This window comes from Nocardia sp. NPDC004654, assembly GCF_040609595.1.
Lineage (GTDB): Bacteria > Actinomycetota > Actinomycetes > Mycobacteriales > Mycobacteriaceae > Nocardia.
The window spans coordinates 1-230686 of sequence record NZ_JBEXKI010000008.1; the positions used below are offsets into that span (position 1 = coordinate 1).

The 230686-nt window shown below is 68.7% G+C and carries 180 protein-coding genes, 3 pseudogenes and 1 riboswitch (1 of these 184 cut by a window edge); of the genes and pseudogenes, 105 read left to right on the forward strand and 78 right to left on the reverse strand.

Features of this window, described 5'->3' with window-relative positions:
• Both ABZV58_RS25480 and ABZV58_RS25485 read left to right on the forward strand, forming a co-directional pair.
• Positions 1-198: pseudogene (locus tag ABZV58_RS25480) on the forward strand (pyridoxamine 5'-phosphate oxidase family protein); the annotation flags it as partial.
• Between the two features lie 200 nt (positions 199-398).
• Positions 399-1268 (forward strand): universal stress protein, encoded by an 870-nt coding sequence (locus ABZV58_RS25485; protein ID WP_355002678.1) that lies wholly within the window; start codon positions 399-401, stop codon positions 1266-1268.
• Between the two features lie 197 nt (positions 1269-1465).
• Here the strand turns inward: ABZV58_RS25485 and sulP are convergent, their stop codons facing one another.
• The 4 genes from sulP to ABZV58_RS25505 all read right to left on the reverse strand — a co-directional run bounded on the left by sulP (position 1466) and on the right by ABZV58_RS25505 (position 5530).
• A complete protein-coding gene (gene sulP, locus ABZV58_RS25490) occupies positions 1466-3316 on the reverse strand; it encodes a sulfate permease (protein ID WP_355003083.1) in 1851 nt (616 codons plus the stop codon).
• A gap of 309 nt (positions 3317-3625) precedes the next feature.
• Positions 3626-4111, reverse strand: a complete 486-nt coding sequence (locus ABZV58_RS25495) for a DUF1877 family protein (RefSeq protein WP_355002679.1) — start codon at positions 4109-4111, stop codon at positions 3626-3628.
• Between the two features lie 297 nt (positions 4112-4408).
• Complete coding sequence (locus ABZV58_RS25500) at positions 4409-4894, reverse strand: hypothetical protein (RefSeq protein ID WP_355002680.1); 486 nt, start codon at positions 4892-4894, stop codon at positions 4409-4411.
• A gap of 162 nt (positions 4895-5056) precedes the next feature.
• On the reverse strand, positions 5057-5530 hold the full coding sequence (locus ABZV58_RS25505; RefSeq protein ID WP_355002681.1) for a hypothetical protein: 474 nt from the start codon (positions 5528-5530) through the stop codon (positions 5057-5059).
• A gap of 179 nt (positions 5531-5709) precedes the next feature.
• Here ABZV58_RS25505 and ABZV58_RS25510 point away from each other — a divergent pair, with 179 nt between their 5' ends.
• Positions 5710-7644, forward strand: coding sequence for a hypothetical protein (locus tag ABZV58_RS25510; protein ID WP_355002682.1), 1935 nt, complete (start codon positions 5710-5712; stop codon positions 7642-7644).
• Positions 7645-7794: 150 nt separating this feature from the next.
• Here ABZV58_RS25510 and ABZV58_RS25515 read toward each other — a convergent pair whose 3' ends face one another.
• A complete protein-coding gene (locus ABZV58_RS25515; protein WP_355002683.1) occupies positions 7795-8619 on the reverse strand; it encodes a tachylectin-related carbohydrate-binding protein in 825 nt (274 codons plus the stop codon).
• Between the two features lie 268 nt (positions 8620-8887).
• On the opposite strand from ABZV58_RS25515, the gene ABZV58_RS25520 reads away from it, so the two are divergent.
• Complete coding sequence (locus ABZV58_RS25520; protein WP_355002684.1) at positions 8888-9880, forward strand: NAD(P)H-quinone oxidoreductase; 993 nt, start codon at positions 8888-8890, stop codon at positions 9878-9880.
• 39 nt (positions 9881-9919) lie between these two features.
• Here the strand turns inward: ABZV58_RS25520 and ABZV58_RS25525 are convergent, their stop codons facing one another.
• On the reverse strand, positions 9920-10501 hold the full coding sequence (locus tag ABZV58_RS25525) for a TetR/AcrR family transcriptional regulator (RefSeq protein ID WP_355002685.1): 582 nt from the start codon (positions 10499-10501) through the stop codon (positions 9920-9922).
• Between the two features lie 106 nt (positions 10502-10607).
• On the opposite strand from ABZV58_RS25525, the gene ABZV58_RS25530 reads away from it, so the two are divergent.
• The 4 genes and pseudogenes from ABZV58_RS25530 to ABZV58_RS25545 all read left to right on the forward strand — a co-directional run bounded on the left by ABZV58_RS25530 (position 10608) and on the right by ABZV58_RS25545 (position 14700).
• Positions 10608-11894, forward strand: a complete 1287-nt coding sequence (locus tag ABZV58_RS25530) for an NADH:flavin oxidoreductase/NADH oxidase family protein (protein ID WP_355002686.1) — start codon at positions 10608-10610, stop codon at positions 11892-11894.
• Between the two features lie 31 nt (positions 11895-11925).
• Positions 11926-12084: pseudogene (locus ABZV58_RS25535) on the forward strand (type 1 glutamine amidotransferase domain-containing protein); the annotation flags it as partial.
• Positions 12085-12178: 94 nt separating this feature from the next.
• On the forward strand, positions 12179-13096 hold the full coding sequence (locus ABZV58_RS25540) for an acetoacetate decarboxylase family protein (protein ID WP_355002687.1): 918 nt from the start codon (positions 12179-12181) through the stop codon (positions 13094-13096).
• An 11-nt stretch (positions 13097-13107) separates the two neighbouring features.
• Positions 13108-14700 (forward strand): succinic semialdehyde dehydrogenase, encoded by a 1593-nt coding sequence (locus tag ABZV58_RS25545; RefSeq protein WP_355002688.1) that lies wholly within the window; start codon positions 13108-13110, stop codon positions 14698-14700.
• Positions 14701-14821: 121 nt separating this feature from the next.
• Here the strand turns inward: ABZV58_RS25545 and ABZV58_RS25550 are convergent, their stop codons facing one another.
• Positions 14822-17002 carry a malate synthase G gene (locus ABZV58_RS25550; RefSeq protein WP_355002689.1) on the reverse strand — a complete coding sequence of 727 codons (2181 nt, stop codon included), beginning with the start codon at positions 17000-17002 and terminating at the stop codon, positions 14822-14824.
• Between the two features lie 404 nt (positions 17003-17406).
• Here ABZV58_RS25550 and ABZV58_RS25555 point away from each other — a divergent pair, with 404 nt between their 5' ends.
• From ABZV58_RS25555 to ABZV58_RS25570, 4 genes are all read left to right on the forward strand, one after another.
• Positions 17407-18456 (forward strand): alcohol dehydrogenase catalytic domain-containing protein, encoded by a 1050-nt coding sequence (locus ABZV58_RS25555; RefSeq protein ID WP_355002690.1) that lies wholly within the window; start codon positions 17407-17409, stop codon positions 18454-18456.
• Positions 18453-19091: a TetR/AcrR family transcriptional regulator gene (locus tag ABZV58_RS25560; protein ID WP_355002691.1), complete on the forward strand. Its 639-nt coding sequence runs from the start codon at positions 18453-18455 to the stop codon at positions 19089-19091. The genes ABZV58_RS25555 and ABZV58_RS25560 overlap by 4 nt, the downstream gene beginning before the upstream one ends.
• A 2-nt stretch (positions 19092-19093) precedes the next feature.
• Positions 19094-20383 (forward strand): acyl-CoA dehydrogenase family protein, encoded by a 1290-nt coding sequence (locus ABZV58_RS25565; protein ID WP_355002692.1) that lies wholly within the window; start codon positions 19094-19096, stop codon positions 20381-20383.
• Between the two features lie 470 nt (positions 20384-20853).
• On the forward strand, positions 20854-21735 hold the full coding sequence (locus tag ABZV58_RS25570; protein WP_355002693.1) for a hypothetical protein: 882 nt from the start codon (positions 20854-20856) through the stop codon (positions 21733-21735).
• A gap of 41 nt (positions 21736-21776) precedes the next feature.
• Here ABZV58_RS25570 and ABZV58_RS25575 read toward each other — a convergent pair whose 3' ends face one another.
• A complete protein-coding gene (locus ABZV58_RS25575) occupies positions 21777-22469 on the reverse strand; it encodes a winged helix-turn-helix transcriptional regulator (protein WP_355002694.1) in 693 nt (230 codons plus the stop codon).
• A gap of 93 nt (positions 22470-22562) precedes the next feature.
• Between ABZV58_RS25575 and ABZV58_RS25580 the strand changes: the two genes are divergently transcribed.
• The 6 genes from ABZV58_RS25580 to ABZV58_RS25605 all read left to right on the forward strand — a co-directional run bounded on the left by ABZV58_RS25580 (position 22563) and on the right by ABZV58_RS25605 (position 27335).
• Positions 22563-23699, forward strand: a complete 1137-nt coding sequence (locus ABZV58_RS25580) for an acyl-CoA dehydrogenase family protein (RefSeq protein ID WP_355002695.1) — start codon at positions 22563-22565, stop codon at positions 23697-23699.
• Positions 23700-23771: 72 nt separating this feature from the next.
• Positions 23772-24314, forward strand: coding sequence for a DM13 domain-containing protein (locus ABZV58_RS25585; RefSeq protein WP_355002696.1), 543 nt, complete (start codon positions 23772-23774; stop codon positions 24312-24314).
• A 125-nt stretch (positions 24315-24439) separates the two neighbouring features.
• Positions 24440-24565 (forward strand): hypothetical protein, encoded by a 126-nt coding sequence (locus ABZV58_RS25590; RefSeq protein ID WP_355002697.1) that lies wholly within the window; start codon positions 24440-24442, stop codon positions 24563-24565.
• Positions 24566-24686: 121 nt separating this feature from the next.
• Positions 24687-25232 carry an HNH endonuclease gene (locus ABZV58_RS25595; RefSeq protein WP_355002698.1) on the forward strand — a complete coding sequence of 182 codons (546 nt, stop codon included), beginning with the start codon at positions 24687-24689 and terminating at the stop codon, positions 25230-25232.
• Between the two features lie 24 nt (positions 25233-25256).
• Positions 25257-25529: a WhiB family transcriptional regulator gene (locus tag ABZV58_RS25600; protein ID WP_355002699.1), complete on the forward strand. Its 273-nt coding sequence runs from the start codon at positions 25257-25259 to the stop codon at positions 25527-25529.
• Positions 25530-25721: 192 nt separating this feature from the next.
• Positions 25722-27335, forward strand: a complete 1614-nt coding sequence (locus tag ABZV58_RS25605; RefSeq protein WP_355002700.1) for a substrate-binding domain-containing protein — start codon at positions 25722-25724, stop codon at positions 27333-27335.
• A 112-nt stretch (positions 27336-27447) separates the two neighbouring features.
• Here the strand turns inward: ABZV58_RS25605 and ABZV58_RS25610 are convergent, their stop codons facing one another.
• Both ABZV58_RS25610 and ABZV58_RS25615 read right to left on the reverse strand, forming a co-directional pair.
• Complete coding sequence (locus ABZV58_RS25610; protein WP_355002701.1) at positions 27448-28377, reverse strand: virginiamycin B lyase; 930 nt, start codon at positions 28375-28377, stop codon at positions 27448-27450.
• A complete protein-coding gene (locus ABZV58_RS25615; protein WP_355002702.1) occupies positions 28370-29857 on the reverse strand; it encodes an ABC-F family ATP-binding cassette domain-containing protein in 1488 nt (495 codons plus the stop codon). Before ABZV58_RS25615 ends, ABZV58_RS25610 begins: the two co-directional genes overlap by 8 nt.
• A 60-nt stretch (positions 29858-29917) precedes the next feature.
• Here ABZV58_RS25615 and ABZV58_RS25620 point away from each other — a divergent pair, with 60 nt between their 5' ends.
• Positions 29918-30502, forward strand: a complete 585-nt coding sequence (locus tag ABZV58_RS25620) for a TetR/AcrR family transcriptional regulator (RefSeq protein WP_355002703.1) — start codon at positions 29918-29920, stop codon at positions 30500-30502.
• Between the two features lie 64 nt (positions 30503-30566).
• On the opposite strand, the gene gcvP is transcribed toward ABZV58_RS25620, so the two are convergent.
• The 7 genes from gcvP to ABZV58_RS25655 form a co-directional block, all read right to left on the reverse strand.
• Positions 30567-33386: an aminomethyl-transferring glycine dehydrogenase gene (gene gcvP, locus ABZV58_RS25625; protein ID WP_355002704.1), complete on the reverse strand. Its 2820-nt coding sequence runs from the start codon at positions 33384-33386 to the stop codon at positions 30567-30569.
• A gap of 182 nt (positions 33387-33568) precedes the next feature.
• Positions 33569-33667: riboswitch (glycine riboswitch) on the reverse strand.
• Positions 33668-33799: 132 nt separating this feature from the next.
• Positions 33800-34393, reverse strand: a complete 594-nt coding sequence (locus tag ABZV58_RS25630; RefSeq protein ID WP_067778562.1) for a MerR family transcriptional regulator — start codon at positions 34391-34393, stop codon at positions 33800-33802.
• 203 nt (positions 34394-34596) lie between these two features.
• Positions 34597-35070 (reverse strand): bifunctional nuclease family protein, encoded by a 474-nt coding sequence (locus ABZV58_RS25635; protein ID WP_067778565.1) that lies wholly within the window; start codon positions 35068-35070, stop codon positions 34597-34599.
• 301 nt (positions 35071-35371) lie between these two features.
• Positions 35372-36175, reverse strand: a complete 804-nt coding sequence (locus ABZV58_RS25640; protein WP_355002705.1) for a MerR family transcriptional regulator — start codon at positions 36173-36175, stop codon at positions 35372-35374.
• Between the two features lie 145 nt (positions 36176-36320).
• On the reverse strand, positions 36321-36806 hold the full coding sequence (locus ABZV58_RS25645; protein WP_067839009.1) for an FHA domain-containing protein: 486 nt from the start codon (positions 36804-36806) through the stop codon (positions 36321-36323).
• A gap of 164 nt (positions 36807-36970) precedes the next feature.
• The gene (gene gcvH, locus ABZV58_RS25650) at positions 36971-37369 is read right to left on the reverse strand and encodes a glycine cleavage system protein GcvH (RefSeq protein ID WP_355002706.1); all 399 of its coding nucleotides are present in this window, start codon (positions 37367-37369) and stop codon (positions 36971-36973) included.
• Between the two features lie 42 nt (positions 37370-37411).
• The gene (locus ABZV58_RS25655; protein WP_355003084.1) at positions 37412-37996 is read right to left on the reverse strand and encodes a CDP-alcohol phosphatidyltransferase family protein; all 585 of its coding nucleotides are present in this window, start codon (positions 37994-37996) and stop codon (positions 37412-37414) included.
• A gap of 185 nt (positions 37997-38181) precedes the next feature.
• Between ABZV58_RS25655 and ABZV58_RS25660 the strand changes: the two genes are divergently transcribed.
• From ABZV58_RS25660 to ABZV58_RS25675, 4 genes are all read left to right on the forward strand, one after another.
• Complete coding sequence (locus tag ABZV58_RS25660) at positions 38182-39876, forward strand: GMC family oxidoreductase (protein ID WP_355002707.1); 1695 nt, start codon at positions 38182-38184, stop codon at positions 39874-39876.
• Between the two features lie 45 nt (positions 39877-39921).
• Entirely contained in the window at positions 39922-41313 is a 1392-nt protein-coding gene (locus ABZV58_RS25665) for a DUF2252 domain-containing protein (RefSeq protein ID WP_355002708.1), read from the forward strand.
• Between the two features lie 108 nt (positions 41314-41421).
• A complete protein-coding gene (locus ABZV58_RS25670) occupies positions 41422-42312 on the forward strand; it encodes a nuclease-related domain-containing protein (protein WP_355002709.1) in 891 nt (296 codons plus the stop codon).
• A 221-nt stretch (positions 42313-42533) separates the two neighbouring features.
• The gene (locus ABZV58_RS25675) at positions 42534-43187 is read left to right on the forward strand and encodes a hypothetical protein (RefSeq protein ID WP_355003085.1); all 654 of its coding nucleotides are present in this window, start codon (positions 42534-42536) and stop codon (positions 43185-43187) included.
• Here ABZV58_RS25675 and ABZV58_RS25680 read toward each other — a convergent pair.
• Positions 43172-45106, reverse strand: coding sequence for an acyl-CoA dehydrogenase (locus ABZV58_RS25680; protein WP_355002710.1), 1935 nt, complete (start codon positions 45104-45106; stop codon positions 43172-43174). The two genes, ABZV58_RS25675 and ABZV58_RS25680, sit on opposite strands and share 16 nt — an antisense overlap.
• An 86-nt stretch (positions 45107-45192) precedes the next feature.
• On the opposite strand from ABZV58_RS25680, the gene ABZV58_RS25685 reads away from it, so the two are divergent.
• The 3 genes from ABZV58_RS25685 to ABZV58_RS25695 are packed head-to-tail and all read left to right on the forward strand — an operon-like array spanning position 45193 to position 48406.
• Positions 45193-45849, forward strand: a complete 657-nt coding sequence (locus tag ABZV58_RS25685; RefSeq protein ID WP_355002711.1) for a TetR family transcriptional regulator — start codon at positions 45193-45195, stop codon at positions 45847-45849.
• On the forward strand, positions 45846-46778 hold the full coding sequence (locus ABZV58_RS25690) for an ABC transporter ATP-binding protein (RefSeq protein WP_355002712.1): 933 nt from the start codon (positions 45846-45848) through the stop codon (positions 46776-46778). Before ABZV58_RS25685 ends, ABZV58_RS25690 begins: the two co-directional genes overlap by 4 nt.
• Entirely contained in the window at positions 46775-48406 is a 1632-nt protein-coding gene (locus tag ABZV58_RS25695) for an ABC transporter permease (protein WP_355002713.1), read from the forward strand. Before ABZV58_RS25690 ends, ABZV58_RS25695 begins: the two co-directional genes overlap by 4 nt.
• 186 nt (positions 48407-48592) lie before the next feature.
• Here the strand turns inward: ABZV58_RS25695 and ABZV58_RS25700 are convergent, their stop codons facing one another.
• Positions 48593-49450: an LLM class F420-dependent oxidoreductase gene (locus tag ABZV58_RS25700; RefSeq protein ID WP_355003086.1), complete on the reverse strand. Its 858-nt coding sequence runs from the start codon at positions 49448-49450 to the stop codon at positions 48593-48595.
• Between the two features lie 232 nt (positions 49451-49682).
• Between ABZV58_RS25700 and ABZV58_RS25705 the strand changes: the two genes are divergently transcribed.
• Complete coding sequence (locus tag ABZV58_RS25705) at positions 49683-51107, forward strand: threonine/serine exporter family protein (protein ID WP_355003087.1); 1425 nt, start codon at positions 49683-49685, stop codon at positions 51105-51107.
• 107 nt (positions 51108-51214) lie between these two features.
• Positions 51215-51877 carry a biliverdin-producing heme oxygenase gene (locus ABZV58_RS25710; RefSeq protein WP_355002714.1) on the forward strand — a complete coding sequence of 221 codons (663 nt, stop codon included), beginning with the start codon at positions 51215-51217 and terminating at the stop codon, positions 51875-51877.
• Between the two features lie 11 nt (positions 51878-51888).
• Here the strand turns inward: ABZV58_RS25710 and ABZV58_RS25715 are convergent, their stop codons facing one another.
• Positions 51889-53403, reverse strand: a complete 1515-nt coding sequence (locus ABZV58_RS25715) for a sugar transferase (RefSeq protein WP_355002715.1) — start codon at positions 53401-53403, stop codon at positions 51889-51891.
• A 326-nt stretch (positions 53404-53729) separates the two neighbouring features.
• Between ABZV58_RS25715 and ABZV58_RS25720 the strand changes: the two genes are divergently transcribed.
• From ABZV58_RS25720 to ABZV58_RS25740, 5 genes are read left to right on the forward strand one after another with little or no spacing between them, the layout of a single operon-like run.
• Complete coding sequence (locus ABZV58_RS25720; RefSeq protein WP_355002716.1) at positions 53730-53912, forward strand: hypothetical protein; 183 nt, start codon at positions 53730-53732, stop codon at positions 53910-53912.
• Entirely contained in the window at positions 53893-55215 is a 1323-nt protein-coding gene (locus tag ABZV58_RS25725; protein ID WP_355002717.1) for a class I SAM-dependent methyltransferase, read from the forward strand. Before ABZV58_RS25720 ends, ABZV58_RS25725 begins: the two co-directional genes overlap by 20 nt.
• Positions 55212-55988: a glucose-1-phosphate cytidylyltransferase gene (locus ABZV58_RS25730; RefSeq protein WP_355002718.1), complete on the forward strand. Its 777-nt coding sequence runs from the start codon at positions 55212-55214 to the stop codon at positions 55986-55988. The genes ABZV58_RS25725 and ABZV58_RS25730 overlap by 4 nt, the downstream gene beginning before the upstream one ends.
• Positions 55985-56635, forward strand: a complete 651-nt coding sequence (locus ABZV58_RS25735; RefSeq protein WP_355002719.1) for a PIG-L family deacetylase — start codon at positions 55985-55987, stop codon at positions 56633-56635. The genes ABZV58_RS25730 and ABZV58_RS25735 overlap by 4 nt, the downstream gene beginning before the upstream one ends.
• 2 nt (positions 56636-56637) lie before the next feature.
• Positions 56638-57678 (forward strand): SDR family oxidoreductase, encoded by a 1041-nt coding sequence (locus ABZV58_RS25740; protein WP_355002720.1) that lies wholly within the window; start codon positions 56638-56640, stop codon positions 57676-57678.
• Positions 57679-57694: 16 nt separating this feature from the next.
• Here the strand turns inward: ABZV58_RS25740 and rfbC are convergent, their stop codons facing one another.
• Entirely contained in the window at positions 57695-58267 is a 573-nt protein-coding gene (rfbC, locus tag ABZV58_RS25745) for a dTDP-4-dehydrorhamnose 3,5-epimerase (RefSeq protein ID WP_355002721.1), read from the reverse strand.
• A gap of 34 nt (positions 58268-58301) precedes the next feature.
• Here rfbC and ABZV58_RS25750 point away from each other — a divergent pair, with 34 nt between their 5' ends.
• Both ABZV58_RS25750 and ABZV58_RS25755 read left to right on the forward strand, forming a co-directional pair.
• A complete protein-coding gene (locus tag ABZV58_RS25750) occupies positions 58302-59441 on the forward strand; it encodes a methyltransferase domain-containing protein (protein WP_355002722.1) in 1140 nt (379 codons plus the stop codon).
• A 59-nt stretch (positions 59442-59500) separates the two neighbouring features.
• The gene (locus ABZV58_RS25755) at positions 59501-60139 is read left to right on the forward strand and encodes an MspA family porin (RefSeq protein ID WP_355002723.1); all 639 of its coding nucleotides are present in this window, start codon (positions 59501-59503) and stop codon (positions 60137-60139) included.
• A 21-nt stretch (positions 60140-60160) separates the two neighbouring features.
• Here the strand turns inward: ABZV58_RS25755 and ABZV58_RS25760 are convergent, their stop codons facing one another.
• Together ABZV58_RS25760 and ABZV58_RS25765 are read right to left on the reverse strand one after the other, a co-directional pair.
• Positions 60161-60997, reverse strand: a complete 837-nt coding sequence (locus tag ABZV58_RS25760) for a glycosyltransferase family 2 protein (RefSeq protein ID WP_355002724.1) — start codon at positions 60995-60997, stop codon at positions 60161-60163.
• A 9-nt stretch (positions 60998-61006) separates the two neighbouring features.
• Positions 61007-62353, reverse strand: a complete 1347-nt coding sequence (locus tag ABZV58_RS25765) for a polysaccharide pyruvyl transferase family protein (RefSeq protein ID WP_355002725.1) — start codon at positions 62351-62353, stop codon at positions 61007-61009.
• A gap of 233 nt (positions 62354-62586) precedes the next feature.
• Between ABZV58_RS25765 and ABZV58_RS25770 the strand changes: the two genes are divergently transcribed.
• From ABZV58_RS25770 to ABZV58_RS25820, 11 genes are all read left to right on the forward strand, one after another.
• Entirely contained in the window at positions 62587-63663 is a 1077-nt protein-coding gene (locus ABZV58_RS25770; RefSeq protein ID WP_355002726.1) for a glycosyltransferase family 4 protein, read from the forward strand.
• The gene (locus tag ABZV58_RS25775) at positions 63660-64814 is read left to right on the forward strand and encodes a glycosyltransferase family 4 protein (RefSeq protein WP_355002727.1); all 1155 of its coding nucleotides are present in this window, start codon (positions 63660-63662) and stop codon (positions 64812-64814) included. The genes ABZV58_RS25770 and ABZV58_RS25775 overlap by 4 nt, the downstream gene beginning before the upstream one ends.
• Positions 64807-66198, forward strand: coding sequence for a lipopolysaccharide biosynthesis protein (locus ABZV58_RS25780; RefSeq protein ID WP_355002728.1), 1392 nt, complete (start codon positions 64807-64809; stop codon positions 66196-66198). Before ABZV58_RS25775 ends, ABZV58_RS25780 begins: the two co-directional genes overlap by 8 nt.
• Positions 66195-67208 carry a glycosyltransferase gene (locus tag ABZV58_RS25785; protein WP_355002729.1) on the forward strand — a complete coding sequence of 338 codons (1014 nt, stop codon included), beginning with the start codon at positions 66195-66197 and terminating at the stop codon, positions 67206-67208. The genes ABZV58_RS25780 and ABZV58_RS25785 overlap by 4 nt, the downstream gene beginning before the upstream one ends.
• A complete protein-coding gene (locus ABZV58_RS25790; RefSeq protein WP_355002730.1) occupies positions 67205-68578 on the forward strand; it encodes a hypothetical protein in 1374 nt (457 codons plus the stop codon). Before ABZV58_RS25785 ends, ABZV58_RS25790 begins: the two co-directional genes overlap by 4 nt.
• Positions 68569-69849, forward strand: coding sequence for a protein tyrosine kinase (locus tag ABZV58_RS25795; protein ID WP_355002731.1), 1281 nt, complete (start codon positions 68569-68571; stop codon positions 69847-69849). The genes ABZV58_RS25790 and ABZV58_RS25795 overlap by 10 nt, the downstream gene beginning before the upstream one ends.
• Positions 69846-71204, forward strand: a complete 1359-nt coding sequence (locus ABZV58_RS25800) for a glycosyl hydrolase family 28-related protein (protein WP_355002732.1) — start codon at positions 69846-69848, stop codon at positions 71202-71204. Before ABZV58_RS25795 ends, ABZV58_RS25800 begins: the two co-directional genes overlap by 4 nt.
• A gap of 3 nt (positions 71205-71207) precedes the next feature.
• Positions 71208-72542, forward strand: coding sequence for a GNAT family protein (locus ABZV58_RS25805; RefSeq protein ID WP_355002733.1), 1335 nt, complete (start codon positions 71208-71210; stop codon positions 72540-72542).
• Between the two features lie 126 nt (positions 72543-72668).
• Positions 72669-74036, forward strand: coding sequence for a glutamate-1-semialdehyde 2,1-aminomutase (locus ABZV58_RS25810; RefSeq protein ID WP_355002734.1), 1368 nt, complete (start codon positions 72669-72671; stop codon positions 74034-74036).
• A 14-nt stretch (positions 74037-74050) separates the two neighbouring features.
• Positions 74051-75163, forward strand: coding sequence for a glycosyltransferase (locus ABZV58_RS25815; RefSeq protein WP_355003088.1), 1113 nt, complete (start codon positions 74051-74053; stop codon positions 75161-75163).
• A gap of 300 nt (positions 75164-75463) precedes the next feature.
• Positions 75464-77485 (forward strand): SDR family oxidoreductase, encoded by a 2022-nt coding sequence (locus ABZV58_RS25820; RefSeq protein ID WP_355002735.1) that lies wholly within the window; start codon positions 75464-75466, stop codon positions 77483-77485.
• A gap of 6 nt (positions 77486-77491) precedes the next feature.
• Here the strand turns inward: ABZV58_RS25820 and sigJ are convergent, their stop codons facing one another.
• On the reverse strand, positions 77492-78409 hold the full coding sequence (gene sigJ / locus ABZV58_RS25825; RefSeq protein WP_355002736.1) for an RNA polymerase sigma factor SigJ: 918 nt from the start codon (positions 78407-78409) through the stop codon (positions 77492-77494).
• 174 nt (positions 78410-78583) lie between these two features.
• Here sigJ and ABZV58_RS25830 point away from each other — a divergent pair, with 174 nt between their 5' ends.
• The 3 genes from ABZV58_RS25830 to ABZV58_RS25840 are packed head-to-tail and all read left to right on the forward strand — an operon-like array spanning position 78584 to position 81635.
• Positions 78584-79693: an amidohydrolase family protein gene (locus ABZV58_RS25830; RefSeq protein WP_355002737.1), complete on the forward strand. Its 1110-nt coding sequence runs from the start codon at positions 78584-78586 to the stop codon at positions 79691-79693.
• A 2-nt stretch (positions 79694-79695) separates the two neighbouring features.
• Positions 79696-80082, forward strand: coding sequence for a hypothetical protein (locus ABZV58_RS25835; RefSeq protein ID WP_355002738.1), 387 nt, complete (start codon positions 79696-79698; stop codon positions 80080-80082).
• Positions 80064-81635: a multicopper oxidase domain-containing protein gene (locus ABZV58_RS25840; RefSeq protein WP_355002739.1), complete on the forward strand. Its 1572-nt coding sequence runs from the start codon at positions 80064-80066 to the stop codon at positions 81633-81635. Before ABZV58_RS25835 ends, ABZV58_RS25840 begins: the two co-directional genes overlap by 19 nt.
• A 198-nt stretch (positions 81636-81833) precedes the next feature.
• On the opposite strand, the gene ABZV58_RS25845 is transcribed toward ABZV58_RS25840, so the two are convergent.
• The 4 genes from ABZV58_RS25845 to ABZV58_RS25860 form a co-directional block, all read right to left on the reverse strand.
• On the reverse strand, positions 81834-82496 hold the full coding sequence (locus ABZV58_RS25845; protein ID WP_355002740.1) for a cutinase family protein: 663 nt from the start codon (positions 82494-82496) through the stop codon (positions 81834-81836).
• Positions 82497-82969: 473 nt separating this feature from the next.
• Positions 82970-83860, reverse strand: coding sequence for an expansin EXLX1 family cellulose-binding protein (locus tag ABZV58_RS25850; protein WP_355002741.1), 891 nt, complete (start codon positions 83858-83860; stop codon positions 82970-82972).
• 237 nt (positions 83861-84097) lie between these two features.
• Complete coding sequence (locus ABZV58_RS25855) at positions 84098-85351, reverse strand: bifunctional 3,4-dihydroxy-2-butanone-4-phosphate synthase/GTP cyclohydrolase II (RefSeq protein WP_355002742.1); 1254 nt, start codon at positions 85349-85351, stop codon at positions 84098-84100.
• A 72-nt stretch (positions 85352-85423) separates the two neighbouring features.
• Entirely contained in the window at positions 85424-86059 is a 636-nt protein-coding gene (locus ABZV58_RS25860) for a PadR family transcriptional regulator (RefSeq protein ID WP_355002743.1), read from the reverse strand.
• 128 nt (positions 86060-86187) lie between these two features.
• On the opposite strand from ABZV58_RS25860, the gene ABZV58_RS25865 reads away from it, so the two are divergent.
• The 3 genes from ABZV58_RS25865 to ABZV58_RS25875 all read left to right on the forward strand — a co-directional run bounded on the left by ABZV58_RS25865 (position 86188) and on the right by ABZV58_RS25875 (position 89718).
• Complete coding sequence (locus ABZV58_RS25865; RefSeq protein WP_355002744.1) at positions 86188-87822, forward strand: MFS transporter; 1635 nt, start codon at positions 86188-86190, stop codon at positions 87820-87822.
• A 143-nt stretch (positions 87823-87965) separates the two neighbouring features.
• Positions 87966-88895 carry a hydroxymethylbilane synthase gene (hemC, locus tag ABZV58_RS25870; RefSeq protein ID WP_355002745.1) on the forward strand — a complete coding sequence of 310 codons (930 nt, stop codon included), beginning with the start codon at positions 87966-87968 and terminating at the stop codon, positions 88893-88895.
• A gap of 217 nt (positions 88896-89112) precedes the next feature.
• A complete protein-coding gene (locus tag ABZV58_RS25875) occupies positions 89113-89718 on the forward strand; it encodes a polymer-forming cytoskeletal protein (RefSeq protein ID WP_355002746.1) in 606 nt (201 codons plus the stop codon).
• A 56-nt stretch (positions 89719-89774) separates the two neighbouring features.
• Here the strand turns inward: ABZV58_RS25875 and ABZV58_RS25880 are convergent, their stop codons facing one another.
• Positions 89775-90614, reverse strand: coding sequence for an IclR family transcriptional regulator (locus tag ABZV58_RS25880; protein ID WP_355002747.1), 840 nt, complete (start codon positions 90612-90614; stop codon positions 89775-89777).
• Between the two features lie 241 nt (positions 90615-90855).
• On the opposite strand from ABZV58_RS25880, the gene ABZV58_RS25885 reads away from it, so the two are divergent.
• From ABZV58_RS25885 to ABZV58_RS25915, 7 genes are all read left to right on the forward strand, one after another.
• Positions 90856-91332, forward strand: coding sequence for a flavin reductase family protein (locus tag ABZV58_RS25885; protein WP_355002748.1), 477 nt, complete (start codon positions 90856-90858; stop codon positions 91330-91332).
• A gap of 114 nt (positions 91333-91446) precedes the next feature.
• Positions 91447-92598 carry a Rieske 2Fe-2S domain-containing protein gene (locus ABZV58_RS25890; protein ID WP_355002749.1) on the forward strand — a complete coding sequence of 384 codons (1152 nt, stop codon included), beginning with the start codon at positions 91447-91449 and terminating at the stop codon, positions 92596-92598.
• Positions 92595-92837, forward strand: coding sequence for a hypothetical protein (locus ABZV58_RS25895; protein ID WP_355002750.1), 243 nt, complete (start codon positions 92595-92597; stop codon positions 92835-92837). Before ABZV58_RS25890 ends, ABZV58_RS25895 begins: the two co-directional genes overlap by 4 nt.
• Positions 92838-92901: 64 nt before the next feature.
• The gene (locus tag ABZV58_RS25900) at positions 92902-93909 is read left to right on the forward strand and encodes a ferredoxin--NADP reductase (protein WP_355002751.1); all 1008 of its coding nucleotides are present in this window, start codon (positions 92902-92904) and stop codon (positions 93907-93909) included.
• A gap of 13 nt (positions 93910-93922) precedes the next feature.
• The gene (locus ABZV58_RS25905; protein WP_355002752.1) at positions 93923-94807 is read left to right on the forward strand and encodes a VOC family protein; all 885 of its coding nucleotides are present in this window, start codon (positions 93923-93925) and stop codon (positions 94805-94807) included.
• Between the two features lie 31 nt (positions 94808-94838).
• Positions 94839-96050, forward strand: a complete 1212-nt coding sequence (locus tag ABZV58_RS25910) for an LLM class flavin-dependent oxidoreductase (RefSeq protein WP_355002753.1) — start codon at positions 94839-94841, stop codon at positions 96048-96050.
• A complete protein-coding gene (locus ABZV58_RS25915) occupies positions 96050-96781 on the forward strand; it encodes an alcohol dehydrogenase catalytic domain-containing protein (RefSeq protein WP_355002754.1) in 732 nt (243 codons plus the stop codon). The genes ABZV58_RS25910 and ABZV58_RS25915 overlap by 1 nt, the downstream gene beginning before the upstream one ends.
• Positions 96782-96938: 157 nt before the next feature.
• Here ABZV58_RS25915 and ABZV58_RS25920 read toward each other — a convergent pair whose 3' ends face one another.
• Entirely contained in the window at positions 96939-97259 is a 321-nt protein-coding gene (locus tag ABZV58_RS25920) for a cupin domain-containing protein (RefSeq protein WP_355002755.1), read from the reverse strand.
• Positions 97260-97322: 63 nt separating this feature from the next.
• Between ABZV58_RS25920 and ABZV58_RS25925 the strand changes: the two genes are divergently transcribed.
• The 3 genes from ABZV58_RS25925 to ABZV58_RS25935 all read left to right on the forward strand — a co-directional run bounded on the left by ABZV58_RS25925 (position 97323) and on the right by ABZV58_RS25935 (position 99932).
• Complete coding sequence (locus ABZV58_RS25925) at positions 97323-98732, forward strand: PLP-dependent aminotransferase family protein (RefSeq protein WP_355002756.1); 1410 nt, start codon at positions 97323-97325, stop codon at positions 98730-98732.
• Positions 98733-98752: 20 nt separating this feature from the next.
• Positions 98753-98920: a hypothetical protein gene (locus tag ABZV58_RS25930; protein WP_355002757.1), complete on the forward strand. Its 168-nt coding sequence runs from the start codon at positions 98753-98755 to the stop codon at positions 98918-98920.
• A 196-nt stretch (positions 98921-99116) separates the two neighbouring features.
• Positions 99117-99932, forward strand: a complete 816-nt coding sequence (locus ABZV58_RS25935) for an acyl-CoA thioesterase domain-containing protein (RefSeq protein WP_355002758.1) — start codon at positions 99117-99119, stop codon at positions 99930-99932.
• 207 nt (positions 99933-100139) lie between these two features.
• On the opposite strand, the gene ABZV58_RS25940 is transcribed toward ABZV58_RS25935, so the two are convergent.
• Together ABZV58_RS25940 and ABZV58_RS25945 are read right to left on the reverse strand one after the other, a co-directional pair.
• Positions 100140-100772 (reverse strand): glyoxalase, encoded by a 633-nt coding sequence (locus ABZV58_RS25940; RefSeq protein WP_355002759.1) that lies wholly within the window; start codon positions 100770-100772, stop codon positions 100140-100142.
• Positions 100773-101045: 273 nt separating this feature from the next.
• The gene (locus ABZV58_RS25945; RefSeq protein ID WP_355002760.1) at positions 101046-102302 is read right to left on the reverse strand and encodes a hypothetical protein; all 1257 of its coding nucleotides are present in this window, start codon (positions 102300-102302) and stop codon (positions 101046-101048) included.
• 554 nt (positions 102303-102856) lie between these two features.
• Between ABZV58_RS25945 and ABZV58_RS25950 the strand changes: the two genes are divergently transcribed.
• Both ABZV58_RS25950 and ABZV58_RS25955 read left to right on the forward strand, forming a co-directional pair.
• Positions 102857-104689, forward strand: coding sequence for a long-chain fatty acid--CoA ligase (locus ABZV58_RS25950; protein ID WP_355002761.1), 1833 nt, complete (start codon positions 102857-102859; stop codon positions 104687-104689).
• A gap of 90 nt (positions 104690-104779) precedes the next feature.
• Positions 104780-105637: an NAD(P)-dependent oxidoreductase gene (locus ABZV58_RS25955; RefSeq protein ID WP_355002762.1), complete on the forward strand. Its 858-nt coding sequence runs from the start codon at positions 104780-104782 to the stop codon at positions 105635-105637.
• Here ABZV58_RS25955 and ABZV58_RS25960 read toward each other — a convergent pair whose 3' ends face one another.
• Positions 105638-106048, reverse strand: a complete 411-nt coding sequence (locus ABZV58_RS25960) for a GtrA family protein (protein WP_355002763.1) — start codon at positions 106046-106048, stop codon at positions 105638-105640.
• Between the two features lie 204 nt (positions 106049-106252).
• Between ABZV58_RS25960 and ABZV58_RS25965 the strand changes: the two genes are divergently transcribed.
• Positions 106253-108619 carry a beta-ketoacyl synthase N-terminal-like domain-containing protein gene (locus ABZV58_RS25965; RefSeq protein WP_355002764.1) on the forward strand — a complete coding sequence of 789 codons (2367 nt, stop codon included), beginning with the start codon at positions 106253-106255 and terminating at the stop codon, positions 108617-108619.
• A gap of 12 nt (positions 108620-108631) precedes the next feature.
• Here the strand turns inward: ABZV58_RS25965 and ABZV58_RS25970 are convergent, their stop codons facing one another.
• From ABZV58_RS25970 to gmd, 8 genes are all read right to left on the reverse strand, one after another.
• A complete protein-coding gene (locus ABZV58_RS25970; protein ID WP_355002765.1) occupies positions 108632-109981 on the reverse strand; it encodes a cytochrome P450 in 1350 nt (449 codons plus the stop codon).
• Positions 109982-109992: 11 nt separating this feature from the next.
• A complete protein-coding gene (locus ABZV58_RS25975) occupies positions 109993-111282 on the reverse strand; it encodes an NAD(P)-binding domain-containing protein (RefSeq protein WP_355002766.1) in 1290 nt (429 codons plus the stop codon).
• Positions 111279-112844, reverse strand: coding sequence for a glycosyltransferase family 87 protein (locus ABZV58_RS25980; RefSeq protein WP_355002767.1), 1566 nt, complete (start codon positions 112842-112844; stop codon positions 111279-111281). Before ABZV58_RS25980 ends, ABZV58_RS25975 begins: the two co-directional genes overlap by 4 nt.
• 57 nt (positions 112845-112901) lie before the next feature.
• A complete protein-coding gene (locus tag ABZV58_RS25985) occupies positions 112902-114080 on the reverse strand; it encodes a nucleotide disphospho-sugar-binding domain-containing protein (RefSeq protein WP_355002768.1) in 1179 nt (392 codons plus the stop codon).
• A 5-nt stretch (positions 114081-114085) separates the two neighbouring features.
• Positions 114086-115270 carry a class I SAM-dependent methyltransferase gene (locus tag ABZV58_RS25990; RefSeq protein ID WP_355002769.1) on the reverse strand — a complete coding sequence of 395 codons (1185 nt, stop codon included), beginning with the start codon at positions 115268-115270 and terminating at the stop codon, positions 114086-114088.
• 1 nt (position 115271) lies between these two features.
• Positions 115272-116219 carry a GDP-mannose 4,6-dehydratase gene (locus tag ABZV58_RS25995; protein ID WP_355002770.1) on the reverse strand — a complete coding sequence of 316 codons (948 nt, stop codon included), beginning with the start codon at positions 116217-116219 and terminating at the stop codon, positions 115272-115274.
• A 1-nt stretch (position 116220) separates the two neighbouring features.
• Complete coding sequence (locus ABZV58_RS26000) at positions 116221-117441, reverse strand: class I SAM-dependent methyltransferase (RefSeq protein WP_355002771.1); 1221 nt, start codon at positions 117439-117441, stop codon at positions 116221-116223.
• Positions 117442-117537: 96 nt separating this feature from the next.
• Positions 117538-118560, reverse strand: coding sequence for a GDP-mannose 4,6-dehydratase (gene gmd, locus ABZV58_RS26005; RefSeq protein WP_141811310.1), 1023 nt, complete (start codon positions 118558-118560; stop codon positions 117538-117540).
• A gap of 85 nt (positions 118561-118645) precedes the next feature.
• Between gmd and ABZV58_RS26010 the strand changes: the two genes are divergently transcribed.
• Positions 118646-119404: a glycosyltransferase gene (locus ABZV58_RS26010; protein ID WP_355002772.1), complete on the forward strand. Its 759-nt coding sequence runs from the start codon at positions 118646-118648 to the stop codon at positions 119402-119404.
• On the opposite strand, the gene ABZV58_RS26015 is transcribed toward ABZV58_RS26010, so the two are convergent.
• From ABZV58_RS26015 to ABZV58_RS26040, 6 genes are all read right to left on the reverse strand, one after another.
• Positions 119382-120107: a hypothetical protein gene (locus ABZV58_RS26015; RefSeq protein ID WP_355002773.1), complete on the reverse strand. Its 726-nt coding sequence runs from the start codon at positions 120105-120107 to the stop codon at positions 119382-119384. The genes ABZV58_RS26010 and ABZV58_RS26015 overlap by 23 nt on opposite strands.
• Complete coding sequence (locus tag ABZV58_RS26020; protein WP_355002774.1) at positions 120107-120520, reverse strand: hypothetical protein; 414 nt, start codon at positions 120518-120520, stop codon at positions 120107-120109. Before ABZV58_RS26020 ends, ABZV58_RS26015 begins: the two co-directional genes overlap by 1 nt.
• Positions 120521-120535: 15 nt before the next feature.
• On the reverse strand, positions 120536-122362 hold the full coding sequence (locus ABZV58_RS26025) for a thioesterase domain-containing protein (protein ID WP_355002775.1): 1827 nt from the start codon (positions 122360-122362) through the stop codon (positions 120536-120538).
• Between the two features lie 51 nt (positions 122363-122413).
• Positions 122414-134242 (reverse strand): SDR family NAD(P)-dependent oxidoreductase, encoded by an 11829-nt coding sequence (locus tag ABZV58_RS26030; protein WP_355002776.1) that lies wholly within the window; start codon positions 134240-134242, stop codon positions 122414-122416.
• On the reverse strand, positions 134239-155787 hold the full coding sequence (locus ABZV58_RS26035; protein WP_355002777.1) for an SDR family NAD(P)-dependent oxidoreductase: 21549 nt from the start codon (positions 155785-155787) through the stop codon (positions 134239-134241). Before ABZV58_RS26035 ends, ABZV58_RS26030 begins: the two co-directional genes overlap by 4 nt.
• Positions 155788-156890: 1103 nt before the next feature.
• Positions 156891-157835: a MerR family transcriptional regulator gene (locus ABZV58_RS26040; RefSeq protein WP_355002778.1), complete on the reverse strand. Its 945-nt coding sequence runs from the start codon at positions 157833-157835 to the stop codon at positions 156891-156893.
• 80 nt (positions 157836-157915) lie between these two features.
• Here ABZV58_RS26040 and ABZV58_RS26045 point away from each other — a divergent pair, with 80 nt between their 5' ends.
• The gene (locus ABZV58_RS26045; RefSeq protein ID WP_355002779.1) at positions 157916-158551 is read left to right on the forward strand and encodes a maleylpyruvate isomerase family mycothiol-dependent enzyme; all 636 of its coding nucleotides are present in this window, start codon (positions 157916-157918) and stop codon (positions 158549-158551) included.
• Between the two features lies 1 nt (position 158552).
• On the opposite strand, the gene ABZV58_RS26050 is transcribed toward ABZV58_RS26045, so the two are convergent.
• On the reverse strand, positions 158553-158810 hold the full coding sequence (locus ABZV58_RS26050; RefSeq protein WP_355002780.1) for a three-helix bundle dimerization domain-containing protein: 258 nt from the start codon (positions 158808-158810) through the stop codon (positions 158553-158555).
• 152 nt (positions 158811-158962) lie between these two features.
• Between ABZV58_RS26050 and ABZV58_RS26055 the strand changes: the two genes are divergently transcribed.
• The 5 genes from ABZV58_RS26055 (at position 158963) to ABZV58_RS26075 (ending at position 163045) form a co-directional block, all read left to right on the forward strand.
• Entirely contained in the window at positions 158963-159439 is a 477-nt protein-coding gene (locus tag ABZV58_RS26055) for a nuclear transport factor 2 family protein (protein WP_355002781.1), read from the forward strand.
• Between the two features lie 127 nt (positions 159440-159566).
• Positions 159567-160658: a YncE family protein gene (locus ABZV58_RS26060; protein WP_355002782.1), complete on the forward strand. Its 1092-nt coding sequence runs from the start codon at positions 159567-159569 to the stop codon at positions 160656-160658.
• A complete protein-coding gene (locus ABZV58_RS26065) occupies positions 160603-161085 on the forward strand; it encodes a hypothetical protein (RefSeq protein WP_355002783.1) in 483 nt (160 codons plus the stop codon). Before ABZV58_RS26060 ends, ABZV58_RS26065 begins: the two co-directional genes overlap by 56 nt.
• 78 nt (positions 161086-161163) lie before the next feature.
• Positions 161164-162210: an aminotransferase class V-fold PLP-dependent enzyme gene (locus tag ABZV58_RS26070; RefSeq protein ID WP_355002784.1), complete on the forward strand. Its 1047-nt coding sequence runs from the start codon at positions 161164-161166 to the stop codon at positions 162208-162210.
• Positions 162173-163045 carry an SGNH/GDSL hydrolase family protein gene (locus ABZV58_RS26075; RefSeq protein ID WP_355002785.1) on the forward strand — a complete coding sequence of 291 codons (873 nt, stop codon included), beginning with the start codon at positions 162173-162175 and terminating at the stop codon, positions 163043-163045. Before ABZV58_RS26070 ends, ABZV58_RS26075 begins: the two co-directional genes overlap by 38 nt.
• On the opposite strand, the gene ABZV58_RS26080 is transcribed toward ABZV58_RS26075, so the two are convergent.
• From ABZV58_RS26080 to ABZV58_RS26095, 4 genes are all read right to left on the reverse strand, one after another.
• Entirely contained in the window at positions 163033-163419 is a 387-nt protein-coding gene (locus tag ABZV58_RS26080; RefSeq protein ID WP_355002786.1) for a hypothetical protein, read from the reverse strand. The two genes, ABZV58_RS26075 and ABZV58_RS26080, sit on opposite strands and share 13 nt — an antisense overlap.
• A 62-nt stretch (positions 163420-163481) precedes the next feature.
• A complete protein-coding gene (locus ABZV58_RS26085) occupies positions 163482-164228 on the reverse strand; it encodes a hypothetical protein (RefSeq protein WP_355002787.1) in 747 nt (248 codons plus the stop codon).
• A 173-nt stretch (positions 164229-164401) separates the two neighbouring features.
• Positions 164402-165472, reverse strand: a complete 1071-nt coding sequence (locus tag ABZV58_RS26090; RefSeq protein WP_355002788.1) for a diacylglycerol kinase — start codon at positions 165470-165472, stop codon at positions 164402-164404.
• A gap of 1 nt (position 165473) precedes the next feature.
• Positions 165474-166265, reverse strand: a complete 792-nt coding sequence (locus ABZV58_RS26095) for an SDR family oxidoreductase (RefSeq protein WP_355002789.1) — start codon at positions 166263-166265, stop codon at positions 165474-165476.
• Positions 166266-166357: 92 nt separating this feature from the next.
• Here ABZV58_RS26095 and ABZV58_RS26100 point away from each other — a divergent pair, with 92 nt between their 5' ends.
• The gene (locus ABZV58_RS26100; RefSeq protein WP_355002790.1) at positions 166358-167248 is read left to right on the forward strand and encodes a helix-turn-helix domain-containing protein; all 891 of its coding nucleotides are present in this window, start codon (positions 166358-166360) and stop codon (positions 167246-167248) included.
• A gap of 45 nt (positions 167249-167293) precedes the next feature.
• Here the strand turns inward: ABZV58_RS26100 and ABZV58_RS26105 are convergent, their stop codons facing one another.
• The gene (locus ABZV58_RS26105; RefSeq protein ID WP_355002791.1) at positions 167294-167905 is read right to left on the reverse strand and encodes a TetR/AcrR family transcriptional regulator; all 612 of its coding nucleotides are present in this window, start codon (positions 167903-167905) and stop codon (positions 167294-167296) included.
• A gap of 140 nt (positions 167906-168045) precedes the next feature.
• On the opposite strand from ABZV58_RS26105, the gene ABZV58_RS26110 reads away from it, so the two are divergent.
• On the forward strand, positions 168046-168933 hold the full coding sequence (locus ABZV58_RS26110; protein ID WP_355002792.1) for a DUF1295 domain-containing protein: 888 nt from the start codon (positions 168046-168048) through the stop codon (positions 168931-168933).
• A gap of 33 nt (positions 168934-168966) precedes the next feature.
• Here ABZV58_RS26110 and ABZV58_RS26115 read toward each other — a convergent pair whose 3' ends face one another.
• The 7 genes from ABZV58_RS26115 to ABZV58_RS26145 form a co-directional block, all read right to left on the reverse strand.
• Positions 168967-169722 carry a type 1 glutamine amidotransferase domain-containing protein gene (locus ABZV58_RS26115; RefSeq protein ID WP_355002793.1) on the reverse strand — a complete coding sequence of 252 codons (756 nt, stop codon included), beginning with the start codon at positions 169720-169722 and terminating at the stop codon, positions 168967-168969.
• Between the two features lie 141 nt (positions 169723-169863).
• Positions 169864-170859 carry a TAXI family TRAP transporter solute-binding subunit gene (locus tag ABZV58_RS26120; protein ID WP_355002794.1) on the reverse strand — a complete coding sequence of 332 codons (996 nt, stop codon included), beginning with the start codon at positions 170857-170859 and terminating at the stop codon, positions 169864-169866.
• Positions 170856-172892, reverse strand: coding sequence for a TRAP transporter fused permease subunit (locus ABZV58_RS26125; protein WP_355002795.1), 2037 nt, complete (start codon positions 172890-172892; stop codon positions 170856-170858). Before ABZV58_RS26125 ends, ABZV58_RS26120 begins: the two co-directional genes overlap by 4 nt.
• A gap of 69 nt (positions 172893-172961) precedes the next feature.
• On the reverse strand, positions 172962-173324 hold the full coding sequence (locus ABZV58_RS26130; protein ID WP_355002796.1) for a hypothetical protein: 363 nt from the start codon (positions 173322-173324) through the stop codon (positions 172962-172964).
• Positions 173321-174271, reverse strand: a complete 951-nt coding sequence (locus tag ABZV58_RS26135; RefSeq protein WP_355002797.1) for an alpha/beta hydrolase — start codon at positions 174269-174271, stop codon at positions 173321-173323. The genes ABZV58_RS26130 and ABZV58_RS26135 overlap by 4 nt, the downstream gene beginning before the upstream one ends.
• 10 nt (positions 174272-174281) lie before the next feature.
• On the reverse strand, positions 174282-175058 hold the full coding sequence (locus ABZV58_RS26140; protein ID WP_355002798.1) for a glucose 1-dehydrogenase: 777 nt from the start codon (positions 175056-175058) through the stop codon (positions 174282-174284).
• Positions 175059-175060: 2 nt separating this feature from the next.
• Positions 175061-176194: an LLM class flavin-dependent oxidoreductase gene (locus ABZV58_RS26145; protein WP_097243435.1), complete on the reverse strand. Its 1134-nt coding sequence runs from the start codon at positions 176192-176194 to the stop codon at positions 175061-175063.
• Between the two features lie 151 nt (positions 176195-176345).
• Between ABZV58_RS26145 and ABZV58_RS26150 the strand changes: the two genes are divergently transcribed.
• Genes ABZV58_RS26150 through ABZV58_RS26175 form a run of 6 tightly spaced genes read left to right on the forward strand, consistent with a single transcriptional unit; the run spans position 176346 to position 181864 of the window.
• Complete coding sequence (locus ABZV58_RS26150) at positions 176346-177095, forward strand: glucose 1-dehydrogenase (RefSeq protein ID WP_355002799.1); 750 nt, start codon at positions 176346-176348, stop codon at positions 177093-177095.
• 16 nt (positions 177096-177111) lie between these two features.
• Positions 177112-178794: a 3-oxosteroid 1-dehydrogenase gene (gene kstD, locus ABZV58_RS26155; RefSeq protein WP_355002800.1), complete on the forward strand. Its 1683-nt coding sequence runs from the start codon at positions 177112-177114 to the stop codon at positions 178792-178794.
• Positions 178795-178805: 11 nt separating this feature from the next.
• Positions 178806-179537, forward strand: a complete 732-nt coding sequence (locus ABZV58_RS26160; RefSeq protein WP_355002801.1) for a glucose 1-dehydrogenase — start codon at positions 178806-178808, stop codon at positions 179535-179537.
• A 16-nt stretch (positions 179538-179553) separates the two neighbouring features.
• Complete coding sequence (locus tag ABZV58_RS26165) at positions 179554-180372, forward strand: SDR family NAD(P)-dependent oxidoreductase (RefSeq protein ID WP_355002802.1); 819 nt, start codon at positions 179554-179556, stop codon at positions 180370-180372.
• 46 nt (positions 180373-180418) lie between these two features.
• Positions 180419-180835: a hypothetical protein gene (locus ABZV58_RS26170; protein ID WP_355002803.1), complete on the forward strand. Its 417-nt coding sequence runs from the start codon at positions 180419-180421 to the stop codon at positions 180833-180835.
• A gap of 48 nt (positions 180836-180883) precedes the next feature.
• On the forward strand, positions 180884-181864 hold the full coding sequence (locus ABZV58_RS26175) for a DUF2332 domain-containing protein (RefSeq protein ID WP_355002804.1): 981 nt from the start codon (positions 180884-180886) through the stop codon (positions 181862-181864).
• A gap of 229 nt (positions 181865-182093) precedes the next feature.
• Here ABZV58_RS26175 and ABZV58_RS26180 read toward each other — a convergent pair whose 3' ends face one another.
• Positions 182094-182255 carry a hypothetical protein gene (locus ABZV58_RS26180; protein ID WP_355003098.1) on the reverse strand — a complete coding sequence of 54 codons (162 nt, stop codon included), beginning with the start codon at positions 182253-182255 and terminating at the stop codon, positions 182094-182096.
• Positions 182256-182403: 148 nt separating this feature from the next.
• Here ABZV58_RS26180 and ABZV58_RS26185 point away from each other — a divergent pair, with 148 nt between their 5' ends.
• The gene (locus ABZV58_RS26185; protein ID WP_355003099.1) at positions 182404-183219 is read left to right on the forward strand and encodes a hypothetical protein; all 816 of its coding nucleotides are present in this window, start codon (positions 182404-182406) and stop codon (positions 183217-183219) included.
• On the opposite strand, the gene ABZV58_RS26190 is transcribed toward ABZV58_RS26185, so the two are convergent.
• Together ABZV58_RS26190 and ABZV58_RS26195 are read right to left on the reverse strand one after the other, a co-directional pair.
• Entirely contained in the window at positions 183216-183875 is a 660-nt protein-coding gene (locus tag ABZV58_RS26190; protein WP_355002805.1) for a TetR/AcrR family transcriptional regulator, read from the reverse strand. The two genes, ABZV58_RS26185 and ABZV58_RS26190, sit on opposite strands and share 4 nt — an antisense overlap.
• 99 nt (positions 183876-183974) lie before the next feature.
• Positions 183975-184943, reverse strand: coding sequence for a YafY family protein (locus tag ABZV58_RS26195; RefSeq protein WP_355002806.1), 969 nt, complete (start codon positions 184941-184943; stop codon positions 183975-183977).
• A gap of 63 nt (positions 184944-185006) precedes the next feature.
• On the opposite strand from ABZV58_RS26195, the gene ABZV58_RS26200 reads away from it, so the two are divergent.
• The 3 genes from ABZV58_RS26200 to ABZV58_RS26210 all read left to right on the forward strand — a co-directional run bounded on the left by ABZV58_RS26200 (position 185007) and on the right by ABZV58_RS26210 (position 190569).
• Positions 185007-187286: an excinuclease ABC subunit UvrA gene (locus ABZV58_RS26200; protein WP_355002807.1), complete on the forward strand. Its 2280-nt coding sequence runs from the start codon at positions 185007-185009 to the stop codon at positions 187284-187286.
• Between the two features lie 263 nt (positions 187287-187549).
• Entirely contained in the window at positions 187550-189799 is a 2250-nt protein-coding gene (locus ABZV58_RS26205) for a pyruvate, phosphate dikinase (RefSeq protein ID WP_355002808.1), read from the forward strand.
• Positions 189800-189804: 5 nt separating this feature from the next.
• On the forward strand, positions 189805-190569 hold the full coding sequence (locus ABZV58_RS26210; protein ID WP_355002809.1) for a tyrosine-protein phosphatase: 765 nt from the start codon (positions 189805-189807) through the stop codon (positions 190567-190569).
• A gap of 99 nt (positions 190570-190668) precedes the next feature.
• Here ABZV58_RS26210 and ABZV58_RS26215 read toward each other — a convergent pair whose 3' ends face one another.
• The 3 genes from ABZV58_RS26215 to ABZV58_RS26225 form a co-directional block, all read right to left on the reverse strand.
• Complete coding sequence (locus tag ABZV58_RS26215) at positions 190669-190974, reverse strand: DUF4254 domain-containing protein (protein WP_355002810.1); 306 nt, start codon at positions 190972-190974, stop codon at positions 190669-190671.
• A 386-nt stretch (positions 190975-191360) separates the two neighbouring features.
• A complete protein-coding gene (locus ABZV58_RS26220) occupies positions 191361-191852 on the reverse strand; it encodes a DUF4254 domain-containing protein (protein WP_355002811.1) in 492 nt (163 codons plus the stop codon).
• Between the two features lie 3 nt (positions 191853-191855).
• Entirely contained in the window at positions 191856-192374 is a 519-nt protein-coding gene (locus ABZV58_RS26225) for a hypothetical protein (protein ID WP_355002812.1), read from the reverse strand.
• 502 nt (positions 192375-192876) lie between these two features.
• On the opposite strand from ABZV58_RS26225, the gene ABZV58_RS26230 reads away from it, so the two are divergent.
• From ABZV58_RS26230 to ABZV58_RS26265, 8 genes are all read left to right on the forward strand, one after another.
• Positions 192877-194250 (forward strand): helix-turn-helix transcriptional regulator, encoded by a 1374-nt coding sequence (locus tag ABZV58_RS26230; RefSeq protein WP_355002813.1) that lies wholly within the window; start codon positions 192877-192879, stop codon positions 194248-194250.
• On the forward strand, positions 194247-195161 hold the full coding sequence (locus tag ABZV58_RS26235) for an aminoglycoside phosphotransferase family protein (RefSeq protein WP_355002814.1): 915 nt from the start codon (positions 194247-194249) through the stop codon (positions 195159-195161). The genes ABZV58_RS26230 and ABZV58_RS26235 overlap by 4 nt, the downstream gene beginning before the upstream one ends.
• Positions 195162-195227: 66 nt before the next feature.
• Complete coding sequence (locus ABZV58_RS26240) at positions 195228-195674, forward strand: NUDIX domain-containing protein (RefSeq protein WP_355002815.1); 447 nt, start codon at positions 195228-195230, stop codon at positions 195672-195674.
• A 113-nt stretch (positions 195675-195787) separates the two neighbouring features.
• Positions 195788-196669, forward strand: a complete 882-nt coding sequence (locus tag ABZV58_RS26245) for a glycosyl hydrolase family 32 (protein WP_355002816.1) — start codon at positions 195788-195790, stop codon at positions 196667-196669.
• Positions 196670-196791: 122 nt separating this feature from the next.
• The gene (locus ABZV58_RS26250) at positions 196792-198210 is read left to right on the forward strand and encodes an L-fucose/L-arabinose isomerase family protein (protein WP_355002817.1); all 1419 of its coding nucleotides are present in this window, start codon (positions 196792-196794) and stop codon (positions 198208-198210) included.
• A gap of 25 nt (positions 198211-198235) precedes the next feature.
• On the forward strand, positions 198236-199720 hold the full coding sequence (locus ABZV58_RS26255; protein WP_355002818.1) for an FGGY-family carbohydrate kinase: 1485 nt from the start codon (positions 198236-198238) through the stop codon (positions 199718-199720).
• Between the two features lie 63 nt (positions 199721-199783).
• Entirely contained in the window at positions 199784-200236 is a 453-nt protein-coding gene (locus ABZV58_RS26260; protein WP_355002819.1) for a thioredoxin domain-containing protein, read from the forward strand.
• On the forward strand, positions 200233-201249 hold the full coding sequence (locus ABZV58_RS26265; protein WP_355002820.1) for a glycoside hydrolase family 172 protein: 1017 nt from the start codon (positions 200233-200235) through the stop codon (positions 201247-201249). Before ABZV58_RS26260 ends, ABZV58_RS26265 begins: the two co-directional genes overlap by 4 nt.
• On the opposite strand, the gene ABZV58_RS26270 is transcribed toward ABZV58_RS26265, so the two are convergent.
• Positions 201240-201692 carry a hypothetical protein gene (locus ABZV58_RS26270; protein ID WP_355002821.1) on the reverse strand — a complete coding sequence of 151 codons (453 nt, stop codon included), beginning with the start codon at positions 201690-201692 and terminating at the stop codon, positions 201240-201242. The genes ABZV58_RS26265 and ABZV58_RS26270 overlap by 10 nt on opposite strands.
• A gap of 77 nt (positions 201693-201769) precedes the next feature.
• On the opposite strand from ABZV58_RS26270, the gene ABZV58_RS26275 reads away from it, so the two are divergent.
• Together ABZV58_RS26275 and xylB are read left to right on the forward strand one after the other, a co-directional pair.
• Complete coding sequence (locus ABZV58_RS26275; RefSeq protein ID WP_355002822.1) at positions 201770-202774, forward strand: zinc-dependent alcohol dehydrogenase family protein; 1005 nt, start codon at positions 201770-201772, stop codon at positions 202772-202774.
• Positions 202771-204168, forward strand: a complete 1398-nt coding sequence (xylB, locus tag ABZV58_RS26280; protein ID WP_355002823.1) for a xylulokinase — start codon at positions 202771-202773, stop codon at positions 204166-204168. Before ABZV58_RS26275 ends, xylB begins: the two co-directional genes overlap by 4 nt.
• An 86-nt stretch (positions 204169-204254) precedes the next feature.
• Here xylB and ABZV58_RS26285 read toward each other — a convergent pair whose 3' ends face one another.
• Positions 204255-206219 (reverse strand): tetratricopeptide repeat protein, encoded by a 1965-nt coding sequence (locus tag ABZV58_RS26285; RefSeq protein WP_355003089.1) that lies wholly within the window; start codon positions 206217-206219, stop codon positions 204255-204257.
• Between the two features lie 114 nt (positions 206220-206333).
• Positions 206334-206618, reverse strand: a pseudogene (locus ABZV58_RS26290) (helix-turn-helix transcriptional regulator); the annotation flags it as partial.
• 314 nt (positions 206619-206932) lie between these two features.
• Here ABZV58_RS26290 and ABZV58_RS26295 point away from each other — a divergent pair.
• On the forward strand, positions 206933-208798 hold the full coding sequence (locus ABZV58_RS26295; protein ID WP_355002824.1) for a GMC family oxidoreductase: 1866 nt from the start codon (positions 206933-206935) through the stop codon (positions 208796-208798).
• A 104-nt stretch (positions 208799-208902) separates the two neighbouring features.
• On the opposite strand, the gene ABZV58_RS26300 is transcribed toward ABZV58_RS26295, so the two are convergent.
• Positions 208903-209649 (reverse strand): hypothetical protein, encoded by a 747-nt coding sequence (locus ABZV58_RS26300; protein WP_355002825.1) that lies wholly within the window; start codon positions 209647-209649, stop codon positions 208903-208905.
• A gap of 90 nt (positions 209650-209739) precedes the next feature.
• Here ABZV58_RS26300 and ABZV58_RS26305 point away from each other — a divergent pair, with 90 nt between their 5' ends.
• Positions 209740-210330: a hypothetical protein gene (locus tag ABZV58_RS26305; protein WP_355002826.1), complete on the forward strand. Its 591-nt coding sequence runs from the start codon at positions 209740-209742 to the stop codon at positions 210328-210330.
• A gap of 84 nt (positions 210331-210414) precedes the next feature.
• Here ABZV58_RS26305 and ABZV58_RS26310 read toward each other — a convergent pair whose 3' ends face one another.
• Positions 210415-211419, reverse strand: coding sequence for a PHB depolymerase family esterase (locus tag ABZV58_RS26310; protein ID WP_355002827.1), 1005 nt, complete (start codon positions 211417-211419; stop codon positions 210415-210417).
• A 200-nt stretch (positions 211420-211619) separates the two neighbouring features.
• Between ABZV58_RS26310 and ABZV58_RS26315 the strand changes: the two genes are divergently transcribed.
• The 3 genes from ABZV58_RS26315 to ABZV58_RS26325 all read left to right on the forward strand — a co-directional run bounded on the left by ABZV58_RS26315 (position 211620) and on the right by ABZV58_RS26325 (position 214293).
• On the forward strand, positions 211620-212294 hold the full coding sequence (locus tag ABZV58_RS26315; protein WP_355002828.1) for a hypothetical protein: 675 nt from the start codon (positions 211620-211622) through the stop codon (positions 212292-212294).
• Positions 212295-212349: 55 nt separating this feature from the next.
• Positions 212350-212481 (forward strand): hypothetical protein, encoded by a 132-nt coding sequence (locus tag ABZV58_RS26320; RefSeq protein WP_355002829.1) that lies wholly within the window; start codon positions 212350-212352, stop codon positions 212479-212481.
• 1167 nt (positions 212482-213648) lie between these two features.
• Entirely contained in the window at positions 213649-214293 is a 645-nt protein-coding gene (locus tag ABZV58_RS26325; RefSeq protein ID WP_355002830.1) for a hypothetical protein, read from the forward strand.
• A 52-nt stretch (positions 214294-214345) separates the two neighbouring features.
• Here ABZV58_RS26325 and ABZV58_RS26330 read toward each other — a convergent pair whose 3' ends face one another.
• Positions 214346-215137 (reverse strand): hypothetical protein, encoded by a 792-nt coding sequence (locus ABZV58_RS26330; RefSeq protein WP_355002831.1) that lies wholly within the window; start codon positions 215135-215137, stop codon positions 214346-214348.
• Between the two features lie 198 nt (positions 215138-215335).
• On the opposite strand from ABZV58_RS26330, the gene ABZV58_RS26335 reads away from it, so the two are divergent.
• Positions 215336-215878, forward strand: a complete 543-nt coding sequence (locus ABZV58_RS26335; RefSeq protein ID WP_355002832.1) for a TetR/AcrR family transcriptional regulator — start codon at positions 215336-215338, stop codon at positions 215876-215878.
• Between the two features lie 10 nt (positions 215879-215888).
• Here ABZV58_RS26335 and ABZV58_RS26340 read toward each other — a convergent pair whose 3' ends face one another.
• Complete coding sequence (locus ABZV58_RS26340; RefSeq protein WP_355002833.1) at positions 215889-217313, reverse strand: DUF1254 domain-containing protein; 1425 nt, start codon at positions 217311-217313, stop codon at positions 215889-215891.
• Positions 217314-217497: 184 nt separating this feature from the next.
• On the opposite strand from ABZV58_RS26340, the gene ABZV58_RS26345 reads away from it, so the two are divergent.
• Complete coding sequence (locus ABZV58_RS26345; RefSeq protein ID WP_355002834.1) at positions 217498-217836, forward strand: MmcQ/YjbR family DNA-binding protein; 339 nt, start codon at positions 217498-217500, stop codon at positions 217834-217836.
• Positions 217837-217846: 10 nt separating this feature from the next.
• On the opposite strand, the gene ABZV58_RS26350 is transcribed toward ABZV58_RS26345, so the two are convergent.
• From ABZV58_RS26350 to ABZV58_RS26360, 3 genes are all read right to left on the reverse strand, one after another.
• On the reverse strand, positions 217847-218893 hold the full coding sequence (locus tag ABZV58_RS26350) for a hypothetical protein (protein WP_355002835.1): 1047 nt from the start codon (positions 218891-218893) through the stop codon (positions 217847-217849).
• A 486-nt stretch (positions 218894-219379) separates the two neighbouring features.
• Complete coding sequence (locus tag ABZV58_RS26355) at positions 219380-220303, reverse strand: tyrosine-protein phosphatase (RefSeq protein WP_355002836.1); 924 nt, start codon at positions 220301-220303, stop codon at positions 219380-219382.
• 140 nt (positions 220304-220443) lie between these two features.
• A complete protein-coding gene (locus ABZV58_RS26360) occupies positions 220444-222867 on the reverse strand; it encodes a PEP-utilizing enzyme (protein ID WP_355002837.1) in 2424 nt (807 codons plus the stop codon).
• A 164-nt stretch (positions 222868-223031) separates the two neighbouring features.
• Between ABZV58_RS26360 and ABZV58_RS26365 the strand changes: the two genes are divergently transcribed.
• The 4 genes from ABZV58_RS26365 to ABZV58_RS26380 all read left to right on the forward strand — a co-directional run bounded on the left by ABZV58_RS26365 (position 223032) and on the right by ABZV58_RS26380 (position 227293).
• On the forward strand, positions 223032-224522 hold the full coding sequence (locus tag ABZV58_RS26365) for an FAD-dependent oxidoreductase (protein WP_355002838.1): 1491 nt from the start codon (positions 223032-223034) through the stop codon (positions 224520-224522).
• 140 nt (positions 224523-224662) lie between these two features.
• On the forward strand, positions 224663-225829 hold the full coding sequence (hsaA, locus tag ABZV58_RS26370; protein WP_355002839.1) for a 3-hydroxy-9,10-secoandrosta-1,3,5(10)-triene-9,17-dione monooxygenase oxygenase subunit: 1167 nt from the start codon (positions 224663-224665) through the stop codon (positions 225827-225829).
• A gap of 2 nt (positions 225830-225831) precedes the next feature.
• Positions 225832-226686 (forward strand): alpha/beta fold hydrolase, encoded by an 855-nt coding sequence (locus ABZV58_RS26375; RefSeq protein ID WP_355002840.1) that lies wholly within the window; start codon positions 225832-225834, stop codon positions 226684-226686.
• A gap of 85 nt (positions 226687-226771) precedes the next feature.
• Positions 226772-227293, forward strand: a complete 522-nt coding sequence (locus ABZV58_RS26380; RefSeq protein ID WP_355002841.1) for a DinB family protein — start codon at positions 226772-226774, stop codon at positions 227291-227293.
• Between the two features lie 93 nt (positions 227294-227386).
• On the opposite strand, the gene ABZV58_RS26385 is transcribed toward ABZV58_RS26380, so the two are convergent.
• Together ABZV58_RS26385 and ABZV58_RS26390 are read right to left on the reverse strand one after the other, a co-directional pair.
• The gene (locus ABZV58_RS26385; protein WP_355002842.1) at positions 227387-229672 is read right to left on the reverse strand and encodes a LuxR C-terminal-related transcriptional regulator; all 2286 of its coding nucleotides are present in this window, start codon (positions 229670-229672) and stop codon (positions 227387-227389) included.
• A gap of 58 nt (positions 229673-229730) precedes the next feature.
• Positions 229731-230686, reverse strand: the 3' portion of a protein-coding gene (locus ABZV58_RS26390; RefSeq protein ID WP_355002843.1) for a 2-isopropylmalate synthase. It continues 814 nt past the right edge of the window; only the last 956 of its 1770 coding nucleotides appear in the window; its start codon lies off the right edge, out of view — the gene reads right to left on this strand; the stop codon is at positions 229731-229733.

Consider the following 230686-nt stretch of genomic DNA (forward strand, 5'->3'; position numbering starts at 1 on the left):
ACCGGCTGGTCGGTGGTCGTCACCGGAATCGCCCGACCGATCACCGACCCCGCCCGCACCACCCACTACCAACAAACCCTCCACCCCTGGATCGGCTCACCCATGGACGGAGTGATCGAGATCGAACCCACACTCGTCTCCGGCATCAGACTCGTCGACAACGACACCACCGATGGCACGGGGACCGTCAGCCGGTAGCCGGGCACTGGGTGGAGGGGCTCACCGGATGTGACCGCGGCAAAGCGAGTGCGCTGGAAACGGTGTGGTCAGGACGGCGCGATGCGGTCGTTGGTCCCGACAGTCGATGACCAACGACCAGCGCGCACCGGGGCACCCGCTGCCTAGCCTTGAAACAGTTGGCCACGCCCAATCTTCAGGGGACAGAAAGGCACACGCACATGTCGACCTCCAATCCGCCCGTCGTCGTCGGAGTCGACGGCTCCGCCCAGTCGCTCACCGCCGTGCGCTGGGCGGCCGAATACGCCGCCCGCCACCGATCTCCCCTGCAGCTGATTCACGCCCTGGGCGTGCCGATCGATTTCGGTCCGGGGATGGCCGGTCCGGTCTTCGACATCGAGTCCTTGCGCCGCGCCGGACATGATCTGCTCACCACGGCGACCGAGACCGCCCGGACCGCGGCCGCGCCGATCGCCGCGGTCGAAATCTCCCCGGTCCTGGCCGACGCCGCGCCGGTGCCGGTGCTGCGCGACCGCGCCGCCGAGGCGCGCCTGCTCGTCGTCGGCACGCATGGCCACGGCGCGTTCGGCCGGGTCCTGCTCGGCTCGGTGAGCACCGCGTTGGTCCGGCACGCCCCAGGACCGGTCGCGATCATCCCCGAAACGAAATCCGAACGCTCGCAAAAGCCGGTCGTCGTCGGAGTCGACGGCTCGCCGTGCAGCGCGCACGCTGTCGCGATGGCCTTCGAGGAAGCCAGTCAGCGCGGCGCGGAAGTGATCGCCGTGCACGCCTGGTCGGAGTTCTTCCGCTACGAATCCCGCGCGGAGATGCAGACCGAAGCCGAAGCGCTGCTCGCCGAAAACCTCGCCGGATACAGCGACAAATACCCCGAGGTTCCGGTCATCCGCATCGTCACCGAAGACCGCCCCGCCCGCCGGCTGCTGCAAGCCGCCGCCGACGCGCAGCTGATCGTGCTCGGCAGCCACGGCCGCGGCGGATTCCCCGGCATGTCGCTCGGGTCGGTCCCCAACGCCGTCCTGCACCGCGCCGAATGCCCCGTCATCGTCGTCCGCCCGCGCGCTCACCATTGACCCGCGCCGAACGCGGTGGAACACCGTGCCACTCGCCGACGACCACGCCGGTCGACACCGCGAAGGTTCAACGCGATCACGCCAAGGTGAGGCCACCGGCGATGTCGGCCGTCAACAGCGAGATCGCCAGTACCAGAACGATGGCCCGTGAAACTCTGTGCCACAACCATTGTCATCACATACCGGTTGCTTGCTCGCTACGTCTGCGGCGCCGGGCCACGATCGGGTGCGGGATCCGTTCGTGGGCCGCCGCCCGGAGCGCCGCCAGGCTCGTGGGCGCTGCGGTGAGTTGCCGATTCCGAGACCGATTCGGCCGAACTGCGTACAGCGGGCAACGACGACGCGGGGACGCGCTTTCGGGTTGTCGGCAGCGTGGCCTCGTAGGCGGCGATCGCGGTCGGCAGGGTCGGATACAGGTGCTCGACGCCGATGCGGTCGGTGAGCCCCGCGGCGTCGAGATCGTCACGTAGGTCTTGTTTGACCCGCGCCATCGCGAAAGTGATTCCCCGGCGGGTCAATTCGTCGCGGAGTTGCTCGACCGCGTCCAACGCGGTGAGGTCGACCTCGACGTTGGCTTCGGCATTGAGCACGAACCAATCCACCGCCACGCCGTCGCGGTCGGCCTGCTGGTCGACCGCGGCCAACGCGCGGCGGCGGAAGTCTTCGGCGTTGGCGAAGCACAAGGGTGCGTCGTAGCGGTAGATCACCAGTCCGGCAACCGGTTCGGCTTGCGGGTAGTCGTCGATGTCGTGCATGCCCGCTATGCCGGGCACGAATCCGAGGATCGCGTCGTGGGCGCGTGCGACCCGGCGCAGCAGATCGAAGATCGACAACGCGACCGCGATCAGCACCCCGTAGAGCACACCGAAGGCCAATACCGCGACCAGAGTGGCCAATGCCAGCAGCAGCTCGCTGCGCCGGAAGCGGCCGATACGCGCGAACTCCGGCCAGTCGATCAACCGCAGCGCAGCGTAGATCACCAGTGCACCGAGTGCCGCGGTCGGAAAGCCCGCGAGCACTCCCCTTGCCCCGAACAACACCGCCAGCACCACGATCAGCGCGGTCAGCGAGTACAGCTGGGTACGCGCGTGCATGGCGTCGGCGATGGTGGTGCGGCTGCCGCTGCAGCTGACCGGGAATCCGTGCAAGACCCCGGCGGCGAGGTTGGTCGCGCCGAGCGCCGCCAGCTCGGTGTTCGCCTCGACATGGCGACCGTGGCGGGCCGCGAAAGCCCGTGCGGTCAAGGCGTTGTCGGAGAAGCCGACCACCGCGATCCCGATCGCCGGCGCGATCAGCTGCCCGACATCGGCCCACGCCACCGTCGCCAGACCCGGGATCGGAATGCCCGCTGGTACCGCACCGACGGTGGCGATGCCGTGTTGTCGCAGCGACAGCGCCGCGACCACCGCGGTCGCGGCCAGCACAGCCAACAGCGGTGCGGGCAGTCGCGGCATCCGCCACGCCGCCAGACCCAGCCCGGCCAGCACACCGGCGGCCAGCGCGGCGGTCGGCCACTGCCACTGTTCGAGGTTGTCGGCGAAGGAACGCACTTGGTCGGGGATCGTGCTCCCTTCGACCGGCACACCGCTGACCCGGCCGAGCTGACCGACGATCATGATGCCGGCGGTCCCGGCCAGATACCCGACCAGAACGGGTTTGGACAACAGATCCGCGAGCACACCCAACCGGATCAGCGCACCCGCCAGGCACACGCACCCGACCAGCACCGCGAGGATCGCGGCCAGCGCCGCGTACCGGCTCGGATCCCCGCCTGCCAGCGGGGCAAGGGCGACCGCGGTCATCAGCGCGGTCGTCGATTCCGGCCCGACCGACAGCTGGCGAGAAGTACCGGCCACCGCGTACACCGCCAACGGACCCAGCACCGCCCACAGCCCGGCCACCGGCGGCAGTCCTGCCACCGTCGCATACGCCATGACCTGCGGCACCAGATACGCCGCCACGGTCACCCCGGCCAGCACGTCAGCGCGCAGCCAGCCACGCCGATAGTCATGGAACTGCTCCACGCCCGGAAGCACACGCGACCACATCATCTTCAGCATTGTGCGGCCCCGCGACTGTCGATGCCCGCTAGGTCCGACTTGTGAGCGCCCGCGACCGGTCGCCCCGAGGCGCACATCATCCGCGAGTCTCCTGATGGCCGCTTCCGCGCTCGCAACCGGCGCCGCCGTAGACGCGCCAATCCTGCGCTATCGGCGACACCGCGCCCAACGCTCCACCAGATCCAGAGGAACCCGGATCGGGCTCGATGCCGCCGTGAGAGGCTGTGCAGCCAGGGCAATCGAGACGCCGCGCGCCTCAGCTTGGTCGAGGCGTCGGCGAGCGGCCATCCCACGTAGTCAGGTCGTGTACATCACGACCCCGAGCTTGGACTCCGCGGTCTTGGCATAGAAAGCAGTGAGTCCCTCGAGTTCGGCGACGATGATTCCCGGACCTTCCTCGGGTGTGATCAGCTCCAGTTCGTAGATTTCGTGCTCGTCGACCAACTCGTCGAAATCGGCTCGCCTGACAGCGGTTTCGACGGCCAGCACGTCAACCGTGGCAAGACGTGCGGCGAGCTCGGTCGCCTGATCCGGCGACACCACGGAGAAAGCCCCGTTCTCCAGCGTCGAGCAGGCGATGCTGTCGGCGCCGCCGACCACGGACCACAGCTCGTGGTCCTCGGGGCCGGGCCAAGCCTCCCCGGTGAGGAAGTAATTGAGCGCGGCGGCGTAGTGGGTGCGGTAGTGGCCGGGCTTGTCGAGTCTGTTGATGCTGGTCGGATCCTGCCGGAGTGCGTGGATCTCATCGCTGCTCACCGCTTGCAGCCAGGTCGCCTGTGCCACGGGCTCTCTTCCTCTTGTTCGACAGGTGCACAAGGGTCTTCGGCGCAACGCAACCGTGCCCGGACGGGCGCAGAAGACACTTCTCGCGCATCGTACGGCTGGCCGATGCTTCGGCGTGCGGTCAGGCGCGCCAGATCGAGCTTCTCGACCTGCGGCCAGCAGTCGGGCCCTTCGAGCTCGACAGCCTCCGGGTCCCACTGGAAAAGCGGCTGGGAACTGCGCCACGGCGGTCGATCGCGCAGAGCGATCGACCGCCGAGTGTGCCGTTCCAGCGATCACCGAACACGGCACGCGTGCTCAGCTCAGGGTGAACGTCGCCGTACCCGAGATCTGCTCCATCTCCCTGTCGTTCGAGTCCAGCGCGACGATCCGCGCCTCCACCCGGCCGACGCCCGGCGCCGTGCCGAATCCGACGATCACGCCGTCCACCGTGTGTTGGACGACACCGTTCACGACGCGGTGCTGCTGCCCGTCCGCGTACCCGGTATCCAGGTTCTTGAAGCGCACGGCGACCTTCCAGTCCGCGCAGGCCTCCCCGGTCTGGGTGACCTTCACCCGCACGCCGAACGTGCCGGACTGCTCCTGCGGCACGGTGACCGCGTCGATGATCGCGGAGCAGCTGGTCGGAACCAGGCGCGTCAGGGTCGGCGTGAACGGAGCGCCTGGTTCGTGCGGAATGGCGGAAGACGGCGCCGCGAGCCCGACCGCCCCGGCGGCGGTCACCGCTGCTATCACACCGACACGGGCCGAAAACTGTTGCAGCTGCTTGCGATTGAGAGTCATGACCGATTTGTCGGGTCACCGGCAACCGTTGTTACCACAGCAGTTGCGTTAGTGAAATCACTGTAACATTCGGAAGAGACGCTGTTGACGATCTCTCGAAGCAGATCGAAAGCCGTTACAGCTCTGCGGCTCTCAGCTTCAACGCTGATCCGGCGGCATCGGCTACGTCGCGGCGTCCGCGAGCTGCCGATAGAGCCGCGCCAGCTGCACGGCGTCCTTGCGATCGAATCCGATCATCTCGTCGATCTCGCGGGACAAGAGCTCGAGGAGGTCCGCGATCGCCGCGTGCTGCGCGGGGCGGAGGCCGCGCAGGGTCGTCTCGTCGTCGCGTCGCGCACCGCGGAGAAAGCCGCTGAGGTGGATCCAGAGCTCGAAGTCGTACGGTTCGATCAGCATCAGCTTCAGCACCGCCGGGAGGTAGTATTCGACGGCCTGCGCGGTCATGTACGCGAAGTCTTCCATGTGCAGGCCGGGCATAAAGCTCTCGCGGTCGATGTCCGCCCGCGTGCGGCCGTAGAAATGCGCGATGACGTACGGCGCGTCGATGCTCGGCGGTGCGAGTTCGTCCTCGGTGAGCGGCCGCGAGCCCGCGAACACCTGATCGATTCGGTGCGTGACCTCATCGCGACTCCTCATGGCCGCCAACCTATCCCACCTCACGACAGTCACGTCAGCCGCAGGTCGGCTGGGGTTCAGGCGTTCTCGCTCGTCCGGCAGAACCCCGGTCGCATGCGGCGAATCCGACGCCCGGCGCGCCGCACGCACCCACAGCCGATGTGGCTGCGAAGCTGGGCTGCAGGTGGGACGATCACGTCGTGACAACCGGTGCGGAGGGCGCTGTCGTGCGGCTCGGCGTGAGCGCGGCTCGCCCCGCGTGGAGGTGGATCAGACCGAGTGTTTCCCACTCGTCGCTGGCCGGGTACGCCGACGAACTGGCCGACGACGTCCGGCGGCGGGAGACCGCACTGCGGGATCAATTGCGGGCGGGCCCAACGGATCCCAACTTGGCCGTCGAGATCACCGTGCGAACGAAGACCGACACCACGCCGGTGGCGGTGGCGCGGATCACCGAATGTGTACAGGGACTGCGGGTTCGGCGGGTGTTGCTGCTCGGCGAGGCGGGCAGCGGTAAGACCGTCGCGGCGACCCACCTGGTTCTCGGGCTACTCGATCGCCGCCGGGAACTCGGTGACGCGGCCCGAGCGGCGGAGCCGGTTCCGGTGCGCGTCAACGCCGCCGGGTGGAACGGCGAGCAATTGTTCTCGCGGTGGCTGGCCGAACGGCTCGGCTCGGACTATCGGCTGCACCGGCGCGTGGCGAAAGCTCTGGTCGATGCCGGTCTCATCCTGCCCCTGGTCGACGGACTCGACGAGATGGAATCCGTCGAGGCCGCGCACGCGGCGCTGGCCCGGATCAATGAGGTGCCGTGGCGGCATCGGCCGCTGGTGGTGCTGTGTCGCACAGAGGATTTCGAGGAACTGCGCCAGCAGCCCGGCGGCGCTCGCCTCGTCGGCGCGGCCACGATCACGATGGGATCGTTCAGCCACGAACAGATCATCGGTTACCTGAAGCAGCGGCAGACGGATGACGACGTGGCCGACGACGCGTGGAGCGAAGTGATCGGCCAGGTCGAACGGGAGTCCACCGGGCCGTTGGCGACCGCGTTGCGAACCCCTTGGATGCTCGCTCTTGCCGACACCGCCCAGCGGCACGACCCGGAGATCGCCTCCCGGCTCGCGCGGAGCACCGAAGCCGACGACGTTCGCGCCAGACTGCTCGCCGAGCAGATACCCGCGGCCGTGGACGGCAGAGATCGCGACGGACCGTATGAGCACTACGACGTCGACAAGGTCACTCGATGGCTGGCGACTCTCGCGCGGCGTCTAGATGAGCGCGGCGCCACCGGAGGCGACGGAACCACGATACGGCTCGACGAGGTGTGGGAGCTGGCTGGACCGGTCCGCTGTCGCGCCCTCTACGGACTCGTCTGTGGACTGGTAGCGCTTCTCGGCTTGCTTCCGTCGTTTCTGGTCGCGGTCGATGAGGAGCCGTCTTGGCTGGACGAGGGGTGGTGGTCCTGGCTGGGGCTCGCATTCCCTCTGGTGATTGCGATTCCCGTCGGTTGGCTGCCGGATGTCGAGGGACGTCGGCTGGCATGGCGGATACCGGGACGATCGTGGTGGCGGCATGCACTGTCCCGGCTATGGGAGCCGACCTGGCTCGCGATCATCGTGATGGTGGTGTGTGGTGTGTTCGCGGTGTTCGCCGACATCACCGCTGTCGAAGCGGTGGTGCTGGTGGCGCTCGCTCTTCCAGGGTGTCTGGCCTACGCGCTGGTGCGGGTGTTGTCGGTGGACAGTGCGGACAAGGGCAAGTTGATCATGCACGAGACTCGCCTCGTCCGCGATGACACGACGGCCGCGGCGGTCATCGGCGCACTCGTCGCGGTGGCGATATGGGCCGGCTTCGCGTCGGCGGACCGACTCGGCGGCGAGCCCGATGGCAGCCTCCTCGCGCCGCTGTACACGGCCGGGTATTTCGGGCTGGTCGTCGTCATGGTGTACGGGGTCGCCACTGGGCGCTATCTCACCGCCGCGGTGCTGTTCTCGATCGATGAATCCTTTCCCGACCGTCCCGCTCGTTTTCTCGAGTGGGCGCGGCGCGGCGGCCTGCTGAGCGTGTCCGGTGACGCCTATCAATTCCGCCACGAGACGCTTCGTGAATGGGTGAAGGCCAACACGCCGTCATAGACCGGCACCGAATCCGATGACGTCGGACTGGCCACCTGCTCCGGGAGCGAGCGCTCCCTGGCGGCAAGCGATTTCGCTGAGCCGGTGCGGGTACTGGACAAGGCATCCGAATGACTGGTCGCCTCGGACAGGCCAGTGATCGACGGAGTCTCAGGAGAGCGCGATCATGGGTCCGGGGAAGACGACGTCACGGAATCCGCCGCCGACTTTCTTGCCGCCGTCGCCTGCGGTCCAGCTCGGCTCCCCGGCTTGCCAACCGTCGTGTCGATGCCACTCCAGGTCGTCGTGTCCCTCGATGCCGTAGATCTGGCCGCTGCCGTCGTAGGAGCCGAACACCCGGCTGTACGCATTCCAGCCGCTACCTACCCGTCGACCACCCTCACCCGCGGTCCAGACAGGCGATCCGTCGGTCCAGCCGTCATGGCGGTGCCAATCCATCTCACCATCGGCGGTGATCCCGTAGATGATGCCGCCACCGACCGAGAACACCCTCGGATACACGTCCCATCCCCCGCCGACGTGCCGACCGCCGTCGCCCCCGGTCCACGCCGGTGACCTATCCGTCCACCCGTCGTGGCGATGCCAATGCAAATCACCCTCGGGCGTGATCCCGTAGATGACGAAACCATTGGGCTGCCCCGCCACCGCCCGCCTGCCGCCCGCGAAAACCTGGACATACGCGTTCCAACCGCTACCGACCAAAAGACCGCCATCCCCGGCCGTCCAGGCCGCGGCACCGTCTTTGAACCCATCGTGGCTGTACCAGTGCATCTCCCCCGCGGGCGTGATCGCGTAGAGGATTCCCTGCGCCCCACCGCAGAAAACGGAACTGTAGGCATCCCAGCCGGAGCCGATGTTCAATCCTCCGCCGAGCCCCGTCCAGCCGTTCGTACCATCCGATGTTCCGTCGTGACGGGCCCACTGCATGCGTCCGTCAGGCTTGATCCAGTAGAAGACTTGACCGAGATCACTCATCGATCCTCCATTCGGTTGCCGATTGGGGAACGCGGAGCTGCCAGCCAGCAGAAGTATTCCACGTCGGCCGAGATGCCACGGAAATTCGAGGTGAGCGGCGTTCGGTCGTTTATTCGCCCGGTCGCAGGGCATCCGTCGACGACCCGTGATTACCCGACGCCGAAGCCGCCGCCAGGGCAGTGACATCGATAGCCTTCATGTTGACACCGCTTACACTAAGGCAATGTAAGCGATGCACACATGATTGTCGACGGAAGGGAAATTCGAGATGTATGCGGTGACGCTGGACAGCTTCGGTGGACCGGAGGTCATGAAGTGGACCCCGGTGGGCGAGCTGCCCGCGCCCGGTCCGGGCGAGGTGGCCATCGACGTGGTGGCCGCGGGGGTGAATCGCGCCGACGTCATGCAACGCTACGGCCTCTACCCGCCGCCGCCCGGCGCGAGCGACATCCTCGGCCTGGAGATTTCCGGTTTCGTCGCCGAAGTCGGTGCGGGCGTGACGGATTGGCAGTCCGGCGATGCGGTGTGCGCACTGTTGGCAGGCGGCGGCTACGCCGAACGGGTGAACGTGCCCGCCACCCAACTGCTTCCAGTGCCCGAGGGCGTGAGCATGACCGCCGCGGCGGCGCTGCCCGAGACCGCCGCAACGGTCTGGTCGAATCTGGTGATGACGGCAGGCCTGCGCAGCGGACACACCCTGCTGATTCACGGCGGCGGCAGCGGAATCGGCACGCACGCGATTCAAGTCGGCCGAGCGCTCGGCGCTCACGTAGCGGTGACGGCGGGATCGCAATTCAAGTTGGAGCGCAGCCGGGAACTGGGAGCGAGCACACTGATCAATTACCGCGAACAGGATTTCGTGGATGTCATGACCACCGAATATCGAGGCGCGGACGTAATTCTCGACATCATGGGCGGAAGTTACCTGGACAAGAATGTGCGGGCACTGGCCGAGGACGGCCACCTGACGATCATCGGACTACAGGGCGGCGCGACCGCGGAACTGAATCTCGGCGTGCTGCTGAGCAAACGAGGCTCCGTTCACGCGACGAACCTGCGTCGCCGTCCGGAGCGCGGGCCGGGCTCGAAGGCCGAGATCATCGCCGAACTGCGCAAGCAATTGTGGCCGTTGATCTCCGAAGGAACGGTCGTGCCGGTCGTTTCCGCCGAAGTCCCCATCACCGATGTCGCCGAGGCGCACCCGTTGCTGGACTCCGCCGAGACCGTCGGCAAGGTGGTGCTCACGGTTCGCGAGCCCTGACCCGGCACGCCGTCCGAGCCGCCGCACCCCGGGTGGCCATCAACCGACCCGGGGCCCGAGTACCGCGTAGACCGCCGTGCGGACCCGATCGGCAACCGCCTCGGCGGGCGCGGCCTCGAACTTGCCGTCCATGTGCAGGAAGGCGAGACCGTGCACAAGGGCCCACACCGCCGTTGCCATCCCGTCGATATCGGCAGTGGGAAAGGCTTGCCGCACAATGGCTTTGAGGTACTCGTTGATCGCCTCCACCGCGGCAACCCGCTCGGAGCTGGTCGGATCACAACCCTCGGCGAACATCACCCGGAACAGCCCCGGCCGTGTCAGCGCGAACTGGACGTAGGCGATCGCGGTGGCGGCGAGCCCTTCTTTCGTGGCCGGTTCGGGATGCGCCGCGGCCAGATACGCGGCCAGTTCCCGGTAGCCCACCGCCGCGACGGCGGACAACAGGGCATTGCGGTCGGCGAAGTGCCGATACGGCGCCGCGGTGGACACACCGGCGCGCCGGGCTGCCGCGCGGAGCGACAACTCGGTCGCGCCGCCTTCCTCGAGGAGCTCCACGGCGGCGCGCACCAGCGCGTTGGGTAGATCGCCGTGGTGATACGACGTGGTCGACGTTGCCATGGCTACAACCTAACAAGAGTTGACAGCGCTTACATGCACCTCTTAATGTTAGCGCCACGCCCACGATGTGAACGATGTAAACATTACTGACCGAAGGGAGACCCCCATGGCGAGGGGTTCCGCGGGAGACGAGTTGTTCTCACCGCTCCAGCTGCGATCCGGCCAGGTATTGCCGAACCGGATCGCGAAAGCGGCCATGGAAGAGGGCATGGCAGGACGGGCGCAACTGCCGGACGCGCGCCTGATCTCGCTGTATCGACGGTGGGGCGCCGGTGGCGCGGGCTTGTTGATCACGGGCAACGTGATGGTGCACGCCGAAGCGCTGACCGGTCCGGGCGGCATCGTCCTCGACGCCGAGACGCCGCTGGAGCCGTTCGCGGCATGGGCGCGGGCGGGCAAGGCCGCCGGTGCGGCCATGTGGATGCAGATCAGCCACCCCGGTCGCCAGGTCCAGGCGAACATGCCAGGAGTCGTGTGGGGACCGTCGGACATCGCGGTCGACCTAGGCCGCCACTCCAAGCGATTCGGGCGACCCATCGCGATGACCCCCGAACAGATCGCCGCCACCATCACGCGCTTCGCCACCACCGCGCGACGGGCCGAGCAGGCCGGGTTCGACGGTGTGGAAGCGCATGCCGCGCACGGCTATCTGCTGTCGCAGTTCCTTTCTCCGCTGGTCAACAATCGCACCGACGAATGGGGCGGCTCGCTCGAGAACCGCGCGCGGCTGCTGCTCGATATCGTGCGCGCCATCCGCGCCGCGGTGTCGTCGAGTTTCGCCGTCGCGGTGAAACTGAACTCCGCGGACTTCCAGCGGGGCGGCTTCGACGCCGACGACGCGCACAAGGTGATCGGCATGGTCGCGACGCTCGGCGTCGATCTGGTCGAAGTGTCCGGCGGCAGCTACGAAAGCCCCGCCATGAACGGTCGCCCCGCCGACGGACGCACCGCGGCCCGGGAGGCGTATTTCCTGGAACTGGCCACCGAATTGGCCCGAACCAGCGCGCTGCCCCTGATGCTGACCGGCGGGATCTCCCGCCGCGAAACCGCCGAACGCGTACTGGCGAACAATGTCGCGGTGATCGGCATGGGAACGGCGCTCGCGGCTACCCCGGATCTACCGAACCGTTGGCGTGAGGGTTCGGCGGCGACCGGGAGCCTGAAGCCGGTGACCTGGTCGGACAAGTCGCTCGCCTCGCTCGCCGAAATGGCGCGCGTCCGCTATCAGATGCGCCGAATGGCCGCCGGGAGCAATCCCGCACTCGGTGTCCACCCGGCGTTCGCGCTGCTCGCGGACCAGCTGGTGCAGGGTCGCGCGCTGCGGCGCTACGCACGATGGCTCGCGTCGAAGGAGCGACAGGAGATCGAAAACCCGAGCGCGGCGGTGCTCTGAACACAAGACCTCCGGCGCACTGCCGGCCCACCGGTTGAAGCAAGCGGGCGTCGAATACTCCAAAGCGCTGATTCCGCTGCGGCCCCACATCGTGGTCGACCGAAATCTGTACACCGGCCAGAATCCACAGTCCTCGGAGCAACTGGCCGAACGGCTGGGCGCCGACGTCGGCGCCCAGTCCGCGAAGTGAGCCACACTGCAGCCCGCGACCAGTGTTGACAGTGTTCACATTCGTGATTAGCCTGATGTTAGCACTGTACACATATGAGCGAGGAGCTTCATCAATGCCATCGACCTACCAGGAAACAGTCGTGGTCGACTTGGGCGGCCACGTGGTCACCGTTCCGAAAGGCGGCCTGTACGACCGGTACCGGATGAACACCGACCTCGACGAAGTCGCCCGCGATCCCCGGGTCAGTAGCGTGGACTTCTTCCGACGGCTGCCCAAGACGAAGGTCGACTCGCGCATCGGCGCCACACTGACCCCGAACTTCTACTACCGCATCTCCACCGCGCGGCTGACGATGCTGGCCCGCTCGCGGGCGATCCGGTCGCGCCTGCCCGAGGAGCTGGCGCCGCTCGAGGTCGCGCCCGGGTTCGGGCTGGTCTCGGTGATGTTCTTCCGCTACGAGGTGTGCGACATCGACTTCTACACCGAAGCTGCCGTCGGCATCGCCGTGCGACCGGCACGGCACGGACGCCTGGGATTCTTCGACCTGGCCACCGGCCTGGCCAACGACCACCTGCACTCCTATGTGCTGTCGCTGACGGTCAGCACCGACATCGCCCAGGTGCGCGGCCACGACGGCTACGGCTTCCCCAAGTGGGTCACCGACATCGATGTCGACATCGACACCGACCGCACCACCGCCCGGGTGACCAACGACGCCGGCGGAACCGACCTGTCGCTGTCGGTGGCCACCCCCGCCCAGACCGCCCACCCGACCGGCGAACACGTCTCCTCACTCACCTCCTACACCACGATCGACGGCGCCTGGCACTCCACCCTGAGCCAGATCAACGTGCTCTCGGCCGGAACCACCCGCTTCCCACGCAAGATCGACCTCGAGATCGGACAGGGTCGCATGGCCGAGGACCTGCGATCGCTCCAACCGATCAAGACCGTTCGCCTCGACGTCACCACCGAAGGCCAACTCGCCCTGCACATGCCGGTCCCGACCTCGATCCGGAGCCGGAATTGAGGAGCCCTGCTATGCCCACCGATCACACACCCACTCTGGCCCGAGGCTCGGGCCTGCCCGCATCACTGACCTCGGCCCTGATCGAACGTCTGGCCGCACGAGTCACCGCCACCGCGGACGCCGAACGGGTCACCACCAACGCCCCCTACACCGGCGCCCCACTGGCCGACCTGCCCGTCTCGACGCCCGCGGACGTCGAAACCGCGTTCCAGCGGGCCCGCCACGCCCAGGCGGCCTGGGCCGCCACGTCCATGCGTGAGCGGCAGCAGATCATGCTGCGTTTCCACGACCTCCTGCTCGACCGGCAGAACGAGGTCCTGGACCTGATGCAGGCCGAAAGCGGCAAGACTCGCCGCGACGCGTTCCTCGAAGTGACCGACATCGCGATCACCGCCCGGTACTACGCGCGCAGCGCGGCGAAACTCCTTGCGCCCAAACGCCGTCGCGGCGCGATCCCGCTGCTGACCCACACCACCGAACTGCGCCACCCCAAGGGCGTCGTCGCGGTCATCTCACCGTGGAACTACCCCCTGAGCATGGCCGCGGGCGACGCCATCCCGGCGCTCATGGCGGGCAACGCCGTCGTGCAGAAGCCCGACACCCAGACCGCCCTCACCGCGCTGTGGGCACTCGACCTGATGCACGAGGCGGGCTTGCCGCCCGGTGTGTGGCAGATGGTGGTCGGGCGAGGCAGCTCCATCGGCGGGTCGCTGATGGGCAACGCCGACTACATGATGTTCACCGGCTCCACCGCCAGCGGACGACAGATCGCTCGCGACGCCGGGCAACGTCTCATCGGCGCCTCCCTGGAACTCGGCGGCAAGAACGCCATGCTCGTCCTCGACGACGCCGACATCGATCGCGCCGCCGACGGCGCGATCGCCGCGTGCTTTCCCTCGACCGGCCAGCTGTGCGTTTCCATCGAGCGCATGTACGTGGCCGACACCATTCGCGACGACTTCGTCGCCGTGTTCGTCGCCCGCACCCGGAAGCTGCAGATCGGCGCCGCCTACGACTTCAGCCGCGATGTCGGAAGCCTGACCAACGCGGCCCAATTGGAGACGGTCACCGCGCACGTCGAGGACGCCGTCGCCAAGGGCGCGACCGTCCTCGCGGGCGGCAAGGCGCGACCGGATCTCGGTCCCCTGTTCTACGAACCGACGATCCTCACCGACATCACCCCCGACATGACGCTCTACGACCACGAGACCTTCGGCCCGGTCGTCTCGATCTACCCGTACCGAGACCTCGACGACGCGATCGCCCGGGCCAACGCCACGCCATACGGTCTCAATGCCAGCGTCTGGACCCGCGACGGCGCCAAAGGCAGGGCTGTCGCCGCCCGTTTGCACGCGGGCACGGTCAACGTCAACGACGCCTTCGCCGCCGCGTGGGGCAGCGTCGACGCACCGATGGGCGGCATGGGCGACTCGGGACTCGGTCGCCGCCACGGCGCCGACGGCATCCTCAAATACACCGAGCCGCAAACGGTTGCCCACCAACGCATTCAAGGCTTCACCCCGCCGACGGGCGTCTCCCATCGAGCCTGGGCCGCTCTCCTGACGGTCTCGCTGAAGCTCCTGAAGGGAATCGGCGCTCGCTGAGGCCACTGCCGGGCGAACGCCGCATTCCGTCACGCGAAGGCCCGCGAGCGCCACCCGCCCCGCAACGACGAATCCCCCGGTCGACTCGGTCGACCGGGGGATTCGTTCGTCGTTCAGCGCATTACACGCAAGCCAGCGCCTTGGCCTCGCGGCGGCGGCGGTGCAGGATCGGTTCGGTGTAGCCGTTGGGCTGCTTGGTGCCCTCGAGGATCAGCTCCTTGGCGGCCTGGAAGGCGATGCTGCCCGCGAAGTCGGTGGCCATCGGGCGGTAGTTCGGGTCGCCCGCGTTCTGCCGGTCGACGACCGGAGCCATCCGCTCCAGGCTGGCCACCACCTCGTCGGCGGTGACAATGCCGTGGCGCAGCCAGTTCGCCATCAGCTGGCTCGAGATACGCAGGGTCGCACGGTCTTCCATCAGCGCGACATCCTTGATGTCGGGCACCTTGGAGCAGCCGACGCCCTGGTCGATCCAGCGCACCACGTAGCCGAGGATGGACTGCGAGTTGTTGTCCAGCTCCTGCTGCTTCTCCTCCGCGGACCAGTTCGGCTCCGCGGCGAGCGGGATCTCCAGGATCTGGTCGACGGTGGCGCGCGGACCGCCCTTGGCGATCTCGGCCTGCCGCTTGAACACGTCCACCAGGTGGTAGTGGGTGGCGTGCAGGGTGGCGGCGGTCGGCGAGGGCACCCACGCGGTGTTGGCGCCCGCCTTCGGGTGGCCGACCTTCTGGACCAGCATGTCGGCCATCAGGTCCGGCATGGCCCACATGCCCTTGCCGATCTGCGCCTTGCCGGGCAGACCCGCGACCAGACCGGTGTCGACGTTCCAGTCCTCGTACGACAAGATCCACTGCTGGGCCTTCATATCGGCCTTGCGGACCATCGGCCCGGCCTCCATGGAGGTGTGGATCTCGTCGCCGGTGCGGTCGAGGAAGCCGGTGTTGATGAACACCACCCGCTCCTTGGCGGCCTGGATGCAGGCCTTCAGGTTCACCGTGGTGCGGCGCTCCTCGTCCATGATGCCGACCTTGAGCGTGTTGCGGTCCAGGCCGATGACGTCCTCGACGCGGCCGAACAGCTCGTTGGTGAAGGCGACCTCGTCCGGGCCGTGCATCTTCGGCTTCACGATGTAGACCGAGCCGGTGCGGCTGTTCTTCAGCTCGGTGTCGCCGTTGAGCGAGTGCTTGGCGATCAGCGAGGTGATCAGGCCGTCCATGATGCCCTCGGGCACCTCGTTGCCGTCCTTGTCGAGGATGGCGTCGGAGGTCATCAGGTGGCCGACGTTGCGCACGAACAGCAGCGAACGACCGTGCAGCACCAGCTCCGAACCGTCCAGCGCGGTGTAGACGCGGTCCGGGTTCATGGTGCGGGTGAAGGTCTTGCCGCCCTTGGCGACCTCTTCGGACAGCTTGCCCGTCATCAGGCCGAGCCAGTTGTGGTAGCAGAGCACCTTGTCCTCGGCGTCGACCGCCGCGACCGAGTCCTCGAAGTCCATGATCGTGGTGACCGCGGACTCCAGCACGACGTCCTTGACGCCCGCCGTGTCGGTGCTGCCGATCGGCGAGCTCGGGTCGATCTGGATCTCGATGTGCAGGCCGTTGTGCTTCAGCAGCACCGAGGTGGGCGAGGCCGGGTCACCGAGGTAGCCGACCAGCTGCGAGGGGTCGGCCAGACCGATCTCGGTGCCGTCCTCCAGGCCGACCTCCAGCTCGCCGTCGACGATCTTGTAGGAGGTCGAGCCGATGTGCGAGCCGGTGATCAGGGTGACGGAGTCGTCGAGGAAGTTGCGCGCCCACTCGATGACCTTGTCGCCGCGCACCTTGTTGTAGCCGGTGCCCTTCTCCGCGCCGTTGGCCTCGGAGATGGCGTCGGTGCCGTAGAGCGCGTCGTAGAGCGAACCCCAGCGCGCGTTGGCGGCGTTGATCGCGAAGCGCGCGTTCATCACCGGAACCACCAGCTGCGGACCGGCCGTCGACGCGATCTCGGCGTCCACGTTCTGGGTCTCGATCTGGAAGTCGGCGGGCTCGGGGCGCAGGTAGCCGATCTCGGCCAGGAAGTTCTTGTAGGCGGTCTTGTCGTAGTTCGCGCCCGGGTTCTCGGCGTGCCAGGCGTCGAGCTTGCCCTGGATCTCGTCGCGCTCGGCCAGCAGGGCGCGGTTACGCGGAGCGAGATCGTTGATCACCTGCTCGGCGCCGGCCCAGAACGCGGCGGAATCTACGCCGGTACCGGGAAGCGCCTCGTTCTCGACGAACTCGTGGAGAACGCTGGCCACCTGGAGCCCGCCGACCTGAATCCGCTCTGTCATCTACTGCCTCACTTCTGAGAAAGCCGGGTGGAAAAGACGGTCTCATGTTACCCGTCGGTAGGCCCAATCCCTGCGGAGGGCCAGCGCCGACCGAGCGCGTCGGATGAACGCCTCGGCAGCCCAAAGTATTTCGCCACGCCGTAGATCGGGGTGGATCGATCGGCGCGTCTCACGATGTCGGCGGTCGGCCGAACAACCTCTTGATCCTAGCGCCCGGCGCATTTAATGTACTGATCGGAACATTTCTTCGACCAGAAGGCGACCGAAGGTCCGGGTGAACGCGATCGGCGGCGCCGCACTGCACTTCGCCACCGACGCGTCGTCGTTGCGCACCGGAGCCACGCTCGCACTGGACCGCGGTTGGCGAGGTCCGGCGGCACGACCGCCATCAGCAGGAGGTTTTCATGAAGGCGCTCACCTACGCCGGTCCGCAAGCGATCTCGTTCGTCGAGCTGGACGACCCGGTGCTGCCGGGGCCGGACGGGGCGATCGTGCGGGTCACCGCGGCGGGCGTCTGCGGCAGCGATCTGCACATCTACGCGGGCCACGGATTCACGCCCGGCACCGGCTACGGGGTCGGGCACGAAGCGGTCGGCGAGATCGTCGAGCTCGGCCCGCAGGCGCGCGGTCTCTCGGTCGGCGACCGGGTGCTCGTGGCCGCGTCGGCGGGGTGCGACCGCTGCGGCAACTGCAGGGCGGGAGTCGTGGCGGCGTGCGAGCGGCAGCCGCTGCCGGTCGACGCGTGTTACGGGCTGGGCGGTTCGCTGCCGGGGGCGCAGGCGCAGCTGCTCGCGGTGCCGCACGCGGGCGGCAATCTGGTGCGGCTGCCCGACGCGATCGCCGACGAGGCCGCCATCGTGCTGACCGACAACGCGCCGACCGCCTGGTACGCCGCCCGGCGGGCGCGCATCGCGCCGGGCGACACGGTGGTGGTGATCGGGTTGGGCCCGGTCGGGCTGATGGCGGTGCAGGCCGCGTTCGCCATGGGCGCGGCCCGGGTACTCGGCGTCGACCTGGTCGCGGACCGGCGCGCCAGGGCGGCCGAGCTCGGCGCGGAGCCCGTCGAGTCCGACGACCCGAAGACGGCCGTACGCGAGATGCTCGGCGGTGGAGCCGATGTGGCGCTCGAGGCGGTCGGCGCCGATGCCACGATCAAGCTGGCGATCAGCGTGGTCGGCCATCGGGGCCGGGTCAGCGTGGTCGGCGTCAGCCAGAATCGGGCCTACCCGTTCCACATGCCGCTCGCACAGGTCAAGGAGCTGGAATTCCACATCGGGCTGTGCTCCATCCAGTACGAGCTGCCCGCGCTGCTGAAGCTGACCGCGGCGGGCAGACTGCGTCCGGAAGCGGTTGTCTCACATCGTTTGCCGATGTCGCAAGGGCCCGACGCCTACCGCATGTTCGCCGATCGCGACGACAAGGTCTGCAAGATCGTCCTGGATCCGTGGCAATGAACGACATCGCCCCCGCGCGTCGCCGAGGCCGTCCGCCCGCCTCGGAATCGTCGGCGGGCGACACCCGCGAGCGCATCGTCCGCGCCGCCGTGGAACTGTTCGCGGAGAAGGGTTTTCACGGCACCGGGGTCGCCGAGATCGGTGATCGCGCGGACGTGCAGCGTGGTGCGCTGTACTACCACATCGGGTCCAAGGAAGAACTGCTCTGGCAGATCCTGCGCGACTACACCGAACTCATGCTCGCCGACGCCGAACACGTCACCAGCGGTGACGACGACCCGGTCACCAAGCTGCGCAAGCTGATTCACAGCCACGTCGGCCGGATCGTCGAGCACCGCCGCGAGGTCACCATCCAGCTGCGCGACGTGGGTTCGCTCACCGGTGACCGCGCCGCGCAACTACAAGAACTACGGGACCGGATCCAGCTGCACTGGCAGCTGACACTCGACGCTGGACACGCCGCGGGCTTGTTGCGCACCGCCGACCACGTGGTCACCAACGGTGTGCTCGGCATGCTGAACACCGTGACCCTCTGGTACCGCCCGCACGGCGGCCACTCCCCCGATGCGATCGCCGACATCCTCGCCGCCACCGTCCTCGACGGCATCGTGACCGACAACCACACGAAAGGCTGATCATGGCTTGGGATTTCGAAACCGATCCGGAGTTCCAGAAGAAGCTGGACTGGGCGGCGGAATTCGTCCGCACCGAGGTGGAGCCGCTCGATCTGCTCTACCCGAATCCCTACGACCGCGGCAACACCGAGGTTATGGCACTGATGCGGCCGCTGAAGAAGAAGGTCGAGGAACAAGGCTTGTGGGCCTGTCACCTCGGCCCCGAACTCGGCGGCCAGGGATACGGGCAGATGAAGCTGGCGCTGCTCAACGAGGTGCTCGGCACCTCGGTCTGGGCGCCGTCGGTATTCGGTTGCCAAGCACCGGATTCCGGCAACGCGGAGATCCTCGCGCACTACGGCACCCCGGAGCAGAAGGCGCAGTACCTGGAGCCGCTGCTGGCCGGTGAGATCGGCTCCTGTTACGTGATGACCGAGCCCACCGGCGGCTCGGACCCGACGCTGTTCCGTACCCGTGCGGTGCGCGACGGCGACCACTGGGTGATCAACGGCGAGAAGTGGTTCAATTCCAACGCGCAGTTCGCCAGCTTCCACATCGTCATGGTCGTCACCAACCCGGATGTCAGCCCCTACCAGGGCATGTCGATGTTCATCGTGCCCGCCGACGCTCCCGGCCTGGAGATCGTCAAGAACTTCCACGTGCACGGCTTCAGCGAGCACGAGGGCCACCTACGCTTCACCGACGTGCGAGTCCCCGCCGACCACCTGCTCGGCGCCGAAGGCCAGGGCTTCGTCGTCGCCCAGACTCGGCTCGGCGGCGGCCGGGTGCGCCACGCCATGCGCACGGTCGCCTTGGTGCGCAAGGCCTTCGACATGATGTGCGAACGCGCGGTCTCGCGGCAGATGCGCAAGGGTCCCCTCGGTGGCTTGCAGATGACCCAGGAACGCATCGCCGACAGCTGGATCGAGATGGAGCAGTTCCGGCTGCTCGTGCTGCGCACCGCGTGGCGCATCGACAAGGAGCAGGACTATCTGAAGGTGCGCAAGGACATCGCCGCCATCAAGGTGGCCATGCCCAAGGTCATGCACGACATCGCCCAGCGCGCACTGCACCTGCACGGCGCCCTCGGCGTCAGCGAGGACCTGCCGTTCGTGGACATGATGAACTACGCCGAGGTCATGGCGATCGCCGATGGGCCGACCGAGGTGCACAAGATCACCCTCGCGAAGGAGGTGCTGAAGAACTACGCGCCCGGTGATCCGGTGTACCCGAGTGGGTACCGGCCCGCGCTGCGGGAGCAGGCGCGGGAGTTGGTCGCGCGGCGGTTGGAACATGTCGTGGGGAACTTGTAGACGGATGCCTGCGCCGGGACCGTCGTGGCGTGGTCCCTGCGGGGCGCCAGTCTCGGCGATCGGTTCCGCCCGGCGAAGACCCGTGCCACAATTTCGGTGCAGGTTATGGGTCGGACGGCGAGGGGATTTCCGATCGTGCGTAACGGTTTTTGCATCGCTGCGTCGCTGGCACTGGCCCTCCTCGCGACGGGGTGTGGCGGCAGTGAGTCCGACGCGCCGAGACCGACCGTGACAACCGGCGCGTCTTCGACAGCGCCGCCCACGACCGGCACCCCGCCCACACCCGTGCCGACGCACACGGGGTTGCTGCCGAAGACCGCCACCCCCGTCACTCGACCGACAACGGCCATCTCGACGGTCGGACCGCCTACGACGACGCCGAGCCTCATCGCGCCGCCGCCGGAAACCGGCGAGACGGCTGCTCCCGATGAGTCGACCACACCAGTCGAGCCCACGAACCCGCCCACCCAGTGACGAACGCGAATGATGAGCGCGCGTTCGCGCTGCTTCCACTGCTCGGCGCCCTTGCCTCGCAGGTCGCGTTCCTCACCGGTGTTCTCTACTACTTCGGCTGGGCGTACAGCCGCGCCTTCTTCGGATACTTCGGCGTGCCTGCTGGAACGCTCGGGTTTTCGACACAGGACTATGTGCTGTTCAGTGTCGGAACGATGTTCGTGCCCCTGCTCGCCACGCTGCTCGCAATACTCGTATTGCTCGCCGCGCGGCGGCTCCCGGCCTGGCACGCGCTCGCCAGCGGGCGGCCACGCGACACCCTGAGATGGTGGGTCCGCGCCTTCGCCCTGGCCGGCACGCTGCTGATCGTGGCGGTCGCCGTCTTGGTCTACGTCCCGACGCCGTTCGCCGCGCCGCTCTCAGTCGAGGCGCCGTTCCTGCTGATCGCGGGCGCGGCGATGATCGGCTACGCGAGCTGGTTGCGGTGGCGATACCCGACCGTGCTGGGTGTGCGACGGCCGCCTCGCACCGTCATGCAGGTCAGAACCATCGCCCTCGTCGCCGTCGCCATGATCGGCTATGTCTGGGCCGTCGCCGCCTTCGCCGAACGCAAGGGACACGACGACGCCGTGCACCAGGAGGCGGTGCGGTTCGTCGATCGCCCCGCCATCGTCGTCTTCAGTGTCGACCGCCTCGGTATCGAGGGCTCGGGCGCCCAGGTCGGCGAGCTGACCGAACCCAACGGCAGATACCGATACGTGTACAGCGGACTGTGGCTGCTCGCACGCACTTCGGACCGGTACTACCTGCTCCCGCAGCAGTGGCAAGCCAAGCGCGACCGGGTGTTCGTCCTCGAGGACAGCGACTCCATCCGGATCGATATCGCGCGGAATCCTTAGTGCACCTCAATCCGGTAGCCGTCGCTACGGACGCGGTCCGTTCAGGCCGACATCGAGGTCAGCTCGGGTCGCGAATCCGAATACGGCGCGACGGGACTCAGTTGCAGCACGGTCGGCATCCGGCGCGTGAGGGCGGAGGGGCCGATGAATTCGAGGCGGCCGGTGCGCAGGGCGTGCAGAACCGGGATCCGGCCCAGCCACACCTGGTAGAGCGAGCCGACGTCGGAGCGAATGGTGACGTCCACCGGATAACCGGGGTCGGTGACGCACACCGAGGGCGCGCCGCGTTCGACGACGATCCAGTAGCGGCGCGGGTCGTCGGTGAACCGCACCGCGAGCACCTGCCGCGGCCCGGGAAACGAGGAGGTGTCGACGCGGGTGTGCATCCACCAGACGAGCAGATCGGCGTCGAGCTCGTCCGGGTCGGGTTCGCCGAAGGTCCAGCGCGCGCCCCAAGCGCCGAGGCCGAACAGGATCGGCTCGAGTTCCCGTCCCGCCTCGGTGAGCAGATATCGGCCGCCCAGCTTCTCGACCAACCCGGCCCGCTCGAACTGGCGCAGCCGTTTGGTGAGCAGGGTGCGCGACAGGCCCGGCAGGCCGCGAGCCAGGTCGTTGAAGCGGGTGGTTCCGAGGAGCAGGTCGCGCAGGATGAGCAGCGACCAGCGCTCACCCAACAGGTCGAGTGCCCGGGAGACCGGGCAGTACTGGCCGTAGCTCGCCGTCGCTGTCGTCACACCACACCTCGCGTTCTCGTGGTCCATTTCGTGGACTGGAGGAGTCCACTTTCTGCACTATTCGGTTATCGCGTGGCTTCGTAGCTTCGAAACATGACCACTACCGCTATCCCCGCAATGACCACCACCGACTGGATCGAGCGCGCCCGCTCGGTCGGCGAGACACTGCGCGCCGAGGTCGCCGACCGCGACCGCAGCGGCGAGATCTCCGCACCCGCCTTCGACCTGTTGCGTGACACCGGCCTGTCGGCCGCCCTGGTACCCGCCGAGTACGGCGGGGGCGGCGCGACGCACCGCGACATGGGCGAGGTGCTGCGCGAACTCGGCCGCCACGACCCGTCCACCGCGGTGGCCTTCGCCATGCACGCGCACTTGGTCGCCACCCAAGTCTGGCGGCACAAGCACGGCGCCGACGCCACGCCGCTGTTCCAGAAGGTGGTCGGCGGTGCGCTGCTGGTCAGCACCGGGGCGTCGGACTGGGTCGGCTCCAACGGCCGCGCCGAGCGGGTCGACGGCGGCTATCTGGTGCACGCGCGCAAAGCGCCCGCCAGCGGCTGCGAGATCGGCACCGTGCTGGTCACCAGCGTCCGTTACGACGAAGGCCCGGACGGCCCGCAGGTGCTGCACTGCGCGGTGCCGCTGAGCGCGCCCGGCATCCGCATCGAAAAGACTTGGGACACTTTGGGTTTGCGCGCGACCGGTTCGCACACGGTGGTACTGGACGGCGTGTTCGTCCCCGACGCCGCCATCTCGCTGATCCGGCCCGCCGACGTCTGGCCGCCCCTGCTGAACGTGGTGATCGGCGCGGCGATGCCGCTCGTCCTCGCCGCCTACCTCGGCATCGCCGACGGCGCCGTCGACACCGCGCTGGCCGTGGTGTCCGGTCGCGGCGATCCGCACATCGTGCAGCTCGTCGGCGAGCTGGCCAACGCCCACACCACCGCGGCCGATCTGGTCGAGGCCATGTTCAGCGGCTCGGCGAACCTGGAGTTCGGCAACACCGACGCCTACGCGGCCCGCACCCTCAGCCGCAAGACGGTCGCCGCGGACGCTCTGATCGAGACCGTGCGGCTCGCCATCGAGACGGTCGGCGGCGTCGGCTACTCGCGCTCCAGCGAACTCGAGATGCGTTATCGCGACGTGCACGGCTGCTTGTTCCACCCGCTGCCGCGCGCCAAGCAGATTCTCTTCAGCGGCCATGTTCTGCTCGGACACACCCCGCTCGACTGAACCGCGTGAACGATTCCCTCGTGTTCGGTGATGATGGAACAGCGACGTGCTTCGCCCGCGGGAAGGAAAACCATGGTGTCCGTGCGCAAGATCGCTCGATCCCCGATCGCCTGGGTGCTCACAGCGCTCGTCATAGTCGGTCTCGGCGCGGCGCTCGCGCTGTTCCAGCCTTGGCGGCTCGTCACCGACACCACCGTGAACGAGGCGGTCCCGACCGCGGCGCAGCCCGGCGGGATGCCGGGGATCGATACCGGGGGGCAGCCGCGCACGCTCGCCACGGGGACATTCATTTCCCATGAACACGGCACGTCGGGCACGGTGAGCGTCCTGCGACTGGCCGACGGCAGCCGGGTGCTGCGGGTCGAAGACCTGGACACCTCCGACGGACCGGATCTGCACGTCTGGCTCACCGACGCCCCTGTGCTGGAAGGCAGGGCGGGCTGGGGCGTCTTCGACGACGGCCGCCACGTCGATCTGGGGCAGCTGAAGGGCAACAAGGGCAGCCAGAACTACGCCATTCCGGCCGATGTCGACCTCACCTCTCTCACCAGCGTCTCGATCTGGTGCGACCGGTTCAACGTGTCCTTCGGCGCGGCCGCCCTGCACGCCGCCTGAGGCGTCCCGCACCCGCGAAAAAATGACCCGACAAACGCGGGTTCCCTGTGCCACCATGTGATTCCACGATGATCGCCCCAACCGACGGGGCGATCAGGCGAGTACCTGGAAGGAGGAGGTGGCCCGTGCATCCGAAGATCGCGTATTCGGCGGAAAGCAAAGCCGTACAGCGGTTCTCGATTATCGAGAGCGGACAGCCCATGCGCGGCGGCGACGACGTCGCGGCGAGCCACCTCTCGGCCGACCGCTGACGCTCCGGTTCCGCGAGGAACCGCCCGATCGCTGCGCGAACTCGACAACAGAGCGCCGCGAACCAGACGGCGCCGCGCTTCGCTGAATCTTCCACTTTCTCCACGAAACATGGTGAGCCCCATGATGTTCCGACGTGCCGTCGGCCCGGCGGCGTTGACCGCCGACAACTGGATACACAGCGGCGTCCTCGTATTGAACGCCTCCTACGAGGCGCTCGACGAGGTCGCCGCCGAGCGCGCGGTCGTGCTGTTGATCAGCGGCGCCGCCGAATCCGTCGCCGACCGGGAGCCGCACTTCCCGATCCGGTCACGGAACATGGAGATCGCCCTCCCGGAGACCATTCGACTGCTGCGCTACGTCTACATCGAGCACACCGCCCGGGTGCACGACGAGAGCCGCGCCACCCTGGCGGCCGTGCTGCGGCGCGACGGGCACCGATGTGGCTACTGCGCGGGCTGCGCGCGCACCGTCGACCACATCCGTCCGCGCAGCCGCGGTGGCCCCAACACCTGGAGCAACCTGATCGCGGCGTGCGCGCCGTGCAACACGCTCAAGGCCGACCGGACGCCGGAGGAAGCGGGCATGCGGCTGCTGTGGCAGCCGAAGGCGCCCGATCCGCTGGCCAAGCGGCAACGCCAGATCTGGAAGCAGCTGGCGAGCACCTGAGAACCGAGAAAGGAGTAAGGATCCATGACCGTCCGAACATCACCGACCGGTGCCGAGCTCACGCTCGCCGACCTGCTCCCGCTCTCGGACGCCCGAGGGTGGCATCGGGCCGCGTGCCGCGGTGATCCCAATCACGAGGCCTGGTTCCCGTACCCGTCACAGGACTTCGACTACGCGCGCGGCATCTGCGCGAGCTGCCCGATCCGGTCGGCCTGTGCCGAGTTCGCCGCCGACACCGGACAGTCCGGTGTGTGGGGTGGGCACGAGTTCGACCGCGGGCGGATGATCCGCGAATAACCGGCCGCCGAGCCGCCGACGCACCACGACGTCGGCGGCTCGCGTACGTCGAGGCGCCCGGCGCCGCGCGCGCCGATCCGGTGGACTCGCCGGGCGGGCGAACCGGCGGTGACCATACACTGTACCGCCGTGGGCACTCATCGCAGCGGGACCAGATCTCGAGGTATCAGCAAAGGTCCGGTTATCGCAGTGGTGGCCATTCTGCTACTCGGCGCCGCGGTTTTCGCCTGGGTCCAGTTCCGCGACCGGGCTGCCGATCGCGACAGCGCGGCGGCCGCGGAGTGCGTGGAGGGACCCTCGACGCTGTTCGTCACCGTCGATCCCGACCTCGAGGCGCCGGTGCGCGCCATCGCCGACAAATACAACGCCACCGAGCCGCAGGTGCGCGATCACTGCGCGCGCGTCTCGGTGACGGCGCGACCCTCGGCCGAGGTGGCCGAGGCGTTCCGTGCGGGCGGCGCGTGGAACCCGGCGCTGGGACCGCAACCCGCACTGTGGATTCCGAGCTCCTCGCGTGCCGTCGAGATCATGCGGGTGCCGGGACTCGTTGCGGGAGAACCGAGTCCGATCGCCGGCAGCCCCATCGCGCTCGGCGTGCCCGAGCAGGTACGCGCCGCGCTGGAGGACGCGCGGATCGCGTGGGGCGATCTGCCTCGCCTGCAACAGGGTTCGCTCGGCGAGCTCGGCCTGTCCGGTTGGGGCGGGTTGCGCATGGCGCTGCCGGACGGCGACGCCACCCTGGCCGCCGCGGTCGCGGTCGGTGCGGCCGTGGCGGGCGAGGAGCCGCTGACCGACGCGGGCGCGCAGTCCGGCCAGGTGGTCGCCGCGGTCTCCGGCTTGGCGTCCGGCGCGCCGGAGGCCGCGGACACCGCCGCCGCCCTCGCCGCGATCGCCGATCCGACCCATGCCGCGAACTCCGCCATCCACGCGGTAGCCGCTACTGAACAGCACATAGCCGGGCAGCCCGGTGTCGCCGTCTTCCGACCCGCGGGCAACCCGCCGGTGGCCGATCATCCCGCCGCGCTCATGTCGGGCCCGTGGGTCGACCAGACGCAGAACCTGATCGCCGGACTGTTCGTCGATTACCTGCGCAACCCCGAACAGGCACCGTTCTTCACCAGCGCGGGCTTCACCGCGGTGCCCCCGCCCACCGGTCCCGGCGCGTCGCGCGCCGCGCTGGACAAGCTGCGGTCCACCCTCGCGCATCCGGTGCTCGGCGTGCATTCCACGGTGTTGCTCGACGTGTCGGCATCCATGTCGACCGCCGAGGGCGCGAGCACTCGACTGGCGAACACGCTCGGCGCGCTGCGATCGACCATGAACGTCATGCCGCCGGACTTCGGCCTCGGCGTCTGGACCTTCGGTAAGAGTCTCGACGGCGTCAACCCGTACCGCGTGCAGGCCCGCACCGCCGCCCTCGCCGACGGCCAGCGCACCGCGCTCGACACCGCGCTGAGCGCCGTGCGCGCCACCGAGACCCGGACCGACCAGGCCTATCCGGCTCTGCTCGCCGCGTACCGCAGCGCCGTCAACGGCTACGCCGAGGGACGGACGAACTCGGTGCTGCTCATCACCGACGGACCCGACGACGACTCCTCGGTGACCGGCGCGCAGCTGCTCGCCGATCTCGCGGCGGCCGCCGACCCGGATCGCCCGGTGCGCGTCGACGTCATCGTGATCGGCGGCAACGGCACCGACACGCTCCAGACCGCGGCCCAGCGCACCGGCGGCACCTACACCCGGCTGGCCACCTCGAACGACCTCAGCTTCGGCAGCGCGGTCGTCCAGGCCCTCACCACGCCGTAGGAGCGGCGGCACCTGCACCCGGCTCGCCACCTCGAACGACCTGAGTTTCGGCAGCGCGGTCGTCCAGGCGCCCACCACTTCGTAACGCGGGGCACCGCGGTCGATGAGGCGCTCAGCGCTCTGTAGGTGTGCCGGAGCGCGGTTCCGTCGTCGACTCGCCCCCTCGTGCGCGAAGCCGGGCGGCCTGTTCGCGGCCGTCCGGTTCGACACCCACGAGCGCGCCCGACTCCATGGCCACCCAGATCAGGCCGTCCGTGCCGACCGCCAAACCGTGTGGTTCCCCACCGGGAAGGTCGAGCTCGCCGATCTCCCCAGCGGTGGTGACCCAGCCGAGCCGGGCGCTCCCCCACTGCGTAAACCACAGCGCCCCACCGGGTCCCGCGATGATCGCGTGCGGACGCGCGGCGCGATCGGGCAGCGGGAACTCCTCGATCGCCCCGTCGACGGTGATTCGGCCGATCTGTCCCGCGCCGATCTCGACGAACCACAGCGCGCCGTCGGGGGCCGCTGTGATCCCCACCGGGTTCGCTTGCTCGGTCGGCAGCGGATACGTGGTGATCGCGCCGTCCGTGGTAGCGCGGCCGATGGCGTCGACCTGGTTCAGGGTGAACCAGAGCGCGCCGTCGGGGCCCGGCGTGATCATCGAGGGCATCCCCTCGACCGGGTAGCGGGTGATCGTCCCGTCGTCGGACAGTCGCCCGATGTGCCCGGTCTGGAGTTCGGTGCACCAGAGCGCGCCGTCCGGTCCGAGGCACAGACCATACGGTGCGTCCGCGGCGACGAAGGACAGCACGCCGTCCGCGCCGATCCGGCCGATCCGGTTGCCGCGAAACTCCGTGAACCAGACCGCGTCGTCGGGCCCCGAGACGATCACCGTCGGCTGCCCGTCGGCCGGGTCGAGGGCGAAGGTCTCGATGCTCTCCCCCGCCCACCGGCCGACCGCACCCTGGGCGGCCATCGTGAACCAGAGCGCGCCCGCCTTGTCGACGGTGACGCCGTACGGCGCACCCGGCGCCTCGATTGTCGTGCGGACCTCAGGCAAACTCGTGCACTTCCTTTCGTTCTCCACGGAACCGGCGGCGCAGCGCCCGGTCGTGGCTGACCACGACCACCGCGCCCGGATACGCACCGAGCGCCTGCTCCAGGTCCTCCACCAGCGCGAGGGACAGGTGGTTGGTCGGCTCGTCGAGCAGCAGCAGATCGTGCTCGCCTGCCAGCACCCTGGCCAGCGCCAGCCTGCGGCGCTGCCCTTCGGACAACGCTCCGACAGGCACGTCGAGCGCGCTCCGATGGAACAGCCCGGTCGACACCAGCGCGTCCCTGCCGTGGCCGTAGGCCTGGGCGACGGTCTGCGCCGAATCGAATGCGACCTCCTGGCGCAGGTAGCCGACCCGGCCCGGGGTGCGGGCGTAGATCGCGTCCAGCAGAGTCGACTTGCCGGAGCCGTTGGGGCCGTCGATCAGCAGCCGGTCGCGCGGGCCAAGGGTGAGTTCGCCGATCTCGAACGACTTCGCCTGTGCCGCACCGAATCTGCCGCGAAATCGCAGCGGCTTCGGTGGCGGCGGCACGGGGTCGTCGGTCAACCTGCGCAACCGCTCGGCCGTCTGCCGCACGCGCGAGGAGATGGAACTCTGCACTCGGCCCGCGTTGCGGTCGTAGGCCATCTTGTTGTTGTCCTTCATCACCCGGCCCGCCGCGACCCGGTGCGCGGTGGTCGCCGAGAACTCCTCGAGCCGCCGGATCTCCTCCCGCCACTGCGCGTAGGCCTGCTCCCAGCGCTGCCGCGCCGCGGCCTTCTCGGCGAGGAAGCCGGTGTAGCCGCCGCCGAATCGGGTGACGCCGCCCTGGTCGACCTCGATGATCGCGGTCACCACGCGGTCCAGGAAGACCCGGTCGTGCGAGACCACCACGACGGTGCCTCGATGGCCGCGCAGACGGTCCTCCAACCAGGTCAGTGCCGCTTCGTCGAGGTGGTTGGTCGGCTCGTCGAGCAGCAGGATCTCGGGGGACGCCGCCAGCAGGCAGGCCAGACCGAGCCGCGCCTGCTCGCCGCCGGACAGACTCGCCACCGCGCGGTCGCGCCCGATGCCCGCGAGCCCGAGGCCGTGCATCGCCTTGTCGACCCTGGCGTCGGCGTCGTAACCGTCCCTGGCCTCGAAGGCGGTGAGCAGCTCGCCGTAGGCGTCCATGTCCTGCGCGGCGGCGGCTTCCAGCATTCGCCGTTCGAGGTCGCGCAGTTCGGCCAAGGCCAGATCGATGGCGTCGGCGACGGTCTCACCGACCAGAGTTTGGCCGAGATAGCCGATGCCGCCCGGCGCTTCGACGGTCACGGCGCCGTCGTCGGCGCGCTCGGCTCCGATCATGAGGCGCAGCAATGTCGACTTGCCCGAACCGTTCTCCCCGACGATGCCGACTCGTTCGCCGGGCCGGATCGTGAGCGTGACGCCGTCGAGCACGCGGCGGTCGCCGTAGGACTTCGCGACACCCCGGAGGGTCAGCTGGGTGGTCAGATGGAACTCCAATCGCTACTTGTGTAGCTTTAAGCTAACAAACAGACCGATTTAACGCAACAGGAGTTGTCTTTGGAGACGCAGAAACGTCCCGGCGGCCGCAGCGCGCGGGTCCGCGACGCGGTGCGCGCGGCCACCCTCGCGGAGCTCGCCGAGCACGGCTACCAGGGGCTTTCGGTGGACGCGGTGGCCCAGCGTTCCGGGGTGCACAAGACCACGGTCTATCGCCGCTGGCGCAGCCCGGAAGGACTGATCGCCGACGCGCTCGACCTGGCCGCCGCCGAACCGTGGCCGATTCCGGACACCGGCACGCTCGCCGAGGACCTGCGCGCGCTGACCGAACTGGTGCGAACCGGCTTCGCCGACCCGGAAGCGGGCCCGGTCGCGAGCGCGTTCATCGCCGCGGCCATGCAGAATTCCGCCGCCGCGACCGCGCTGCACGACTTCTACCAGGCGCGCCACCGGCAGTCGGCCGAACTCGTGCGGCGCGCAGTCGACCGCGGCGACCTCCCGTCCACCGTCGACGCGGAGCAGATCGTCCGCTTCGCTGTCGCGCCGATCTTCTACCGGCTGTTCATCTCCCGCGAACCGGTGACCGCCGAGGACGCGCGCGTGGCGGCCGACGCGGCCCTCGCCGCGGCACGTGCTCTGAGCTGAGTCCGAACACACGAAAGCCGCCGCGCCGAGGTGCTGTCCTCGGCGCGGCGGCTCGCGTCGCGTGTCAGTCGGTGTAGGCGTCCAGCGGCGGGCAGGAGCACACCAGGTTACGGTCGCCGTACGCGCCGTCGATGCGCCGCACCGGCGGCCACACCTTGGCCCTCGCGTGTGCGAGACCCCTTGGGTAAACGGCGATTTCGCGGCTGTAGGGGTGTTCCCAGTCGCCGACCAGGCTGGCCGCCGTGTGCGGCGCGCCGCGCAGCGGGTTGTCCTTCACCGGCCAGACGCCCGCGCCGACCTGATCGATCTCGGCGCGGATGGCGATCATCGCCTCGATGAAATCGTCGAGCTCGGCGAGGTTTTCGCTCTCGGTCGGCTCCACCATCAGCGTTCCCGCGACCGGGAAGCTCATGGTCGGCGCGTGGAAACCGTAGTCCGCCAGGCGCTTCGCCACATCGTCGACGGTGACGCCGGTGCGTTTGGTGATCTCGCGCAGGTCGAGGATGCACTCGTGCGCGACCATGCCGTTCTCGCCGGTGTAGAGGACGGGGAAGTGCTCGTTCAGCCTGCGCGCCACGTAGTTGGCCGAGGCGATGGCCGAAAGGGTGGCGCGACGCAGGCCCTCGGCGCCCATCATCCGGATGTAGGCCCAGGTGATCGGCAGGATCGAGGCGGAACCGTACATGGCCGCCGACACCGCGTGCGAACCGCGCTCGAGCGGGTCGCCGGGCAGGTACTTCGCCAGGTGCTCGCGCACCGCCACCGGCCCGACGCCCGGACCGCCGCCGCCGTGCGGGATGCAGAAGGTCTTGTGCAGGTTCAGGTGGCTGACGTCGCCGCCGAACTTGCCGGGACGGGCGAGGCCGACGAGCGCGTTGAGGTTCGCGCCGTCCACGTACACCTGGCCGCCTGCGTCGTGGACCAGCGCGCACAGCTCGGCCACCTCGTGCTCGTACACACCGTGCGTGGACGGGTAGGTGATCATGATGCATGCCAGCCGGTCGGCGTGGTCGGCGATCTTCGCGCGCAGGTCGTCCAGGTCGACGTCACCGTTGTCGCGGCACTTGACCACCTCGACGCGCATGCCGACCATGGCCGCGGACGCGGCGTTGGTGCCGTGCGCGCTGGACGGGATCAGGCAGGTGTCGCGGTGCGTGTCGCCGCGGTCCAGGTGGTAGCGGCGGATGGCGAGCAGCCCGGCGTACTCACCCTGGCTGCCCGCGTTCGGCTGCAGGCTCACCGAGTCGTAGCCGGTGATCTCGCAGAGCCAGTTCTCCAGATCGGCGACGACCTTCAGCAGACCGGGCGCGTCCTCGACCGGCGCGTACGGGTGCACCCTGGCGAAACCGGGCCAGGTGATGGGCTCCATCTCGGCGGTCGCGTTGAGCTTCATGGTGCACGAGCCGAGCGGAATCATGCTGCGGTCCAACGCGATGTCCTTGTCGGACAGCCGCCGCAGGTAGCGCAGCATCGCGGTCTCGGTGTGGTAGCTGGTGAACGCCGGATGGGTCAGGAACTCGGTGGTGCGCGTCTCGATGGAGGCGGCGGGCGCGGCCGCGGCGTCGTCCAGCGACCGTGCGGTGCCGAAGGATTCGAGCACGGCGGCGACGTGCGCCGAGGTGGTCGCCTCGTCGCAGGCGATGGCGACGTGGTCGGCGTCGACGAGGCGCAGGTTGATACCACGCGACTTCGCCTTGGCCACAACGGCTTCCGCGCCACCGGGGACGTGCGCGAGCACGGTGTCGAAGAAGGTGGCGTGCACGACGGCGCCGTCCAGGCCCGCCGCGATGGCCGCCGCGTGGCCGTGCACTCGCCGCGCGATCGCCCGCAGTCCGTCCGCGCCGTGGTAGCTCGCGTACATCGCGGCCACGATGGCCAGCAGCACCTGGGCGGTGCAGATGTTCGAGGTCGCCTTCTCGCGACGGATGTGCTGCTCGCGGGTCTGCAGAGCCAGCCGGTAGGCGAGATCGCCGTCCGCGTCCACCGAGACGCCGACCAGCCTGCCCGGCAACTGCCGCGCGAACTGCCCGCGCACCGCCAGATACCCGGCGTGCGGACCGCCGAAGCCGAGCGGAACGCCGAAGCGCTGGGTGGTGCCGAAACAGGCGTCGGCGCCCTGCTCGCCCGGCGGGGTGATCAGCGTCATCGCGAGCAGGTCCGCGCCCACCGCGACCAACGCGCCGCGCTCGTGCGCCGCCGCGATCACGGCCGTCCAGTCGACTATCCGGCCGGAGGCGCCCGGCGCCTGCAACAGCACGCCGAAGAAGTCGCCCTCGGGCAGCTCGCCGGTCGACAGATCCGCCTCGACGATCTCGATGCCCAGCGGCTCGGCCCTGGTCTCCAGCACGGTGCGGGTCTGCGGGAACAGGTCCGCGTCGACGAGCAGCCGCGCCGACTTCGACCGGCCCGCCCTGCGCAGCAGCGTCATGGCCTCGGCCGCCGCGGTCGCCTCGTCCAACATGGACGCGTTGGCGACTTCCATGCCGGTCAGATCCGAGACCATGGTCTGGAAGTTGAGCAGCGCTTCGAGGCGGCCCTGGCTGATCTCCGGCTGGTAGGGCGTGTACGCGGTGTACCAGGCCGGATTCTCCAGCAGGTTGCGCACCAGCACCGGCGGGGTGAGGGTGTCGTAGTAGCCGAGGCCGATCATCGAGGCGGCCACAGTGTTGGCGTGCGCGAGCGCGGCCAGCTCGGTGAGCACCTCGTGCTCGGTGGCGGCGGGCGGCAGCGCGGCGAGCGCCCCGGCCGCGGAGTCGTCGAGGATGCTGGCGGGCAGCGCGGCGGTCGCCAGGTCGTCCAGCGATCCGACGCCGACGACGGGCAGGATCCGGGCTAGTTCGTCCCGGTCGGGTCCGATATGACGGTCGGCGAATGATCGAGTCACGGCAGCAGCTCCATGGTCGGGCGGGTCGATGCCGTGTCGAGGGACGCGGTGTCGACGGGTACCAGCCCTCCCCCTCTGTCGTGGTGCCTGAGAGATTCGGGCGACCCGGCCGGAGCCGGTCCCCTTTCCCCATGGGCGGGCGGCCCTGCGCACAGCGCAGACCACCGCTTTCCAGAGGCGCCGAAGCCCGTACGGTCCCTGTTGCCTGAGAGATTGACGGGGAGGTGCTGCTCCTTCGGCGCCCGGTCTGCTCGAGACCGGGACTCTCCCGCACGGCGGCGACGCACCGTCAGTTTATGTCGCCGCCCCGCGAAACAACGTCTCCGCCCCGGTGTCGCCCTCGTCACTCCGCGCGAGCACGCCGAAAAAGGCCACCGTCCCTCGTGGGAGACGGTGGCCTCGATTCGCCGATATCAGCCGGTCGCTCTGTTCATCCGCGCCTTGCGCCGGAACGCCAGCTCGTCCTCCGGACGCTCGGTCGCGCTGCTGGCGCGCTCGGCGGGGAAGTTGGCGATGGCGCCGGTCAGCTCGCGCATGGCGCCGCTGACCGCGATACCGAAGACGCCCTGCCCACCCTGCAGTAAATCGACTACCTCCTCGGGCGAGGTGCACTCGTACACCGAGGTGCCGTCGGAGAACAGCGTGATGCCCGCCAGATCCTGGACGCCCCTGCTGCGCAGATGATCCACGGCGATGCGGATGTTCTGCAGCGAGATCCCCGCGTCCAGCAGCCGCTTCACGATCTTGAGGACCAGGATGTCCTTGAACGAGTACAGCCGCTGACTTCCCGAACCCGCCGCGCTGCGAATGGAGGGGACCACGAGCCCGGTCCGCGCCCAGTAGTCGAGCTGCCGGTAGGTGATTCCAGCGACCTGGCACGCGCTCGGCACACGGTAACCGACTAGTTCATCGGGTACGGAGTCATCCGGGAACAGGCCGGGCTGAACCTCTGAGCCCTCGGTCGGACGAACGTCCGGCCGCCGCACATCCTGCGATTGCTCTGCCACTGACCACTCCCTTGCTCCGCAGACGCCTAGCCTCATCGATGGCCCGGCTCCGGTGATGACCAACAACCCGTCATTCCGGACGTGGCCCAACTATCGAGATTACTCCCGTTGATTCTCTCGGGAGCGACATCGTCGGACCAAACGCGACGCGCGGTAAAAGTCTTCAGCTGTAGTTGAGGTCTAGAAGATTTTCGCGAAACCCTTCAGCTGTCGGTGGCTTTGAAGTCGTCCGGCGACACCGACTCGAGGAACTCCTTGAACTTCTCCACCTCGTCCTCGCGCTCGTCGGGCATCACCAACCCGGCCTCCTCGAGCACCGACTCCTCGGCGTGGATCGGGCAACCGACCCGCAAGGCGATGGCGACCGAGTCCGACGGACGGGCCGAGATGCGTAGCTCGTTGTCGAAGACGAGATCCGCGTAGAAGGTGCCCTCCTGCAGATCCACGATCCTGACTTCCTTGAGGGTGTGCCCGAGCTCGGTGATCAAGATCTTGATCAGATCGTGGGTCAGCGGGCGGATGGGAGTCACCCCCTCCTGCTCCAGCACGATGGCGGTCGCCTCGGCCTGGCCGATCCAGATCGGCAGGTACCGATCCCCCGACACCTCGCGCAGCAGCAACACGGGCTGGTTCTGCGGCTGCTCGACGCGGATGCCGATCACGCGCATTTCACTCATGCCTGCGCCTCGCTAACGCTCGGCTCCGGCATGCGCGAAGCACGCTGACACATGATTCGCTCGCTTCGCTCTCTCATGCCTGCGCCTCGCTAACGCTCGGCTCCGGCATGCGCGAAGCACGCTGACACATGATTCGCTCGCTGCGCTCGCTCATAGCACTGCCTCCCATATTCGCCGGCCGCCCGACCTGACCGCTGCAGAGCTCGCCGTACCACGAGTCTAGGCGAACCGACAGCGGTGCTGCGATCGGTGTGCACAGCCGAAATCGGCGTGTTGCCGGGGTGGAACACAGGCGCGGAGGTCAGCTTCCGAGAGAGTTGCGTACCGAGGCTTTCACCAGGCAGGTGTGCAGCGTCAGCGACAGTGCCGCGAGTTCGCGCACGGTTTCCTCGGCCCTTGCTCGCGCGCCCGCGTCGCGGCTCTTCGCGATCGGCGCGGCGATCTGGGCGAGCAGCGCCGCCTCCCGGTCCGCGGCCAGTTTGAAGGCGCGCAGATGCCGTGCTTCCAGACCGAATTCCGCCATGGCGCGGGCGGTTCTGGCCAACGTCACCGCCTCGCCGTCGAAGAATCCCGCGGCGCCCGGTGCGATCAGGTTGGCCCGGATCAGATCGTTGAGGAATCTCTCATCGATCTCGGCCTGCTCCAGCAGATCGGCTCGGGTGAGCCGGATTTCGTGATCGAAGCGCAACTCGTCGGGCGAGACCTCGCCGGGCACCACGCCCAATCGGCGCGGCGCGGCCACCCGCGCGGCACGGCCGCCCTGCGCACCGACGGGGCCGGAGTCGGCGGCCGCGACCGGCCCCGACTCCGCACCACCCGGACGACCGGAGTGCGCTCGGGCGCGGGCTTCCCGCACACCGAGCGTGGCCGCCCCGCTGTCGATCGCTTCGAGTTGCTCCTTGATCACCTTCAGCGGCAGGTACTGATCGCGCTGGGCGGTCAGCACGAACCTGAGCCGTTCGCAGTCCGCGACCGAGAACCTGCGATAGCCGGACGGCGTACGCTCCGGCCGAATCAGGCCCTCGGCTTCGAGGAACCTGATCTTCGAGATGGTGATATCGGGGAAGTCGGGTCGCAGCAGGTCGAGAACGGAGCCGATCGACATCCCTCCGCGCGCCCACTGCGCCGCGCCCGTCACAGCGCCGCGCCTTTCACACACATCGGCGCCCGCGGCGCGAGCGAAGGGCCCGGAGGCGGCAGCGGAGCGTGACCACGCAGGGACCCGCGAACACCGCCCTCCGAACCAGTGCTCATAGACTGCCCGCACCCGCCGACGGCTCGTTCACGGAGGCGCGCGGTCCGGTGAGGAACACGAGCCGGAACTTGCCGATCTGGACCTCGTCGCCGTTCTGCAGCTCCGAGGAGTCCACCGGTTCCCGGTTCACGTAGGTGCCGTTCAGGCTGCCCACATCCACCACCTGGAAGGTGTCGTCGTCCTGCCGGAACTCGGCGTGCCGACGGCTGACGGTGACGTCGTCGAGAAAGATGTCACTGTCGGGGTGACGACCCGCCGAAGTGGTCGGCTGATCCAGGAGGAACCGCGATCCCGCGTTCGGCCCGCGCTTGACGACCAGGAGGGCCGCGCCGACCGGCAGACCCTCGACCCCTTGGACCGGCTGTTCGCCGGTCTGCTCACCGGAGCGCGACGCGTCGACCTCGTTCAGGAAATCCGCGCGGAAGACCGACGTCGTCTCGGCCGCGGTCTCCTGGTAACCCGGGTCTTTGTTCTCGCTCACCGTTTCTCTCCTCCTCGAACCTGATTATCCATGCAAGCAGGTGATGCTTCGCCGACACGACCGGTCGTGTCGCTAGAACACCGGCATCGGATGCCGGCACATCTGTTGGCTTTGACCGTACCCTGCCGGGGCGTGCCCGTGCAGGTAGAACTGGGAAGGCCGCGTCAGGCCCCGATAACTCCTTGATAACCTGCCGCATCCAGCAGTTCACCCAGCGTGACATCGAGCCCGTCGGCGTCCGCCGCCTCCAGCTCGAACAGCCACCCCGCACCGTACGGATCGGTGTTCAGCAGCTCCGGCTCGCTCGCGAGTTCACCATTCACCGCAACGACTTTCGCGTCCAACGGCGCGTAGATGTCCGAGACGCTCTTGGTCGATTCGACCTCGGCGATGCTCTCGCCCGCGTTCGCCTCCCGGTCCGCGTCGGGCAGCTGCACGAACACGACGTCACCGAGCTGCGACTGCGCGTAGTCGGTGATGCCGACCCGCACCCGATTCGGGGCGACCCGGCGCACCCACTCGTGCTCTTCGGTGTACCGCAGATCCTCCGGGGTTAGGGGCACTGGGCGTCCTTTCGTAGTGAACGTTGCACGCAACCTTATCCGCTATGGGTGACGGTGCCCCACAGCCGGTATCGCTCGCGCCACCGCAATGGCCTTGCCCGCGTAGAGCACGCCGGTCCACAGATACACCGCCGTGCCCCAGACCAGGAAGGCCCCGCCGAAGGCCCGGCCGAAACCGTCCAGCGCCCAATCCATCTGTCCGGCAAGCAACCAGGGCAGCGCGGACATGAGCGCGAAGGTGGCCGCCTTGCCCAGATAGATGACCTCGGGCGGATCCAGATCGCGTCGTTTGTACACCGAGAGGGTCAGGGTCAGCAACAGGTCGCGCCCGACGAGCAGCAGCGCGACCCACCACGGCAGCAGACCGCGGATCACGAAGGCCAGCAAGGTGGTCACCAGGAAGAGCCGGTCGACGAACGGGTCGAGCAGCGCGCCGAGGCGCGAGCCCTGATCGAGCAGTCTGGCCAGCTTGCCGTCCAGGAAATCGGTGACGCCGCTGGCGACGAGCAGCGCGAAGGCCCAGCCGTCGGCTCGTTCGACGAGCAGCAGCCACAGGAACAGCGGGACGCCGATCAACCGCAGCACGCTCAGCACGTTCGGGACGGTGAGGATGCGGTCGTCGAACACCCCGCCGCCGGTGTCGGCGCGCTCGCCGGGTTCGGTGGTCCCCGATTCCGTTGTCACACGCCAGTGCTTACCGCACGAACCCCGCGGACCGCCATCCGGGCTCGCCGTGGGATTACGCCACAACACCCACCGTGAAAGAATGAGTATGAAAATATCTCATCATCGATAGGTGAGGAGAGGATGTCATGCCCGCATTCGACTACGACGTGGTAGTGATCGGTTCCGGGTTCGGCGGCAGCGTGAGCGCCCTGCGGCTGACCGAGAAGGGGTACCGGGTGGGCGTGCTGGAGGCCGGGCGGCGGTGGACGGCCGACGACCTGCCGAGCACGAATTGGAACGTGCGTAAATCACTTTGGGCCCCGCGCCTCGGCCTCACCGGACCGCAGCGGATCAGCATCCTCGGCAAGTGCGCGGTGTTCTCCGGCGCCGGCGTCGGCGGCGGCTCGCTCATCTACGGCAACACCCTCTACGAGCCGCTGCCGAACTTCTACACCGACCGGCAGTGGGCGCACATCACCGACTGGAAGTCCGAGCTGGCGCCCTACTACGACCAGGCCAAGCGCATGCTCGGCGTGGCAGCCAACCCGCGCATGACGCCCGCCGACGAGGTGATCAGGGAGATCGCCGACGATCTCGGCGTCGGCGACACCTTCCACGCCACGAACGTCGGCGTCTTCTTCAACGAATCCGATCCGGGCGCCGAGGTCGACGACCCCTACTTCGGCGGGGCGGGCCCGCGCCGCCGCGGCTGCGTGCACTGCGCGCGCTGCTTCACCGGCTGCCCGCACAACGCCAAGAACACCACCACGACCAACTACCTCTACCTGGCCGAACAGGCGGGCGCCGAGGTCCATCCGCTGACCACCGCGACCGCGGTGCGCCCGCTGCCCGGCGGCGGCTACGCCGTGCGGACCGAGCGCTCTGATCGCTGGATTCGCAAGCAGCGCAAGACCTTCACCGCCGAGCAGGTGGTGTTCGCCGGCGCCGCGCTCGGCTCCCAGAAGCTGCTGCACCGGATGCGCGACGAGAAGATCCTGCCCGGCCTCTCGCCGCGGCTCGGTGAACTGACCCGCAGCAACTCCGAAGCAATCCTCAATGTGGTGAGCCGCTCGCGCCGCGACTTCGCCGAGGGCATCGCGATCACCTCCTCCATCCACCCGGAGGCCGACACCCACATCGAGGTCTGCCACTACGGCAAGGGCCAGAACGCGCTGTTCCCCATGTCGGTGCCGATCGTGGACGGCGGCGCGTTCCGCTTCCTGCGTTTCCTGCTGGCGATCCTGGTGCACCCGTTGGTGTTTCTGCGCAGCCTGAACGCCAGGCACGCCTCGGAGAAGTCGGTGATCCTGCTGGTGATGCAGTCGCTGGACAACTCGCTGACCTCGTTCCGCAAGCGCGGGCAGCTGAAGACCAGGCAGGGCACGGGCGAGCCGAACCCGACCTGGATACCGCTCGCGCACGAGGTCGGCCGCCGCTTCGCGGACAAGGTGGACGGCGACACCCACGGCCTGATCATGGACGTCTTCGACATCCCGGCCACCGCGCACTACATCGGCGGCTGCGTCATCGGCGAGAGCGCGGAGACCGGCGTGGTCGACCCGTACCAGCGGGTGTTCGGGCATCCGGGCCTGCACGTCGCGGACGGGTCGGCGGTCACCGCGAATCTCGGCGTGAACCCCTCGCTGACCATCACCGCCCAGGCCGAACGGGCCATGGCCTTCTGGCCCAACAAGGGGCAGGCCGATCCGCGCCCCGCGCTCGGCGAGCCCTACCGCCGCATCGATCCGGTCGCGCCGGTCCGGCCCGCCGTCCCCGCCGCCGCGCCCGGCGCCCTGCGCTTGCCGATCACGCCGGTCGATCCCCCGGTCCCCGCGAGCTGAGGACGATACGCCGTAATCGGCGGCGGCAGGATAGCGTGATCGGTTGTGTCCGACAGTGGTATCGATCTGCGCTCCTACGTCCCCGCCGAGGACGTGCGGGCCAAGGGGCGCGCCCTGCGCGAGCGCGTCCCGGTGACGGCGCGCGACCGCGAAGCCGCGGGCGAGCGGCGTCCGGACGTGCTGGAGTTCCTGCGCGCCGCGCACGCGGACCGGCTGCCGCACCTGGTGCCGCTGCGGGTGGGGCGCATGATGTCCGGGCCGTTCACGTTCTACCGCGGCGCGGCCGGACTGATGGCCGCCGATCTCGCGGGCGGGCCGGTCAGCGGGGTCGACGCGCAGCTGTGCGGTGACGCGCACGCCGCGAACTTCGGCCTCTACGGCACCTCGCGCGGCGAGATCATCATGGACATCAACGATTTCGACGAGACGATCGCCGGTCCGTGGGAGTGGGATCTGGAGCGGCTCGCCGCCAGCCTGGTGCTGGCCGGGCGCGAGTCCGGCGCCGACGAGGACGACTGCCGCACGGCCGCGCGCGACGCCGCCCGCGCCTACCGGCTCGCCATCGACGCGCTCGCCGAGCAGCCGTTCATGGAGTCCTGGAGCGCGCTGCCCGACGAATCGGTGATCAGCAAGGCCAAGGCCGACGACCTGCTCGACGACTTCAAGAAGGCGGCGAAGAAGGCGCGCAAGAACACCAGCGCCAAAGTCGCCGCCAAATGGACCACGCATCTCGACGACCACGAGACCGGCATCAGCAAGCACCGATTCGTCAGCGACCCACCGGTTCTCACCGCGGTCGAGGACGCCGTGGAGCAGGCCGTCATCGACGGACTGGAACGCTACGGCGACACGCTGCGCGAGTCGCGGCGCAACCTGCTGGCCCGGTTCGCGGTGTCCGACATCGCCTTTCGCATCGTCGGCACCGGAAGCGTCGGGCTGCACAGCTATGTCGCGCTGCTGCACGGCAACGACGGCGAGGTGCTGGTGCTTCAGCTCAAGCAGTCGATACCGTCCGCGCTCGCGCCGTACCTGCCCGCGCCGCCGGTGCGGCACGAGGGCGAGCGAATCGTCCAGGGCGCCAGGCTCGTTCAGTCCGAGAGCGATATCCTGCTCGGCTGGACGACGCTCGAACTCGGCGAGCGGAAGCTGCCCTTCATCGTCCGGCAGTTCCGCAATTTCAAGGGCAGCATCGATCCGGCCGGGCTCTCCGCGGGCGACCTGGACGACTACGGCAGGCTGGCGGGCGCGCTGCTGGCCCGCGCGCATTCGCGCTCGCTCGACCCACGCCTGCTCTCGGGCTATCTGGACGGCGACGAGCGCTTCGAGGACGCGGTCGCGGCCTTCGCGGTGCGCTACGCCGACCGCACCGAGGCCGATCACGCCGAACTCGAACGGGCGGTCCAGGCGGGCGAACTCGCCGCGGAGATACCCGAATGAAAGGTGCCGCGCGTCCAACACGCCGTGCGGCACCGTCGGCGCGGCGCGCCCCGCGCCGTTGCTCGTATCCTGTCCACTGTCGAGTGACGACGTGAAGGGCGGTCGCGAATGCTCGTACGAGTACAGAACCCGGCTGGCACGAATGCCGAACGGGCACTGATCGACTGGCTGCGCACCTGGAAGGACCCGGCCAGTCCGCACGGCGTGGCCACCATCAATTGCAGCCTGTTCCACAAGGACCGGCTGCACCAGTTCGACGCCGTCGTCTGGACGCCGACGAGCTGCGTGGTGATCGAGGCCGAAGCGCTCGTCGCCCGCCAGGACGGCGTGCTCGAGATCCCGCTCAACGGACCGTGGACCATCAACGGCGAGACCGCCGCGATGGAGGGCCGCGACCGGCGCACGCCGCTGGAGAAGTCCAGGGAACACACCTTCGCGTTGCAGGACTGGCTGTCGGCCCGCGGCCTCGGGCAGCGCGCGGTGCACGGCGTCGCGCTCGTGGTGCCGCTACGCGGGGCCGAGCTACAGATCCAACAGGCTTGGAGCGACCCGAGTTTCGACGTCATCCTCGGCACCGACCCCGGCAGGCTGCGGCACTACTTCGAGACCCTCGCCGACAGCGAGAAGCACCTGTGGACCGCCAACGACGTCGCGGTGGCCTTCCGCGGTCTCGGCATTCTCCCCTATCTGCCCGCGCCGCAGGATCTGCTCAACGAGGGCTTCCTCGGCCCCATCGACATCACGCTGTGGCACGGCGGCCCGCAGCAGGCGCAGGCCGAGGCCTACGCCGAGGAGCTCGCCCAGCTGGAGCGCGACGCGCAGAAGCCCGCCTTCCAGGCACCGTGGTACAGCCCGTGGAAGCTCTACCCGACCGAGCGCGGCGACATCGACATGGGCCGTGCGCTCATGCGCGCGGTGCTCACGGTAGGCATGGTGGCGGCCATCGCGTGGGTGCTGTGGTTCGTGGTCACCGCGATCCTGACCTACGGGCCGGGCTGATCATCGATTCGGTTCGCCGACTGTGCGCGGCCGATCCGGCTGTCCACGTCGGCCGGCTCGAACGGCTGCACGGCCGCCGACCGCAGGGGTGATCGACGTCGCGCGCCCGGCTGCTCCGCTCCGCACGCGTACCGGCCGCGGCATGTGACGATCGGTCCGCACGCTGATCGACGATCACCGGCCGCGCGGGGGTGACCGCGCCCCGCTATCGTCGACCGGTGATGGACGGACGGCAGGCATCCGGCGCGGTGCGCGCGTACACCGGCGTGCTGTGCGCGGTGATCGCCCTGACGATCCCGTTGTCGTTCCCCGCGGACGGCGGGCGCACGGATCTCGATCGGGCGGTCGAGGAGCCGGTCCGCGCGACGCTGGACGGGTATCGCGGCGTCTACCACGTCCTCGTCGTGCCGAGCAACGCCTACATCCTGCTTCCGCTGCTCTGCGCCGCGACCGCGTGGTTCGCCTACCGCCGCGAATGGTGGCGCGCCGCAACGATGTTCGTGGTTCCGGAAGTGGCCGTCGCGATCAACACCTGGGTGCTGAAACCGCTGTGGGACCGCCCGCTGCACGACTATCTGGCCTACCCGAGCGGGCACACCGTGCACCTGGTCGCGATCGCGGCCACGTTCGTCCTGCTGACGGATTCGACCGGAGCCCGGCGCACGGTCGCGGTGGTGGCCGTCGTCGCGCTCGGTGGTGTGGCGGTGGGCATGATCGGGCTCGACTACCACCTCGCCACGGATGTGCTCGGCGGTGCGGCCGCGGCCGTCGCGATGGTGCTCGCCCTGTGCGCGATCACCGATTCGCTCGCGGGCGCTGTCTCCCGTGACGCGCTCGGCGCGGACCGCACCGCCCCCGATCAGCTCCGCTCGTAGACGCTGGCGTCGTCGAGCAGCGCGGCGCGCAACATGCTCTCCGGCACGCCCATCCCCTCGACGAGCGTCAGCGCGTGCGGGCGCAGCCGGTCCACCAGCTCGTTCACGCCGCGGCGGACCGCCTTGGCTCGCTCCACCGACATGAACCGGTGCATGATGAACCAGGCCGAGTTCTCCTCGAGCATGGTGTAGACGAACAGATCGCACACGAGGTCGGCGAGCGCCTTGGCCTCCGGATCCTCGATGTCGCCGATGCCTTCGATGAAGGCTTCCAGCACCAGCCGGTCGATGTGCGCGGAGCCCGCGGCCAGGATGTGGTCCTGGGCGTTGTTGAACGCCTCGAAGGGACCGGTCTCCTCGGCCCGCGCGCGCAGCCGGTGCGCGGCGGTGCGCACCAGGTAGTCCTCGCGGTCGGCGAACAGCTGCAACTGCACCGCGCGCCGTGACAGATCGCCCTCGTCCACGCCGTCGTCGCCGCGGTCGCGCAGCGTCTGGATGAGTTGACGCACGCCGGAACGCTTACGCACCACGTCGCCCGCCATGGTGGCCGCGAAGCGCACCCAGCCGAGCGCGTCCAGATCGCGGATCTCGTCGGCGTACGCGGTCAGCAGTTCCTTGGCGACCAACTGCGTGAGGACTACGTTGTCACCTTCGAACGTGGTGAACACATCGGTGTCGCCCTTGAGCGTCACCAGGCGGTTCTCGGTGAGATACCCCGCGCCGCCGCAGGCTTCGCGGCACTCCTGGATGGCGCGGGTGGCGTGCCTGGTCTGGGCGACCTTCAGGCCCGCCGCGCGCTTCTCCAGCGCGCGCTGCGCGTTCGGCTCCAGATCCTGGCCGGTCTGCACCAGGTGCATGCGGCGCACCAGGTCGTTCTGCGCGAAGGCGTAGGCGTAGGACTTCGCCAGCAGCGGCAGCAGCCTGCGCTGATGACTGCGGTAGTCCAGCAGCACCGTCTCCTCGCCGGTGTCCGGGTCGGAGAACTGCCTGCGCTTCAGCGCGTAGCGCAGCGCGATGCTCAGCGCGACCCGCGCGCCCGCCGCCGCGGCGCCCCCCACGCTGACCCGCCCGCGCACCAGCGTGCCGAGGGTGGTGAAGAAGCGGCGGCTCGGGTTCTCGATCTCCGAGCTGTAGGTGCCGTCGGGCGCGACGTCGGCGTAGCGGTTGAGCAGGTTCTCGCGCGGGACGCGGACGTGGTCGAAGACGATGCGGCCGTTGTCGACACCGAGCAGGCCGCCTTTGAGTCCGTCGTCGGAAGTGGTCACGCCGGGGAGGTCGGCGCCCTGCTCGTCGCGGATCGGCACCAGCAGGCAGTGCACGCCCTGGTTCTCGCCCTTGGTGATGAGCTGGGCGAAGACCGCGGCCATCCGGGCGTGCTCGGCGGCGCCGCCGATGTAGTCCTTGCGCGCCGAGGGCGTCGGACTGTGCACCACGAATTCCTCGGTGTCGGGATCGTAGGTGGCGGTGGTCTCGATGTTGGCGACGTCGCTGCCGTGCCCGGATTCGGTCATCGCGAAGCAACCGAGCAGGTCCAGCGAGATCAGCCTGCGGATGTAGTCGCGGTGGCGTTCGGTGCCGAGATTCTCCACCGCACCGCCGAACAGGCCCCACTGCACGCCCGCCTTCACCCACAGCGAGAGGTCCGCGTAGGCGAGCATCTCCAACCCGGTGACGGCCGCGCCCGGTTCGCTGGTTCCGCCGTTCTCCCTGCGGAATCCGCGCTCGGCGTAGCCCAGGGTCGCGATCACGCGCATCTGGTCGAGCACGCGGGCGCGCGCCGCCTTGTAGTCGAGATAGGGATCGCCGGTGAATTCCTGTCCGGCCAGTTGGGTTCGGGCCTCCTCGCGGACGGACCCCCACGGTCCGTCGAGTGCCGCACGAAGGTGTTCTGCCGTCGTAGAGCTGCTGCCGGTTGCCATGACTTCGACCATAGTCGCCACGTACCACCCGGTCTCGAGCCAAAACTCTTGCCCTCGATTGAACAGCCGTTTAATATACTGAACATGTGTTCAAGCAACAGCCCGTATCGCAAGGATCCGCCGCAGATCTGAGCACGGCGGCCCGGATCAGAGACGCCGCGATCGAAGTCTTCGGTGAGCAGGGATTCCAGGTCGGAGTCCGCGCCATCGCCGCCGCGGCAGGTGTCTCCCCCGGCCTGGTCAACCACCACTTCGGTTCCAAGAACGGCCTGCGCGCCGCTTGCGACGACCGAGTGTTGCAACTGATCCGGGACGAGAAGGTCAAGGCCATCACAGCGCCGAACGCCGCGTCCGGCACGCTCGCCGCACTGGCCGAGATCGAAACGTACGGTCCGCTCGTCGCCTACATGGTGCGCAGCCTGCAAGCGGGTGGGCCGATGGCCGAGTCCCTGTTCGAGCACATGGTCGCCGACGCCGAGGGCTACATGCAGCAGGGGGTCGACGCGGGAACCATCAAGCCGAGTCGCGACCACAAGGCCCGCGCCCGCTACCTGATGACGCTCAATGTCGGCGCCGTCCTGCTGTGGGTCCAGTTGCACCACCGCGAGGGCGAGAAGATCGACTTCCGCAAGGCGATCCGCGCCATCACCGAAGAACTCACCCCACCGGCCCTCGAGTTCTACACCCAGGGCCTGCTCACCGACACCACCCTGATGGACACTGTCATGAAGGAGCACAGATGACCGAGGTCATCGAAATCGAAGATCTGCGAAAGACCTTCGGACACGTCACCGCCCTGGACGGACTCGACCTCGCGGTCCGCGAAGGCGAGATCCACGGCTTCCTCGGCCCCAACGGCGCGGGCAAGTCGACCACCATCCGGGTCCTGCTCGGCATCTTGCGCGCCACTTCCGGTCGCGTCCGGCTGTTCGGCCGCGACCCGTGGACCGACGCGGTCGGCCTGCACCGCGAATTGGCTTATGTGCCAGGCGATGTCACGCTGTGGCCGTCGCTGTCCGGCGGCGAGACCATCGACCTGCTCGCCAGGATGCGCGGCGGCATCAACGCCGAACGCCGCGCCGAGCTGATCGAACGCTTCGATCTGGACCCCCGCAAGAAGGCACGCACCTACTCCAAGGGCAACCGCCAGAAGGTCGCGCTGATCTCGGCGCTCGCCTCCGACGTGCGGCTGCTGCTACTCGACGAGCCGACCTCCGGCCTGGATCCGTTGATGGAACAGGTTTTTCGCGAATGCGTGCACGAGGCGCAGCAGCGCGGTGCGACAGTGCTGTTGTCGAGCCACATCCTGTCCGAGGTCGAGGCGCTCTGCGACCGGGTGACCATCATCCGGGCGGGCCGGACGGTCGAGAGCGGGTCGCTGTCCGACCTGCGGCACCTCTCGCGCACCGCCATCACCGCCGAATTGCTCGGCGACCCAGGCGATCTCAGCCGGATCTCGGGCGTCGAGGATATCGAGCGCGACGGATCCACGCTGCGCTGCCAGGTGGACAGCGAGCACCTCGGCGAGCTGATCCGGGTGCTCGGCGACACGGGCGTGCGCAGTCTCACCAGTGCTCCGCCCACGCTCGAGGAGCTGTTCATGCGGCATTACCACGTCGACGGCAAGGACAAGGACGCCTCGGCGAAGCTCGGGGAGCAGGTGCGGGCATGACCACCGCCGCCCACCGGGCCCCTGCCACACCGCTTTTCGGCGAGTCCGCCGATTTCGCGGGCACCGGGCAGCTGTTGCGCCTGTATCTGCGCCGCGACCGGATCGTGCTGCCGCTGTGGTCGCTGCTGATCGGACTGATGCCCGCCTTCCAGGTGGTCAGCATCAAGGATCTGTACACCACCCAGACCCAGCTCGACGATTTCGCGCGAACCACCGCGGACAGTCCGGCGCTGGTCGCCATGTACGGGCCGGTGTTCAGCACCGAGCTCGGTTCCATCGGTACCTGGAAGGCCGGCGCGATGTACACGATGATCGCGATCGCGACCATCCTGACCGTCATCCGGCACACCAGGGTCGAAGAGGAGACCGGCCGCGCGGAGCTGGTCGGCGCCACCAGCATCGGCCGCTTCGCCGGGCTGACCGCGGCGCTCGTCATGACCTTCGGCGGGGCGCTGATCGCCGGAATCGCCTGCGCCGCATCGCTCTACGCGGCCGATCTGCCCGCGGCGGGTTCGCTGGCGTTCGGTGCGGCGCTGGCCGCGTCCGGCATCGCGTGGGCCGCGATCGCGGCGGTCGCCGCCCAGGTCAGCGCCGGTGCGCGGGTCGCGCGCGGCGTAGCGTTCGCGGCGCTCGGCGCGGCGTTCGCGCTGCGAGCGGTCGGCGACGCGGGCAACGGCGTGCTGTCCTGGTTCTCCCCGATCGGCTGGTCGCTGCAGATCCGACCGTACGCCGACGAGCGGTGGTGGGTACTGCTGCCGCTGGCCACGGTCGCCGTGCTGGCGACGGGCGCCGCCTACGCCTTGCTCGCCTCGCGCGACACCGGCTCGGGGCTGCTCGCCGAGCGTCCGGGTCCGGCGGCCGCCGCGCCGGGATTCGCCGGGCCGGTCGCGCTGGCCTGGCGGCTGCAGCGCGGCACGCTGCTCGCCTGGACCATCGGTTTCGGCCTGTACGGGCTGTTGATCGGCGGCGCGGTGAACAGCGTCAGCGACATGCTCGACGACAGCGGCACCATCACCGATCTGGTCACGCGCATGGGCGGTTCGGAGAGCCTGGAGGAGTCGTTCATCGCCTACGCGATCACCATGCTGGCCGCGGCGGCAGGCGCCTATTCGATCTCGGCGGCGCTGCGCCTGCACGACGAGGAGTCCAGCCAGCGGGCCGAGGCCACGCTGGCTGCCGCGGTGGGCCGGACCCGCTACGCGTTGAGCCACATCGGTTTCGCGCTGGCCGGACCCGCGATCGCCCTGCTGACCGCCGGGCTCGCGATCGGCGTCGTCTACGGTCTCAGCACGGGCGAACTCGGCGAGAAGCTGCCGGAATCGCTGGCCGCCGCGGCGGTTCAGGTGCCCGCGGTGTGGGTCGTCACCGGCATCACCGTCGCGATCTTCGGGCTCGCGCCGCGCTACACGCCGGTCGCCTGGGGCGTGCTCAGCGGGATGATCGTGATCTTCTTCGTCGGCTCGCTGGACGGTTTGCCGCAGTGGACAGTCGACCTGGTGCCGTTCGTGCATCCGCCGAAGCTGCCCGGTGCGCCGTTCGAGGCGACGCCGATCCTGTGGCTGCTCGGCATCGCCGCGGCCCTGCTCGCCGTCGGCATGGCGGCCTACCGCCGCCGCGACTTGCGCTGAACTGCTACCGAATCCGCGCCGCCGCTGCGCCACAGCGGCGGCGCGCGGCATCGCCAGCGCCGTTCGCATTCCGCCCGACGCGCACCTCCGCCTCCGCTTCGGCCAGGCGCAGACAGCCCGATTCCGGCAGCATTCCTCGAGGCGTACCTTCGCCTTCGCTCCGGCTGTGCGCGGGCTGTCGGCGGACTACTTCGGCAGCGTCCCTTTGGACAGCTTGCCCGCCAGCCGCTCCAGGTAGGCGCGGACCTCTTCCGCGCCGCGGTCCGGCAGACCGAAAACCGCTTCGGTGACACCGAGTTCGGCCCACCGCGCCAACTGCGCCGCGTCGTGCCGCCCGGCCAGCGCGATGATCTCCGGGGTCTCGGTGCGCCCGTGTTCACGCCAGATCCGGTGCAGCAGTTCGATCTTCTCGCCGAGACCCTCTTCGGTGGGCGTGGTGATCCATCCGTCGGCGTTCTCGGCTAGCCAGGCGAACGACTTCTCCCCGCCCGCCGCGCCGAGCAGCACGGGGATGCGCTTCTGTGCCGGCTTCGGCCACGACCAGCTCGGTCCGAAGTTCACGAACTCGCCGGAGAAGCTGGCCTCTTCCTCGCTCCAGATCGCGCGCATCGCGTCCAGGTGCTCGCGCAGCACCGTGCGCCGCTTGTTCGCGGGCACCCCGTGGTGGGCGAGTTCGTCGGTGTTCCAACCGAATCCGACGCCGAGGCTGACCCGGCCGCCGGACAGGTGATCCAGCGAGGCGATGGCCTTGGCCAGGGTGATCGGGTGGTGTTCGGCGGGCAGCGCGACCGCGGTCGAGAGGGTGATGCGCTCGGTCACCGCCGCGGCGGTGCCCAGGGCGACCCAGGGGTCCAGGGTGCGCAGGTAGCGGTCGTCGGGCAGGCTCGCGTCGCCGGTGCGTGGGTGCGCGGCGGCGCGCACCACCGGAATATGGGTGTGCTCGGGCACATAGAACGAGTCGAAGCCGGCCCGCTCGGCCGCCGCCGCGGCGTCGGCGGGGGTAATGCCCCGGTCACTGGTGAACAACACGATCCCGTACCGCACCGCACGTACTCCCATCGCCAGAAATTAGAACAAGTTCTACCATCTTTCGGCGCGCCGCACCACGGATTCGGGAGGCGGACACACCTGCTGACAGGCGCGGATGCCGGACCGGCGAGCTACGACTACGTTCGCGTGCATGAGTCTTGACGCGCTGTCGGGAGGAGACGACACCAATCGGCGAGCCGATCACCTCGGCTGGCGTAACCGGCTGTGGCCGCGTCGCGGACCGCATCTGCCGGGCGTCAGCCAGGCCGTCGGGCTGCTGGTGGCCGACCGGCAGGCCACCGCCGACACCATCGTCGCCGCGCCGACTCCCCTGCAGCCGATCGACCTCACCGACGACGCGCGGGTCGCCGAGGTGCTCGATCTCGCCGTCCGGGTCGGCGAGGTCGTGCTCGCCTCGGGCACCGGCGTCATGGACACCACCAGCCAGGTGCGTTTCATCGCGGCCACCTACGGCTTGGCCCGCTGCGATGTCGACGTCACCTACGACGCCATCCGCATCTGGGCCGATCGCGGGCCGCTGCTGCCGCCCGCCAGCACGATGCGCATCGTGCAATACCGCGCGCTCGACTTCACCAGGCTCGCCGCGGTGGACCGCCTCACCCGACGCATCCGCACCCAGGTGGTGGCGCCCGAGGACGCGCGCGCCGCGCTCGACGACATCACCTCCGCGCCGCACCCGTACCACCGCTGGACCGCGACGTTCGGCTGGTCGCTGCTTGCCGCCGCCATCGCCGCGCTGCTCGGCGCGGGTGTCGTCGTCGCCGCGCTCAGCTTCGCGACCACCGCGGCGATCGACCGCACGAACCGGGTGCTCAACCGCTACGGGCTGCCCTTCTTCTTCCAGCACATGGCGGGCGGACTCATCGCGGCGACCCCCGCCATAGTGCTCTCCACCCTCGCCGAGCCGCTGGACATCCGGGTCGATCCCACGCTGATCATCGCGGCGGGCATCACGGTGCTGCTCAGTGGTCTGCAACTGGTCGGCTCGGTACAGGACGCGATCACCGGCGCGCCGATCACCGCGACGGCCCGCCTGCTCGAAGTGGTGATGATGACCGGCGGCATCGTCGCGGGCATCGCGCTCGCCCTGCGGCTGGGCCAAGTGGCCGGCGCCACCGTGCCGTCGATCGAGATGACCTCCGGTCGCGACATCACGAATCTGCCGGTCAAGATCGCGGCGGGCGCGGTCGCGGCGCTGGCCTTCGCGCTCGCCTGCTACGCCGAGAGACGCGCGCTTGCCGCGGCCGCGTTCGGCGGCGCGGCGGGCGCGATCAGCTATCTGCTCGTGCAGTACGCCGGGTTCGGTCCGGTGATCTCCTCCGGGGTGGCCGCCACCCTGATCGGTCTGGCCGGTGGTCTGATGGCCCGTCGCGCGTTGACTCCCCCGCTCGTCGTCGCGGTCGCGGGCATCACGCCGCTGCTGCCCGGTCTCAGCGTGTATCGCGGGCTCTACGCGATGCTCAACGACGAACCGCTGCTCGGCTTCGATCAGTTGCTCTCCGCCTTCGGTATCGGCTGCGCGCTGGCCGCGGGTGTGACGCTGGGCGAATGGTGCGACCGCACGCTGCGCCGTCCGCCGATCCTCAGCCGCTTCGGCTCGCTGCGCCGACCGATCGTCCGGCGCAGACGGCGGTCGCATCCCGCACACTGATACCGTGCCGCCGCTCCGGTGCGGCGGCGTCGCCGAACCGGGTATGGTTCGGTGCGGTTGGTTAGGGTAGCCAAACAACGGCTGCGTATGACGGTGAGGTGGTTCGAATGTCGGAGGCAGTACCTTTCTCGGCACGTATCCGATCGGCCACGGAGCGTCAGCACGCCGAAGCGGAGAACTCCTCGTTCATCAGCGACATGCTCGGCGGCGCGCTCGGCATCGACTCCTACCACCGCTACACCGGCCAGCTGTGGTTCATCTACCGCGCGCTCGAGGCGCGCTGGCCCGAACTGGCTGGCGACACGGTCGCGGGCCCGTTCATCAAGCCGGAGCTGGCCAGGACCGCCGAGCTCGAACGCGACCTCGCCGCCCTGCTCGGCCCGGACTGGCGCACCGAACTCAGGGCGCTGCCCGCCACCGCCGCCTACGCCGAGCGCATCGAGGAATGCGCGCGCGACTGGCCCGCGGGCTATGTCGCGCACCACTACACGCGCTACCTCGGCGATCTGTCCGGCGGTCAGGTGATCCGCGGCACCGCCGAAAAGCTGTGGGATCTGCCGCGCCGCGGCGACGGCGTGCGCTTCTACGTCTTCGACGACATCGCGAATCCGGCCGCCTTCAAGCGCGAATACCGGGCCCTGCTCGACGACCTGTCGGTGGACGAGCTCGAGCGCCGCCGCGTGCTCGAGGAGTGCCAGCGCGCCTTCGACTTCAACTCCGCGATCTTCGCCGAACTCGCCGCCGAGTTCCCGGCGCGCCGACCGTCCTGACGTAGGGCCTACTAGTAGGCGCCCTCCCCGCGCGCGACCGCGCCGATGGTCTTGGCGATCAGCAGCAGATCGAGCACCATCGACCAGTTCTCCACGTACGAGAGATCGAGTCGCACCGAGTCTTCCAGCGACAGGTCGGACCGTCCGCTGACCTGCCACAGACCGGTGACGCCCGGTTTGACCAGCAGCCTGCGTCGCATCTCGCCGTCGTAGGTGTCCACCTCGCGCTGCACCTGCGGCCGCGGACCGACGACGCTCATCTCGCCGCGCAACACGTTGAGGAACTGCGGCAGCTCGTCGAGACTGAACTTCCTGATCACCCGGCCGACCGGCGTCACCCGCGGGTCGTCCTTCATCTTGAAGAACACCGGATTGCCGCCGTTGGCCTCGATCAGGTCGGTCGCGGTGCGCTCGGCGTCCTGGTACATGCTGCGGAACTTGATCATCCGAAACGGTTTGCCCCCGAGCCCGATTCGCTCCGACAGGTAGAACACCGGGCCGGGGCTGGTCAGTTTCACCGCGAGCGCGATGGCGAGCAGCACCGGCGCGATCGCCAGCAGCACGGCGCTGGCGAAACACGCGTCGAACACCGCCTTTCCGGTCGACTTGGCCCGGTCGTACTGCGGTTTGGCGATGTGCAGCATCGGCATTCCGGCGACCAGCCGGTTGGTCAACCTGGTCCCAGCGATGTCCACCACGCCGGGCGCGACGATCAACTCGACCCCGAGCGGATCGAGTTCCCATGCCATTCGGCGCAATTCGACAGGCCCGAGGTAGTCGGTCGCGGTGACCGCGACCGTGTCCGCGCCGCTGCGCCGCACCGCCTCCAGCACCGAACGATCGTCGCCGACCACGGAGAAAGTGCGTCCGGACGTCCGCAACCCGTAGCGGCCGGTCGCGGCGACGCCGTCCGGAACGCACACGCCCACCACGCGATAACCCGAATCCGGATCACGGGAGAACGCGGTCGCCATCGCCTGCGCGACCTCCGGCGCGCCGACCACGAGCACCGAGGTGAGGTACTCCGCGCGAGCGCGGCGGCGGTGGCGGGTGTGCAGCCGCCAGCCGAGCCTGCTGAACATCAGGCCGAGCAGACCGAGCGGCAGCGCGATCGCCAGATAGCCACGGGCGAACTCGATTCGGACGATCAGCGAGACGATCGCGAGCGCACCGAACAGCCGCAGCGTCGCCGAGACCAACCGGCGGTATTCCTCGGTTCCGGAGCCGACCACCTGCGGCGATCGGGTGTTGCCGACCGCGAGCAGCAGCGCCCAAGTCAGCGCGAGTGCCACCGAGACGACCGTGTAGCCGATCTCGTAGGGCAATCGCCAGGCGAGCGGCGGCGCGACCGGCCCGCCGAACCGGATCACCTGCGCCAGCCCGACCGCCGCGCCGATGACGAGCAGATCCGTTGTGGCCAAGTGCTTTACATAGTCGGCTTGCCAACGTTCCCGCACCGAACGCGGTGCGGTGTGGGACGAGACGGACATATCGAGTTCGTCATCGCCGGTGAGCTCGTAGCTCATGGAACAGACCTCCCCCTGGGAGAATTCGTCGCCCCCGATCCCCGTCGATCGGTCCCCGCGGCACACGCATCGGCCGCCCCGGGGTGTTCGGTCATTCGACGGCCAACAGCAGATTGTTACAGAACACAAAACGTTTCACATATCGAATGACAAGGGCCGCAATGGATTCCAGAAAGTAGCGGGAAACCGATGGTTTGTTTTCCGCCTGCAGCACCGCGCGCGACGCGTTGCGATATCACGCCAGGTCTACGCCGATGAATTACTTTTGATTCGAAACGATCGATGCGGCACCTCGGCTGGATTCCCGGATAGCGAGTCGGATGCCGATGCGCGACACGCCGCAGAAGATGGCCGTAATCCGCAATCTCACAACCGATTTCATCAGCGGCAACCAGGCGGTTCGTTGTAACGTTCCACTGGATCGCGTCCTCGACGACGTGCCGGCCATCCGCCGGGCGATCCGTTCTCTCGGCAGAAGGTGGGGCCTGCATGCGTTGTCGTCTGTGTGATTCCGCGCGCCTTTCGAGCGTGCTCGACCTCGGCGCGACGCCACCGTGCGAGAAATTCCTCGCGGCAGCCGAACTCGATCTCGCCGAGCCCACCTATCCGCTGCATCTGCGGCTCTGCGACGACTGTCTGCTATTGCAGATCCCCGCTTTGATCACACCCGAAGAGACGTTCACCGAATACGCCTATTTCGCGTCGTATTCCGAAAGCTGGGTCCGGCACGCTGAAAGATTCGTTTCCGATGCCGTCGAAAAGCTCGGGCTCGGAACGGAGTCCTTCGTCGTGGAGGCCGCGAGCAACGACGGCTATCTGTTGCGGCACATGGTCGGCGCGGGCATCCGCTGCCTCGGCATCGAGCCGTCGGTGAACGTCGGCGCGGCCGCCCGTGCGCTCGGCGTGCCCACGGAAACCGCCTTCCTGGACGAGGATTCGGCGGCGAAGGTGCGCGCCACACATGGCCCCGCGGACCTCGTGGTCGCCAACAACGTCTACGCGCACGTGCCCGACCTGCGCGGCTTCACCCGGTCGTTGCGCGAGCTGATGGCCGACGACGGCTGGTTGTCGATCGAGGTGCACCACGCGGCGAATCTGTTGCGGCTCGGGCAGTTCGACACCATCTACCACGAGCACTTCCAGTACTACACGGTGCTGTCGGCGCAACGCGCTCTCGCCACCGCCGGACTCGTCGTGGTCGACGTGGAACTGCTTGCCACACACGGCGGTTCGATTCGCCTGTGGGCCCGTCCCGAAGCGGCGGCGGGCGCGCCGAGCGAGCGGGTCGCGGAGGTGCTGCGCGACGAGGCCGCGGCCGGTCTGCACCACCCGGACGGCTACCGGGATCTCGCGCCGCGCGCCGCGCGGGTGCGCCAGGAACTGCTGCGCTACCTGCTCGACCGGCGTGCCGAAGGCAAGCGGGTAGTGGGTTACGGCGCGCCGGGCAAGGGCAACACCCTGCTCAACTACTGCGGCATCCGTCCCGACCTGCTCGAGTACACCGTCGACCGAAACCCCTACAAGCACGGCCGTTTCACGCCGGGTACCCGCATCCCGATCCACCCGCCCGAGCGCATCGACGCCGACCGTCCCGACGTGGTGCTCGTGCTGCCGTGGAATTTGGAGACCGAGCTGACCGCGCAACTGCGCCACATCGCCGACTGGGGCGGCGAGCTGGTCTACCCGCTGCCGACCCTGCATCGCGCCGATCTCACCGGCGCGCCACGAGACGACGACGCGGACCCGTCCACCGCCGCGGGGTCCGCGCCCACCGACAACGACGAACACTTCACGGGGAGGCAGGCGCGATGAAAGTTGTGCTGTTCTGCGGCGGCTACGGGATGCGGATGCGTGACGGCTCCGACGACATGATCCCCAAGCCGATGCAGTTGGTCGGTCCGCGACCGCTGCTGTGGCACGTGATGCGCTACTACGCGCACTTCGGCCACAAGGAGTTCATCCTGTGCCTCGGCTACGGCGCAGAGCACATCAAGAACTTCTTCCTCACCTACGAGGAGTCGGTGTCCAACGACTTCGTCATCCGGGACGGCCGGGTGGAGTTGCTGCGCAGCGACATCAGCGACTGGTCCATCACCTTCGTCGACACCGGTGTGGAATCGGCCATCGGTGAGCGGCTGCGGCGGGTGCGGCAGTACCTCGGCACGGACGAGACCTTCCTGGCGAACTACGCCGATGTGCTCACCGACGCGCCGCTGGACGAGATGATCGCCAGGTTCACCGCGTCCGGCGCGGCCGCGTCGATGATGGTGGTGCCGCCGCAATCGTCGTTCCACTGCGTCGATCTCACGCCGACCGGCGAGGTCAAGGACATCATGCCGGTCGCCGCGATGCCGATCTGGGAGAACGGCGGGTACTTCGTGCTCACCCAGGAGGTGTTCGACCTGCTGCCGCCCGGCGGCGACCTGGTGGCCGACGCGTGCGGCACGCTCGCCGGGCAGGGCAGGCTGTTCGGCTACCAGCACCTCGGGTTCTGGAAGCCCGCCGACACGTTCAAGGAACGCGCCGAACTCGACGCGGGCTACCGCTCGGGCGTGCGACCGTGGATGGTCTGGGAGCCCGCGTGATTCCGCTGATCGCCGCGCCGATCGCGGAGATCGCGGTGCTCGGGGCGCACTGCGACGACATCGCGATCGGGATGGGCGCCACGTTGCTCACGCTGTCGCGCCGCCGCCCTGGGCTGCGCGTGTGCGCGCTGGTGCTGTCCGGCGGCGGTACGGAACGCGAGGAGGAGGAACGGGCCGCGCTCGCGGACTTCTGTCCCGGCGCGGCCCTCTCGCTGACCGTCCTCGACGTCCCCGACGGCCGCGCGCCCGCGCACTGGGAGCGAATCAAGAACGCGCTGGCCGCCTTTCGGGTGGGCTGCGCCGCGGATGTGGTGTTCGCGCCGCAGCGCGGCGACGCCCACCAGGATCATCGTCTGCTCGCTGAGCTGACGCCCACCGAGTTCCGCGATCACCTGGTGCTCGGCTACGAGATCCTCAAGTGGGAGACCGACACGCCGCGCCCCACCGTCTTCCAGCCGGTTCCCGCCGAGCTCGCCGAGGAGAAGGCGCGGCTGTTGCACAAGCACTACCCCTCCCAGACCGGGCGCGACTGGTTCGACGAGGCCGCGTTCACCGGTCTGTCCCGGTTGCGCGGCGTGCAGAGCCGCACCCGGCACGCGGAGGCATTCGTTCTGGACAAGGCCGTCGTCGAGCTGGGAGGCAGCTGAACATGCGAGTACTGGTCACCGGACACCAGGGCTACCTCGGCACCGTCATGGTGCCGCTGCTGCGGGCACAGGGCCACGACGTGGTCGGTCTGGATTCTGGGCTCTTCGCCGACTGCGTGCTCGGCGCGCTGCCCGGTGATCCGCCGGGCCTCTCGGTCGACCTGCGCGACGTGACGGTCGAGCAGCTGGCCGGATTCGAGGCGGTCGTCCATCTCGCGGCGCTGTCCAACGATCCGCTCGGCGCGCTCGCGCCCGAGATCACCTACGACATCAACCATCACGCCTCGGTGCGACTGGCCCGTTTGGCGAAAGACGCGGGCGTGCGGCGATTTCTGTACGCCTCGACCTGCTCGGTGTACGGCGCTGCTGGCGCGGAGCTGGTCACCGAGGACGCGCCGCTGCGTCCGATCACCCCGTACGCGGAGAGCAAGGTCCGCGTCGAGGACGACGTCGCGGCCATGGCCGATTCCGGCTTCTCCCCCGTATTCCTGCGCAACGCCACGGCTTTCGGCTTCTCGCCGCGACTGCGCGCCGACATCGTGCTGAACAATCTGGTCGGCTACGCCGCGCTCACCGGCGAGGTGAAGGTGCTCTCCGACGGCACGCCGTGGCGTCCGCTGGTGCACGCGCGCGATATCGCCGCCGCCTTCGCGACCTGCCTGACCGCGCCGGTCGACGCGATCCACAGCCGCGCGTTCAACATCGGCACCGAGCAGAACAATCTGACGGTCGCCGAGATCGCGGCGGCCGTGGTCACCGCCGTGCCCGGCTCCCGATTGGTCATCACCGGCGAGAGCGGCGCGGACCCGCGCTCCTATCGCGTCGACTTCTCCGCCGCGCGCCGGGCGATCGGCTTCCGCGCCGTGTGGACCGTGCCCGCGGGCGCGACCGAGCTGTACCAGGAGTACACCGCGAGGGGGCTGACCAGTGGTGATTTCTTCCAGCGCTTCACCAGGCTGCCGCACCTGCGGAAGCTGTGCGACTCGGGTGTGCTCGACGCCTCGATGCGCCGGGTCGGCGTCCCGGCCCCCGCGCACCCGTAAGGGGGTACGCGGCGGATCAGTTCGACGCGGGACGTCGCCAGACGGTGCGCAGCAGCTGTTCCCAGCTGCCCGCGCCCGCGTCGCGCGCCGAGACCTCGGTCACCGCGAGGGGCCAGGCGATGCCGAGATCGGGATCGTCGTAGGCGACGCCGATGTCCGCGGCCGGGTCGTGCGGCCGGTCGATCCGGTAGCAGACATCGGCCGTCGCGGTGAGCGCCTGGAAGCCGTGCAGGAAGCCGGGCGGCACGTACAAATGCCGGAAGTCGTTGTCGTCCAGCCGGAAAGCCTGCTGCCGACCGAAAGTGGGCGAGCTGGGCCGGATGTCGACGAGCACGTCGTGTACCGCGCCGTGCGCGCAGCGCACCAACTTGGCCTCGCCGCTCCCGGAGCGGCCGTGCATGCCGCGGATCACGCCGCGCGCGGAACGGGATTGGGAGTCCTGGACGAACGCGGCCGCGGCGCCCGGCGTGCCGAGTCGCTCGTCGAACAGCTCGGCGTCGAAGGTCCGGGTGAAAAAGCCCCGAGCGTCGTGGTACGGCCGCGGTATGAGCAGCAGGACGTCGGCGAGCTCGGTCTGCTCGATACGCACGGGGTCATCGTGCCATGAGGGAAGGGGATCCGGCATGAGTTCCGAGCCGGGGAACGTCTGCCGCGGCTGCGGGGCCGCTGACCTGCGCGCGATTCTGGATCTCGGGAAAGTCCCTGCGGCCGACCATTTTCCGTTGATCGACGACCCGATCGAGCCCGGTGAGGCCGGACACCCGCTGCGGATGGACCACTGCGCCGCGTGCGGACTGGCCCAGCTCGCCGAGGACGACACCGTCACCGCGGAACCGCGCGGCGTGGAGCCGCGTGCCCTGCGCGAGCAGGCGGTCGCGGCGGTGGCCGAGGTGGCGGGAACGGGATTGCTGATCGGACGCACGGTCCGCGAGTTCGGCAGCCCGCACGGCGGCACCTGGCTGCCGCTGCTGGCGGTGCGCGGCTTCACCGAGACCGCGGGGCCTGCCGACGTGGTGCTGGATTGCTTCGGGATCATGCACGAGCCAGACCAGCGGGCCGCCTTCCGTCGGCGCGCCGCGGCGACCGCGCCGCACGGCGCGCTGCTCGTCCAGTACCACTCGCTGGCCGCCATAGTGGCGAGTGGGCAGTGGAACGCGTTGCGCCACGGGCATTTCGCCTACTACTCGCTGGCCGCGCTCCAGGGTCTGCTGGGCGACGTCGGTATGAGCGTCACGCACGCATGGTCTTTCGACCTCTATGGCGGCACCGTCCTGGTGCGCGCGGTGCACGGCGCCGCCCCGAGCGACGATTCCGTCGGACTGGCGCTGGACAGCGAAGCGCCGCACATAGATCCGCACGGACTGCCCGCACTACAGCGCGCCGCCGGCCTGCACGCGCGCACGCTGCGCAATTGGCTCGACGAACAGGCGCAGCGCGGCCTGCGGGTCTTCGGTTACGGCGCCGCGTCGCGCGCGGTCGCCCTGTTCAGCCTTGCCGGGGCGCACCGGGGTCTGCTCGCCGGGGTCGCCGACGCCTCCCCCGCCAAGCACGGACGACGGATGCCGGGCACCGACATCCCGATCGTCGCGCCGCGTGAACTCGTCTCGGCGCGACCGGATCTCGTGCTGCTCACCCTGCCCGATCTGCTTGCCGAGGTGCGCGCGGCCTATCCGGAACTCGACGGGCGCTGGGTCGTCGACACGCCCGCCGGACCGCGGGAAGGAGGTCGAGAGACAGCGATGGCGCACCGCGCCGCAACGTGATTCGGCGGCGCCGGATCACGTTCTTCGGTACGACTTGTTTTCAGACAGAGGGGATTCTGATGAGTGACAGCAACCAGCTAGGCCATCGAGGCGTGCGCGCCCTCGCGCTCGCCGCCGTTGTGGCGGCCGGGCTGGTCTTCGGGAACGGCTCCGCCGCGGCGGTGGTCGACAGCAGCAATACCATCGTGGACCGCGAGAACCGCGCTGTGGAGGCCATCGCGGCCGACACCCGCATCGATTTCGTGCCTCCGCTGGACGGCAATCCGCTGACCAGGGAGTGGTTCCACCATGGGGAGGCGGCCTTCAAGATCTCCGGCCCGCAGGCCGAGGACTGGAAGGGCCGGATCACCATCGGCTACCAGGTCGGGTTTCCCGCCACGCTGAACGGCAAGATCCGGTTCGAGTATTCGACGCCGGGCCTCGGCGTCGATCTCGGCGGCGGTGACGGGGCGCTGCTCAAGATCGACAGCCTGATTCCGCAGCTGGGCGTGGAGGTGGAGGTCGGCTTCGGGCCGGGCATCCGGACGGTCGAATGCGCCAGCGGCGAAATCTCCGGCACCTCGGGCTTCATCCGGATGTCGGGCTTCCACGGCACCGTCACCGGAGTGCTCGGGCCGACCAACATCCGCCCGTTCGTGATGATCGTCGGCGCGACCGGCGACACGGTGATCACCTACGGAAAGCTCTGGACCCTCTGAGCCCGCCGCGGGCCGCCCGGATCAGACGAGCAGATCCGGGCGGTTCCGTACGGTCGCCAGCGCCCGCACTCGCAACCGGTGCAGTGCCGCCCTGGCCAGCCTGGTGTCCCCGGCCAGCACGTCGCCGCGGTGCACCAGGTCCGGGTAGTCGTGCGCGATGCGGTGGTGGAACCGGTACATGTCGGTCAGCTTGCTCACCGTCGAGGTCTGGCTGCACAGGTTGAACGACGAATTGCGCCAGGCGGCAAGGATTTCCGTCATCCCGAAGAAGACGCCGAACGAGCTGACCCTGGCGAACAGATCCACGTCCATCGGAAACACCAGGTCGCCGCGCAGGCCGCCGACCTTGTCGTAGTGCTCGCGGTAGAACATGGCGGCCGCCGTCGGCCCGAAGTCCGCGGGCCCGCGCCGCACGATGGTGCGCGCCAGCGCGCGCGGGGTCTGCCTGCCGAGCAGGCCGGCCAGGCCGAGCCCGGATTCGAGGACCGCGCCCGCCTCGTCGATCACCTCGAACCGGCTCGACGAGATGGCGATCGAGGCGTCCGCCATCACCGCGAGCTGCGCGGTCAGCGCGCCGGGCCGCAGCACGTCGTCGGCGCAGACCACCTTCACCAGCGTTCCGGCCGAGGCGGTGATGGCCTTGTCCCAGTTCGCGCCGATGGGCAGGACGGTGTCGTTGCGCAGCACCCGCACCCTGCGGTCGTCGAAGGAGCGCGCCACCTCCCCCGTGTCGTCGGTGCTGGCGTTGTCCAGCACCAGCAGCTCGAAGTCCTCGTCCTGCGCGAGAATCGAACGCAGCGTGGCGTCCAGCGTCCGCCCCGAGTTGTACGCCGGAACGCACACCGACAGCGATGCCATGACAGCCCCCTAACCGTCGACCCGGGCGACCGGGCCGTTCTCCACCAGTCGAAACACGCGCTCCAGACCCGCCCGGCTCGCGTCGATCTGCTCGACGGCCTTCTGCTGCAACGGGTCCCGCAGACCAGGGGCGGCTTCCCACAGCTCGTCGACCGCCTGCCGCAGCGCCGATTCCAGGTCGGGGTCGTCCAGGTGCACCACCCGCAGTCCGGCGCCGAACATCCCCGCCAAGCCGTGGAACTTGTCGTCGTAGTATTCCGACGCCGTGATCCCGACCGCCGGAATGCCTTGGGACAGCGCGAAAACCGCGAGGTGGTAGGCGCTGGTCACCAGGACGCGGCAGCGGGCCACCTGCCTTGCCACGTCCCTCGGGGTGCCGCCGCGCCCGACCGGGGGCCTGCGCCGCGCCGCGCCCACCAGCAGCGGCAGGGTCGAGCGGCGGTCCTCGGAGGCGTATTCGGAGATGATCAGCGGCTGAAGTCCCGCGTCCAGCGCCGCGGCGCGTTCCCGGACTACGCGGCCGAGCGTCTCCCGCGCGGCCGCGCCGACCGGCGCGTACTCCGCCACCCGCAGGCACAGGCCGAGGTCGGCGCCGATGCGGGCGTCGCGCAGCCGGTAGGCGAATTCCACGGCGTCGTCGCCGGTGACCAGCGTCTGTTCCGCCGCGACGCCGAGCCGCGCCAGCAGTTCCGGTCCGCGCCGGTTCTCCCGCAGTGCCACGAAATCCACCCCGGGCAGCACCTCGGCGGCCCGTTCGACCAAGCGCGGATCGCGCAGCGGGCCGAGCCCCTGGCCGACCAACGCTGTCGGAATGCCTTGGGCGCGTGCCTGTTCCAGAAGGTTCAGGGTGCGATGCGCCTGGTACTTGTCGACATCGGTCAGATACCCACCGCCGAGGGCGAGCACCAGCGACGCGTCGCGGAGCGCCGCGGGAACCTCCGCAGCGGGGACCTCGGCGGCCGCTGGGTCGGCAACCGAGGTCGTGTCCTCGGTGCGCAACCCGCGAATCCGGTCCTTGGGTCCGTCGGTGGCGGCGCGCCAGCGCAACGCGGCGGGGCCGATCAGTTTCGTTGCCGCCGTGCGGGTTACCGCTCCCGTCCAGCCGTCGGAACCCCAGGTCCAGTCCGGACCGTAGACGGGTTCGGCCTCCGGCAGCAGCGCGCGCAGGACGGCGGGTTGGTGGGTGAGGACCCCGATGCGGGCCAGCGGCCAGCGCGCGCGCAGCCGTTCGACGGTGGTGATCATCATGGCGATGTCACCGCGATTGCGCAGCCAGTACTCGCCGTTCTCCACGAGCACACGAATATCGCGCTCGGCGAGAGCGACTCGCTCGGCCACGGAACTACCGATCCCCACTGTTGTCAGTCCTCCCGCCGGTCCCCCGCGGGTCGGCTCGTGCCGAGCACGAACTCGCTGTGCAATCTACCCGACGCCACCCGTGTCGGCTACCGTTCCCGATGCCCCGCCGAGCGCGCCTCGGTGTCCTACACTGTTGCGCGGGAAGCGAGTTCGGCCGGACGGGCTCGCACGACCGTGGCAGGGAGTAGGGGGCCGGGGTGGTGGCAGGCACGGGTTCGTTGCGTGTGCACATGACGGGTTCCGAATGGTTCGCCGCGGAACCCGGGGGGCTCAACCGGTATTTCACCGAGTTGTTCCACGCGCTCGCCCGTCGGCCCGAGGTGTCGGTGTCCGCGGTGGCTTGGGGCGCGCCGGGCAGGGAGGAGCCGCCCGGCGCCAGATCATGGGGCGCCACCGGCGGTTCCACCGCGAAGCGGGCCCGCGTCGCCTTCCTCGATCGCGCCGCGCTGCGCCGGACCACCGTGCTGGACCGCCATTTCTGCCTCTACGGACCCGCCGCGATCGGCAGGCGCGGCAGCCTTCCGCTGGTGGTGCACTTCCACGGCCCGTGGGCGGCGGAGAGCAGGCTGACCGGGCAGAGCGAACTGGCGGCCAAGGCGAAGTACCTGATCGAGCGAGTGCGGTACGCGGGCGCGGACCGACTCGTGGTGTTGTCCAGCCACTTTCGCGACGTGCTCGGCGCGGACTACCGGATTCCCGCGGACCGGATCGCGGTGATCCCGCCCGGCGTCGACCTGTCCCGCTTCCGCGCCGCGCCGCTGCCGGTCGGCACGGAGACGCGCACCGTCCTGTGCGTGCGCAGACTGGAACGCCGCATGGGCATCGACACGCTGCTGCGCTGCTGGCCGGGGGTGGTCGCCGAACATCCCGACGCGCGTCTGGTGATCGTCGGAACCGGCACGGCCGAAAGGGAATTGCGCGCCATGGCCGCGGGCGCGGGTCTCGGCGATTCCATCGTCTTCGCCGGGCACGTCGCCGACGACCGGCTCGCCGACCTGTACGAGCAGGCCGCGCTCACGGTGGTGCCGACCACCGCGCTGGAGGGGTTCGGCCTGATCGCGCTGGAGTCCCTCGCGGCAGGCCGGGCGCCGATCGTCACCGACTGCGGCGGCCTCCCGGATTCGGTTCGCGGCCTCGATCCTTCGCTCATCGTCCCGGCGGGCGAGGCAGAGGCGCTCGGCGCAAGAATCACCGCGGCGCTGCACGGCGCGTTGCCCACACCCGAGCGCTGCCGCGCGCACGCGGAGACCTTCTCGTGGGATGTCACAGCGCAGCGCCACGTGGCGATGTACCGGAATATCACATGACGATCCGCGCCCTGTTCCTCGCGCACACCGCGGCGCCCTCCGGCGCCGAACTGGCCACCTCGCGACTGCTGGGCGCGCTGCGCGCCGAGCGGCTCGCCGAGGTCGCGATGATCTACACAGAGGACGGTCCGATGGTCGAACGGACCCGGGCGCGCGGTGTCGAAACACATGTACTCCATGGCACTTTCGACAGCCGCGCCATGACGATCGGTTCCGGTCCGCTGCGGTTGCTGGCCGGTGCGATCGCGCTGCTGCGCCTGGGCTGGGCACTCGGCGGGCACCCCGCGACCAGGCGGGCCGACGTGCTGGTCGCCGAGAGCACCAAGGCGCTGGTGATGGGCACGGTCGCGGCGCGGCGGGCTCGCATCCCGTTGGTGTGGCAAGTGCACGACCGGATCGCGGCCGACTACTTCGGACGCTTGCCCGCGCTGGTCGTCGGGCTGCTCGGACGGTTCGCGGCACAGGGCTTCCTGGCCAACAGCCGGACCACGCTCGCGACGCTGCGCACCGGCGGCCGCCCGGCCGAAGTCGCCTATCCCGGAGTCGAACTCGGGATCGCGCCGCTGCGCGCGGCGCAACGTGATCCCGAGGAAACGGTGATCGCTGTGCTGGGGCGGGTCGCACCGTGGAAGGGCCAAGACGTGCTGCTGCGCGCGGTCGCCGCGACGAAGGTCCGGCCGCGCCGGGTGCTGCTGATCGGCGGCACGTTCTTCGACGAGGAATCCTTCGGCGCCGAAGTGGACCGGCTGGCCGCGGATCTCGCGCTTCCGGTGACCCGCACCGGCCACGTCGACGACCCGCGACCGTATCTGTGCGACGCCGACATCCTGGTGCACTGCTCGGTGCTGCCGGAGCCGTTCGGTCAGGTCGTCGTGGAAGGGATGCACGCGGGCTGTGCCGTGATCGCCTCGGCGCCGGGCGGCCCGGAAGAGATCGTGACCACCGGCGTCGACGGGCTGCTCGTCCCCGGGGGCGACGAGGCCGCGCTCACCGCCGCGCTGGACTCCCTCATCGGCGCTCCCGCACTGCGCACCCGCTTGGCCGTGGCCGGACGCGAGCGCGCGAAGGCTTTCGACGTCGCCGCGACCGCCCGATCCGTCGCCGCCTTCCTCGGCCGGATCGTTCAGCACCGGGGCGCCGCCCATGTCTGAGGCCCCGCCTTCCACGGACCGCGCCGCACCAGGCGGCGCGCACCGCAGGGGCGACGGGGCGCGCGGTTCGTCCGGCGGCGGCGCGCACCGCTCGCACGGGCTGTTGGCGGTGCTGCGGGACATCGGCTACGTCAGCTTCGGCAAGTACGGCCAATACGTCATCACGGTGGTGACCGTGCCGCTCATCGCGCGCGTGCTCGGCGCACACGGGCTCGGGCTGCTGGCGATCGGCATGTCCTCCTATTTCATCGGCTCGCTGCTGGTCGACCTCGGCATCACCTCGTTTCTCGCCGCTCGCGTGCACGACACCGGCGAACACCGCGACGACCGGCACGGCTACATCAACCAGCTGCGCGGCGACTACCTGACCATCCGCGCCATGGGCTTCGCGGTGCTCGGCGCCGCGCTGGCCGCCGGACTCGCGATCGGCGTGCCCGACGAGGTCGACATGATTCTGCTCGGCCTGTTCGCGGGCGGATTCTGGTCGGTGTCGGAGGACTGGCTGCTGATCGGCCAGGGTCGCTTCGGCACGTCTACGGCGTACCAGGCGGTGGGCCGGATCGGCTATCTGATTCTGCTGGTCGTGCTGCTGCCCCGGCTGCCGCACGCGCATGTCGCGTTGCTCTGCTTGCTCGTGTCCTCGGTGCCGACCGTCGTGCTGACTTGGTGGGATTCGCTGCGCACCTATGGCAGACCCGCCCGGCCTCGGCTGGTGCGCGCGGTGCTGCGGACCGGCGCGCCGGTGCTGACCTCGCGCCTGCTGATCACGTTGTACGGGCAGGGCGCGGCGGCGGTCTACGCGGCGGTGCTCAACGCGGCCGCGCTCGGCCTGTACTCCGCGGGCGATCGCCTGGTGCGCGCCATCCAATCCATGTTGGACGCCATCGGTTTCGCGCTGCTGCCGCGGATGGCGCGGCGCGGCGCCGACCACCGCTTCTGGCGGAACGCCCTGCAGGCGCTCGCGGCGGCCGTCTGCCTGGCGACGGTCGCGGCCGCGGCGGTGTGGCTGGCCGCGCCCGTGCTCATCCATCTCGTCTTCGGCGACGAGTTCACCGGCGCCATCGGGCTGTTGCGGGTGGAAGTGCTGATGCTGCCCGCCACCACCGTCACCTCGTTCGTCACCACCGCGGTGCTTCCGGTGCGGCAGGACACCACCGGCGTGCTGATCGGCGCGGTGCTCGGCACCTGCGTGGCCGTCGCCGCGCTGGCGATCGCGTTCCGCACGCACTCGGTGTGGACGCTCGTGTACGGCGCGGTGGTCATCGAATTCACGGTCGCCGCCTGGTATCTCGCGCGCGTGCGGTGGCTGATCGTGCGCGAGCGGACCGTACCGGTCGCGAGCGCGCCCGCGGTGGTGCTGATGCGCGAGGAGGGCGGCGCGTGAGAATCCTCTATGTCGGCGACGATTGGATCGGCAGCAATGCCCGGTCGCTCGCCGACGGCTTCCGTCAGGCCGGGCACGAGGTGCTCGTCGTCGACTCGACGCCCGTGACGCTGCCCGCGCGGCTGTCCCCGCCCTGGCTGTACGCCAAGGCGACGCGGCGGCGCGCGCCGCGGACGACCGAGCGCCTGCACGCCGAGATCGACGGCGCGGCAGCGGCTTTCCGCCCCGATCTGCTGTTCGCGTTCAAGTCGGTGCACTTGGACCAGCGCAGGCTGCTCGCGACGCCCGCCGCGCGGCGGGTGCACTACAGCCCCGACGACGTCGCCAATCCGGCCAACATCACCTCCAACTACCTCGCGCACGAGGCGGACTGGGATCTGGTGGTGACCACCAAGCGCCACAACGTTCCCGAGCTGCGCGAGCGCGGCGTCCGCGCGGTCGCCTTCGTGCGCAGCGCCTACGACCCGGCCTGGCACCATCGCGCGGCCCGCCGCGGCGGGCGCGAGTTCCTGGCCGGGTTCGTCGGCGTCTGCCGTCCGGACCGCCGCGCCGACCTCGTCGCGCTGGCCCGAAAGTACGGCGACCGCATGCTGATTCGCGGTCCGGGCTGGCGGCGCGTGCCCGAGCTGCGGACCACCGGCGCGGTGGTGGCGGGACCGGTGTACGGGCAGCACTATTCGGCGGTGATCGCCGCCGTGACCGCCAACCTGGTGCTGCTCAACTCCGACAACCGCGACACCCACACCTGTCGCACGTTCGAGGTGCCCGCGGCGGGCGGGCTCTTCGTCGGCGAGCGCACCGACGAGCACGCCGAACTGCTGCGCGATACGGCCGAGTGCTTCCTGTTCGGCGAGCCCGCCGAACTGCCCGAGATTCTCGACTGGTGCGCCGCCAACCCCGAGAAGGCCGCGGTCGTGGCGGAGGCGGGGCACCGCAGGATCGTCGAAGGCGGACACCGCTACGTCGACCGCGCGCGCGAGATTCTCGCCGCGCTGGAGGGGCTGGCATGAGTGAACTCGCCGCCGTCGCGGGCGCGCTGCTCACCCTCGTCGTGGCCGCCGCCTGGATCCCCGGCGTGGTCCGGGTTTTCGTGATCGCCCAGGCCGCGTTCTGGTCGCTGTCCTACATCGCCCGGCCGCTGGTCCTGCTCGCGGTGCGGCCCGAACCGCACTACGGCGACAACGTGCCCGACCCGCGGCTGGCCGAGCTCGGCTACGACCGCGGCATCGATCTGGCGCTCGACCACGTCGTGTTCGGATTGTGGGTGTACGCGGCGCTGGTGGCGGCCTACGCGGTGTGGGCGCGCAGGCGCCCGCCCGCCGCCGCGCCCGAGCTGGCCGCCGACCCGGATCTGATACCGACGCTGGTCACCATGTACGCCCTCGGCCTGCTGGGCCGCGCCGCCTCGGTGGCGACCGGATCCGTCGGCAGCGCGGGCGACGTCACCAGCGCCAACCCGATCCTCAGCTTCGTCTCGATCCTGGCCACGGTGGCGGCGCTCGGCCTCATCGTGTTCGCGCGCCCGGCGCGCCGGGAGATCGCCGCGCTCGTCGTCGGCGCGATGCTGGCCGGTGAGCTGCTGTGGACCGCGGTGGTGGAGTCCAAGACGCCGATCATGGGCGCGGCCATGGCCGTCGCGATCCGTTTCGCCATCGGCGGGTGGACACGCGCCAAGGCGTTCGGTGTCGCGGGGATCGGCGTGCTCGGCATCGGCGGGTTCGGCTGGCTGCAATCGTTCAAGACTACCGATCTCGCCAAAGCCGAAGCGGCGCTGATAGATTCGGACTATCCGCCCGCCATGCGCCCGTTCCTGAGCATCCTGCGCCGCTTCGATCTGCTCGAGGCCGCCACCGACGCCTACTTCCACGGTCCCGGCCACTGGCTGACGCCGGGCGAAGTGCTGCACAACGCGGCCTTCAGTCTCGTGCCCGCCCAGCTGCTCGGCACCGAGAAGTTCCAGTCCGGCACGGCGTGGGCGCAGGACGTGCGCGGCGCCTCGGTGGACATGAGCACGGTCTCGGTGTCGCTGGCCGAGGGCAACCTCAACGAGGGCTACGTGCTCGGCGGCCAGACCGGCGTGCTGATCGGGGCACTGTTCACCTTCGCGCTGCTGCTGGCGTGGGCGCGATCGCTGTACTCGCGGATGTTCCCCGTCGTAGTGCTCGGCCTGGCGGTGACCGGCTCCTCGGTGCTGTTCGAACGCGGAATCCTCGGCAGCATGGAGAACCTCGGCAAGTTCCTGCAGGCCGCGGTGCTGGCCTGGCTCATCCACGCGGCGGTCGTCGAGGTCCGGCGGCGCTTTCAGGTCGGCGCCGCATCACCGCTGTCCGTTCCACCCGTCGTACCGGTAGCGAAAAGAGGGTCCTGGCAATGGGGTTGACCGAATACTGGCGGATCGCGCGCAGGCGCTGGCTCGTCATCGCCGGGGTGGCGCTGGTGTGCCTGGCGGCGTCGGCGGTCTATCTGCGCGGTCAGCCGACCACCTACGTGGCCTCCAGCACCATGTACGTCTCGATGGCGACCGGCACCTCGGTCAACGACTCCTACCAGGGCGGGTTGGCGGCTCAGCAGCGGGTGCGGTCCTATCTGGATCTGGCCACCAGCGCCACGGTGGCCACGCGGGTCATCGACGATCTGAGCATCACCATGTCCGTCGACGAACTGCGCGGCAAGATCACCGCCTCCTCGCCGCCCGCGACCACTCTCATCGTCATCTCGGTCAGCGACGGCAACGCCCAGCGGGCGCGCGACCTCACCAACACCGTCGTCGCCCACTTCCGCAGGCTCATAGACGAATTGGAGACGATCGAACGCGACGCCGCGCCCGCCGCCCGCGTCGCGGTGGTGGACCGGGCCGAGCTGCCGCGCTCCCCCGCCGGTCCGCAGTCCGGGCGGATCCTGGCCCTCGGTCTGCTGGCCGGGCTCGCGCTCGGCGCGCTCGCCGCGTTCCTGCGCGACCGCACCGACCGCACGCTGCGCACGTCCAACGATCTCGAGGCGCTGCTGCCGGTGCCCATCCTCGGCATCATCGACGAGGGCCGCCCCGGCGCGACCGACGAGACCCGCCGGATGCGCACCAGGCTGCTGCGCGAGGGGCCCGCGCACACCATCCTGCTGACCAGCCTCTCACCGCGGTCCGAGCCGGAAGTCGCGCTGGCGCTGGCGAAATCGTTCGCCGACACCGGTCGCTCGGTGCTGCTGGTCGATGCCGACACCTCCGGCCACGGTGGATCACGACGATTCGCCACCGGCGACGGGCGAGGGCTGGCCGCGGTCCTGCGTGGCGCGCCCGCCGCCGAGTCGCTGACGGGATGGCCGGAGACCGGCATCACCGTGCTGCCGCTGGGCGACACCGACCTGCAGACCGCGGATCTGCTCGCCTCCGACCGGTTCGCGCACGTAATGGCCCGACTCCAAGCCGATTTCGAGCACGTCCTGGTGCAGACCGCCCCGGTCGCCGCGGCCGCGGACGCCATCGCGGTCGCGCCGCTGTGCGAGCACGCGCTGGGCGTCGTCGAGCTCGGCGCCACAACGGCGCCCCAATTGCGCGGGGCCCTGGCCACATTCGGCTCCGAGCGACTCACCGGCGCGGTAGCGTACAGCAGGCCGGGCAACCGCTTGCAGCGGGTAGTGGGGAGGCTGCGGAGATGACCGACGAGGGCGTAGGCCGACGTCGACTGCTCGCCGCGTCGCTGGGCGCCGCGGCCGCGGTCCCGCTCGCGGCGGCCTGCGCCGACCCGGAGCCGCCCGGTATCGGTTTCCGTTCGCCGCACGTCACCGACGCGCCCGCGGCCCGCAACGTGCGCGACTTCGGCGCGGTCGGCGACGGCGTGGCCGACGACACCGCGGCGATCGCCGCCGCCGCGGATGTGCGGGACGAACCGCTGGTCCTCTATCTGCCCGCGGGCCGCTACAAGGTGACGAGCTGGCCGGCCATGGCGGACTACGCGACCGTGCTCGGCGACGGCGGCGACGTCTCGCTGATCGTGTGCGAGACCGACACCACGCTGATCTCGCTGCGCAGGCGCAATCGAGTCCGGTTCGCGCGGTTGGGTTTCTACCTCTCCGGTCCGCGCGCGACCGCCGTCGACCTGTCCGAGTGCTTCCGCTGCTCGTTCGATTCGGTGGTGATCCGCGGCAACCATCTCAGCGGCAACCATCCGCGCTTCCTGGAGCAGCGGGGCGTCGTGCTCAGGGACAACACCGGCGGCACGTCCTTCGTCAACTGCGACATCAACAATTTCGGCTTCGGCATCGTCACGTCGTGCATCCAGAACTACGTGACCTCGTCCAAGCTGACCAGCAACTACGTCGGCGTGCTCGGCACCGGCAACGACCACAACGCCGGATTGGCGCTCAGCAACGTGGAATTCGTCTCCGACAGCGATCCGCGCACCACGGTCCGCCACATCGATGTCGACGGCGCGGCCAACGACTGGTGGCTGACCAACGTGTGGTTCGAGGGCGCGGACGTCGCGCTGGCGATCGGGCGGACCGAGCGCGGCGGGCCCGCGCAGTTCGGCATGGTCAACTGCAAGGTGGCGGCGCGCGAGATCTGCCTGGACCTGGCCTACTGCCGTCAGCCCTACCTGGCCAACGTGCAGTTCGACAAGGATCTGGACGAACATCCGGTCGAGGTGCGGGTGGACCGCACCGGTTGTCCGGAGGGCACCGCCGTCAACCTGATCTCCAGCGCCTCCGACGATCTCGAGCCCGGCCTCTTCCCGGACGGCTGGACGGTGATCAGCCGAAACAGCCTGCGCACGCCGCGATTCGACGGCACCCTGGTCGGCCGGGCGGGGCGCAGCGACGCCGATATCTTCCAGGCGCAGACCGGTGACGGGACCGTCCGGTCCGCGGTGCTCTCCAGTGGCGCGTGGTTGTCCGACCATCCCGACGCCGGTCTCGTGCTCAAGGACGCCGCGGGCGGCTATTGGCGGTTGTCGGTGAGCACCGACGGCGCGCTACGGACGACATCCCTCGGCCGCCGGCGTCCCAAGGAGTGACCCGTGTCCGACCAGCAGACCTCGCTGTCCCGCGTCCGGCTCGGTCCGGTGGTCCTGCACGGGGCCACCGTGGTGCTGCGACCGCCCCGAATCGCCGATCACGGGCAGTGGCGGCGGATCCGGTTGCGGGACCGTCGGCTCATCGAACCGTTCTGGTCGAGTTCGCCGCTGGACTGGAGCGCGCGGCACACCGCGAAAATGTGGGTGCGCGAATGCCTCTCGGTGCGCGGCGAGGCGCGTGCGGGTCGGCGCGTCGCCATGGTGATCGAGGTGGACGGCCGCTTCGCGGGTCAGGTCGAGCTGATCTCCATCGACACCGAGGCGGGCAGCGCGGAACTCGGCGTCTGGGTCGACGCGGAGGTGGCCAGGCACGGCATCGGGGGTCTGGCGGCGGCGATGCTGATCGACTTCGGGTTCGGGCCGGTCGGGCTGCAACGCATCACCGCCCCCATCTCGCCCGCCAACGTGGCGACCGCGAGCGGTGCGGCGCGACTGGGGTTTCAGCGCGAAGCCATGATGACCCGCTACTTCGACGCCGGTGGCGCGCGGCGCGATCACGAGCTGTGGGCGGTCACCGCCGCCATGGCCCCGCCCGAGGGCTTCACCGCCGCGTGGGTGCGCAGACATCGCACCGACCATCCCACGCTCGCACCCGTCCCCGCGCCGGGCCCGCCCGACCCGCCCGTGCCCGCCGGTACCGTGATGGCCGCCGCGGCAAGGTATTACGCGGGCCGCGCGCTGCACCTGCTCGATCCACTGCACGCCACGCAGGTCACGCCGCTCGGCGACCTGGACGACCCCCGGGTGGTGTTGCGCAAACGGCGGCTCACGGACGGGCGACAGTGGCGTGCGGCCCGACTGCGGGCCAGGGCCGCGCTCGATCCCGATCCGGCTGCGCTGGAATCGGAGTGGGCGGCGAAGCACTCGAACAGTCAGTGGTTGCGCGAATCGCTACTGGCCAGACCGGGCTTGCGTTCGTCGGCGGGACTGGTGCTGGCCATCGAGGTGGACGGCGTGTACGCGGGCGAGTGCCGGTTGTTCGACCTCGATATGTTCGACCGCAACGCGCGCATGTTCGTCTGGACCGATCCCGCGCTCGGCGCCGAGGAGGGCCGGGTGCGCACCACGGCTACCCGGCTGCTCGTCGCCTACGCCTTCGGCGCACTGGGGCTGTGCCGCATCGACACCGCGATCGAACCGGGGGACCGCGACGCCGCCGCCGTGGCCGCCGAGGTCGGCATGGTTCGGGAGGGGCGCATGAGCCGATTCGTCGGCGCGACCGGCCGCCGCGCCGACCACGACTTGTGGGCGGTCACCGTTCCGACGGATCCCGAGTGAACGCGACGGAAGCCCGCGGGTTCGGAACGACACGACACCGCGCCGGACGTAGAGTTGGCGCAGAATGCCTCGCGCGCAATAGTTTTCACCGTGCGCGCGGCCGTACCGCGAGGCCAGGAGATCGGTATGGAACACCGCACGGCTGAGGAACCGACACCACGACATCGCGGGTTCGCGCGCAGCAGCGAACTCCAGGCGCGCCTGCACGACCTGGTGCCGGGCGGCGCGCACACCTATGCCCGCGGCGCCGACCAATATCCTGAGTCGATGGCGCCGATCCTGGTGCGCGGCAGCGGGTGCCGGGTCTGGGACGCCGACGGCAACAGCTACATCGAGTACGGCATGGGCCTTCGGTCGGTCACCCTCGGCCACGGCTACCGGCCGGTGCTGGAGGCGGTGGGCGCGGCGATCGCCGACGGCGTCAGCTTCAGTCGCCCCACCGAGCTGGAACTGCTTGCCGCACAGGACTTCCTGGAGCTGGTGCCGGGCGCCGACATGGTGAAGTTCGCGAAGAACGGCTCCGACGCCACCACCGCGGCCGTCCGGCTGGCCCGCGCCGCCACCGGGCGCACCGTGATCGCGGTCTGCGACCAGCCGTTCTTCTCGGTGGACGACTGGTTCATCGGCACCACGCCGATGGCCAGCGGCATTCCCGCCACGACGGTCGCGGGGACGACGCGGTTCCGCTACAACGATCTGGCCTCGCTCGCCGCGGTGCTGGAGACCGAGGCCGTGGCCGCGGTGGTGATGGAGGCGGCCACCGCGCTGGCCGAACCCGAGCCGGGGTTCCTCGAAGGGGTGCGCGACCTCTGCGACCGGCACGGCACCCTGCTCGTCTTCGACGAGATGATCACCGGCTTCCGCTGGTCGTCGGGCGGCGCGCAGGCGGTCTACGGCGTGCGGCCCGACCTGTCCTGCTGGGGCAAGGCCATGGGCAACGGATTTCCCCTCTCGGCGCTGGCGGGCAAGCGCGAACTGATGGAACTCGGCGGACTGCGCACCGACCGGGAACGGGTGTTCCTGCTCTCCACCACGCACGGCCCGGAATCGTCCGCGCTGGCGGCCTTTCGCGCGGTCGCGCGCGAGTACACGACCGGCGACCCCATCGCCCGGATGGAGCACGCGGGTCGACTGCTCGCCGACGGGGTGAACGCCGTCGCCGCCGAACTCGGCATCGCCGACCGCCTCGCGGTCCTCGGCAGACCCTCGTGCCTGATCTTCGCCACGCGCGACGCGGGCGGCGAGCCCTCGCAGGCGTTTCGCACGCTGTTCCTGCAGGAACTGCTCGAGCGCGGCGTGCTCGGTCAATCCTTCGTCACCTCGGCCGCGCACACCGAAGCCGATGTGGCGCAGACCATCTCGGCTTGTCGCGAGGCGGCGGTCGTCTACCGCAAGGCGCTCGAGCAGGGCGGCGTCGACGGGCTGCTGCACGGCAGGCCGGTCGCGCCAGCGCTGCGCAAACACGCCGAACCGCGCCGGATCGAAACCGAATGAGCGTGCCACCCACCATGCCCGAACCGCGCGTCGCGATCGTCCACGAACGCTTCACCGAATACGGCGGCTCCGAGGCGGTGGTCGCCGAATTGCACGAAACCTGGCCAGGTTCCGAGGTTTTCGCGCCGATCGTCGATCCGGCGGGTGTCCGTCCCCCGCTGCGCCGGGTGCACGACACCTGGCTCAGCCGCGCCCACGCGGCCACGGGGCGTCGTTCGCACGCTCCGCTGCTTCCGCTGGCGCCGCGCGCGCTGCGCGGGCTCCCCCTCGGCGGACGCTTCGACGCGGTCGTCATCAGTCATCACGCCTTCGCCACCCAGGCCGCCTTCGCGACCGAGGCGCCGGTCATCGCCTACGTGCACAGTCCGGCCCGCTGGGCTTGGGATCCCGCCTTCCGCGCCCAAGAGGCGGGTGGGCGTGCGGGGCGGCTCGCGCTCACCGCGCTCGGCGCGCTGGCCCGCCGGTGCGAAACGCGGGCCGCACCGCGCCTGACGCACGTGGTCGCGAACTCGCACGCCGTCGCCGACCGCGTCCGCGACTGGTGGGGCCTGCCCGCGACCGTGATCAACCCGCCGGTTCACATTCACCGCTTCACCCCAGATCCGGCGGTCGAGCGGGAGGACTTCTTCCTCTTCGCGGGCCGCCTCGTCCCGTACAAGCGGCCGGATCTGGCGATTCGTGCCGCGCGCCAGGCGGGCTGCCGCCTCGTCGTCGTCGGCGACGGACGTTTTCGCGCGCAACTGGACGCGCTCGCGGGACCGGAGACCACCTTTCTCGGCGCGGCCTCCGACGCGGTCCTCCAGGACATGTACCGCCGCTGCCGGGCGCTGCTCATGCCCGGGGTCGAGGATTTCGGCATCGTCCCGGTCGAGGCGATGGCGTGTGGCGCGCCGGTGCTCGCCGTCGGGCTCGGCGGCGCGCTCGACACCGTCCGCCCCGGAGTCACGGGCGACTATGTCGAGCCAGGTAACGACGACGTCGTGACCGCCGCGCTCGCCGCGGCCATGACGGACTTCGACCCCGCCGTCTACGACCCCACCGAAATCCGCGCGCACGCCGCCACATTCGCCCCCGCCGCCTTCCGCGCCAGGATGGCCGATACCGTCGCCCAAGTACTGGACAATTGACCAAGTACGCCGAAAGGTTGCCGAATCGTGATAATCACGCGGGGTAACTGGAAAAGCCTGTAACACATACCGTTTGACCTGGGGTGATGGTGAGCAGTCACACACCGTGACGCACGCCCATCGGCTTGCCCCGCCGACGCTGAACCCATTACGGTTTCCTATAAGTCAGGACGAAGGTGTTCCTACTTTCGGCCCGACCGCTGTCACCGGGGGCCGATTCGTTGATGCCCGCATTCACCGCCGCATGTTGGATCAATGGTGCGCGACAACAAGTTTCGAGTGAACAGCAGGAGGGACGCGATGGTTTCCTACATCGTGACGGGCGGAACCGGATTTCTCGGCCGACGGGTCGTACAAGGGCTGCTGGACACTGATCCCGACGCGATCGTCCACGTGCTCGTGCGCGCCGAATCGTTAGCCAAGTTCACGAAATTGGCCGAGGGCTGGCACGGCGGCGAACGCGTCTTCGCCCTGGTCGGCGATCTGACCGCGGAGGGTCTCGGCCTGCGCGACCAGGCGCCCAAGGCCGATCACGTCGTTCATCTGGGCGCGGTCTACGACATGACCGCCGACGAGGCCGTCACCCACGCCGCCAACGTGGCGGGCACCCGCTCGGTGATCGCGCTGGCGCGCGAGCTCGGCGCGGTGCTGCACCACGTGTCCTCGGTGGCCGTCGCGGGCGACCACAAGGGCAAGTTCTTCGAGGAGGATTTCGACCTCGGCCAGAACCTCACCTCCCCGTATCACCGCACCAAATTCGCGGCCGAGCAGCTGGTTCGCGAGTCGCGCGGGGTGCGCTGGCGGGTGTATCGACCGGCGATCGTGGTCGGCGATTCCCGCACCGGCGAGATGGACAAGATCGACGGTCCCTACTACTTCTTCTCCGCCATCGCCAAGCTGGCCGGTCTGCCGTCCGAGCTGCCGATGCCGCTGCCCGACCTGGGCGCGACCAACATCGTCCCGGTCGACTACGTCGCGGCCGCGATGGTGGAACTGGTGCGCAAGCCCGGCCTGGACGGCCGCACCTTCCACCTGGTGAACCCGGAGCCGCAACCGTTCGACACCGTCTACAGCGCACTCGCCGCGGCGGCGGGCGCGCCGACCGGCATCGGTCCGGTGCCGGGCAGCGGGCTGGCGCTACACGGTCTCGCGCACCTGCCCGGAGTGCCCGCGATCCGCGATTTCCTGTTGTCGCAGTTGGGAATTCCGCCGGAGGTCGCGCCGCACGTGTCCTTCGCCTCGCAGTTCGTCTCGGAGTCGACCCAGGCGCAGCTGCGCGGCAGCGGCCTGTCGGTGCCGTCGTTCGAGAGCTACGCCGAACGGCTGTGGCAGTACTGGCGCGCGCACCTGGATCCGAACCGGGGCCGCCCCGTCGTCAGCGGCGACCCGCTTTCCGGCCGGATCGTGCTCATCACCGGCGCCTCCTCCGGCATCGGCCTGGCCACCGCGCACGCCGTCGCGGCGCGCGGTGCGACGGTGCTCATGGTGGCGCGCGGCTTGGCGGATCTGACCGCCGCGGCCGAGTCGGTGCGTGCGGAGGGCGGCACGGCGCACATCTACTCGTGCGACATCACCGATCCCGAGGCCGTCGACGGCCTGGTGCGCGCGGTGCTCGCCGACCACGGCCACGTCGACTACCTGGTGAACAACGCGGGCCGCTCGATCCGCCGTTCGGTGGTGAACTCCACCGACCGGATGCACGATTTCGAGCGCACCATGGCGGTCAACTACTTCGGCGCGGTGCGGCTGATCCTCGGCCTGCTGCCGTCGATGCGGGCGCGCCGCTTCGGCCACATCGTCAACATCTCCTCCATCGCGGTGCAGACCAAGGTTCCGCGCTTCGCGGCCTACGTGGCAAGCAAGTCGGCCCTGGACAACTTCAGCGAGATCGCCGCCGTCGAGAACCGGGACGCGGGCATCACCTTCACCTCGGTGCGGATGCCGCTGGTGCGCACCCCGATGATCGCGCCGACCGACCTCTACCGCTCGCTGCCGGTGCCCGATCCCGACCGCGCCGCGGCCATCGTGGTGCGCGCGCTGGAGGACCGCCCGCACCGGATCGACACCCCGGTCGGCACCTTCGCCCAGGCGGTCGACCTCCTGATGCCCTCGGTGAAGCGCACGATCATGCACCAGGGTTTCCGTCTGTTCGGCGAATCCAGTGCGGCGAAGGGTGTTTCGGCCCAGGCCCAGGTCTCCCCCGGCACGACGGAGGACGGCCGCAGCCCGCTGACGCTGCTCGGTCCGGTGCTGATGCCGCTGATGGCGCTGCCGAACCCGGCCGCCAGGGTCGCCAGGGTGGTGCCCGGCCTGCAGTGGTAGCGCCGCTCAGCGGATGTGCGTGAGTTTGTCCGGATTGGTGACCGAGTAGATGCCGCGCACGGTGTCCTCGGCGGTCACGTCCAGCACGACGACGGCCAGCGGGGCCTCGCCGTCGAAGAGCACCGCGCACGGATCGGTGCTGACGGCCCGGTACCGGACTCGGTAGCCGGGCCGCAGCCCGCGCGCCACCTCGACGAACAGCCGGGCCACCGCGCCCGCGCCGTGCACCGGGCGCAGGCTGGTGGCCGGTCCGCGCTCGCCGCCGTCGGTCCACAGCGTGACGTCGGGCGCGAGCACGGCGAGCAGTTCTTCCAGGTCGCCGCCCATCGCCGCCGCGACGAACCGTTCGGTCACCGCCCGGCACGCCTTGGGGTCGGCGTGCCCGCGCGGACGCCGGGCCTGCGCGTGGCCGCGGGCGCGGTGCGCGATCTGGCGCACCGCCGCCGGGCTGCGGCCGAGGATCTCGGCGATCTCGGTGTGCGGGTAGCCGAACACCTCGTGCAGCACGAACACCGCGCGCTCCAGCGGGGTCAGCGATTCGAGGACGACCAGCAGCGCCATCGAGAACGCCTCGGCGCGCACCACGCGGTCGACGGCGTCCGGCTCGGGCTCGGCGTCGCGCACGACGGGTTCCGGAAGCCACTGTCCGACATAGGTTTCCCGCCGACGGATCATCGCGCTGCGCCGGGCCAGCGCCTGATTCACGGCCACCCGCACCAGGTAGGCGCGCGGATTGCCGATCTGCTCGGCCGACAGCGCCGTAGCGCGCGGCGCCAGCGACAGCCACGTCTCCTGAAGGACGTCCTCGGTGTCGGCGACGCTGCCGAGCATCGTGTAGACGACCGAGAACAGCAGCTCACGGTGTCGCATGAACACCTCGGTCGCGGCATCGGTGTCCACTGCGCCCACGGTCCGGTCTTCCATCACATCTCCCTGTTTCGCCCGCTCGTCTCGAGCATGAGAGTGCTTGGCGTCCTCGCGGTGTGACGCGGCGGCCCCTCGGGGTGATCCATCTCACTCCCGCGTCACACTCGTGCGGCCCCGGCCACTCCTGATCTCCGAATGCGGCGCCCGCCGCCGAGAACGAAGGAGACCACCATGCGCACGGTAATTCACGACGTCCGCCTGTTCGACGGGGAGAAGACCAGCCGGGACGCCACCGTCCTGATCGTGGACGACCGCATCGCCGATTACGACGGCGGCCCGGCCGATGTCGAGATCGACGGCGCGGGAAAGACTCTGCTGCCGGGACTGATCGACGCGCACACGCACGTGTTCGGCGACAACCTGGCACAGGCGCTGCGCCACGGCGTCACGACCGAGCTCGACATGTTCTGCCTGCCGAGCCAACTCGTCGCCCAGCGGGCTCTGGCCGCCGAACGTGACGACGTCGCGGACTTTCGCAGCGCGGGCACCCTGGCGACCGCACCCGGCGGACACCCGAGTCAACTGCTGGCGGCGCCCGGTGTGGACGCGCTCGATGTCGAACCGTTCGACACCATCGAGCGGCCGAACCAGGCCGAGGGTTTCGTTCGCGCCCGCCTCGCCGAGGGCGTGGACTACCTGAAGATCGTCGTCGACGACGGCGCGGTGCACGGCGCCGAACTGCCGGTGCTGGGCGCGGACACCGCGGCCGCGCTGGTGACCGCGGCGCACACGGCCGGGTTGCGGGTCGTCGCGCACGCCCTCACCGCCGCCGAGGTACGCATCGCGCTGGACGCGGGCGTGGACGGGTTGGCCCACGTGTGGACGGAACCGGACACCGCGCTCGTCGACCGGGTCGCGGCGCAAGGCGTTTTCGTCGTCTCGACGCTGGTGTATTTCGCCGCGATCAGCGATCGGTCCGCGCAGACGCCGGACTGCGCCCGGGCCGGAACCCTCGACGGCGCAACGCGCGTCGCACGCGCTCTGCACCGCGCGGGCGTTCCCCTGCTGGCCGGTACCGACGCCACGCCGTTCGTCCCGGCGCACGGCGTCGACCTGCATACCGAACTGCGGCTGCTCACCGAGGCGGGCATGTCGCCGGAGCGGGCGCTCGCTGCGGCGACCAGCCTGCCCGCCGACCACTTCGGCCTCACCGACCGCGGCCGGATCGCGCCGGGCCTGCGCGCCGACCTCCTGCTCGTCACCGGCGACCCGACCGCCGACATCGCGGCGACCTCCGCGATCGCCGAAATCTGGCGTCGCGGCGTGCGGCAGGCCCGCTGACCATGACCGAATCCCTTGCGACCCCGGCATTCTGGCCACTGGCGCTGTTCCGAGCTGTCACCGCGGCGCAAGCGGCGCTTGTGCTGAGCCAAGCCTTTCTGGCGGGCGAGTTCCTGTCCGGGCACTTCGAAGCACTGGCCGCACACGGCCGCAATGGAGGTCTCGTCGCCCTGGCGATGGTCGTGCAGACCGTCGCCGCGATCCTGCTGTGGCGGCGCGGTTCCGGACCGTCCTGGCCGGTGCGGACCAGCCTCGTGCAAATCGTTTTCGCCGGTGCGCTGATCCCACTCGGCGAACAGCGGATCCTCGCGGTGCACGTGCCGCTGGCCGTGGGGCTGGCCATCGGCACCGCGCTGATGACGGTCTGGGCGTGGCGGTGGCACGCGTGAGCCGGATGAGCAGGCGCGGGTTGCTCGCGGCGGGTGCGGGTTTCGGTGTGGCGGCGACCTTGGGCGCGGCGGGTGTTCGGGGTGGCATGCTGCTCACACCGGGCCAACCCGGCCGGTTGCTACCGAGCTCGGCGCCGCTGCCACCGGCGTTCCGGGTCCCACTGCCAGTTCCTGCCGTCCTCGCTCCGGTGCGCACCGACTCGGAGGCGGATTACTACGAAATCATCCAGCGCGAAACGGATTTGGCGATACTGCCGGGCCTGCGCACCCCGGCGTGGACCTACGGCGGCAGCTTTCCCGGTCCGACGATTCGGGCGCGAGCGGGTCGCAAGTCGGTGGTGCGCCACCGCAACGAACTGCCGCATCCGGTGGTGGTGCACCTGCACGGCGGGCATACACCGGCCGACAGCGACGGTTACCCGATGGACGTCATCCTTCCGCGCGGCGACACCGCGGCGCCGACCGCGCACCACGGCGAGCACGTGGCGACGCAGGTCTCCTACGGCGAGCGCGACTACCACTATCCGAACAACCAACGTGCGGCGACCCTTTGGTATCACGACCACCGGCACGGGTTCACCGGGCCCGCGGTCTGGCGCGGACTCGCCGGATTCCACCTGATCACCGACGACGAGGAAGCCGCACTTCCGCTGCCCACCGGGGAGCGCGACATTCCGCTGCTGGTCGCCGACCGTTCCTTCGCCGAGGACGGCTCGTTCGCCTACCCGCAGGCGGATCCGGCGCTGCGCGTCCCCGGTGTCACCGACGCATATATGAACGGCGTGCTCGGCGACGTCTTGCTCGTCAACGGCGCACCGTGGCCGCGGCTGGAGGTCGACCCGGCGCGCTACCGGTTCCGGCTGCTGAACGGATCCAACGCCCGCCGCTATCGGCTGTCGCTGGATCCTCCGCCGCCCGGCGGTGGCGGACTGGTTCGGATCGGCAGCGACGGCGGGCTGCTCGAAAGACCCGTCGCCGACGACGCGATCGACCTCTCACCCGGTGAAAGAGTCGATCTCGTAGTCGATTTCGCGCGCTACCGGCCGGGAACACTGGTGCGCCTTCGCAACGAATTCGGATCCGGGCGCACCACCGAGGTCATGCGCTTCGACGTCACCGGCTCACCGCGGCGCGACGACACCGCCATCCCGGAACGGTTGAGCCGCATCGACGCGCTGGACCCGAGCACGGCCGTCGCGGTGCGCACCTTCCACTTCCAACTGCGCGAGCACGGGTGGGCGATCAACGGCAAGCTCTACGCACCGGGCGAGCCGCTGGCTCGCCCGAAACTCGGCACGGTCGAGATCTGGCGCTTCCTCACCGATTTCCACCACCCGGTGCATGTCCACCTCGATCCGTTCCAGGTGATCGGCCGCAACAACCGCGCTCCGGGCCGCTTCGACACAGGTTGGAAGGACACCGTCGACATCCACCCCACGGAGGCGGTCGAGGTCGCCGTCCGCTTCACCGACTACCCCGGCCCGTTCATGCTGCACTGCCACAATCTGGAGCACGAGGACATGGCGATGATGGCCGACTTCGTCACCGAATGACCGGCCAGCGCGGCGGATCCGGTTCGAAGAGGTTCGGCCCCGTTCGGAAACGGCGGCCGAGGAAGGGCGTTTCCAGCGCGTCGATTCCCTCGAATTCCGTTCGTGGACAGCAGCATTCTGCGGTCCGCGAGGTCCGCGCACACGGCGATGGGGCCGGCGTCGCCGCCGACCCCACCTCCCGGATTCCCGGTCCGATGCTCAGACGCGGACGGCCGCGAAGTTCGCGGCGAGCCACATCGCCCATCCGTAGTTGCCGTGCGCCCCCGGATCGAAACCGCCGCCGCACACCGGGTCACCGCCGGTGCAGTAGTTGGCGGTACGCCAGGCGTACAACCCCGGCACGTTCCATCCGATCAGGCGGACCGGATCACCGAACAGCAGGACCGCGGCGATCCTCGACTCCAGTTCGTAAGGCAGCGTGTACATGCCGGGCAGCGCGGTCACGATGCCGGTGCCGAGCACACCGTGCGTGACGACCGCGCCCTGCGAGTAACCGACCAGGATGAACCGCTGATCCGGGCACATCGCCGCCTGGGCCATGATGTGACCGGTCATGTCCCGCGTGCCGTCACTGATCGAGGACGGAACGAGCAGGTCCGCCGGGTAGTTCACTCGGTACGCCGTGGAGTCGACCGGAAGCGCCTGGAGCAGCGTGCCGTACAGTGGATCGCCCACCACACTGCCCAACCACCCCGGTTCCCCGGTGCCTCGGGCGACGACCACGTCCACCGCGGCGCACGCGTCCGCTGACGCTTGCGTGCCGAGACTTGTCGTTGCCCCGACCCCCACCACCAGCAGTAGCACCGCGAAAGCCCTTGCCAGAGGTCGCTTTCGGAACAGAATTACCTTCCGGTTCGCCATGACGATCACCCACTCACGCCGTTGTGAGAAACCCGAGTGACGGTTGTCAGTGACAATCACTCGGCTATATCCGCGAAGGTAAGAGCGGCAGTGAGTTGCGTCAAGCAACTCGATCCAAGCGAGACCGAGTCATCGCACAATCGTTGTGCGACTGGGCCGCCCGGCGCATCGGGCACACGACGGCCCCAGAATCGCTGCGTCCGTGGAGGTTCACGGGCTCGATCCGCCCTACCCGAGGGATACCCCGGCGTCGATACGGTTATCCCACGAACTTCGCCCTGGGCCAGGGGTTCTTGCGCATCGTGCTGGGCGCTCGCAGTGCCTGAGCGAATTTTCCGCTCCGGGAGGAGTTGTCGCTCGGTTTCAGCGCGGGACCTCACGCCCCCTCGAGGGCACTCGGTCTGCGTCGACCATGATGGTCCGCCATTCTGGGAGCCGCGCCAGGAGCAACTCGGTCCCGCGACGGATGCACGCTAGGGAACGCACAGCGCCGACGGGTCGGTGACCGCCGGTTGGCCCCGCACCCACGACGTCGCGGGCGGAACGACGGGTGTGGGCTCGACCGGGGCCGCGGTGTACAACCGCACGCCGGTCCGCTGTGCGCCGGAATCCATTGACACGCCTACGATCTCGGCCTCGTGTCCGTACGCGTCGGTGATCCGCGCGATGAACGGCCCCGATCCGGCCCCCACGAGGGTCCAGTAGTTGTCCTTCCCGCGCGTCAGCTCCCGCCACTGCGCGCCCTCCTCGTCGCGCAGCGCGACCTGACGAATCGGGTTTCCGGTGCCGGTGATCAGCATCGCGAGCCAGCCCGGCGTGGAGTCCGGCTTCACCACATAGCCGAGCTCGGGTGCGGGCTCCGGATTCCGGACCAGCCGATAGCTGACCTGCGCGACGCCGTCTGCGCGGTCGGCGATCCGGTCGAACGCGGCAGCACTCAGATCCAGCTGCCCCGGAGCACATCCCGGGCAACGGTCGGCGATGAGCACACGCACCGCCCCGAGCGGACCGCGCACGTCGAGATGCCCGCCGCACAGGTCGGCGCCGCCGAACTCCGCGGACGACAGGCCCGCGTAGAGCCCGTCGACAGGTAGGTCCTCGTAAGAGCAGGCGACGGTCGAGCTGGACGAGTAGTACCGCGCCTCGCCGGGCATCGGCGGCAGCGGCGGCGAATGCCGCGCGGGCACACCGGAACTGTTACCGGTTACCGGTGACCACGTCGGAAGGACCTGTCCACCGCCCGGCGCCGACTCGCACGAGACCGCCTCCGGCCGCACCGCCCACACCGCGACGCCGACCACCGCGATCACCGCGACGCCGACCACCGCGATCACCGCGCCGACGGACGCCCACACCCAGCCCATCCGAAAACTACCCTGCTGTATCGGTATTCGGTGCACCGTCGTCTCCGGCTTCCGGCTCTCCCCACTCGCTGACTGTCGATCCTGTCTCGACTAGGAAACCAGCACATTTCGCCTCGCAGGGCCCGAACGGAAATTCTTCGCCGTGCTCGACTCGCACGCCGGCAATCCGCAAGCTAATAGCGGGCATTCGAGACTGGACGGACGCCCGTCACCGAAAAAGATTCGATCCGGCCTTCGTCAAGAGCTCGCCCGCTCCAGCTCGGCATCCATCTCGGACAGCTGGTGGTCCATCCGATCGCGCTTGGCGCGCAGGTATCGGATGTTGTGCTCGGTCGGGGCGGATTGCAGCGGCAGCCTGCGAATCACGGCGATGCCGTGCTCCTCGAGTCCGGCCGCTTTGGCCGGGTTGTTGCTCAACAGGCGCACCGAGCGGATGCCCAGATCGGCGAGCACCTCCGCGCCCGCGGCGTAGCGGCGCGCGTCCACCGGCAGCCCGAGCGCGACGTTGGCCTCGACCGTGTCGGCGCCGCGGTCCTGAAGCTCGTAGGCGCGCAACTTGTTCAGCAGTCCGATGCCGCGCCCCTCCTGCCCGCGCAGGTACACCACCACGCCGCTGCCCTCCGCGGCGACCGCGCGCAGTGCGGCGTCCAGCTGATCGCCGCAGTCGCAGCGCAGCGAGCCGAGCGCGTCGCCGGTGAGACATTCGGAGTGCAGCCGCGCCAGCACCGCGTCCCGTCCCGGTTCGCCGAAGACCATGGCGAGCGATTCGGTTCCGGTGAGCTCGTCGCGGTAGCCGACGAGCCGGAACTCGCCGTACTTCGTCGGCATCCTGGTCTGCACCACGCGCGTCACGGTCCGCTCGGCTCTGCGGCGGTACTCGATGAGGTCGGCGATCGAGATGATCGGCAGGCCGTGCGCGCGGGCGAACTCGCGCAGTTCCGGCAACCTGGCCATGGCGCCGTCGTCGCGCACGATCTCGGCGATCACCCCGGCGGGGCGCAGTCCGGCGAGATGGGCCAGATCCACCGCCGCCTCGGTGTGCCCCGGCCTGCCGAGCACGCCGCTCGGGTGGGCGCGCAGCGGGAAGACGTGGCCGGGGCGGGTCAGATCGTTCGCCCTGGTACACGGGTCGGCGAGCAGGCGAAGCGTGCGGGCGCGGTCGGCGGCCGAGATTCCCGTGCTGACGCCGTGCGCCGCGTCGACCGACACGGTGTACGCGGTGCCCTTCGGGTCCTCGTTGACCGCGGTCATCGGCGGCAGCGACAGGCGGTCCAGATCGGGTCCCGCCATCGGGGCGCACAGCACGCCGCTGGTGTGGCGGACCAGGAACGCGATGGACTCCGTGGTCGCCAGCTCGGCGGCGAGGATCAGATCGCCCTCGTTCTCCCGGTCCTCGTCGTCCACGACGACCGCCATCCCGCCCGCGGCGATCGCGGCGATCGCCGTCTCGACCGGATCCAACGTCCGCTGTCCTGCGAATTCGGTACCCATGACCACCTCCTATATGACTAGTAGAAATATCCCTAATCGATATAGGAAGCGGCAGTCCCGCTCAGTGGGCGCTCAGGACGCGCGGCGCCCCTTGCCCTTGGCGGGACGCTTCGGGCGCTGCCCGGCCGCGAGCTTGTCGACGTCGGCGAGCAGTTCCTTGGCGAAGTCGCGTTCGGCCTCGTAGTGGCGCACACACCAGCGCAGCACGGCACCCGGGTAGGCCCAGTCCGGATTCTCCTCGGCGCCCTCGGCGTCCACCTCGGCGAGCTTGCGCATCCGCTCGGCGTAGCCGATGTGTTCGGTGAGAATCTCGCGCAGCCGCTCCGGTTCGGCGAAATGGCCGAGCCAGGCGCGCAGCATCACGCTGTGCTTGAGGACGGGCGCCTCCACCGGCGCGTGGTTCACCCAGTGCGCGGCGGCTTCGCGACCCGCCTCGGTGATGGCGTACATCCGTTTGCCGCGCACCCCGTCGTCCTGCAGCACCGTCCGCGACGTGGCGTAACCGTGCTTCTCCAGCCGCTTGAGCTCGGCGTAGATCTGGCTGAACGACGGGCTCCAGTAGAAGAACTGCAGGCTCCAGTCGGCCCACTTCTTCAGGTCGTAGCCGGACAGTTCCTCGGCGTGCGAGAGCATTCCGAGCACGGCCCAGCTCGTCGTCGGCAGGTCGGGAACCCCGGCGTCGGCGGGGACAGGCTTGGCTTCGGTCACGCTAGGACTATATCGCTTAGGCATATAACGGGTGAGAAATCCCGTTGAGTGGGATTCGCGCGGCATCGATCCACCGCCGATGTGACAGGTTTCACAACACGTATCACCTGAACATCGGAGGGCGATCCATGTCCACCATTCCCCGCGACCCCGCGACTACCGAAAGTCCGGGCGTCGTAACCGAATCCATAGACGACACCGGACGACTCGACGGCGCGTCGCGCGGCCGCATCTTCGCCGTGCTCGCGGTCATCGTGCTGTTCACCGAGGTCGCCCCGATGCAGTACACGATCGTCGCCGCGGCCCTGCAGAAGATCGCGCCGACCTTTCCCGGCGTCGGCGCGAACATCAACTGGGCCATCATCGTTTTCGGCCTGATCGGCGCCGCCGCGTCGCCACTGATCGGCAAGATGAGCGACGTCTGGGGTAAGAAGCGGATGTTCCTCGTCTGCGGCGTGCTGTTCATGCTCGGCTGCCTGCTCGACGCGGTCACCTCGAACTGGGCGCTGTTCCTGATCGGGCGCGGCCTGCAGGCCACCGCCATCGCGACCGCGGTGATCGCCTACGGCCTGATCCGGGATCTGTTGCCGCGCAAGTATGTTCCGCTCGGCCTCGGCATCACCGCCACCGGCCTCGGGCTCTCGGCCATCGCGGGTCCGCTGCTCGGCGGCTTCCTGGTGGACAACTACAGCTGGCGCGCCATCTTCTGGGCTCTCGCCGGGTTCACGCTGCTGATGCTGCCGCTGGTCTGGTTCGTGGTGCCGGAGTCCAAGCTGCGGGTGCCCGAGCGCATCGATATCGTCGGCGCGGTGCTGCTGTCCGCGGGCGCCGGTCTGACCCTGATCTACCTGGACAAGGGCCACGACTGGGGCTGGGGCAGGCCGACCACGCTGGCCTGGCTGGCGGCAGGGCTCGCGCTGCTGGTGCTGTTCGTGGTGATCGAGACCCGGGTCAGCAGGCCGATCATGGACATGCGTCTGCTGTTCCACCCGCGGGTGGCCTTGGTGCTCGCGGGCGCGCTGTTCGCGTCGTTCCTGATCGGCGTGCAGTCCTACGCGCTCGGCTACATGACGCAGACGCCCGACCAGGCCACCGTCACCGCCGGCGTGCAGCAGGCGACGCTGGCCCAGATCCAGCAGCAGACCGGACACCCGATGCCGCCGGAGGCCGTGCAGGTGCTGCTCGATCCCGGGTACAGCTACGGAAACGGTTACACGCTACTGGAATTCGCGGTGCGCATCGCGCTGCTGCAAGCCGTGCTCGCCATGCTCTGCGGCGCGCTGGCCGGTGCGCTGGCCCGCAGGATCGGCGCCAGGATTCCGCTGATCGCCGCGCTCGCGCTGTTCGTCGGCGCGGGAGTCTGCTACGCCGTGCTGCCGCACACCTGGGTGGTGTTCCTGTGGGTCAGCGCCGCGTTCGGCATCGGGTTCGGTTTCTATTACGCGGCCATGCCGATCCTCATGGTCGAGGCCGTCCCGCAGGAACAGCAGGGCATCAGCCTCGGCATGCTCGGGGTCATGCAGTCCATGGGCGTGGCGATCGGGTTGGCGATCGTCACCGCGTTCCTCAACGCCAGTCCGATGCGGGCGCTGGTCACCGTCGCCGGTCAGCCGACGCCGCCGAGCCCGATTCCCGATATCTTCGGTGACCGCGGCTACGAGCTGGGGTTCTGGGTCGCGGCGGGCGCCTCGGCGCTCGCACTGCTGATCGCGCTGGTCATGCGGCACGGCCGCACACCGGCGACCGGCGGCACCGCGTACTGAGTCGCGGGGCGGGGGCTGGGTCACCAGCCCCCGCCGCTCGCGATCAGCCCGGTTGGGTGTTCCCGAGGACGCGATACTCCCGCAGGTCAACCTGCCCCCGCCCTCGCTATCGGGGCGCACACCCCCGGAGTAGTGTGCACGCCATGTCGCGGACGCGCATCATTCGCATCGCCACCCGATCCAGCCCCATGGCGCTCGCGCAGGCCGAGCACGTGGCGGCGCTGCTCGCCGGGCTGGGGGTGGACAGCGAGCTGGTCAAGGTCACCACCGCGGGCGACCGCTGGATGGGGGATCTGTCGAAACTCGGTGGCAAGGGCGCCTTCGTCAAGGAGATCGACCTCGCGCTGCAGACCGACCAGGCCGACCTCGCCGTGCACTGCCTCAAGGACATCCCCGGCGACATCCCGGTGCCGGAGGGCTTGGCCTTCGCCGGATTCCTGGCCCGCGAGGACGTGCACGACGCGGTGATCACCGCGAGCGGCGCGAAGCTCGCGGAGTTGCCGGAGGGCACCGTGGTCGGCACCAGCTCGGTGCGCCGAAAGGCGCAGCTGAATCTGCACTTCCCGCACCTCACCGTGAAACCGTTGCGCGGCAACGTGAACACCCGCCTGGCGCGACTCGAAGAGGGGCACGTCGACGTGCTCATCGCGGCGGTGGCCGGACTGCACCGGGTCGGCCAGGAACACCGCATCACCGAGATTCTCGACCTCGACACCATGTGCCCGCCGATCGGCGCGGGCGTCATCACGCTGGAATGCCGCGCCGACGACGCCTGGCTGCTCGACGTCGGCGGCGAACTCGACCATCCGGAAACGCACCGGCACGCCGACGCCGAACGCGCCATGCTGCACGCCCTCCAGGGCCACTGCAACTCGCCCATCGCCGGTTACGCCACCACCGACCCCACGGGCCGACTCACCTTGCACGGCAAGGTCTTCAACAGCGACGGCAGCCGCTGGCTCGACGCGAAACACTGGGGCGTGCCGGAGGACCCGCAAGCCCTCGGCTTCTTCGTCGGCGCCGACCTGCTCCGCCAGGGCGCCCGCGCCCTCATCGATTCCATCCCGCACTAGGCCCTGTCTCGAAGTCCGGCCGGATACATCCGTGACTCAGATCGTCGCCTGGCGTAACTCGGGACACGTTGGCGGCCAGAGGATTCCAAGGCGGTGTCGTATCACGCGGCGTCGGATCTGTTGCCGGGCACGACATCCGGCGGCCGCGGTGAGGAACTTCCCCGCCCGGCGATGGAAGCGATAGTGTCTTCAACGCATTGGGGTAAGAGGAGTGGCAGTGGCGGACGAGTCGATCGAATCGTTGAGCGAGACCGGGCGCGCGGAGCGGGCGACGGAGGCGGATCTGGAGAAGATACTCGACGAGGATATTCGCTCATGCCTCGATGACGACACCCTGGTGCACCGCGGCGACTTGCGGATCGACGGGGATCTCGGCATCTACGACGGCGCGCTCCTCGTGATCGGAAACCTCTCTGCGACAGGCTCGGTCGCCACCGACGAGACCGGCAGCCTCATCGTGACCGGCTCGGTCGAGTGCAGGCATCTGTACCTCGAGGGCAATCTCGAGATTCAGGGGAACGCGACGATGCGGGGCGTCGTCTACGGCTTCTACGAAGCGGGGATCTCCGGGGTGTACGGGACGACGAAAGCCAAGGTCGGCCTCATCGGGAATCACTGCTGGGAGTGCCCGAACGAGGAGTACGAGGTCGGAGGCACGTTCTCGAACTTCCGCGAGGGAAGCTTCACCGGCGATACGGAAGCGCTCCGCCAGATGGTCGGCGAACGTGCCTTCCAGGGGCTCGGCACGTTGCTCGGCGTGAGCCAGGAGGAACCGAAGGAACGAAACTCCGCATGGGGGCTCTCGCTGTTTCGCGATATGTGACCCGAATCCCGATATCCGCGCGCCGCCGGAATCGGATTGTCCTCACGCCGAACGACTCAGCGCCAGCGCGCGTGCCGCGGGAACAGCGCGCGACCCGCCTCGTGCGCGACCTCCACGAGAACCCGCGCCAGCCGAGCGGTATCCAACGCGGGCCGCTCCCCGCTGACCTGCCCCGACAGTGACAGCGCTGCCACAGCGGCCCCGCGTCCGCGCACCGGCACAGCCACACACGCGATTCCGCTGACCGACTCCTCGTTGTCCACGGCCACACCCTGGCGGTGCCGGATCCGGTTCAGCTCCCGGTGCAATTCGCCTCTGTCGCAGACGGTTCGGGCGGTCAGCTGGGGCATCCGGTCCCGGAACGACGCCTCGACGATGCTGGGTTCCAGCGTCGCGAGCAGCGCCTTGCCCAGCGCCGTGCTGTGCGCGGGCATGCGGCCGCCGAGACGGGTGGGGATGGTCGCGGCCAGGCGTCCACCCGCCTTGTCGAGATAGAGCACCTCGCGTCCGTCGAGCACGCCGAGGTGTCCGACCATCCCGGTGCGCTGACACAGATCGTGCAGCAGCGGGCTCACCACATCGCGAATCTCGTTGTGGTCGGCGGCGAGTCCGCCGAGTTCCAGCGTGCGCATGCCGAGGCGGTAGCCGCCGGGGGCGTGCGCGAGCCAGCGCAGGCGGATCATCTGATCGAGGATGCGGTGCACCGTGGAGCGGGGTAGCCCGGTGCGTTCGGCGAGGCCGAGCAGCGTCAAAGTCGGTGTCGCGCCGTCGAACGCATCTAGGATCAGCGTCATTCGTTCGATCATCGACACCGGCGGCTGGGCCGGCTTGGCGGTCGCACGACCCGAACCTGTCCACTCGCCGGACTCGGGATGGGTCAACATCTCGACCGTCATGGCTCACCTCCATTGTGTAGCGAATCAAGCTTAGAAGTATTTCTATTAGGCATGTGCAGTTTCGGCACAAGTGTTTGTGTCTCCCATCACAGTGCCGCGCCATCGTCGACCGTGAATCCCGGAAACTACGGAGATCGGTACGGATCTTCTCGGTAGCCGGAATCCGTGCTTGACACTCCGGGCACCCCGCCGCCTACGGTCATGACGAAACGGAATATTTCTAGTCGAAACTAGGAGCACCATGGCCGTCGATCTCGACTTCAAGGCCGTCCTGGGCCGGTTCTGCACCGGCATCACCGCGATCACGGCACTCGCCGACGATCAGCCGCTGGGCTTCGCCTGCCAGTCGTTCTCCGCGCTGTCGCTTGATCCGCCCGCGGTCGCCCTCTTCCCCGCCCGCACGTCCACCACCTGGCCGCGCATTCGCGAGGTCGGCCGGTTCTGCGTCAACATCCTGGCCCACGACCAGGAAGACGTGTGCAGGCAGTTGGGTCGCAGCGGCCAGGACAAGTTCGCCGATCTACGCTGGCGCCGCTCCCCCAACGGCTCGCCGCTGCTGGAAGGCTCCATCGCCTGGATCGATTGCACCCTCGACCGGGAGGTCGACGGCGGCGACCACACCATCGTCGTCGCGCACGTCACCGAGCTGAGCGAACACCGCGAGGCCGCGCCGCTGCTGTTCTACCGGTCCGGCTACGAGCGGCTCGCGGTGGTCTGAGCGTCCTCCCGATCAGTGGGACCACGCCTACCGGCGCCGCGAGCGCCGTCACAGCATCGAAATAGCCCGGAACGACATAGGCCTGAGCGAAATACCTCTGGAGGACCCGACATCATGAGCACGGCGAACACCGACGATCAGGTGCGCGTGATCGACACCGGCGCCCCGCCCGCCCGCTACGCGCGCGGCTGGCACTGCCTCGGCCTCGCCGACAACTTCCGCGACGGACAGCCGCACACCATCACGGCGTTCGGCACCGAACTGGTGGTCTTCGCGGGCGCCGACGGCACGCTCAACGTGCTCGACGCCTACTGCAGGCACATGGGCGGCAACCTCGGCGACGGCACCATCAAGGGCGACACCATCGCCTGCCCGTTCCACGACTGGCGCTGGAAGGGCAACGGCCGCTGCGCCGCGATCCCCTACGCGCGCCGGGTGCCGCCGCTGGCCCGCACCAAGGCGTGGACCACCCTTGAACAGAACCGGCAGCTGTTCGTCTGGCACGACCCGGAGGGCAACCCGCCGCCGGAGGACATCACCATCCCGCGCATCGAGGGCGCGTTCAGCGACGAGTGGAGCGACTGGACCTGGAACCAGATCGTCATCGACGGCGCGAACTGCCGCGAGGTCATCGACAACGTGGTCGACATGGCGCACTTCTTCTACGTGCACTTCGCCTTCCCGACCTATTTCAAGAACGTCTTCGATGGCCACATCGCCAGCCAGTACATGACCTCCATCGGCCGCGAGGACATGCAGGGCGAGCTGGCCAAGGAGGCGGGCGGCAAGAACGTGCTGCACTCCGAGGCGCACTACTACGGCCCCTCCTACATGATCGACAACCTGGTCAACGAGTCCAACGGCCAGACCGTGGAGGCGGTGCTGATCAACTGCCACTACCCGGTGACCCCGACCAAGTTCGTGCTCCAGTACGGCGCGATCGTCAAGAAGCTGCCCGGTCTCGCGCCCGAGGAAGCCGACGCGATGGCGGTGCGGTTCGCGGGCAGCCTGGGCCGCGGCTTCGAGCAGGACGTGGCGATCTGGAAGCGCAAGACCCGCATCGACAACCCGCTGCTGTGCGAGGAGGACGGGCCGGTCTACCAGCTGCGGCGCTGGTACGAGCAGTTCTATCGGGACGTCGCCGAGGTAGACGAGAAGATGACCGCCCGTTTCGAATTCGAGGTCGACACCACCCGCGCGATCACCGCGTGGGAGGCCGAGGTCGCCGACAACCTGGCCGCCCAGCGCGCGAGCAGCGGGGCGTGAGCGGGAGCGCCATGGACGCTGTCATCTGCCAGGCCTGCGGAAACCGCGTCGCCGTCGTGAAATTCAGTCCGGCGCACACGAGCGTGCAGTGGACCGCCGCCGCCGTCGGACAGTGCTCCGAACTCGGCAGCAACGGTGACGGACCCGTCCCCGGCTGCGCCGCGCTGCGTCGCAGCATCGACAACGCCGTCATCGCGGGCGCGCTGGGGCTCAGCACTCGAGAGGAGGATCTGCTGTGAGGGAGCGAAACCTACTCGCGGCAGCTCTCCCCATGGCCGAGTCGAGCGCTGGCGAGGTGAGGCGGTGAGCGTCCGGTTGCGCGTGGCGCGCGTGATCGCCGAGACCGCCGACGCGGTGTCGCTGGAACTGGTCCCCGAATCCGGCCCGCGGCCCGCGTACCGGCCGGGGCAGTTCCTCACGCTGCGGATCCCGAGCGACCGCACTGGTTCGGTGGCGCGCTCGTACTCGCTGTCCAGCGCGCCGCACGAGGACGGTCCGCTGAAGGTCACCGTCAAGCGGACGGCGGGTGGTTACGGCTCGAACTGGTTGTGCGACAACGCCGCCGAGGGCATGGATATCGAAAGCCTGCCCCCGGCGGGCGTGTTCACACCGGCCTCGCTCGACGACGATCTGCTGCTGCTCGCGGCGGGCAGCGGCATCACGCCCGTGCTGTCCATCCTGAAATCGGCGCTGGCGCGGGGACGGGCACGTTGCACGCTGATCTACGCCAACCGAGACGAGCGCTCGGTGATCTTCGCCGGTGTACTGGCGAAACTGGCCGCGGCGCACCCGGACCGGCTGACGGTCGTGCATTGGCTGGAATCGGTGCAGGGATTGCCCTCGGCGGGTCAGCTGGCGACGCTGCTCGCGCCGTGGGCGGACCGCACGGTCTTCGTGTGCGGGCCGGAGCCTTTCATGGACGCCGTCGAGTCGGCGGCGGCCGAACTCGGCGTCGATCGCGTGCACTCGGAGCGGTTCGTCTCGATCACCGGCGACCCGTTCGCCCCGGTGTCCACCGCAGACACCATCACTGAGGACGCCGCCGCCGTCACCGTCGAGATCGACGGCGAGACACACGAACTCGGCTGGCCGCGCGAGACGGTGCTGCTGGATGTGCTGCTCGCCCGCGGCATCGAGGCGCCCTACTCCTGCCGCGAGGGCGCGTGCAGCGCGTGCGTGTGCCGTCTGGCCGACGGCGAGGTGAAGCTGCTGCGCAACGACGTATTGGAGAAAGAAGACCTGGCCGACGGCTATGTGCTCGCCTGCCAGGCGATTCCGGTCACCGACACGGTCCGGATCACCTATGACTGAGGAGAACCACCCCATGGCTGTCATCAGCTCGCTCGGCTATGTGAAGGTCGCCGTCAGCGATCCGCACGCCTGGCGCACCTTCGCCTTCGACGTGATGGGCTTCGCCGAGGGCAGCGGTCCCGACCCCGACGCGATCTACCTGCGGATGGACGAGCGCGGCGCCCGCTTGGTGCTGGTGCCGGGCGATACCGACAAGGTGCTCGCCGTCGGCTGGGAGGTCCGCGATCATCGCGCGCTGACCGCCGCGCGAGACGCGGTACGGGCGGCGGGGATCGAGGTCACCACGCTCTCGGTCGAGGAGTCCGACGCGCGTCGCGTCGAGGAGGCGATCGCCTTCACCGACCCGGCGGGCACGCCCGTCGAGGTGTTCCACGGTCCGGTGCTCGACCACAGTCCGGTGGTCACCCAGCACGGAAACCGTTTCGTCACAGAGGGTCTCGGCCTCGGGCACGTGGTGCTGCCGGTGCCGGATCTGGACGTCGCGTTCCGCTTCTACACCGACGTGCTCGGCTTCCTGCCGCGCGGCGCGTTCCGGCTGCCGACCCCGCCGGAGTACGGACCGATGCGGGTGCGGTTCCTCGGCGTCAACCAGCGCCACCACAGTCTGGCGCTGATCCCTTCCGGCGGGAAGGAGGGCTCCGGACTGGTGCACATCATGGTCGAGGTCGACGCGCTCGACGATGTGGGCCGCGCGCTGGACCGGGTCGGCAAGGCCGGCTACCACCTGTCCTCCACGCTGGGCAGGCACACCAACGACAAGATGATCTCCTTCTATGTCCGCACGCCCGGCGGCTGGGATCTGGAATACGGCACCGAGGGGCTGCTGGTGGATGAATCCACCTACACCGCGGAGGAGATCACCGCGGACAGCTACTGGGGACACGACTGGTCGCGCTGACTCGCGCGAACCCGAAGTCAGGACAACTGAATTGAGCGACACCGCCTCGTCCGGACCCTCCCGGTTCGGCTTCTTCCTCGCCCCGTACCACCCGCTGACCGGCAATCCCACGCTGCAACTACAGCGCGATCTGGAGTTGGTGGAGCTGGCCGACCGGCTCGGTTACGCGGAAGCCTGGGTCGGCGAACATCATTCGGCCGGGCTGGAGATCATCGCGGCTCCCGAGGTTTTCCTCGCGGCCGCGGCGCAGCGCACCAGCCGCATCCGGCTCGGCACCGGCGTGAACTCGCTGCCCTATCACCAGCCGCTGATGCTCGCCGACCGGCTCTGCCTGCTCGATCACCTCACCATGGGCCGCACCATGATGGGCGTCGGTCCCGGCCAGCTGGCCACCGACGCGGCCATGCTCGGGATCGATCCGGTGCGGCAGCGGGACATGATGCACGAGTCCATGGCCGTGCTCGTGCGGCTGCTGCGCGGGGAGACGGTGACCGCCGAGACCGACTGGTACCGGCTCGGCGAGGCACGGCTGCAGCTGCTGCCCTACCAGCCCGGCGGCATGGAAATGGCTGTGGCGTCGACCATTTCGCCTTCCGGTGCGGTGCTGGCCGGTCGGCACGGCGCCGGGCTGCTTTCGCTGGCCGCCTCGGATCCCAGCGGCTACGAGGCGCTGGTGCCGAACTGGAAGGTCTACGAGAAGACCCTGCTCGAGCACGGGCACACCGTGGACCGATCGCGATGGCGGCTGGTCGCCCCGATGCATCTCGCGGAGACGCGGGAGCAGGCGATGCGGGACGCCGAGTGGGGCGTCGGGCACCTGGTCGACTACATCGAAAAGCTCAGCGGCCGGACCGCGCCGTGGGGGCAGTCGCCGCGAGATGCCGTGCGGCAGTGGGTCGGTGAGGGGTTCCCGGCCTTCGGCCGCGCCACCATCGGCACTCCGGACGACGCCATCGCCACCATCGAGAAGCTGACCGAGCAGTCCGGCGGCTTCGGGACCTTCCTGCTGCTCGGGCTCAACGTGGCGGACTGGGAGGCGACTCAACGTTCGGCGCGACTGTTCGCCGAGCACGTGATTCCGCATTTCACCGGCGCCAACCGCAACCGGATCGCGTCTTTGGAGTGGGCCGACGCCAACAGCGAGCGCATGATCGGCGGTTTGCAGGCGGGCATCCAGAGCGCCTTCGACAAACACGGGAAGACGCTGGCCGCCGCACTCGGCGCCGACGAGGAGGGCCGCTGATGCGCGCGGTGGTGATGCGGGATCGCCGCCTGGTCGTCGACGAGGTGGCCGATCCGGTGCCCGGTCCCGGCCAGGTGCTGGTGGAGACGGTGGCTTGCGGGATCTGCGGATCCGACAAGCAGGCACTGGATTGCACCGACGACTTCCTCCAGGCCTCACGGGACAGCGGTGTGCCGACCTTCGAGTTCGATCCGACCCGGGATGTGGTGCTCGGCCACGAGATCGCCGCCCGCGTCGTCTCGGCCGGGCCGAACACGCCGCACGAGCCCGGACAGCTCGTGGTCGCCCTGCCGTGGGCGGTCGACCACGCGGGACAGATCCACGGTGTCGGGTTCTCCAACGAGTTCCCCGGCGGTTACGGCGAGCGAATGGTCTTGCAGGCCATGGCCCTCGAACCGATCCCCGAGCACGTGCCGCCGCAAGTCGCCGCGCTGACCGAGCCGCTCGCCGTCGGCTTCGGCAACGTGGCGCGCACCGGGATCGGACCGTCCGGATCGGGCATCGTGATCGGTTGCGGCCCCGTCGGTTTGGGCGCGGTGGCCGCGCTCGCCGAACGCGGCGTCGCACCCATCGTCGCCTCGGATCCGTCGAAACTGCGGCGCGACACGGCCTTACGACTCGGTGCGCACCGCGTCGTCGACCCGGCGGTTTCCGATCCGATCGAAGTCTGGCGCGAGGCCGCATCGCCGACGGCACCATCGACGCCGCCTCCCTCATCACCGCCGAGGTAGGCCTCGACGACATACCCGCCGCCATCGAATCCCTCCGCAACCCGGACGCCCACATCCAAATCCTGGTCCGCCCGGATCTGTGAGAGGAACGTGCGTCGGGCCCTCACCTCTGCCCGGGCCCGACGCACGCATGGCCGTACGCAGCCGCCCGTAGTATTCAGTTGCCGTATTGCTTTGTTTCGGGCCGCTCGATCATGATGCCGTGCGCCGGTTCCTCGGCAACCGGCCGATGCTCGACTCCGCGGGGAACGACGAAGATTTCGCCGGGACCGAGCGTCACCGACTCGCCGTCTTGCAATTCGATGCGGAAGGTTCCGCTCCAGCACAGGAACAGCTCGTCCTCCTCGTGGTGGTGCCAGGGGAACGCACCGTGGAAACGGGCGATGCGCACCACGGCGTCGTTGACCGTGGCCAGGTCCCGCGGTTGCCATGGTCCGACCAGGTCGTCGACGACATCGGTGACGGAGATCTTGTTCATGGGTTCATCCTCACGGCGGCATGGTCGTGGTCCTAGAGCCAATCGAGGCAGAATGGTTTGCGTATGGAGCCAATTGAACTCGCCGACCGGCTCGGTCGGTGGTCCGCCGACCGCGGGCCGTTGTATCTGCTGCTGGCCGGGCGATTGCGGACGTTGATCGATGACGGTGAGCTGCGGTCGGGCATGCGATTGCCGCCGGACCGCAGGCTTGCGAAAGCACTTGCGGTGGGGCGCAGCACGGTCGTGGCGGCCTACGACCTGCTCAGTATGGAGGGTCGGGTGGTGCGCAGACAGGGCAGCGGCACCGAGGTCGCGGGACCCGCAGCGCTCCCGGCCCGGGAGACCACTCATTCTCCGGCCTTTCTGCAGTTGCTCGAGCCGGAGGCCGATGTCATCGCTCTCGCCTGCGCCGCACCTGCGACACCGCCGCCCGAGGTCGCTGAGGCGTATCAGCGCATCCTGCCCGAACTCGCCGCGGTCGACGGCGACATCGGTTATCGGCCGATCGGACATCCACTGTTGCGCACCATGATTGCCGATCGGTATCTGGCACGTGGCGTGCCGACCGATCCGGAGCAGATATTGGTCACCGGCGGCGGACAGCAGGCGCTGTCGTTGCTCGCCCACGCACTGCTCCGGCCTGGCGACCGGGTTCTGGTGGAGGCCCCGACCTATCCCGGCGCGCTGGAGGCGTTTCGGGCGGTCGCGGCGGTGCCGCGAACAGGTCCGGTAGGCCTCGGCGCGGTGACCACTGCGGCGCTCGCCTACGTCGTGGCGACCTACCAGAACCCCACGGGCGCGGTGCTTCCCGCGCTGGCGCGGCGGACACTCGTCGAGTCCGCGAGAACAGCCGGGGTGCCGCTGATCGATGACGAGGTGCTGACGGAACTCGGATTTCCGGGAACTGATCCGCCACCAGCGCCGTTGGCTGCCCACGACGAGTCCGTGATATCCATCGGTTCGCTCAGCAAGATCGTCTGGGGCGGCCTGCGTGTCGGCTGGGTGCGCGCACCGACCCCGGTCATCGCCCGGTTGGCTCGGCTACGCGCTGTGCACGATCTCGGCGGCAACATCCCCGCTCAGTTGGCCGCTGCCTGGCTGCTTCGTGATCTGGACGCGCTGCGTGAACGAATCACACAGCAGCGCAAGGAGAGCCACGACATCCTGGTGACCGAGCTGACCGAGCGCCTACCGGAATGGGAGGTTCCCACAGTGTCCGGCGGCCAGACACTGTGGATCCGCCTGCCCCGCGGGGATGGCACCTCGTTCGCCCAACGCGCCCTGCGACATGGTGTCGCGATCCTGCCCGGCGCCGGTCTCGACGCCTCCGGCGGCAGTATCGATCACTTCCGCATCAGCTTCGTCGCCGACCCCGACAACCTGCGCGAGGCCGCACGACGCTTGGCCGAGGCCTGGCGAACCTACGAACCACCTGACCAACCCTCCGCGGGATCACCCCCACTGGCCGTCTAGACCGTTTCACGCGCGCTCACATGCAGCCGGACACCCGCTGGAGCCGCCAGAATCGCAAGGATGCGTGCCAGATCATCATGCGCCCCGGCATCGGCTGGATCGTGCCCTTCGCCCTCCCCCGTGTGATGCAGCGAATGGCCGACGACCTCGCCGACTACGCCGTAGGAGCGCCCGACCCCACACCATGAGCACCGGTGCTACGGCGGTCGATAGCGCATCCGCTCAAACGATCTGGGGCCAGCAAAGATTCGGTTCAACGAGACGTCTACCCGGCATGTCGGCCAAGACAGGCTGGTGGTGACCATTCCACTTCCGGTGGGCATTCAACCTGTAACGTGTTCCACTTCTGTTCGACCAAACGGTCCGAGAGGGGAATCAACGCGGATGGTGAGTTTCTTCGTCAGACAGAATGACCAGCTCGTAGCCGAGAAGCTCGCGGTCAGTCCATGGGCACCGGACAAGCTGAGCGGAACAGGTGTCTGTGGTCTACTCGCCCGCGAGATCGAGACCCACTGCCCCGACGGATTCGTTCCAGCGCGACTCACTGTGGACCTGCACCAGCCGGTCGCCAATGCGGCGTTCGACATGCGTAGCAGGGTGGTCCGCCGGGGTTCGCGGATCGCGGTCGTCGACGCCGCCATGGTGCAAGACGGCCAGGAACGAGCTCGGGCCTCAGCGGTGTACCTGATCACCGGCGACGAGCCTCCCGGGCGGGTGTGGAGTTCGGCCGAAGACCTGCCGATGCCTCCGCAGGGCTGCGTGCTGCCGGAGGGCTCGCCGCCACTGTTCAAAAGCGGTGAGCGCGAATGGACTTCCGATTTCGCGGCGAATCAGAACGCCGAGCGCAAGGTCTCCTGGCACAGCCTGCCGCCGCTGGTGGCCGATGAGCCGATCACCCCGTTCCAGCGCGCCGCGATCCTCGGCGACGCGACGAACCACGTGTGCCACTGGGGATCCGAAGGCGCCGGCTACATCAACGCCGACGTCACCGTGGCCCTCTCGCGCCTCCCGATCGGCTACGAACTCGGCCTTCGCGCCGACAACACCATCGCCGCCGACGGCATCTCCATCGGAAGCGCCACCCTCTACGACCGCACCGGCCCCGTCGGCACTTGCGTGGTGACCACGCTGTCCAACGCACGCCGTCGAATCGACTTCGCGACCACTACCAGCGCGGGACTCGCCGACGAATCGCACTGACTCCATTTTCGTAGATCTTCCACAGGTACTGCTGTTCACCCACCGTAAGCACTCGGCGGCGGTCTTCTTTCGTCATCGCGCGATGCTGTTGCGGGTCCGCGAATCCCGGCTATGCATTTTGTTGAGCGTTGATCGCCGAGACGTGGCGGCCCCGATGCAGCCTGCGCTTCAAGCCAGCAGACGCCGCTCGGCCCCAACCCAATCGGCTCAGGCCGGGGTGGCTTCCCACTCGAACCCGTCCGGGTCGGTGAACGACCCGAGACCGCTGCCGATGACGATGCGGTGCGACCCGGAGCCCTCCGGGGAGACGCCCGCATCCTTGGCGGCGGCACGGCGCCCGTAGAGCGCCAGTTTGACCGACGACGGCGGGGTGTCGAACTCTACGTACTTGCTGCCGAAGCTCTTCCCGACAACCAAGCCGCGGTCGACGTAGAACTGCTTGGTCGCCTTGACGTTGTCCACCCCGAAGAGCACGACGAAATCGTCGATCTCCCGGGTGGCAGGCCCGGTGTCCTTCTTCGCCGACGTCGCGATCTTCCAAATCGCCCCGTCGGGTGCCTGAACGACGCCGCCATACCCCCAGAAGCTCTTCTTGGCCGGCTTCAGCGTCGTCGCTCCTGCCTCGAGGGCGGTGCCGATGAGGCTGTCGACGGTACTCGGCTGGGACACCACGAGCGACAGGATGAAGCCACGGAAGCCGGTCGTCAGCGTCTCCGAGGCGCGGAATCGAACTTTGTCGCCGAGACCGAACGCGGCGTCGTAGAAGTTGGCGGCAGCCGCCGGGTCGGTAACCTCGAGGATGACGGCGTCGATGGTGGTCTGATCAATGGTGCTGTTCATGGCGATAACGCTAGTTCCGGCCCGATGACCGGCGCTTCTCGATTCCTGACCGATAAAGCCTCTACCACCGCCGACCTGGGCATTTCTCGGGTACCCCCCTGCCTTCTACGATTTGCACACGACCCACAGCCCAAGTGCCGCTGCCGAATATTTCCGATGCCGACCAGAAACCCGGATCGGGGAGGCATGCGGGCTCTAGTTCGGCCGCCATCCGGCATCGGCCCGGGTTCGCGTCCTTCGACGTCGAACCCGGGCCGCGTTACTCGCGCAGAGTCACTGCGGGGAGCGGATTTCGACCGCGGAATGCAGTGTCGCCGTGAGCAGTTCGATGCGACGCTGCTCCTGTGCGGCGGTCTGCGGCTGATGGTGGATTTCGATGCTCAACCGGCCGTCGTAGGTGCTGATGACGCAGGTGTTGGCCGCGGGCCTGCGCCCGGTTCGGTCCGGCTTCGCGATGAAGATCGAGCGGAAGTCGTCGATACGCAGATCCTTCTGCGAGGGCAGTTGCGGCACCCGGCCCCAGTTCGTCGCCACCACCATCCCCGGAATCTTGGGTGGACCCGCCGCCGCCACATCGGGGATCTGCAGGGGCGTCTGCTGCACGAACCCCGAGGCCACGGCGCCCCGCAAGGTATCGCAGACACCGCGGGCCAGGCCGATCAGGGTTGTCCCCGCTTCCGCGCTCGGGACATAGTTCGCGAATCCCAGCACGTCGGTGCCGTCGGTCAAGCCGATCGGCGGGCTGACCCTGGCGCGTAGATCGACGGAGTACAAGTACATGAGCTCGGTCAGCGGCAGTGCCCGAACCTCTGCCTCCATCAGCAGGATCGCCGCGGACACCAGCCCGTGCATCGTCACCTGTTCGCGGTGCCCGAGATCGACCAGCCGCGCCGTCGCCTCCTCACTCAGACGGCATCGCGTCGTCTGGGGCATCGGATATCCCGGGGCGATGTCGTCCGGTGCGGGCGCGGCGGGGATTGCCGCGGACTGCGGAGCCGGTGCGGCCGCAGCCGGAGTCGGGAACTTCTCGATGCCACGGGCGGCCAGCAGCACCTCCACCGGATCCGGATAGGGATGGACCTCCGCCACCAGTGGACGGCCCTCTGCGGCAGCACGATAGAACGACCACAGATCGCCGAGGATGGCGAGGGAGTGGTACGCATCTGCCACACTGTGATGGATCACCAGCGTGACGCTCGCGGTGTCGCCGTCGCGGACCACACACAGCGCACCGACCGCTACGCTCTGATCGAACTTCGCGCCCGCGAGCAGCTGCTCCGGATCACCGTCGACCACCGAGATTTCCGGCGCAGCCCCCGGCGAAGCCACCAGGACATGCCCGCCGGTCCCGGTGGCTTCGAGACGAGCGCCCAGAATGGGATAGGCGCGAACGACGGCGTCGAATGCCGTCGACAACGCGCTCAGGTCCAATCGGCCGGACACCCGAGTCGAGTAGCCGACGAAGACCTCACCGAAGGCGAACATCTGTTCGCTCGGCGCCAGCGGGCGTATGACGCTTGCTGTGGACATGTAGTTCCCTTCAGATATTGCGTATCGCCCCCGGAGAACCGAGCCACCATCCACATGTCCGAGCCTGTGGTCGCCCCCGCCGTCGCTACCCCGAATCCCCGGGTGCTGCCGAGTCTTTCAGGTCTCGAGGCTCGCCGTTGCGGCAATTCCCACATCCGCTGTAAGCGCAACCCGTCGGCGACAGCGGCGCCACGCGCCGCGCCGCTGTCCCGGACGACACTGTGTCGCAGTGGTTCTCGCGATGGCTGGTCGGACGCTCGCGATGGCCGGGCGGCGGCTGCGATCACGACGGCACTGGTCTACAGGTCGCGGTGGTCGGCGTCGGTGCGGATGCGTGAAGCCCGAGCTGCCCAGCGAGCCGAAATGGGTTCACATGTAAGACACCTCACCAACCGTGGATCTGGCTACCATGAGTGAGCCGCGCCACTCTTGGCGCGCAGACTCGTGAGAAGCAGGCAGAGGCACCACCGCATTCTGTCGGCATCGAGTCTCGGACCGGACGTGTACGAACGCCGCGACGTTCGGTTCATGCCAGAGATATCGGGAACAGGGATATGACGACAACAGAAATCGGATACACGCACGAATCGGGCAAAACGGTCTACACCGTGCCCGAGGCGTTTCAGGAGACCCTGACGTTGCGGCCCGAGCAGGTCGCGTTGCGGACTGTCGGCGGCACCCAGCAGATCACCTGGCGCGAGTACGGCGAACGCGTGAAGTCGATCGCCGCGGGCCTGGCCCGGCTCGGCGTCGGACACGGTGACACCGTCGGCATCATGCTCACCAACCGCCCCGAGTTCAATCTGGTCGACACCGCCGCACTGCATCTGGGCGCAACCCCGTTCTCGGTCTACAACACCAGTTCATCCGACCAGATCGCGCACGTGTTCACCAACGCGGCCAACAAAGTCGTTGTGACAGAACAGATGTTCCTCGGTGCGGTGACCGGCGCAGGCGTGGACCTCGCGCACACCGTCGTCGTCGACGGCCCGGCCACCGGCGCCATCACGCTCGAGGAGGTCGAGGCGAACCCGCTCGACGACTTCGATTTCGACGCGGCCTGGCGCGCGGTCACCGCCGACGACCTGGCCACCCTTATCTACACGTCGGGCACCACCGGTCCCTCCAAGGGCGTGGAGATCACCCACCGCAATGTGCTCGCCCAGATCATCGCGCTGGTCAAGGGTCCGCTGCCGGTCGGATTCGCCGACCGTACGGTGTCCTACCTACCCGCCGCGCACGTTGCCGACCGCATCTCCGCCCATGGCCTCAACCTGACCACCGGCATCCAGATCACCACCGTCACCGACCCGCGCGAGGTGGCCGCCGCACTGCCCGACGCCCGCCCGACCACGTTCTTCGGCGTGCCACGGGTGTGGCAGAAGATCAAGACGGGCATCGAGAACAAGCTCGCCACCGAGCCGAGCGCGGCCAAGAAGGCGCTCGCCAACTGGGCCATCGACACCGGAATCGCCGCTGCCCGAGCCGATCTCGCGGGGAAGGGCCCCGGCGCGCTACTGACCGTCCAGCACAAGGTGGCCGAGACGCTGGTGTTGTCGAAGCTGCGGCACGCACTCGGCCTGGACGCGCTGGAGGTCGCGGCCTCCGGCGCCGCACCGGTGCCTCCGGAGACCCTCGAGTACTTCCTCGGCCTCGGCTTCAAGATGACCGAAGTGTGGGGCATGTCCGAGACCACCGGCGTCGGCACCTACACCGAGTTGGACAAGCCGCGCCCCGGCTCGGTCGGCCGCACCGTCGACGGTATGGAACTGCGCCTGGACACCGACGGCGAAGTCCTGGTGCGCGGCCCCATCATCACCCGCGGCTATCGCAATATGGCGGAGAAGACTGCCGAAGCGATCGATGCGGACGGCTGGCTGCACAGCGGTGACATCGGCACCATCGACGCCGACGGCTACCTGCGCATCGTCGACCGCAAGAAGGAACTGATCATCAACGAGGGGGGCAAGAACATCGCCCCGAGCAATATCGAGAACGCGATGAAGGCCGCCTCCTCACTGATCGGCCAGGCCGTCGCGATAGGCGATGCCAAGCCCTATATCGCCGCGCTGATCGTGCTCGACCCCGACGTCGCCGCCCTGCGCGCCAAGGAACTCGGCGCCACCGACGCCGACCTCGCCACACTCGCCGCCCGCCCGGAGATCGTGGAAGAAGTGCGCGCCGCGGTGCAGGCGGGCAACAGCAAGCTGTCGCGAGTGGAGCAGATCAAGCGCTTCACCATCCTCGGCGCGGTATGGGAGCCGGGCGGCGACGAACTGACCCCGAAGATGTCGCTCAGGCGCGCCCCGATCGCGACCAAGTACGCGGAGGCAATCGCGTCGCTGTACGCGAAGGAGCCCTCGGACAAGGTCATCAGCGTCAAGTAACCACGAGCGTCGACCGGAGGCGACCCCTCGTACACAGAGGTCGCCTCCGGTCGACGCGGGGACGAGCACAGGAGCGGGAGCACGACGACCATGACGAAACCGGAATCCCCGTCGCTGGCGGGCAAGACCATGATCGTGACGGGCGGCAGCCGCGGCATCGGCCGGGCCATCGCACTGCGCGCCGCCGCCGACGGCGCGAACATCACGCTGCTCGCCAGAACCGATCAGCCGCACCCGAAACTGCCCGGCACCATTCACACCGCCGCAGCCGAAATCGAAGCCGCAGGCGCCCGGGTTCTCCCGTTCGTCGGCGATGTCCGCGACGACGACACCATGGCGGCGGTTGTGCGGCAGACGGTCGACCGGTTCGGCGGCATCGACATCGTGGTGAACAACGCCTCGGCGATCGACCTGACGCCCACCGACGCCATGACGATGAAGATGTACGACCAGATGCAAGGCGTGAACGCCCGCGCCGCGTACCTGCTGTCCAAACTCGCCATTCCGCACCTGCGGGCGTCGGCGGCCGCAGGGCGCAACCCGCACATCCTCACGCTCTCCCCGCCGCTCAACCTCAACCCGGCATGGACGGGCTCGTCGTTGGCCTACCTGGTCTCCAAGTACGGGATGAGCCTGACGACACTGGGGCTCGCCGAGGAATTGCGTGACGATGGCATCGCCGTCAACTCGCTGTGGCCGCGGACCACCGTCGCCACCGCGGCCGTGCGTAATCTGCTCGGCGGCGAGGCGGCGATCGCGAAGTCTCGTACCCCCGAAATCTGTGCCGACGCAGCGCATCTCGTGCTCTGTTCGGGGGCGGCGGAGATGACGGGCAATTTGTTCCTCGACGACGAGGTGCTCACCGCGCACGGCGTCACCGAACTGGACCGTTACCGCGTTGTCCCGGGCGGTGGCCCGCTCGAACTCGATATCTTCGTCGACGCCTGACTACTCGGGTGCGCGCTCCACCTGATCCGGGAACACCACCCGTACGAAGGCCCAGAACCGGAACACCATGCCGAGCGCGGTACCGATCAGCTGCGCGGCCACGAAATCGGCGACGTTCTGGGTGAACCGGGAGACCTCGGGCACCTCGAGGTGGAGCATGTAGCGCGACACCCACAGTGGCGCGGTGTTGACAGCGATGGCGAGGAAGCTGACCAGATAGAACAGCGCTGCCTCGTGGTGGCCGCGCCGCCCGCCGCGCGCGGCGAAGGACCATTGCTTGTTCAGGATGTAGGACAGCGTGATCGCCGCGAGCACCGCCAGCACCTTCGCGATGATCGGCTGTGCCTCGAGCACAGTGCTTTTGAGGGTCAGAAAGACGGCGGTGTCGAGCGTGAACGCGGCGGCACCCACGGAAGCGAAGCGAATCAGTTCACGACGTCGTGCCTCGCCTCCCAGTGCGGCGGCCACCCGAGCGAAAACGGGGCGTTTGGAAAACAGCACAGGTAGAGTTTCGTCCATATCCCTTTACCCCACAACAAGATCGGCGGATTCACCGGAAGGGACATGTCCGCGGGACACCCGATCGGGCGGAATCCGGGCGGGTGAGTAGGTAACGTGAAACGGAAGAAGCCGCGGCGGCGCGCCGACCTCGAGCAGGCGACGGGCGCACCGAGCGTGCAATCGATCGCCGTGGTAGGCATGAGCTGCCGATTCGCGGGCGGCGCTGATTCACCGGAAGCCCTGTGGCGCTTGCTGATCGACGAGGTAGACGCAGTGGCGGACGCGCCACCGGCAGGCCGGTGGCCGGCAGGAAATTACTACGACGCCGAGCGCGGCGCCCCGGGCAAAACCGTCTCGATCGCGGGCGCCTACCTGCCCGATGTCGAGTTGTTCGATGCCGAGTTCTTCGGGATCACCCCGCGCGAGGCCGCCGATATGGACCCGCAGCAGCGGCTCGCGTTGGAATTGTCATGGGAGGCATTCGAGGACGCGGGAATTCGACCCGACACCGTTCCCGACACCGGCGTGTATTTCGCCAACAAGTTCAACGACTATCGGGCGGTGAAGTTGAGTCGCGGCCCCGCCGCCACGACACCCTTCACCAGCACCGGCGACGTGGAGGGCGTCATCGCGAACCGGGTGTCGTATTTCCTCGGTTTCGACGGGCCGAGCATGACGGTCAACGCCTCCTGTGCGGGTTCGCTGGTCGCGGTTCACCTGGCCTGCCAGGCGCTGCGCGCGGGCGAAAGCGCGGTCGCGATAGCAGGTGGTGTCCAGCTGAATCTCATCCCCGACACCGCGATCGGCCTGTCCAAGCTCGGTGTGCTCTCCCCGGGCGGCCGCTCTCGCGCCTTCGACGCCACGGCCGACGGTTATGTGCGCGGCGAAGGCGGCGCGGTGGTCGTACTGAAACCGCTGACCGCCGCATTGCGCGACGGCGACCGCATCTACTGCACCGTGCTGGGCAGCGCCACCAACAACAACGGCCACCACCACAAGGGGATGGCCGCCGGCGCAGCCGGTGGTGGGGTGGGTAAGTACAGCATGCCCGCCAGCAGCGCCGCCGGGCAGGAACAATTGCTGCGGCGCGCCTGCGCCCGTGCGGGCGTGGACCCGTCGACCGTCGACTATGTCGAAGCCCACGGCACCGGCACCGCCGTTGGCGACCGCGCCGAGTTGACCGCTTTGGGTACCGTCTACGGTGCGGCCAGGAGCGGTGGCACCCCACTGACCGTCGGTTCCGTCAAGACGAATATCGGGCACACCGAGGCGGCCGCCGGGATGGCCGGACTGCTCAAGGTCGCACTCGCGCTACGGCATCGCCAGATCCCGCGCAGCCTGCATTTCGACCATGCCGCAACGGATCTCGACCTCGCCGGAGCGGGCGTTCAGGTCGCGAACACCCTGCTGCCGTGGCCCGAACGGGACGTACCGGCCCGCGCCGGGGTGAGCGCCTTCGGCTTCGGCGGCTCCAACGCGCACGCGATCGTAGAAGAAGCCCCGCCCGAGATCGCGGATGGCCCGGAGCCGAATACTGGCGCGACCCCGACCGATACGGAGCTACGCTCCGCAGAGCGTTTGATCGTATTGTCCGCACGCACCGAACCCGCACTGCGCGAGCAGGTTCGCCGCCTCCACGACCACCTCTCCAGCCACCCCGGCATCTCGCTCGACGATCTCGCGCACACGCTCTGCCGCACGAGAACTCCTTTCGCGCATCGTCTTTCGCTGGTAGCGAGCACGGTGGCAGAGGTGAGGAGCTTCCTGCACGAGACGCTCCGCGACACCGCGCCGACCGAGATGGAGGACCCATCCCAAGCTTCGGCCTTGATGGTTGCCGCAGCCCTGCGACCGGGTACGGTGCCGCGCCGCGGACTGCTGCAAGCGGTCGGCGCGCTGTTCGAACGCGGTGTCGACCCGGATTGGTCCGCGGTCAACCCACCAGGCCGGGTGGTGTCGCTGCCAACGTATCCGTTTCAGCGGCAACGCCATTGGGCCATCCCTGCGGAGACCGAGCCGGTGCGCGACGATCACTCCGAAAACACTGCGGTAGCGGGCGATTCGACGCACGTGTGGAGTCATCCGGTCGGCGTCGTCGCGCTGAGGGATACGGTGGCGGGGGAACTGGCCGAGGTCATCGGTGTCGAGTCCGACGGCATCCACCGCACCCGGAACTTCGATCAGCTGGGTGTCGGTTCGGTACACGCCGTCGAACTCAGCTCCCGTCTCAGCGCCCGCCTCGGCATCACCGTCCCCGCGGCGATCATCTGGGGCCACCCCACCGTCGAACTGCTCGCCGCCGAACTGTCCGCCCGTCTCGAGGCGACGAACCATCCCGCGGCGCCACCGGCAACCGGGGCTCGCGAGCTCCCGGACAGTACCGAGCCTGCGCTCCTCGCCCGCCCGCCGCACATCTCGGCGGACGAGGAGGTTCTCTCCACGGCCGAACTGCTGACGCTCGGCCGCGAGCTGCTCGGCTGACCACGACCGCCGTCAGGCCAGTGCCGGCTGGGTAGCCCTGCGCACGGGTCGGATCCGAATGCCGAACTCCGGGCGCAGGTTCACCGACGCCAGCGGCACCACCGGGTGCGCGCTGTCCAGCTCGAGCCGGAAGCGTTGCACGGTCATGGCCAGGATCAGCACCATCTCGGTCATGGACATGTCCTTGCCGAGGCAGATGCGCGGGCCGCCGGAGAACGGAAAGAACGCGAACTTGTGACGTTCGGCCACGTCCTTGTCGGCGAAGCGCTCGGGCCGGAACTCCGCCGGGTCGTCCCACAACCGCTTGTCGCGGTGAATGTAATACATGCACAACGTGACCCGGGCGCCCGCCGGTACGTGATACCCGCCGATCTCGTCGTCGGCGATCGGCGTGCGTTCGACGATCCACGCGGGCGGGTACAGCCGCATCGTCTCCTCGATGACCATCCGGCAGTAGCCGAGCTGTCCGAGGTCGGCGAAGGTCGGGGCACGGTCGCCGAGCACGTCGCGGACCTCGCCCGCGAGGCGTTCCTGGATCTCCGGGTGCGCGGCCAGCAGATAGCACGCCCATGACAGCGCATTGGCCGGTGACTCGTGCCCCGCCACGAGCAGCGTCTTGATCTCGTTGAGCAGGTCTTCCTCCCGCATGCCCAGCCCGCCCTCGTCGCGGGCGCGGACCAGCGCGGTGAGCACGTCCGAGGTGTCGCCGCCGCTCCTGCGTTCCGCGATGAGGTGCCGCACGACGTCGTCGAGTTCGCCTACCTTGTGGGCGACCCGCCGCGCTTCCGGCGTCGGGAACGATTGCGGCAGCTTCACCGGGGCGTTGACCCGCTTCATGATGAACGCGAAGGCGGCCCGCATCGCATCGGTGACTTGTGTTGTGTCCGTGGACAAGTCGATGCTGAACAGAATGCGTCCGGTGACCGCGAGCAGCAGCTTGACGTAGTCGTCGTAGATGTCGCGGTATTCGCCCGCCGCGGCATCCCAGCGATCCAGCATGGCCGCCGCGCTGTCGGTGATATCGTCGGCGAATCCCTTGACGTGCGTATGGGAGAACGCCGGGCTGATCAGCTTGCGCTGCTTGCGCCAATAGTCCAGGTTGTTGGTGGTCAGCTGGCCCTCGCCGAGCAGGATACTGAACTCGTCGTAGATCGGGCTCTTGCGATAGTTGGTGTAGTTGTCCTTGAGCACGTATTCGGTCATCGCCGGGTCCGCGACCAGGTAGACCAGCATCGGCCCGGCCTTCACCCGGACCACGTCGCCGTAGCCGTCGAGCAGACTGCCCACCGTCGCCAGTGGGTTCTTCGCCAGTTTCGGCAGCATGCGGCCGGTTTCGACCAGTCCTGGACCGGGTGCTTTCATGGAAGGCCCTTTCACTTCAACAGCTTCGCGTGCTTGCGCAGCTGGTTCACGTAATCCTGTTTCTCCACCACGAGCGGGTACTGCTCCGCGTGGTAAAGACGCAGTCCGGCATACAGATCGGGTTGCGCACCGTGGGTAGCGCGGACGAATCGCTCGATCCGGTGCGCCCCGGCCGCTTTCGCCCGCACATAGTCGGCGACGAGTTCGGCCTGGTGCGCGTAGACATCCCAATGGGAACCGATCGGTCGCACCATCCCGACAACGAACAGGCCGGGCGCGCCAGGCGGAAAGATGTTGAGGTACAGCCCCGGCCGCAGCGACCCCTCGTCCCAGTTGAGGTGGGCGCGGTCGACCACCGGATAGTTGGGCACGAAACCCGTTGCCAGGATGACCATGTCGACCTTTTCCTCGCTGCCGTCGGCAAAGGTCACTCGGTCGTCCTCGATCGAGGCGATATCGGGTTTCGGCGTGATGTCGCCGTGCGTGTAGTAGTGGTGCAGCTGATCGCCCAGCATCGGAATGACGATGCCGTTGTCGAAATCGGGTACCGGCAGCCCGAACGACCGGGATCGGCGGCGCAGGTAGGAGAACAGCGTTTGGAAGGCCCGCTTGCGCATGGGCCGCCACATGCGTCCCTGCAGCATGCTGTCCGTGGGCCGCCCGAGCAGATACTTCGGCATGCAGTAGAAACCACGCCGACTGCTGTGCAGGGTCAGCGCCGCGTTCACCGCGCAGTCGGACAGGATGTCGGCCGCCGACTGCCCCGCGCCCACCACCAGGACGCGCTTGCCGATGATCTGCTCCGGATGCCGGTATTCGCTCGAATGCAGCACGGGCACTGTGCTGTTGCCCGGGAAGTCGATACGACGCGGGGTCCGGTCGTGCCCGGTGGCGATGACCACGCCCGTGTACGACTTCCGGGTGCCGTCGCCGAGGGTCACCTCCCATCCGGCGTCCGGTCCGTCCGCGGCGGGCTCGACCCGCCGCACCTCGGTGTTCAATCGGATATGCGGTGCGAGTTCATTGGCGTCGGCGTAGTTCTGCAGATAGCGCAGGACCAGCTCATGTCCGGGATAGTCCGGATAGTCCTCCGGCATCGGAAAGCCCGGAAATGCCTGCACCCCTTTGGAAGCGATCACATGGGTATTGCGGGTGACCGGCGAATCCGAGCGGCGCGCGTCCCAGATCCCGCCGATCCCATCCGTCGCCTCCAGCACCTCGAACGCGATTCCGCGCGCGGCGAACACCCGAGCCGTCGCCAGTCCGGCCGCACCGGCGCCGATCACACAATAGGGTTTCATGCCGCACCGACCGGTTCGGGCTTCGCCGCGTCGACGCCGGGGACTTCCTCGGCCTCGGTGCCGCCGCTCGCCCGCCAGGCCACCGCGAAGCAGGCGACGTAGATGATCGTCTGCGCGAGCAGCGTGAAGTACACGTTCTCGTTGTAGACCGCGACAACGAGCCAGGCCACGGTGAGCAGCGCGATATCGCGTTTACTCCCCCGCATCAAACCGGCGTATACCGCGAACATCCACACCGCGCCGACCGCGATGTACACCCACGGCCCGAACGGCGCCCGGAACGAGGCCAGCGTGAGCACCGCCAGCCAGATGGCGAGGTTCTCGGCCCGGAACCTCGCACCCTCCGCTCCGGCCCGCAGCCGCCGGTGGATCCGCACCGCGGTGACCGCGACCAGGACCACCAGCAGCAGCGTGTAGATGTTGGTGACAAGCCGGGCGGGTCCGGTGGGATCGCCGATATCCCAGCCCATGATGTTCGCCTTGTACGGCAGCCCGTAGGGCGAGTAGTTGACCAGCTGATTAGCCCGTTCCACGAGGACGAACTCGTGGAACTCCCCGCTGGCCAACTTTTGCCAGGTGCCGTCGGACAGGAAGTGCCGCCACGGCTCACGTCCGAAGATGAGTAGTGTCGCGAGCGAATAGATTCCGCCGAACGCCGCGGTCCACACCGCGGGTCGCCAGCGTCGTTGTACGAGCAGATACACCAGAAGGATCGCCGGTGACACCTTGGCGATGATCGCGAAAGCCAGCGCCGCGCCGCCGAATACGTTGCGCCGCAGGTGGAACAGCACCATGGCGCCCGCACCGCCGACATACAGGATCAGCACGTGGATATTGCCGATCTGCAAGGTCGCCAGGGTCGGCAGGCTGAGCCACACGACCGGCGTCAACGCGGCGAGCACGCCGCCCTGCTTACCGCCCACCCAGCGGGCGATTCCCAGCATGCCGATCAGCACCATGGCGACGTACAACGAGTAATACAGCGCCCGCAGCGTGCCGAAATCGTGGCTGAACACCAGCAGCAGCCGTGGTAGCAGCAAGAACGGCGGCGGGTACAGATAAGCGTCGCGATCCTGCGGGAGCACGCTCGGCAGCACCGAATCCGCCTGCGGGGACTCGTACCGATGCCGGTTGTACAGGTTGGCCGGGTCGTCCTCGGCGACAAGAGCGCCGCTGATATAGCCGGTCAGATGGGACTTCTTCACCAGGAAGTCGTCCTCCGCCGACAGCGAACTGTCCACATTGTCCGCGTCGAGAATGAACTGCGTCAGCCGGGCGAGCACGAGCACGACTGCGAGGATGGCCACGCTCCACAGCACCCGCACGACGATCGGCTTGCCGCGCATCACGTCCCGCCATTCGACGGGCACCGACGGCACGAACAGAACGAACAGCACTGCCGCGCAGACGATTCCGAGCAGTGCGGTGGCCGCGCCCGGCAATCCGGTGAGCGACAGCGTGATCATCACGACGGGGACGAGAATGCCCACGACGAACACCGCGTACATCGCGGCGTAGTAGTCGAGTGCGCCACGGAACCTGGTCCATGTCCTGGATATCATCTACAACCTGCGGCTTTCCAACATCAGCGAGGTCCTGCCCGAGGAGTCGCGGTGGTCTTATCTGGTCCGCGCGCCGACGCGATCGGCGAGCTGCGGAACGACCTGCGCCACCACCTCGTTCGGCGTCGGCGCGTCACGGATATCGGCCCCCACCTGTTCGGCCGCGGCGCGGAACCCGGGTTCACGCAGCAGCGTCGCGATGGACTCGGCCAGGCCGTTCGTATCGGCTTGCGCGGCCGGGTCTTCGGCCGCCGAGCCCGCGCCTGCGCGCACGATGCCGCGGGCGTAATCGAATTGGTCGAACATCTGCGGCAGCACCAGTTGCGGCAGCCCATACCAACCGGCCGTGAGGCCCGTCGTCGAACCACCATGGTGCACAAGGAGATCGCACCCGGGCAGGAACAGTTGCAATGGCACCTCTTCGACGACGCGGACGCGCTCGGGCAACTCACCGACCAGCGCGCGATCGGTGGCGGAGAGCGCGACCACGATCTCGGCGTCCGCGACCTCGGACAGCGACTCGACGATCGCCCGCAGTGGGCGCGGCCCGGTCAGGCTCAGTGTGCTACCGCCGAGACACACCGCGATCCGCCTGCGCCCCTCGTCGTTTCGATGCCAGTGCGGCAGCGAGCCGGTTCCGTTGAACGGAATGAACCGGATCGGCGTGCCGGGTGGCGCGTCCGGCGCCTGCACCCTCGCCGGGCAGATGTCGAGGACGGCAACGGGATCGGCCAGCGCACCACCGGACTCCGCGACCAATGCCGCGGTGCGTTCGGTGAACGGCCCGCCCGTCGGATCGATACCCCAACGGTGCACCAGCACAGGCAGATCCAGTGCGGCACCGAGTGCCCTCCCGACGGTCGCCAGCGGGTCGGTGAGGACGACGTCGGCGCCCCAGTCCCTGGCGACGTCGGCGAACACGTCGAGGTACGCGGTCGCGTGGTTGTGCCAGTTCTGCGCGGCGATATGCCACAGACCTTCACCCGATGCCTGGTCCCGGTCGGCGAACAGCGGTAGGGGGAACATGCTGGGGTTCACCTTGGTACGCAGTTCGTCCATCGGCACGTTCAGCGCGGGCAACTCGACGGCGTTCAACCCGGAACGCCGCGCGGTGGCCGTGACGTCGCCGCGCGAGGCGACCAGCACGTCGTGACCGGCCAGCCGCAACGCCCAGCAGAACGGCACCATCGCCAGCAGGTGCCCGGACGACGGTACCGGGACGACGAGGAATTTCATGCCCTTCACTCCTTCGGCTTCATCCACTCCATCGGATTGGTATGCCGGGGCACCCATGATGGAGCGGATTGCTCACTGTTGCGGCGCTTTTCGATGACGACGATGTTGTGGTAGAAGTGCACCGCGCCGATCCACTCGTCGTGCGGGCGGTTCTGCCGCCCCGCGTCCTTCTCGAATTCCTGGTGATGCAGCGCGTCGACAAGTGTTTTGAGGTAGCCGACCGTGGTCGCCGGAGTGTCGAGTTCGGTGCTGCTGCCGCCCCAGCCGGTCCAGTACGAAGTCTGAGTGTCCTCCACCACGTACAACCCGCCGGGGCGCACGTGGGCGAACAGTGCCTCGAACGAGGCGATCACATCGCCGCTGATATGGCTGCCGTCGTCGATGATGATGTCGAACGGACCGAGCGAACCACCGAGTTCCGCGAGGAACGCCGGATCACCCTGGTCGCCTTGCAGGGGCTGCAACCGCGGTTCGGCGATGCCGGACTTGTCGAAGTAGTCCAGCCCGTACACCATGCCGCGGCGGAAGTACTGCTTCCACATGCGCAACGAGGCGCCGCCCACGTTCGGCGCTTGGTAGCCGCCGATGCCGAGCTCCAGCACCCGCACGCGACTGTTGCGCAGCGGCGCGAAATGCCGCTCGTAGTGCTGGGTGTACCAGTGGCCGCCCCACTTGTCCGAACCGAATCGCAGCGACAGCGCGCCGAGGTCGTAATGGTGTGTGGCGCAGGCGGTCACGATGCCATCGGCAGCACGCGCGGCGGCATCGCGGGCCATCCGCCACGGGTCGTCCGGTGCGAAACTGCCCGGCCCCGGCTCGTCCTTCAACGCGATCGCGCGGGTGCCGATCTCGGCGTCCGGCGGCCCGTACACTGCGCGCAGCAACTCCACCAGGTCCTGCCGCACCACCAGCCACGGATCCTCCTGGGTGCCGGGGGTGATGGCGGGGTCCTCGGCGCCGAAGGTGACCAGATAATCCAGTTGCTTACCCTCGTTGGTCAACTCGAACACCGCCGTGACCGGCTGACTCGGCGGCACGCCGTCGCGGGCCCGCCACGCGATTTCCTTCAGCACCGCGTCGATCACGGTTTCGGTGCCGATCTCGCCGAGTCGCGCCGCCGTCTCCTCGTAGACCCCGTCCGCGATGGAGATCAATTGCGCGGCAAGGAGATTCTCGTCGTTCAGGTTCACGTCATACATCCGTTCCGCCGGTGGCCACCGGCCTCGCTTCATCGATCAGGCGCACCCCTTCGGCCACGAGCATGGCTCGAACCATGCCGCGGAAATCCACCGAAGGCCGCCATCCCGTCCGCTCGCGCAACCGCCCCGCGTCGCCGACCAGCGGCTGCCGGTGGCGGGTCAGCACGGAAGGGCGTTCGCGGACGTGTTCTCGCCAATCCAGTCCGGCCATGCCGAACGCGGCCGCGCAGAATTCCGCGACCGTGTGATACTCACCGGTCGCGACCACGAAGTCGTCCGGTTCGTCGAGCGCGAGGATCCGGATCATCGCCTCGACGTAGTCCGGCGCGTATCCCCAGTCCGCGCCCGCGTCGAGCCGGCCGAGTACCAGCTCGTCCGCCGCACCCCGCTGAATCCGGGCGACCGCTCGCACGATCTTGCGGGTGACGAATTTCTCGGCCCGCAAGGGTGATTCGTGGTTGAACATGATCCCGGTCGACACGAACACACCGCGCGCTCGATAGACCTGGCAGGCCAATAGCCCCGCGGCCTTGCTCACCCCGTAGATCGAATGCGGCCGCAACCCGCTGTCCTCGTCCCGGACCGTGCCGTCACCGGGTCCGAACACATGTGAGGAGGCCGCGTAGAAGAGCCGGGTGCCGGTCTCATAGCGTTCGATCGCCTCCGCGAAGTGCTGCACCGAAAGCGTGTTCACCCGGTGTGAGTCGCGGGCCAGCTCACGCGGATCCACCGGCGGATCCTCCGAGGAATGCTGGACAGCCGCGAGCAAGTACACCTGCCGCGGTCGCTCGTCCGCGATCAGCCGCGCGACCGATTGCGCGTCGGTGATGTCGACCGGCCCCGCGCGGCTGAGCGGCAACACCTCGTGGCCACGCGCGCCGAGCAGGTTTGTCAGCAGTGTGCCGTCCTGCCCCGACGCGCCCGTGACGACGACGGTCATCTCACACCACCTCGAGCTCCGGCAGTGGGAATACGAGATGTCCACCGGCGGAGCGGAACTCGCGTTCCCGCTCGACCATCATCGAGCGGAAATGCCAGGGCAGCACGAAGTACTGGTCCGGCGCCTGCTCGCGCGCCCGCGCCTCGGACACGATCGGGATGCCGGTGCCCGGGGTGAACTTGTCGAACTTGTCGTCGTTGACCTCCGCGATGCACGGCAGGTCCGACGGCCCGATCCCGCAGTGCTGCAACAGCACATTGCCCTTGGTGGATGCGCCGTAGCCGAGCGTGCGTAGCCCGGCGTGCTTGGACCGGTCGAAGAACTCCCTGACCCGTTCCCGATGCTGGTCGACCCGCTTCGCGAAGTCGGCGTAGATCTCCGGTGTGTGCAGGCCGAGACCTGCCTCCTCGGTGCGCATCCGCGCCAACTCGCCCGCGTCGGCGACGGTCGGGGCGCCCTGCTTGCCCAGCGTCAGCGCGAAACTGCCGCCGTTGATGGTGTTGCGTTCCACCTCCAACACCACGAAGCCGCACCGGCGCGCCATCCACTCGATCTGGTCGAGGGTGTAGTACTCGAGGTGCTCGTGGCAGATGGTGTCGTAGGACGTGGTGGCCAGCATGGCGGGCAGATAGCTCTGCTCCAGCACCCAGATGCCGTCATCGGTCAGGGTGGCGTGCACGTCGCGCATGAACTCCAGCGGGCTCGGCACGTCGTAGAACATGGCGATCGAGGTGATCACCTTGGCGCGCCTGCCGTTCAAGAGCGAAGCGGCCAGCTCGCGGGAGAAGTAGCCGGTCGACAACCGCACATGCGGGGGGTAGAACTCCCGGAACTTCTCCCCCAGCGGATCGATGCCCACCACGGTCGCGGCGTCGGCCGGGTACCACTTCAGCAGCGTCGCATCGTTGCTGCCGATGTCGATCACCACATCGTCGGGTCCGAGGTCGACCCGCTCCCGGATCCGCGACACCCGACGACCGAGATGATCGATCATCGAGCGATTCAAGCCCGAGCGGTATCCATAACCGGCGGAATACATTTCGTCGAAGCTCGCGGTGTGCCGCAACTGCACGAGTCCGCATTCCTCGGCTCCGGTGCGCACACAGCGCACCAGCTCCAACGGATACCGCGGCACCCCGACCGGGTCCGCGGCCGGGAACACCCCGGTCAAGGCCATCGTGCCGAGATCGACTACCGTTTCCAGCCGGGTGTTCTCACACACCCGGCAGCGTTCGATTCGGCATGATCGGGCCCCTGCGTGGTTACGCACGCTGCCTCCTCCGGGCCTGACCTCTCATGCCGTGTTCAATCTCTTCCGTCACGCGTTCTCCCAATCGTGGGCGACCATCAACTGCACCAACTCCGCGAAACTCGTCTTCGGCTCCCACCCGAGCTTCTCCTTGGCCTTGCGTGGATCGCCGGTCAAGTGGTGTACCTCGGCGGGCCGGAAGTAGGTGGGATCCACTTCGACGAGCACCCGCGAGGTGCGCCGGTCGATCCCCTTCTCGTCGAGTCCTGTTCCCTCCCAAATCAATTCGACACCGGTCGCCGAGAACGCCACTTCGCAGAGCTCCCGGACACTGTGCGTTTCCCCGGTCGCGATGACGTAGTCGTCGGGCTCCGGCTGCTGGAGCATCAGCCACATCGCCTCGACGTACTCCTTGGCATAACCCCAGTCCCGTCGGGCGTCCAGGTTGCCGACGAAGAGCCGATCCTGTTTCCCCTGGGCGATCCGCACCGCACCGCGAGTCACCTTCCTGGTAACGAACACCTCTCCGCGCCTCGGGGATTCATGGTTGAACAAGGTCCCGTTGACCGTGTACATCCCGTAGGCCTCACGATGGTTCACGGTGATCCAGTACGCGTAGAGCTTCGCGACCGCATACGGCGAGCGCGGATGGAACGGCGTGTCCTCGCTGAGTGCGACATCGTGCAAGCCGCCGTACAACTCCGACGACGACGCCTGATAGAACTTGGTCGCGATGCCGGTCTTGCGGATCGCGTCCAGGATCCGCAGGGTGCCGATCGCATTGGTCTCCGCGGTGAATTCCGGTATCTGGAAAGAGATGTGCACATGCGACTGCGCACCGAGGTTGTAGATCTCGCTCGGCCGGACCCCCTCCAGAATCCGGTTGAGACTGCTGGAATCCATGAGGTCGCCGTAGTGGAGAAACAACCGACGTTGCGAATGCCTTTCGGAATAAAGGTGGTCGATACGATCGGTATTGAAATTCGAGGCACGTCTGACTATTCCGTGAACCTCATACCCTTGCTGCAACAGGAATTCGGTCAGATATGACCCATCCTGGCCGGTGATGCCGGTTATCAAAGCTTTCCTCATCAAACCTCCAACCAGAGACTAGCGGTTCTCGAAATCACGGGCAATACCTATATTTCGGTCGCCGAACGTACTAAAATTTGGTCGCATGAGTACGGCCTCCGTGAGAACTCTGATAATAATTCCGACGTACAACGAGCGTCGCAACGTCGGGCCGTTGCTCGCTCGAATACTCGACCAGGGCACCGATTTCGATGTGCTCTTCGTCGATGACAACTCCCCCGACGGCACCGGTGAGCTGCTGGAAGAGCTGGCCGAGGAGAACGCCCCGCGCATTCACGTGCTGCACAGGCCGGGTCGTCAGGGTGTCGGCTCCGCACACCAAGCCGGCATTCGATGGGCCTATTCCGAGGGTTACGACGACATCATCACGATGGATTCGGATTTCGCGCATCCGCCGTCGTATCTGCCGGCCCTGCGCGCCGCCGCGGCCGGTTTCGACATCGTGATCGGATCGCGGTATCTCAAAGAGGACAGCCTGGCCGACTGGACTCCCTTCCGTAAGATCCTCACCCGGGTCGGGCATTTCCTCACAGTGACACTGTTGCGGATGCCCTACGATGCCACGGGTGCTTTCCGATACTACCGGCTCGGCACCGTTCCGGTCAGCGCTTTCGACCGCGTGCGGTCCACCGGATACTCGTTCTTCTTCGAAAGCCTCTACATCATGAACGCCAACGGTTTCCGTATCCAGCAGATACCGATTCACGTGCTCAACCGCACGGCGGGTGCGTCGAAGATGCGCACCCGCGACGTGGCGACCAGTGTCCGATTCCTGCTCGTGCTGTGTGCGGAGAAGTACCTGCGGCCGAGCAAGCATCGCATCAGTTCGCCTGCCCGCCATTGATCCGCCTCCTCGAAAGCCAGTCGATCACCGCCGCCGCGTCCGGCCAATCGGACTCGGTGGCGGTGGCCGGGAATTGGTCGTCGACGTAGTCCTTGGCGAACTCCGACCGCGACCCCACCGCGTCCCGCACCTCGGCCAGCGTCACGGCGGTTCGCGCGCCCACCTCGCGCAGACCGGTGCCGTTCGCGTGGCCGGCGATCCATTCGGCGCACCACTCCACGGGGGCGAAGCTCTGCCGGGATCGCCCGCTGGCGAAGACCGGACGATCGGCCGCCATATCCGCCAGCACACCCTTGCGGTAGTCGCCGCCGTACATCGGGCCGAGCCGGACGATGAAAGTGTCTGCGCCGGTACACAACTGCTCGGCGGCGGCGCGATTGCGGCCGTACACGGTGTCGAGCTGGGTCCGGGCCGAGATGCTGCTGATCTGGACGAACCTGTCCCACGTCCACTCATCGCGCAGCCGCTCGGTTCCGGTGACGGTCCGGTCCCGGTCGGCTGCCGGATTATGTTCTGCCCAAAAGCGTTTCGACGGGCACGCGGCATTGACCAGCACGTCGTAGCCGCCCGAGGTGCGCAGCCGCTCGTGATTCGCGCGGACCACGGGCACCACCTCGTAGTCGCGATGCCTGCCGAATGCCTCGACCAGCACCGCGCCCACATAGCCGGCGGCGCCGACGACGGCCACCCTCAGCCGGGACATCACCCCTTGCCCTCCAGAGTGTGTGGCAGCGGCGCCACCTGGACGATCGGCGGATCGCACTCGTCCCACGGCTTGGTCAACATCGCGATGAACGTCAGCGGCGTGATCGAGTACACCGTGTGCATCACGCCGATCGGCGTGCGCGTGCAGATCCCTTTGGACACGTGGATGAATTCCTCGGGGCAGTTCGGATCCTCGTGGTCGTCCTTGGTGACCAGCACACCATTGCCCTCGACGAACAGCAGATACTCGACGAAGTGCGGGTGATAGTGGAGGCCGCGCACCTTGCCCGGATGCATGTAGATCAGGTTGAACTCCAGCAGCGGTTCCGGTGGCACCCAGGTGAAGATGCCGCCGCGGCCGTCGCGGACCGTGTCGAGATTGCAGGACGGAGTGAGGACTTCGACCTTCATGGAATGATCCCTTCATCAGGCGGGTACCGCGTTGGGACGGACGGCGCGCAGCTTGTCCGCGATGGAGTCGACCAGCGCGTCGCGCTGGTCGACGAGGAAGAAGTGGCCGCCGGGCAGCAGCTCGGTGGAGCGAATCCCGGGCAGCACATCGCGCCACGCCTCGAGTTGCGTGGCCGCCACCTGGCGATCGTCGCGTCCGCCGTAGAGGTGGACCGGACAGGCGGGCGGTGGGTGCGGAACGAACCGGTAGTCGTCGAAGATCTCGAAGTCGCTCCGCAATGCGGGCAGGAACAGTGCCATCACCTCCGGGGTATCCATGACCTCGGGCGGGATCCCGCCGTAATGCCCTACCGCGGAGAGGAATTGATCATCCGACAAGCTCGACAGACGTCCCGGCCGCGGTAGGTGCGGCGCCACCGACGCGGCGAGGAACAACACCTCCGGAGCGACCCCGGCGGGGAGTCGACGCGCGACCTCGAAGGCGGTCAACGCTCCGAGGCTGTGGCCGAAGAAGGCGAACGGCAAGTCGGTGAGCGGAACCACCTGCGCCACCGCGGCATCCACCAATTCCCCGAACCCGCGCATCGGTGTCTGCCCGAGATGCCGGTGTCTGGCGGGCAATTCGACGGCGCACAACTCCACCCAATCGGGCAACCGGGTACGCCACTGCGTGTAGGCCGCGGCCTTGCCGCCCGCGAACGGCCAGCAGAACAGGCGCAACAGCGGGGGCGCGGCCTGCCGCTGGTGCAGCACCAACCGATCCACGGTGTCGCCTCCGGTGAATGTGGCTGGCAGGACGGGCCGTTCAGGTGGTGCGGGCCGCACGCCCGGCGTGGTCGGCATGCTCGCCACCGGCGGCGCGGGCGGAGCGTCGGGCGTTCGTGCGGGGGTCGGCTCCGTGCGAGCAGCCAGATGCGGTGGCTCGGACCGGAACAGTGCGAGATCACCGACTGTCACCAGTCGTGAAACCTCGACCCCGACCGACTCGAAGAACTTCGACAGGGGCGCCGAAGGGCCGATCTCGACGATCGCCGTTCCGGTGCGAGCGAGGGCCCGCATATTGTCCTGCCACCGGACCGGCGCGCTGATCTGGCGGACGAGATTGTCGGTGAGTGTCTCGGGCCGGTGGAACTCGCCGGTGAAGTTCGAGGTCACCGCGGCCGCACGGTCCGCGCGCAGCCGCGGCGCACAGTCGGCCACGTACCCGGCGAATTCCGATTCGATCGACCGCATCAACCGGGAGTGGAAGGGCGCACTCACCCGCAGCGGAACGAACCGCAGCTCCGGAAGACGCTCGGCGAGTAGCACTCTGGCGGCCGCGACGGCCGCGGTGGCGCCGCTGATGACGAGTTGCTCCGGTGAATTGTCGTTGGCGACCTCGGCGCCGACGCCCGCGACGAGTTCGGCCACTCCGTGCGAGGCGATGTCGGGCAGGATGAGCGCGGCCATCGAACCACGACCCTCCGGCACCGCCCGCTGCATGAGCGCACCGCGGGCCCGCACCAACCGGACCCCGTCGGCGAGCCCGACGACACCGGCCGCGACCAACGCGCTGTACTCGCCGAGGCTGTGCCCACCGAATGCGACCGGGCGCACGCCGCATTCGGCCGTCAGTACCCGGTGCACCGCGATCTCCATGGTGAGCACGCACGGCTGGGTGTACTCCGTGCGATGCAGCCGCTGATCCCGTTCGACGCAGATCCGCAGCAGGTCCTCCCCCAGCGCCTCGGCGGCCTCGTCGAAAGCCGCACGCGCGATTGGGAATTCGGCGCAGAAGTCGGCGCCCATCCCGACCCGCTGCGCGCCTTGACCAGGAAAGACGAGGGTGCATTCGGCATTCATCGCACTACCTCCGCGGACTCGTTGGCGAGACGAACGCCGAACATATGTCTCTCATCGCGCCGCCTCGACGGTCGATTCGGCCGCCTTCGGCGCCGGGATGTAGCCGACCTCCGCACAGTGGGCCAAATAGACCTGGACCAGTTGCTCGATCGGCGGACAGTCGATGCCCGCCGCGCCGAGCACCCGCCGGGTATACGCGCAATCGGCGTAGGAGCTCTCCTCGTAGTGGATGTAGCCGAAGAGCTCGATGCCGTACTTGAACATCTCCAGGGTCTGGCTGTCGTAGACCTCGTCGGTGCCCCGGCGATAGATCTCCCGTTCGGTGACCCGGCGATGGAATTCCTCGAGCGGCACGAGATCTACGTGGTACCCCGCCTGTTGGACGTTGCGCACGACGTCGTAGTAGCGCCGGATATCCGGGTTGGTCAGGTGGTAGGTCTCCCGATAGGTCGGTCTGCGCAACGCGATGTGCACGATGGCCGCGCTGACATAGTCGACCGGGGAGATGTCCCAGTACACCGGCGTCAGCATGGTCTCGCCGCTCTCGATCATCGTCTTGAGGATGTCGTAGTAGGCGCCCTTGACGCTCACCTCCGAGAATGGGTACCGCCCGGTGACGCTGTCGCCCATGATGTTTCCCGGACGCACGATGTCCCACAGCAGGCCACGCTCGCTCGCGGCCCTGATGAGTTTCTCGGACTCGTACTTCGTCTGCTGATACGGCAGATGGTCGTAGCCCTGGCCCAATTCGAGGTCGCGCTCGGTGAACGGCGGGTTGTTGAAGTTGAGCCGGTCACCCAGTGCACTGAAGCTGGAGACGTACACGAGATACCTGCCACGGGACTGGAGCGCGAAATCGATGGCGCGCCTGGTGCCTTCGACGTTGATCGGGGCCAGTGCGTCGTAGAAGGTGACGAGCGTGGTCCGGCCCGCGGCGTGAATGGTCAGATCGACCTCTTGCGCGATTCTGTGCCAGGTCGTCTCGTCCAGGCCGAACCGGTCCTTCGATACGTCACCGAGCAATGGCGTGACCCTGGCCGCGAAGGCGGCGTCGAGGGCGCCCTCCGGGTCGTAGGTGGCAAGGAAGTGCTTGATCCGTTTCTCGGCCCCGGCCAAGGAGGTGCCACGCACCAGGCAGGTCACCCGAACGTCGGTGTGCGCCAGCAGATCGTGCAGCACCTTGCCGCCGAGCACACCGGTGACGCCGGTGATGAAGACCGATTCCACCGCGATCGGTGCCTCCATGGTGACGACGGGGATGTCGTCCTGCACATCGACCGCGCGCGCGTCGGCCGTGCCCTGCGGCGCGCCGATCGACGGGGTCGCGGCCGCGATGATCCCTTCGGCGACGAGGTAGTCGGCGAGCGAGCTGATAGTCGGGTACAGCTCGATCGACTCCGCCGGAATCTTGACCTCGTGCAGCTTCATGAGCCGGTTCAGCATCCGCACCGTGGCCACGGAGTCGAAGCCGAAGTCGACGAAATCCGCGTCCAGCTCGAGTTCCGCCGGATCCGTCTTGGTGAGATCGGCGAAGATATCGCGGATCTGCTCCCGCAGTAGTGCGCGCAGCTCGTCGTCGGATTCCGCGGGCGCAGCGGGTTCCGGCTCGGCCGCGGTCGGGACAGCGGCCACCATGGCGCCGTCGCCGTCCCTGGTTTCGGTGGTGTTCGCCTCGCCCGCCTCCGAGATACTCTGCGCGGTCGCACCATTCGGCCGGTGGCCATTACGCGGACCGGAACCGGTCAGCTCCGGACTCTGCGCGACGACCGTCTTGGCGACGAGTTGCGAAGTCCCGGTGTCGTTTCGATCGACCTGCGAGAACTCGCGAGCGGTGGGCTCGGTGCGGCGTCGGTAGTCCTCGGGCACGATCCAATGCCTGCGCCGCGCGAAGGCGTAGGTGGGCAGGCTGACAATGCGACCGAAGGCGCGCTCGTAAACCCGTTCCCACTCCACGGTCCACCCGCCGGCCCACAATTCGGCCGCGCGCGGCAGGTTGCCGGAGCGCAGCAGGCCGCGCATCTCGGTCCGGTCCGCCTCGGATTCACCGGGTAGCTCGTCGAGCTCGCGATGGGTGCGGGCCACGCCTCGGAACACCAGCAGCCCCGCCGCGGGCACGCGCGCGGCGGGATCGGCCGCACTCTCCAGCAGCTCGACCAGTTCCGCGGTCGAGGTGGCCACCACGGCAAGCCGATGCTCGAACGACACCCGGCCGACGGCCAGTGTCCAGGCCACATCCGCGAGCGGCAGCGGGTTCTCCCGCAGCTGCCGAGCCAATCGGCCGACCGCCTCGGTCAGGCGATCGGCGTCGCGCGCCGACAACACCACGAGCCGCGGCTGGTCATCCGCCTCCGACGGTGGGAGCTGGCCGCCGTCGGTGAGAATCACATGGGCATTGGACCCGCCCGCGCCGAACGAGCTGACAGCGGTGATTCGCGGTGTGCCGTCGTCGGGCCGCGGCCACGCGGTGGGTGTGCCGATGATCCGGAACGGGGTCGCGCCGAAGTCGATCGCCGGGTTCGACGGGTCGCTGTGCAGGTTCGGCGCCATCGTGTCGTGCCGCAGTTGCAGCAGCGCTTTCACCACGCCCGCCGCGCCCGCGGCCGCCTCCAGGTGCCCGACACTCGATTTCGCCGAGCCGATGCCGCAGTAGCCCCGCTCCGCCGTAGACCGGCGGTAGGCCCTGGTCAGCGCCGCGATCTCGATCGGGTCACCCAGTGCGGTACCGGTGCCGTGTGCCTCGACGTAGCCGATGTCGCGGGCATCCACCCCGGCCGTGGTCAGGGCACGCCCGATGAGATCGGCCTGTGCCGTCGGATTCGGCACCGTGAACCCGTTGGTGCGGCCGCCGTGGTTGACGGCGCTGCCCCGGATCACGCCGTAGACCCGGTCTCCATCGGCGCGGGCATGCCGTAAAGGCTTGAGCACCAGGGTGACCACGCCCTCGCCCGGCACGTAGCCGTCACCGCCTGCGCCGAACGAGCGGCAGCGGCCATCGGTGGAGGCCCATCGTCCGTAGCCGAGCAACAGGTACTTCCCGGGGTGAATCGACACATTCACGCCGCCCGCGAGGGCATAGGCGGATTCACCGCGGCGCAGACTCTCGCACGCGAGATGCAGGGCGGTCAGCGAGGCCGAGCAGGCCGTGTCCACCGCCAGGCTCGGGCCGCTGAAACCGAGGTGATACGAAACCCGGTTGGGGATGGCGAAATAGCCGGAGATCGGCACACCGACGAAGGCTTGGTACTCGGCGTACCCGACACCGGCGAAGACACCGGCGTCGACCAGTCCGCGCGCCCGCGCGCCCGCCCGCACCCGGTCCGGCGTGTAGCCCGCGTCTTCCAGAGCAGCCCAGGATGTTTCGAGGAACAGCCGCTGCTGCGGGTCCATCTCCTCGGCATCCTTGGGGGTGATACCGAAGAACCGTGCGTCGAACTTGTCGACGTCATCGATGAAGCCGCCCCAGCGCGCATAGGTGGTGCCGGGCTCGTCGGGGTCGTCGGAGTGGAAGGCGCGGTGGTCCCAGCGGTCCGGCGGCACCTCGATGATGCAGTCGCGGCCGGAAACCAGGTTGGCCCAGAATTCTTCGATATCCTGCGCCATCGGGAACCGGCCCGCCATACCGATGACGGCGATGTCGTCGTCTCGGTCGGGTGCGGGGCGAGCGGCCGGGCTGTCGACGGCGACCGTGGGGGTGGGGTCCGCCGGTGCGGTGACGGAGGCCGGGGCATCGGGCGTGGACGGCCGGGTGGCCTCGGTGTGCAGTGCCACCAGCCGTTCCGGGTGCTCTTCGGCGAGGTAGCCCGCTAGATCCCGGACGGTTTGGTACTCGAAGAACAGGGTGCTCGGCAGTGCGCCGAAGTCCGTCTCCAGTCGATCGTTCATCCTGCTGATGAGTACCGAATCGATCCCGTAGTCCTGCAACGGAATACGTGTTCGAATCCGGTCCGCATCCAGTCGGCAGTACGCGGCGAGCAGGCCCTTCAGATACTCCTCCGCGATCTGCCCGAGGGAAGTCTCGTCGGCGGACCGTGAACTGCCCGCTTCGGCGACGGGCGCCGACCGCGGCGCAGGTGTGGGTCGAAGTACCGGTTCGGCGACTGTCGTCGCCGCGGCGGTGATCTCGGGTGCGGCGCCCTCGGGCACCCAGCACCGTTCTCGCTCGAACTGGTATCCCGGTAGGTGTACCCGCTGTGCGAATCCCGCTGACCAGCCGGTGAATTCGACTCGCTCTCCCGCGACCCATCGCCGCGCCGTCTCGATCGGATCAGCGAGCACCGTCGCGGAATGTTCCGGCACGGCGGTGTCGTGGATCAGCCCGGTGAAAACACCTGCCGGAGTGTCGCCTTCGACGAAGTCGGCCAGCCGAGCGGCGAGGCCGTCGACAGAATCCGCGACTATCGCGAGGCGGTGCTCGAAGTGGGCTCGGCCGAAGGCGAGGGTACGCGCGATATCCGAGAGCATGACCTCCGGATGCGCGGCCACATGCCTGCGCAATGCCCGCGCCGCGCGGCTGAGGCTGCCCGCCGTGCGAGCCGAGAGCACCACCACTTGCGGTCCATGGCTTCCGGTGTACCGATGCGGTGCCCGAACCAACGAGTAGTCGTCTACGACGAGATGGGCATTGGTGCCGCTGAATCCGAAGGAGCTCACGGCGGCGCGGCGCGGCGCGTCAGGCCACGCACGCAGGTCGCTATTGACGAAGAACGGCGAATTCGCCAGATCCAGTAGCGGATTCACCGACTCGATGTGCAATGAGGGTGGAATCTGCCCGGCACGCATGGCCAACAGCACCTTGAACAGGCTCGCCATCCCGGCCGCGTGCGAGGCGTGACCGATATTCGACTTCACCGAGCCGATCGGGATGGTGCCCACCGTGTCGGTGTAGTGGCGGAAGGCCGACGTGAGCGCCGCCACCTCGATCGGGTCGCCCAATCGCGTTCCGGTGCCATGTGTTTCGATGTATCCGATACTCGACGGATCGATACCGTTGGTCCGATAGACGTCGAGTTCCAGCTCGGCTTGGGAGCGTGTGCTCGGCGCGGTGATGCCGTTGGTGCGACCGTCGTGGTTCACCCCGATGCCGCGGATCACCCCCCGGATCGGGTCGCCGTCTCGTTCGGCCGCGGCCAGCGGCTTCAATACCACCACGCCGACGCCTTCGGCGATCACGAACCCGTCCGCGGCCGCGTCGAAGCTCGCGCAGCGGCCGTGTGGCGACAGCATCCCCATCGACGAGGCCAGCAGGTGGTACTCGGGCGTCACGAAGACGGCAACCCCACCCGCCAGCGCGAGCTCGGATTCACCGGTGGCGAGGCTGCGGCAGGCCTGGTGCACCGCGACCAACGCCGACGAGCAGGCGGTATCCAGCCCGAGACACGGTCCGGTGAGATCGAGGTGGTAGGCCACTCTGGCGGGCAGAATGGCCGGGCTGTTCCCGGTGAACATATGGTGCGAGCCGAACCCGGCGCGGTTGCGCAGCAGCGTCGCGTAGTCGGATCCGGGCGAGCCCGCGAAGACACCACACCGGCTGCGCCGCAAAGATTTCGCATCGATCGCCGCGTCTTCCAGCGCCAGCCAGCTGTGTTCGAGGAACAACCGCTGCTGCGGGTCCATATAGTCGGCCTCGGCGGGCACCATATCGAAGAACGTCGGATCGAAGCGGTCGATATCGTCGAGGAACCCGCCCCATTTCGAGTAGGTCCTGCCGGGCGTCACCGGTCCCGGCCGGAAATGGTCGGCGACCGGCCAGCGCGACGGCGGCACCTCGGTCACCGCGTCCCGTCCCTCGGCGAGGTTTCGCCAGAATTCGTCGAGATTCGCGGCGCCGGGGAACCGGCCCGACATTCCGATGACAGCGATATCCGTCGACTGCGTCGCCGTCCTTTCGGAGGGGATCGACGATGCGATCGCGGGGCGGACGGATGCTGCCGTGTCGGCCGGTGTGGCGGTGCCGGGCGCCGAGGTGGCTGCTGATGGCGCGGCGGTGGGTGCTACGGCGGCGATCGCGCCCTCGTCGGCGATCCGGCGGCTCAGTTGCCGCACCGACGGGTGATCGAAGACCACCGTCGGCCGCAGTGACAGCCCGTAGCGGGCATTGACCCGGTCGATGATCTTGACCGCGAGAATCGAGTCGACGCCGTATTCGGACAGCGGCAGCTCCGGGTGCACTTCGGCGCCCGATACCCCCAGCCCCTCCGCGACCATGCCGGTGACCTCGGCCTCGAGGCGCGAAATATCCACCGCGTCCACGTGATCGGGCGATGCGGACGGGGTCGCCATGCCAACCGCATCCTGCTGCGGCAGGTCGGCCACGAGCGCGGGCACGGAGTCGCTCACCCCCGCCAGCAGGCGGAAACTCGGCTCCGTGTCGGCGGACAGCCCGGGACCCCAAGCCCGCACGCCGGTGTAGCCCGCGTTGGCCAGTGCGACGCGCCACTGGTCCTCGGAAAGCAACGGCGAGTGCGCGATTCGCAGTTCGGGATCCCGATACCCGTGCCAGCCGTCGAGCAGTCCGAAGGTCAGCGCGAGCACCTCGAGATCGGTGGTCGCCTCGATGAACGCCAGCACACCCGACGGCGCGAGCAGACGGCGGACATGACGCAGTGCGGGTCCGATCGCCCGCACCGCGTGTAAGACGTTGGCGCACACCACGAGGTCGGCGCTCGCGACCGGGAACCCCTGCGTCACCGGATCGGCCTCGATATCCAGCACCCCGAAACGCATTCCGGCTCGGTCGGCGAAGGTGCGCCTGCCGTGCGCGACGAAGCTCTGCGACACATCGGTGTAGTGGTATTCGAACGACGCACCGGAGGCGACGAGTGCGGATACCACGGCGTGCGTCGAGCCGCCGGTGCCCGCGCCAACCTCCACCACCCGCAGCGGCGCGGCATTGCCGGTCCGCTCCTGCGCGAGGGCCGCCACCAGATCGGCGAGCAGGCCGTTGGTGAAGTCATAGGCCGCGTTCCCCCGGTAGATCGCACCGACCAAATCGAGTTCGCCGCGCGGGAACAGCACCTCGGTCGCCGCCAGCTCGCCGCGCAGCACCCGTGGGTAGGCGGCCAGGCAGGCGTCGACCAGCGTCACATACGGTTCGGTCTGGGGGAATCGGGCGAGCAGGTCCGCGCGCATCCATGTCGTTCCCGGTGGTGGCCCGGTAACCACGATGGCGTCGCCCTCGCCCCGCACCAATCCGTGCCGGAGCAGGATGTCGAGGCAGCTGGTGAGCAGTCGCCGGAAGCGTGGCAGCGCACCGATTCGACCGCGCACCGATTCGACCGACCACTCCCCCGCCGTAAGCCCGAGCTCGGTCAGTACGCCGAACAGTCGCATCGCCGCGTAGCGCCCCAGCTCCTTTTGTCCGGGCTCGACGATCCCGCCCTGGCGCGGGGTGGACTCGAATCGTGCCACCGCCGCGTCGAATCCCGACTTCGGTGGCGCGATGATCCAGTAATCCCGTTGCTCGAATGGGTAGCCGGGCAGCGGTATCCGTCGGGCTGGTTCGGTCCAGTCGATCGCGGCTCCGGCGACCCACTGTCGTGCCACCTGTTCGGGGGACGTCGCCGACCCGAGTTCCGCCGACCGCGTGGAAGCGCCCAGCGCTCCGGTCACCACGGGGCTCGCCTGGTCGCCGAGGTATTGCCCGAGCGCGGTTGCCACCGCCCGGGGGCTGGTGGCGACGACCGCGAGCCGATACCCGAGCGCGGGCCTGCCGACCTGCAGCGTGCGCACCGCATCGGCGAAATCGGCGGGATCCAGCGCGCGGAAATGCCGCGCCATCGTCTCGGCATAGCGCCGGAGCTGACCGGCCGACCGCGCCGAAAGAACGAAGACCTCCGGTTCGCCCGTCGCCGCGGGCCGCGCCCGCTGGTCGATGAACTCCGCGAGCACCACATGCGCATTCGCACCGCCCGCGCCGAATGCGCTGATCCCCGCACGACGCGGCGCCGCGATGCCGTCGACGGTGGCGCGCGGCCAGTCTTCGAGCTGCTGCGGCAGATGGAACGGCACCGTGTCGAACGCGACCGCGGGATTGAGCTGTGCCGCATGCAAGGTCGGCGCGATGCGGCCGTGCCGGAATTGCAGCAGCACCCTGGTGAGGCCCGCGATACCCGCGGCCGCCTCCAGATGTCCGATATTCGATTTGGTCGAGCCGAGCGCACGCTGCCGCCCATCGCCGCCTGCGTCCCCGAATACCGTTGCCAAGCCAGCGATTTCGATCGGATCGCCGAGGGCGGTGCCGGTGCCGTGCGCCTCGAGGTAGCCGATCGTCCCGGGTTCGACTCCGGCCGCGCGTAGCGCCTCGGTGATCACCTCGGCCTGCGCCCCGGGATGAGGCACGCTGTACCCGGCGGTCTGCCCCCCGTGATTCACCGCGCTGCCCAGCACCAAGCCGTGGATGGTGTCGCCGTCGGCGAGGGCGGTGCGCAGCGGTTTGAGATAGACCGCGCCAACCCCTTCGCCGGGCACGTAACCGTCGGCCCCCGCGCCGAACGGCCTGCACCTGCCGGTGTCCGACACCATTCCCAAACTGCTCAGCAGCAGAAACTTGTCCTGGTGCAGCAGCAGGTTCACACCGCCGACGATCGCCGCGTCGCACTCGCCGTCCAGCAGACTGCGCCGGGCCAGATGCAGCGCGGTGAGGGACGCCGAACACGCCGTGTCCACGGTGAGGCTCGGCCCGCGCAGGCCGAGAGAGTACGACGTCCGGTTGGCAATGGACGACGGAATCGATGCCACTGCGACCGGATCGCCGTGACGCGTGGCTTCCACGCCGAGCAGCCGGTAGTCGCTCCAGGTCGCGCCGACGAACACGCCGACCCGCCGATCCCGGACGGCGGGATCCTCGTGGTGGTAGCCCGCGTGTTCGAGCGCCGCGTACGCCTGCTGGAGGAACAGCCGCTCCTGCGGATCCATGAGCGGGGCGTGTGCGGGCGGAATTCGAAAGAACTGCGGATCGAAACCGGCCACATCCCGCAGGAATCCACCCGTCATCGGCGGGTCGCCCGCCGAGTGCTCGGCGGCGGTGAGCCACCACCGTTGCGCCGGAACGGGTCCGACCGCGTCGTGTCCGTCGCGCAGGTTGCGCCAGAACTCGTCGAGGGTGTCGGCATCCGGGTAGCGGCCGCTGAAACCGACGATGGCGAGGGTGGTTTCGTCCTCTGCTCGGCTACGCTGCGGTACGGGGTCGGCGGGTGTGCCGGAATTCCCCGAGGGTTCCTCGGTCGGTCTCGCCGCGGGGGTTGTCTGATCCGTACGCAGTCGTGCACGCACGGTGTCCGCGTCGCCCCAGACACAGGCCACTTGGGCGCGATCGGCCGACGCGGACGACATCAGCAGATCGAGTCCGATGTCGGTGGGCAGCAAGCCGATTCCGGCCCGGCGCAGCGCCTCGATCTGCTCGGTGGGCGGACGCATCCCGCCCTCGGCCCACAGCGGCCAATTGATGCTGATCACCCGGGGTGATCCCGCGGTGCGATCGTGCAGTTCGGCGAAGGCATCGAGATACCGGTTCGCCGCCGCGTAATCCGCTTGGCCCGGATTGCCCAGGACTGCGGAGACCGACGAGAACAGCATCAGCAGGCGAGCCTCCGGGACAGCCCTGATCAGCCACTCGGCACCGCAGAGTTTCGGCGCGAGAACGGATCTCGCCGCGGCACCGGGGGTGCTGGCGACCAAACCGTCGCGCAACTCTCCGGCGCCGTGGTACACCGCGTCGATACGTCCGAAGGTAGCGCGTGCGATCGCAACGGCGCGCTCGACGTCGGCGGCGTCGGAGATGTCGGCCCGTACGTGAACGGCTTCGCCGCCGAGGCCGGTGATCTCGGCGAGCAGCTTTGCCCCCGACTCGTCGAGCGGACCGCGCGATACCAATACCAGCCTGGCTCGGTACTCGCGGGCGAGCCTGCGGGCGAGCTGTTTGCCGATGCCACCGAAGCCGCCGGTCACCATCGCCACCAGGCGTTGTTCGAGCTGTGGGGCGGTCGTTCCCGTCGCGGCGACGGAGATTTCGCGTGGCGTCCGGACCTCGCGGCGGCCCGCGCGGTAGCGGATCTCGGTCGCCGGGTCGTGATCTATGGCGAGCTCGGTAGCGATCACGGCGTCGAAATCGGCTGCCGTATCACACAGTACGGCCCGGACAATCGGCCGGGGCAGCTCGAGCCGGACGGTGCGCGCGAATCCACCGATCAGTGCGCTGCTGAGTGTTCCCAGGGTGGACGCTGCCGAAAGGGCCAGTACACGGTGCACAGGTGCGTCCGGCGCGTCCGCCATGGCCCGCACCAACTCGCGCAGCGGGAGGTACACCTGCTCCGTGATCCAGTGCGGGTCGATCTCGGCTCCGGCGAGGCGTTCGCTCCACAGGTACACCGCCGCGTCGAAGGAGAGGCGTCGGGTGGACAGCTCGGTGAGCAGTGACCGCAGGTGCTGTGGGTCGGCGGGATCGACAACGAATTCGGAGGTACCGGAGACGAATTCATCACCGGGCCGGACCCGGATGACCGTTGCCCGTCCCCGGTGCCGATACGGCTGGTCCGCGGTGTCGAAGACGAGCAGGCTGCCGGGTTCCCGCCGCGGATGTGGCGAATCCGCAGGCTGCCAGTCGAATCCGAAGGTGATCAGGCTGTCGCGATGCGGTTCGGTCGGTTGCACTGCCACCGGCTCCGTGGTGGCCGCACGGTATCGCGAGCCGACGGTGTCGGCCAGATGCCCCGCGAGCGCATCGATGGTCTGGTACTCGAACAGCAGAGTCGGGTAGAGCGGTTCACCGACCCGCGCCTCCAACTCCGAGGTCAACCGCAGTAGTCGGCTCGAATCGAGTCCGAGTTCATAGAAACCCACGTCGGTCGCGATGCCGGTGGAGTCGACGGCCATCTCGGCGGCGACGAGCGCCGCCAGGTCCGCGGTGATCACCGCGAGCGGATCCCGCGTATCCGCCCGATGGCTCGGCGCGGATTCGGTGTGGGCCGGTGCCGGTCCGATCGGACCGGTCGAAGCCGCGACCGGTGACATCGTCGCCGTCGGCTGTGCCGCGTCGGACTCGGTCAGCAACCGATGGATATCCGCGCTGCCTCGAACGCGTTTGGAGGTCAGCCGGTATTCCGCGATCGCGCGGCCGGCCTCGTCGTACAGCTGCACATCCGCCCGCAACAGATCCTGTGCGTGGCCGCGGACCGCGGCACGCACGAACACCCGCTCCGGCGTCGGGCGCCACGCCCTTACCTCGCTGAAGTGGATCGGAATGAACGCGCTGTCGTCATCGATGCCCAGTCGACGCGGATCGACGAAGGGCACGATCGTCGACGCGTCCAAGAACGTCGGATGCAGCAGGAATCCGGGCAGGGACGCCGCCCCTTCCGCACCGAGCGTCAACTCCGCGGTCACCACCTCCTCATGGCGACCGAAAACGCCTGCGGCGCGCATGAAATCGCGATGCTCGATGCCACGACTACCGCTCTGCCGATACATCTCGTCCAGGCCACGGGCCGCGACCAGCGCGGCCCGGAGCGCACCCGGCTCCGCGGGTTCCGGATCGGAGAATGAATCAGGCTGCGCGACAACGCATTCGGCGACCAACTCGATCGAACCGGTCGGCACGCCCGAGTCGAGCCGCTGCACATCGATGCGAACGCGACCGCTGCTCGCCTCCACCCGGAACGCGACGCGGACCGCGCCGCCGGTGTCCAACGCGACCGGCCGATGGAAGAACGCCTCCCGGATCACCAGGTCCGCCGGTGCGTGGCCGGCCGCCATCGCGGCACGCATAATCATGTCGAGATACACCACGCCGGGCAGGATCCGCACGCCGTGCACCCGATGGTCGCGCACCACGGGATCGTCCGCGAGGACGGTGGTGGCAAAACTGTTCAGCTCGATCCCACTCATACCAGCGGCTCCACACGCAGAAAGGACGTGGTCGGCGCGGGCGTGGTGGGCGCCGAAGGAAGCACGATCCGGGACCCGGGATCGGTCGATCTGCTCGGAACCGTTTTCGGCAGCATGAAGCTCCTCTTGCGGAAGACGGGAGGCGACAACGGGTTACGCACCGGACGGTGCGCCGCAGGGGCCTCTTCGACGATCAGGTGTGCGTTGGTGCCGCCGAACCCGAACGAGCTGACGCCCGCGGCACGGGGCCTGCCGTCGGCGCTGCGCCACGGGCGCAGCTCGCGGTTGATGTACAGCGGTGACCCGGTGAACGCGAAACGCGGGTTGAGGTTCTCGCAATGCAGCGAAGGCGGCAGCGCGCCATGGTGCACCGCGAGAATCGTTTTCACCGCACCGGCGATCCCGGCGGCCGAAAGCAGATGGCCGATATTGGTTTTCACACTGCCGACCGCGCACGGCTCCGGACCGCGGGAACGGTCGCCGAGCACGGTCGCCAAGGCCTTCAGTTCGATCGGATCACCGATCATGGTGCCGGTGCCATGTGCTTCGACGTAGCTCAGTGCGTCGGGCGACATGCCCGCCGCGTCGAGGGCGGCGGTGATGACCTCGATCTGCGCGTGCATATTGGGGGTGGTGATGCCCATCGTGTGCCCGTCGTTGCCGATCGCCGACCCGCGCAGCACCGCGTAGATCCGGTCCCCGTCGCGGACCGCGTCGTCGAGTCGCTTGAGCAGCAGCAGTGCCGCGCCCTCGCCCGGCACGAAACCGTCGGCGTGCTCGGAGAAGGTGGCGCAACGACCGTTCGGGGACAGCACGCCTGCCGCGGCCAGCGTCAGGAACGGCGTCTCGTCCAACAGCACCTCGACACCACCCGCCAGTGCCGCGTCGAGTTCGCCCGCGCGCAGCGCCTGACAGGCCAGGTGCACCGATACCAGCGACGACGAGCAGGCGCTGTCCAGTATGAGATTGCCCGCGTGCCAATCGAAGTAGTCGGAGATGCGGGCAGCGATGAAGTTCTGCCCGATGCCGACGATAGTGTGCCGGTCGGCGACCGGGATGCGGTTGAAGTAGTTGGCCGTGCGGCTGCCCGCGTACACCCCGATCCGGCGGCCCGCGAGTTCATCGCGGCGATATCCGGCATCCGCGGTCGCCAGGACGGACGCTTCCAATAGCAACCGCTGCAAGGGATCCATTTGCCAGGCGAGCTCGTCACTGATCCCGAAGAACGCGGGGTCGAACAGATCGACGCCGTCGACGAAGCCGCCCCACTTGCTATTGGTCAGGCCCTGACCACCGGTCGGGCGGTAGTACCTCGCCGGATCCCAGCGCGCCGGATCGACCTCGCGGATGCCGGATTCGCCGGTGGCGAGCATGCGCCAGAACGCGTTCGGGTCGTCCCCGCCCGGCAAGCGGCAGCCGATGCCGACGACGGCGATCGGTGCCACCGATCCACCGCGCCCCTGGTCCGATGCCGGAAGCCCGCCGGTGCGGTGCGCGCCGTCGCCATTGGTCGCGGCATGGCCGACTGTGCGCGCTGGACCTCGAGCAGCCTGGGGTGCGGTCGGATTCGAATGCGATGTCGCGGCGAACAGTTCCGGATGCTGTTCGGTCAGCAAGTCGGCCAGTGCGTCCAGTGTCGGGTACTCCAGCACCAGTGCGGGGTCGAAGGGCTGTCCGGTCACCTTTTCGATGCGGCGTACCGCGGAGGCGATGAGCACGGAGTCCGCGCCGTACTCCTCGAAGCGCTTGTGCCCCTCGAAGCGGGCGGGAGCCAGCTTCAGCTCGTCGGAGAAGATTTCCAGCAAGTCTTGATATGCCCGGCCCCGCCCGCCGCGTGGAGCGGCGTCGACGGCAGGCGGGGCCGCGGCCGATGTCGACGCCACGGCGGGCTTCGACGGGCGGAGCGAGAGTTGCAGTGGTGCACCGTGATAGGGCAACACGACCGGTGTGTCGGCCACACCGAGGATGCCGTCGAGGAGATCGAAACCCGCCGCGGCCGTCATCGTCGGCAGCCCGGTCGACCGGTACGCCGACGTCGTCACCTCACCGAACCCGGTGCCGCGGAAGGACGGCCACTGGATCGAACGGAACCATGTCCTTCCCTTGGCGTGCTGGGCCTCGGCGAACCGGTCCAGGTGTGCGTTGGCCATGGCATAGTCCGACAACCCGACCGCGAGGCCGGGCAGGACGGCCGAGACCGAGGAGAACAGCACGAAGAAGTCCGGCCGATCCACGGCGAGCACCTCCGCCAGCACCTCCGTTCCGGAGATCTTCGGCGCCAGTACGTCCGCGACCGCAGGCGCGGTCTTGCGGACGAACGCGGGACTCTCCGCGGAAACACTTCCCGCGCAATGCAATACCCCGCCGATCGGGCCCAGCTCGCGCCGGACCTCCGCGAAGAATCGGGCCAGTGCCGCCTCGTCGGTGAGGCTGCCGAAATAGGTGCGTATCGCGACGCCTCGGTCGCGCAGCGCGGCCAGCCGCCGCGCTTTTTCCGCCTGCGGGCCGTCGGTGCCGGCCAGCCGAGACCATTCGGATTCGGGCGGCAGCGGCTCCCGTCCGAGGACGACCAGCCGCCGGGCGCCGCGTTCTACGAGCATGGCCGCGAACTCCGCGCCCAAGCCGCGGGTTCCGCCGGTCACGACATAGGTGCGTGCGGGATCCACGACGAGTCCGGGGCGCGGCGTCACCGATTCGAGCCCGATGGTCTCGCGCCGCCCCGCCAGGTACCGCACGCGCGGAGCACCATCACCGACCGACGCGCATTCCGCACCCAGGATCTCGATCAGCGACTTCGGATCCGCGCAGACAGTGGCACGGTGGTCCACCAGATGCACAGTTCGGGTGTGCACGTCACCGATCTCGTCGGCGAGGGCCGCGACCAATCCTGCGAGCGGCGTGCACTCCGGACCGTCGATGCCCGGGTGCCCCGCTGCCATGTGCAGCAGGATCAGGGCGCCCGCTCGGGCGTCGATCACCGCCTGGTACAAGCCCATTCGGCCGAGATCCGTCGTCGGCCGGTGTCCCGAAGGCAGCGGGACGAGGTCGCAGAGATCGATCACGCTGTCGGTGTCCGGGTATCGCGCCACCAGTGCACGGCCGAGCTGGGCGCCCGCGGCGAAGTCGGCGCGGGCGAGGCCATCGCCATGTGGGGCATCGGTGACCCGGATCAGACGCTGCGGATCGCCGAACGTCGCCATGAGCGTCTCGACCAGGGATGCGGGTGTCTCGGCGTCGTACAGGACCAATGGCCGACGGTCGCGTACATCACCGCGGTCGGGTTCCGCGGGCTGCCACACGGGCGCCAGTGCGCGCTGCTGCTCGCGAGGGGTGCCCGTTTCCAGGACCGCGGCCGAGCCCTCGTCTGCGGCCGCTACGTCGGGGATCCAGTAGCGTTCGCGGGCGAACGGGTAGGTCGGCAGGGGGATGCGGCGATGGGGTCCGTTCTCGCGCACGGTCTCCCAATCGATCTCGCGGCCGTCGAGCCAGCCCGCGACGCGGTCGTCCGCGGCCGCACGCGCCGTACCGCGTGCGCCGGGCGCGTCCTCGACCCAGGCGCGGACCGCCGCGCGGAGCTCGTCGAGATCGCGGGCTGTGAACGCGGTCCGTGCGGTGCCCGTCAGCCTGCCGACCTGCATGGTGTACGCCAGGTCGGCCAGGTTCGGTTGCCGGGTGGAGAGGAAACGGTCCAGTGCGGCAACGTATTCGGTGAGGCGCTCGGTGTCCCTGGCCGACACGGGCACGACTTGATCGCCGTACCACCGGGTGGCGGGCCGCTGATCCACATACTCCTCGAGCACGACATTCGCATTGGATCCCCCGGCGCCGAATGAGCTGATCGTCGCTCGTCGCGGCTGCCCGGGACCACCGGACGGCCACGGCAGCGGTCGATCGGGAATCCGGAACGAAGTGCTAGCGAAGTCGATGTTCGGGTTGGGTGGGGTCGCGTGCAGTGAAGGCACGATGGTCTCGTGGCGCAGCTGGAGCAGCACCTTGGTCAATGCCGCCACGCCTGCCGCGGCTTCCAGATGCCCGACGTTGGACTTCACCGAGCCGATGGGCAGCTCGGCCCGCCCGGTACCACCGAATACCTTTGTCAGACCCGCGATTTCGATCGGGTCGCCGAGGGCGGTCCCGGTGCCGTGCGCCTCGATGTAGGACACGGACTCCGGATCGACGCCGCCGTTGCGCAACGCCGAACGGATCACCGCCGCCTGCACCGTCGGGTTGGGCACCGTGAAGCCGTTCACCCGGCCGCCATGGTTCACCGCGGTGCCCTTGATGACCGCGTGGATGGTGTCGCCGTCGGCCTCGGCGTCGGCCAGCGGCCGCAGCACCAGCGCGCCGACACCCTCACCGGCCACATACCCGTCGCCGCCCGCCCCGAAGGAACGGCAGCGCCCGTCGGTCGAGGCGAACTGCCCCTGGCTCAACGCCACGAACTTGTACGGGTGCAGCGACAGGTTCACCCCGCCGACCACGGCCAACCGGCACTCCCCGGTCCGAAGACTCTGGCAGGCCAGGTGCAGCGCGGTCAGCGACGACGAACAGGCGGTGTCCACCGCCATGCTCGGCCCCTGGAAATCGAGCGCGTGTGACACCCGGTTGGCGACGCTCCAGAAGGTCGACGCGGGCAAGGTCCCGCGTCCCAGCCGCGATTCCTCCGCGCCGAACATCTGGTACGTGCCCCACATGATGCCGACGAACACCCCGGCCTCCTCGGGACGCAACCCGCCCCGCGCCAGATCCGCCCTCGAATGCCCCGCGTCTTCCAAAGCGGCCCAGGCAGTTTGCAGGAACAGCCGCTCCTGCGGATCCATCACCTCCGCCTCGCGCGGCGAGATCGCGAAGAAGAGCGGATCGAAACAATCGACATCGTCGAGGAACCCGCCCCACTTGGTGTAGGAGGTATGCGGGTTGTGCCGGTCGGGGACGAAGTACCGCGAATGATCCCACCGCTGCCGCGGAATCTCGGTAATGCAGTCGCGTCCCTCGAGCAGCACCCGCCAGTACTCGTCCAACCCGTCCGCCCCCGGATACCGGCCGCTCACACCCACGATGGCGATGTCCCCGACGCCATCGCTCGGGTGCTCCCGCCGGGACGGCGCGGAGAACGAGAGACCGCCTACCCGAACCGTTTCCGAATCCACGTCACTCCTCGCGGCCGCATACGCACCGTTCTCGTCGTGTGCGAGACCCGCCGCCCGATCTTCCCCATGCCGGACACCGTTCGATGCGGGCGCGCCGGGGCCGAAAGTCTCCGCGGGAACGTCGCGCTGTGGTGGTCGCGAAATCGCATCCCGGGCCTGCCCTGCCTGCGAACTCGCCGTCGACGAGTCGCGGTGCCGCGAATCCGGCTGTCGGCCCGCGGGGCCCAATTGCACGAGCAAATCGATGACCGCGCGCGGGGTCGGGTATTCGAAAGCCAGTGTGGCGGGCAGGCGATGCCCGACGGAGCGGGACAGCTCGTCCCGGATCTCGATGGCCGCGACGGAATCCAGGCCGAGTTCGTGCAGTGGACGATCGAGGTCGGCATCGGGGGCAAGGCCGACACAGCGCCGGACCAGTGCCGCCATCTCGGTATCGACATCGGTTCGATCCTGGGTGGGCGGGCGCTGCACCGCGACGGAAGACGGGCCGGGCGGCAGTGTGTCGCCACCGGCGAGACCCGCCAGCACGTCGGGCGGCTCGACGCCGGACCGGTGCAGGGTGGACAGGTCGAGCGGCAGCGCCGTGAGCGCACCACTGTCCGAATCTATGGTGTGCGAGAGGATTTCGAGCGCACGTCGATCGGAAAGCAGCTGGTAGCCACGGCGGGACAGGCGTTGCACATCGCCATCGCCGAGCCGGTCGACCATGCCGGTTCCGGCCCAAGGGCCCCAGGCGATCGACAGCGCGGGTAGGCCTGCGGCGCGGCGCAGCTCGGCCAACCCGTCCAGGAACGCGTTGGCCGCACTGTAACTCGATTGGCCGGGCAGGCCGACCACCGCCGACGCCGAGGAGAACAGCAGGAAGAACCGCAGTGCGCGCGGTGCGGTCAGCTCGTGCAGATGCCAGGCGCCGTGCAGTTTCGGCGCGAACACCCGGCCCAGTCGCGTCGCGGTCTGCTCGGCGATCACCCCGTCATCGAGCACACCCGCCAGGTGAACCACGCCGGCCAGCGGTGGGAGTTCACGGTCGATCCAGTCCAGTGTGGCCGCTACCGCGGCACGGTCGGCCACGTCGAGGGCGCGGACTTCGACACGCGCGCCACGTGCCCTGAGCTCGGTGATCAGCTGGATCGCCGTGGCGTCCGGTGCGCCCCGACCGGCCAGGACCAGGCTGCGCGTGCCGCGGTCGACCAGCCAGCGGGCCAAGGCCCGGCCGATTCCGCCCAGTCCCCCGGTGATCAGCACCGTCTGCGCGGTGGCCGCGTCGAGGAAATCGTCCCGTCCCGGTCGGTGTCGCTGTGCCGGAACAAGCCGCGGCAGCAGCCGCCTTCCGCCACGCAGCGCGAGTTGCCGGTGCGGTGCCGTCGCGAGTATTTCGGCGACGACGGCGTCCGCGTCCGCTGCCGATTGTTCGTCGAGATCGATGATCCGGCAGCCGATTTCATGGTGCTCTAGTTGCGCGCTCCGGGCAAAGCCCCAGACTGCGGCTTGGTCCGGCGCGACCCGATCGGACGTGTCCACTCGCTGCCCGTTGCGGGTGAGGAACCACACCGCGGCTTCGCCGGTGCGGGCCGCGGCCTGCACGAGGTGCAGTGCGCCGACGACCGCCTGCTGAGCCCGATCCGGCGTCGCGGCATCGGTCTCGACCACCGGTGTCGTGTAGACGATGCCGCGCAGCGGCGTCCGCCCGTCCCCTGCCGCACCGAGCAAGGCCCGCACCGCCGCCGGTACCCCGAGGTCCACGTCGAACTCGTCGTCCGCGCGGAACCCGAACCCGCTGCCGGGCCGCGCCACCGCGCATTGCGCGCCCGAGGCCCGCAGGCGAGCCGCGATAGCGTCGCCCGGTCCGTCCGCGGCGCCGACGACGAGCCAGCGGCCCACCGCGGCGCCGGATGCGACCGGCCCGGCGTCCTGCCAGGCCATCCGGTAGACGTCCCGGAGCGCCGCGTCGCCGCGCGTACTTTCGGTGGCCATCCGCATCACTCGCAGACCGTCCGCGATCAGCACCGGAGCACCCTCCTCGTCGAGCAGTCGAACCTCGGCGACACACAGCTGTGGCGTCTGCTCGAGGACGCGCACCTGGCCGAATCGGACTCGCCCACCCACGGCTCCAACGCTCACCCGATCGATGGCAAGGGGCACCCAGGTGTGCCGCTCCCCCGTCTGCGGCGCCATCGCGGCATAGGTCGCCTGGAAGGCCGCATCGAGCACGGCAGGATGCACCATGTCGGCGCCGGGATCGGTATCGGGATCCGACAGCCTGACCACGGCTTCTCGATCACCGGTCCGGACCTCGACGACGCGCCGGAACGCGGGACCGTAGTGCAGACCAGCCGCGGCGAGCATCCGATAGAAGTCGTCGGCGGATTGCCGTGCGGCGCAACGCTTCAGCAGATCAGCGAGGGTGACTTCGGCGGCGGTTCGGATGGCGGCGGCGCTGACCTGCGCACGGGCGTGGGTGCGCCAGCCGTCCGCCGTTCGGCTCGCGACCTCCACGGCGAGACCATCGGGATCGGGCGCGAACCGCACCTGAACGGGATGGTCCTTCGTGATCGTCAGACCGCTGGCGATCACGAGATCCTCGATCGCGACGACCTCGGCGCCGGTCGCCTCCCGCGCCGTCGCCACGATGGTGGCGACGAACCAAGCGGCGGGAACCACCACATCGCGATCGACCACGTGATCGGCCAGATAGTGCGGTGCGGCTGGGGCGAGGGTCAGGGCGAAATGCGTGGAATCCCCCGGCAAATCGAGACGACGCGGGACGTAGGGAAGGGGCGTGTTCACTCCTGCTGCCTGCGCGGTAGCGGTCGATCGAAGACCGGCATCTCCGGGGCGGTGTGTGGTCGCGTCGTGTTCGTCCGAGCCGAGCGCCCGCGTCCTCTGCGGCTGATCGGCCCAGTAGCGCTGCCGCTGGAAAGGGTAGGTCGGAGCGAGTATCCGTCGCCGTGCGTGCGGCCGGTGCACGCGTTCCCAATCGATGGTCACCCCGCCGACATAGAGCTGCGCCAGCGCATTCGCCGTCATCTCCCGGTCGTCGCGGCCGCGACGCAGTGCTGCGACAAACCTCGCGGTGCTCTCGATCGCACGACCGCCCAGCGTGGAAAGTGTCGGCTGCGGCCCTATTTCGAGGAATACGCCGATACCGAGTTCCGCGAGGGCCCGCATTCCCTCGGCGAAGCGAACCGGCTGCCGAGCATGTGTCGCCCAGTACTCTGCGGTGAGCTCTCCGACGCACAAAGGCGCGCCGGTGACATTCGAGATCAGCGGGATCGCGGGGTCCCGCCACACGATGCGCCGGGCGGCGTCGGCCAGATCGTCGAGAATCGGGTCCATCAGCGGTGAATGGAACGCATGCGACACATCGAGGGCGCTCGCGCGAATTCCCGCTGCTGCCACATCATCGCGCAGCAGTTCGAGTGCGCGGCGCGGTCCGGCGACGACGATCTGAGTCGGGCTGTTGAATCCGGCGATCGCCACCGCGGGCTCGTAGCGTTCGAGCAGCCGGGCGATCGTCGCCGGATCGGCCTCGACCGCCAGCATCGCGCCGCCATCCGGCAGGCTCTGCATCAGTCTGCCGCGGACGGCGATCAACCGCAGCGCATCGTCTACCTGCATCGCCCCTGCCGCGCACGCGGCCACATATTCGCCGACACTGTGGCCGAGCACCGCGGCGGGCGTAATCCCCCAGTCGCGCCACATCTCCCACAGCGCCCACTCCACCGCGAACAGCACCGGCTGGGTGAACACAGTCCGGCTGAGGACCTCCGCGGACCCACGGTCGGCGTACAAGGCATCGAGAAGTCCGATACCGTCCGCGATCGGCCCCAGGACATCATCGCAGTGCCGCAGCGCCCGCCGGAACACCGGTTCGGACTCGAACAACCCCCGGGCCATACCCGGATATTGCGATCCCTGCCCGGTGAACAGCAGTGCGACCTTCGGTGCGGCCGCGGTCCGCTCGACCCGGCCGCGCACCGCGGACCGCATATCCGCTGCCGCAGCGCGCAATCGAGCGGCGGCGGCGTCCGCCGTCTCGGCGACCACCGCCAGGCGCTCCTCAAAGTGGGTGCGCCCGCTCGCGGCCGTGTAAGCGAAATCGGCTAGCTCGCCACCGCTCCCACCCAACCGGTCCGCCCAGCGCTTCGCCGACTCGACCAGTGCGACGTCGTCACGTGCCGACAGCACCAGTACCTGCGGCGCCGAATCAGACGGGGTACGAGCCGATTCCGGTGCGGGCTGCCGCAGAATGAGGTGTGCGTTGGTACCGCTCATTCCGAACGAGCTGATACCGACCGTGCGGCCATGACCGGTCTCCGGCCACGCACGGGGCTCCCGCACAACCTCCAGCGGCAGCGCCGACCAGTCGATCAGCGGATTCGGCGTGTGGAAATGCAGGCTCGGCGGGATCTTCGCGTGCTGCATCATCAGCACGGCCTTGATCACACCTGCGACACCGGCCGCCGCTTCGGTGTGCCCGATGTTGGTCTTGACCGAACCGATCAGCAATGGCGCGGCGCGGTTCTCGCCGTAGACCTCGGCAAGCGCCGTCGCCTCGATCGGATCACCCAATGGTGTGCCGGTGCCGTGAGCTTCCACGTAGTCGACCTCATCGGGTCGAATTCCGGCCTGCGCCAGGGCCTCGCGGATGACCCGCTGCTGGGCCCGTCCGTTGGGCGCGGTGAGCCCATTGGACCGGCCGTCATGATTCACCCCGATGCCATGAACAACCGCGAGCACCCGGTCGCCGTGCTTGCGGGCCGCGGACAGCCGCGTCAGCACCAGGACACCGCAACCGTCCGCGCGGACATAGCCATTGGCATCGGCGTCGAATGCCCGCGAACGGCCGTCGGGCGACAACGACGCGAGACGGCAGAACCCGATCGTGGTCTCCGGGGCCAGCTGCAGATTGACGCCGCCAACCAGTGCCAGATCGCAGCGCCCCGCCCGCAGGCCGTCCCACGCCGACTGCACGGCGACCAGCGACGAGGAGCACGCCGTGTCGAGGGTGACCGCCGGACCCTGCAACCCGAGCGCGTAGGCCACCCGCCCGGCTGCGACGCTCGGCGCCGAACCGATCACCGAGTAGGCGCCGATCGAGACCGGATCCGTTGCCTGTGTCGGTGTTCCGGCGTACTCACTGAAGCACAAGCCGACGAACACACCGGTCCGGCTGCCCGCCAAACTTCCCGGCGCCCGTCCGGACCGCTCCAGCGCCTCCCAGCTCGTTTCCAGGAGCAGCCGCTGCTGTGGATCCATGGCCCTGGCCTCGGCCGCGCCGATGCCGAAGAAGGCGGGATCGAATTCGTCGGCGCCGTCGACGAATCCACCCCACCGCGTGTACATCGTGCCGAGGGCGGCGGGGTCCGGATCGTAGAAGGCGTCGACGTCCCACCGCTGCGGCGGCACCTCGGTGATCGCGTCCCGGCCCGCCCACAGCATGTCCCAGAACTCCTCCGGGGTACGGACGCCGCCCGGGAACCGGCAGGCCATGCCGACGATAACGATCGGGTCGTCGTCCTCCTCGCCGATGCGCGCGGCGTCAGGGGCGTCTCGGTCGCGACGGACGGCGCTCGCGACCCGGTAACCGCTCTTCGGGCGTTCGGGGTGACCTGCACGGTCCGAATGATCGAGCTGACCCGCACCGTTGGAGTCGTTGAGCCGGTATTCGCTCTTCGGGCGGTCGAGATGATCCGCACGGTCCGAATGGTCCGCCTGACCCGCACCGTTGGAGTGATCGACCCGGTAGTCAGTATCTTTGTGCTGCAACAACTTCACGATATCGCGCACGGTCGGATAATCGAAGACGAGTCCGACGGGTAGAGGTGCGCCGATCTCAGCTGCCAACGCGGCGCGCAACTCCATCCCGGTGAGCGAGTCGACTCCGATGTCGTGCAACGGCATATCGGGATCGATTTCGGTGGTCCGATCGAGTACGCGCATCGCGACTCGCTGCACAACCGCTATCCAGGGAGCCGTATCGCTCTGAGTATCAATGCTTCCCGAAGGACTCCGCCCCGCCGTCTGCCGCGAAGTGGTATCAGCACCGGTAGGTTGCGTGTCTCGCATCGACTCCCGTTTCGCTTCCATGGCTGTACCGCGGCCCGGATAAGCGCGGTACCAACGATCGGCCGCGAAATCGAAGACGCCGGGACAAGGACTGTCGACCGTCAGCAATCGGTCCAACGCCGCGGTGGCGTCCGTCGCACGCAGCGGCGGCAGCCCCCGTCGATCGAGTCGCCGCGTGAGCTCGGGTCGCCCCGCGGCCATCCCGACATCGGCAAAGGGTCCCCACGCGATGCTCAGCGCGGGCAGCCCGTCGGCGCGCCGCCGCCACGCCAATGCGTCCAGTGCCGCGTTGGCGGCGGCATAGTTCGCTTGCCCCGGAGTGCCGAGCCAACCCGCGACCGACGAATAGGTGATGAACAGGTCCAGTTCCATGCCGCGTGTCAACTCGTCCAGGTGTCGGGCCGCAAGGTATTTCGGTCCGAGGACGGCCTGGAAACGAGGCCAGGACAATTCGGTGGCGACACCGTCGTCGAGCACGCCCGCGCAATGGACAACGCCACGCAGCGGTGGCAACCCCGATTCATCGATCTCGGCCAGCAGCTCGGCCACCGCTTCCCGGTGCGCGACGTCGACTCGACGGGACACCACGCGAACGCCGTCGGCACGCAGCGAAGCCATGAGCCGTTCACCCGCGTCGTCCGGTCCGCGCCTGCCGACCAGCAGCAGCGTGCGCGCCCCGTGTGCGGCGAGCCACCGTGCCGCTGCCGCGCCGAGTCCGCCGAATCCCCCCGTGACCAGGTAGGTGCCGGTGCCCACGACAGTTCGGGCGCCGTCGGTAGCCTGATGGGTGGTCTTGCCTCGCAGCACAATCGGGCTCGCGTGATGACGCTGCCACATGGCACTGAACGCGGTCTCCGCGTCGTCCGCCTCGTGCACCGCCGGTTGCCAGGCGGCCAACGTACCGTTGCCGAGCAGTTCCAGCACCGTGCGCAAGATCGTGCCCAGACGTTCCGGACCGGCCGAAGCCGGGTCGACCACTCGGTAATCGATGCCGTGCCCGGCCGGTCCCCCGTGCTCTCGCCGAGACTGACCTGGATCATCGATGTCGATGAATCGGCCGCGCGGGCCGACGATTTCCGCGGCACGCGTGGTGAACTCACCGGCGATCGCGTTGAGGACGATATCGGCTCCCCGGCCGTCGGTGAGCGCGTGGAGTTGGTCGGCGAGGCCGTGCACGCGCCAGGTGTCGACCTGCGGGATATCGAGTCCGACGCCCGCCGCCCATCGACCGAGGGCGCGGGTGCCGAGCACGTGCGCACCCGCCCACGCGGCCAACCGCACCGCCGCCATGCCGATTCCGTCCGCGGGAGCGTGCACCAGCACGTGTTCGCCCGCGCGCAGACCCGCCACCTCGAACAGTCCGTACCACGCGGTAACGAACGCGGCCGGGATGCTCGCGCCTTCGGTGAACGTCATCCCCTCGGGCAGCGGAGCCACCAGCCGGTGGTCCACCGTGACGTAGCGCGCGAAACTGCCACTCGCCAATGCCACCACCCGATCACCGACGCGGAATTCGGTGACGCCGTCACCCAGCGCGGTGACATAGCCCGAGCATTCCAAGCCGAGCGGCGCGGGGGCGTCCGGGTGAGTGCCCAACGCCAGCCATAGGTCACGGGCGTTCAGACCGGTGGCTTCGACCGCGATTTCCACTTCGCCCGCCTCTGGCGCGGGACGGGCGGTCGAATCCCAGTGCAGTCGGCCGAGATCACCGGATCGGTGGGCCCTCAGGCGGTAGTTGGCCGCCACATCCGAATCCACCACTCCGTCCACCAGGTGGGCGGCGAGCCACCGGCCATCCCGGACGGCGAGTTCCCGGTCTTCGATCCCGCTGACCAAGCCATCGATGACCAGCGCCACGTCGACGGCACGGTCCGCCTCCAGATCGACCAACCGACAACCGAATTCGGGATGCTCCGTGGCGAGGGCGCGCCCCAGCCCCCACATCAATGCCTGCTCGGGGTCGGGGCGGTCGGAGTTCGAGACGCGTTGGGCACCCACGGTGAACAAACACAGCGTGGACGGCACGCGACCGACACCGTCCAGCGAGCGAGCGAGTCGCAGCACCGTGCCGACCCGGACCGCCGCGGAACCGGTTACCCACGCGTAGGCGATGCCACCCAGCGGTGCTCCGGCGAGGAACTCCTCGAGGTTCGCCTCGGCGGGATCGACCGACAGCCCTCGGCCGAGAACATCTTCCGGGCGAACCACGCGTGTCCGGATATTCCGCGCCGACAGCCCGGCGGCGACGGCGTCCCCCGCCGGTCCGTCGCTGAACACCAGCCATCGACCTGCCGAGTCCTGGCCCGTGGAGAACTGTTCACCGATCGGTGTCCACTCGAGATGATGGAGCAGCCGATCGACCTGGGCTGCCGCCTGCTCGGGACCAGCGGACTCCACGTGCACGCCCGAGGTTCGCCCCACCCGTGGGGTGTCGGTATCCGCGGCCGCGATGAGGCACGCGCCGCCGATCGTCGCGATCGTGCGTCCGGCACGGTCGATCAGCATCGCGTCACCGGCGATCACTCGCTCGCTGCGATCGGTCACCCGAACGTGGCAGCGGAGACGGTCGCCGACGGCAATCGCACTGCTGGACAGCGTGATTCGATCAATCGAAGCAGGCAGAAACAGCCCGTCCGGATCGGCGGTCAATACGATGCTGTGCAAACAGGCGTCGAGCAGAACCGGATCGAGCGAACCCGACTCGCTCGTAGCGAACGACCGCAGCGAGGTCTCGGATTCGGTGGCGCTGATCCGCCGGAACTCGGCGGCACACCGGTAGTCCTCGCCCAACCACAGACCCAGCTCCGCCACCCGGTCGTAGTAGGAAGGCCAGACCGCGAGAGCCTCCGCGCTGTCGACGTAGTCGCCGCCGCGATACGGAACAGACCCCGCATCGCCGCCGATCGCCCGCAACGCCGCCCGAGCGAAGGTGGTTGGTTCACCGCCGCCGGAGTCACTGAGGAACCGCACTTCGTATCCGCTCGCCGCAGCCTCCATCCGCACCTCGACCGCACCGGCGGACCGGACCGCGAGCGGCGAGGTCAGCCTCAGCCGGGTGACCTCCCACCGATCGGCGCCGGGCAGTTCAGCCGCGATCCCGGCGAGTCGCGCGCCCACCCAAGCGGCGGGAACCGTTGGCACACCGTGCAACCGATGGCCACTGAACATCCCCGGCTCGACCACCAACACCCTGGTCGACAACCCGCCGACCGGCGGTGCAGGCGCAACGTCATCGACCGACCCTGGGCGCGTCGGATTGTCGACCTGGCGCGAAGGGGCGCGGTCATGGACCGACCGCGGGAATGACCGATCGTCGGGCGCGAGGTCATCGACCGGCCGCGAGGCCCCGAGGTCGAGCCAATGCCGCTTCCGCTGGAACGGATACGTCGGCAGTTCGATTCGCCGCCATGGTCGTTCGGAATACAGTGTGTGCCAATCGATATCGGCTCCTTCGACGTACCGGCGCGCTGTCACCGCCGACTCGCCGGGGCCGGTGGCCAGGTCCGCGACCGTGCCTGCGGCGCTGCTCCCGGTCGCCACCGACTCGAGGGCCGCGCGCAGTTGTGCGGCGGTGTCGACGACGATCGCCACTCGGGCGGCGAAATGCGTGCGGCCGGTATTCGCCGAGGCGCAGAGGTCACGGAGTCCGGTGTCGGGGTGTGCGGTCAGGAAATCCAGGTATCGAGTGGCCAGGCCACGCAATGCGTCCGCACTCTTCGCCGACAAGGCCAGCAGGTGCTCGCCCGCATCGTCGGGAGTGTCGGCGTGCGAAACAGCAGGGGGTTCTTCGAGTACCACGTGCGCATTCGTCCCGCTGATACCGAACGCGCTCACCCCCGCCCGGCGTGGCCGTGACGAGCGCGGCCACGCCCGTTCCTCGGCGACGACCCGCACATCGATGTCGTCCCAATCGATGTGCGGATTCCCGGACCGAAAATGCAGGGACGGTGGAATCCGGTCGTGTCGCATGGACTCGACCACCTTGATGATGTTGGCGATCCCGGCCGCGGCCTGGGTGTGCCCGATATTCGATTTCACCGAGCCGATCAATAGCGGTGCGCTGCCGGACCGTTCGCCGGTCAGCGCCGAGGCGAGCGCGTTCACTTCGATCGGATCGCCGAGCGCCGTTCCCGTGCCGTGTGTCTCGACATAGTCGATATCCGCCGCCGTCAGCGTCGCGTCCGCCAGCGCCGCCCGGATAACCCTTTCCTGCGCGGGCCCATTCGGCGCGCTCAAGCCCTGGCTGCGGCCATCGGAATTGACCGCCGAGCCCCGCACCAGGGCAAGTACCCGATCGCCATCGCGGCGCGCGTCCGACAATCGTTTGAGCACAAGCGTTCCCGCGCCGTCGCTCCACACCACGCCGTCGGCGCGGGCGTCGAAACTCTTACACCGCCCGTCCGCGGCCAGCCCGCGCGCCCGCGCGAAGTAGATGTCGAGCGAGGGTGTCAGCACCACGGTCGCACCGCACGCCAGCGCCAGATCGCTTTCCCCGCGCCGGAGGCTCTGCACCGCCAGATGCACGGTCACCAGCGACGAGGAACACGCGGTATCGATGGTGAGACTCGGACCGTTGGCGCCGAAGAAATACGACAGCCGCCCCGAAGCGACACTCGCCAGATTCCCCGTGCCGAACCAAGCATTCGGCGCCACGTCGGCCCGCGCCATCCGCTCCGCGTAGTCGGTCGACATCAAACCGACGAACACTCCGGTACGACTGCCCGCCAGCCGGTCTGCTGGATACCCCGCGTCCTCCAATGCTTCCCAGGATGTTTCGAGCAACAACCGCTGCTGCGGATCGAGCATCCGCGCCTCGCCGACCGAAATATCGAAAAACCCGGCATCGAACTCTTCGATACCATCGACAAACCCGCCCCACCGGGTATATGTCTTCCCCTCGGCATCCGGATCCGCATCGAAGTACGCCTCGACATCCCACCGATCCGCGGGAACCTCGGTCACGGCGTCGACTTTCTCCGACATCAGCCGCCATAGGTCCCCGGGCGCCCGGACCCCGCCCGGATACCGGCATCCCATCCCGATAATCGCGATCGCGTCGTCGTACTCACTCGATCCGGCGACATCCTGCTCCCGCGGGCCCGCAACCTCGGGCCGCCCGCCCTGTTCCGGCGGCGCACAGGCGGTGCGCCGATCGGCTCCGAGGGTCGCGGTCGTGGTGCGGTCCTCGGGTTCATCCGTCGCCGTCGCGGACTCGGCTTCTTCGGCTGCGGCGAACGTCGCGGTGCGGTCGAGGTCGTGCACTGCCACGGCGGTTGCGCGTGACAGGGGCTGTTCGGCGGCGAGCCGGGCGATTTCGTCCGCGACGGCGGCAACAGTCGGGTGGTCGAAGAGCAGTGTGGCGGGCAGCCGGACCTCGAGTTCAGAGGACAAGGTGTTCCGAAGTTCCACTGCCATCATCGAATCCAGGCCGAACTCGCGCAGTGGCGTGCGGTCGGCGACCGGTGTCTTGCGGCCCAGCGCGGTGGTGGCATGGGCGCGAACCACCGTCAGGAAGTCCGGCATCGGGGGGTGCGCGGCTTGCGTGGCCGCCATCGGTCGGGTGACCTCGGCCGGCTGGGTCGCGTCGGGCTCCGGGCTCGGGGTGGAGGACGGGTAGACCGCTACGACGCCGTCAACGGCCAACAGCGACTTCAGGGTTCGCGCCCCGTCCTCGACATCGAGCTGTGCCACGCCGTGGCGCTCCCAGGCGCGGCGGGCCGCCGCGTTCAGGCCGCGTGCCATGCCGGTGCCTGCCCACGGCCCCCATTGAATGCTCAGGGCGGGCAGGCCACTGGCGATCCGGACTCGGGCGAGTGCGTCGAGATAGGCGTTGGCGGCCGCGTAGTTCCCTTGTCCGGCGATGCCAACGGTGGCGCTGACCGAGGAGAACAGCACGAAAAGGTCGAGCGAATGGGCAGCGGTGAGCTCGTGCAGATTCCAGGCACCCAGCGCCTTGCCCACGAATACCCGGCGCACCCGCTCGGGCGACTGCTCGATCAACAGCGCGTCGTCCAGCGCCCCGGCACAGTGCACGACCCCGGCAAGCCGAGGAAGCTCGCCACCGAATCGGGAAACCAAGGCAGACAGCGCCTCTCGATCAGCGACATCGACCAGCACCGTTTCGACCCGCGTGCCGAGCGCCGCGATATCCGCGATCACCGCCGCGGCCTGCGCATTCGGACTATGCCTGCCCGCCAGCACCACTGTTCCGGCACCTGCCTCGGCGAGTACGCGGCCCGCGAGCAGACCCAACGCACCGAGCCCGCCGGTGATCAAATATGCTGCGGTCCTGTGAAGTTCCGTAGTGCCGCGGAACTCCGGGAGACGCGGCGCATGCAACCCGTTGTCGCGCTCCGCGGCGCCAGGACCGTCCAGTCCTGTTCCGTCGGCGCGCGCCACCATGCGTGGCGAATAACGATCCCGTCCCCGCAGCGCGATCGCGGGATCGGCGGCAGCGGCGAGGAGTTCCGCGACGAGCCGGCGGTCATCGGATCGAGCGCGATCCGGCAGATCGATCGAACGGCAGCGCAACTCCGGAAGTTCGGTACGCACCACCGCCCCGAGTCCGCACAGCGCGGCCGCGGCCGGACGCACTCGCTCATCCGACGCTACCGCGACGCCAGCGGTGGTGACCAGGTACAGCGGTCCGTAGTGCGCGTTTCGGGCCAGGGCTTGTACGACTTCGAGGGCGAGCTCGGTTTCGATACGCGCGGTGATCGCGCTGTCGTCCGCTTCGGCGTCACCGAGATGGACAACCGCCCGACCGCCATCGGCGAGCATCCCCGCGATGGCGGCCCGGTCGGCCGTCCGCTCGATCGCCACGGCCGGGTGACCCGCCGCGCGAAGCGCCTCGGCCAGCCGATCGGCCTGCTCACCGGTCCCGATGATCAGCCACGAATCCGGCGCGGCCACACCGGGTTCGACCATGGTTCGCTCCCAGCTCGGGAGATGGATCAGGGTGGGCATGACGGCTCGATCGTGCGCCGTTCGACCGAATCCGGTCTTCGCGAACCACACATCTTCGATATCGCAGATGAGGTCGCCGTCGGTATCGAAGACCCGGACCCGATTCGTTCGTCCGGTGCGGGTGGCGAGTGCCAACGCCGTCTCGACCTCGTCCGTGCGGTAGACGCGCAATCTGCCGATACCGACCGGCAATTGGCCGGAATCTCCCTGCCGGGTCACCAACGCGAGGCCGGTTTGCACGGCGGCGTCGAGCAGACACGGCAGCAGCGCCTGGGGTTCGCCGGCCAGCTCGACGGGGCGAGACAGCTCGGCCAGCATGAAATGACCACCGGCGCGCAGCTGTCTGATCCAGCGAAAACGGGGGCCGAACGTCAGGCCCGCCTCGGCGCAGTTCCGATAGAACTCGTCGACGTCCCATTCCGCCGCGTCGCCGCGTTCGGCCGCGGCGAGGTCGTCCATGCTCTCCGGCCGCGGCGGCTCGGCGCGCACCGCCGACGCGGAAACAGCCGCCGCTTTCCCGGTTTCGACGGAGAACCTGATATCGATCCGATCGCCCGTGGCGTCGACCACCGGCGCCGCGAGCTGCTCCAGCGGAACCGGCTGTGCGACAAGGAAATCGACCAGCTCATGGTCTGCTCCCGCAGCCCGCAGTGCCGCCCACGCCAGATATGCCGCGGGCACTACCGGCCGATCCTGGAACCGATGTTCGGCGAGGTACCCGGTGTCCGTCGACGCATCGGCACTCAGCGGCAACGCCAGCCGCTCCCGTTCGAACGGGTAGGTCGGCAGTCCGTTCCGTCGCCGCGCCCCCTCCGGTACCACCGCTGCCCAGTTGATATCCGCTCCGGCACAGTAGATCTCGCCGAGGCTCGTCAGGATCATCGTGTCGTCGGACGAGGAGCGCCGCTGGCTCGGCAGCCACATCGCCTCGGGATCCACCTGTCGCCCGAAGTCCAGCAGCACCGGATGCGGCCCCACTTCGAGGTACGCGTCCACGCCGAAGTCGGCTACCGCCTGTATTCCCTCCGCGAAACGCACCGTTGCGCGCGCGTGTTCGCGCCAGTACCCCGCATCCATCGCTGCGGCCTCGATCGATTTTCCGGTCACATTGGACACCAGTGGTATCGAGGTGACCCGGGACGGCCCTGTCACCAGCTCGGCCACCTTCGCTTCGAAGTCGTCGAGAATCGGGTCGAGCACTGGCGAATGGAACGCTGTCGTGCCGGGCAAGGAGACGGTACGGATGGCACGCTCGGCAGCCACGTCTCGGACTCGCTGTACGGCGGCCTCCGTGCCCGAGACGACGAACTGCCGCCGCCCGTTGACAGCCGCCACCGACAGGCTCGACGCGAGTTCACCGAGCAGATCTGTGAACTCGCCCTCCGCGGCGAACACCGCGGCCATCGCGCCCCGCCGCGGTACCGCTTGCATCAGCCGCCCACGCTCGGCCGCCAGCCGCAACCCTTCTTCGAGGTCGAGAGCTCCAGCCACCGTCGCCGCCACCAGCTCGCCGAGACTGTGCCCGAGCACCACATCCGGGCGAATCCCCCACGCGGCCCACAGTTCGACGCACGCCCACTCGAACGCGAACAGTGCCGGCTGGGCGTACTCGGTGCGCGTCAGCACCTCGTCGCTCACTCCGAACAGCAGCGACCGCAGCCGCAGGCCACCGGGCAGCACACCGAGGATGTCGTCACAGCGATCCACGGCCGCCCGGAAGTCCGGGTGACGGTGGTACAGCGGAGCCCCCATGCCCGCGTACTGCGAGCCCTGACCGGTGAACAGCATGGCGACCCGGGGATTTCGCCGATCTTCGGGCAAACCGGTGCGCCCTTGCGGCGCCGCGAGTCCACGCACCGCCTCGGCCGAGGTCGATGCGACGATCGCACGCCGGTGCGCGAAGTGCGCTCGCCCGAGCGTCGCGGTGGCGCCGATGTCGGTGAGCGGCAGCTCCGTGCGGGCCAGCAACGAACCGTACCGCGCGGTGAGTGCCTCGAGGGCCGTGGCGGTCCGGGCCGAAAAAGCGAGCACCGCAGGCGTTTCAGCGGTGGTGCCGATTTCGTCGACCGCGGCCGCCGCCTCGAGTACCACGTGCGCGTTCGTCCCGGCGAACCCGAACGAACTCACACCGGCCAGCCGCGGCCGGTCCGCCTCCGGCCACTCGACATCGCGGGTCGGCACCGCCAATGCCGTACCGTCGAGCGCGATTCGCGGGTTCATCGTGTCGAATTCGTGCTGGCGCGGGATCCGGCCCCGCTGCAACAGCAGTACGGTCTTGATCAATCCCGCGATCCCCGCGGCCGCTTCCAGATGTCCGATCTGCGACTTCACCGAGCCGAGCAGGCACATCGAGCTGTCGGAGCGCGGCGCACCCAGAACCTCGGACAGCGCTTCGATTTCGATCGGATCTCCGAGTGGGGTTCCTGTTCCGTGGGTCTCGACATAGCCGATCCGCGCCGCGTCGCAACCCGCGTCGGCGAGGGCCTCACGCAGCAACTCCCGCTGTGCCACGGGATTCGGCGCGGTCAGTCCCATCGAACGGCCATCGTGGTTCACGCTCGAGCCTCGGATGAGCGCACGTATTTCATCGCCGTCCGCGATCGCCCGCGAAAGCGGCTTGAGCACAATCACGCCCGCGCCCTCGCCGCGCACATACCCGTTCGCTCGTGCGTCGAACGGCCGGCACCGGCCATCGGCTGACAGCGCGCCCATCCGGGACAGCGCCGCCGAAGTCAGTTCGGACTGCAGCAAATTCACGCCACCGGCCAATGCGACGTCGCACTCCCCCGAACGCAGGCTGCGACACGCTTGGTGCACGGCGACCAGGGACGACGAACAGGCGGTGTCGAGAGCAACGGCGGGACCGCGCAAGCCGAGCAAATAAGCCACCCGTCCCGCAACGATGCTCGACATCGTTCCGGTGAGTGTGTGCGCATCGACCGACCGCACCCAGTCCGGCGTGATGGTCCGCTGATACTCCTGCCAGCTGACGCCCAAGAAGACGCCGGTTCTGGCCGCCGCTAGGCTGCCGGGCGAAATCGCAGCGTCTTCCATTGCCTCCCAAGCGACTTCGAGCACAAGACGTTGTTGCGGATCCATCGCGGCGGCCTCCCGCGGTGCGATTCCGAAGAATTCGGCGTCGATGGCGTCGATCGACGCGTCGAGCAAACCGGCCCTGCGCAGCCCGCTCGGCTGCGCCGTATCGGTGATCGGCCACCGATCCGGGGGCACGTCGACGATGGCGGCGCGCCCGGATATCACCAGGTCCCAGTAGCTATCCGGACTCTGCGCTCCACCGGGGAACCGGCAGCCGATCCCCACGACGGCGATCGGTTCGTGCGCGTGCTGCTCCGCCTCCAACTCCTGAATCCGACGTAGTGCCCGCGTCAGTAGGGCCCGTAGGCCATACCCATCATCCGCCATATGTGCCGCCAACCAACATCACGCCAAAGTTGTGACGAGCAACATACGACGACCCTGGTTTGGCGTCAATTGCTATGGGCATGCACAAAATTAACCAAAGTTACCGACTGGTAGCTGATTGCTCAGCGAATGATGTTTGCTGAGGTTCGAGATTCGCGTCCGAAAGACTGCGCGAGAGTCGTACCGTGAGCGCGTCTTTCGATGGATCGCTGGCTGCGGACCAGTCGCCCGCAGCGCAGAGTCGCTGCCGATTAGCTCAAATCGTCTCGGACAGAGAGGGTTTCGGGTCTCGCCAGTTCGTCGTGTAGTCAAATCTTGAATCATCCATCACAGGGCGCGGTTGGGCGGTGGAAACCATTCGATCTGGCACACAACGATTTTCGACTCGGATCTACAATTCCGATCCGAATGGACCCTGTTCGAACAGTGCGCTCAGGAGAGGCGGCATGGGGGAGGCCGACGAAGGGCTCGAAGTCACCTACCGCCGCTCATCAGCGTGCGCGCGCCCCGCGGACAACACCGGATGTAGCCCCGAATGCGTTGATGGACAACGGACCAGTAGCCGGAGTTGCCAGGCAAGTGGACCCGAAGTGGTTGGCGCGCATAGGCGAAGGGTCGTCGACCGTTGTTCGACAAACGACATCGAGCCCCTTCCGGCCGCACCGGCGGCGAAGATTGACCACGAGTTAGCAGTACCCCGATAGACGGGCAGGACGGCGGCGCTGACCGTCCCCGCGCCAGTGTGCGCCGCGGTGGCCCAGACGCTGCTCGGGTTCACCTCCGAGGCCCGTCGGCCGATCTCGGCGCTGCCGATGGCCGGACTCCTCGAGCCTCGGAGCCACCGTCACCCACACGACTCCGGCATCGAACTCGCCGAAGCCCTGGCCACGGTCACCGGTCGACCTCGCCCCCGCTCGTACCCCGCGCCATCCGCTCGCGTCGAGGGTGAGTTCGAGCCGCTGGTGCGGGCGTTGTTGGCGCGATCACCCAATGATGGTGCCGAATGGAATCAGCGGCGCGGATCCGCTTCCGTCCGTCTGTCACGAACCATCGGTCGGGCACGCCCACCCGTCGGTGGACACCGACTGACGGAGCGCCTCGAACAGCCAACCATGCGCGCGCCCAGTGCTTATCGGTGTGCCGGTCACCGTTTCGGTCAGCGCCCAGTACCGGTCGATGCGCTGATCCGCGTCCGTGGCGCCGACGAGCAACTGCCGCCGAAAAGCCGGGGTGTCGCACACATCGCGCGCCTCGGCGTGGGCGGCGACGAATCGGTCGAGTTCGGCGCCCGGGCGCGGACGATCTCCGGCGGTCAGCACCGCGATCACCGCACCACACGCTTCCCCGACGCCGTCCAGCAGCCCGCGCCGGTCGCGCACGGGACCTGTACGCCAGATCTGTTGCCGCACTGCCCTATACAGCGAGGGATCCGCGACCAGCGTGCTCATCTCGGCATAGGCGAGTACCTGCTCCACCCCCGGATCGACGGGCGGCGGCGGGATATCCATCGACACGAGCCCGTCGAACTGCTCCACCGCCATCGGAGCGAGAATTCCACGCCAGAAACGCACCAGCGCGTCGTGGGCGGTCCCGCCGTCCGCGGCGCCCGCCAGCATCGCGAGCGTCGCCTCCCGCTCACCGGGAGCCGCCGCCTCGACCGCACGCAAAGACGCACGCCGCCAAGATAGTTCGCGAAACGAACGCTCCACGACGTCCCGCTCCTCGGCCACCGCATCGTCCAACGACCGGCGACCGTTCAAGACATCGCCGATGGCCTCGAGCCCCAGCCCGAGCGCACGCAGCCTGCGGATCGTCGTCACCCGCTCGATCGCCGCGCCTGCCTCGAACAGCCGATGACCACCCGCGCTGCGTCGCGCCTCCACCAGCCCCTCGTCGCTGTAGAACCGGACCGTGCGCACGGAAAGCCCCGTCGCTTCGGCCAATTCGCCGATACCGATCTCACGCCGCCGTGTGTCTCCGCTCACAGTCCCTTGAACCTCCACCCGACTGGAGTTCCTACCGTACGCCCGGGCCGAATCCCGGACCCGTACGGAAGGAGAGAACGATGACGGAGGACATCTGGCGCGCCGTCGCCCGCGAGCGCACCGAACTGGCCGAAATGCTCACGGCGCTACCGGAATCCGCGTGGCAGCGACCATCGCTGTGTGCGGGATGGCGGGTCGCGGACGTCGTGGCGCACGTGGTGCTGTCCAGCAGCGCGACCCTCGGCGCGCTTCTGGTGAACTTGGTCCGTGCCCGCGGCGACATCAACCGCCTGACACACGACACCGCCGTCCGGCTCGCCGACAGGTCGAGCCCGCAGGACTTGCTCGCCGAACTCCGCGGCGCCATCGATTCCCGCTTCACCCCGGTCGGCACGACTCCCGCCGACCGCCTCATGGACCTGTTGGTGCACGGCCAAGACATCGCCGTCCCGCTCGACCTGCACCGGGAGATGCCCGTAGCCGCCGCGCGCTTCTCGCTGGACCGGGTGTGGACGATGGGTTGGCCGTTCCATGCGCGACGGAAGCTGTCCGGCTACCGCCTCACCGCGACCGACACCGGCTGGCACGCGGGCGCGGGACCGGAAGTCGCCGGACCGGTCTCCGCGCTGCTGCTGCTCGCGACCGGACGCGAAGCGGCCTTGGACCGGCTGACTGGTCCCGGCGTCGCGGGGTTGGCCGCTCGGCTACGAGCGTGACCTACGCCGAGGATTTGGCTTCGGCCAACGCCTGCAGCCATTCCCGGGTGTAGCGCTCGGCGAGCAGGGGCAGGAAGTTGTCGAAGGTGGCGTCGTCGGCGATGTGGTCGTAGGCGGCTTGGAGGAACTGCTCGATGGCGGCGTCGGGCGCGACGCCTTCGAACTCCTTCTCCAGGCGGGCCGCGGCGGTCTGCAGCGCATGCCGCTGGTCGACCGACGGTTCGGCGGGGCGATCGGCGGGCACGGGCGTCTCGGTCACGGCTCCTCCTCGTGACGGGGATGTGCACGGCAGTGGGCGTGGATCGGTTCCGCACCCGCATGTCGGTTACCCATTCGGGGAGCGGGAATCACCCCGGCCACGAATGAGAACACGTTCTTGTCCAGCCGGTCGTGTCGTGCCAGGCTGAGCGGATGGATCTCGCCGCCGTCGAAGCCGTGCGCCAGCTGAAGTACCGGTACTTCCGGACCTTGGATCTCAAGCTCTGGGCGGAGTTCGCCGACACCCTCGCCGTCGACGCGGTCGGGCGGTACGGCACGCACGCGCTCGGCGAGCCGCTCGTCCTGGACGGCCGCGAAGCGATCACCGACTTCATGCGCCAGAACGTCGGACCAGCGATCCTCACCGTGCACATCGCCAACCATCCCGAGATCACCGTCGACGCCGACACCGCGACCGGCTCGTGGGCCTTCGAGGACACCGTCATCGCCACCGAATACGGTGTGTTGATCCGCGGCGCGGGGTATTACTCCGATCGCTACCGCCGCGACGCCGACGGGCGGTGGCGCATCACCGAGACCGGCTACCGACGGATCTACGAGTCGAGCCAGTCGCTCGCCGACACACCGAGTCACCGACTGCTCAGCAACATGTGGGCCGACAAGGCCTGAGGCGCCTCCGAACAACACCGGAACACGCGAAATCCGGACCAATACGCCCCGGTAGCGCGGCAACCGCTTGCGGCGGCGGCGATTACGCGGAATAGTCCGTTCGGATACCCACCAGAAAGGTCCCACGATGGCAAACCGGTTCCGGCGGCGATCGTCGCGCGCGTTGGCGCTCGCCGCAGCCGCTCTGTCGCTGCTCGCGCCGACCGCCGGGGCCGCCGATACCGGGCCGCTGGCCTACATCCCGGTGGCGGGCGAGGGCACGGTGGTCGTGGTCGACACCTCGACCGACCGGATCGTGGGCCGAGTCGAAGGAGTCGGACCGCAGGCCTCCGCGGTGACGGCCTCGCGGGACGGACAGCACCTCTACGTTCAGGCGTTCAACCCACCGTTCATCGGCGCCGACGACATAGCTGTCATCGACCGCGCCACCGACAGCGTTACCGCCCGCATCCCGATCAGCGGCACCGACGGCATGACGCGACCGATCACCGATCCGGTCCGGGACCTCGTCTACGTCGTCACCGCCCGCCCGTCCATCGACGTGCTGAGCACGACATCCAACACCCTGGTCCGGTCGATGCCGCTGCCGTCGCTCGCGCTCGCCGCCGCCATCGCGCCGGACGGTGAACGCCTCTACGCGGTGTTCGCCGACTCGACCGCGGCCGCGTTCGACCCCGAGAGCGGATTCCAGCTCGGCGAACGCATTCAGATCGACGGCTCGGTGCCCGCCTTCGCCGCGGTATCCCCCGACGGCCGCAAGCTGTACGCGATGAACGCGCTCGGCGACAACGTCTCGGTGATCGACACGGCGTCCTGGCAGCGGCTCGGCGCCATCGCGCTCCCGGCGGGCAGCGCCCCGGTCTCGGGTGCGTTCAGTCCGGACGGCGATCGGCTGCTGGTGGCCACGCCGGGCGCGAACGCGGTCCAGGTCGTCGACGTGGCGGCCGATCGCGTGACGGGCACGGTCCCGGTGGACGCGCCGGTCTCGGTCGGCTTCACCGCCGACGGCACCAAGCTCTACGTGGGCAGCCTCGGGCCGCAGTCCGCACCGGTCGTCTCCCCTATCGCCGGGTTCGATCCGGCCTCGCTGCTTCAGCCCCTCGTGCGGGCGAGCAACCGGCCGAGCTCGGTGATCCCGTTCGACGCGGCCGCGCTGCGGCCCAGTGGATCGCCCATCGCCACCGGCGCGGCCCCCGGCGCGGGCGCCTTCCCGAGCTGAGTCCGCCTCGCCCGATCGGTCCCTGCGGATAGTCTCGCCGGAGACCATCGAAGAGGCGACGGGTGCCCGCTATCCCGCTGATCGGCCGGGACCATCCGGCGGTCGCTGCTGCGGGAAACGGTGGGCGGCGGTCGACGCGCTGACCACCGCGGCGCTGCTCGGTCGCGAGTTCACCGCTTCGGCCCTCGCCGCCACCACCGGCCGCGCCGATTCCACCGACCTGTTGGCGACCGCCGCGCGGGCTCGGCTCATGACCAACGACGAGGACCGCTACGCCTTCGCCCACGACCTGATCCGCGAGACGCCGCTCGCCCGCCTCGGTCCGGCCGAGGCCAGGGCGCGGCACAGGGCGATCCTCGCGCCCGAACGCCTCCCGGGCCGACTGTGCAACGAGGCGCGGCGGGCACTACTCGCTGACGGGCATTGAGGCTCCCTCGCACAGAACGGTCCACTTTCGGGCTGCTGGCGCTGGACGGAATGGAATCGCCGTCGCATGCTGCACAACATGTCCTCGTTAGCGCCCGATGAATTCCGTTCCGAGACCACCTATCTCAACACCGCCTCGTACGGACTGCCTTCCCGGCGGGCGCTGACCGCGACAGCCGAGGCCAACGCCCGCTGGGCCGCGGGAAGGGGCGGCCCGATGACCGATGACGCGCTGGTGCCGGAATTGCGCGCGAAGTTGGCCAGGCTGCTGACGGGCGCGCATCCGGACCACATCGCGCTCGGCAGCGGCGTCGCGGGGCTCGTCGGTCCGGTGGCCGCCGCGCTGCCACCCGGCGCGGAGGTGTTGCTCGCGACGGGCGAATTCGCCTCGGTGTCCATGGCTTTCGTGCATCGCGGCGATCTGGCGGTGCGGGTGGTTCCGCTGGCGGAGCTGGCCGCGCAGGTGCGACCAGAGACCGCGCTCGTGGCGGTCAGCGTCGTGCAGTCCGCCGACGGCCGGATCACCGATCTGACCGAACTCCGCGCCGCCACCGCGGCCAACGGCGCCCGGCTGCTGGTCGACGCCACCCAGGCCGCCGGTTGGCTACCGCTGAATTTCGCCGACGCCGACTACTGGGTCTGCGCGACCTTCAAATGGCTGATCGGCGCGCGCAGCACAGCGTTCTTCGCCGCCACACCCGAGGCCGCCGCCGACGTGCGTCCGATCGGACCGAGCTGGTACGCGGCCGAGGACCGATGGGCCGAGCTCTACGATCCACGCGCGCTGGCCGCCACGACACGCCGCTTCGACGCGACACCCGACTGGCTGGGCGTCGTCGCCGCGTCCGCCGGTCTGAGCCTGATCGAGGAGCTGACCGTCGAGAAGATCAACGCGCACAACCTGGATCTGGCCGACCGTTTCCGTGCGGGCCTCGCCGAGCTCGGCCGGGAACCGGGGCCGGGTCGTTCGGCGATCGTCGTGGTCCCCGGCGCCGCTGACCTCGCGCCGCGGTTGGAGCGGGCGGATGTGATCGCATCGGCCAGGGCGGGGGCGTTGCGGTTCGCATTTCACCTCTACAACGACGAGAGTGACGTCGATCGCGCGCTCGAGGCGCTGGTCATTTGAGCGCGACCCTGGATCGCTGAGAGACGAACTCCAGACGCGCCGGATCCGAGCAGACGATTCCGCCGCCGATTTGCCCGGGGCCGGACGTGGTGTCCAAGGAGGGAGCGCAGCGAGACTCGACGTCACTTGCTCCGGCGCCACAACCGCCAACATCCTGGACGAGCCACAGCGCCTGCCCGTCGGGCCGGTGATGCCGCCGCAGATCGGCGCGGTCACACCGGACACCGAACTGGTCACGATAACCGTCGGCGGCAACGACCTCGGCCTGATCGGCGGCATGATCGCGCGCAGCTGCGGTCCCGGTCTCGTCGGCGCGCTCCCCGCCGTCTCCTTCCTCGCCTCGGAGCTTTGCGCGAGCGTCCTCGGCGATTCCGCCGAGCCCACCGCAGCCGATTTCGAACGGGTACAAGGATCGATCGCCGATGTCGTGCGCGCCGTCCAGTCGAAAGCGCCGAACGCGACCATCCTGCTCGTCGAATACCTGCCCGTTGTGGATCGTGACGCCACGGTCTGCGCGAAAGTGCCTCTCTCCCAATCGGATGCGAAAGCCGCCCGAGGCGTCTACGAAGGCCTGGTCGCCGCGTCCCGCGCCGCTGCCCTCGAGACCGGCGCGACGACCGTGGCGGCTCCGAACGCCGACGACCACCATGCCTGCGCCGCGACCCCCTGGACCTACGGCTTCAACAGCCCCCTCGACTCGGACGCACCAGACGTCGGTCTCATCGCCACCATCGCCAACTCCTACCACCCGAACACAACGGGCATGAGCGCCATCGCCGACCATCTCGCCCGCACTGCGTCAACTCCCCAACCACCATTCGACTACGGTCGATAGGGAAATGGATTCGACGCAGCGGTAGTAGTGTCGCTGTCGCACCGTTCCCACCCGCCCGGCCGGTAGACCCACCGTTCACCGCTGCCGTCTCGGGCGACGTAGGTGGCACCGATGGGAAGGTCTGTGACCTCACCGCTGTAGTACGCCAGCCGGAGCATGTCGACGGCCAGCCAGTACGCATAGTGGGCGGCCATCGATTCCCACTCCGCGCGTTCGAGTGACGTCATGAAATGCTCGTCGCGGCTGAGAGCGTCCCCGTGCTTGCAAGTCCAGTACAGCACCCGTTCCGGGCCGCTGTAGCCGCGTGGCACCAGCTCGCGCGCAGCGCCGCAGGTGGAACACGGGATCACCGGGTGCGGTGCGAATCGGTCCATCATCCAATGCAAGTCGATAATGCTGTGCTCGGTGTCGCGGCTGCCGCTGCCCCCGCCGGGAGTCAGGCAATCTGGACACCGCATGTCCCTGAAACCGTCACCGGTATCCGGCCACCGGCAGGCCACTGCGCGCCGCATCGCAAGCACCGGAACTTACCGCGCTGTGGTGCGGTCACCGAGAACTGGGTTGTGAATCCCGGCTTGTCGCGCAACGGGCCCGAATAGCCCGGATACGTGCCCAATTCCCCGCGCGGCCACGCGCTGGCCCGCTCCTGCGGCCACAGCAGCCCGATGACCTCGCTCACCGTGCGCCGGTCCCAGACCGCGCCGGGTCGTGCCGGAAGCCCGGCCGCGTTGAGCTGGCTGGCGAGGTCATCGACATCCGCGGCGAAAGACGCGTTCCGCTGAGCGAGTTCCCATACGCCTGCCTCGCTGTATCCGGCGCGTGTCGCCGCTGGTATGTTCGCCCACTGCAACGCGATTCGAATCCGGTGCTGGCGGTAGCGCTCGGTTTCGGCGCGAACCTGCAGCGCTGCCTGTTCGTCCGCACTGCCCGGCCACTGATCGACAGACCGGTCGCCGTACACCCGGCGTGGCATTACCGCCAGCGTGCCCGCACCTGGCGGAACCAAATCCTCCTCGTGGTAGCGAGCCAGACGACGCCCCGCACGTCTATCGAACTCGGCGAACGCCGCCTTCGCCTCGGCGATCGACTGCTTGCTCAGCTTCTGCGCGTCTTCCGGCGGCCGGAATTGCTTCCCGCCAACTTCTTTCGACATCGCCTCCCCGCCCCGCGGCATCCTGCCCATCGTGCAACGGTAACGGTAGGCGCCCCTGGCTTCGAGCCCTGCTCAGCAACCAGCGATCCGGAACACAGCGTGTGATGGCTTTGCTTGGTGAGCAGACTCCGAATCCGACGAACTCGTTCGCGCCCTCGACGGCTGACACCAGACCGAGAGACGTTGGGGCGCAGGAACCTCGATCAGGTCCTGGTAGCCGGTGCGGTGATCAACGGCAAGTCCAGTGCGGTGAGAATTCCCGGAGGGGCCGAGATCACCGCGGGCACCGCGTTCACGATCCGCATGGCGGTCGCGAGCAGTGTCGCGTAGTTGTGGTCGCCGCGCGGGCTGGAGGTCACCAGATCCATTGTGTAGCTGGGGTCGCCGGTGAGTTCTACGCGGTAGGAACCTTCTGGGTGGGCGGGCTGGGGCCAGTCGGGGCAGAGGTCGGGGCGGAGGCGGGTGACGTGTTCCAGTACCGTGACGACTCGGTCGCCGACCATGCCGCGCACCTCGAAACGTAGTGCGGCGGCGGTGCCTTCGGCGATGTGGCCGGTGGCGATGTCGAAGGATTCGGGCGCGGTGACGCGCTCGTAGCTCTCGGTGACGGCGTCGAGCTTCACTCCGATGCCCGCGGCGAGCTGGCGCACCACGCTGCCCCACGCCAAGGAGAGAACCCCGGGCTGCAACAACATCGGCGTCTCGTCCAGTGGTTTGCCGAAGCCCATGATGTCGACCATGACCGCGCGGTTGTCGTAGCTGGCGTAGTCGACGATCTCCATGCAGCGCAGCTGGTCGATGCGCAGGCAGGTTCCCGCGAGTGCCAGCGGCAGCAGGTCGTTGGCGAATCCGGGGTCGATGCCGTTCACCCACAGCGACGAATTGCCCTGCGCCGCAGCCTCTTGCACCGGCTTCAGCAGCTCGTCGGGCAGCACGCCGTACGGGTATTGGAAGAACACCGGCGCGCACGCGACAACATTGATGCCCGCTGCGAGCAGCACCCGCAGGTCCTCGATCGCCTCCGGCAGCCGATTGTCGGTCATCGAGCAATAGACGACGCAGTCGGGCCGAGCGTCCAGGATCGCCGCGACGTCGTTGGTGGCGGCGACGCCGACGGAACGGTCCAGCCCGGCGAGGACGCCCGCGTCCGTCCCGGCCTTGTCGGGGCCGGAGACCCACACGCCGGTCAGTTCGAGGTCGGGGTTGGCGATGACGCCCGCCAAGGCGTGGCGGCCGACATTGCCGGTGCCCCATTGCACTACGCGATAAGTCATGTCACAGATCCGGGATCGGGAGGTCGAGGTTGGGACTGATCAGGCCGCCGTCGGGTTCGAGCACCTTGCCGGTGAGGTACTTGCCCGCCGGGGACACCAAGTAGAGCGCGGCGGCGGCGATGTCCTCCGGCTCGCCGATGCGGTGCAACGGCGTCTTGGTCTCCAGTTGGCTGCGCATCGCGTCGTTCGCCGCGACGACTTCCAGCGCGGAGGTCAGGATCGAGCCCGGCGCGATGGCGTTGACTCGGATGCGGGGGTTCAGGTCCAGCGCGGCGAGCCGGGTGTAGTGCGCTAGAGCGGCCTTCGCGGTGCCGTAGGCGGCGAAGGCCCGGCCGGGCAACCGACCCATGGTCGAAGTGATGTTGAGAATCGAACCGCCACCGGCTGTTTCGAGAATGCGCGGCACTGCGGCGCGCACCAGGGCGTGCGCGTTGCCGACGTTGAACGCGAACGCCTCGGCCATCGCCTCGGGCGTGGTGTCGAGCAGTGGGCACGGCAGCGCGCCGCCGACATTGTTGACCACGATGTCGAGGCGACTGAACCGGTCCACCGCCGTGGCGGCCAGGCCCGCGGCGGCGTCGGCGTCGCTCAGGTCGGCGGACACCACGTGGGCCTGCCTGCCGACGGCCGCGATCTGTTCGGCGACCTCGTCCAACTGACTCTTGGTTCGCGCCGCGACAAGCACGTCCGCGCCCGCCTCCGCGAACGCGACAGCGATCGCCCTGCCGAGCCCCCGTCCCGCGCCGGTGACGACGGCGACCTGCCCGTCGATGCGAAATCGATCGAGAATCATCCGCTCTCCGATCTCGTGTCGAATATTCGACACTCAATGACTTATATTCGTCATCGTAAGTCGACGACCACACCGGCACAAGGGAATGACCGATGCAGTCCACCGAACCCGGCGACGCGCGCCGTTCGCCGTCCCCGCCGACCCGCCGCGTGGTCGAGATCGTTTCGTTGCTGGCGACGGCGACCGAGCCGCTGCCCGTCGCGACAATTGCCGAACGCCTCGGCATCGCAAGGGCAACGGCGACCGCCGTGCTCGCCGAACTCGACGCCGCGGGCTGGGCGGTGCGCGTCCCGGAGCGCGGCTACCGCGTCGGACCCGCGCTCGTCGCGCTCACCGCGGCCCGGCTGCCGCGCGGTGTCGGCGACCTGCTCACCGAGCTGACCGCGAAGACCGGCTGCGGCGCGACGCTGAGCCGCATCGAACCCGACCACCTCACCGTCCTCGACGTACGGCACGGCCCGGACCGCACGGTGCCGGGAATCCCTGTCGGCCACCGCATTCCGCTGCAATTCCCCGCGGGCGCGGCCGTCATGCCGTGGCGTTCGGCCACCGAACAGAACACCTGGCTCGCCACCACCGCCGAACCGGACCGCCGCACCGCGAGCGCCTTGCTCACCCTGGTGCGCGAGCGCGGCGTCGCACTGTTCCGGCCACGCGCCGACGACGCAGGGCTGGTCGACCTGCTCGCCGATCTGCTCACCGCGGCAGGAAGCGAACTGCTGCAACCGAATCTGCGCGCGCGGGCACTGCGCCAGCTCGCCGCGCTCACCGCACGGCCGTTCACCAGGAGCGAGCTGGACTCCGTCGCCGACCTACCGCTGAGCTACCTCGCCGCCCCGGTCTTCGACGCGAACGGATCGGCCTCCTTCGAAGTACAGCTCGGCCCACTTCGGACCAGCACGACCAAACCGGAGCGCGACGACTACATCGCCGCGACCCTGGCCGCCGCACGAGCGCTGACAGCGGCCATCGCCACGCAGTGAATAGGCCTGCGAGTAGTCGCCGGGCCGACCGGCACCGGAATCCGACTACGACGGTGACGGGAGTGTCGCCGTCAGCCGGTCACGGAGCGTGGGCCAGTCCAGGTGCGCCTGTTCGGCCCCCGGCACCGCCAGGAGCGCGGTGCCGCGCAACGTGGCGAGGGTGGCGAGCAACCATTCGCGGAAGCCGTCTCGCGCCGCGACCTCGGGAACGAGCTCACCAGCCAGATCGCCGACGGCGGTGGTCGCGAGGTTCGCCAGCATGGCCGCGACGTCGGCGAGTTCCACATCGTTGCGGGCGACGGCGTACAGCTCGAGCAGTGCACGGCTGATCGGCAGGTTGTGGACCTTCCACAGCAAGTCGAGCAGTGCGTCGAACCTCCCGGCGCCCGGCGGCAACGGGCCGACCTCGGCCCGCACATCGGCCACATAGCGTTCGACGATGCGCTCGAGAGCGGCCTTCACCAGCGCGGCCTTCGTCGGGTAGTAGTGCTGCATCGCGCCCTGGCTGACGCCGGCCCGAGCGGCCACCGCCGAAGCGCTCAACGCGACGAACCCCTGCTCGACGAGCATCGAGACTGTCGCCTTCAGCAGCCGATCCTGGGTCTCCGCTCGTCGTTCGGCTTGGCTCCGCCGTGGCGTCGTCTTGGCTCTGGTCACCCTCCGAAGGTTAGTACCGACCACTTGCAAGTTACTAACTTATATCTTAGCGTGTGCGCATGCCGTCCCCATCGAGCAATGCGCGAGGACTAGCGAACCGCGCCCTCCCGTCCCTCGCTTCCCTGGTCGTCCTTTGCGTCATGCTCTCCGAGCCAGCACTGCGGGACTTCCTGCTGGTGAACCTCGGCGTCCAGCTCGTCATCTTCGTGTGCGCTGCCTGCATCCCGGGGTGGCGCACGCTCCGGATGTCCTATGTCGACATCGCATGGCCCTGGGGGCTGTTCGCCCTCGGCGTCCTGACGCTCGCGATGAGCGACAGATCCCCGCTCGCCATAGCCGTGGCCGTCGTCTTCCTGGTGATGGGCGGACGCATGGGTATCGCGGCACTGGCCCTGTGGCGCCACGGCGAACTCGACCATGAGCTGCCGCGCTATCGGTTCCAGCGAAAGCGCTGGGCGAAGGCGACCCTGGGCAGCGAGCGGCTCGACCTCGTGGCCGAGATCCTGGTCCAGGCCGTCTCGAACGTCACCGTCATGGCCGTACCGGCGGCGCTGGTGATCGCGATCGACGGCGCCGGAATGAGCGCGGTCGCAGTGGCGGGCATCATCCTGTGGGCGGTGTCGTGGGTGCTGGAGTCCGTCGCCGACTTCCAGAAACTACGTTTCGTCCGGTCGATGTCGAAAACGAATACGCGGGGACATTGCGATGTCGGGCTGTGGAACTACAGCCGACACCCCAACTACTTCTTCCAGTGGATGCAGTGGAACGCGATCATCGTCTTGTGCTTGCCGGTGCTGCGCCGAGCATTCGACGAATTCACGCCCGTCGCGGCGATCGGCGCGGGCATCGGACTGTTCGCGCTGTCGTTGATCATGTACTGGTGTCTGGTGTTCTACACCGGCGCTGTCCCCGCGGAGTACTACAGCGCGCAGAAGAGGCCGGGCTACCGCGACTACCAGGCGCGGACCAACCGATTCATGCCCGGGTTCCGTCGCGAGAATGCTTCCGCCGGCGACACTGTGAGCTGAGGCGTCGACTTCGGCTCGGCAGTGGCGGGACTCTCAGCGCTCGGCGCCTTCCAGCAGTGCGAGATACCGGCGTCCGAACAGATAGGCGTCTCCCGGCCAGCGTGCGGAGAGATAGTTGCGATCTTCGACGACGAAGGCGCGGGTGTCGTCGGTGGCGGTGCCGCGCCTGGTGAGTTCCAGTGGGCCGCGCTGGAATTGAGTGGCCGGGTTGTCGAGAGCCGCGCGGACCTCGTCCTCGACGTAGGCCGGGTACGTGCGGTAGTAGCGGCCGAGTCGCCATGCGGTGCTCAAATACGCGATTCGCTCCATGTACTTGGGCAGGCAAGTGGTGCGACGCTGGGCGAGCACGCTACGGCCGGTAGCGGGATCCTCGGACCGGGCGAGGACGAGGACACCGTGGCAGATGGCGCCCACCGGCCGGTCCAAAGTCCAGAACCTCGCGACCTGTCGCTGCAGCGTCTCCGAGCCCAGGTACTGCCGCATGCCGGAGGCGTGTCCGCCGGGTAGCAGCAGTCCGTCGAAGTCCTCCACGTCGACCTCGGACCAGGAGACGGTGGCGCTGAATTCCGGTGTGCCGGTGAGCTGTTGATAGAAGGCCCGAGGCTCGGCTTCGGCACCCAGTCGACCGAAGACGACTCCGGTCACCAGCCGCGGATCCGCCGCGGGCACCGTACCCGCTCGCTCGGTGGCGAAGACGACCTCGTGTCCGGCGTCGGTCAGGATCCGCCAAGGCACGGCGACCTCGGTGACGTCGAAGTCGTGGTCGGGAACCGGCATGAGGACGCGCATACGCACATCATCGCAGCCGGCACCCGTCCGTGTCCGGAAGCGTTGGACGGTGCGGTCAGGCAACGTCCGCCGCCGACACAAGCGGGTGCCTGCTGCGGCGCTGAACGATCAGGCCCGCGAGCGACCTTCAGCGGCGATCGATCAGTTGGCCAAGGCGTGCTCGGCACCCCGGTGCAGCGGTACCGGCGCGGTCTCACGCGCGGTGTCGCGGGTGATCCCCTTGGCGGCCGAATTCGCCTGTTCCAGTTGCGGTTTGCGATCGAACAGCGTCTTGGTCAGCACACAGGCCAGATCGGCGTCCAGATCGTCGCGCACCAGAAGGACATTCGGAACGACGATGGTCGCCGCGTCCGCGGGCAGCCCGTAGGTCGCGGCCGGAATCTTGCCCGCCTCGTACACCGGGTTCACCTCACGCAAACGCGGTGCCAGATCGGCGATGTCGAGGAAGCGGACCTTGTCCCCCGCCGAGGTGAACAGGTCGGTGATGCCAGGGGTGGGCAGGCCGCCGGAGAAGAACATGGCGTCGATGGAGCCGTCCTTCATGCCGTCGACGGTCTTGGTCAGATCCAGCCGCTGGGCGGAGATGTCGCGCTCGGGGTCGATTCCGGCGGCGGCCAGCACCCGCTGGGCGATGACCTCCGTGCCCGACTTCGGCGATCCGGTGGAGACGCGCTTGCCGCGCAGGTCCGCGACCGAGGAGATGTTCGCGCCGTTGCGCACGATCACCTGGGTGTAGTTCGGATAGAGCCGCGAAAGCGCCTGCACCGGTTGCTTTTTGCCGTCGAAGCCACCGGTGCCGAGCACCGCGTCGGCGGCGGTGTCGGCGAGCGAGAAGGCCACCTGATAGGTGCCCGCCACCAGCTGCTGGATGTTCTGCACCGACGCGCCGGTCTCGGCGGCGGTGGCCTTCACCGTGCCGTCGGTGGCCTGCGCGACCTGCTCGGCGTAGGCGTTGCCCAGCGCGAAGTAGACGCCGGTGGCGTTGCCCGTCGCGATGCCGACGCGCGAATCCTGTTTCACCTCGCAGGTGACCGCGCCGCCCGCGTCGGTGCGCGGTGCGTCCTGGCGACCACCGCAGCCAGCGAGCAGACCGGCCGTCACGGCGGTGACGGCGACAATCGTTGCGACTCTTCTCACTTCGTCCTCCTTCGGGAGAGCAACGTGTACCCGGCGGCGGCCGCGAGCGCGGCGAGCCCGACGATCAACGCGACGGGTTCCAGGTACAGCAGCACCAATCCGCCCGCCCCGGCGAGCACCCGCGCGGCCACCGGCGCCGGTCCGATGCCCAGCAGCCAGCCGCCGGTGGCCGAGGCCAATGCGGCGACACCCACACAGGCCACCACGCTGGTCCACAGCACACCCAGCACGGGCCCGGTGCCGAGCAGGTGTTCGCCGGGTTCGGTGAGCACGAACACGATCGGCACCAGGAACGCGGGCAGCGCGTACTTCAGCGCCTGCCACATGGTCGGCACCGTGCGACCACCGGTCACCGCCGACGCGCCGACAGCGGCCAGCGCCGTCGGCGGGGTGACCTCGGAGAGCACCGAGTAGTAGAAGACGAACATGGCCGCGGCGGGCGCGGGCACGTCCAAAGCGAGCAGGGCGGGCCCGATGATCGCCCAGCCGATGATGAACGAGGCGGTGACCGGCACCGCGAGACCGAGCAGCGCCAGGGCGACCGCGGCGAAGGCCACGGTGCAGGCGAGCACGACGGTTTGATTGTCCGAGAGTGCCGAGGCCCAGCGGACGAGCAGCGCGGCCAGTTGCGCGCCGAGTCCGGTCTTGGTGGTCATCGCGGTGATCACGCCCGCCGCGGTGCACACCGCGACCACCGGCAGCGCGGAACGGACGCCGCTACTGAGCGCGTGGAACACCTGCCGTGGCGAACGAGCCCGGCTGCGGGTACGCGCGTCGAGGAAGGCGAGGGCGAAGGCCAGAAGGGTCGCGTAGACGACGGCACGGGTCGCGCTGACATCGAGGAGCAGCAGCACGACGATCGCGATCAGCGACAGGAAGTGGTAGCCGAAGCGGGCAAGCAGCCGCCAGGCCGACGTGCCGCCGATCTCCACCGGCCTGGTGCCGAGCCTGCGCGCGTCGATCTCCACGGCGAGCAGGATGCCCAGGTAGTAGAGCACCGTCGGGATCAACGCCCAGCCGAGCACCGTCACGTAGGAGACCTCGAGGTACTCGGCGACGATGAACGCCGCGGCGCCGAGCGTCGGCGGCGAGAGGATCGCGCCGACGCCGGCCGCGGCCAGCATGCCGCCCGCCTGCTCCGGCGGATATCCCGCACGCTTGAGGATCGGCCAGGTCACCGCGCCGACGCTGACCGCGGTCGCGGTGCCGGAGCCGGACACCGTGCCGAGCAGGAAACCCGAAGCCACCGCGGTGCGCCCGGCCGCGCCTCGGGACCGGCGGAACGCCGCCACCGACAGATCGACGAAGAACTGTGCGGCGCCGGAGAATTCGAGCACCGCGCCGTACAGCGTGAACAACACGATGTAGGTCGCCGCGACGTCGAGCGGGGTGCCGTAGAAGCCGCTGCCCGAGTTGTACAGCGCGTCCACGATCTGACCGAAGTCCAGACCCGCGTGCGCGATGGTCCACTGCTGCGGGAGCAGCCCGCCGTAGTAGCCGTAGGCGAGAAACGCCAGACACACCGCGGGCAGCACCCACCCGGTGGTCCGGCGGCAGGCCTCGAGCACCAGCACGAGCAGCACGGTGCCCATGGCGACGTCCACCGGGTCGAGCAGCCCCTGCCGGTCCAGGAATTCGTTGTAACCCCCACCACCCGAACCGATTCCGAACGGCAGCACCGGATAGACGCAGACCACCAACGTCAGCGCCGCCAGCGCCCAGTCCAGCACGCCAGGCCCCGAGGCTCGGTCGAGCAGCCGAAGTCCCGAGCGGTACGCCAGGAAGATCAGCGGCAGCGTTCCCGCGAGGAACACCACCAGGTAGTACTGACTGCCCTGCGACAGCGGCCGAAACACCTGCCACACCGCGAGGATCGCGATCGCGAACGCCGCGACCGCGACCACCCGCTCGGGCCACCCGCTCAGTTCGCGAGCGGGTCGCTCGGCATCGTCCACTTCGAGCGTGTCGATCGCAGGCCGCTGCTCTGTATCAGGCAGCTCCTCGTCGAGCTGAGGGTCCCGCGTGTCGGACATCGTGCGAAAGTACCAACGCCGTGCGCCCGATTCGCCCGGATTCGCGAAGGTGGTGCGCTCGCGGCGTGCTCAACCCGAAATCTTTGCGGAATCATGAGGTTCGTACAGCACGACCGACCACGGCGTGCCCGGCGCCGCTTCGATCGCGGCGCGCCGTTCGTGCGGACCGATTGCCGGATCCGCCACCGCGACACCCGCCCCGCGCAGGGCGGCGACGACGGCGTCGAGGTCGGCGACCTTGACCGAGAGCGCCGCCGCGTCCCCTTCGCGATCCTTCCCGGCCACCATGACGCGGGCCGGACCGACGTCGAACTGTGCCCACCGGTCGCCGTCGACGAAGGTGGGCGGCCCGCCGAACAGCGCGCTCAGCAGCGCGACGGTGGCGGGCAGATCGTCGGTGGGCAGGATCGTGCCGATCCGCTCGATGCTCATTTCTCGCTCCCGAAGGCACGTCGGACGGCCGAGAACGCGGCAGCGGCGGCTTTTTCGGCATCCGGAAGGTGATCGGCCATGCTCGCGAAGCCGTGGAACATCCCGTCGTAGCGGACCATTTCGGTGGGGACGCGCGCCGCACGCAACCGGGCGGCGTACGCCTCCCCCTCGTCGCGCAGCGGATCGAACTCCGCGGTGAGGACGTGAGCGGGCGGCAGTCCGGACAGGTCGGCGGCGCGCGGCGGCGCGGCGTAGGGGTGGTCGCCGTCGCCGTCGGGGCCGAGGTACTGCTCCCAATACCACCGCAAGTGCGCGGCCGTGGTGAAGTAGCCCTCGGCGTTGTCTCGGTAGGAGGCGGTGTCGCGAGACGGGTCCAGCATCGGATAGATCAGCAGCTGATGCGCCAGCGCGGGCCCGCCGCGGTCCCTGGCCATCAGCGTCGTCACGGCGGCCAGATTGCCGCCGGAACTGTCGCCCGCCACCGCGATTCGGGTGGGATCGCCGCCGAACTCGGCGGCATGGTCCGCGACCCAGCGCAGCACCGCGTAGGCGTCCTCGGCGGCCGCGGGGAACCGATGCTCGGGCGCCTGGCGGTAGTCGACCGAGACCACGATCGCGCCGACGCCGTTGGTCATCGTCCGGCAGAACCGGTCGTGGCTGTCCAGGCTGCAAATGGTGAATCCGCCGCCGTGACAGAACACCACCACGGGCAGGTCGAGTCCGGCGTCGACGGGCCAGTAGATCCGCACCCGCACCTCCGGCGCCCCGTCCGGCCCTGGCACCGTCCGCTCCTGGACCCGTCCGACCGGGATCGGCTCGACGGCCGCCGCGGGCCGCGCCGCCAGCAGGCGACGAGCCTCGACGGCGTCGAGTACCTCGGTGCCGAGCTTCGGGAAGGCGGCCGAGGCCAGCTCCACGATGGCGCGGGCTTCGGGTTTCAACGGCACGATCGGCTCCTTACTCCATGCCCGGCAGCTGCGCGCCGGGTGGAATGAACTGCCCGGCGGACAAGCCGCCATCGATGGCGAGTTCCGCGCCGGTGACGAAGGCCGAGGCATCCGAGGCCAGGAAGGCGACCAGGTCGGCCACCTCACCGGGCAACCCCACCCGACCGAGCGGCAGCGCCGGGAAACTACCTGGGCCCGTGGCCAATCCGAGGTGGCCGATCATCGGTGTGTGGATCGGGCCGGGGTGCACCGAGTTCACCCGGATGCCCGCGGGACCGAGCTCGAGCGCCGCGGTCTTCGTTAGCCCGCGCAGTCCCCACTTCGACGCACCGTAGGCGGCGTGTCCCATCAGACCCTGGAGACCGGCCTGCGAGGAGATGTTCACGATGGACCCGCCGCCCGCGGCCGCCAGCGGACCCGCCACGGCCTTGATGCCGAGGAAGGATCCGACCAGGTTGACCCGCAGAATCCGTTCCAGCTCTTCGGCACTGGTGTCGGTGAGCGCCTTGGTCGTGTAGATCGCGGCGTTGTTCACCAGCACGTCGAGTCGGCCGAATTCGCGTTCGGCAGTCTGCACCGCCGTCGCCCACTCGGACTCACTGCTCACGTCGTGCGCCACGAAACGCGCGGCGTCGCCAAGCGATTCGGCCACCGCTTTGCCTTCGTCGGCCAGCACGTCGGTGATCACCACGCGCGCACCGAGTTCGACGAACAGCCGCGCTTCGGCCTCGCCTTGGCCGCGGGCGGCGCCGGTGATGATCGCGACCTTCCCGTTCAAAGTCGTCATCGTCACTCCTCGTTCTTCCGGAAGTGCGGGATCACCGTCTCGCCCCAGTGCCGGATGGTCTCCAGGCAGGCCTCCTGCGGCACGGTGCCCATCTGGATCAGGCACAGGATCTCGTCGGCGCCCGCCGCCTTCAGCCGTTCGACGTAGGCGATGGCGTCCTCGGGCGAGCCGTAGGCGTGTTCGGCGTTGAACACCGAGGTCGCGCCGGCCTTCACCGGGATCTTGGCCTCGTGCAGGTAGGCGACGTGGTCGTCGGCGGCCTGCTTGATGGCGGCCAGCTCGTCGGCGTTGGGGTCGACGGCCTCGTCCGGCACCGGTCCCGCGCCGTACCAGTGCTTGATCGACTGCGCGAAGAACCGCTGGCCGCGCGCACCGATCTGCTGCGCCTTCTCGCGATCCTCCAGCACGATCGTCGGGCACAGCGCCGCGAAGTGATCGTTGACGACGGTGGAGACGAACTTCTCGCCGGTGCGTTCGGCGATGGCCTGGTCGTAGGTGCGGCGCAGCTCGGCGATCTCCTCCACGCCCGCGAAGCCGAGGACCAGCGCGCCGATGCCGTAATCGGCGGCCAGCTTCAGGGTGTCCTTCTTGGTGCACGCCATGAACAGCGGCGGGTGCGGCAGCTGGATCGGGCGCGGCAGCATCGGGTGCGGGTCGATGTCGAGCAGCTCGCCGTGCCATTCGAACTCGCCCTCGGGGTCCTGCCAGGCCTTGCCGATGATGCGCAGCGATTCCTCGACCTCCTGGTAGGTGCGGTCGGGATCGACCCCGCACATGGAGGTCTCCTGCGGGGTGGCGCCGCGGCCCGCGCCCAGGTTCACCCGGCCGTTGGAGAGCACGTCGAGCATGGCGGCGCGTTCGGCGGCGCGCACCGGATGGTTGAAGTTGAACGGCATGCAGACCACGCCGTGACCGATCCGGATACGCTCGGTGCGCGCGGCCACCCAGGTCAGGAAGATCTCCGGGGCGCTCATATGCGCGTACCACTTCAACCCGTGATGCTCGACTGCCCAGACGGTGTCGAAGCCCATCTCCTCGGCCAGCACGGCCTGCTCCACGCAGTCGCGCAGCACCTGCCGTTCGTGCTCGGCCGACGGATCGGTCATCTGCGCCTCGAAGATCATCGAGAACTTCATGCATTGCCTCCACTTCTCAATATGCCTAGTAGGAATATTTCCGATGCTGCCGTGGAGGTCAGGTGCATGTCTCGCTGGCTGAGACTGCGCACCCCTGCGCCGACACCGGAGACCTAGCTTCGAAGCGAGGCAGCAGAAAGGAAGGACCGCAGTGGGTCGACTCGAAGGCAAGGTCGCGCTGATCACCGGTGGCGCGCGCGGGATGGGCGCCGAACATGTGCGCCGCTTCGTCGCCGAAGGCGCGCGGGTGGTGTTCGGCGATGTGCTCGACGAGCAGGGCGCGGAACTCGCGGCCGAGCTCGGCGCGGCCGCCCACTACGTGCACCACGACGTGACCAGCGAGGCGGACTGGACCGCGGCGGTGGACACTGCGCGCGAGAGGTTCGGCAAGCTCGACGTGCTGGTGAACAACGCGGGCATCCTGCGCTTCCAGAGCATCGCGGACATGAGCCTCGCCGATTTCAGCACCATCATGAACGTCAACGTGACCGGGACCTGGCTGGGCATCAAGACCGCGACGCCCGCGCTCACCGAGGCAGGCGGCGGGTCCATCGTCAACATCTCCTCGGTCGAGGGATTCATCGGCGCGGCGGGTCTTTCCGCTTACAGCGCAAGCAAATTCGCGCTGCGCGGCGTCACCAAGTCGGCCTCGCGCGAGCTGGGCAAGGCGGGCATCCGGGTGAACTCGGTACACCCCGGCGGCATCGCCACGCCGATGACCGCCAACGCGTCCTCCGGCGTGGACGGAGACAAGTTCTTCGCCGGGCTGCCGATCCCGCGCTGGGGTCGTCCCGAGGAGGTCACCGAGGCGGTGGTCTTCCTGGCCTCCGACGCCGCGGGCTACTGCACCGGCACCGAGGTGGTCGTCGACGGCGGCATGCTCACCGGCGCGGGCTACTGAATCGGAAAGGCAGACGATGTCTGAACAGAAGTCCACGGAGGCCGTCTACGACGTGGTGGTCGTCGGTTCCGGCGCGGCGGGCATGACCGCCGCGCTGACCGCCGCCTATCGCGGCCTCTCGGTGGTGCTCATCGAGAAGAGCCGCACCTTCGGCGGTTCCACCGCGCGCTCCGGCGGCGGCGTGTGGATCCCGAACAATCCGGTGCTGGTGCGCGAGGGTGTGCCGGACAGCCCCGATCTGGCCCGCGTCTACTTGAAATCCGTGGTGGGCGATCGGGTTCCGCAGGCCAAGCAGGACGCGTTCCTGGACAACGGCCCGCGCATGATGACCTACCTGAGCTCGCGCACCCCGCACCTCGAATTCGTCTACGACCGTGGGTATTCCGATTACCACCCGGAACTGCCCGGCGGTCTGGCCCAGGGGCGCAGCATCGAGCCCGCCATCGTCGACGGCCGCCTGCTCGGCGACGACCTGGCGCTGATCAACCAGCCGACGATGTCCGGTCCGAAGGGAATCGCCTTCACCGTCAGCGACTTCCACGATCTCAACATGATCGCGCGCACCTGGAAGGGCAAGCGCACCGCCATGAAGGTCGGCGCCAAGGCGGTCGTGAACAAGCTGCGCGGGCGTCTGCCGCTCAGCCTCGGCAAGGCGCTCGTCGCCCGGCTGTGGCTGGCGCTGCGCGACGCGGACGTTCCGGTGTGGCTGAACACGCCGCTCACCGAACTGATCACCGAGGACGGCGCCGTGGTCGGCGTGCGGGCCGAGCGCGACGGCGCGCCGATCGTGCTGCGGGCGCGGCGCGGCGTCGTGCTGGCCGCGGGCGGCTTCGAGCACAACCTGGAGATGCGCGAGCAGTACTTCGCCGCGCCGGTGAGCACCGACTGGACCGTCGGCGCCACCGAGAACGTCGGCGACGGCATCCGCGCGGGCGAAAGCGTCGGCGCCGCACTCGATCTCATGGACGACGCGTGGTGGGGTCCGTCGGTGCGCAACCCCGACGGACCGCCGTTCTTCTGCCTGGCCGAACGCTCGCAGCCCGGCGCCATCATGGTCAACGACGCGGGTCAGCGGTTCACCAACGAATCGGCCAGCTACGTCGACGTCGTGCACACCATGTACGAGCGCCACGAGACCGGGATCGGCCACGTGCCAGCGCACTTCATCATGGACCAGCGCTTCCGCGATCGGTACCTGTTCCTCGGCACCTTCCCGAAGCAGGCCATCCCGCAGAAATACTTCGACGCGGGCATTATCAAGAAGGCCGACACCCTCGAAGAACTCGCGGACAAGATCGGCGTTCCGGCCGACGCGCTGACCTCGACGGTCCAGCGGTTCAACGGCTTCGCGGTCGCCGGGCGCGACGAGGACTTCCACCGCGGCGAATCCGCCTACGACCGCTACTACGGCGATCCGACGGTGAAGCCGAACCCGTGCCTCGCGCCGATCGAGAAGCCGCCGTTCTACGCGGTGGAGATGGTGCCCGGCGATCTCGGCACCAAGGGCGGTCTGCTCACCGACGAGCACTCCCGGGTGCTGCGCGCCGACGGCGCGCCGATCGCGGGACTGTACGCGGCGGGCAACAACTCGGCCGCCGTGATGGGCAACAGCTACGCGGGGGCGGGCGCGACCATCGGCCCTGCCATGGTGTTCGGCTACATCGCCGCCAACCACCTCGCCGATCTCGACCGAGCGTGAAAGGACAGGACATGGACAGGGTCAGCGGTAAGACGGTCATCGTGACCGGCGGTGCGCGGGGCATGGGCGCGGCATTCGCGCGCAAGCTCGCGAGTCAGGGCGCGGCGGTGGTGATCACCGACGTGCTCACCGAGGAGGGCAAGGCCGTCGCCGCCGAAATCGGCGAGCGGGCGCTGTTCCTTCCGCACGACGTGACCGACGAAAATGCTTGGCAATCAGTCGTTTCCGAAGCGGAGCGAGCCTTCGGGCCGGTCTCCGGGCTGATCAACAACGCGGGCATCGTGCACGTCGACCCGATCGAGAAACTCGCCGAAGCGGACTACCGCAAGGTGATCGACGTCAACCAAGTGGGCGTGTACCTCGGCATGAAAGCCGTTGTGTCCTCGATGCGCCAGGCGGGTGGTGGTTCCATCGTGAACATCTCCTCCATCGGCGGCATCATCGGCCTCCCCAACATCCTCGGCTACGTCGCGTCCAAGTGGGCGGTGCGCGGCATGAGCAAGGCCGCGGCGCAGGAGTTCGGCGCGGACGGAATCCGCGTCAACTCGGTGCATCCCGGCGTCGTCGCGACCGAGATGACCGCCACCTCGGACCGTTCCCACTCGATGGTGCACGACCAGCCGCTGCCCCGCGCCGCCAGCCCCGAGGAGCTGGCCAACGTGGTGCTGTTCCTGATCTCCGACGAGTCGGCCTACTGCACCGGCGCGGAATTCGTCGCCGACGGCGGCTACACGACCAAATGACACGAGGACAACTGCTGTGAAGAACTTCCAGGACAAGGTCGCCGTCATCACCGGCGCCGGGGCGGGGATCGGGCGGGCGCTGGCGCTCGAATTGGCGCGCGACGGCGCGCGTCTCGCGCTGTCCGGGCGCGACCTGGCCAATGTCAGCGAGACCGCCGCGCTGTGCGAGCAGGTGGGTGCGAAGGCGCGCGCCTACAAACTCGACGTCACCGACCGCGACGCCTTCTACGCGCACGCCGAGGAGGTGCGCGCCGACTTCGGTCCGGCCAATCTGCTGGTCAACAATGCGGGCGTCTCGCTGACGGCCACCGTCGAGGAACTCAGCTGGGAGGACTTCGAGTGGATCGTGAACATCAATTTCTGGGGCGTCATGTACGGAACCAAGGCGTTTCTTCCGCAGGTGATCGCCTCCGGTGACGGGCACATCGCCAATGTCTCCAGCATGTTCGGCCTGGCCGCGTGCCCGAGCCAAGGTGCCTACAACGCAACGAAATTCGGTATTCGCGGCTTCACCGACGCGCTGCGCCAGGAGATGAAGATCGCCGGTCATCCGGTCGGTGTGAGCAGCGTGCACCCGGGCATGGTGAAGACCGAGATCGCCTGGAAGGCCCGCGCGGGTGGCGATCGCGACCGCGACGCCCTCGCCGCCAACTTCGATCGGCTGGCCAAGACCACGCCCGAGGCCGCGGCGAAGATCATCCTGCGCGGCATCCAGAAGGACAAGGCCAAGATCCTCGTCGGCGCCGACGCCCGCGTCATCGATCTGCTGCCCCGGCTTTTCGGCTCTGGTTACCAGCGGATCATCACGGCCCAGATGAAGAACGAGGTCAACTGAGCAAACAAGGCGTTACGGGCCCGGCAACCGGTGGCAAGCTGGAACTGTGCGTGCTCAGGATGTCCGGATCGGGGAACTCTACGTAGTCGAGGTGCCCCATCGGCTGCCCGCGCGCACCGCCAGGCTGCGCGCCGGGGAGTGGGAATTGTGGCGGCTGCGCGGGTGTCGGTTCCGCGCCGTCGTCACCGCGCTCGACACCACCGTGCGTCCGGCCACCGTCGAAGCGTTGCGGGTGACACGGCACAGCGTCACCCGCGTCGACCTGACCGCCGAGCAGGCCGCCGGTCTAGGCCTCCCCGACGGCCGATACCACTTGCTCGGCATGATCTTCGACAACGACGGCCACCCCATCGAACTCCCCGACCTCGAACCCCTCCGCGCCTCCGTCCGCTGGCTCTACCCCCTCGCCGAACACCGCCCACCCGGCACCCACCGCGACATCGACTTCCACCCCGCCCTCTGAACACTCGCCTGGTAGCGTCGGCCGTACAGGGTCTAGTACGGCCGGGGGGTGAAAGTGGATACCGCGCAACGCTATCTGCGGTTCGCACGATTCGAGGCACACGGCCACTCGCCGTGTTATGCGGACTGGACGCGGCGGATCGCCGACGATACGGAAGTGCTCGCGCTCGTCGAGCGACTACCCACCGCCAAGCGTCAGCCCAATCTCGTGCTGGCCTCCGCGCGGTACGTCGGCGCACGACAGGGGCCGTTCGAGGAGTTCAAGGACTTCCTGATCGACAACTGGCCGCTCGTCCACGGCGTCGCCATGACGCACAGCACCCAGACGAACGAACCGGCACGTGCGGCGGTGCTGCTCCCATTGTTCACCCGGATCGCCGATCCGGAACCGGTCCATCTCATCGAGATCGGCGCGTCGGCGGGATTGTGCCTGTATCCGGACAAGTACAGCTACCGGTACGACGACCGTCCCTGGCTGAACCCGTGGTCGGGGCCATCGCCGGTTCGGTTGTCGTGCAAGACCATCGGCGATCCGCCGATGCCCGAGCGTCTTCCCGCGGTGATCGGCCGGGTGGGCGTCGACCTGAACCCACTGGACGTCGGCGACGCCGAGCACATGCGCTGGCTCGAGTGCCTGATCTGGCCGGAACAGCAAGAGCGGCTCGACCGCCTGCATCGTGCCGCGGCGATCGTCCGCGCGGACCCGCCCGAGTTCGTCCGCGGCGATCTCAACGACACCATCGAAGAGCTGGTGCGTGCCGCTCCGGACAACGCGCAGGTCGTCGTGTTCGGCAGCGCCGTCCTCGCCTACCTCGACGCCGACGAGCGCGCTCGGTTCGTCGAAACCATCCGCGGGTTGCGGTGCACTTGGATCGCCAACGAGGGCTGCGGCGTCGTTCCCGTCGGCCGTGGCCTTCTGCCGAAATCGTGCTCCGAGACGCGTGATCGGTTCGTGCTCACCGAAGACGGTGTGCCGGTTGCCTATTCGGGGCCGCACGGGCAGAGTCTCGAGTGGTTCCGGCGGAACTGAGAACTGGGTCGCCCAGTCGCGCGGCGACTGTCTTCGATTTCACGGCACAAGATCGACACTCGTGAAGCTGTTCCGGTGTGTCACGAGGGACGGTCGATCTTGGACCAGCGGTGGGCCGACTGAGGTGAATCGGTAACTGCGCGACGGATTTCCGGAAACTCTCCCGAGACGCACCGCTCTGCGACATAGTGGTAGACGCTCGCGTACCCCACTCATACGCGGGCGTACCTTACTCGATGTTCGTGAATTGGATCAGAAACTGCATGAGGACGAGCACATTTCCGGCGGCGGCGAGCGCCGTCGCCATCACAGCCTTGATCGTCGGATCGGCGGGCGGATTTCCCGGGGCGGCCCACGCCGACAACGCACCCGGTTCGCCAACGGTGATCACGGTCGACACCACGGAAGACGGCGTGGTGGCCGATCCACAAAGCGGGCTATGCCGTACTACCGCTGGCGCCTGCACATTGCGAGCGGCAATTCAGACGGCCAATGCCCGGCCAGGAAGCACAGTGGTGGTGCCCGAGGGACGCTACATCTTGACGATCCCTCCCGATCCACGGAAGGTGCAGGGCCGCAACCCGGATCCGACCACGGGAGACCTGAACCTCACCGTGCCGACAACGCTGCGTGGCGCGGGCGGTGATCGAACAGTGCTGGACGCCAACGGAATCGACCGGGTACTCAGTATCTCCGCGCCCGTGACGTTGACGGGGCTGACCGTGACCGGCGGAGTTACCGCGCAGCACGAGATCCCGTACTACGACACCGGCGGCGGCGGAATCTCCAATTCGTCGAACCTCGTACTCGACGATGTCGTGGTCCGGGGTAACAGCGCCGGGTACGGCGGCGGGATCTTCAACGTGCCGGGGTCGGACCTGCAGACGAGAAATACGGTCATCACCGGCAACACCTCCGGCGAGGCGGGTGGCGTGCGCTGCGACAACACCTGCACCTTCACCGACTCGACGATCTCCGACAACCGCGTGGTCAATCCCGAAGTCTGGTACCGCCCAGGTGGATTCGCCGGACGCGGCGGCGGCGTCGACGTCCGTGGACGGGGCGTGGTGACCTTCGATCGTTCGACCGTCACCGGAAACAGTGCCTCGGACGCGGGCGGCGGCATCAACGTGGCGCCCGCCTACCTCGACACCCTCCCGCGCCTGTTGACGGATGTGATCAATGTTCCAGTGGGAACCGTAGTGTTGCGGAACTCGACCATCAGGGGCAACACCTCCGGCACCGTTCGGGACAACTGCGCGAAGGTGTTCGCGCGGATCGTCTCCGAGGGCGGCAACACCAGCGACGATACTTCCTGCGACCTCACCGGGCCGGGCGACAGAGTCGTGCCCTAGCAGGTAGAGGTCGCCAGCCCGAGCAGCGTGCGGTGGATGTACAGCACGATGTCCTCGAGCTCGAGCAAGTCACCGCCCGCGCGCAGGGTCCTGCGGACGGCCTCGTTGGTCGCATCGGTCACCGCCAGATACGCATCGTCCGGCACCGATGGATCAACGGGGCCTGCCCCCGCACGCCACGATCGGATGAACCCGGCGAACCAGTGTTGGCACCGTTCGAACGACTCGATCGCCCGCGTCCCGGCCGGGGCGGTCTCCAGGTAGAACGAGCGGGCGAACGACGGTTCGTCACGCAACAGGGTGAGATATTCGCGAATTCCGAGCCGCAGCGCCTCGAGCGGCTCCACCGGTTCGGCGAACACCTCCCGCATCACGCGCTCGAGATGCTCGATCATCAGATCCCGACCCGTCTCGGCCGCGGCGAGGAAGCACGCTTCCTTGTCCGGGAAGTGCTGGTAGAACGTTCGGCGCGAAACCTTCGCCGCCGCAGCGATATCCGCGATCGTCGCGGTGAGATAGCCGCGATCCGCGACGACGACCGTCACCCCGTACAAGAGCCGCTGCCGCTGCGACCCGGTCACCAGCTCACGAGCAAGGCCGTGCGGCCCGTGCGGCAACTCCGCCAGGGTCGGCTCCAGCAACTTCTTACGTCCCACCCGCACCTTCATATCAGGCGCGTCCCTGGCGGGAAGAGCCGGTTCGGCGGACCGCAAGCGGACAGATCGGGGTCGCTGCCGTCTCGGGCCTACTGGGCCTCAACTCGAATCACCAGCCGCGTGAAGGAGTTTGGTGGCGAGAGCGCGGAGGTGGGTGGCCATTTCCGGGGGATGGCGAACTTCGAAGGGGAGGTCGAGGTGGGCGATGCGCAGGGCGGTCCATTCGAGGGAGTCGGCGGTGGTGCGGAGCAGGCAGGTGTGGTCGTCGAGGGGTTCGACTTCGGCGGTGCGCACGCGGAAGCGGTCGGCGAGTTCCGCGGCGGAGGCGTGGACCAGCAGTTCGACGTGCTGGACGGGGCGGGCCAGAGCGAGCGAGCGGGTGACGAAGGCGGCGGGGTCGGCGTCGGGCAACTCGCGCGGCGCGAAACGCACCCCGATGGGCAGCGTGGACGCGATGCGGTCCACGCGGAACGTGCGCCAGTCGGCGCGGTCGACGTCCCAGGCGACGAGATACCAGCGGCGCCCGGCCGAGACCAGGCTGTGCGGCTCGACCAGCCTGCGCGACTCGGTGTCGTCTTTGGCGATGTAGGAGAAGCGAATTCGCTCGTGGTCGCGGGCGCAGGCGGCCAGCGCCACCAAGGTCTCGGGATCCACCCGCGGACCCGCGGGCGGTCCGGCCAGATCGACGGTGCTGGTCTGCACCGCGTCCACGCGCCTGCGCAACCGATCCGGCAGCACCTGCTGAAGTTTCACCAGCGCCCGCGCGGCCGATTCCTCGCTGCCCGCCACACCGCCGAGCGCGGCGTGGCGCAAGCCGAGCGTGATCGCGACCGCCTCCTCGTCGTCGAGCAGCAGCGGCGGCAGCGCGGCCCCCGATTCCAGCCGGTAACCGCCGACCGCGCCGAGCCCCGAGCGCACGGGATAGTCCAGCTCGCGCAGCCGCTCGATATCGCGGCGCACCGTGCGCACGGTGACGCCGAGCCGCTGTGCCAGCTCGGGCCCACTCCACTCCCGCCGCGTCTGCAACAGCGCGAGGAGTTGGAGAAGCCGGGCGGCGGTATCGGTCACAGCGCCCAGTATGCCGCGCAATGAGGACCGATCCAGACCTCATTCGTGCTTACCGTGGCGCTGGTGAACGCAGAGACCATCGAGATCGTCGGAGCACGGGTGCACAATTTGCGCGACGTGACCCTCCGAATTCCCAAGGGCAAGATCGTCGTCTTCACCGGGGTATCCGGGTCGGGCAAGTCGTCGGTGGTGTTCGGCACCGTCGCGGTGGAGTCGCAACGCCAGCTCAACGAGACCTTCACCTGGTTCATCCGCAACCGACTGCCCAAGTACGAGCGCCCGGACGCGGACGTCATCGACAACCTGGCGCCCGCGGTGGTAGTCGACCAGAAACCGATCGGCGGCAATTCCCGCTCCACCGTCGGCACCATGACCGATATCCAATCGATCATCCGCGTCCTGTTCTCCCGGCACGGCGTGCCGAGCGCCGGTGAGGCGACCCGGTATTCGTTCAACGACCCGCTCGGCATGTGCCCGGAGTGCGGCGGACTCGGCCACGTGGTGCACGCGGATCTGGACAAGCTGCTCGACGCCGGAAAGTCGTTGAACGAGGGAGCGATTCGCTTCTCCCCCTTCGCGGTCGGCACCTTTCAGTGGCAGATCTACGCCGAATCCGGCCTCTTCGATCCGGACAAGCCGCTGCGCGACTTCACCGCCGAGGAGTGGCAATTGTTCCTGCACGGCAACGGTTTCCGGGTGCCGCGACTCAACAAGACCGGCTCTATGGGCCACAACGCCTACGAGGGCCTGCTGGAACGCTTCGACCGGCTCTACATCAAGCGGGACCTGAGCGCGCTCTCGGAGAAGAACCGGGCGGCGGCGATGGCGGTGGTCAGCGAACAGATCTGCCCGTCCTGCGATGGTGCGCGACTGAACGCGGCCGCGCTGGCGAGCCGGATCGGCGAACTCGGCATCGCCGACTACGGCCGGATGGAGGTGTCGGATCTCATCGAGACGCTAGCCGCGATCGACGATCCGGTGGCCGCGCCCATCGCGGGCGCCGCGATCGCCCGGCTGCGCCGCGTCGAGGACGTCGGCCTCGGGTACCTGTCCCTCGATCGCGAGACGTCCACGCTCTCCGGCGGCGAGGCACAGCGGCTCAAGGTCGTCCGCCACCTCGGGTCCAGCCTCACCGGCATGACCTACATCTTCGACGAACCAAGCGTCGGCATGCATCCGCGCGACGTGCACCGGCTGAACGAACTGCTGATCCAGTTGCGGGACAAGGGCAATTCGGTGCTGGTGGTGGAGCACTCTCCCGACGTCATCGCGGTCGCCGATCACGTGGTGGACATGGGTCCCGGCGCGGGCGCCGACGGTGGCACGGTGGTTTTCCAGGGCAGCGTCGAGAAGCTGCGCGCCTCCGGGACGCTCACCGGGGAACGGCTGCGCGAGACGCGACCGGTCAACAAGCGTCCGCGCACGCCCGCAGGCTGGCTCGCGGTGACGGGAGCCGACCGGTACAACCTGAAGAATGTGACCGCGCGGTTTCCGGTCGGCGTGCTCACCGCCGTGACCGGGGTGGCCGGGTCGGGCAAGAGCACGCTGGTGTCGGGCGCGTTCCTCGCGGCGCATCCGGACGCGGTGGCGGTCGACCAGTCGCCCATCGGCGGCTCGCGGCGGTCGAGTCCCGCGACGTACCTCGGCATCATGGATCAGTTACGGCAGCTGTTCGCCAAAGCGCACGGTGTCAAGCCCGGACTGTTCAGCTTCAACTCCGCGGGCGCGTGCTCCGAATGTGGCGGGGCCGGAATCATTTTCACCGACCTCGCCTATATGGATCCGGTGACCACGGTGTGCCAGACCTGCCACGGCCGCCGTTACCGGCCCGAGGTGCTCGGCTACCAGGTGCGCGGGGCGTCGATCGCCGATGCGCTGGACATGACGGCGTCCGAGGCGCTGGAGTTCTGGCACGAGCAGGACGACGCGCGCATCCTGACGCCGCTGCGGGCGCTGGCGGACGTCGGCCTCGGCTACCTCCCCCTCGGCCGCGCGCTGAGCTCGCTCTCCGGCGGCGAACGGCAGCGCATCAAGCTGGCCGATCACCTGCACCGCCGCGGCGGGGTGTACGTGCTGGACGAGCCGACCACCGGGCTGCACATGGCCGACGTGGACACCCTCGTGACGCTGCTGGACCGCCTGGTGGACGGGGGCAACACGGTGATCGTCATCGAGCACGACCTGGAGGTGGTCAAGCGGGCCGATTGGATCGTCGACTTGGGGCCGGACGGCGGCAAGCACGGCGGTGAGATCGTCTTCGCCGGGACGCCGACGGAGCTCTTGGCGGATCGACGGTCCATCACCGCGGACTACCTGCGCCGCAGCCTGACCGACGCGACATAGGCGTACCTCCGCGTTCGCTCCGGCCATGCGCGGGCAGGGACGGACATCGGACCGCTGGCCGCGCCCGGCAGGTCCGATGTCGTCCTGCTGACCGGGACGACGGGTACGCACGTACCGACACCCGCGGGCAGGCTGAAAGTCGCGCCGATCCCGTGCCGTTCGCCGGGCACGCCGGTGTGCCGTTCCGCGGGCACGCCGGTCATCGGCCCGCGTCCCCGCCGACCGCGGTGGTGAGTCGAGAACGTGAACCCAGAAGGAGTGACATGACGATCGGAGTGGAGCCCGTGGAGCGACCCGAACGCGCCGCCCCGGAGAGCACCGCACCGTCCGTTGCCGAACTCGACGGCACCTGCGGCCTGAGCCGCGACCGCATCGGAGGCAAGGCGTGGAGCGTCGACCACATGCGGGCGCTCGGCCTGCCGGTGCCGCCCGCGTTCGCCGTCACGACCGAGGGCTGGGCCGACTTCCGCGCGCGCGGCTCTCTCAGCGAGGAGATCTGGCTCCAGGTGCGAGCGGGCGTCGCGGCGCTGGAGCGCGGCACCGGCCGACGTTTCGGCGACACCGAACGTCCGCTGCTGGTGTCGGTGCGCTCCGGCGCGGCCGTGAGCATGCCCGGCATGATGGACACGGTTCTCAACCTCGGCATCAACGACGACGTCGAGCGCGCGCTCGCCGCCGAGACGCGCAATCCCGGGTACGCCGCCGACACCCACGGCCGGTTCCGCTCGCAGTACCGCGAGATCGTGCTCGACGATCCGCTGGGCACGGTCCCGCGCGATCCGTGGGAACAGCTGCGCGGCGCCGTCGCCGCGGTCTTTCGATCCTGGGATTCCGCGCGCGCCAAAACTTATCGCCGCAGCCGCGGTGTCTCCGACGATCTCGGGACCGCGGTCACGGTGCAGGCCATGGTGTTCGGCAACCTGGACGCGCTCTCCGGCACCGGCGTGCTGTTCACCCGCAATCCGAACACCGGTGAGCGCGCCGTGTTCGGCGAATGGCTGGTCGGCGGCCAAGGCGAGGACGTCGTCTCCGGCCGCACCACCCCGCGACCGCTGGACGACCTCGCGGTCACCATGCCCGACGTGCACGGGCAGCTGCTCGCCGCCGCGGACCTGCTGGAACGGGACGGCCGCGATATCCAGGACATCGAATTCACCGTGGAGTCCGGCAGGCTGTGGCTGTTGCAGTCGCGGCCCGCGAAGCGGTCGGCTCGCGCGGCGGTGCGCGCCGCTGTCGCCATGGCTGGCGAGGGACTCATCGATCCGGCGACGGCGCTGTCGCGCGTCGACGCCGAGCAGGTGCGCACCGTGCTGCGACCCGCCTCGGGCATCGAGACCGATCAGCCGCCGCTGGCCCGTGGCGAGTCGGCCTGCCCCGGACTGGCCTCCGGCATCGTCGTCACCGATCCCGACGAGGCCGAAACCCGCGCCGCCGCAGGCGAAGACGTCGTCCTGGCGCGACCGACCACCAGTCCCGACGACCTGCACGGCATGATCGCGGCGCGGGCCATCGTCACCGAACTCGGCGGAGCCACTTCGCATGCCGCGCTGGTCAGCCGGGAACTGGGCAGGCCGTGCGTGGTCGGCTGTGGGCCGGGCGTGGTGGCGGCGCTGGCCGGACGAGTGGTCACCGTGGATGGCGGTGCGGGCGCGGTGTGGCCTGGCGAGGTCACCGGAAAAGCGGTGGAGGACACTGTGCTCGAGGACGTCGCGCAGCTCGCGCGCTGGGCCGCGGTTCATCCGGACGAACTGGTCGGACTGCTCGCCACACGGGACGGCGAAAACGCCTTCCCGGCAACCGGTTCGGCCGAAAATGGACACATGACAGCAGGGACTTCGCCTGCGTCCGACGAGGCTCTGCCGCACACCACCCCGCGCGGCAGCCGGACGCAGCAGCACACCACCCCCGACCTCGACCTCCTTCGCCTGATCGGCATCAAGGGCCGGGTCGCCCCCGACGCCGTCGCGGACAGCCTGGCGGGTGACGCCACCGAAACCGGAGAGCGCTGTGCGGATCTCGTCGCTCGTGGTCTGTGCGCGAGCACTCCGGTCGGCGTGCGTCTCACGCCGGAGGGCCGCGCCGAACTCACCCGCCTGCTCGCCGCGGAACGACAGACGGTGGATCCCAGCGTGATCGCCACCGCCTACGACGAATTCTGCGCGTTCAACGCCGAACTCAAGGAGATCATCACCGCCTGGCAGATGAAGGACGCCGCGACCGTCAACGACCACGCCGACGCCGCCTACGACGCCGCGGTGCTGGATCGGCTGCGCACCGTGCACGGCCAAGTCGTGCCGCTGGTGCGCCGGATCGGCGAGATCGCGCCCCGGTTGTCCCGGTACGCGGGCCGCTTGGACCGGGCGGTCGAGCGCATCGACGGCGGCGACCACACCTGGGTGGCGCGTCCGATCATGGACAGCTACCACACCGTGTGGTTCGAGTTGCACGAAGACCTCATCGGTCTGTGTGGGCTGAGCCGCGCCGACGAGGCCGCGGCGGGCCGGGCCCACTGACCGCCATGCACACCGACAGTTCCCCGCGGCGATGGGTCGAATTCGCCGAGATCGACAATGTCCGCGACCTCGGCGGGCTGCCCGTGTCGGGCGGCGGCGTCACCCGGTTCGGCACGGTGTACCGGGCAAGCACTCCGCAGCATCTGACCGAGGACGATCTGATCCTGCTGACCGGGCAGGTGGGCCTGCGCACCCTGATCGACTTGCGCAATCCCGACGAGGTCGAGCGGGAGGGCTACGGCCTGCTCGGGGCCGCGGCCGTCCGGCTGGTGAACCTACCCGTGCGCAAGGCGGCCGCCACCACGGCCACCCCAGCCGACCTCGTGCCCGACGCCAAGCACTACGACTTGGTCGCGCTTTATCGCGAATTACTGGACGGCAGCGTGGAATCCGTCTTGTCCGCTATCCGGCTGATCACCGACACCGAACAACATTCGGTGGTCTTCCACTGCGCCGCGGGCAAGGACCGCACCGGTGTGCTCGCCGCGGTGCTGCTGGACGCCGTCGGCGTGCCCGCGGAGTTCATCGCCGCGGACTACGCCCTCTCCGGCGAACGGATGGCACGGGTGCGTGCCCGCCTCGACGCCCTCCCGTCGTACCACGGCCTACCTCCGGTGCGCACCGGAATCCTCGCGGTGGAACCCGGTGTGATGAACCAGTTCCTCGAACGGCTGCGAATCGACCACGGTGGCGCGGCTGGCTGGCTCCGAGCACACGGCCTCTCCGACCGCGAGCTGACCGATCTCCGCCGGGTGCTGGTCGAGGACTGATCACAATCGGAAGGGCCGAATCATGGCAATCGCCCGCACGTGGGGCCGGCCTCGCTGATCCGGTCGGTCTCGATCAACATCCCGTCCACCGAAACATGGTCATAGCCAGTCCATGCCGTGCATGACGAAGCCGCGACACCGAGACGGCCCTTGGGCAGCGGCGCCGGCATCGACGGAAAGTCGGGCCAGACGATCGACGATCATGCCGACGGTCTCCGAGTGCACGTATGCGGCGTCGAAGACAGGTGGCTGCTCCGCGGCCACCCACACGTCGATGAGGCAGACCAGTCGCGCACGCTCGCGGTCGATCACGTCGGCGTCGGTGTGCTCCTGCACCCGGTACAGGCTGGCCAACTGCTGAGCGGCTTGTAGGACCAGGTGGTCGAGGACGATGGTCCCGCGCACGCGCTCGAGACCATGTCCTTCGAGGGCAAAGGCGTTTTCATAGGTTCCTTACTCAGGTTGTCGTTCATGGATTCGAGCTCGGGTCTCACTGATCACCGACAGCAGCGCCAAGTCCTCGTTGCGGGGCTGTCAGGCCAGTCCGGGGGTGCTCGAAGAGGTTGCTGGAGTCGGCTTCACCAAGGAGGGTCCGGCCACAGCCAGGGAGGCAGTGTGCGTCGAGTGCTCTCGTCGTCGGCCAACTCGCCGTTCGGGCACGGCATTCCGGCCTGTCGACCATGATGGCCAGGAAGAGGTATGCGAGCAGCTTTCGCATGCGCGCCAATACTGTTGTCTGACTGATCATTTCCCCTCCTCGAGCTTGGTGTGTCGGTGAGTCCGTGAGTCGCTCAGCGTCGATCTCGCAAAGCGGGCAGGCGGCGCGCACGCTGGGTCACCTCGGTGATCAGATCGGTGTAGCCGTCAACCAGCTCGGCCAGCCGATACCAGGCCGCGTGCACGATCGGATCGGCCGGATCGACGGTCATCAGCAGGTGGTAAGCACGCACCTGCGCCTCGGCGAGCCGGTCGATCACCGTGCCGAGGGTTTCGGTGTGCAGGGTCGCGGCCGGATGCGGCACCGGTAAGCGATCGGCTACCCACACATCCACCGCGAGGACGAGTTCAACACTGCTGCAACGGCACTCATCGACTGGCCTGGCGAGTCGGTGCTGATGCAACAACCCGAATCTGTGGGCAATCTTCTCCAGCGGGTGGACGCCGACGTGGTGGCCGCGAATCGCCGACAACAGCGCCTCACCTGGGGGAAACAACGTCGCAGTGGCCCGTTCGGCGCCCGCCGGCTCGTGTACGGTCCCGACTGGATCTGGCAAGGCGCGCATCGGTCACCGCCACGCCGCAGCGAGCTCAGAGCTGGCGATGAACTGGCGTGCCACCGCAATCACCGAAGTCCGCGACGGCATCGTCTTCGCGTTCAGCGGCTGCGACACCCAATACCACCCGGTCGGGTGATCGGTCATCGGCAGCCACACGCGCTGCCCGGACTCGAGGATCCGAACCCCGCGCTCCTCGAGCTGCGCGATGGTGTGCTCACCGAGCTTGCCGCCCCACGCGGGACCGACCAGGAAGACCCATTCACGTTGCGCCCGTGGGTAGCTCAGGATCGGTATCGCGACCCACCGGCTCTCTTCCTCGAGGTGTGCACGCACCTGCGCACCCAAGCCTGCGGGCATTGCCACCGCCCCCAGGGTGGGGGTCGCGGTCAACGACACCCGCCCGTAAAAGCACGACACCGCGAACCCCAGTCCCCGATACACATACGCCACCTCGTGAGCGGAATGGCAACGCTCGAACATCACCACGCCCTGGATTCGCTCGGGTTCGACGCTTCCGAGAGAAGGCATCTCGGCGCCTTCCGCGCCTCAGCCTCGCTCCAGCAAGAGATGGCCGCGATATCGCCTGAACCCATCACCGGCGACCCGTAGAACTCGATTGAGGCCACGGGCGATCAGTCCTCATCCGGGCTGTTGGACAACACCGCACCGGCCGCAAGCTGCACCTTGCACTCCGGCGTGCAATTTCGATGAGATCCCCATAGCCGCCGCGCTGTGTCCCAGTCCAAGCGATCAGGCTCCCACTCGCAGTCATTCAATGGGAGTGGATGTATTTCCGCCACTTTCGGCTTGGTTGTCATATCCGTTGCCCCCTGTCGGGTGGTTTGCCGTACCACCCAGCATCGAGCCAGACGCAAACGGCGGTAAGCCCGATAGCCGATCAGCTTCGCCAGTAGATCGATCGACTAGCGCGGCTAGTCGATTTGCTCACTGGGCTCCCGGCGGATCAGCAGTCGACTAGTCTGAACGCCGTCGGATTCGGCTGGCGGCGCCCTACGATGATGGAGTCGCGATGAACGTGGACCACAACCAACCAGCGCAAATCGGTTCGGCCCTATGGGAACACCGAGAGATGCGAGAGGCGCTGGCTTCGCGCAACTTGAAAATGGTGTACGAGCTACTGCAACGTGTTGGCATATCGCAACGCGCGATTGCTCGGCTCACTGGCCAGAGTGCGTCTGAGGTGTATGAGGTTCTGTATCGAGGACGGCGCATCATGGCCTACGACGTACTGACGAGAATCGCCGATGGGCTCGGCATTCCGCGTGGTTACATGGGCCTCGCCTACGACGAAACGACTCAGACCGCGCTGGATCTTGCCGCCGCTACGTGTTCGATCAATGCTTCGGAGCGCGAAGAGGTTCGGGATCTGCTGTCGCATGCCGCGAACGTGACGATGGGTACAGCGGTTAGCGAGATAGCTGTCTGGTGGCAACCGTTCGACCGCGCAACGGCGCCAGCGCCAACGCGTATCGGCCCATCCGACATCGAGCACGTTCAGGCAATCACCGCCGCCATGCGCGCCATCGACTATCGACACGGCGGAGGCGCCTGCCGGGACGCCGTCGCGGCACAAGTGCGTTGGGCACAACAACTCCTCGAGGCTGATTGCACCGTCCACACCCGCCAGCAGCTGCTTCTTGCGCTCGCGGACCTGCACAACCTCGCCGGGTGGACATCCTTCGATGTCGGTATGTACCGAATTGCCCGCCGTCACTTTGCTCGGGCACTCGAACTCGCCCGAGAAGGCGACGACCATTCGCTGGCGGCAAATGTGCTCTACCGAATGGGGCGGCTCCACTTGCATCGGAGCATGCCCCTGGAAGCACTGAGGTTCTTCCAGCTCGGCCAGATCGCCGCACAAGACTCCGGTTGCACCATCACAGTCGCGATGCTCTGTGCCAACGAGGGGGCGGCCTACGCCCAACTCGATGACCGAGAACTGATGTTCCGGTCCCTCGGCCGAGCACAGGATGAATTCGCTCGGTCCGATCCGAAGAGCGCCCGGGCGTGGGTCCGATTCTTCGGGGAGGCCGACCTGCACGCCTCCCATGGCGTCGCGCTCACCACGATGCCGAGCGCGACCACCGCAGATTTCGATGACGCAATCGACCACATCGGCCGTGCGATCGGCATGCGTGGCCCGGACATGACGCGTAGCCGAACCTTCGAGCTGATCGCCCTCGCCACAGCTCACCTGCGCAACGGCAGCAAGGAGCGTGGCCTACGTGCGGGTTACGAAGCCGTTTCGTCGGCATCAGCCGTACGATCGATACGGACAGTCGACCGCTTGGCGCCGTTACGCGAGATAGCCAGCCACCGGAAAGCCAACCCGGATCTGCAAGATCTTGTCCAGGCCATTGACTCTCTATGGACTCTTGCATGACCAAAGCTGCTGTCAGCAAACCGAATGCGGAAACCGACTGGACCGCACGAGCCCTCAACGACGCCTGCGCCGCAGTCGGACTCGATCCCACTGGCGCGCGACTGATCAAGTTCACGAACAATGCGGTATGGGCACTGGCCTCTGCGCCGGTCGTCGTCCGCATTCCTGGATCAGCAGCAGTCCAGAAACGGGTGCCCAAAATAATCGCGGTGGCACGGTGGCTTGCCTGCCACGACATGCCCTCGGTTCGCCTGATCGAGGAACTTCCACAACCTCTCCAACTCGATCAGAGTGACATCACGTTCTGGCACCACGTCCCTGTCGAGCGGGCCGGCACAGCTCCAGACGGCCGTGACCTCGGCAGGATCCTGCAGCGATACCACGCACTGCCTGCTCCTTCGTTCGACCTCCCGCAGTGGCGGCCACTGCTCGCCATCCGCCAGCGCATCGTCGAACAGGATATGCTTGCCCCTGGTGACCAGCGCTTCCTCGAAGACAAATGCAACGAAACCGAAGAGTTGCTCACCCGCATCGACTTCCAGCTTCCATGGGGTCCCATCCACGGCGACGGTTTTGTGGGAAACCTGATAGCCGGACCCGATGGCTCAGTAATTTGCGATTTCGACTCGGCCGCTTACGGGCCTCGCGAATGGGACCTCACGCCTATTGCGGTGGGACAGATTCGGTTCCGATACGCGACCAACTACCAACAGCAGATCATCGAGGAATACGGCGTTGATATCACTCAATGGCAACACTTCTCGGTGCTACGCCAACTCCGAGAGCTACAGCTGGTTACCAGCGTGCTTCCGGTGCTCCGAACGAACCCGTCGTTGTCTGAGCAATGGGCGACGCGATTCATGAGCTTCCGCAACGCTGACACCACCACGATCTGGACCCCTTATCGCTAGGAAGCCTCGTGTCGTGGCGTACGTCGGCGCGCCGGCCGGCGTTCGGTGAATCGAGAGGAGAACGTTGTGAGCGCGACAGTGACCGGGCGGCACAAGCTGGTCGGGGACGTACACCTGGTGCTGGTCGATGATCAGGGGCGCTATCTGTTCGGGCGCCGGATCAACACGGGATACGAAGACGGCGCCTGGCACTTACCGTCCGGTCACCTCGAGTCCGATGAGTCGATCGTCGAGGCACTCGTGCGGGAGGCCGCCGAGGAGATCGGGGTGGTGATCGCTCCCGAAAACGTGCGATTCGCGCACGTGATGCACAACTCCAGTTCCGGCGGCCGGGCTGCGTTCTTCTTCCTGGTCAGCACCTGGGCCGGGATTCCGAGCAATCAGGAACCGGATAAGTGCGATGCGCTGGCGTGGTTTGCACTCACCGAACTGCCCGATCGGATGATCGCGTATTGCCGGGCGGCGCTGGGTTCGATCGCTGACGGCGAACCGTTCTCCGTGTATGGCTGGTAGGCGGTCCGGTGTCGACCGCGGCACCCGATACTCGAACCCGGTCCTGAGTCGGGGACCGTTCAACAGGCCGCCCATCGGCCACACCTGTCGCCCGTCCGCGGGATCATGGTCGTATGGCGACGCGGGAAGTGGTCCGGGCGGGCCGGTTCACGAACATCTACGATCCGAGCGCGGGTGCGGCGCACCCGTGGTACATCAACGACCACACGATCGTGCGGGATCGCGATGGCGGATGGCACCTGTTCGGCATCACCCACCCCGAGCCCGCCGATCCGTTCCACGAGATCGAGTTCGCGCATGCCACCGCGCCCGATCTGCTCGGCCCGTGGACGAAACAGGAGCCCGCGCTGACGGTCGATCCCGGATACCACGGCGAGACCCATCTCTGGGCGCCGTACGTGATCCGTTCCGGCACAACGTACTTCATGTTCTACGCGGCGGGCGGACCGGACCGCACCCGGGCGGCGATCAACCTCGCCACCTCCACCGACCTGGTCCGCTGGGAGCGCGCGCCCGGCGGGCCGCTGTTCCGCGACGGCTACGACGCCCGCGACCCGATGGTGCTGCGCATCGGCGAGAAGTGGGCCATGTACTACTGCGCGACGAGCGCGCCGGAGGGCGGTCACCACGTGGTCGCCTACCGGCTCAGCACCGACCTGTGGCGCTGGGGCGAGCGGCACATCGCCTACGCCGATCCGACGATCGGCACCGAGGCGGGCAACACCGAGTCGCCGTTCGTGGTGCGCCACGACGACCGCTGGTACCTGTTCATCGGCCCGCGGCCCGGCTACGTCGGCACCGATATCTTCCGCAGCGACAACCCTTTTCGCTTCCGCATCGGCGACAAGATCGGGCACGTGGCCGCGCACGCCGCCGAGGTCGTCCGGCACGCGAACCGCTGGTGGGTCAGCAGCGCGGGCTGGGGACAGGGCGGTGTCCACCTGGCGCCGCTCACCTTCCCGCCGCCGCCCGCGGGCATCGCCGTGCCGCGCTGAGCCCGGTGCCTTTGTGACGATCCCGGCTCCGTTACGCCGAAAAGGCGCCGATCCGGCTGGGTCGCCTGGTATCTGTTGAGCGAGTCGACTATCCGCCCACCCACCCGCGGGGAGGTAACGGCATGGCCCGTATCGGCGTGATCAGCATTTCCGACGGCCGCGACTATGTGCACACCGGCATCGCGGACTTCATCCGCACCACCGAGGACCGTCTCGTCGCCGCACTGACCGAGGCGGGCCACGAGGTGGTGCGCGGCACGGACATCATCAGCGACAACGCGCTGGCCGGATCGGTGGCGCGCCAGGTGGCCGCGTCGGGCGTCGACCTCACCGTGCTGCACTACGCCGTCTGGGCTTTCCCGCACTTCAGCATGCTCGCCGCGGGCGCGACACCCGGTCCGCTGCTGTTGCTCTCGAACATCGACCCGGTGCAGCCGGGGATGGTCGGAATGCTCGCGGCGGGCGGCGCGCTGGATCAGATCGGTCGCGCGCACACCCGATTGTGGGGGGACCCGGAGGATGCCGCGCTGATCGAGGCGATCGGGGTGCGCGCCACGGCGGCCGCGGCGGTCTCGGCGTTGCGCGGCAGCACTTTCGGGCGCTTCGGCGGGCGGCCGATGGGCATGAACACCGCCGTCGCCAACACCGATCAGTGGCAGCGGCTGTTCGGCATCGACGTCGAGGAGATCGACCAATGGGAGATCGTGCGCCGGGCCGAGCGCGCCGACGCCGGTGAGGCCAAGGCCGCGCGGGAGTGGCTGGAACGCCACGCCACCGTGCACTACGACGGCGCGAAACTCACCCCGGAACTGCTGGAGCGACAGATCCGCTCGTACCTGGCCGTGCGTGAGCTGATCGCGCAGTGGCGGCTGGATTTCTCCGGGATCAAGGGCCAGCCGGAGCTCACCCAGTACTTCGCGACGATGGACGTCACCGAGGCGTTCCTCAACGACCCCTACGACTGGAACGGCCCCAAGGAGACCCACGTCTGCGCCACCGAGGCCGACATGGACGGCGCGCTCACCATGCAACTGCTCAAGCACCTCGCGCGCACCCCCGTGCTGTTCGCCGACGTCCGGCACTACCACGCCGATCGCGACATCTGGGACCTGTGCAATTCCGGTCAGCACGCGACCTGGTTCGCCGCCCGCAGCGCCGATCCGGCGGAGAACCTCGCCCGGGTGCACCTCTATCCGGAGGTGTTCTTCTTCCCGGCGGGCGGCGCGTCGGTGCACCACCTCGCCGCGCCGGGCACGATGACTCTGGCCCGGCTGACCCGCAAGGACGGCGACTACCGAATGCAGCTGATGCTCGGCGAGTTCGAGACCTACGACGAGCAGACCAACGAATCGCTGATGAAACAGTCCACCAGGGAGTGGCCGCACGCGTTCGCCCGGCTCGACGCGCGCGCCGAGGATTTCCTGTCCCGCTTCGGCGCCAACCACATTCACGGTGTGCCGGGCGACCACCGTGCGGCGGTGCGTGCGACCTGTGAGTTGCTCGGCGTCACGCTCGACGAGTTCACCCGCGACTCGCGATGACCGCGCCCGGTCACCAGGAAGGGTGGTGAGCGTGTTCCTCGGCATCGATATCGGCACCTCGGCCTCCAAGGGCGTGCTGGTGCGCGCGGACGGCACGGTGGTCGCGAGAGCCGAACGCGCCCATGCCGTCTCGACGCCGCGTCCGGGGTGGGTGGAGCACGACGCGGAGACGGTGTGGTGGTCGGATTTCATCGCGATCACCACCGAGCTGGTGGCGGCGGGCGTGACCGGCATCGACGGTCTCGCGGTGTCCGGTATCGGGCCGTGCATGCTGCCCGCCGACGGCGCCGGAAATCCGTTGCGGCCTGCCGTCCTCTACGGCGTCGACACTCGCGCAACGGCCGAAATCGCCGAACTGAACGCGGAATTCGGCGCTGACGCCGTACTGGAGCGAGCCGGTTCGCCGCTGACGAGTCAGGCGGTCGGACCCAAACTCCGCTGGCTGAGGCGGCACGAACCGCAAGTGGCCGACCGGACCGAGCTGCTGCTGATGGCGAGTTCCTTTCTCGTGCATCGCCTCACGGGCCGATACGTGCTCGATCACCAATCCGCCAGCCAGTGCGTGCCGCTCTACGATCTACGCAAGCGGGAGTGGGCGGCGGACTGGGCCGAGGCGGTGGCGCCCGGATTGGCGCTGCCCGAACTGGCCTGGCCCACCGAGATCGTCGGCCGGGTGAGCACGGCGGCCGCCGCGGCGACGGGCCTGCCCGCGGGTCTTCCGGTCACCACCGGAACCATCGACGCCTGGGCCGAAGCCGAGAGCGTCGGCGTGCGCGCGCCCGGCGACGCCATGATCATGTACGGCACCACCATGTTCCTGGTGCAGGTGCTGACCGAGCCGGTCCCGCATCCGGGCCTCTGGGGAACCTGTGGAACATGGCCGGGCACATACACTCTCGCGGCGGGCATGGCCACCTCCGGCGCGGTCACCGAATGGCTGCGCGATCTGATCGGCGGCGATTACACCGAGCTGGTGACCGAGGCCGCAGCGGTGCCCGCGGGCAGCCGCGGGCTGCTGGCGCTCCCCTATTTCGCGGGCGAGCGCACCCCGCTGTTCGATCCCGACGCGCGCGGCGTCGTGGCGGGGCTGACGTTACGCCACGGCCGCGCCGAGTTGTACCGCGCGGCGCTGGAGTCGATCGCCTACGGCGTCCGGCACAACCTGGAGGCGATGACCGAGGCGGGCGGGCAGGCGCGGCGGCTGGTCGCCGTCGGTGGCGGCACCAAGGGCGGACTGTGGACGCGGATCGTCTCCGAGGTCACCGGACTACCCCAGCAGCTGCCCGCCGATACCATCGGCGCGTGCCTGGGCGACGCCATGCTGGCTGCCACCGCGGCCGGTCTCGACACCTCGGCGTGGAACCCGGTGGCCGACACCGTCGTCCCTGATCCGGCGCGCACCGCCGGCTACGAGCCGTACTACCGGCGCTATCGCGAGCTCTACACCGCGACGGCCGAGATCGCGCATTTCCTGGCGGCCGAGCAACGCCGGGCGCACCCGCCTTCCTGATCCTCGGACGTCGTGCCAGGATGCATGAGGCAGAACCGGCAGGGAGGACCCGAATTGCCCACAGTGACCTTGACAGAGCAGAACTTTCACCAAGTCGTCAACGGCAACCACATCGTGCTGATCGACTGGTGGGCGGGCTGGTGCGGCCCGTGCCGCCACTTCGCGCCCGTGTACGAGGCGTCGTCCGATCAGCATCCCGACATCGTGCACGGCAAGGTCGACACCGAGGCCGAAGTGGCGCTGACCGCGATGGCGCAGGTCGACCGGTATCCGACGCTGATGGCCTTCCGCGAGGGCCTGCTGGTGTACTCCGAGGCCGGGTTCCTGCCCGCCGCCGATCTCGAGGAGGTCGTGCAGCAGGTGCGCTGGCTGGACATGGATCAGGTCCGCCGCGAGATGGCCGCGCAAGGCGGCGTCCCGCAGCAGGCCGAGCCCGTGGCGGCGTCCGTGGGCGGATCCGCCCGCATGGCCGGACCGGCGCGCGGACCCGTCCAGTACGGCTGGCCCGGGCTGTGACCGCGGCCGGGTCACCATCGGAATTGTGGCGGCTCGATGCCGCGCGTACCCGGTCGATCAGCGCGGAGAATCCCACCGGCGCGCCCGGCATGGGGGCCCGCGCGACCGATGGCACCGGCGCACACGCCGCCCGTGATCTGGGCGTCGGATGGAAGGTCTCGCCGTCGATCCTGCTCGAGCCCGGCGACACCGCGATCCTGGCCGACGTGCCCGGCCCGGGAGTGATTCGCCACTTCTGGATGACGACCGACCGCACCGCACTGCGCGAGCTGACCCTGCGTATGCACTGGGACGACGCGGCGCGACCCGCCGTCCGGCTGCCGCTCGGCGACTTCTTCTGCAACGCGTGGGACGAGCTCGCACTGGTGAACTCGGAGATGATCGTGGTTGCCCCGGCGGGCGGCCTGAACAGCTACTGGCCCATGCCTTTTCGCCGAGGCGCGCGGATCACGTTGCACAACGGCTCCGGCCGGGCGGTGCCCGTCTACTACCAGATCACCTACACCGAAGAGGACGTGCCCGACGAGGCCGGTTACCTGCACACCACGTGGCGCAGCAGCGCACCGCTGGGGAACCCCGCAGTGCACACCGTCCTCGACGGCGTCACCGGGCACGGGCGTTACGTGGGCACCTATCTCGCCATCCGGCCCGGCGACCCGGGGTGGTGGGGCGAGGGCGAGCTGAAGTTCTATCTCGACGGCGACACCGACCACCCGAGCATCTGCGGCACCGGCACCGAGGACTACTTCGGCGGCGCGTGGAACTTCGACATCGACGGCCGCTACCGCACCTACTCGACGCCGTACCTCGGCCTGCCCCAGGTGCTTCCGCCCGACCGATGCTACGAGGCCGACCAGCGGTTCGGCATGTACCGGTGGCACGTGCGCGACCCGATCTGCTTCCACAGCGAGCTGCGCGTCACCGTGCAGGCGCTCGGCTGGTCGGATCCGGGGACCTACCTGCCGCTGGAACGCGCCGAGATCGCCACCACCGCATGGTGGTATCAGGGCTGATCCAGCGCGGCGGCGTCCAGATCGCCCATCAGCTCGTCGGCGCGCGCCAGCGCCAGATCCAGTCCCGCCCCGAGGTCGTCGAGCATCGTCAAACCGCCGAGCAGCCCGGACAATTCGCTGCGCACCCGTTCGAGTTCCTCGATCGCCGGGTCGACCGGAGACCATACCGCGGCCTCGGACCATCCCGGAGCGTCGTCGAGCCAGGCGCACAGCAGGTCGCGGACCAGACAGTGATCGGAGGTGTAGAGCTCGAAGCTGCGCGGATCTTCACCGCCGCGGTGTTGGAGTTCGTATATTCCGTCGGGTAGGCGGCGGGCCCGGATCCAGTCTCCTGTGCCCCTGGCGAGTTCCAGGAACGGATGCTGGGGAACCGCCGCGCCGAACTCGGTCCGAACCCAGGTCGGGTCGGGATCGTCGGCTGGTCGACTCGGGTCCTCACGCACCGGGTCAGTCTGCCTGATCGCGAGCGCGAATACGCGAAATGCGACGCCGCACGACGCTCCGGGTGCAAGGTAGAGGGATGCGCGCGGTGGTCATCGAGACGCCAGGTCGTTGGTCCGTGCAGACCGTTCCGGATCCGGTCCCCGGTGCCGGCGCGGTGGTGGTGCGTGTCGCCGCGGTGGGTATCTGCGGCACCGACGCGCACATCGTGGACGGCGAGTTCCCGCCGACGCCGTATCCGATCGTGCCGGGGCACGAGTTCGCGGGCGAGGTGGTCGCCGTCGGCAACGAGGTGGTGGGCGTCGCGACGGGGGATCGGGTCGCGGTGGATCCCTCGCTGTTCTGCGGGGCTTGCCACTACTGCGCGATCGGCCGCGGCAATCTGTGCGAGCGCTGGGGCGCGATCGGCGACACGGTGGACGGGGCGATGGCCGAGTACGTCGCGGTGCCCGCCGCCAACTGCCACCGCCTGCCGGACTCGGTCTCGCTGAGCCACGGCGCGCTGGTGGAGCCGCTGTCCTGCGCGGTGCACGCCTTCGACGTGCTGCCGCGTGCGCTCGGCGCCCACTATCTGCTCTACGGCGCGGGCACGATGGGGCTGTTGATGCTCCAGTTGGCGCGGGTGGCGGGCGCGGCGTCGGTGTCGGTCGTCGATCTGAACACCGCGCGGCTCAAGGTGGCCGAGAAACTCGGCGCGGACGCGGTCGGGACCGAGGCCGAGAGCTTCGACCGTCCGCAGGGATGGGAGGTCGTCATCGACTGCACCGGCGCGATCCCCGCGATCGAGGACGGCTTGACCAGGGTCCGGCGCGGCGGGGTGTATCAGCAGTTCGGCGTCGCGCCCGGCGCGGCGACCGCCGCCTTCTCCCCGTTCCGCGTCTACAACGACGAGATCACGATCGTCGGTTCGATGGCGGTGCTGCACAGTTTCGGACGAGCGGTGGAGTTGATGGCCAAGGGCGTGATCGACGCCGACACCATGATCACCCACGGCTTCGCGCTCGACGAATTCGCCGACGCGCTCACGGCTTTCCGCGAGGGCGTGGGTCGCAAGATCCAGATCCGGCCGGACCGGTCCGGATGACGCGGGTGGCCGGGGTGGACAGCTCCACCCAGTCGTGCAAGATCGTCGTCTGCGACGCGGCGACCGGTGCGGTGCTCGAGCGAGGCACCGCACCGCATCCCGACGGCACCGCGGTGCCCGCCGAGGCCTGGTGGGACGCGCTGCGCGCCGCGGGCGACGGGCTGCTCGATCGGGTCGACGCGATCGCGGTGGCCGGGCAACAGCACGGCATGGTGGCGCTGGACGCCGACGGCGTGCCGCTCCGAGACGCGCTGCTGTGGAACGATATTCGCTCGGCAGCGGCGGCCGAGGACCTCGTTCGCGAGTTCGGCGGTCCGAGCGCGTGGGCCGATGCCGTGGGCAGCGTGCCGGTCGCCGCGTTCACCGTCACGAAGTTGCGCTGGTTCGCCGATCACGAACCCGATCTGGCCGACCGGGCCCGGCGAATCCTGCTGCCGCACGACTATCTGACCTGGCGGCTGCGTGGCCGCGACGCCGAACCCGTCACCGACCGCGGCGACGCCTCGGGCACCGGCTACTGGTCGCCCGCGGCGGAGAGCTACCGAGAAGATCTGGTATCTCTCGCTTTTCGTGAGCGCACACCGCTGCTGCCGAGGGTGCTCGGGCCCGCCGAATCCGCGGGCCGCACCGCCGCGGGCACACTGGTCGCGGCGGGCACCGGCGACAATGCAGGTGCCGCACTGGGATTGGGACTCGAACCGGGCGACGTCGTGATGTCCCTCGGCACCAGCGGCACCGTCTACGCGCGCGGCAGCGCTCCCAGCGCCGACCCCTCCGGCGCCATCGCGGGGTTCGCCGACGCGACCGGTTCGTTCCTCCCGCTGGTCTGCACGCTCAACGCGGCGCGCGTGCTCACCGCCTCCGCGCGACTTCTCGGTGTCGACCTGGCCGGACTGGAAGCCCTTGCGGCCCAGGCTCCCCCGGGGGCCGATGGACTCGTCCTGCTCCCCTACCTCACGGGCGAACGCACCCCGAACCTGCCGCACGCGGCGGGCAGTCTGCACGGTCTGCGTCCACGCACCATGCATCCCTGGCACCTGGCCCGCGCCACCTACGAGGGCATGCTCTGCAACCTGGCCGACGCCCTCGACCGCCTCGTCGCCACCGGCATCGCACCGCGCCGCATCCTCCTCATCGGCGGCGCCGCCCGCTCCTCCCTCGTCCGCGCGATCGCCGCGCAGATCCTCGGCCGTCCCATCACGATCCCCGAACCCGAGGAATACGTCGCCCTCGGCGCGGCCCGCCAAGCCGCCTGGGCCCTCGCGGGCACGCCCGCTCCTCCGCGGTGGCCGAGCCGCAGGGCCGTGGAAATCCACGTCTCCGCGGCGGGCGCGGCCACGGGGCAGGCCATCCGCGACACTTATGCCCGCGCCAGGGACGCCCTCTACGGTTGAGCGGTGCCCAGGGCCAAGTCGCGCCGCGCCCCTGTCCAATTCGTCGGACACAACACAAGGCCTGCACTTTCACGCACCCCCTGGAGTCAACTCGTTTCCGGGTAGTGCACGGACATCTCATCCAGGTGAGCTCGGACTTCCACGGCACCGGGAAGGTCGAGGTCGTCCAGCAGCGTCAGCGCAGACGACCAGTGTGCGTAAGCCTCGCCCCGCCGTCCCTGAACGATCGCCGTATCGCCGAGTCCGCGGAAGGCACGGGCCTCCTCGGCGCAGCTGCCACACATCCGGGCGACGCCTGCGGCCTCATGGAACCGAGCTTCCGCCGCGTCGACATCGTCGGACCGAAGATGCACCTCCGCGAGGGTATTGAGGGCCATTGCCAGATCGAGATCCAGCCCGAGAGAACGAAATTCGGCGATCGCCGATTCGAGATGGCTGGACGCCTCCGGCATGCGGCGCAGGGACGCCAGAGATCCGGCGATCTCACGCAGCATGATCGCCGCGTTTCGGCGCAGTGACGTCCGGCGGTATACCGCCAGCGCAGTCCTGCCCTTGTCGACCGAGGCGACGTAGTCCCCTTCCAGGTGGTGGATCCACGCCTGATGCCCCAGGGTGTGGCTGGCGCTCACCTCGTCGTCGAGTTCGGTGAAGAGCTCGAGCGCCAGCTCGTACTGGTGGGACGCCGGTTCCAGGTCCCCGCGCATCGCGTAGGCCAGTCCGAGGTTGTTCCGGGTGGTTGCCTCCCACCAGATGTTTCCGGAGCGGCGCGCGCATTCGAGTGCGTATTCGTGGGTCGAGATCCACGGTTCGAAGCGGCAAGTGAGGAAGAAGTATCCGCGCAGGATATGCGCCAAGTGCCAACAATACTCGTCGTCGCAGCGTTCGAATGCCGATCGGACCAACGAGACCAGCGCGGTCTCCTCTTCTTCGAACCATTCGAGCGCCGACGTCGCGTCGGCCATCGGGCTCACCCGCTCGAAGCGGTGCAAGTGGTCGGGCAACGGCATCCGATTGCGGTGCGGCGCGACGACGCTGTCCGCGGCATCGGCGAGACCGATATAGAGCTCGGTGAGTCGCCTCGACGCAGCATCACGCTCGTCCGACGACACCACGGCCGCCAACTCGTGGGTGCCCAAATCACGAAGCAAATCGTGCATACCGTAGCGCTCCCCGCCGCCAGGTGTGAGAAGGTGCACGTCCCACAGCTTGTCGAGTTGGCGCTCGGCCTCGACTACCGAGGTATCGCCGAGGGCCGCGACCGCCGCCGGTGTGAACCTTTGCCCGGGATGCAACGACAGGAGCCGGAACGTGCGGCGTTCCGGCTCGCCCAGCTCTCCGAGCGCGGCGCGCAGAACCACATCCACGCTCCGCTCCCCGTCCGTCAGCGCGCGAAGACCACCGGGTCGCGCTGTGAGGTGTTCACGCACGCCGCTCAGACCGAGATGCGGCTTACGCCGATACATCCCTGCCGCAACGTGAATCGCGAGCGGCAGATCGCCGCATCGCTCGACGACCTGCTCGACATCACGATCATCGCGCGGCTCACCCGCCGGATTCTCCGGCGGCACCAATTCCCGCAACAGATTCTGTGCGTCGTGGCGTCGCAGCGGAGGGAGGTCGATGTGCAGAGCCGCATCCAGAGCCGCGAGCCGGTGGCGAGTGGTGATGATCACCGCGCACTCGGGTGCGGACGGGATGGCTTGTTCGACCTGATCGGTGCTTCTGACATTGTCCAGCACCAACAGAATTCGTTTCCCTCGCATCCGCCCCTGGTAGAGCGCCGCGCGTTCGGCCATGGTCGCGGGCATCGTCTTGCCGTCGACCTGCAGGTGGCGAAGGAGCCACTCCAAGAGGTCTTCGCCGCGCGTCGGTCTCAGGCCGACCGTATCGCCGCCGAGATCCCGGTAGACGCAACCGTCTGGGAACGTCGAAGACAGTTCGTGGGCCGCGCGAAGAGCAACAGCAGTTTTGCCGACGCCCGCCATACCTCGGACGACGCCGACTTGCGCCGTCCTTTCCCGACGTTCCCTCGGCGACAGCGCCGCGATCATCGCGGATACCTCGGTGTCGCGACCGACGAGCAGAGGGGCCGGTGGTAAGCCGAGTTCCGCGAGTGACACCGTCCGTGCGGCGCTGACCGGTGGCTGCGGAATCGCTGCGAGCAAGGCGCCGCCGGTGCGGAGCACTTTCTCGCACGCCGCGGCGAACTCCGGGGAAACCGGTCGCTTGCCCGCCTCGATGCGGCTGACAACCGACTTGTCGCGATGGATGAGTTCGCCGAGCTTCTCCTGGGAAATCCCCCGCCGCTCACGCCACCGTTTGAGTTCGAGACCGAATGCCTGGCGTGGCGTCGGCGTCGCAGGACCGGCATCTCCCGATAGCGGCTTTCGGGGCGTGCTGCCACCTGTTTCGCGCCGTGACGATGTTGCGCGTTGCGGTTCGACTGGCATAGCGCAACCCCTCCTGTTCGCCGTCCGCACTACTCAAAATTGGCAGTTGCCAAGCGCATCCATTGTCGCCAACCGATCAGCGGCGGCCAAGACCCGAAGGGGAGCAGAGCAGTGCGAACAACGATCGACGCATTACGACGGCGGGGTAGCTGCACCGTAAGTAGCGGTGTAGACGGAAAGTACCTTCTCGGTCGAATCACCGCGCTGCTGGCCGGATTGGTTCTCGCCATGGGGATGGTGCTGGCCGCGAGCCCGGAGGCAGCTGCTCAGCCGCACCCGACCCCTGCGGCACCGGTCGCCTGGCAGCCGAATGGATGCAGTTCCCCCTTGGGGGACAGGCCTTTCGGTGGACCGAGCTTTCGTTCTGCCTGCAACCAGCACGACGCGTGCTATCACTACCATTCCGCCGACTTCTTCACCTGCAACGACCGCTTCGAACGGGACATGTTGCGAATCTGCGGCAACAACAGCGGATGCCGCTTCTGGGCTTTCGCCTACTCGGGCTCGGTCAAGACCCTCGGGTGGCCCTTCTACGCCTGCCGCTGCGATCCGGCCATCTGGCCCCACCAACGGTAGCCAGGCCCGCAAAACGCTTCTCGCACCATTCTTTTCATCGAGACGGACAGCTGAACATGGTCGAATCCTCTGCACGCGCGAAGTTCGATGTGGTCGTCGTCGGTAGCGGATTCGGCGGAGCAATGGTCGCGTATCGGCTGATCAACGCTGGTGCACGGGTACTGATGATCGAGCGAGGCGACTGGGTCGACCGAGGCCCGGCCTCCTGGCGACACGAGGCAACGCTCGAGATGACGCCGAGCTACGCGATGGACATCCCGTATCGCTGCGAACGTGGCGGGCACGGTACGAGAATCGGCAGCTACGCATGCGTTGGAGGGCCGTCGGTGTACTACGGCTGCGTCGCGATACGGTTTCGTGAGAAGGACTTCACCGGCGATCCCGAGATTGTGTCGACCTCCGCTGCCGCATGGCCATTCGACTACGACTGCATCGAGCCGTTCTACGGGGAGGCCGAGGAACTGTTCGGCGTCAGCGGCGACGACAGCGGAGACCTGACCGCGCCGCGACGGTCACGACCGTTCCCCCATTCCCCCGGTCGACTGGCGCCCATTTCGAGGCAATTGGCGGACGCGTCCGGCTCGATGGGCCTTTCACCGTTCCGTCTGCCGCTCGCGATCAACTACACCGCGACGACAACACAGGCGGGCTGCATAGCCTGCCGGACCTGCGACACCTACGCGTGCGCGATCTCTGCGAAGAACGACGTCGCGACGAGGATCATCGCGCCGCTGCTGCAGCGTGGGCTGACGTTGTGGACCAGAAGTGTCGCTGTCCGCTTGGTCGCGGACCGTGACCGGGTGCGACACGCCCTGGTGGTGCACCGCGACAAGCCCGAACGAGTCGCCGTCGAGGCCGACCGATTCGTACTCGCCGCAGGCGCTCTGGGCTCGCCTCATCTCGTGCTGGCATCGGAACTCGACAAGTTGTCACCGGCGCGTGCCGCCGTCGGCCGCTATCTGATGCGCCACGCGAACGCCATGGTCTATGGAGTGTTTCCACGACGTCCCGACCCGGAGCGCCGCTTCCACAAGCAACTCGCATTGCACGACTGGTACTTCGGCGATCCGAACGCCGCACGGCCGTTGGCCAAACTCGGCAGCGTCCAACAGATCATGACCCCGCCGCGACCACTCGTTCGGGCGTATCTTCCGGTGGGGACGAAGCGCGTGCTCGGCGCTATGACCGAACAGTTGACCGGTCTGCTGTGTATCGCCGAGGATCAACCGCGCCGGGAGAACGGCGTCCGCGTCGACTGGGCCACGCGGGACATCTACGGGTTGCCTCAGCTCGTCATCGATACGAGCTACTCGCCGCGCGACGAGCTCGCCCTCGGCACGCTTACCAGGCGGGCCCGCGCAGTGCTCGAGAAGACGGGCGCGACTTTCTCCTATACGCACCGGGTGCGTACGTTCTCGCATGCCGTCGGCACGCTGCGTATGGGAATCGACCCGAAGACATCGCCGCTCGATGAGCACTGCAAATTCCGCGGTCTGGCGAACCTTTGGGTGACCGACAGCAGCTCTCTGCCCATGTCGGCGGGAGTGAACCCCAGTCTGACGATCACCGCGAACGCGCTGCGCGCTGCGCAGTCGATCGTCTGACGTACCGAGCCGGCCACAACAACGACGCCCGTATTCGTCGGAGTGCTCGGTGGCCGGTCACGTTGTGGTCCGGTCGGCGAGCCGAGTAATACATTGCCACCGGATCAGTGCGACTCGAAATGGATCAACCGACCACCCTGCAGGTAGCCGTTGTTGAAATGCGCGGAGAACACCATCAGCGTCACGACACTCTTGCGGATCGCCTTCTTCTGTCGACGGTCGAAACCCTTCTCACCGATCCTGTCCAAGAACAACTGCGGCGCAGCTCCCGTACCGTACGTGGTGAGGCCAGCGAAACAAAAGAGCCGTTTCTTCGAATTTGCCGACCAGGCATTGCGCGAGCATATGACAACACAGAGATCACGAGTCGGGCGCCCGTCGACGAACTCGTGTCGATAATTCACTTCGGAGAAACCACCGATTCGTACCGTGCTGTTCGAAGCATCGATCGAAACCAGCGACGCGAGGCTCGGCCAAGTCAAGACATTGCGTGCACACTCGTTGGCATCCGGCCCGCCGAGCACGACCAGATCGTGATCACATTGGCTGGCCAGCCGCGCGGACATCTCTACTCGAAAGTCCTTGCGCGGATACCATTTTCCCAAGGCTGTGCCCACAGCGGCCAAGCCGCGAACCTCCCCTTCGGGGGCCAGCGTTCTGTGCGCGGCCGAAGTACCCCACCTCGACGGCGCGCTCGCGCCGGTCGTGCAGACGATATCGACGCGACACTTTTGACTGGAGTCGAAATCGATGAGCCTTCGCACACCGAAACCGCGAATCACCCGTTCGTAGAGAAGGGCGAGTACGGGCTGAAGACCAATGAATCCGAGGATAACCCCCACGATCTCCAATACACACCTCCGCTGGACACCGACCGCGCGGCGATGGTAAAGTTTTTACCCACAATGCGTGACACAACTCAGGCGATCAATGTATGCGCTATGCCCGATGCGCATACAGCGGACAAGATCCTCGATCTTGCCCAATCACTGAACGCAGCTGGGCAACTTTTTCACGTCGATGGTACATCCCGCCATCCGCATCTGACAATATTCATGTCCCAGTTCGCAACGACGAATATCGACTCCTATCTCGATCACCTGAACAGATTGTCGATCGAGGGCCCTGTGCACGCTTCCGCCTTCGGCCTCACATTGTCCGCGAACGGGTACCTGGAAATCGGGTACAACAAGTCGACGATTCTGGAATCACTGCAACGTCGAGTCGCAGAGGTCGCGAACGGCCTCTGGACGCCGAGCGGGGATCCGGAAGAATCCGGGGCCTCGGAGCTGGAGAACCGCTATGAACGGACAGCCGGGTACAAGTTGTTCGGTGATCTATACCGACCGCATATCACGTTGGCCGCCTACGCCCGCGTCCCCGAGTTGACTCTTCCGCCGCTCCGAGACTTCCGAGCGTTCGACTTCCGCTTCGACGAGCTCGTCGTGGGCCGAACCGATCAGTACGGCAGCGTGATAGCGGTCATCGACCGAATTCCGCTGCGATCCAAGCGATTCGGATACGGACCCTGATCGAATCGGTGCCCAGGCCGCTCCATCTCCGAAGCACTGACTCCCTGGACTTTCCGAAACGCTGGACGCATCGGGCCGTTGCCCTCAGCAGGCCTTCTGGGGACCGGTGAGTCGGTGTGCCATAAGCAAGTTCATCATCCGGCGCTGCAAGGTGAGTCCCGACGGTGACTGCATGAGCAGACCGCCGCCGATGCGGTCCGGTCCGAGGGGTGTGACGAATTGTGCTAGCTCACAGTCGCTTTCGATGTAGTGCTCGATGGTCGCGGGGACCGGATCCGCGGTGGTGGTGACCGCGGTCGGCATGTCGGCGAGGGTGAGGTTGCCCGCCAGCCGGTCGGCGCCGAGCCACTGCAGGATGTTGGCACGGCCGATCGGGTAGAGGCTGGTCTGATCCGCGAGGTCTTGCAGGAAGAAGGCCGGGACCGGGCGGGCCCGCGGGCCCATCGACGCGACGATGGTGGCGCCGGTGAGATCCGCTCCGGGCGGCTGCAGGCTCATGCCGTGCGGTCCACCCGCCATCGGGGCGATGGCGGCGTACAGATCCGGATACGCGGCCGCCATGACGGTGCTCATACCGCCGCCCGCGGAGTAGCCGCCGACGTAGACGCGGGCGCGGTCGATCCCGAACTCCTGGATCAGGGTTTCGGTGATGCCGGCGACGATCGAAGGCTCACCGGTGTCGCGCTCCTGGTTGGCGGGATCGAACCAATTCCAGCACCAGCGTTCGTTGGCCTCCCTGGTCTGGATCGGGTACGCGAGGACGAAACCGAGCTCGTCGGCGATCCTGGTCAGCGAGAAGCCGTTGTCGGCCAATTGCGCTTCGGGGTCGGTGCAGCCGTGCAGGTAGATCATCAGGGGTTTGCCTGCCGTGTCACCCGGCGGCACGTGCAGGTAGTAGCTGCGGGTGCCCGCCGCGTTGGTGTAGCTGCGCTCGGCGATATCGGCCGCGGACGCGCGCGGACTACCGAGGACGGCCAGACCCGAGGCGAGCAGCACGGCGACCATGGCCGCCAGCCGATTCCGAGAGACGACGCGGTCGATCAACTGCACTCCCTTACACGAAAGCACCAACGAGTAGTCGAGACTCACATCTCCGAGATCCTTCGATGCGGGATCGGGCTCTGCCGAGTACCAGCTCCATCCGAAGGATAACCATTCCAAATAGTGCGGGCCGGGATCACCGGGCGGTGACAGTTGCGGGTTGCCCCGAAAACTATGGTCACCGTGCGAATTTGGGTATGTACCCCGCCGGGGTACGCTGCGGTGACAGAGCGAGGAGAAGAGTGCGGATGATGTGGGTGGGTCGGCGGTTGCGGGCGGCGATGAGTGTGCTGCTGACCGCGCTGGCGCTGGTGCTGGTGGTGGCGTCGTGTACGTCGGAAGAGTCGGACTCCGGCGCGTCGGCGTCGAGCACGGTGACCAAGTCCGCGGTCAGCGCGACGAAGACGGAGACGCCGACGAGTTCGACTGCGGCGCCAGGCAATCCGGGTGGAGTGCAGGGACAGGACGGACCGCAGGCGGGGTCCGGCAACCCCGGGCAGGCCCAGCCCAACGCCAACTCGCCACAGCCGAACGCGCCCGGCACGGACAACTGCGGCGCGATCTACTGCGGCGCGCCCCTGGACAACTGCAGCACCGAGAACTGCGGCAACATCGGCGGCACCGACAACTGCGGCGCCATCTACTGCGGCGCACCCGGCACCGACAACTGCAGCACCGAGAACTGCGGCACGGGCGACTACGTGGAGTGCACGAACCGAATCGACTACGCGGGCGATCCCCGATCGAACGACGAGATCAACAGCATCGGCGTGCGAGAAGGCAAGTGCCCCGACCCGATTCGCCCCACCGTCAGCCCCAACCCCACCACCACAACCACCACGACGCAGCCGCCCACAACCACGTCCGAGGCCGCCACATCGTCTGCCACGCCGACGGTCACACCCACCTCAGCGGCGCAGTAGACACGCGCACGAAGTAGTCCGCGACGGACGTTCACGCGGCTTGCCCTTCTACGAGGTGCGGATCGAGACGAACGGACACAACCTCACCGTGGTCTTCGCGGACCTTCAGGTCGATTCCGTCGAAGCGGGACTCGCGCCCTTCGTTGTGCCGGATGAGGACAGCACCGATGCGGAATCCCGGCAATGACGTTCGTGCCTGCCGCGAATCGTCGGCGTCACTGGAGTGCGGCGAGAACTGCGTCGACGCGCTGAGAGCGGGCCGGTCAGTTCGACAACTGGAAGCGACTCGCACAGCTGCAGCGGATCGGCAGCCCCGGCACTCGGTTGCACTGCGATTGCTGGACGGGTCTGGCAGCTGTTCGAAACAAGTAGTCGATTACTCGCGTCGGCGTGTCGCGAGCGGCGAAGGCTTGACCTCGAGCACGGATCGAGCATGGACGATCCGGGTTGCGGAGGTGGTGATGACAAGCGGGGCGCGAGCGTTCCTCGTCGCCGTGACGGCGGGGGCGATCGGGGTCGGTCTGGCGCCGACGGCTGCGGCGACGCCCACTACCGACGCGCCCGTATCGCCGACGGAACAGTCCGGATGCTGTGAAACCTCCCCTGTCGAAACCTTCCCTGTCCCGCCGACGAGTTCTACCTCGGTCGTACCTCCGCCCACGCCGACGATCCCGCCGACGACTTCCGATCCTGTCTACGATCCGACTCTGACGGCGCCCGCGACCGCCGAGCGCGGCACACAGATCTTCGTGCAGGGTTCCGGCTGGCCTTGTGCAGCGGTGCGCGTCTCCCCGAGCTGGTCCGAATCGGTGGACACGCAGGTCGGCGACCGTTCGTTCGGTATTCGCGTCGCCGTATCCGAGGGGGCCGCACTCGGCGGTCAGACGATTCGGGTCGGCTGCGCCGCGAGCTCGTACGACCGTGTGGAACGGAGAACGGCGATCGAGATTCTCCCCGCGCAGATCGTCACGACACCGCCCACGACGGCGGGTCCGAGCGTCACGACCATCACTGAATCGTTGGTCGATTCGACAAGCGCTACGAGTTCGCCGACCACTCTGCCGGACGGCACAGAGAAGCAGGACAGTCGCCTCGCCGACGCGCTGGGCCTCGGCGCGTTCCTCTTGGCACTCGGTGGGGCGGCGCTCGTCACGCATCGGCGGCGCGGACGTCCTGGCCGTTCATCGCCCGAGCACACCCGCGATGCGCTTCCGCCGCAGGTTCGTGTGCAGGTGGTCGGGGATATGAGGCCGTCTATCCACGTTCGCGAGGTCGCCGGGCCCGCCGACGCACCAGCGGTACGAGTTCGGCTGACCGTAGGCGAGCCGCGGCTACAGGTAAGGGAGGTTCCGCGATGACGAGTCCGGCAACGATCACGGCTCGGCTGGCGCTGTTCGGCGGCGTAGCCCGTGAGGTCGTCGAAGACGAGCTGGCCACGCGCCTGCGTACGAGCGGTGTCGAGGAGCTGGCGCTGCGGCGAACGCCGGTGGTCGCGGCGGGCCTGCGGTCCACGGCGCTGGGTGAGGTGGTCAGGACGGTCGACGAGCTGCTCGACATCGACCTCGGCGGGATCGCGGTCGCGGGGTGGCGCCGCTACGAACGGCTGCGCGACGCCGCGCTGCGAACCCGCGCGGGCGGAGTCGAGCGGGTCGAGTTGTCCGCACACGAAGTCACCCGGACCTGCTGCCCGCGCCTCGAGGTCGTCGTCGGTGAGAACCCGGTCGGCGAATTCTCGCTGGAACTCGATGTGGCAGTGCTTGTTCAGCCACTCGTGGCCATCGTTCGCAATGGCATGCTCTTGGCTTTGGGCCCCGGTGACTGCACCGTGACCGTGTCGCTCGGCGCGCCGGAAGTCGGGCCGATCATGAAGCGGGAGCGCGTATTCAAGGTGGCGAACGTGGTCGATCTGCGACGGCCGATCCCGCTACTTCGCAACCAGCCCGGACCGGCTCCCACATCGCCGTCCGGCGGTTTGCCCCGACCGGTGTCGCATCACTGAGCCGGTCGACTGGAAGGACGGAGATTCGGCTACCGCGTTGTCCGCTTAGTCCTCACGACGTGGCCGCGACCGGCGCCGCCGCGATCATCCAGTTGCTGAACTCCACCGCCAGATGCCACTGGTGTTGGCGAATGAGCCTGGCGGGCACGCTGGCTGGGAATTGCACGGTCAGCAGGGCCTCGAGTGTGCCGTCGCGATCACGGAACTGATGGCGCACACCGCCGATGACAACACCGTCGTCGAGCAGGGCTTGGCCCGCGATCTGGATGGGGTAGCCGGGATCGATCGGTATGGTGAGGCTCTCGGTCTTTGCGTAGTCGATGAGGAACCGCGACACCGCCGGTGATCCGCCGGTTGTTTCGACGACTTCCTGACGTCCGTCGGGCAGGCCGCGCAACAGGTAGTGGTCGGGGCAGGCATCGATCATGTCGGTTTCGGCGTTGGCAGCGGTCAGATTGTCGAACCACGCGGCGAACCGCTCGACGGAGAAGCCCGGTACTTCCAGACGAGTGATGGCGTGTTTGGTCCGTCCCCGGCTCGCGGCGACACCGATCCGAGTCATCCGCTCGGAAAGAGCCAGCTCGCGCCCGACCATCGCGTAGACACCGGCATGACCCAGCCGCGTCTTCAGCGTCGTCAACGCGGATCGCCGCACGTCGAGCGGAGCGCCGCGCAACTCATCGAGGGCGCGGTCGGGCATGAGTTCGGCGATACCGCGACGTCCCATGCGTGCGGCGAACTTCTTCAGCACCGCGTCGGCCCGGCGTGATTCCCAGGCCCGCACCTGTTCGCGCGAGACCGCTTCCTCGCCCACGATCGCACGAATTTCGATGGACTCGACCATGGTGGTCCTGCCTCTCCAGCCTTATTAACGCTACCGATTCTGGCTTTAAGTATGGGAGCTAGTATCGACTAAACGCAAATCGAAATAGCTTTTAGTCGAGTGGACAGGGCCATGAACCAGCGCGGACACGATCCCGAGAACAAGCAACCCGTGACGCCACCGGCTCCGCGCAAGCGGACCGGGGGACGCTCCGCTCGAGTGCGTGAAGCCGTACTCACCGCGACCCTGGATCAGGTCGTCGAACACGGCATCGAGGGTTTGACCATCGGCGACGTCGCCGCCCGAGCCGGTGTCGCCGAGACAACGATCTATCGACGCTGGGGAACCCGCACCGCCCTGATCGCCGAGGCGGTCACCGAGATGGCGGCCGTGGGCAATCCCGCACCCGACACCGGAACTCTGCGCGGAGATCTCCAACAGCTCGCCGAGCAGATCTCAGACCTGATAACCCGCCCCGGCATCGCGCGACTGCTCGGCACCACCATCGCTCTGTCCGCCGACCAGGGCGTGGCCGCCGCGCGCCACCGCTTCTGGAACGAGCGCTTCGAACGGACCTCTCACGTCATCGGCAGGGCCGTCGACCGTGGCGAACTATCTGACGAGGTGGACCCCCGTGAGGTCCTCGAAACCCTCTCCGCCCCACTGTATTTCCGTCTCCTGGTCAGCGACCAACCCCTCGACAGCGCCTTCGTCACCCGCTGCATCGACCACACCCTGACTCTGTACAGCGCGTCGAAATGACGACACGCGCTCAGGAGACCTTCTCGAGCGCGGGCGGTTCCCATTTCCCCTCGACCGCTTCGGTTTTCGGGGCGTAGAGGCGCATGGTCAGTGAGAACTTTCCGGCGGCGGGGATCGGCAGCCAGTTGCCGGCGGGCACCGCGGGCCCGGGGTCGGCGTTCTGCACGGCGATGTCGGCCGATCCGTCGGCGTTCTTCGTGATCGGGATCTGATGGCCGACGAAGTAGATGTTCGCCGGGTTCGGGATCAGGAAGCTGTCGGCACCGTAGGCGGTGATGGACCAGAATGCGTCGACCGGTGGGAGTTGGTCGGCGGAGAAATGCAGCCGGAATCGCTGGGCGGCACCGTCCGTGTCGGCCGTGCCGGTGAAGGTCGGATACAGCGCGTCCTCGGGGAGATTCGCGCCGAGGGCGAAGTACGAGGTGCTGGCGCGCAGCGGATAGTTCGTTCCGTAGTCGCCGAGGTCGGTGGAGTACTTCCAGCCGTTGGCGTTGTGGCTCCCCGGGTCCCGAAAATCGGCGATCTGCTTCTTGCCTGCCTGTACGCCCGCGTCGAGAACGCCCGCTTCGGCGGTCGGTGTGCCGCCCGGGGTGATGCCAAGGGTCGCGAAACGACGCACGGCGGGTTCGTCGTCCGGGGTGGGCGGATTGGCCGTCATCAGCGCGGAGAGCACGGCGAAGAAACTCGGCCCGTCCATGTCGGCGACCTCGCGGGACGGGTTGGCCGACAGCCGGCTCTCGTCGGCGACAATGCTCGGGGTGGCGAGGCCGGGGTCGGCCTGCCAGACGCTCAACGGCGCGAGTTTCATCTTCTCCTGAATCGCCCGCACCGCAGCGATGTCGGCGTCGCCGTCGACTTGCACGCGGCCGATCACCCAGACGGTATTGGTGGGCATCGTCAACCGCGTCATGCCGGAGGGAACCTCACCGGACCACTCCGGCCCGGTCAGCAGGTAGGTGAACGGCGGAGTCTGTTGCCCCGATTGCACGTCGGGCCGCACGCTGCTCGGATTGTGCACCGTGTTGGTCCAGGCGTCGAGTATCTGCATCAGCCAGTAACGATCCGGCTCCATCTCGGGGACCTGTAGCACCAGCGGCTCGGGCCGCAGATCCAGCCACGCCTGCGAATAGAGCGTGTCGAGATTCACCCGGACCACCAACCGGTCGTCGGGTGTCGGCAACTGATCAGCGTGGATGAAAATGTTCGGTGGGCCCGCCGCGGCACGTGTCGCGTCCATCAACACGAGCGGGTAACCGAACACGTAGGCGTCGGCCGCCACCGCCGTCGGATCATCCGAGGGCGACGTGCCGGTCGTCGCGGTAGTTCCACTGCTCTGCTCGTCGGAATCGCATGCGCTCAACGCGACACCCGCCGCGAGCGTCACACCGATTCCGAGGAGTGAACGACGGTTGACCACACCGAATCCATCCGACACGGACGCCTCCAACGATTCGTCGACAGCACTGGCACGTCACACGACACTCCATCTAGCACACAACCGGCAATCGTCAGCGATTAGACGCTAACAAAGCCGACCGAGAACCGGCGGAGAATTCGCGACAGCGCGTGCAGCCCCGGTGGCCCGCCGGATGTCGGTGACGCCTGGAAGGATTCCGGGCATGAGTGCCACCGGGGACGATGTCCGTACCTATGCCTTGTCATTGGCGGAGACGGGCGAGCAGTTCGCTTGGGGGATGCCGATTTTCCGGGTGGCGGGGAAGTTGTTCCTGACGTTGCCGGAGAACGAGACGTCGATGGCGGTGCGCTGCCCCGCGGTCGATCGGGACGAGCTGGTGGTGGCGGAGCCGGAGAAGTTCTGGATCGCGGCGCACGAGGCGAACAATCCGTGGATTCGGGTGCGGCTCGCGGCGCTCGACGATCGGGAGGAGCTGGAAGCCATCGTGCTCGACTCGTGGCGGCAGGCCGCGCCGCGGCACCTGCTCGACGACGCGGAGTGAACGACTCGAATCACTTGCGGCTGAGGCAGATCGTCGCACCGTTCGTCACGCCCGAATCCAAGGTGATTCGGGCTGGGCTTTCGGCCGGGCAGACGCCGTCGTCGGACTCGTGCCGCTCGATCACCCGATGGGTGGCCGCGGGCTGGGCGCAGTCGAGCAGTCGCGTCTGTGCGGATCCGCCGCTCTTGTCGACGGCGATGCAGTCGCCGGCCTGCGCGTACGCCGAATCGTTCTGCGAGACGGGGCCCAGACAGATCACCAGAACCAGGTCCGTCTTGTCGCTGTGCGTCATCGAGGACGCGTTGGCGCCCGTGACACCGGGGCACTCCGGCCGTACCGGCCTCTGATGCACGACGCCCACCGTGAGGATACGCAGGTGCGAACCCGGTTGGTCGCAGGACATCAGGACCGTCAGATCCTTGCCGGTGCAGTTGCCGACCACGGCATTGTCGAGGTCCTTCGGATCGGTCGCCACCGCGCACACCACAATGGCTCGGCCGCCGAGCGAGGAATGCGCGAAGGCCTGCCTGGCTTTCGGTTGATCACGGCACGCCCGGTCGGTGACCGGTACCCGTCGATGCAACTCGGTGCCGACGACCCTGGACGCGAGGACGTTCGACCCGCAAGGGATGCGGGTTATCGTCTCGCCCGCATTTTTGACGGTGACGCAGTCATCCGCTTGGAGGGCGCCCGGGTCGTCGTTGTTGAACCGGGTCGGCGCCAAGCAGAGCACCACCTCGGGCTGCGCGCCCGAGGCGACAGGTTCCGCGATGGCCTTGGTGGCGTCGGCGTACTTCACGCACGCCGACTCCAGCGGCCACACCACGGCTTCCCGTGCGACGATGCGGTACAGCGCCTGACTGTCGGCGCAGCCGTATTCGATGGGCACACCCGTGCCGAGCGCGACACACTCGTCGACGGCCAGCGCCGCGGGCTCCGAGCGCTTCAGCTGGTAGCCGACGAGCACCGCGGCCGCGGCCAACAAGACCGCCGCGCCGAGCGCGAGCAACACCAACTTGCGCCGCTCCGATGATCCGCCACTGTCGGCCGGGTTCACGCGCGACGGTTCCGGCCACACGGCCGTGTTCGCCGGCGACGGGTCCGGACGAACGGCCGACGGCGCGGGTGACGCACCCGGCGCTACCGCCGTGTTCGGAGGTGATGGATCCGGCGCAGCGGCCGCGGGCATGGATGAGGAATCGGCCGATTCCACCGGTGACGACACCACCGGATCGTCGGCATGATTGTCCGCCGGGTCGCGCAAGATCTTCCCCCACCAACTGAAAAGCAACTACTCGGAACCCCCCGCGAGCGCGGAGAAGTTGATCTTAGCCCGACCGCGGTTCTGTGTCGTGCCTTGTCGGAAACTGCTCGCCTGGAGGCGATTTGGGCTCGGCTGCCATTTGAGAGGATGTTTGTGCCTACGCCTTGTCGTTGGCGGAGACGAACGAACGACAGCACCGCCGCCCTGTCCTAGACCAGGGCGGCGGTGCTCTCACGAACTCAGCGCTCGATCAGCTGTTCTGCTCGATCAGCGACTTGCTCAGTGCTTGGTCAGCAGCTTGGACCGCACCGCTTCGAGGGTCGCGTTGTCGATGCCGAGTCCCTCGCTCAGGAAGCGATCGAAGGAACCGTAGGACTGCTGGACCTGGTCGAAGGCGGCGTCGAGGAAGCTGCGGTCGACGCCGACGATCGGCTCCCAAAGCGCCCGATCCTGGACGAGCCCCTGCTGGACGAGGGCGTCCAGCAGGTGCTTGTTGCCCGCGGCGAGGTTGTCGTTGGACTCCAGGAAGTCGTTGTAGATCTGGCCCTTCGGCACATCGAGCGCGCTCATCAGGATGGCGGTCATCCAGCCGGTGCGGTCCTTGCCCGCGGTGCAGTGGTACAGCACCGCGCCCTGGGCGCCCGCGATCTCGCGGAACGCGCTGGCGAACTGGCCGCGAGCGGTCGGGTCGGTGACGAACCAGCGGTAGTAGGTGCGCATGATCTCGGCGGCCTTGCCGTCGCCGAGCACCTCCTGCTGCTTGGCCGGGCCGGCCTGGATCAGCCCGGACACCATGAGGAAGAAGTCGTTGGCGGGGTCGTAGACCGGCAGCTCGGTGCGGCGGATGCCGGACGGGAGCTTGTCGGGATCGCGGCCCGCCTCGGTGGGGCTGCGGAAGTCGATCACCTGGGTGATGCCGAGCTCCACCAGCTTCTGCTGCTCACCCGCGTCGAGTTTGGCGAGCGCGTCGGTGCGGTAGACGACGCCGTTGGCGACGCGGTTGCCGCGCTTAGCCGGGTAGCCGCCGATGTCGCGGGCGTTGGGCGCGTGCGCCAAGCCCATCGGGCGGTCGGCCTTGCCCGGCGATTCGAGGACGGGGACGGCCGGGCCCGCCAGGGCGGGGGCGCCGGTGACCGGCAGGACTCCGAGCAGTACCGCGGCCGAGGCCGCTACGACACCGCGCATCGCGCGTGAAATGGTCACGGAAAGAGTTCCTTTCGTTCATGGACCCGGTTCTGCACGGTGGGCCCAAGTGAGCACGGCACCGCCCCCGCTCCGCTTACCCGGACGCGGCGGTACCGTCGTTTCCGCCCGAATCGCCTCCGGGACAGAGTTATTCGTGATCAGTCGGCGAGCAGTGTCACGGTGCCCGCCGCGCCGTCGACCCGCACGCGCTGCCCGTCGGACAGGCTGGTGGTCGCGGTCTTGGTGTCCACCACGCAGGGGATGCCGAATTCGCGCGCCACGATGGCCGCGTGCGAGGCGGAACCGCCGATGTCGGTGACCACCGCGGCGGCGTAGGCGAACATCGCGGTGTGTCCGGTATCGGTCACCGAGGCGACCAGGATGTCCCCGGGTTCGATGTCGTCGTCGAGCGAAAGCACCAGCTTCACGGTGCCTTCCACCACGCCGGGGCACACACCGATACCGGTGAGGCTCTCGTCGGCGGCGAGCGCGCCCGCGTCGGCGACCGGTTCCCACTGTCCGGCAACGACATCGGGCATCCGGATGTCGCGCAGGCGTTTGCGCTCGGCGCGGCGGCGCTCGACCCGTTCGGCCGCATCCGCAGGGAGACAAAAGATTTCGTCCAGGCTCAGGTAGCAGACGTCGTCGACCTCGCGCAGCTTGCCGGAGGCGATGAGCCGGTCGGCGCGTTCCCGCACCGCCATACGCAGGCAGTGCGTGATGCGGACGACGGCGTCGCGGGCCCGTTCCCTGGCGACCGTGGCGCCTGCCGCCATCCGGGCGGTGCGGCTCGGCGCGGCGTCCACGGGTTCGCGTGTGGGCGCGGGCATTTGGGCGGCCCGCGCGGCAGCGGTGACCAGCAACGAGGGACGGTCGCCGAAGGTCGGGTTGATCAACTCGCATTCGCCGGGGCCGCGGTGGCCGATGCGCGCCAGTTCCTCGTCCAGCGCCGCGGCGAACGCGGGCGAGGCGGCACGCGCCGCCGCGACGTCACCCGTGCCCGCGACCTCGCGCAGCGCCGAGTCGGCCCGGCAGAGGGCGGCGAGCCGTTCCACCGCGAGCATGGGCTTGGCCGACTCCAGCCGGTTCAGGTCGATCGGGACTTCGCCCGCGTTTTTGCCGCGGGCGTGCACGGCGGTGGCCGCGCCGGTCATCATGACGCCGATGGAGGCCGCCTGCCAGGCCTGGTGCAGCCGGTCGCGCCAGAGCAGCGCGCGCACGTGCAGTTGCTCGTCGGTGAGTTCGGCGATCTGTTCGGCAGTCAGCGCCTCGGCGTGCGAGGCGGCGTTGATCAGTTCGGCGGTAGCGGCGAAGCGGCGGGCGGTGGCGATGACCCGGGCCGTGGCCCGCGCGGTGGCCGCGGTGCTCGCCAGACCCGTTGGCATCGGCGGCTTCCCGTGCGGCTGGAGCGGGATCTCGTCGGGGATGTTGCCGTAGGCGTCACGACGGATGCTCTCCTCGTCCCAGCCCGGCATGTTCTCGGCGGCGAGCACGCCGATCGAGGCGTTGATGTAGATGTGGTGGCCGAGCACGGTGGTCACCCGGCTCGTCCAGTGCTCCAAGGCGATTCCGTCGAGCGCGATCATGGTGCCCATCGCCTCGTTGGCGAGCCGGATGGCGCCCGCGTGCAGGTCGATGGTGAGTGGCGTCATCGGGCCGGGCAGCGCCTCGGAGGTGTTGGTCGCGGTGTGCACCGGATAGCGCGGGTCGACGCGGTCGTCGAACTCGCCCTCGAGGCCCTCGGGCGCGACGTCGACCAAGCGGTGCCGGTCCGAGGTGGCGGCACGCGAGGGAATCACGTGCGAGGGCAACGGAATCGCGCCACTGCGTGTCCGGAAGGAACCGCCCGACGGCTTGCGCCCGACCAGTCCGCGCACCAGATCGGCCGCCGTCTCGGCAGCGCTCCAGCCGCAGCGGAAGCCCCAGTCCTCCTGCGCCGCCGTGGAATTCAGTAGCGGCCTGCGCGCGGACCAGCCCGGCACCCAGGCGGAGTAGCGCACCTTGGCGGCGTGCATCATCGCGCGCACTTCGTCGGTGCTCACCAGGCCCGGCGCGGCGAGCTCGATGACGCCGAGCCGCGGCGAGGTCGCCGCGAGCACCAAGAAGCGGTCCAGATCGTCGCTGTGCAGCAGCTGGAAGCCGCCACCGGACTTGGCGCCGAGGATCGGTTCGAGCGCGCGCCGCGTCTCGTGACCGATGCGGCGACCGGCGACCAGCGCGGTGCGGATCAGCAGGTGGTCGGCTCCCGATGCCCGAAGGCGCTCGGCGACTTCGGATTCCGGCACACCGGCCGAGCGCGCCCCCGCGACGACCGGAACCACCACGCGCGCACCGGCGTCCCGCGCCGCCGCGGCCACCGCGCCGACGGCGGGACCGGCCAGGTGGACGACGGTGTCGCACCCCGCGACGGCACGGGCGCAGGCCGCGACGTCGGCCGGATCACCCGCGGTGAACCGCACGCGGGGGTCGACGAAGCGGTGCCACCGGCGATCCAGACCGGCCACGTCGTGCCCGGCGGCCAACAGCATGCGCGCCACCGCCCGACCGCTCGGTTCGGTGATTCCGGTGATCAGGACCCGCATCGATATCCTCTCCTCACTGCGCCACCCACAAACGTGACGCCGTTCACACACCTTTGCCAGTGCGTGACCGCCCCATCCGGTTCAGTCCCACTGAGCGGGAGGGGCCTATCGGCCACCGAGATGACCGGTGTCCGGGCGCCAGGCGAGGGGCGAACGTCGCAGGTATGAGGGAAACTCTGGGCGCGGCGGCCCGGTCGGTCGCACCGCGGGCGGCGGCGGAGGTCGGCGCCTACGACATCGACACGGACGTCCTCGTCGTCGGCTACGGATGTGCCGGAGCCGCAGCGGCTTTCGAGGCGGCCGAGGCCGGCGCGCGGGTGCTGGTGCTGGAACGCTCGGGCGGGCCCGGCGGCGCGTCGGCGATGTCGGGCGGCGAGATCTACCTCGGCGGCGGCACACCCATCCAGCAGGCCTGCGGCTTCACCGACACCCCCGAGCAGATGGCGGCGTTCCTGCGCGCCGCGCTCGGCCCCGGCGCGGACGAGGCGAAGATCGAACGCTACTGCGCCGACAGCGTCGCGCACTTCCATTGGCTCGTCGCGCGCGGCGTGCCGTTCAAGCCGAGCCTGTGGGACGCGCCCGCCTGGGTGCCGCCGACCGACGACGGACTCATGTGGCTCGGCGAGAACAGCTGGCCTTTCACCGAACTCGCGACGCCCGCCCCGCGCGGGCACCGGCCCGCCGCCAACGATTTCGGCGGCCGACTGCTGATGGAGGTGCTCACCGCGGCAGCCGAAAATGCCGGTGCGCAAGCGCGATTCGACAGCTACGCGACTAATCTGATCCGCGCCGAGGACGGCACGATCACCGGCGTCGTGGCGCGCCGCTACGGCCGCGAGTTCACCGTGCGCGCGCGGCGCGGCGTCGTGCTCACCACGGGCGGCTTCGTCGACGACGACCGGATGCTGGCCGCGCACGCCCCGCGGCTGCTGCACCACACGAAGGTCAGCGCGGGCACCGACGACGGCGGCGGCATCCGGATGGCGCAGGCAGTGGGCGCGGCGGTGCGCCACATGTCCGCGGGCCAGGTCGGCATCGCGTTGATTCCCGGTTTCGCGGCTCGCGGCATGGTCGTCAACGGCCGCGGCGCGCGTTTCGTCAACGAGGACACCTATCCCGGCCGTATCGGTCAGGCCGCGCTGTTCCGGCAGGACATGGACGTCTGGGTGGTGCTGGACGAACAGGCCTACGAGGCGGTGCCCGAACCGCAGCGCTGGGGCGTGCGTCCCACCCACGTCGCCGAGACCGCCGCGGAACTCGAACAGCTGCTCGGCACGCCGCCCGGCGCGCTCGCCGCGACCATCGCGCGATACAACGCATTCGCCGCGCGCGGAACGGATCCCGACTTCCACAAGGCGCCGCGCTGGCTGCGTCCGCTGACCCCACCACTGGCCGCCATCGACGTGCGCGCCGGTGTGCGCCCGCCCGCGGAGACCGGCGACCGGCGCGGCACCGGCGCGTCGGTGTTCACCCTCGGCGGCCTGCACACCACCGTGGACGGGGAGGTGCTCGATCTCGGCGGCACGCCGATCCCCGGCCTGTTCGCCGCCGGACGCGCCAGCTCCGGCCTGCACGGTGAGGGCTACGTCAGCGGCACCTCCCTCGGCGACGGCACGTTCTTCGGCCGTCTCGCGGGCCGCGCCGCCGCCCGCTGAGTGCGGGGAACTCCAGCTCACACGGTTCCGATCACCGGGACTGACTCCACCGGACGAGGGGCGGACGGCCCTACCGTCACCACCATGGCGGGGCCGCGCAGGCGGTTCCCTGCCCGACGAAACACAGGAGGACACCCGTCATGACCAACAAGGTGCTCGATCGGGTCCGGGACCTGCTTCCGGCGATCCGCGAACGAGCCACGGACACCGACGCGCTGCGGCGGGTTCCGGTGCAGAGCGTCCGGGAGCTGACCGAGGCAGGCGTGTTCCGGATGCTGCAGCCCGCCCGGTTCGGTGGTGACGAGTCCTCCCCCGTGGCCTTCTACGAGGTGATCCGCACGATCGCCTCGGCGTGCCCGTCGACCGGCTGGGTGTCCTCGGTGCTCGGCGTGCACCCGTGGCAGCTGGCGCTGTTCCCGCTGGCGGCGCAGGAGGAGGTGTGGGGCGCCGATCCCGACACGCTGATCTCCTCGTCGTACGCGCCGACGGGCCTGCTCACCCCGGTCGAGGGCGGCTACGAGGTGAGCGGGCGGTGGAGCTTCTCCTCCGGCTGCGACCACGCGCAGTGGGCGTTCCTCGGCGCGCTGGCCCCCGACGAGAACGGCAAGCCGAGCGACTACCTGACGATCCTGGTGCCGCGCGCGGACTACGTCATCGACGACGTCTGGCACGTGGTCGGCCTGTCCGGCACCGGAAGCAACGACATCGTCATCGAGAAGGCGTTCGTGCCGCACCACCGCGCCTACAGCGCCACCGAGCAGTCGCAGCTGCGCGGACCCGGCCAAGAGGCGAATCCCGCCGCGCTGTACAAGATTCCATTCGCGGGTGTCTTCTCCAACACCATCACCGCGCCGATCATCGGCGCCGCGCAGGGGGCGTACGAGGCCCACATCGAGCGGATGCGCGAACGGGTGCGGCTGTCCTACGGCGGCCAGAAGGTGGCCGAGGATGCCTTCGCCCACGTCCGGGTCGCGCGCGCCGCCTCCGAGATCGACGCCGCGATCCTGCAGATGGAGCGCAACATCGGCGAGCAGCTGCGCTATGCCGAAGCGGGCGAACCGATTCCGGACGAGGTGCGCCTGCGCACCCGCCGCGACCAGGTGCGCGGCACCGAGCGGGCGATCCAGGCGATCGAACTGCTCTTCGACAACTCCGGCGGGCATTCGATCCGCAAGCCGAACGCCATCGAACGGCATTGGCGCGACGCGCACGCGGGCAGCGTGCACGTCATCAACGATGTGGAGCGCGCGCTGGCCATGTTCGGCCGCGGCGAGTTCGGCCTGACGGTCGAAGATCGGATGGTGTGACCGTGGCGCTCACCGCGGCGGACACCACCCGCTGGGTGGATGTCGACGGACTGAAACTCCGCTACCACGAGGCGGGTTCGGGTCCGCCGCTGGTGCTGCTGCACGGCTCCGGCCCAGGCGTGTCGGGCTGGGCCAACTTCGGCGGCAATCTCGCGACGCTGTCCGAGCGCTTCCGCTGCCTGGTCCTCGACCAGCCGGGCTTCGGCGCCAGCGCGCGCCCGGAAACATACGACCGCAACTATCTTCGCATCGCGGCCGACGCGGTGCTCGGCCTGCTGGACAGCTTGGAGCTGCCGAGCGCGCATGTGCTGGGCAACTCGATGGGCGGTGCGGTGGCCACCCTCTTCGCCCTCGAGCACCCGACACGGGTCGACCGGCTGGTACTGATGGCGCCGGGCGGGGTCGGCGTCAACGTGCTGGGTCCCGAACCCTCCGAAGGCATTCGGCGGCTGCTCGACTTCACCGCCGACCCGACGCGCGAGCGGGTGCTGTCCTGGTTGCGCACCATGGTCTTCGACGAGCGGATCCTCACCGAGGAGCTCGTGGACGCGCGCCTGGCCGCCGCGGCCGAACCCGCGGCTATCGCCGCCCTCCGTGACGCGTACGCGACGTTCGCCGATCCCGCACTGGCGGAACGGGTTCCGCTCTGGGCGCGGCTGCGCGGTCTGCGCAACGAGGTGCTGATGCTGTGGGGTCGCGACGATCGAGTGACCCCTGTCGAGGGCGCGCTGCTGCCCTCACGGCAGCTGCCGAACGTCGATTTGCGGCTGTTCGGGCGCTGCGGACACTGGGTGCAGATCGAACGCAAGGCGGCCTTCGAACGCGCCGTCACCGATTTCCTCCAGCACGGTCTGTAGGCCGGACGGTGCGGGCGTGCCCACACGAGCCGCCCGCACCGAAAATCGAAAGGCGTTCTCTCTCGCGGGGCGATAGCCTCGGCCCATGACGTGGACCGCCCCCGAGATCGAGCGGACGCCGACCCTGTTCGTCGCCGACGAGCGCCCCCTGCTGCAGAGCTGGCTCGACCGGCACCGGCAGACCCTGCTCTGGAAATGCGCCGGACTGGACGCCGAACAGCTGCGCTCGCGCCCACTCGCCCCGTCGCGCCTGTCGCTGCTCGGATTGGTCCGGCACCTGAGCGAGGTCGAGCGCGGGTGGTTCCGCATCGCCGCGGCGGGCGTGCCGCTGGACTATCTCTACTGTTCCGAGGACAACCCCGACGGCGATTTCGACGACATCGCCGACGCCGACCCCGCGGACGCCTTCGCCACATATCACCGCGAGGTGCGCGCCGCCGACGCCGCCGTCGCCGATCTGCCCTTGACACACACCTTCGCTCGCCCGGTTCCCGACACCACTTTCAGCCTGCGCTGGGTGTATGTGCACATGATCGAGGAGTACGCCCGCCACAACGGCCACGCCGATCTGCTGCGCGAACAAATCGATGACCGCATCGGCGACTGACAGCGCGGCTCGGGCTCGCACACATCGCTCCAGGCACATCGCCTCGGCACAGCTCGGATCGCCGCGCCGCACAATGCCTCGGCGAGTGGTGATTCAGGGCAGATGCTCGGCGACCCAGCCCGCGATCCGAGTCCGTGACTCGAATCCGAGTTTGGTCATGATGTGGTCGACGTGGCTTTCCGCCGTGCGGACCGAGATCACCAGTTCGGCCGCGATGCGCTTGTTGCTGTATCCCGCGGCGACCAGCTTGGCCACATCCTTCTCCCGGCGCGTGAGCACGTCGGCCGCAGCGGGTTTCGGCGCCCGTTCGACGACGAGCGGCGCCGTACCCAGCGCGTAGCGCACCGCCTCGTCGGTGCCGAGCGCGGCTCCGCTGTCGAACGCGGCGCGAAACTCCTTGTCCCCCATGGCCCGATGCACCTGGTCGCGCACCTTGTCGCCGACCACCTCGGTCATCGCGTGCGCGAGTCTTTGGGTGCTGCCGCGTCGCACTGTGGCCGCCGCGCCCATCAGGCGCGCCGCCCGCACCCGGTCCCCCTCGGTGGCCGACACCCAGGCCAGGCCGTCGAATCCCGAAGCGGTCCAGACACATCGGTCGAACAACCGGAACTGCTCGACGGCGCGCCGCAGGTCGCCCGCGGCGCTCTCCTGTTCGCCGCGCCGCCAATGATTCGTGCCCACAGCCCAGTACGCGAGCCCGCCGAGCAGATGCGAACCGTGTTCGGCGGTCTTGGCCAGGAAACGTTCGGCGATGACGTCGGCGCGCTCGTCCTCGAGCACCAGCGCGCACACATAGGCGAAGGCGAAGCTCTCCATCTCGGTGCCGTGGTGGCCGACCTCGCTGGCGCGCTCGGCCGCGGTCAGCGCGATCTCCAGCGCGCGATGCGGATCGTTCTCGGTGAAGGTCAGCAGCGCCGAGAGCAACGTCGCCTCGACCAGGACCTCGGCGGCGTCGAGTTCGGCGGCCAGCTCGACGCATTCACGTGCGTAACGCGTGGCCTCGGCGTTGTCCGACAGCATGGCCGCGATCACCGACGCGGCCGCCAGTGCGCGGGCCCGATCGACCGTGTGCGCCTTGTCCTTTCCGATCGCCTCCACCAGCCAGCGGTAGCCCTCCAGCAGGAACCGGTAGTGCTCCCAGAACGGACGAAGCTCGGTCGCGATCTCCAGCGCACGGTGCGCGCCGTCCGGATCGGACAGCGAGAACTGAAGGGCCGCACGCATATTCGCGTGCTCCCTGGTGACGTCGCGGAACCAGGCGACGTCCTCGCCGCCCCAATAGGCGGTGCGGCCCCGGCGGGCGATGCGGTGGTAGTGGTCGCGGTGGCGGATGCGCACGGCCCGTTCGTCTCCGGCGGCGGCCAGCTTGGCCAGCGCGAACTGCCGCAGCGGCTCGAGCATGGTGTAGCGGCCGCTGCCGTCGCTGTCGTGCCGGTGCCCGAGCACCGACTTCTCGACGAGTCCGGTCAGCGCGTCGACCAGCGCGTCGGGCGGATCGACGACGCACACCGCTTCGGCCGCGTCCAGGTCGAAGCCGCCCGCGAACACCGCGAGCTGCTCCCACAGCCGCTGCTCGTCGGGCGTGCACAGGTCGTAGCTCCAGCTGATCGCGGCTTCGAGGGTCTGCTGGCGGCGCGGCGCGGTGCGCAGGCCCGTGGTGAGCAGCCGCATGGCGTCGTCGAGGCGGGCCAGCACTTGGTCCGGTGTGAACATCCGCAGCCGCAGCGCCGCCAGCTCCAACGCCAGCGGGATACCCTCGAGGCGGCGGCAGATCGCCGCGAGGACACCGAGATTGGCCGCGCTGACCAGGAATTCGGGATTGGCCGCCGCCGCGCGATCGATGAGCAGGCGCAGCGCTTCGCTCTCGCCCGCGGCGATCTCCCCGGTCAGTTCGTCGGCCGCCGGGACGGGCAGCGGCGAGACCGGCATGACCTGCTCGCCGTCCACGCCGAGCGGCTCCCTGCTGGTGGCCAGGATCCGTACCCCGGTGGTGGCCGGGATCAACCTGTTCACCAGCGCCGCGCAAGCGTCGATCAGGTGTTCGCAGTTGTCCAGGATGAGCAGCAGGTTCTTGTCGGCGAGGAACTCGGTGAGCCCCGCGAGCGGCGCGCTGGTGTCGTCGCGCAGGCCGAGTGCCTGCGCGACGCTCAACGCCACCAGATCCCCCTCCTGGACGTGAGCCACCTCGACCAGCCACACGCCGTCGGGGAACGCCCGCCGCACCGACTCCCCCACCCGCCGTGACAGCCGGGTCTTGCCGACACCGCCCGGCCCGGTCAGGGTGAGCAGCCGCGTGGTGGCCAGCAGTCGCTTCGCCGCGGCGAGTTCATCACCGCGTCCGACGAAGCTCGTCACCTCCGCGGGGAGGTTTCCTGTCACGTGCCGCACCACGCCGAATACCTTCGCACGTACGGCCGACACGGCGGGCGTTTTGCCGCTATTCGGCGGACGATGCCGCCCGGTTCGCGGCACGGACCACCGCCGCGAGCGAGGCCTCGAGCACCGAGTCGGCGCGGCCGCAGCTCCAACCGGACCGCTCGCCCACCCGGTATTCCAGATAGGTGATCGCACTGCTGTCGCTGCCCGCGCCGATCGAATGCTGAGTCAGGCCGAGCACCCGCACCGGCAGCCCCGCCGCGGCGAGCGCCTCGGTGAGCGCTTCGACCGGCCCGACGTCACGGTGCTGGGTGGTCGACGTCGCGCCGTCGACAGTGAGCGTGATGTCCGTGCTCGCGGCGCCGGCGCGCCATTCCTTCAGCACCACCGGCGCGGGTCGCGGGTCGTCCAGGTACGCGGCGGTGAACAGCTCGTGCAGTTCGGCCGCGGTGATCTCCAGGCCGGTGTCGTCGGCGTGCGCCTGGACGCGGCGGGCGAACTCGATCTGCAACCGCCGCGGCAGGTCCAGGCCGTACTCGGTGTGCAGCAGGTACGCGATGCCGCCCTTGCCGGATTGCGAGTTGACCCGGACGACGGCGTCGTAGGAACGGCCGAGATCGGCCGGGTCGATCGGCAGATACGGTACCCGCCAGTCGATCTCGCGCTCCGGTCGTCCGGTCGCCGCGGCGCGGGCGCGGTGTTCGGCCATGCCCTTCTTGATCGCGTCCTGGTGGGTGCCGGAGAAGGCGGTGTGCACCAAGGCGCCGACGTAGGGGTGTCGTTCGTGGATGGGCATGCGGGTGCAGTACTCGACCGTGCGGGCGATCTCGTCCACGTCGGAGAAATCGATCATCGGATCGATGCCCTGCGCGTGCAGGTTCAGCGCCAGCGTGGCCAGGTCGACATTGCCGGTGCGCTCACCGTTGCCGAAGACGCAGCCCTCCACCCGCTGCGCGCCCGCCAGCACCGCCAACTCCGCGCAGGCGACGCCGGTGCCGCGGTCGTTGTGCGGGTGCA

Bases quoted from the DNA above. Each gene is read 5' to 3' on its own strand.
- ABZV58_RS25485 (WP_355002678.1), top strand. From the start codon at position 399: ATGTCGACCTCCAATCCGCCCGTCGTCGTCGGAGTCGACGGCTCCGCC.
- sulP (WP_355003083.1), bottom strand. From the start codon at position 3,316: ATGTGGTCGCGTGTGCTTCCGGGCGTGGAGCAGTTCCATGACTATCGG.
- ABZV58_RS25500 (WP_355002680.1), bottom strand. From the start codon at position 4,894: ATGACTCTCAATCGCAAGCAGCTGCAACAGTTTTCGGCCCGTGTCGGT.
- ABZV58_RS25505 (WP_355002681.1), bottom strand. From the start codon at position 5,530: ATGAGGAGTCGCGATGAGGTCACGCACCGAATCGATCAGGTGTTCGCG.
- ABZV58_RS25515 (WP_355002683.1), bottom strand. From the start codon at position 8,619: ATGAGTGATCTCGGTCAAGTCTTCTACTGGATCAAGCCTGACGGACGC.
- ABZV58_RS25520 (WP_355002684.1), top strand. From the start codon at position 8,888: ATGTATGCGGTGACGCTGGACAGCTTCGGTGGACCGGAGGTCATGAAG.
- ABZV58_RS25525 (WP_355002685.1), bottom strand. From the start codon at position 10,501: ATGGCAACGTCGACCACGTCGTATCACCACGGCGATCTACCCAACGCG.
- ABZV58_RS25530 (WP_355002686.1), top strand. From the start codon at position 10,608: ATGGCGAGGGGTTCCGCGGGAGACGAGTTGTTCTCACCGCTCCAGCTG.
- ABZV58_RS25540 (WP_355002687.1), top strand. From the start codon at position 12,179: ATGCCATCGACCTACCAGGAAACAGTCGTGGTCGACTTGGGCGGCCAC.
- ABZV58_RS25545 (WP_355002688.1), top strand. From the start codon at position 13,108: ATGCCCACCGATCACACACCCACTCTGGCCCGAGGCTCGGGCCTGCCC.
- ABZV58_RS25550 (WP_355002689.1), bottom strand. From the start codon at position 17,002: ATGACAGAGCGGATTCAGGTCGGCGGGCTCCAGGTGGCCAGCGTTCTC.
- ABZV58_RS25555 (WP_355002690.1), top strand. From the start codon at position 17,407: ATGAAGGCGCTCACCTACGCCGGTCCGCAAGCGATCTCGTTCGTCGAG.
- ABZV58_RS25560 (WP_355002691.1), top strand. From the start codon at position 18,453: ATGAACGACATCGCCCCCGCGCGTCGCCGAGGCCGTCCGCCCGCCTCG.
- ABZV58_RS25565 (WP_355002692.1), top strand. From the start codon at position 19,094: ATGGCTTGGGATTTCGAAACCGATCCGGAGTTCCAGAAGAAGCTGGAC.
- ABZV58_RS25580 (WP_355002695.1), top strand. From the start codon at position 22,563: ATGACCACTACCGCTATCCCCGCAATGACCACCACCGACTGGATCGAG.
- ABZV58_RS25585 (WP_355002696.1), top strand. From the start codon at position 23,772: ATGGTGTCCGTGCGCAAGATCGCTCGATCCCCGATCGCCTGGGTGCTC.
- ABZV58_RS25595 (WP_355002698.1), top strand. From the start codon at position 24,687: ATGATGTTCCGACGTGCCGTCGGCCCGGCGGCGTTGACCGCCGACAAC.
- ABZV58_RS25600 (WP_355002699.1), top strand. From the start codon at position 25,257: ATGACCGTCCGAACATCACCGACCGGTGCCGAGCTCACGCTCGCCGAC.
- ABZV58_RS25635 (WP_067778565.1), bottom strand. From the start codon at position 35,070: ATGAGTGAAATGCGCGTGATCGGCATCCGCGTCGAGCAGCCGCAGAAC.
- ABZV58_RS25640 (WP_355002705.1), bottom strand. From the start codon at position 36,175: ATGTCGATCGGCTCCGTTCTCGACCTGCTGCGACCCGACTTCCCCGAT.
- ABZV58_RS25660 (WP_355002707.1), top strand. From the start codon at position 38,182: ATGCCCGCATTCGACTACGACGTGGTAGTGATCGGTTCCGGGTTCGGC.
- ABZV58_RS25670 (WP_355002709.1), top strand. From the start codon at position 41,422: ATGCTCGTACGAGTACAGAACCCGGCTGGCACGAATGCCGAACGGGCA.
- ABZV58_RS25675 (WP_355003085.1), top strand. From the start codon at position 42,534: ATGGACGGACGGCAGGCATCCGGCGCGGTGCGCGCGTACACCGGCGTG.
- ABZV58_RS25680 (WP_355002710.1), bottom strand. From the start codon at position 45,106: ATGGCAACCGGCAGCAGCTCTACGACGGCAGAACACCTTCGTGCGGCA.
- ABZV58_RS25690 (WP_355002712.1), top strand. From the start codon at position 45,846: ATGACCGAGGTCATCGAAATCGAAGATCTGCGAAAGACCTTCGGACAC.
- ABZV58_RS25695 (WP_355002713.1), top strand. From the start codon at position 46,775: ATGACCACCGCCGCCCACCGGGCCCCTGCCACACCGCTTTTCGGCGAG.
- ABZV58_RS25710 (WP_355002714.1), top strand. From the start codon at position 51,215: ATGTCGGAGGCAGTACCTTTCTCGGCACGTATCCGATCGGCCACGGAG.
- ABZV58_RS25715 (WP_355002715.1), bottom strand. From the start codon at position 53,403: ATGAGCTACGAGCTCACCGGCGATGACGAACTCGATATGTCCGTCTCG.
- ABZV58_RS25720 (WP_355002716.1), top strand. From the start codon at position 53,730: ATGCGCGACACGCCGCAGAAGATGGCCGTAATCCGCAATCTCACAACC.
- ABZV58_RS25725 (WP_355002717.1), top strand. From the start codon at position 53,893: ATGCGTTGTCGTCTGTGTGATTCCGCGCGCCTTTCGAGCGTGCTCGAC.
- ABZV58_RS25730 (WP_355002718.1), top strand. From the start codon at position 55,212: ATGAAAGTTGTGCTGTTCTGCGGCGGCTACGGGATGCGGATGCGTGAC.
- ABZV58_RS25740 (WP_355002720.1), top strand. From the start codon at position 56,638: ATGCGAGTACTGGTCACCGGACACCAGGGCTACCTCGGCACCGTCATG.
- ABZV58_RS25750 (WP_355002722.1), top strand. From the start codon at position 58,302: ATGAGTTCCGAGCCGGGGAACGTCTGCCGCGGCTGCGGGGCCGCTGAC.
- ABZV58_RS25755 (WP_355002723.1), top strand. From the start codon at position 59,501: ATGAGTGACAGCAACCAGCTAGGCCATCGAGGCGTGCGCGCCCTCGCG.
- ABZV58_RS25760 (WP_355002724.1), bottom strand. From the start codon at position 60,997: ATGGCATCGCTGTCGGTGTGCGTTCCGGCGTACAACTCGGGGCGGACG.
- ABZV58_RS25770 (WP_355002726.1), top strand. From the start codon at position 62,587: ATGACGGGTTCCGAATGGTTCGCCGCGGAACCCGGGGGGCTCAACCGG.
- ABZV58_RS25775 (WP_355002727.1), top strand. From the start codon at position 63,660: ATGACGATCCGCGCCCTGTTCCTCGCGCACACCGCGGCGCCCTCCGGC.
- ABZV58_RS25780 (WP_355002728.1), top strand. From the start codon at position 64,807: ATGTCTGAGGCCCCGCCTTCCACGGACCGCGCCGCACCAGGCGGCGCG.
- ABZV58_RS25790 (WP_355002730.1), top strand. From the start codon at position 67,205: ATGAGTGAACTCGCCGCCGTCGCGGGCGCGCTGCTCACCCTCGTCGTG.
- ABZV58_RS25795 (WP_355002731.1), top strand. From the start codon at position 68,569: ATGGGGTTGACCGAATACTGGCGGATCGCGCGCAGGCGCTGGCTCGTC.
- ABZV58_RS25800 (WP_355002732.1), top strand. From the start codon at position 69,846: ATGACCGACGAGGGCGTAGGCCGACGTCGACTGCTCGCCGCGTCGCTG.
- ABZV58_RS25810 (WP_355002734.1), top strand. From the start codon at position 72,669: ATGGAACACCGCACGGCTGAGGAACCGACACCACGACATCGCGGGTTC.
- ABZV58_RS25815 (WP_355003088.1), top strand. From the start codon at position 74,051: ATGCCCGAACCGCGCGTCGCGATCGTCCACGAACGCTTCACCGAATAC.
- ABZV58_RS25820 (WP_355002735.1), top strand. From the start codon at position 75,464: ATGGTTTCCTACATCGTGACGGGCGGAACCGGATTTCTCGGCCGACGG.
- sigJ (WP_355002736.1), bottom strand. From the start codon at position 78,409: ATGGAAGACCGGACCGTGGGCGCAGTGGACACCGATGCCGCGACCGAG.
- ABZV58_RS25830 (WP_355002737.1), top strand. From the start codon at position 78,584: ATGCGCACGGTAATTCACGACGTCCGCCTGTTCGACGGGGAGAAGACC.
- ABZV58_RS25835 (WP_355002738.1), top strand. From the start codon at position 79,696: ATGACCGAATCCCTTGCGACCCCGGCATTCTGGCCACTGGCGCTGTTC.
- ABZV58_RS25845 (WP_355002740.1), bottom strand. From the start codon at position 82,496: ATGGCGAACCGGAAGGTAATTCTGTTCCGAAAGCGACCTCTGGCAAGG.
- ABZV58_RS25850 (WP_355002741.1), bottom strand. From the start codon at position 83,860: ATGGGCTGGGTGTGGGCGTCCGTCGGCGCGGTGATCGCGGTGGTCGGC.
- ABZV58_RS25855 (WP_355002742.1), bottom strand. From the start codon at position 85,351: ATGGGTACCGAATTCGCAGGACAGCGGACGTTGGATCCGGTCGAGACG.
- ABZV58_RS25865 (WP_355002744.1), top strand. From the start codon at position 86,188: ATGTCCACCATTCCCCGCGACCCCGCGACTACCGAAAGTCCGGGCGTC.
- hemC (WP_355002745.1), top strand. From the start codon at position 87,966: ATGTCGCGGACGCGCATCATTCGCATCGCCACCCGATCCAGCCCCATG.
- ABZV58_RS25880 (WP_355002747.1), bottom strand. From the start codon at position 90,614: ATGACGGTCGAGATGTTGACCCATCCCGAGTCCGGCGAGTGGACAGGT.
- ABZV58_RS25885 (WP_355002748.1), top strand. From the start codon at position 90,856: ATGGCCGTCGATCTCGACTTCAAGGCCGTCCTGGGCCGGTTCTGCACC.
- ABZV58_RS25890 (WP_355002749.1), top strand. From the start codon at position 91,447: ATGAGCACGGCGAACACCGACGATCAGGTGCGCGTGATCGACACCGGC.
- ABZV58_RS25905 (WP_355002752.1), top strand. From the start codon at position 93,923: ATGGCTGTCATCAGCTCGCTCGGCTATGTGAAGGTCGCCGTCAGCGAT.
- ABZV58_RS25915 (WP_355002754.1), top strand. From the start codon at position 96,050: ATGCGCGCGGTGGTGATGCGGGATCGCCGCCTGGTCGTCGACGAGGTG.
- ABZV58_RS25920 (WP_355002755.1), bottom strand. From the start codon at position 97,259: ATGAACAAGATCTCCGTCACCGATGTCGTCGACGACCTGGTCGGACCA.
- ABZV58_RS25925 (WP_355002756.1), top strand. From the start codon at position 97,323: ATGGAGCCAATTGAACTCGCCGACCGGCTCGGTCGGTGGTCCGCCGAC.
- ABZV58_RS25930 (WP_355002757.1), top strand. From the start codon at position 98,753: ATGCAGCCGGACACCCGCTGGAGCCGCCAGAATCGCAAGGATGCGTGC.
- ABZV58_RS25935 (WP_355002758.1), top strand. From the start codon at position 99,117: ATGGTGAGTTTCTTCGTCAGACAGAATGACCAGCTCGTAGCCGAGAAG.
- ABZV58_RS25940 (WP_355002759.1), bottom strand. From the start codon at position 100,772: ATGAACAGCACCATTGATCAGACCACCATCGACGCCGTCATCCTCGAG.
- ABZV58_RS25945 (WP_355002760.1), bottom strand. From the start codon at position 102,302: ATGTCCACAGCAAGCGTCATACGCCCGCTGGCGCCGAGCGAACAGATG.
- ABZV58_RS25950 (WP_355002761.1), top strand. From the start codon at position 102,857: ATGACGACAACAGAAATCGGATACACGCACGAATCGGGCAAAACGGTC.
- ABZV58_RS25955 (WP_355002762.1), top strand. From the start codon at position 104,780: ATGACGAAACCGGAATCCCCGTCGCTGGCGGGCAAGACCATGATCGTG.
- ABZV58_RS25970 (WP_355002765.1), bottom strand. From the start codon at position 109,981: ATGAAAGCACCCGGTCCAGGACTGGTCGAAACCGGCCGCATGCTGCCG.
- ABZV58_RS25975 (WP_355002766.1), bottom strand. From the start codon at position 111,282: ATGAAACCCTATTGTGTGATCGGCGCCGGTGCGGCCGGACTGGCGACG.
- ABZV58_RS25980 (WP_355002767.1), bottom strand. From the start codon at position 112,844: ATGATATCCAGGACATGGACCAGGTTCCGTGGCGCACTCGACTACTAC.
- ABZV58_RS25985 (WP_355002768.1), bottom strand. From the start codon at position 114,080: ATGAAATTCCTCGTCGTCCCGGTACCGTCGTCCGGGCACCTGCTGGCG.
- ABZV58_RS25995 (WP_355002770.1), bottom strand. From the start codon at position 116,219: ATGACCGTCGTCGTCACGGGCGCGTCGGGGCAGGACGGCACACTGCTG.
- gmd (WP_141811310.1), bottom strand. From the start codon at position 118,560: ATGAGGAAAGCTTTGATAACCGGCATCACCGGCCAGGATGGGTCATAT.
- ABZV58_RS26010 (WP_355002772.1), top strand. From the start codon at position 118,646: ATGAGTACGGCCTCCGTGAGAACTCTGATAATAATTCCGACGTACAAC.
- ABZV58_RS26015 (WP_355002773.1), bottom strand. From the start codon at position 120,107: ATGTCCCGGCTGAGGGTGGCCGTCGTCGGCGCCGCCGGCTATGTGGGC.
- ABZV58_RS26020 (WP_355002774.1), bottom strand. From the start codon at position 120,520: ATGAAGGTCGAAGTCCTCACTCCGTCCTGCAATCTCGACACGGTCCGC.
- ABZV58_RS26025 (WP_355002775.1), bottom strand. From the start codon at position 122,362: ATGAATGCCGAATGCACCCTCGTCTTTCCTGGTCAAGGCGCGCAGCGG.
- ABZV58_RS26030 (WP_355002776.1), bottom strand. From the start codon at position 134,242: ATGAGTGGGATCGAGCTGAACAGTTTTGCCACCACCGTCCTCGCGGAC.
- ABZV58_RS26045 (WP_355002779.1), top strand. From the start codon at position 157,916: ATGACGGAGGACATCTGGCGCGCCGTCGCCCGCGAGCGCACCGAACTG.
- ABZV58_RS26055 (WP_355002781.1), top strand. From the start codon at position 158,963: ATGGATCTCGCCGCCGTCGAAGCCGTGCGCCAGCTGAAGTACCGGTAC.
- ABZV58_RS26060 (WP_355002782.1), top strand. From the start codon at position 159,567: ATGGCAAACCGGTTCCGGCGGCGATCGTCGCGCGCGTTGGCGCTCGCC.
- ABZV58_RS26070 (WP_355002784.1), top strand. From the start codon at position 161,164: ATGTCCTCGTTAGCGCCCGATGAATTCCGTTCCGAGACCACCTATCTC.
- ABZV58_RS26080 (WP_355002786.1), bottom strand. From the start codon at position 163,419: ATGGACCGATTCGCACCGCACCCGGTGATCCCGTGTTCCACCTGCGGC.
- ABZV58_RS26085 (WP_355002787.1), bottom strand. From the start codon at position 164,228: ATGGGCAGGATGCCGCGGGGCGGGGAGGCGATGTCGAAAGAAGTTGGC.
- ABZV58_RS26090 (WP_355002788.1), bottom strand. From the start codon at position 165,472: ATGACTTATCGCGTAGTGCAATGGGGCACCGGCAATGTCGGCCGCCAC.
- ABZV58_RS26095 (WP_355002789.1), bottom strand. From the start codon at position 166,265: ATGATTCTCGATCGATTTCGCATCGACGGGCAGGTCGCCGTCGTCACC.
- ABZV58_RS26100 (WP_355002790.1), top strand. From the start codon at position 166,358: ATGCAGTCCACCGAACCCGGCGACGCGCGCCGTTCGCCGTCCCCGCCG.
- ABZV58_RS26110 (WP_355002792.1), top strand. From the start codon at position 168,046: ATGCTCTCCGAGCCAGCACTGCGGGACTTCCTGCTGGTGAACCTCGGC.
- ABZV58_RS26115 (WP_355002793.1), bottom strand. From the start codon at position 169,722: ATGCGCGTCCTCATGCCGGTTCCCGACCACGACTTCGACGTCACCGAG.
- ABZV58_RS26125 (WP_355002795.1), bottom strand. From the start codon at position 172,892: ATGTCCGACACGCGGGACCCTCAGCTCGACGAGGAGCTGCCTGATACA.
- ABZV58_RS26130 (WP_355002796.1), bottom strand. From the start codon at position 173,324: ATGAGCATCGAGCGGATCGGCACGATCCTGCCCACCGACGATCTGCCC.
- ABZV58_RS26140 (WP_355002798.1), bottom strand. From the start codon at position 175,058: ATGACGACTTTGAACGGGAAGGTCGCGATCATCACCGGCGCCGCCCGC.
- ABZV58_RS26145 (WP_097243435.1), bottom strand. From the start codon at position 176,194: ATGAAGTTCTCGATGATCTTCGAGGCGCAGATGACCGATCCGTCGGCC.
- kstD (WP_355002800.1), top strand. From the start codon at position 177,112: ATGTCTGAACAGAAGTCCACGGAGGCCGTCTACGACGTGGTGGTCGTC.
- ABZV58_RS26160 (WP_355002801.1), top strand. From the start codon at position 178,806: ATGGACAGGGTCAGCGGTAAGACGGTCATCGTGACCGGCGGTGCGCGG.
- ABZV58_RS26205 (WP_355002808.1), top strand. From the start codon at position 187,550: ATGACGATCGGAGTGGAGCCCGTGGAGCGACCCGAACGCGCCGCCCCG.
- ABZV58_RS26210 (WP_355002809.1), top strand. From the start codon at position 189,805: ATGCACACCGACAGTTCCCCGCGGCGATGGGTCGAATTCGCCGAGATC.
- ABZV58_RS26220 (WP_355002811.1), bottom strand. From the start codon at position 191,852: ATGCGCGCCTTGCCAGATCCAGTCGGGACCGTACACGAGCCGGCGGGC.
- ABZV58_RS26225 (WP_355002812.1), bottom strand. From the start codon at position 192,374: ATGCCTTCTCTCGGAAGCGTCGAACCCGAGCGAATCCAGGGCGTGGTG.
- ABZV58_RS26230 (WP_355002813.1), top strand. From the start codon at position 192,877: ATGAACGTGGACCACAACCAACCAGCGCAAATCGGTTCGGCCCTATGG.
- ABZV58_RS26235 (WP_355002814.1), top strand. From the start codon at position 194,247: ATGACCAAAGCTGCTGTCAGCAAACCGAATGCGGAAACCGACTGGACC.
- ABZV58_RS26245 (WP_355002816.1), top strand. From the start codon at position 195,788: ATGGCGACGCGGGAAGTGGTCCGGGCGGGCCGGTTCACGAACATCTAC.
- ABZV58_RS26250 (WP_355002817.1), top strand. From the start codon at position 196,792: ATGGCCCGTATCGGCGTGATCAGCATTTCCGACGGCCGCGACTATGTG.
- ABZV58_RS26275 (WP_355002822.1), top strand. From the start codon at position 201,770: ATGCGCGCGGTGGTCATCGAGACGCCAGGTCGTTGGTCCGTGCAGACC.
- xylB (WP_355002823.1), top strand. From the start codon at position 202,771: ATGACGCGGGTGGCCGGGGTGGACAGCTCCACCCAGTCGTGCAAGATC.
- ABZV58_RS26285 (WP_355003089.1), bottom strand. From the start codon at position 206,219: ATGATCGCGGCGCTGTCGCCGAGGGAACGTCGGGAAAGGACGGCGCAA.
- ABZV58_RS26295 (WP_355002824.1), top strand. From the start codon at position 206,933: ATGCAGTTCCCCCTTGGGGGACAGGCCTTTCGGTGGACCGAGCTTTCG.
- ABZV58_RS26305 (WP_355002826.1), top strand. From the start codon at position 209,740: ATGCCCGATGCGCATACAGCGGACAAGATCCTCGATCTTGCCCAATCA.
- ABZV58_RS26315 (WP_355002828.1), top strand. From the start codon at position 211,620: ATGATGTGGGTGGGTCGGCGGTTGCGGGCGGCGATGAGTGTGCTGCTG.
- ABZV58_RS26325 (WP_355002830.1), top strand. From the start codon at position 213,649: ATGACGAGTCCGGCAACGATCACGGCTCGGCTGGCGCTGTTCGGCGGC.
- ABZV58_RS26330 (WP_355002831.1), bottom strand. From the start codon at position 215,137: ATGGTCGAGTCCATCGAAATTCGTGCGATCGTGGGCGAGGAAGCGGTC.
- ABZV58_RS26345 (WP_355002834.1), top strand. From the start codon at position 217,498: ATGAGTGCCACCGGGGACGATGTCCGTACCTATGCCTTGTCATTGGCG.
- ABZV58_RS26360 (WP_355002837.1), bottom strand. From the start codon at position 222,867: ATGCGGGTCCTGATCACCGGAATCACCGAACCGAGCGGTCGGGCGGTG.
- ABZV58_RS26365 (WP_355002838.1), top strand. From the start codon at position 223,032: ATGAGGGAAACTCTGGGCGCGGCGGCCCGGTCGGTCGCACCGCGGGCG.
- hsaA (WP_355002839.1), top strand. From the start codon at position 224,663: ATGACCAACAAGGTGCTCGATCGGGTCCGGGACCTGCTTCCGGCGATC.
- ABZV58_RS26380 (WP_355002841.1), top strand. From the start codon at position 226,772: ATGACGTGGACCGCCCCCGAGATCGAGCGGACGCCGACCCTGTTCGTC.